Annotated in this window: 189 protein-coding genes, 3 tRNA genes, 1 pseudogene and 2 riboswitches (2 of these 195 only partly in view); of the genes and pseudogenes, 123 read left to right on the top strand and 70 right to left on the bottom strand. The window is 36.7% G+C overall.

What is annotated here, in order from left to right; genetic code table 11:
* From AEQSU_RS16170 to AEQSU_RS08275, 10 genes are all read right to left on the bottom strand, one after another.
* Positions 1 to 1,094, bottom strand: partial view of a T9SS type A sorting domain-containing protein gene (locus tag AEQSU_RS16170; RefSeq protein WP_014782401.1) — the 5' portion only. The gene continues 496 nt to the left of window position 1, outside the view; 1,094 of the gene's 1,590 nt are visible here — the first part of the coding sequence; it begins with the start codon at positions 1,092 to 1,094; its stop codon lies beyond the left edge, outside the window.
* 188 nt (positions 1,095 to 1,282) lie between these two features.
* Positions 1,283 to 2,872, bottom strand: a complete 1,590-nt coding sequence (locus AEQSU_RS08235) for a T9SS type A sorting domain-containing protein (RefSeq protein WP_014782402.1) — start codon at positions 2,870 to 2,872, stop codon at positions 1,283 to 1,285.
* A gap of 195 nt (positions 2,873 to 3,067) precedes the next feature.
* A complete protein-coding gene (locus AEQSU_RS08240; RefSeq protein ID WP_014782403.1) occupies positions 3,068 to 4,897 on the bottom strand; it encodes a T9SS type A sorting domain-containing protein in 1,830 nt (609 codons plus the stop codon).
* 359 nt (positions 4,898 to 5,256) lie between these two features.
* On the bottom strand, positions 5,257 to 6,306 hold the full coding sequence (locus AEQSU_RS16175; RefSeq protein ID WP_014782404.1) for a T9SS type A sorting domain-containing protein: 1,050 nt from the start codon (positions 6,304 to 6,306) through the stop codon (positions 5,257 to 5,259).
* Positions 6,307 to 6,534: 228 nt separating this feature from the next.
* Complete coding sequence (locus AEQSU_RS16890) at positions 6,535 to 8,403, bottom strand: S8 family peptidase (protein WP_014782405.1); 1,869 nt, start codon at positions 8,401 to 8,403, stop codon at positions 6,535 to 6,537.
* A gap of 58 nt (positions 8,404 to 8,461) precedes the next feature.
* Positions 8,462 to 10,048 carry a T9SS type A sorting domain-containing protein gene (locus AEQSU_RS08255; protein ID WP_014782406.1) on the bottom strand — a complete coding sequence of 529 codons (1,587 nt, stop codon included), beginning with the start codon at positions 10,046 to 10,048 and terminating at the stop codon, positions 8,462 to 8,464.
* Between the two features lie 12 nt (positions 10,049 to 10,060).
* Entirely contained in the window at positions 10,061 to 11,557 is a 1,497-nt protein-coding gene (locus AEQSU_RS08260; protein WP_014782407.1) for a T9SS type A sorting domain-containing protein, read from the bottom strand.
* Between the two features lie 242 nt (positions 11,558 to 11,799).
* Positions 11,800 to 15,030 carry a CHAT domain-containing protein gene (locus tag AEQSU_RS08265; RefSeq protein ID WP_169313453.1) on the bottom strand — a complete coding sequence of 1,077 codons (3,231 nt, stop codon included), beginning with the start codon at positions 15,028 to 15,030 and terminating at the stop codon, positions 11,800 to 11,802.
* Positions 15,031 to 15,251: 221 nt separating this feature from the next.
* On the bottom strand, positions 15,252 to 16,004 hold the full coding sequence (locus AEQSU_RS08270) for a tetratricopeptide repeat protein (protein ID WP_014782409.1): 753 nt from the start codon (positions 16,002 to 16,004) through the stop codon (positions 15,252 to 15,254).
* 169 nt (positions 16,005 to 16,173) lie between these two features.
* Complete coding sequence (locus AEQSU_RS08275) at positions 16,174 to 16,752, bottom strand: RNA polymerase sigma factor (RefSeq protein ID WP_014782410.1); 579 nt, start codon at positions 16,750 to 16,752, stop codon at positions 16,174 to 16,176.
* A 479-nt stretch (positions 16,753 to 17,231) separates the two neighbouring features.
* On the opposite strand from AEQSU_RS08275, the gene AEQSU_RS08280 reads away from it, so the two are divergent.
* The gene (locus AEQSU_RS08280) at positions 17,232 to 18,344 is read left to right on the top strand and encodes a diphosphomevalonate decarboxylase (RefSeq protein ID WP_014782411.1); all 1,113 of its coding nucleotides are present in this window, start codon (positions 17,232 to 17,234) and stop codon (positions 18,342 to 18,344) included.
* Between the two features lie 71 nt (positions 18,345 to 18,415).
* On the opposite strand, the gene AEQSU_RS08285 is transcribed toward AEQSU_RS08280, so the two are convergent.
* Positions 18,416 to 21,667, bottom strand: a complete 3,252-nt coding sequence (locus tag AEQSU_RS08285) for a CHAT domain-containing protein (RefSeq protein WP_014782412.1) — start codon at positions 21,665 to 21,667, stop codon at positions 18,416 to 18,418.
* Between the two features lie 445 nt (positions 21,668 to 22,112).
* Here AEQSU_RS08285 and AEQSU_RS08290 point away from each other — a divergent pair, with 445 nt between their 5' ends.
* Complete coding sequence (locus AEQSU_RS08290) at positions 22,113 to 23,051, top strand: mevalonate kinase family protein (RefSeq protein ID WP_014782413.1); 939 nt, start codon at positions 22,113 to 22,115, stop codon at positions 23,049 to 23,051.
* Between the two features lie 47 nt (positions 23,052 to 23,098).
* Positions 23,099 to 24,010: a geranylgeranylglycerol-phosphate geranylgeranyltransferase gene (locus AEQSU_RS08295; protein WP_014782414.1), complete on the top strand. Its 912-nt coding sequence runs from the start codon at positions 23,099 to 23,101 to the stop codon at positions 24,008 to 24,010.
* Between the two features lie 27 nt (positions 24,011 to 24,037).
* On the opposite strand, the gene AEQSU_RS08300 is transcribed toward AEQSU_RS08295, so the two are convergent.
* Positions 24,038 to 24,586: a TrmH family RNA methyltransferase gene (locus tag AEQSU_RS08300; RefSeq protein ID WP_014782415.1), complete on the bottom strand. Its 549-nt coding sequence runs from the start codon at positions 24,584 to 24,586 to the stop codon at positions 24,038 to 24,040.
* 192 nt (positions 24,587 to 24,778) lie between these two features.
* Here AEQSU_RS08300 and mutS point away from each other — a divergent pair, with 192 nt between their 5' ends.
* The 3 genes from mutS (at position 24,779) to AEQSU_RS08315 (ending at position 27,751) form a co-directional block, all read left to right on the top strand.
* Positions 24,779 to 27,427, top strand: coding sequence for a DNA mismatch repair protein MutS (mutS, locus tag AEQSU_RS08305; RefSeq protein WP_014782416.1), 2,649 nt, complete (start codon positions 24,779 to 24,781; stop codon positions 27,425 to 27,427).
* A gap of 98 nt (positions 27,428 to 27,525) precedes the next feature.
* Positions 27,526 to 27,598, top strand: a tRNA-Gly gene (locus tag AEQSU_RS08310).
* 69 nt (positions 27,599 to 27,667) lie between these two features.
* Positions 27,668 to 27,751, top strand: a tRNA-Leu gene (locus AEQSU_RS08315).
* A 482-nt stretch (positions 27,752 to 28,233) separates the two neighbouring features.
* Here the strand turns inward: AEQSU_RS08315 and AEQSU_RS08320 are convergent.
* Genes AEQSU_RS08320 through AEQSU_RS08330 form a run of 3 tightly spaced genes read right to left on the bottom strand, consistent with a single transcriptional unit; the run spans position 28,234 to position 30,570 of the window.
* The gene (locus tag AEQSU_RS08320; RefSeq protein ID WP_014782417.1) at positions 28,234 to 28,470 is read right to left on the bottom strand and encodes a hypothetical protein; all 237 of its coding nucleotides are present in this window, start codon (positions 28,468 to 28,470) and stop codon (positions 28,234 to 28,236) included.
* A 52-nt stretch (positions 28,471 to 28,522) separates the two neighbouring features.
* Positions 28,523 to 29,290: a TIGR03915 family putative DNA repair protein gene (locus AEQSU_RS08325; RefSeq protein WP_014782418.1), complete on the bottom strand. Its 768-nt coding sequence runs from the start codon at positions 29,288 to 29,290 to the stop codon at positions 28,523 to 28,525.
* Entirely contained in the window at positions 29,287 to 30,570 is a 1,284-nt protein-coding gene (locus tag AEQSU_RS08330; RefSeq protein ID WP_014782419.1) for a putative DNA modification/repair radical SAM protein, read from the bottom strand. Before AEQSU_RS08330 ends, AEQSU_RS08325 begins: the two co-directional genes overlap by 4 nt.
* Before the next feature lie 99 nt (positions 30,571 to 30,669).
* On the opposite strand from AEQSU_RS08330, the gene AEQSU_RS08335 reads away from it, so the two are divergent.
* The 3 genes from AEQSU_RS08335 to AEQSU_RS08345 all read left to right on the top strand — a co-directional run bounded on the left by AEQSU_RS08335 (position 30,670) and on the right by AEQSU_RS08345 (position 32,527).
* Positions 30,670 to 31,437, top strand: coding sequence for a LexA family transcriptional regulator (locus tag AEQSU_RS08335; protein ID WP_042492395.1), 768 nt, complete (start codon positions 30,670 to 30,672; stop codon positions 31,435 to 31,437).
* A 225-nt stretch (positions 31,438 to 31,662) separates the two neighbouring features.
* Positions 31,663 to 32,091: a hypothetical protein gene (locus AEQSU_RS08340; RefSeq protein WP_014782421.1), complete on the top strand. Its 429-nt coding sequence runs from the start codon at positions 31,663 to 31,665 to the stop codon at positions 32,089 to 32,091.
* Positions 32,092 to 32,179: 88 nt separating this feature from the next.
* Positions 32,180 to 32,527: a hypothetical protein gene (locus tag AEQSU_RS08345; protein ID WP_014782422.1), complete on the top strand. Its 348-nt coding sequence runs from the start codon at positions 32,180 to 32,182 to the stop codon at positions 32,525 to 32,527.
* 157 nt (positions 32,528 to 32,684) lie between these two features.
* Here the strand turns inward: AEQSU_RS08345 and hemL are convergent, their stop codons facing one another.
* The 12 genes from hemL to AEQSU_RS08405 all read right to left on the bottom strand — a co-directional run bounded on the left by hemL (position 32,685) and on the right by AEQSU_RS08405 (position 47,688).
* Positions 32,685 to 33,974, bottom strand: a complete 1,290-nt coding sequence (hemL, locus tag AEQSU_RS08350; RefSeq protein WP_014782423.1) for a glutamate-1-semialdehyde 2,1-aminomutase — start codon at positions 33,972 to 33,974, stop codon at positions 32,685 to 32,687.
* Between the two features lie 61 nt (positions 33,975 to 34,035).
* Positions 34,036 to 34,872 carry a glucosaminidase domain-containing protein gene (locus AEQSU_RS08355; protein ID WP_014782424.1) on the bottom strand — a complete coding sequence of 279 codons (837 nt, stop codon included), beginning with the start codon at positions 34,870 to 34,872 and terminating at the stop codon, positions 34,036 to 34,038.
* A 1-nt stretch (position 34,873) separates the two neighbouring features.
* Positions 34,874 to 35,797 (bottom strand): 1-aminocyclopropane-1-carboxylate deaminase/D-cysteine desulfhydrase, encoded by a 924-nt coding sequence (locus AEQSU_RS08360; RefSeq protein WP_014782425.1) that lies wholly within the window; start codon positions 35,795 to 35,797, stop codon positions 34,874 to 34,876.
* Positions 35,798 to 35,866: 69 nt separating this feature from the next.
* Entirely contained in the window at positions 35,867 to 36,232 is a 366-nt protein-coding gene (locus AEQSU_RS08365) for a DUF6970 domain-containing protein (protein ID WP_052309029.1), read from the bottom strand.
* 169 nt (positions 36,233 to 36,401) lie between these two features.
* Positions 36,402 to 37,109 carry a TapB family protein gene (locus tag AEQSU_RS08370; protein WP_014782427.1) on the bottom strand — a complete coding sequence of 236 codons (708 nt, stop codon included), beginning with the start codon at positions 37,107 to 37,109 and terminating at the stop codon, positions 36,402 to 36,404.
* A gap of 57 nt (positions 37,110 to 37,166) precedes the next feature.
* Positions 37,167 to 37,697, bottom strand: coding sequence for a hypothetical protein (locus tag AEQSU_RS08375; protein ID WP_157429261.1), 531 nt, complete (start codon positions 37,695 to 37,697; stop codon positions 37,167 to 37,169).
* A 215-nt stretch (positions 37,698 to 37,912) separates the two neighbouring features.
* Positions 37,913 to 39,979 (bottom strand): FG-GAP repeat domain-containing protein, encoded by a 2,067-nt coding sequence (locus AEQSU_RS08380; protein WP_014782429.1) that lies wholly within the window; start codon positions 39,977 to 39,979, stop codon positions 37,913 to 37,915.
* A gap of 11 nt (positions 39,980 to 39,990) precedes the next feature.
* Entirely contained in the window at positions 39,991 to 41,340 is a 1,350-nt protein-coding gene (locus AEQSU_RS08385) for an OmpA family protein (RefSeq protein ID WP_042491812.1), read from the bottom strand.
* Between the two features lie 4 nt (positions 41,341 to 41,344).
* A complete protein-coding gene (locus AEQSU_RS16780) occupies positions 41,345 to 41,494 on the bottom strand; it encodes a hypothetical protein (RefSeq protein WP_169313454.1) in 150 nt (49 codons plus the stop codon).
* A gap of 120 nt (positions 41,495 to 41,614) precedes the next feature.
* Positions 41,615 to 44,407, bottom strand: coding sequence for a hybrid sensor histidine kinase/response regulator transcription factor (locus AEQSU_RS16180; RefSeq protein ID WP_157429262.1), 2,793 nt, complete (start codon positions 44,405 to 44,407; stop codon positions 41,615 to 41,617).
* A 108-nt stretch (positions 44,408 to 44,515) separates the two neighbouring features.
* A complete protein-coding gene (locus AEQSU_RS08400; protein ID WP_014782433.1) occupies positions 44,516 to 46,969 on the bottom strand; it encodes a hypothetical protein in 2,454 nt (817 codons plus the stop codon).
* Between the two features lie 116 nt (positions 46,970 to 47,085).
* Entirely contained in the window at positions 47,086 to 47,688 is a 603-nt protein-coding gene (locus tag AEQSU_RS08405) for a ribonuclease HII (protein WP_014782434.1), read from the bottom strand.
* Positions 47,689 to 47,968: 280 nt separating this feature from the next.
* Here AEQSU_RS08405 and AEQSU_RS08415 point away from each other — a divergent pair, with 280 nt between their 5' ends.
* Positions 47,969 to 49,852 (top strand): putative porin, encoded by a 1,884-nt coding sequence (locus AEQSU_RS08415; protein WP_014782435.1) that lies wholly within the window; start codon positions 47,969 to 47,971, stop codon positions 49,850 to 49,852.
* Between the two features lie 73 nt (positions 49,853 to 49,925).
* On the opposite strand, the gene AEQSU_RS08420 is transcribed toward AEQSU_RS08415, so the two are convergent.
* Positions 49,926 to 51,068: an acyl-CoA dehydrogenase gene (locus AEQSU_RS08420; protein WP_014782436.1), complete on the bottom strand. Its 1,143-nt coding sequence runs from the start codon at positions 51,066 to 51,068 to the stop codon at positions 49,926 to 49,928.
* 212 nt (positions 51,069 to 51,280) lie between these two features.
* Between AEQSU_RS08420 and AEQSU_RS08425 the strand changes: the two genes are divergently transcribed.
* The 10 genes from AEQSU_RS08425 to AEQSU_RS08465 all read left to right on the top strand — a co-directional run bounded on the left by AEQSU_RS08425 (position 51,281) and on the right by AEQSU_RS08465 (position 61,738).
* Complete coding sequence (locus tag AEQSU_RS08425) at positions 51,281 to 52,342, top strand: anhydro-N-acetylmuramic acid kinase (protein WP_014782437.1); 1,062 nt, start codon at positions 51,281 to 51,283, stop codon at positions 52,340 to 52,342.
* A gap of 98 nt (positions 52,343 to 52,440) precedes the next feature.
* The gene (locus AEQSU_RS08430; protein ID WP_014782438.1) at positions 52,441 to 53,667 is read left to right on the top strand and encodes a Glu/Leu/Phe/Val dehydrogenase dimerization domain-containing protein; all 1,227 of its coding nucleotides are present in this window, start codon (positions 52,441 to 52,443) and stop codon (positions 53,665 to 53,667) included.
* Positions 53,668 to 53,688: 21 nt separating this feature from the next.
* On the top strand, positions 53,689 to 55,068 hold the full coding sequence (gene nhaD, locus AEQSU_RS08435) for a sodium:proton antiporter NhaD (protein WP_014782439.1): 1,380 nt from the start codon (positions 53,689 to 53,691) through the stop codon (positions 55,066 to 55,068).
* Between the two features lie 48 nt (positions 55,069 to 55,116).
* Positions 55,117 to 55,821, top strand: a complete 705-nt coding sequence (locus AEQSU_RS08440; RefSeq protein ID WP_014782440.1) for a MotA/TolQ/ExbB proton channel family protein — start codon at positions 55,117 to 55,119, stop codon at positions 55,819 to 55,821.
* A complete protein-coding gene (locus AEQSU_RS08445) occupies positions 55,821 to 56,213 on the top strand; it encodes an ExbD/TolR family protein (protein WP_014782441.1) in 393 nt (130 codons plus the stop codon). The genes AEQSU_RS08440 and AEQSU_RS08445 overlap by 1 nt, the downstream gene beginning before the upstream one ends.
* 143 nt (positions 56,214 to 56,356) lie before the next feature.
* Positions 56,357 to 57,175 (top strand): energy transducer TonB, encoded by an 819-nt coding sequence (locus AEQSU_RS08450; protein ID WP_042491821.1) that lies wholly within the window; start codon positions 56,357 to 56,359, stop codon positions 57,173 to 57,175.
* A 74-nt stretch (positions 57,176 to 57,249) separates the two neighbouring features.
* Positions 57,250 to 57,390: a hypothetical protein gene (locus AEQSU_RS16610; RefSeq protein WP_014782443.1), complete on the top strand. Its 141-nt coding sequence runs from the start codon at positions 57,250 to 57,252 to the stop codon at positions 57,388 to 57,390.
* Between the two features lie 199 nt (positions 57,391 to 57,589).
* The gene (locus tag AEQSU_RS08455; RefSeq protein WP_014782444.1) at positions 57,590 to 57,829 is read left to right on the top strand and encodes a hypothetical protein; all 240 of its coding nucleotides are present in this window, start codon (positions 57,590 to 57,592) and stop codon (positions 57,827 to 57,829) included.
* A 96-nt stretch (positions 57,830 to 57,925) separates the two neighbouring features.
* Complete coding sequence (locus AEQSU_RS08460) at positions 57,926 to 60,448, top strand: T9SS type A sorting domain-containing protein (RefSeq protein ID WP_014782445.1); 2,523 nt, start codon at positions 57,926 to 57,928, stop codon at positions 60,446 to 60,448.
* A gap of 72 nt (positions 60,449 to 60,520) precedes the next feature.
* The gene (locus tag AEQSU_RS08465) at positions 60,521 to 61,738 is read left to right on the top strand and encodes a bifunctional folylpolyglutamate synthase/dihydrofolate synthase (protein ID WP_014782446.1); all 1,218 of its coding nucleotides are present in this window, start codon (positions 60,521 to 60,523) and stop codon (positions 61,736 to 61,738) included.
* Between the two features lie 54 nt (positions 61,739 to 61,792).
* Here AEQSU_RS08465 and AEQSU_RS08470 read toward each other — a convergent pair.
* Positions 61,793 to 61,870, bottom strand: a tRNA-Val gene (locus AEQSU_RS08470).
* A 152-nt stretch (positions 61,871 to 62,022) separates the two neighbouring features.
* Here AEQSU_RS08470 and AEQSU_RS08475 point away from each other — a divergent pair.
* The 5 genes from AEQSU_RS08475 (at position 62,023) to AEQSU_RS08495 (ending at position 67,011) form a co-directional block, all read left to right on the top strand.
* Entirely contained in the window at positions 62,023 to 63,003 is a 981-nt protein-coding gene (locus tag AEQSU_RS08475; protein ID WP_014782447.1) for a YitT family protein, read from the top strand.
* Positions 63,004 to 63,431: 428 nt separating this feature from the next.
* The gene (locus tag AEQSU_RS08480) at positions 63,432 to 63,944 is read left to right on the top strand and encodes a Pvc16 family protein (RefSeq protein ID WP_014782448.1); all 513 of its coding nucleotides are present in this window, start codon (positions 63,432 to 63,434) and stop codon (positions 63,942 to 63,944) included.
* A 99-nt stretch (positions 63,945 to 64,043) separates the two neighbouring features.
* Complete coding sequence (locus AEQSU_RS08485) at positions 64,044 to 65,912, top strand: phage tail sheath family protein (RefSeq protein WP_014782449.1); 1,869 nt, start codon at positions 64,044 to 64,046, stop codon at positions 65,910 to 65,912.
* Between the two features lie 34 nt (positions 65,913 to 65,946).
* Complete coding sequence (locus AEQSU_RS08490) at positions 65,947 to 66,405, top strand: phage tail protein (protein WP_014782450.1); 459 nt, start codon at positions 65,947 to 65,949, stop codon at positions 66,403 to 66,405.
* A gap of 288 nt (positions 66,406 to 66,693) precedes the next feature.
* Positions 66,694 to 67,011 carry a DUF5063 domain-containing protein gene (locus AEQSU_RS08495; protein WP_245529065.1) on the top strand — a complete coding sequence of 106 codons (318 nt, stop codon included), beginning with the start codon at positions 66,694 to 66,696 and terminating at the stop codon, positions 67,009 to 67,011.
* A 391-nt stretch (positions 67,012 to 67,402) separates the two neighbouring features.
* Here AEQSU_RS08495 and AEQSU_RS08505 read toward each other — a convergent pair whose 3' ends face one another.
* Positions 67,403 to 68,683 carry a UDP-N-acetylmuramoyl-tripeptide--D-alanyl-D-alanine ligase gene (locus AEQSU_RS08505; RefSeq protein WP_014782453.1) on the bottom strand — a complete coding sequence of 427 codons (1,281 nt, stop codon included), beginning with the start codon at positions 68,681 to 68,683 and terminating at the stop codon, positions 67,403 to 67,405.
* Positions 68,684 to 68,753: 70 nt separating this feature from the next.
* Entirely contained in the window at positions 68,754 to 70,427 is a 1,674-nt protein-coding gene (gene gldJ / locus AEQSU_RS08510) for a gliding motility lipoprotein GldJ (RefSeq protein ID WP_014782454.1), read from the bottom strand.
* A 221-nt stretch (positions 70,428 to 70,648) separates the two neighbouring features.
* Here gldJ and porU point away from each other — a divergent pair, with 221 nt between their 5' ends.
* From porU to AEQSU_RS08540, 6 genes are all read left to right on the top strand, one after another.
* Positions 70,649 to 74,497, top strand: coding sequence for a type IX secretion system sortase PorU (gene porU, locus AEQSU_RS08515; protein ID WP_014782455.1), 3,849 nt, complete (start codon positions 70,649 to 70,651; stop codon positions 74,495 to 74,497).
* A gap of 34 nt (positions 74,498 to 74,531) precedes the next feature.
* Positions 74,532 to 75,710: a type IX secretion system outer membrane channel protein PorV gene (porV, locus tag AEQSU_RS08520; protein WP_014782456.1), complete on the top strand. Its 1,179-nt coding sequence runs from the start codon at positions 74,532 to 74,534 to the stop codon at positions 75,708 to 75,710.
* Between the two features lie 115 nt (positions 75,711 to 75,825).
* The gene (cdd, locus tag AEQSU_RS08525; protein ID WP_014782457.1) at positions 75,826 to 76,308 is read left to right on the top strand and encodes a cytidine deaminase; all 483 of its coding nucleotides are present in this window, start codon (positions 75,826 to 75,828) and stop codon (positions 76,306 to 76,308) included.
* 259 nt (positions 76,309 to 76,567) lie between these two features.
* Positions 76,568 to 77,566 carry a pyruvate dehydrogenase (acetyl-transferring) E1 component subunit alpha gene (gene pdhA / locus AEQSU_RS08530; protein ID WP_014782458.1) on the top strand — a complete coding sequence of 333 codons (999 nt, stop codon included), beginning with the start codon at positions 76,568 to 76,570 and terminating at the stop codon, positions 77,564 to 77,566.
* Positions 77,567 to 77,569: 3 nt separating this feature from the next.
* Positions 77,570 to 79,345, top strand: a complete 1,776-nt coding sequence (locus AEQSU_RS08535; protein WP_014782459.1) for a pyruvate dehydrogenase complex dihydrolipoamide acetyltransferase — start codon at positions 77,570 to 77,572, stop codon at positions 79,343 to 79,345.
* A 52-nt stretch (positions 79,346 to 79,397) separates the two neighbouring features.
* On the top strand, positions 79,398 to 80,078 hold the full coding sequence (locus AEQSU_RS08540) for an SDR family NAD(P)-dependent oxidoreductase (protein WP_014782460.1): 681 nt from the start codon (positions 79,398 to 79,400) through the stop codon (positions 80,076 to 80,078).
* Here the strand turns inward: AEQSU_RS08540 and AEQSU_RS08545 are convergent.
* Positions 80,068 to 81,237: a PepSY-associated TM helix domain-containing protein gene (locus tag AEQSU_RS08545; RefSeq protein ID WP_014782461.1), complete on the bottom strand. Its 1,170-nt coding sequence runs from the start codon at positions 81,235 to 81,237 to the stop codon at positions 80,068 to 80,070. The two genes, AEQSU_RS08540 and AEQSU_RS08545, sit on opposite strands and share 11 nt — an antisense overlap.
* Positions 81,238 to 81,336: 99 nt before the next feature.
* The gene (locus tag AEQSU_RS08550) at positions 81,337 to 83,718 is read right to left on the bottom strand and encodes a TonB-dependent receptor (RefSeq protein ID WP_014782462.1); all 2,382 of its coding nucleotides are present in this window, start codon (positions 83,716 to 83,718) and stop codon (positions 81,337 to 81,339) included.
* Positions 83,719 to 83,963: 245 nt separating this feature from the next.
* Here AEQSU_RS08550 and AEQSU_RS08555 point away from each other — a divergent pair, with 245 nt between their 5' ends.
* The 3 genes from AEQSU_RS08555 (at position 83,964) to AEQSU_RS08565 (ending at position 87,241) form a co-directional block, all read left to right on the top strand.
* Positions 83,964 to 84,560 carry a SprT-like domain-containing protein gene (locus AEQSU_RS08555; RefSeq protein ID WP_014782463.1) on the top strand — a complete coding sequence of 199 codons (597 nt, stop codon included), beginning with the start codon at positions 83,964 to 83,966 and terminating at the stop codon, positions 84,558 to 84,560.
* Positions 84,561 to 84,724: 164 nt separating this feature from the next.
* Positions 84,725 to 85,804 (top strand): mannose-1-phosphate guanylyltransferase, encoded by a 1,080-nt coding sequence (locus AEQSU_RS08560; protein ID WP_014782464.1) that lies wholly within the window; start codon positions 84,725 to 84,727, stop codon positions 85,802 to 85,804.
* On the top strand, positions 85,805 to 87,241 hold the full coding sequence (locus AEQSU_RS08565) for a DUF389 domain-containing protein (protein WP_014782465.1): 1,437 nt from the start codon (positions 85,805 to 85,807) through the stop codon (positions 87,239 to 87,241).
* 6 nt (positions 87,242 to 87,247) lie between these two features.
* Here the strand turns inward: AEQSU_RS08565 and AEQSU_RS08570 are convergent, their stop codons facing one another.
* From AEQSU_RS08570 to gcvP, 8 genes are all read right to left on the bottom strand, one after another.
* A complete protein-coding gene (locus AEQSU_RS08570) occupies positions 87,248 to 88,012 on the bottom strand; it encodes an ABC transporter ATP-binding protein (protein WP_014782466.1) in 765 nt (254 codons plus the stop codon).
* Complete coding sequence (locus AEQSU_RS08575) at positions 88,012 to 88,749, bottom strand: MlaE family ABC transporter permease (protein ID WP_014782467.1); 738 nt, start codon at positions 88,747 to 88,749, stop codon at positions 88,012 to 88,014. Before AEQSU_RS08575 ends, AEQSU_RS08570 begins: the two co-directional genes overlap by 1 nt.
* Positions 88,750 to 88,941: 192 nt before the next feature.
* The gene (locus AEQSU_RS08580; protein WP_014782468.1) at positions 88,942 to 90,048 is read right to left on the bottom strand and encodes an alkaline phosphatase; all 1,107 of its coding nucleotides are present in this window, start codon (positions 90,046 to 90,048) and stop codon (positions 88,942 to 88,944) included.
* Positions 90,049 to 90,142: 94 nt separating this feature from the next.
* Positions 90,143 to 90,997, bottom strand: a complete 855-nt coding sequence (locus tag AEQSU_RS08585) for a glycosyltransferase family 2 protein (RefSeq protein WP_014782469.1) — start codon at positions 90,995 to 90,997, stop codon at positions 90,143 to 90,145.
* Entirely contained in the window at positions 90,994 to 91,518 is a 525-nt protein-coding gene (locus tag AEQSU_RS08590; RefSeq protein ID WP_014782470.1) for a class I SAM-dependent methyltransferase, read from the bottom strand. Before AEQSU_RS08590 ends, AEQSU_RS08585 begins: the two co-directional genes overlap by 4 nt.
* A gap of 21 nt (positions 91,519 to 91,539) precedes the next feature.
* Positions 91,540 to 92,985, bottom strand: a complete 1,446-nt coding sequence (locus AEQSU_RS08595; protein WP_014782471.1) for a hypothetical protein — start codon at positions 92,983 to 92,985, stop codon at positions 91,540 to 91,542.
* A 48-nt stretch (positions 92,986 to 93,033) separates the two neighbouring features.
* Positions 93,034 to 94,092, bottom strand: coding sequence for a 3-oxoacyl-ACP synthase III family protein (locus AEQSU_RS08600; protein ID WP_014782472.1), 1,059 nt, complete (start codon positions 94,090 to 94,092; stop codon positions 93,034 to 93,036).
* A 109-nt stretch (positions 94,093 to 94,201) separates the two neighbouring features.
* On the bottom strand, positions 94,202 to 97,051 hold the full coding sequence (gene gcvP, locus AEQSU_RS08605; protein WP_014782473.1) for an aminomethyl-transferring glycine dehydrogenase: 2,850 nt from the start codon (positions 97,049 to 97,051) through the stop codon (positions 94,202 to 94,204).
* A 290-nt stretch (positions 97,052 to 97,341) separates the two neighbouring features.
* Between gcvP and AEQSU_RS08610 the strand changes: the two genes are divergently transcribed.
* Positions 97,342 to 98,154, top strand: coding sequence for a UbiA prenyltransferase family protein (locus tag AEQSU_RS08610; RefSeq protein ID WP_014782474.1), 813 nt, complete (start codon positions 97,342 to 97,344; stop codon positions 98,152 to 98,154).
* On the opposite strand, the gene AEQSU_RS08615 is transcribed toward AEQSU_RS08610, so the two are convergent.
* A complete protein-coding gene (locus AEQSU_RS08615) occupies positions 98,151 to 98,411 on the bottom strand; it encodes a hypothetical protein (RefSeq protein WP_014782475.1) in 261 nt (86 codons plus the stop codon). The two genes, AEQSU_RS08610 and AEQSU_RS08615, sit on opposite strands and share 4 nt — an antisense overlap.
* A gap of 5 nt (positions 98,412 to 98,416) precedes the next feature.
* A complete protein-coding gene (locus AEQSU_RS08620; protein WP_014782476.1) occupies positions 98,417 to 98,965 on the bottom strand; it encodes a sigma-70 family RNA polymerase sigma factor in 549 nt (182 codons plus the stop codon).
* 170 nt (positions 98,966 to 99,135) lie between these two features.
* On the opposite strand from AEQSU_RS08620, the gene AEQSU_RS08625 reads away from it, so the two are divergent.
* Complete coding sequence (locus tag AEQSU_RS08625) at positions 99,136 to 100,578, top strand: M20/M25/M40 family metallo-hydrolase (protein ID WP_014782477.1); 1,443 nt, start codon at positions 99,136 to 99,138, stop codon at positions 100,576 to 100,578.
* An 81-nt stretch (positions 100,579 to 100,659) separates the two neighbouring features.
* On the opposite strand, the gene AEQSU_RS08630 is transcribed toward AEQSU_RS08625, so the two are convergent.
* From AEQSU_RS08630 to AEQSU_RS08660, 6 genes are all read right to left on the bottom strand, one after another.
* Positions 100,660 to 102,678 carry a M3 family metallopeptidase gene (locus tag AEQSU_RS08630; RefSeq protein ID WP_014782478.1) on the bottom strand — a complete coding sequence of 673 codons (2,019 nt, stop codon included), beginning with the start codon at positions 102,676 to 102,678 and terminating at the stop codon, positions 100,660 to 100,662.
* A 327-nt stretch (positions 102,679 to 103,005) separates the two neighbouring features.
* Positions 103,006 to 103,497, bottom strand: coding sequence for a 5-(carboxyamino)imidazole ribonucleotide mutase (gene purE / locus AEQSU_RS08640; protein WP_014782480.1), 492 nt, complete (start codon positions 103,495 to 103,497; stop codon positions 103,006 to 103,008).
* A 321-nt stretch (positions 103,498 to 103,818) separates the two neighbouring features.
* The gene (locus AEQSU_RS08645; protein ID WP_014782481.1) at positions 103,819 to 104,166 is read right to left on the bottom strand and encodes a GIY-YIG nuclease family protein; all 348 of its coding nucleotides are present in this window, start codon (positions 104,164 to 104,166) and stop codon (positions 103,819 to 103,821) included.
* A 149-nt stretch (positions 104,167 to 104,315) separates the two neighbouring features.
* On the bottom strand, positions 104,316 to 105,470 hold the full coding sequence (gene purK, locus AEQSU_RS08650) for a 5-(carboxyamino)imidazole ribonucleotide synthase (protein ID WP_014782482.1): 1,155 nt from the start codon (positions 105,468 to 105,470) through the stop codon (positions 104,316 to 104,318).
* A 105-nt stretch (positions 105,471 to 105,575) separates the two neighbouring features.
* Positions 105,576 to 107,297 (bottom strand): hypothetical protein, encoded by a 1,722-nt coding sequence (locus tag AEQSU_RS08655; RefSeq protein ID WP_014782483.1) that lies wholly within the window; start codon positions 107,295 to 107,297, stop codon positions 105,576 to 105,578.
* Positions 107,298 to 107,302: 5 nt separating this feature from the next.
* Complete coding sequence (locus tag AEQSU_RS08660) at positions 107,303 to 110,569, bottom strand: toxin-antitoxin system YwqK family antitoxin (RefSeq protein ID WP_042491832.1); 3,267 nt, start codon at positions 110,567 to 110,569, stop codon at positions 107,303 to 107,305.
* A gap of 333 nt (positions 110,570 to 110,902) precedes the next feature.
* Between AEQSU_RS08660 and AEQSU_RS08665 the strand changes: the two genes are divergently transcribed.
* The 5 genes from AEQSU_RS08665 to AEQSU_RS08685 all read left to right on the top strand — a co-directional run bounded on the left by AEQSU_RS08665 (position 110,903) and on the right by AEQSU_RS08685 (position 115,454).
* Positions 110,903 to 111,640, top strand: coding sequence for a hypothetical protein (locus AEQSU_RS08665; RefSeq protein WP_014782485.1), 738 nt, complete (start codon positions 110,903 to 110,905; stop codon positions 111,638 to 111,640).
* Between the two features lie 6 nt (positions 111,641 to 111,646).
* The gene (locus AEQSU_RS08670; RefSeq protein ID WP_014782486.1) at positions 111,647 to 112,360 is read left to right on the top strand and encodes a hypothetical protein; all 714 of its coding nucleotides are present in this window, start codon (positions 111,647 to 111,649) and stop codon (positions 112,358 to 112,360) included.
* 298 nt (positions 112,361 to 112,658) lie between these two features.
* Positions 112,659 to 113,459: an RluA family pseudouridine synthase gene (locus AEQSU_RS08675; protein ID WP_014782487.1), complete on the top strand. Its 801-nt coding sequence runs from the start codon at positions 112,659 to 112,661 to the stop codon at positions 113,457 to 113,459.
* Positions 113,460 to 113,574: 115 nt separating this feature from the next.
* The gene (locus AEQSU_RS08680; RefSeq protein ID WP_014782488.1) at positions 113,575 to 114,204 is read left to right on the top strand and encodes a DUF6624 domain-containing protein; all 630 of its coding nucleotides are present in this window, start codon (positions 113,575 to 113,577) and stop codon (positions 114,202 to 114,204) included.
* Positions 114,180 to 115,454, top strand: coding sequence for a nuclear transport factor 2 family protein (locus tag AEQSU_RS08685; protein WP_042491839.1), 1,275 nt, complete (start codon positions 114,180 to 114,182; stop codon positions 115,452 to 115,454). The genes AEQSU_RS08680 and AEQSU_RS08685 overlap by 25 nt, the downstream gene beginning before the upstream one ends.
* A gap of 21 nt (positions 115,455 to 115,475) precedes the next feature.
* Here the strand turns inward: AEQSU_RS08685 and AEQSU_RS08690 are convergent, their stop codons facing one another.
* Entirely contained in the window at positions 115,476 to 116,135 is a 660-nt protein-coding gene (locus AEQSU_RS08690) for a class I SAM-dependent methyltransferase (protein WP_014782490.1), read from the bottom strand.
* A gap of 306 nt (positions 116,136 to 116,441) precedes the next feature.
* Here AEQSU_RS08690 and AEQSU_RS08695 point away from each other — a divergent pair, with 306 nt between their 5' ends.
* From AEQSU_RS08695 to AEQSU_RS08740, 10 genes are all read left to right on the top strand, one after another.
* Positions 116,442 to 117,392 carry a proline iminopeptidase-family hydrolase gene (locus AEQSU_RS08695; RefSeq protein WP_014782491.1) on the top strand — a complete coding sequence of 317 codons (951 nt, stop codon included), beginning with the start codon at positions 116,442 to 116,444 and terminating at the stop codon, positions 117,390 to 117,392.
* A gap of 339 nt (positions 117,393 to 117,731) precedes the next feature.
* Positions 117,732 to 118,082, top strand: coding sequence for a hypothetical protein (locus AEQSU_RS08700; protein ID WP_014782492.1), 351 nt, complete (start codon positions 117,732 to 117,734; stop codon positions 118,080 to 118,082).
* Between the two features lie 305 nt (positions 118,083 to 118,387).
* Positions 118,388 to 119,335: an integrase core domain-containing protein gene (locus tag AEQSU_RS08705; RefSeq protein ID WP_052309031.1), complete on the top strand. Its 948-nt coding sequence runs from the start codon at positions 118,388 to 118,390 to the stop codon at positions 119,333 to 119,335.
* Between the two features lie 278 nt (positions 119,336 to 119,613).
* Positions 119,614 to 120,474 carry a DUF4238 domain-containing protein gene (locus tag AEQSU_RS08710; protein WP_169313456.1) on the top strand — a complete coding sequence of 287 codons (861 nt, stop codon included), beginning with the start codon at positions 119,614 to 119,616 and terminating at the stop codon, positions 120,472 to 120,474.
* 24 nt (positions 120,475 to 120,498) lie between these two features.
* Entirely contained in the window at positions 120,499 to 121,074 is a 576-nt protein-coding gene (locus AEQSU_RS08715) for a hypothetical protein (protein WP_014782494.1), read from the top strand.
* Positions 121,075 to 121,237: 163 nt separating this feature from the next.
* Complete coding sequence (locus tag AEQSU_RS08720; RefSeq protein WP_245529066.1) at positions 121,238 to 123,403, top strand: amidohydrolase family protein; 2,166 nt, start codon at positions 121,238 to 121,240, stop codon at positions 123,401 to 123,403.
* A gap of 12 nt (positions 123,404 to 123,415) precedes the next feature.
* Positions 123,416 to 124,060: a hypothetical protein gene (locus AEQSU_RS08725; protein WP_014782496.1), complete on the top strand. Its 645-nt coding sequence runs from the start codon at positions 123,416 to 123,418 to the stop codon at positions 124,058 to 124,060.
* A gap of 125 nt (positions 124,061 to 124,185) precedes the next feature.
* On the top strand, positions 124,186 to 125,940 hold the full coding sequence (locus tag AEQSU_RS08730; RefSeq protein ID WP_014782497.1) for a serine hydrolase: 1,755 nt from the start codon (positions 124,186 to 124,188) through the stop codon (positions 125,938 to 125,940).
* Between the two features lie 182 nt (positions 125,941 to 126,122).
* Positions 126,123 to 126,695: a hypothetical protein gene (locus AEQSU_RS08735; protein WP_157429266.1), complete on the top strand. Its 573-nt coding sequence runs from the start codon at positions 126,123 to 126,125 to the stop codon at positions 126,693 to 126,695.
* Between the two features lie 52 nt (positions 126,696 to 126,747).
* Positions 126,748 to 127,293 carry a GNAT family N-acetyltransferase gene (locus tag AEQSU_RS08740; RefSeq protein WP_014782499.1) on the top strand — a complete coding sequence of 182 codons (546 nt, stop codon included), beginning with the start codon at positions 126,748 to 126,750 and terminating at the stop codon, positions 127,291 to 127,293.
* Positions 127,294 to 127,420: 127 nt separating this feature from the next.
* Here the strand turns inward: AEQSU_RS08740 and AEQSU_RS08745 are convergent, their stop codons facing one another.
* The 3 genes from AEQSU_RS08745 to AEQSU_RS08755 all read right to left on the bottom strand — a co-directional run bounded on the left by AEQSU_RS08745 (position 127,421) and on the right by AEQSU_RS08755 (position 129,434).
* On the bottom strand, positions 127,421 to 127,927 hold the full coding sequence (locus AEQSU_RS08745) for a lipocalin family protein (protein WP_014782500.1): 507 nt from the start codon (positions 127,925 to 127,927) through the stop codon (positions 127,421 to 127,423).
* Positions 127,928 to 128,016: 89 nt separating this feature from the next.
* The gene (locus AEQSU_RS08750; protein WP_014782501.1) at positions 128,017 to 128,631 is read right to left on the bottom strand and encodes a deoxynucleoside kinase; all 615 of its coding nucleotides are present in this window, start codon (positions 128,629 to 128,631) and stop codon (positions 128,017 to 128,019) included.
* A 2-nt stretch (positions 128,632 to 128,633) separates the two neighbouring features.
* A complete protein-coding gene (locus AEQSU_RS08755; protein WP_014782502.1) occupies positions 128,634 to 129,434 on the bottom strand; it encodes a hypothetical protein in 801 nt (266 codons plus the stop codon).
* A gap of 171 nt (positions 129,435 to 129,605) precedes the next feature.
* On the opposite strand from AEQSU_RS08755, the gene AEQSU_RS08760 reads away from it, so the two are divergent.
* The 3 genes from AEQSU_RS08760 (at position 129,606) to AEQSU_RS08770 (ending at position 134,057) form a co-directional block, all read left to right on the top strand.
* Entirely contained in the window at positions 129,606 to 130,478 is an 873-nt protein-coding gene (locus AEQSU_RS08760) for a GLPGLI family protein (protein ID WP_014782503.1), read from the top strand.
* An 89-nt stretch (positions 130,479 to 130,567) separates the two neighbouring features.
* Positions 130,568 to 133,303 carry a TonB-dependent receptor gene (locus tag AEQSU_RS08765; RefSeq protein ID WP_014782504.1) on the top strand — a complete coding sequence of 912 codons (2,736 nt, stop codon included), beginning with the start codon at positions 130,568 to 130,570 and terminating at the stop codon, positions 133,301 to 133,303.
* A gap of 139 nt (positions 133,304 to 133,442) precedes the next feature.
* Positions 133,443 to 134,057, top strand: coding sequence for a DUF4230 domain-containing protein (locus AEQSU_RS08770; RefSeq protein ID WP_014782505.1), 615 nt, complete (start codon positions 133,443 to 133,445; stop codon positions 134,055 to 134,057).
* On the opposite strand, the gene AEQSU_RS08775 is transcribed toward AEQSU_RS08770, so the two are convergent.
* Entirely contained in the window at positions 134,052 to 134,357 is a 306-nt protein-coding gene (locus tag AEQSU_RS08775; protein ID WP_014782506.1) for a rhodanese-like domain-containing protein, read from the bottom strand. The two genes, AEQSU_RS08770 and AEQSU_RS08775, sit on opposite strands and share 6 nt — an antisense overlap.
* A gap of 69 nt (positions 134,358 to 134,426) precedes the next feature.
* Positions 134,427 to 136,199, bottom strand: a complete 1,773-nt coding sequence (locus AEQSU_RS08780; RefSeq protein WP_014782507.1) for an aromatic amino acid hydroxylase — start codon at positions 136,197 to 136,199, stop codon at positions 134,427 to 134,429.
* A 73-nt stretch (positions 136,200 to 136,272) separates the two neighbouring features.
* Here AEQSU_RS08780 and AEQSU_RS08785 point away from each other — a divergent pair, with 73 nt between their 5' ends.
* The 19 genes from AEQSU_RS08785 (at position 136,273) to AEQSU_RS08875 (ending at position 154,006) form a co-directional block, all read left to right on the top strand.
* On the top strand, positions 136,273 to 136,842 hold the full coding sequence (locus AEQSU_RS08785; RefSeq protein ID WP_014782508.1) for a TetR/AcrR family transcriptional regulator: 570 nt from the start codon (positions 136,273 to 136,275) through the stop codon (positions 136,840 to 136,842).
* Between the two features lie 91 nt (positions 136,843 to 136,933).
* The gene (locus tag AEQSU_RS08790) at positions 136,934 to 138,007 is read left to right on the top strand and encodes a 2Fe-2S iron-sulfur cluster-binding protein (RefSeq protein ID WP_014782509.1); all 1,074 of its coding nucleotides are present in this window, start codon (positions 136,934 to 136,936) and stop codon (positions 138,005 to 138,007) included.
* A 68-nt stretch (positions 138,008 to 138,075) separates the two neighbouring features.
* Positions 138,076 to 139,032: a 1,2-phenylacetyl-CoA epoxidase subunit PaaA gene (gene paaA, locus AEQSU_RS08795; protein ID WP_014782510.1), complete on the top strand. Its 957-nt coding sequence runs from the start codon at positions 138,076 to 138,078 to the stop codon at positions 139,030 to 139,032.
* 102 nt (positions 139,033 to 139,134) lie between these two features.
* Positions 139,135 to 139,419 carry a 1,2-phenylacetyl-CoA epoxidase subunit PaaB gene (paaB, locus tag AEQSU_RS08800; protein ID WP_014782511.1) on the top strand — a complete coding sequence of 95 codons (285 nt, stop codon included), beginning with the start codon at positions 139,135 to 139,137 and terminating at the stop codon, positions 139,417 to 139,419.
* Positions 139,420 to 139,455: 36 nt separating this feature from the next.
* The gene (locus AEQSU_RS08805) at positions 139,456 to 139,830 is read left to right on the top strand and encodes a four helix bundle protein (protein ID WP_014782512.1); all 375 of its coding nucleotides are present in this window, start codon (positions 139,456 to 139,458) and stop codon (positions 139,828 to 139,830) included.
* Positions 139,831 to 139,850: 20 nt separating this feature from the next.
* The gene (gene paaC / locus AEQSU_RS08810) at positions 139,851 to 140,606 is read left to right on the top strand and encodes a 1,2-phenylacetyl-CoA epoxidase subunit PaaC (RefSeq protein ID WP_042492407.1); all 756 of its coding nucleotides are present in this window, start codon (positions 139,851 to 139,853) and stop codon (positions 140,604 to 140,606) included.
* 91 nt (positions 140,607 to 140,697) lie between these two features.
* Positions 140,698 to 141,201, top strand: a complete 504-nt coding sequence (gene paaD / locus AEQSU_RS08815) for a 1,2-phenylacetyl-CoA epoxidase subunit PaaD (protein WP_014782514.1) — start codon at positions 140,698 to 140,700, stop codon at positions 141,199 to 141,201.
* A 98-nt stretch (positions 141,202 to 141,299) separates the two neighbouring features.
* Positions 141,300 to 142,082 (top strand): enoyl-CoA hydratase-related protein, encoded by a 783-nt coding sequence (locus tag AEQSU_RS08820; protein ID WP_014782515.1) that lies wholly within the window; start codon positions 141,300 to 141,302, stop codon positions 142,080 to 142,082.
* 60 nt (positions 142,083 to 142,142) lie between these two features.
* On the top strand, positions 142,143 to 143,321 hold the full coding sequence (locus tag AEQSU_RS08825) for a 3-hydroxyacyl-CoA dehydrogenase NAD-binding domain-containing protein (RefSeq protein ID WP_014782516.1): 1,179 nt from the start codon (positions 142,143 to 142,145) through the stop codon (positions 143,319 to 143,321).
* Positions 143,322 to 143,729 (top strand): PaaI family thioesterase, encoded by a 408-nt coding sequence (locus AEQSU_RS08830; RefSeq protein ID WP_014782517.1) that lies wholly within the window; start codon positions 143,322 to 143,324, stop codon positions 143,727 to 143,729.
* Between the two features lie 39 nt (positions 143,730 to 143,768).
* Positions 143,769 to 144,626, top strand: a complete 858-nt coding sequence (ypfJ, locus tag AEQSU_RS08835) for a KPN_02809 family neutral zinc metallopeptidase (RefSeq protein ID WP_014782518.1) — start codon at positions 143,769 to 143,771, stop codon at positions 144,624 to 144,626.
* 75 nt (positions 144,627 to 144,701) lie between these two features.
* Positions 144,702 to 145,910: a 3-oxoadipyl-CoA thiolase gene (gene pcaF, locus AEQSU_RS08840; RefSeq protein ID WP_014782519.1), complete on the top strand. Its 1,209-nt coding sequence runs from the start codon at positions 144,702 to 144,704 to the stop codon at positions 145,908 to 145,910.
* A gap of 99 nt (positions 145,911 to 146,009) precedes the next feature.
* Complete coding sequence (locus AEQSU_RS08845) at positions 146,010 to 146,255, top strand: ribbon-helix-helix domain-containing protein (RefSeq protein WP_014782520.1); 246 nt, start codon at positions 146,010 to 146,012, stop codon at positions 146,253 to 146,255.
* Positions 146,252 to 146,584 (top strand): type II toxin-antitoxin system PemK/MazF family toxin, encoded by a 333-nt coding sequence (locus AEQSU_RS08850; RefSeq protein WP_014782521.1) that lies wholly within the window; start codon positions 146,252 to 146,254, stop codon positions 146,582 to 146,584. Before AEQSU_RS08845 ends, AEQSU_RS08850 begins: the two co-directional genes overlap by 4 nt.
* 32 nt (positions 146,585 to 146,616) lie before the next feature.
* Entirely contained in the window at positions 146,617 to 149,115 is a 2,499-nt protein-coding gene (paaZ, locus tag AEQSU_RS08855) for a phenylacetic acid degradation bifunctional protein PaaZ (RefSeq protein ID WP_014782522.1), read from the top strand.
* A 17-nt stretch (positions 149,116 to 149,132) separates the two neighbouring features.
* Positions 149,133 to 149,885, top strand: coding sequence for an enoyl-CoA hydratase/isomerase family protein (locus AEQSU_RS08860; RefSeq protein ID WP_014782523.1), 753 nt, complete (start codon positions 149,133 to 149,135; stop codon positions 149,883 to 149,885).
* A 3-nt stretch (positions 149,886 to 149,888) separates the two neighbouring features.
* Positions 149,889 to 150,488: an acyltransferase gene (locus AEQSU_RS08865; RefSeq protein ID WP_014782524.1), complete on the top strand. Its 600-nt coding sequence runs from the start codon at positions 149,889 to 149,891 to the stop codon at positions 150,486 to 150,488.
* A 120-nt stretch (positions 150,489 to 150,608) separates the two neighbouring features.
* Complete coding sequence (locus tag AEQSU_RS08870) at positions 150,609 to 151,877, top strand: dihydrolipoamide acetyltransferase family protein (RefSeq protein ID WP_014782525.1); 1,269 nt, start codon at positions 150,609 to 150,611, stop codon at positions 151,875 to 151,877.
* Positions 151,878 to 152,011: 134 nt separating this feature from the next.
* Entirely contained in the window at positions 152,012 to 154,006 is a 1,995-nt protein-coding gene (locus tag AEQSU_RS08875) for an alpha-ketoacid dehydrogenase subunit alpha/beta (RefSeq protein ID WP_042492409.1), read from the top strand.
* A gap of 29 nt (positions 154,007 to 154,035) precedes the next feature.
* On the opposite strand, the gene AEQSU_RS08880 is transcribed toward AEQSU_RS08875, so the two are convergent.
* Positions 154,036 to 154,671: a response regulator gene (locus tag AEQSU_RS08880; RefSeq protein ID WP_014782527.1), complete on the bottom strand. Its 636-nt coding sequence runs from the start codon at positions 154,669 to 154,671 to the stop codon at positions 154,036 to 154,038.
* A complete protein-coding gene (locus tag AEQSU_RS16190) occupies positions 154,664 to 156,682 on the bottom strand; it encodes a tetratricopeptide repeat-containing sensor histidine kinase (protein ID WP_157429267.1) in 2,019 nt (672 codons plus the stop codon). Before AEQSU_RS16190 ends, AEQSU_RS08880 begins: the two co-directional genes overlap by 8 nt.
* A 71-nt stretch (positions 156,683 to 156,753) precedes the next feature.
* Between AEQSU_RS16190 and AEQSU_RS08890 the strand changes: the two genes are divergently transcribed.
* From AEQSU_RS08890 to AEQSU_RS08910, 5 genes are all read left to right on the top strand, one after another.
* Entirely contained in the window at positions 156,754 to 157,248 is a 495-nt protein-coding gene (locus AEQSU_RS08890) for a T9SS type A sorting domain-containing protein (RefSeq protein ID WP_014782529.1), read from the top strand.
* Positions 157,249 to 157,274: 26 nt separating this feature from the next.
* Entirely contained in the window at positions 157,275 to 158,900 is a 1,626-nt protein-coding gene (locus AEQSU_RS16195; protein ID WP_014782530.1) for a tail fiber domain-containing protein, read from the top strand.
* An 11-nt stretch (positions 158,901 to 158,911) separates the two neighbouring features.
* Positions 158,912 to 160,513 (top strand): ELWxxDGT repeat protein, encoded by a 1,602-nt coding sequence (locus AEQSU_RS08900; RefSeq protein ID WP_014782531.1) that lies wholly within the window; start codon positions 158,912 to 158,914, stop codon positions 160,511 to 160,513.
* Positions 160,514 to 160,957: 444 nt separating this feature from the next.
* On the top strand, positions 160,958 to 162,007 hold the full coding sequence (locus AEQSU_RS08905) for a hypothetical protein (protein ID WP_014782532.1): 1,050 nt from the start codon (positions 160,958 to 160,960) through the stop codon (positions 162,005 to 162,007).
* The gene (locus tag AEQSU_RS08910) at positions 161,982 to 164,345 is read left to right on the top strand and encodes a hypothetical protein (protein ID WP_014782533.1); all 2,364 of its coding nucleotides are present in this window, start codon (positions 161,982 to 161,984) and stop codon (positions 164,343 to 164,345) included. Before AEQSU_RS08905 ends, AEQSU_RS08910 begins: the two co-directional genes overlap by 26 nt.
* Positions 164,346 to 164,475: 130 nt before the next feature.
* Here AEQSU_RS08910 and AEQSU_RS08915 read toward each other — a convergent pair whose 3' ends face one another.
* The 4 genes from AEQSU_RS08915 to alaS all read right to left on the bottom strand — a co-directional run bounded on the left by AEQSU_RS08915 (position 164,476) and on the right by alaS (position 171,362).
* Positions 164,476 to 165,864 (bottom strand): endonuclease/exonuclease/phosphatase family protein, encoded by a 1,389-nt coding sequence (locus tag AEQSU_RS08915; protein ID WP_014782534.1) that lies wholly within the window; start codon positions 165,862 to 165,864, stop codon positions 164,476 to 164,478.
* A gap of 174 nt (positions 165,865 to 166,038) precedes the next feature.
* Positions 166,039 to 166,578 carry a DUF4136 domain-containing protein gene (locus tag AEQSU_RS08920; protein WP_014782535.1) on the bottom strand — a complete coding sequence of 180 codons (540 nt, stop codon included), beginning with the start codon at positions 166,576 to 166,578 and terminating at the stop codon, positions 166,039 to 166,041.
* Positions 166,579 to 166,689: 111 nt separating this feature from the next.
* Positions 166,690 to 168,672, bottom strand: a complete 1,983-nt coding sequence (locus AEQSU_RS08925) for a urocanate hydratase (RefSeq protein WP_014782536.1) — start codon at positions 168,670 to 168,672, stop codon at positions 166,690 to 166,692.
* A 77-nt stretch (positions 168,673 to 168,749) separates the two neighbouring features.
* Positions 168,750 to 171,362 carry an alanine--tRNA ligase gene (gene alaS, locus AEQSU_RS08930; RefSeq protein WP_014782537.1) on the bottom strand — a complete coding sequence of 871 codons (2,613 nt, stop codon included), beginning with the start codon at positions 171,360 to 171,362 and terminating at the stop codon, positions 168,750 to 168,752.
* A 123-nt stretch (positions 171,363 to 171,485) separates the two neighbouring features.
* On the opposite strand from alaS, the gene AEQSU_RS08935 reads away from it, so the two are divergent.
* The 7 genes from AEQSU_RS08935 (at position 171,486) to AEQSU_RS08965 (ending at position 176,361) form a co-directional block, all read left to right on the top strand.
* Positions 171,486 to 172,463: a M23 family metallopeptidase gene (locus AEQSU_RS08935; protein WP_014782538.1), complete on the top strand. Its 978-nt coding sequence runs from the start codon at positions 171,486 to 171,488 to the stop codon at positions 172,461 to 172,463.
* Positions 172,464 to 172,500: 37 nt separating this feature from the next.
* The gene (locus tag AEQSU_RS08940; protein ID WP_014782539.1) at positions 172,501 to 172,830 is read left to right on the top strand and encodes a MerR family transcriptional regulator; all 330 of its coding nucleotides are present in this window, start codon (positions 172,501 to 172,503) and stop codon (positions 172,828 to 172,830) included.
* 13 nt (positions 172,831 to 172,843) lie between these two features.
* Complete coding sequence (locus AEQSU_RS08945; RefSeq protein ID WP_014782540.1) at positions 172,844 to 173,452, top strand: LemA family protein; 609 nt, start codon at positions 172,844 to 172,846, stop codon at positions 173,450 to 173,452.
* Between the two features lie 139 nt (positions 173,453 to 173,591).
* Positions 173,592 to 174,053 carry a TPM domain-containing protein gene (locus tag AEQSU_RS08950; protein ID WP_014782541.1) on the top strand — a complete coding sequence of 154 codons (462 nt, stop codon included), beginning with the start codon at positions 173,592 to 173,594 and terminating at the stop codon, positions 174,051 to 174,053.
* A 91-nt stretch (positions 174,054 to 174,144) separates the two neighbouring features.
* Positions 174,145 to 174,939, top strand: a complete 795-nt coding sequence (locus AEQSU_RS08955) for a TPM domain-containing protein (RefSeq protein WP_014782542.1) — start codon at positions 174,145 to 174,147, stop codon at positions 174,937 to 174,939.
* Positions 174,940 to 175,059: 120 nt separating this feature from the next.
* On the top strand, positions 175,060 to 175,563 hold the full coding sequence (locus tag AEQSU_RS08960; RefSeq protein ID WP_014782543.1) for a TPM domain-containing protein: 504 nt from the start codon (positions 175,060 to 175,062) through the stop codon (positions 175,561 to 175,563).
* Positions 175,564 to 175,611: 48 nt separating this feature from the next.
* Complete coding sequence (locus AEQSU_RS08965; RefSeq protein ID WP_014782544.1) at positions 175,612 to 176,361, top strand: class I SAM-dependent methyltransferase; 750 nt, start codon at positions 175,612 to 175,614, stop codon at positions 176,359 to 176,361.
* A 16-nt stretch (positions 176,362 to 176,377) separates the two neighbouring features.
* Here the strand turns inward: AEQSU_RS08965 and AEQSU_RS08970 are convergent, their stop codons facing one another.
* Positions 176,378 to 179,146 (bottom strand): outer membrane beta-barrel protein, encoded by a 2,769-nt coding sequence (locus AEQSU_RS08970; RefSeq protein ID WP_014782545.1) that lies wholly within the window; start codon positions 179,144 to 179,146, stop codon positions 176,378 to 176,380.
* A gap of 194 nt (positions 179,147 to 179,340) precedes the next feature.
* Here AEQSU_RS08970 and AEQSU_RS08975 point away from each other — a divergent pair, with 194 nt between their 5' ends.
* The gene (locus AEQSU_RS08975) at positions 179,341 to 179,973 is read left to right on the top strand and encodes a YczE/YyaS/YitT family protein (RefSeq protein WP_014782546.1); all 633 of its coding nucleotides are present in this window, start codon (positions 179,341 to 179,343) and stop codon (positions 179,971 to 179,973) included.
* A 118-nt stretch (positions 179,974 to 180,091) separates the two neighbouring features.
* On the opposite strand, the gene der is transcribed toward AEQSU_RS08975, so the two are convergent.
* Positions 180,092 to 181,399 (bottom strand): ribosome biogenesis GTPase Der, encoded by a 1,308-nt coding sequence (der, locus tag AEQSU_RS08980; protein ID WP_042492417.1) that lies wholly within the window; start codon positions 181,397 to 181,399, stop codon positions 180,092 to 180,094.
* Between the two features lie 81 nt (positions 181,400 to 181,480).
* On the opposite strand from der, the gene AEQSU_RS08985 reads away from it, so the two are divergent.
* Positions 181,481 to 181,969 carry a hypothetical protein gene (locus AEQSU_RS08985; RefSeq protein ID WP_014782548.1) on the top strand — a complete coding sequence of 163 codons (489 nt, stop codon included), beginning with the start codon at positions 181,481 to 181,483 and terminating at the stop codon, positions 181,967 to 181,969.
* Positions 181,970 to 181,985: 16 nt separating this feature from the next.
* Here the strand turns inward: AEQSU_RS08985 and AEQSU_RS08990 are convergent, their stop codons facing one another.
* Entirely contained in the window at positions 181,986 to 182,783 is a 798-nt protein-coding gene (locus tag AEQSU_RS08990; RefSeq protein ID WP_014782549.1) for a M90 family metallopeptidase, read from the bottom strand.
* A 2-nt stretch (positions 182,784 to 182,785) separates the two neighbouring features.
* Positions 182,786 to 183,673: a GTPase Era gene (gene era / locus AEQSU_RS08995; RefSeq protein ID WP_014782550.1), complete on the bottom strand. Its 888-nt coding sequence runs from the start codon at positions 183,671 to 183,673 to the stop codon at positions 182,786 to 182,788.
* A gap of 100 nt (positions 183,674 to 183,773) precedes the next feature.
* On the opposite strand from era, the gene AEQSU_RS16785 reads away from it, so the two are divergent.
* From AEQSU_RS16785 to AEQSU_RS09055, 13 genes are all read left to right on the top strand, one after another.
* Complete coding sequence (locus tag AEQSU_RS16785) at positions 183,774 to 183,944, top strand: C1orf53 family protein (protein ID WP_014782551.1); 171 nt, start codon at positions 183,774 to 183,776, stop codon at positions 183,942 to 183,944.
* Between the two features lie 111 nt (positions 183,945 to 184,055).
* A complete protein-coding gene (locus tag AEQSU_RS09000; protein WP_014782552.1) occupies positions 184,056 to 185,042 on the top strand; it encodes a GSCFA domain-containing protein in 987 nt (328 codons plus the stop codon).
* A 149-nt stretch (positions 185,043 to 185,191) separates the two neighbouring features.
* A complete protein-coding gene (locus AEQSU_RS09005; RefSeq protein ID WP_014782553.1) occupies positions 185,192 to 185,716 on the top strand; it encodes a DUF6252 domain-containing protein in 525 nt (174 codons plus the stop codon).
* A gap of 213 nt (positions 185,717 to 185,929) precedes the next feature.
* Complete coding sequence (locus AEQSU_RS09010; protein ID WP_014782554.1) at positions 185,930 to 187,798, top strand: outer membrane protein assembly factor BamB family protein; 1,869 nt, start codon at positions 185,930 to 185,932, stop codon at positions 187,796 to 187,798.
* 166 nt (positions 187,799 to 187,964) lie between these two features.
* A complete protein-coding gene (locus AEQSU_RS09015) occupies positions 187,965 to 188,690 on the top strand; it encodes a DUF6498-containing protein (protein ID WP_014782555.1) in 726 nt (241 codons plus the stop codon).
* Positions 188,691 to 188,709: 19 nt separating this feature from the next.
* Positions 188,710 to 188,970, top strand: coding sequence for a hypothetical protein (locus AEQSU_RS09020; RefSeq protein ID WP_014782556.1), 261 nt, complete (start codon positions 188,710 to 188,712; stop codon positions 188,968 to 188,970).
* Between the two features lie 86 nt (positions 188,971 to 189,056).
* Positions 189,057 to 189,461 (top strand): hypothetical protein, encoded by a 405-nt coding sequence (locus tag AEQSU_RS09025; RefSeq protein ID WP_042491850.1) that lies wholly within the window; start codon positions 189,057 to 189,059, stop codon positions 189,459 to 189,461.
* An 8-nt stretch (positions 189,462 to 189,469) separates the two neighbouring features.
* Complete coding sequence (locus AEQSU_RS09030; RefSeq protein WP_042491852.1) at positions 189,470 to 189,787, top strand: hypothetical protein; 318 nt, start codon at positions 189,470 to 189,472, stop codon at positions 189,785 to 189,787.
* A 102-nt stretch (positions 189,788 to 189,889) separates the two neighbouring features.
* Positions 189,890 to 191,854, top strand: coding sequence for a tetratricopeptide repeat-containing sensor histidine kinase (locus AEQSU_RS09035; RefSeq protein ID WP_014782557.1), 1,965 nt, complete (start codon positions 189,890 to 189,892; stop codon positions 191,852 to 191,854).
* Positions 191,855 to 191,926: 72 nt separating this feature from the next.
* A complete protein-coding gene (locus tag AEQSU_RS09040) occupies positions 191,927 to 192,169 on the top strand; it encodes a hypothetical protein (RefSeq protein WP_014782558.1) in 243 nt (80 codons plus the stop codon).
* 7 nt (positions 192,170 to 192,176) lie between these two features.
* Positions 192,177 to 194,147: a tetratricopeptide repeat-containing sensor histidine kinase gene (locus tag AEQSU_RS09045; RefSeq protein ID WP_014782559.1), complete on the top strand. Its 1,971-nt coding sequence runs from the start codon at positions 192,177 to 192,179 to the stop codon at positions 194,145 to 194,147.
* Positions 194,148 to 194,238: 91 nt separating this feature from the next.
* Positions 194,239 to 194,886, top strand: a complete 648-nt coding sequence (locus AEQSU_RS09050) for a response regulator (RefSeq protein WP_014782560.1) — start codon at positions 194,239 to 194,241, stop codon at positions 194,884 to 194,886.
* A 223-nt stretch (positions 194,887 to 195,109) separates the two neighbouring features.
* The gene (locus tag AEQSU_RS09055; protein WP_014782561.1) at positions 195,110 to 196,660 is read left to right on the top strand and encodes a M20/M25/M40 family metallo-hydrolase; all 1,551 of its coding nucleotides are present in this window, start codon (positions 195,110 to 195,112) and stop codon (positions 196,658 to 196,660) included.
* Between the two features lie 128 nt (positions 196,661 to 196,788).
* Here AEQSU_RS09055 and metK read toward each other — a convergent pair whose 3' ends face one another.
* The 4 genes from metK to AEQSU_RS09075 form a co-directional block, all read right to left on the bottom strand.
* Positions 196,789 to 198,042 (bottom strand): methionine adenosyltransferase, encoded by a 1,254-nt coding sequence (gene metK / locus AEQSU_RS09060; RefSeq protein ID WP_014782562.1) that lies wholly within the window; start codon positions 198,040 to 198,042, stop codon positions 196,789 to 196,791.
* 368 nt (positions 198,043 to 198,410) lie between these two features.
* Complete coding sequence (locus AEQSU_RS09065; RefSeq protein WP_014782563.1) at positions 198,411 to 198,770, bottom strand: response regulator; 360 nt, start codon at positions 198,768 to 198,770, stop codon at positions 198,411 to 198,413.
* Between the two features lie 42 nt (positions 198,771 to 198,812).
* Positions 198,813 to 199,172, bottom strand: a complete 360-nt coding sequence (locus AEQSU_RS09070; RefSeq protein ID WP_014782564.1) for a response regulator — start codon at positions 199,170 to 199,172, stop codon at positions 198,813 to 198,815.
* Positions 199,169 to 203,623 carry a chemotaxis protein CheB gene (locus AEQSU_RS09075; protein WP_014782565.1) on the bottom strand — a complete coding sequence of 1,485 codons (4,455 nt, stop codon included), beginning with the start codon at positions 203,621 to 203,623 and terminating at the stop codon, positions 199,169 to 199,171. The genes AEQSU_RS09070 and AEQSU_RS09075 overlap by 4 nt, the downstream gene beginning before the upstream one ends.
* Before the next feature lie 239 nt (positions 203,624 to 203,862).
* A riboswitch (SAM riboswitch) is annotated at positions 203,863 to 203,982 on the top strand.
* A 113-nt stretch (positions 203,983 to 204,095) separates the two neighbouring features.
* Between AEQSU_RS09075 and AEQSU_RS09080 the strand changes: the two genes are divergently transcribed.
* The 12 genes from AEQSU_RS09080 to AEQSU_RS09135 all read left to right on the top strand — a co-directional run bounded on the left by AEQSU_RS09080 (position 204,096) and on the right by AEQSU_RS09135 (position 218,071).
* A complete protein-coding gene (locus AEQSU_RS09080; RefSeq protein WP_014782566.1) occupies positions 204,096 to 205,391 on the top strand; it encodes an O-acetylhomoserine aminocarboxypropyltransferase/cysteine synthase family protein in 1,296 nt (431 codons plus the stop codon).
* A gap of 33 nt (positions 205,392 to 205,424) precedes the next feature.
* The gene (locus AEQSU_RS17030) at positions 205,425 to 206,435 is read left to right on the top strand and encodes an alpha/beta fold hydrolase (protein ID WP_014782567.1); all 1,011 of its coding nucleotides are present in this window, start codon (positions 205,425 to 205,427) and stop codon (positions 206,433 to 206,435) included.
* Complete coding sequence (locus AEQSU_RS17035; RefSeq protein ID WP_014782568.1) at positions 206,413 to 207,555, top strand: homoserine dehydrogenase family protein; 1,143 nt, start codon at positions 206,413 to 206,415, stop codon at positions 207,553 to 207,555. Before AEQSU_RS17030 ends, AEQSU_RS17035 begins: the two co-directional genes overlap by 23 nt.
* A 138-nt stretch (positions 207,556 to 207,693) precedes the next feature.
* Positions 207,694 to 208,122 (top strand): OsmC family protein, encoded by a 429-nt coding sequence (locus tag AEQSU_RS09095; protein ID WP_014782569.1) that lies wholly within the window; start codon positions 207,694 to 207,696, stop codon positions 208,120 to 208,122.
* 148 nt (positions 208,123 to 208,270) lie between these two features.
* Positions 208,271 to 208,381, top strand: a riboswitch (SAM riboswitch).
* Between the two features lie 167 nt (positions 208,382 to 208,548).
* The gene (locus tag AEQSU_RS09100; RefSeq protein WP_014782570.1) at positions 208,549 to 209,562 is read left to right on the top strand and encodes a homocysteine S-methyltransferase family protein; all 1,014 of its coding nucleotides are present in this window, start codon (positions 208,549 to 208,551) and stop codon (positions 209,560 to 209,562) included.
* Positions 209,559 to 210,500, top strand: a complete 942-nt coding sequence (locus AEQSU_RS09105) for a pyridoxal-phosphate dependent enzyme (RefSeq protein ID WP_014782571.1) — start codon at positions 209,559 to 209,561, stop codon at positions 210,498 to 210,500. The genes AEQSU_RS09100 and AEQSU_RS09105 overlap by 4 nt, the downstream gene beginning before the upstream one ends.
* An 80-nt stretch (positions 210,501 to 210,580) precedes the next feature.
* Complete coding sequence (metH, locus tag AEQSU_RS09110) at positions 210,581 to 213,277, top strand: methionine synthase (RefSeq protein ID WP_014782572.1); 2,697 nt, start codon at positions 210,581 to 210,583, stop codon at positions 213,275 to 213,277.
* Positions 213,278 to 214,234 (top strand): methylenetetrahydrofolate reductase [NAD(P)H], encoded by a 957-nt coding sequence (gene metF, locus AEQSU_RS09115; protein ID WP_014782573.1) that lies wholly within the window; start codon positions 213,278 to 213,280, stop codon positions 214,232 to 214,234.
* A gap of 20 nt (positions 214,235 to 214,254) precedes the next feature.
* Positions 214,255 to 215,349, top strand: a complete 1,095-nt coding sequence (locus AEQSU_RS09120) for an acyloxyacyl hydrolase (RefSeq protein ID WP_042491853.1) — start codon at positions 214,255 to 214,257, stop codon at positions 215,347 to 215,349.
* 3 nt (positions 215,350 to 215,352) lie between these two features.
* Positions 215,353 to 216,105, top strand: a complete 753-nt coding sequence (locus tag AEQSU_RS09125; protein WP_014782575.1) for a head GIN domain-containing protein — start codon at positions 215,353 to 215,355, stop codon at positions 216,103 to 216,105.
* Positions 216,106 to 216,132: 27 nt separating this feature from the next.
* The gene (locus AEQSU_RS09130; RefSeq protein WP_014782576.1) at positions 216,133 to 217,269 is read left to right on the top strand and encodes an acyloxyacyl hydrolase; all 1,137 of its coding nucleotides are present in this window, start codon (positions 216,133 to 216,135) and stop codon (positions 217,267 to 217,269) included.
* On the top strand, positions 217,262 to 218,071 hold the full coding sequence (locus AEQSU_RS09135) for a head GIN domain-containing protein (RefSeq protein ID WP_014782577.1): 810 nt from the start codon (positions 217,262 to 217,264) through the stop codon (positions 218,069 to 218,071). The genes AEQSU_RS09130 and AEQSU_RS09135 overlap by 8 nt, the downstream gene beginning before the upstream one ends.
* Here AEQSU_RS09135 and gldA read toward each other — a convergent pair.
* Positions 218,058 to 218,957, bottom strand: coding sequence for a gliding motility-associated ABC transporter ATP-binding subunit GldA (gene gldA, locus AEQSU_RS09140; protein ID WP_014782578.1), 900 nt, complete (start codon positions 218,955 to 218,957; stop codon positions 218,058 to 218,060). The two genes, AEQSU_RS09135 and gldA, sit on opposite strands and share 14 nt — an antisense overlap.
* 302 nt (positions 218,958 to 219,259) lie before the next feature.
* On the opposite strand from gldA, the gene AEQSU_RS09145 reads away from it, so the two are divergent.
* The 11 genes and pseudogenes from AEQSU_RS09145 to AEQSU_RS09195 all read left to right on the top strand — a co-directional run.
* On the top strand, positions 219,260 to 220,132 hold the full coding sequence (locus tag AEQSU_RS09145; protein ID WP_014782579.1) for a prephenate dehydratase: 873 nt from the start codon (positions 219,260 to 219,262) through the stop codon (positions 220,130 to 220,132).
* Positions 220,122 to 221,204, top strand: a complete 1,083-nt coding sequence (locus tag AEQSU_RS09150) for a bifunctional 3-deoxy-7-phosphoheptulonate synthase/chorismate mutase type II (protein ID WP_014782580.1) — start codon at positions 220,122 to 220,124, stop codon at positions 221,202 to 221,204. Before AEQSU_RS09145 ends, AEQSU_RS09150 begins: the two co-directional genes overlap by 11 nt.
* A 21-nt stretch (positions 221,205 to 221,225) precedes the next feature.
* Complete coding sequence (rsgA, locus tag AEQSU_RS09155) at positions 221,226 to 222,173, top strand: ribosome small subunit-dependent GTPase A (protein WP_042491856.1); 948 nt, start codon at positions 221,226 to 221,228, stop codon at positions 222,171 to 222,173.
* Positions 222,174 to 222,219: 46 nt separating this feature from the next.
* Positions 222,220 to 222,672 (top strand): annotated as a pseudogene (gene dtd, locus AEQSU_RS09160) (D-aminoacyl-tRNA deacylase).
* 63 nt (positions 222,673 to 222,735) lie between these two features.
* A complete protein-coding gene (locus AEQSU_RS09165; protein WP_014782582.1) occupies positions 222,736 to 224,637 on the top strand; it encodes a DUF3857 domain-containing protein in 1,902 nt (633 codons plus the stop codon).
* A 13-nt stretch (positions 224,638 to 224,650) separates the two neighbouring features.
* The gene (locus tag AEQSU_RS09170) at positions 224,651 to 226,669 is read left to right on the top strand and encodes a transglutaminase domain-containing protein (RefSeq protein ID WP_014782583.1); all 2,019 of its coding nucleotides are present in this window, start codon (positions 224,651 to 224,653) and stop codon (positions 226,667 to 226,669) included.
* The gene (locus AEQSU_RS09175; protein ID WP_014782584.1) at positions 226,669 to 226,995 is read left to right on the top strand and encodes a nucleotide pyrophosphohydrolase; all 327 of its coding nucleotides are present in this window, start codon (positions 226,669 to 226,671) and stop codon (positions 226,993 to 226,995) included. Before AEQSU_RS09170 ends, AEQSU_RS09175 begins: the two co-directional genes overlap by 1 nt.
* Entirely contained in the window at positions 226,996 to 227,238 is a 243-nt protein-coding gene (locus tag AEQSU_RS09180; RefSeq protein WP_014782585.1) for a hypothetical protein, read from the top strand. It begins immediately after the preceding gene.
* The gene (locus AEQSU_RS09185; RefSeq protein WP_014782586.1) at positions 227,235 to 228,488 is read left to right on the top strand and encodes a 3-phosphoshikimate 1-carboxyvinyltransferase; all 1,254 of its coding nucleotides are present in this window, start codon (positions 227,235 to 227,237) and stop codon (positions 228,486 to 228,488) included. The genes AEQSU_RS09180 and AEQSU_RS09185 overlap by 4 nt, the downstream gene beginning before the upstream one ends.
* Before the next feature lie 206 nt (positions 228,489 to 228,694).
* Positions 228,695 to 229,744: a tRNA preQ1(34) S-adenosylmethionine ribosyltransferase-isomerase QueA gene (gene queA, locus AEQSU_RS09190; RefSeq protein ID WP_042492422.1), complete on the top strand. Its 1,050-nt coding sequence runs from the start codon at positions 228,695 to 228,697 to the stop codon at positions 229,742 to 229,744.
* Between the two features lie 231 nt (positions 229,745 to 229,975).
* A protein-coding gene (locus AEQSU_RS09195) for a T9SS type A sorting domain-containing protein (RefSeq protein ID WP_014782588.1) crosses the window boundary here: on the top strand, positions 229,976 to 230,686 show its 5' end (the start). The gene runs 948 nt beyond the window's last position; the window shows 711 of its 1,659 coding nt (coding positions 1–711); it begins with the start codon at positions 229,976 to 229,978; its stop codon lies off the right edge, out of view.

A 230,686-nucleotide genomic window follows, 5' to 3' on the forward strand; every position in this document is an offset into this window, starting at 1 on the left:
TCGGTTTTGTCGCCAGAAATGTTGCTGTTGCTCCAACTGGCAATAACATATGTACCATCAGAAATTTGCATCACATCCCGGGGATAGTCTATACCGCTACCGCCAATGGTATTTTGCCACACGATGTTTCCACTGCCGTTCAATTTTAATATCCATTGATCATAATCACCCTGTGAGTTTTCAGTTTTGTCGCCAGAGATGTTTGATTTTGAATAGCCGCCCACTAAGTAGCCACCGTCTGCTGTTTGTACCATATTACGAAGTACATCACTATCATTGCCGCCATAGGTTTTGTCCCATTGCACATTTCCGCTACTGTCAAGTTTTACGATCCAGTAATCGTTGCCACCACGGGTATTTTCAGTTTTGTCTCCCGAGGCTGGCGAATTTGAAAATCCTCCTATTATAAACCCACCATCATTGGTTTGAAAAGCCGCTGACGGACGGTCTACCAAACTACCGCCGATACTGTTTTGCCATACAATGGCACCGCTGCTGTCCAGTTTAAGCGCCCAAAAATCGCGCTGACCGTTTGTTGGGTCGGTTTTGTCTCCACTAACTTCACTGTCGGAATAGCCACCTACAAAGTAGCCTCCATCTGGGGTTTGAACCACGTAATTGTCAAATTCGGGTTGATTGCCACCGTAGGTTTTTTGCCAGACAATGTTACCAGAAGCATTCAGTTTTAATATCCAGTAATCTAAGCCGCCACGAGAATTTTCGGTTTTGTCGCCCGAAATATCTGAGTCTGATCCTGCACCTACTATATAACCACCATCTGAAGTTTGTTTTATAGAGATTAGATAATCGTCCCCGCTCCCGCCAATGGTGTTTTGCCACATAATGTTGCCGGAAGCGTCAAGCTTAACGATCCAAATGTCGATGGCACCGTTGCTGTTTTCGGTCTTCTCGCCAGAAATGTTGCTGGTGGAATAGCCCCCGATGATGTATCCTCCGTCTGAAGTAGTTTCAAAAGCAGTGGAAAAATCGGTATCGCTGCCACCGATGGTTTTTTGCCAAATAATGGCGGGGTCTTGTGAAAAGGCGCGTATGGCGCATAGTAATAATACGAATAAGATAATTTGAGTTTTCATTTTAATTTGGTTTAAGGATTATAAGTGTATATCGAAATTGCTGTGGAAATGTCATCAATTTTTTTAGCGGGAATAGAAAAGGTAGAATTGAAGCGCGAATAGCGTAGAAAAAATATTCTTATAAAACAAAATGCTCCATATCTCAGGAGCATTTTCACATTAATAACCTAAAATGAAATAGAAAGAAATTACTGTTTCGTTATTTTAATGGTCGCTTGTTTTCCGTCATTAGTTTTAACGGTTGCAAGATAGATACCTGCGGCACCGTTAATTTCCACATCAAGCGTGTTTGTGTTTTTATAGTTTGTAGACGAAACAACTTGGCCGAGCATATTATTGATGGTGACATTTGTTTCTGATAAACTTTCGCCTAGTTTTATTGTGAATCTGCCATTTGTCGGGTTTGGAAAAGCGCTAATTGAAGTTGCAAATGTATTTTTTGAAATGCCCAGAATTGCAGGTGTTGTTTTGAATACCCAATAGTCATCCATTCCTTTACTATTTTCGCTTTTATCGCCTGAAATATTACTATCTGAAGAACACGCCATAATAAAATTACCATCTGCAGTTGGAAGGAGATAGGGAGTAGATTCGTCTGCAGAACCTCCAATGGAGTTTTGTGATAGTATGTTTCCGGAAGCATCCAGTTTAACCAACCAATAGTCATAGCCGCCGTTGCTATTTTCAGTCTTGTCGCCACTTAAGTTGGAGTCAGAATAACCGGAAATCATATAAGTGCCATCGGCAAGTTGTTTTATATCGCGCGGATAATCTATTCCGCTGCCGCCAATAGTGTTTTGCCAAACAATGTTTCCGCTTACGTCCAATTTTAAAATCCAGTAATCATAATCTCCCTGTGAGTTTTCTGTTTTTTCACCAGAAATGTTAGATTTAGAATAACTGGCTATCAAAAAACCTCCGTCTGCTGTTTGTATCATATCGCGCAGAACATCGCTATCGCTGCCGCCATAAGCTTTGTCCCATTGAACGTTACCTCCGCTGTCTAGTTTTACGATCCAATTGTCGGAATCGCCTCTGCTAGGTTCTGTTCTGTCGCCAGAAATACCAGAAGTAGAAAGTCCACCAATCATATAGCCACCATCTGATGTCTGAAATGCAGCTTGTGGTCTATCTACCAAACTGCCTCCAATACCGTTTTGCCAAACTATATTCCCGTCACTGTCCAGTTTTAGTGCCCAATAATCGCGTTGGCCGTTACTGGCTTCGGTTTTATCCCCAGAAATACCAGAGTCGGAATAGCCGCCCACAAAATAACCTCCATCTGGAGTTTGTGAAACGCGATCGTCAAATTCAGGTTGAGCGCCGCCATAGGTTTTTTGCCAAATAATATTGCCCGAAGCATCGAGTTTCAGAATCCAATAATCAAGTCCGCCACGAGAATTTTCGGTTTTGTCGCCAGAGATATTGGAATCTGAGCTTGCGCCAACAATATAACCACCATCATCCGTTGTTTTTATGGTAAGAAGAAAATCGTCGCCGCTACCACCAATGGTATTCTGCCACATAATATTACCGGAATTGTCAATTTTAACGAACCAGAGATCTATCTGTCCGTTTGAATTTTCGGTCTTGTCACCAGAAATGTTGCTAGTGGAGAAACCTCCAATAATATAGCCACCATCTGGAGTAGCCTCGAAAGCATTTACGAAATCAGCATCGCTGCCACCGATGGTTTTTTGCCAGATGATAGAGGGATCTTGGGAAAAGGCTGTAAAAATGCCTAATAATAATGCGAAAAGGGTAATTAGAGTTTTCATATTTTGATTGTTTAAGGATTATATAGGTATATCGAAATTGTGTTTAAAGGTCATCACTTTTTTTAGTGAAATGTGAGTAGTAGGAAGTCAGAAGAAATGGAACAGGGGGAATGTACTCTAGTCAATATAATAAAAAATGCCCCATATTTCAGGGGCATTCTGGTTGGTAGATCAACCCCACAAGCTATTGAAAGATCATTGTTTTATAATCCTAAAAGTATTAGACCCTTCTTTAGCAGTGTTTACTTTTACGAAATATATTCCTGTGGAAGCATCTATTTCTTGTGTTATTGTTTTTGCCGAAGCGTATTTTTCCGAAGAAATAAGTTGACCGAGCATATTGTAAATCTGAACAGTAACATCTGTATATTCCCTACCCATTTCTAACGTGAAATTGCCGTTTGTTGGATTTGGAAATAGCTTTACATTGCTCAAGCTATTTTCTTCCGTGCCCAAAACGATGTTGCTTACTTTTAGCGTAACACTATTCCCTCCACAAATTACGTCGAAAGTATAAACGTGGGAATCATAATACGCAGTAACAGTTGCTGGTAAATTGCAAACTACAGCACGGTTGACAGAATATAACACTGTAAATTCATCTTCCAAGACTGGTGCGAAGCCAAGATCTACCACTATGGTGCCATTCATATCAAATGAACCTCCATTGTCTGCCTGTATTATATCATATTCGGTTTCAGGAGTATTTCCGTTTATATCCACTACAAGTCTCGCGTCTCCGTCTTGCCTGTAACCATTGTAAATAAACATTTTGTTTGCTCCAGGGCCGGACTTAAATATCCCGTTGTTGATTAGAGGCTGAACAATGTTTAAATTTAGCGTTCCAGTCCCCAAAAAAGTTCCATCGATGGTATTGTTGACTAGAACGCTACCAATGGCAAAACTAAAATTATGAGATCCGTAATTAAACAGACCACTATTTATGAAATTCACTCCCAAGCCTACATTATTTGTGGTCACTACAGTGCCATAGTTTTCTAGTGTTTCTGCACCCGTATTCCCATTAAAACCTAAGCCGAGATTGAGAACACCAGCGGCTTCGTTTATAATGTGAGAACCGTTCCATAAATTCCAAGATGTATTATTTGCGGATAATACGCTATTGAATTCTCCATTGTTAATGATCTCTAAATTTTCAATCGTTTTGCCCAGGCCGCCGCCATCATTGGTAACGTTGAATTTGGAGTTGTTTATAAGCGTTCCACCTCCGGAAATGTTTCCGAAATAAAAAGTTAATCCATTTCCGCCTATTTCATTTATTAAAGTACCGTCAATAATAAAATTGTATCCTTGCAAACCAAAAGCTCCATCTACTTGGCCACTAAAAGTGCCTCCCAAGGTAAAATTACCTAGAGTCAGTTTTGATCCTGCAACCACATTATAGGTGCCGCCATTAAGGGTATTTGCCGAAGGGCTAAGACCAGTATGAAAATCTAAGTTACCATTTTCTACACTTATGGTTCCGTTGTTGTTTTCTATGATTGTAAGTACAGAAAGACTGAAGGAAGTTATACTTCTTATAACTCCACCATTGTTTATTATTTTGTCATCAATAGAGTCTGAGTTCATTCCCAAACCATCAAATGTAATTGTGCCCGTGGCAGTATTTGTAATGGTAGTTCCACCAGATATTACTGTAGGGTTATTAGGCACCTCGCTTAACAATGTGGCATTGTTAATTATAGAAATATTGGACGTTCCTCTACTAAGAGCCGCAACACCAGAAAAGGAAAATACTGAATTGTTAATAAGTGTTCCTCCACCATTGATAGTACCGTTAATAAAAATGACAGTTCCTTCATTTGTTACTGTCATTCCTGTGGGAATTGTAGCATTAAAGTAATTATTCGGCACTTGAGGTGGGTTCCAATTATTCGGGTCATGCCAAGTTGTTCCATCGCCATTACCGGTAAATACAATAAATGATAAAGTAGTTCTTTCTTGTGCTGAAATAGTTAAGCAAAGAATGCTCAAAATCGAAAAAAATAGTAATTGTTTCATCATATTTGGTTTTAAGGATTAATTGAAAAAGTTTTTATGCAGTCCATTTAAGGCTGGTTGCTGTAATCCTAACGGAACTTTTGAAAAAGGTCATCACTTTTTTTAGAGAAAAGAAAAAAGGTAAAAGATAGGAGAGGCAGGGCTAAAAGGAATCAGGAAAATAGGTTTAAAGAGAAAACTACTTGAGAAGAATGAAGAAAGGAAAAGGCTTATGTTCCGAATCTTTCGAAATTTGGTCAAAGGGAGAATATATTGTGGACGAGGTTGAATTGTGAGCTTTGGAAATGCCGAATACCGAATTATTATACCGAAATTTTTATATTCCGGTATTCAACATTTATTCTGTGGCAACCTAAAGCTCCTTAATTTTTAGTGAATTTTATTGCATTTCCCTTTTCAAATTTCAGAAAGTATAATCCATTGGCTAAATTTTCCACAGAAATATTTTCAGTTTTAGAGACATTTCCATTACTTATTTCAGCACCCAAAACATTATAAATTTTATAATTCTCTGCCTTATCCAGACCGGAAATCTGGATAAAATTAGTAGCCGGATTTGGATAAACTTTTATAGAATTCGTGTTGAAATCATTTATGCTTAATGGGGGAATTGCAATTTTGGAAATCTTTCCTGCAAGAAATTCAGAAATAAACAATTCGTTTCCATTTATTGCCAATCCATAAGGAGAAGAAAGGCCAGCAACCACCTCTGTAGCTACGGGATTGGTGGCAGTTATATCAATTTGGGAGATCTTGCTGCCATTTAGCTCTGCGAAATACATTGTGTTTCCATGTAGGGCCATTTGATAAGGCCCCTGTAGATTGCTTACAACAATTGTAGCTACAGGATTGGTGTCCGTGATATCTATTTTAGCAATTAAACCGGAATCAACTGCAGTGAAGTACAAATCGTTTCCATTTAGTACTAAATCAAGAAATCTTAAGAAACCCGTGAAAACAGGAGTAACTATGGGGTTTGTATCGGTTATATCTATTTTAGAAATCAAATTGCCATTAGATTCAGCGATGTATAAAATATTTCCATTTAAAGCTAATCCACTGGGTTGGTTAAGCCCTGAAACAATCTCTATGGCTACTGGATTAGTATCGGTAATGTCTATTTTAGAAATTTTTCCATCAGAATATTCCGCAATATAAAGGTCATTTCCATTTAAGATGAATTCAGAAGGATTGCCAAGTCCATTAATAACTTCTATAGGCACTGGATTGCTATCAGTTACATCTATTTTTAAAATTCGTTCGGCATTATCACAAATGTACAGGTCGTTTCCATTAAAGTTTATACCAGATGGGTAGGTAAGTCCCGTAATTACATCCGTGGTTTGAGCATTTGTTATGTTCCCATTCACAACTAAAAGGGTTAGCGAAAATAAAATGTAAATCTTTTTCATGGTGTTTAATTTAGATTAATGGTCAGTTATAAGAGCTGTTAAATGCAAGCTCTTTAATCTTAAGACGTAATAAAATGAAAAGGTCATCACTTTTTTTAGTGAAATGTGAGTAGTAGGAAGTTAGAAGAAATGGAACAGGGGGAATGTACTCTAGTCAATATAATAAAAAATGCCCCATATTTCAGGGGCATTCTGGTTGGTAGACCAACCTCACAAGCTATTGAGGGATCATTGTTTTATAATCCTTAAAGTGTTCGATCCTTCTTTAGCAGTGCTCACTTTTACAAAATACATTCCTGTGGAAACATTTATTTCTTGTTGTATCATTTTTGCGGAATTATATTTTTCCGAAGAAATTAGCTGGCCCATAATATTGTAAATCTTTACGCTTACATCTGAATATTCCTTACCCAAATCAATGGTGAACCATCCGTTGGTAGGGCTTGGGTACAATACAATGCTTTTACCTTTTAAAGGATCGGTGCCTAAACTAATGGTATTTTGAATAGCAAGTAGTGCATTTATTTTTCCATAACCCCAAGTATTATTTGGAACAGATCCCGTAAAGGCATCCTGATTGCAAGAATTGCGCAATATATTTTTTATCTGGGAGGGAGTAAGGTTAGGTTTTACCTCTAGCATCAATGCAATAATCCCTGTTACTAAAGGTGACGCGGCACTTACCGCATTTTGGATTCCATATAGGCCGTTACCGCCCTGTACAAGTGAGGTGACGTAATGGCTATACCACGTATTGGGACTGTATGCGCCAAAAGCAATTTCGCCCGGAGCCGCAATATCTGGGGCTAATCTCTCATCCTGTGTAGGCCCCTTACTGGCGCCGATCCATAATTCTCCAGGATCGCCTTGTCCCGTAAATTGTTGAAAGTTTCCATTAATATCATACCATCCTTCGCTTATTACATAATCTGTGGGCACTATATTTAATGCGGCACTCGCATAATCATTGATACTGTAGCCAGGCACTACATAGGATAGAAATTTATTGTTACTGGTAAAGTTAGAGGGATTTAAAGTACTGTGGAATTCGCCACCATTAGGTGTCGATGCACCTTGGAGGCGTACTTTATAGGTGCCTGTTGTTCCAGAAAAATCAATAAGTAATTCTCTCCGTTCAGCGTCAGAACCCCAAAATTCAACATTCTTTCCGCGATGGGCCATGAAAATATCTCCTAAGTTCTCATCCACAGAGTCATTAGGCCCATTGGGAGCAGTGAAAGGTCCTTCGACAATTCCGTTAGGTCTTTCAATACTAACCGTAAATCGGTCGCTTTCACTATACCAAAGATCAAATCTTAAATTTCCAGAATTTGCCTTATCTACCAAAAGGTCAATTGTCTGGCCTTGTGAAACCGTGCCTGAGGCATGATTTTCGCGTCCGCCATCATCACCTATTCCGCAAACGAAAGTATGACCACTTTGTACATATTGGTCAATAGCTCTGCTATACATACTCGTTCCATCCGTAGGGCCACCTATGGAACCAATATTCATTAAGGTTATAGACGGCAGTCCGAGTTCAGCAATTTTATCTGAAGCAAATTGCAACGCAATAGCTATGTAAGAGGGATCAAAAAAAGCATCTTGCCCGGGCTGGCCGTTAAAAGGAGGGAAATAGTCGTGAGTTATTTTTATACTAATAATGGTAGCTTTTGGTGCTACTCCGTGAAATTGGCCGTCTGTTGTGCCACTGCCATTGCCACAAATAATTCCGGTGGTTGCGGTGCCATGACCAAACCTATCGGTTGAAAGTGGAGGATCGTTATTTGCCAAAGCAGTATTTAAGGCCTCATGGTCATGAATGGTTCCTACACCATAGGGATTATTAGGATCGTTCGCTCCCGTTGGATCGACCATATCGTATATATAGGCAAGCCTCGTATTGCCATTTTCATCAATAAAATCTGGATGTGTATAGTCAATACCCCGATCGATCATAACAATTAGAACACCTTCCCCGCTTAAACCATATTGCGTATAAACATCATCTAAGTTAACTTCAGCCCTTATTACAGGACCCTGAGCAAGTAATTGCATTGAAAATAAGAAAAAAAGAATTTTAATTGTGTTTTTCATGACTTTAAAAATTTTAAGATTATACGTTTATATTGAAATCGTTTTGAAATTAGAAAATCTATTGTTTTATAATCCTTAACGTGTTCGATCCTTCTTTAACAGTATTCACATTTACAAAATAAATCCCTACAGGGGCGATAATCTTTTGTTCTATCGTTTTGGCAGCAACATATTTTTCCGAAGAAATAAGTTGGCCGAGCATATTGTAAATCTGAATGGATACATCTGTGTATTCCCTGCCCATTTCTATCGTGAAATTGCCGTTTGTTGGATTGGGGTAGAGTGATATGCTGTTCAAATCATTATCTGAAACATCCAGCATAACCGATTGCATTTTATAAACCCAATAATCCAGAAAACCTTGAGAGTTTTCAGTTTTATCTCCTGAAATATCTGAACTGGAGGAATTTGCTACAACAAATCCCCCTTCTTGCGTAAGAATAATATTTATGGGATCGTCTCTAAAAGTACCTCCAATGGTTTTCTGTCCCGTTATAGCACCAGAACTATTGACATTGAGAAACCAATTGTCGGAATCACCTTTTGAAGGATCAGTTTTATCACCACCTATTCCAGAATATGAAATACCGGTAACCAAAAAACTTCCGTCCGTCAGTTCTTTAAAATCTGTAAAAAAATCATCTAGGCCGCCACCTATTGTGTTTTCCCAGACTATCGTGCCACTACTATCCAATTTCATAATCCAATAATCAGATAGTCCGAGAGAATTTTCAGATTTATCCCCCGAAGCTGGGGAATTCGATTGCCCACCTGCAAGATAGCCACCATCCATAGTAGGGATTACTCCAAATCCAGCGTCATCATTTATACCTCCAATGGTATTTTCCCATTGTACGGTTCCATCGGGGTTTAACTTTACTACCCAATAATCAAGACCACCAATAGAATTTTCCGACTTATCCCCTGATATATTTGAAATGGACGAAGTATTTATGATATAACCGCCATCATTGGCTAATGAAATTGCATTTGTATAATCACCACTGCTTCCTCCTATGCTGTTTTGCCAAAGAATGGTTCCGTTAGAATCGAGTTTAAGTATCCAAATATCGGCATCTCCGTTTGATGGATCTGTTTTTTCCCCCGAAACTCCTGAAGTTGAAGTGCCCGCTACTATATAACTACCATCTGAAGTTTGATGACCTCTGGGAAAATAATCTGCATCGATGCCCCCATAGGTATGTTGCCACATTATGGTGCCCGTAGCGTCTAATTTTAAGATCCAGTAATCAAACCCACCCCTTGAATTTTCGGTTTTGTCTCCAGAAATATCAGAATTTGAGTCCGCTAAAATCAAGTATCCACCATCCACAGTTTGGAAAATACTCCATAATCTATCTTCACCGCTGCCGCCAATAGTATTTTGCCAAACTATAGCACCTGTGGCGTTTATTTTCACGATCCAGAGATCACGACCGCCATTGGAATTTTCGGTTTTGTCCCCCGAAATATTGGAAAAGGAATCCCCTCCAATAATATAACCGCCATCACTGGTGGGGCTTATTTCTCTAGCATCTTCCCTTTCGCTCCCACCTATAGTGTTTTGCCAAAGTATGGCTGGGTCTTGGGCGAAAGCTGAAGTAATACTATTTAGAAATACGAGCAATATAATTGAAGTTCTCATAATTACATCTCTTTAATTTTTAATGACTTTTAAGGTTTTATTTGCCCCTTGGGCGGTACTAATCTTTACGAAATACATACCTGCTACGCTTGTGATCTTCTTTTCTATTGTTTTTGCCGAAGCGTATTTTTCCGAAGAAATAACTTGGCCTAGCATATTATAAATCTGTACGGCTACTTCTGTATATTCCTTACCTAAATCTATAGTGAAATTGCTGTTTGATGGGTTGGGATAGAGGGTTGCGAATTTCAAATTATTGCCGGCAACACTTAAAGGGCCATCAAATTTATATACCCTCATCTGTCCAGAATCTTGTCCGTTGTCATCACGCTGTGGGAATCCAATGCTTATGGTATTTCCTGTACCGCTGAATTCTAGGCCAAAGCCTCCATTGTCTCCTGCCTGGCCATAAATTGTTTGTCCCAATTGCACCCAATCAGTTCCATTAAACCGAAACATTCTTGTATTACCACTTAGGTCATTGGCATTTCCCTGACCCAGCAAGCCTTTTATGGCAATTATATTTCCTTGCTTGGTTATGGAAACTCTAATCCCAATCCTATCGCCATCTGCCATTCCATCTATACTTGAACCTTTTTGCACCCACTGGGTTCCGTTCCAGGAAAAAATTCTTGCTCTTCCTATACGATCACCATTGCCATTTTTAAATTCACTTTCAGCTGAAATAATTGTATTGCCATCTGCACTAATGTCAACGGATAGTCCAAAATTGCCATTGGTTTGTTCGCCTGGAATATCATCTCCCTTCGCAACCCAATCGGTCCCATTAAATTCGTAGATACTTACTTCACCATTGCCATTGCTTATAGGATCTGCATAAAGCGCGCCTGCAACAAAAGTATTTCCATCTGCGCTTAATTTTACGGAATACCCAAATTGATCATCCATTGCCTCACCATTTATATTTGAACCCAATTTGGCCCACGCACTCCCATTCCAACCAAAAACCCGTACCTGCCCTGTGTTGAGACCTTGCGTGCGTGAATCTATGGAACCAATGGCTACCCGATTGCCATCTGCACTCATACTAACCGCGCCGCCACTTTGATCATTTGGGGTTTCACTGGGTATGTTTACTCCGCGCTGAACCCAGTTTGTACCATCAAATACAAATACTCTTACATTCCCAGAACCGTTTCCCGTATCATCATTTAATGGTGCGCCGATAGCCATTGTATTGCCATCCGCACTAAGACTTACTCTGCTGCTGTGGTCTTCTGCAGCTTCACCATTAATGTCCAATCCTTTTTGGGACCAAGATGTTCCATTGTAGGTAAACACCCGAACCTGGCCCGCATTGCTTCCTGCATCGTCATTATATTGCGCTCCCACAGCAACAGTATTGCCATCTGCACTAAGGGAGGCCCAGCGACCGAAATCGTCTTGAGCGGCTTTACCATTTATATCATTGCCAAGCTGTACCCAATTTTGGGCTGAAACGGTCAAACATAAAAGGCTCATTATTGCAAAAAATAAAAATCGTTTCATAATATTTGGTTTTAAGGGTTATTGAATTTTTTTTTGAACTTTTTACAGCATGGCTGAAGCTAGTTTCTATTAACTAACGAGGGTAGTGAAAAAGGTCATCACTGCTTTTAGAGAAAAGATGAAAGAATAAAGAAAAAAGAGGGATGCTGGATTCTGGTAATTGGAAGTTGGAGGTTGGATGCTGGGTGACAGACTAAAGGGTTTGAATTCTAAAGAAACTTGATGCAGCTATAACGGCTTCGTTACGTATTCTTGGCGTTCTTTTTTTTCAGACGAAAGATAATAAATAACGCAACCAGTACTAACCCGACAACCCACCACCAAATTGGATTTAATGAATGCTGTAATTGAATGGGAGCAGTATCGCCAATCAATACCAAGCCTGCCCAATATTGAGGTGATGCAGCACGACCATCAGCAGTGGATAGGTATTTTAATTTGGCTTTTTTAAGAGCTTCATCCTTTGGGAGTCCTTCGGCAAGAAAATCATAGAAATAGCCAACTATCTGTGAGCTCGAAATTTCATCGATTGCCCAAAGGCTTGTCAAGATACTTTCACTGCCGGCATAATTAAAAGCGTGGGCAAGAGAAATCATTCCTTCGCCGGGCTGATAGGTTGGTTTTCCAGTTTCGCAAGCCGTTAGAATGGCGAGGTTAGAGGATAGGTCTGTATTGTAAATCTCATAACTGTACAAGGAGTTTTCATCATAACTCTTTGGTCCTTCAAGAGTTTTTGCAAAAATAAGCCGAGAGAATTCAGGACTTATATTGTTGCTTTCGCCATGGGTGCCAATGTGGATTATTTTGTGCTCTCCGGCCTTATTCTGAAAGACGGTTTTGGAAGCATTTTCATTTAAAAAAGAAGTGCCATCAAAAATTTTAGAATATTCCTCAGCCAGTTTTACACTGCTGGGTTGCGATAACAGCGTAAGGTAGGTAGCATCCTTATCTAGGGAATCGGTTATACTGATTTTATAATCATCCTTCATCTCTTTGCTAAAACCTGGGGCGAATGCCACAAAATTGTTTGAGAACATTTTGGGCTTTTTATCTTCATTCAAGAGCAACAGGCTAAAATTATACGAAATGGTATATCTTGCCAAAAGGCTGTTTGTGGCAAGTTCATTATAACTTTTTATTTTGGAGGGTGTAAGGGTCTCGAAACTTAAATTGAAAAGCGCGCCGTCTGGTAGGATGATTATCTTTTTAGTATGGATTAAGTTTTCCAAAGGTTTCCAAAGATTTCCATATAACTCGTAAAGCAGAGCTGATTCTTCTTCTAAAGAAGGCTGTGGTTTATTTAGGTATTCAATGTGATTTTTGACTGACTCGAAATCCAATTTTATGAGGTTCCGATTTTCCTTGTCCAAAACCATGGCGTACAATATTTCGTCAATAAAGAAATAGCGGATAACCGTAGTGTTTTCGGGAATGTATTTTTGAAGATCTTGGAGTGAAACGTCCAAAGTGGCAAACTTCATTTTATAATATTTTGGATATGCAATTTTTAGGGAATCCAAAAAAGAGTTATAAATGTCGTTCGCCCCAAGATAGCTTTGAAATGATGAAGTGGAATCTTCAATGCTGGCTGCAATGCTTACAGCATCTTTTTTTAGCTTGCTTTCACGCTTTACTATCCTTTCGGGTACATCAGCAAAGTTGATTTCATCCTGTACCATCAATTTTGATCGAATACCGTAATAGACACTGTTTTCTTGAGTTTCAATAAGTTTGGTTAGGTATTCTTTATTTTTCGTTTGAATGTAAAGGTTGCTATAAAGCTCTTTTGTGAAACTGTACAATTCCAAAAAGTTAGAATATAATACATTAACATTATCATCTTTTGAAATTAACGCTTTTTGGTCTTCAAGAATTTTAAAAGCATGCTCCATATTCTTCAGTAGCTCTTTTAAAAAGATGGAGTCCTTAACGGTTTGTTGTTTATAGCGCGCTTTTGAATTTTCCAGAATTAACAGCGGCTTTAGGTACGTGAGCTTTACGGCATTAAGGCTCGTGGTCTTGTTTTGGGCTAGTTTGTCAATAAAGGAAATTCCCTTTTCACTCCACTCCAAGGATTTTGGATACTCGCTGACGGTGTAATAAACTTTAGCCAAATTCAGCATATGCGAAATTAGGTCGTTATTGTTCTCACCTCCGTTAGCTTTTAAGTAATTATACGCATTTAACGCAGTGCTAATTGCAGCTTCCGGCTTATTGTTTTTTGCTAGAAACATTGCTTTATCGATGGCAAAATCCAAATAGGTATCATCTAAGTTTTCGCCCAAGGCACTTTTGTATAATTTATCAGCATCATTATAGGTTTTTTCCGCTAGCGCTATTTCCCCTTTTTGTTCATAGCAGGTTGCAAGGCTTCCTGTGGCGATTGCCTGCCAGAAGATATCTTGGCCAGAATCTGTCTCATATATTTTTAACACCTTTTGGAAGGACGCGATAGCTTTATCAAATTCCTTTAAAGACATTTGAGTCTGCCCCAACAAAACAATGGAATGCGATTTTTCAGGATCACTATCTTGATACAATTGGTCCCTTTTATGATAGATATAATTTACAAGTTCATAAGCACGATTTACGTTGCCAATGTTATTGTAAAGTGTTGACAGGTTTGAAATACCTATCCATAGAAGGCGTTTACTATCTTCAACCGTAGCAGCATCCTTAGACTCCTTGATTACAAAAGAACAGTCCTTTATTATTTTTTCGAGCGTTTGTTTCGCTTCGGAAATATTTCCCCGGGCTTCCATTATCTGTGAAATGTTCAACTGGATACCAGCCGCGGAATATATTTTGTAAATGGAATCTTTATCTGCTTTTTGAAGACTGCTTATTGACTTTTCAAAATAATATTGGGCACTGTCCAATTTTTGGGAGCGCCACATCAAAACACCAAAAAAATTATTTACATCTGATAATCTGTTATAGTCCTTTTCTTTGGATTTCAAGAAGTGGTATTGTGATTTTTTACACTGATGAGTGGCATCTACATATTTTCCAGCGAAATAATAACTACGCGTTAAGACGTAATATGCCTCACCAATTTCATTTTGGGTTGCATCGTTTACAGAAAGAATAGTTTGCAATGATTCTTGGGATGCCTCAAATGCTTTTTGAGTTTCACCCAAATCTTGATATAGGTAGGATAGATCGTGTAATGCTATATATTGAGCACGTTTGCTAGCGCCTAACTTCTTTAGATTTTCAAAAAAAGTTTCCGCTTGTTTAACAGCATTATACTGATTGCTTTTTAAAAGTGAAATCTGTCCCACATACTCGATGTACTGGGCGAGGGAATCTATTTGTTTCGCTTTTTTAAAAGTTTCAATTTGGGATTGAAGTTCGGAATCTGCCTGCTTAACCTGATCGTTTAAAAGGTAAGAGTCAATTAATGCTGTTCCTGTACTTAGTTTTTCTTGGGCACTTAATTTTGTTGGGGAGAGCAAAACGAAAAAAGCCATGAAAAAGCAAATTTTGTATTGTTGCCCCATTTTGGATTTTTTCTTAAATATAGCAATAAAATTTTATTCATTAACATTTCTTTAAGAATAATAGCATTTTCTTTCCGCTTCAAGATTTATACTTAAAGAATATCTATAGTAGAAATTCTTTTTAAGAACGAAAAACGGTTAGCGACACTATGCAAACTGGAATCGCGTAACCTAATTTTCTAAAGCGGCATTTATTCTTCTTGAAGTAATTTTAGGAGCTTGGTATTTCGATCTGAAGGGTATTTATTCAACAATATTTTGGCTTCCTCGAATTCCCCTTTCTTTATTTTTGCCAATGCGGTATAATAAGCAGCATCTTCTTTAAAGATACCTTGTTGGAAACGTGTTTCATTTTGAAGAAATTTTAATGATTTGTCCGCATTGCCCAATGCCAAATTTGCTACTCCCAAAAAGTAATTTACAGTGTCGTTTTCTGGGTTATCCTTTATTAAAACTTCCCATTTCGCAATGGCTTCATTGTAATTTTCTTGTTTATAATCCAGCATTCCTTCATAAAATTCTAAGTTGTTTGTAGCACCCATTTTCAAGGGCAACCCAATGTCTGGCTTAAAGTTTTCAGCAAAGATTTTTTCTGAGGTGGAGTTGCTTTGCATCATCCAAAAAATACCTATTAATCCAACCATTACTGCGGCAATAGAATACCATAAAATCTTGGAATTTAAGTTGCGGGCAGGGAGCTTTCTTACATCCGTACCTCTTTCTGCAACTCGCACTTGACTGTGAAATTCTTTAATTTTTGATTGCCGAATGCTGTCCTCAATTTCTTCCTTTACTTTTTTAATGTGTTCTATTTTTTTCTTTACGTCTGGGATTTGAGTAAGTTTTTCATTCAACATTGTTGCATTATCTGAAGCCTCGTTTTGGTCCAGATAAGTTTCAATTATATCCCATTCTAATGGGTTTATGTCAATTTGGGATTTCATTCTTTAAGTTTACTTTTTTTATTTTATTTTTACTGACTACTGACTACTGACTACTGACTACTGACTACTGACTACTGACTACTGACTACTGACTACTGACTACTGACTACTGACTACTGACTACTGACTACTGACTACTGACTACTGACTACTGACTACTGAATACTGACTACTGACTACTTTTTTCTAAGGCCAATTCCTTTAACTTTTGAATGCACCTATATTTCTTATTCTTTGCAGAGGCTTCTTCTATTTTTAGACTTTCCGCAATGATCCGCAGCGACAGTTTATCAAAATAAAACTGCGTAAGCAAATCCTTGCAGGCTTGTCCAAGATTTTCAAAAGCGGTCAAGGTTATGGATAGTTGTTCGTCTTCTTTTTCTAACTCGCCTATTTGTGTTGTTTCGTCTGCTTCAAGTTTATACATATTTTCATCTATAGAAACTGTTTTCTTTTTGTTCACATTTCTAGTTAAGTCTATCCATTTATTTTTAGCGATTGTAAATAGATATGCCTCTATTTCTTTTTTATTTTTTGGTCTGAATTTTCCCGTGCTCAATTTTTTCCAACAAGCAAAATATGCTTCCTGAAAAACATCGTTGGCATTATCTAAAGTGCCTCCATTTTTAAGAATGTAATATTTGGTTTTAGGATATTCAGTAATATAAAACGCTCTAATGGGTGCTTCTTTATTATTTAAAAAAGCGTCCAGCAATGCAAATTGATCTTGAGTAAGTGTATCTTCCATAGAATAGGTACGGAAATATACAATTTTTTTTAGTCAATGTTGCGACTCAATTTAATTACGATTTATGATCTATCTTCAAATTAAACTTCATGATTTACCTCGTTTAATTGGATAACGAAGGAATGAAAAAAGGTCATCAATTTTTAGAGGAAAGAGGAAAGAATAGAGAAAAAAGACGGATGACCGAGGCCAGATGACAGAAAAGATGAGTTCGTTAATCTTTACTGTAATAAAAAATGCCTCATATTTCAGGGGCATTTCCGGTTGGTTTACAACCTTACAAGCTATTGAACGATCTATTGTTTTATAATCCTTAAAGTGTTTGATCCTTCTTTAGCAGTGCTTATTTCTCGTCCCACTGTTTTTAGAACTATATTCCTACATCGAAACAGTTTTGAAATGTCATCGCTTTAATTGAAAAGAAGTTTATTTTTGTTTTTTAAAGGAAACGAGATTGAAGGGAAACACGAACCAAGACTATGATTGAAAAACAATTTATTTCAAAGCTGTCCGCCAATTCATTGGAAGAAAAGTTTAAAACATTGGAAAAAGGTGCTGTTTCCTGGCAATCGCCCAGTAACATTGCCTTAGTAAAATATTGGGGTAAATATGGTGAACAATTGCCTATGAATGCCTCGGTTAGTTTTACGTTGAAGAATTGCAACACTAAAACTTTGTTGTCTTTTGAAAAGAAGAATTCTGAAGGTTTTGATTTTGAAGTTTTTCTAGACGGAAAAAGAGAAGTTTCTTTCGAACCGAAGATTCTGAAATTCTTTGAAAGAGTTGAAGTGTCTTTACCATTTCTAAAAAATTATAAATTTAAAATTAAAACCACTAACAGTTTTCCACATAGTAGCGGTATTGCTTCATCTGCCAGCGGGATGAGTGCGCTAGCGCTTTGTTTAATGGATATGGAAAGGCAATTTCAGCCAGAAATTTCGGAAGCTTATTTCAATGAAAAAGCATCTTTTCTTTCGCGATTAGGTTCAGGAAGTGCCTGTAGAAGCATTGAGGGCCCGCTAATTGTTTGGGGCGAACATCCCGAAATTGAAGGTAGTAGCAATCTCTTCGGAAGTAAATATCCATTTGAAGTTCACGAAAATTTCAAAAATTATCAAGACACAATTCTGCTCGTTGACAAAGGTGAAAAGCAAGTTAGCAGCACAATTGGTCACGATTTAATGCACAACCATCCTTTTGCCGAACAACGATTTAAACAAGCAAACGATAATCTTTCAAAACTAATCCCAGTTTTTAAAAATGGCGACCTTCCAGAATTCATAAAAATTGTAGAAAGTGAAGCATTATCTCTTCACGCAATGATGCTAACCTCAATGCCTTATTTTATCTTGATGAAACCAAACACTTTGGAAATCATCAATCGCATTTGGAAGTTTAGAAATGAAACTGGAAGCAACGTTTGTTTTACACTAGATGCTGGAGCCAATGTACACGTGCTTTATCCTGAAATTGAAAAAAAGGCCATTTCAGAATTCATTAAAAAAGAACTCTCTCAATTCTGTAAAAATGGTGAGTTTATTGAAGATAAGGTTGGTTTGGGGGCTGAAAGAATATCGAACACTAAATTTTAAATAATGAATAACAAAGTTTTGAACTTGGAATGTACTTCGATATTCATTATTCTACGGTTCAATTTTCAGAGTTAATCCTGTTTGTTACGTTTGTATTGAAATATTAAAATTAGCAAGGCGAGCGCTACAATTACCGCTAAAACATACCACCACCAAGCCACGCTATTGCTTAAATCTATTGGTGTAGTATCACCAATTAAAACCAATCCTGCCCAATACTGTGGCGCTGATGTTCTACCTTCGGCTGTTGCTAGATAGCTAAGTTTCGCTTTTCGTAAGGCTTCATCTTTTGGCATTCCTTCAGAAAGGTTATTATAAAAAAACCTAACTATTTTTGCGCTGGATTCTTCATCTATTTCCCAAAGACTGGTCAAGATACTTTCGCTGCCTGCATAATTAAAAGCGTGTGCCAAAGAAATCATTCCTTCACCAGCTTGGTAGGTTGGTTTTCCAGTTTCGCAAGCAGTGAGAATGGCAAGATTTGAAGATAAATCTATGTTGTAGATTTCGTAGGAATACAGCGAGTTTTCATCATAATTCTCTTTGCCATCCGTCGTTTTTGCAAAAATGAGACGACTCAATTCTGGGCTAATGTTATTGCTTTCGGCGTGAGTACCAATGTGAATTATTTTGTGCTCCTTTGCTTTATTTATAAACAGATCCTTACTGGCGTTTTCGTTTATAAAGTAATTACCGTCAAAAACTTTGGCGTATTGTTTCACCAAATCTTCACTAAATGGCTGCGGTAAAAGCGTTAAATATGTTTTATCCAACGCCATGGAGTCTTCGATTGTAAGTTTGTACTCCTCTTTCATTTTATTATTAAAACCCGGCGCAAAGGCTATAAATTCTGAAGAATAATCCGCAACCTTCCTTTTGTCTTTATAAAGTAGCAAACTAAAATTATAGGAAATATCATACTTAGCCAATAAACTTATAGTTGCCATTTCCTTAAAATTACGCATCGGTTTTGTGGTAAGCGTTTCAAAACTAAGATTGAAAAGCTCGCGATCTGGCACAATTACTACTTTCTGGGTTTGTACATACTTTTCCAATGGAAACCATAAGGCGCGGTACAATTCATAAAGAATGGGACGCATTTTTTCAACTGAAAACTCATCATTTTGTAGTTTGGGAATATAGTTTTTTACGTTTGAATAGTTCAGTTTTATCATTTTCTTGATGGAAGGCGAAACCACATAAACGTAGAGTTCATCTTCAATAAAAATATACCGAACTACAGTTGTGTTATCAGGTATTTTCTGTTGAAGATCATTCATTGGCTCTTCCAAAGTGGCGTAACGCATTTTGTAATATTTGGGATAATTTTGCTTTAAAGAATCCAGAAATTGCTCCCAATTTTCAGAAGCTTCAAAGAATGGAGCAATGCTACTATTTTCAGAATCGTTTAGGGAGGAAACCATTTTGCTTTTCAATTGGTTTTCTCGTAAAACGACTTTTTCTGGAATATGCTTAAAAGCCACGTTCTCCCGAAGATTTAATCGGGAACGGATGCGGTTGTAAATGCTGGATTCGTGAAGGGAAATCAATTTATCTAGATATATTTCGTCTTTGGTTATTTGGAAAAGCTCAAGCCTTAGTTTTTCAGCGAAATTCAAAAGTTCTTCGTTTTCGGTTATCAAAAGCGTAACATCTTCACTATTGCTAACTACTTTTTTTCGCTGGTCCAAAATGGAAATACCTTCTTCCATTTGCTGTAATAGATCTTTCAGAAAAAATGGATTTTTATTTTCTGTAGCATAATATTTTGATTTAGCATTGATAAGCAATGCCTGCGGTTTTCTGTATTGACTAAGTATAGAATCTGAAGAAGTGATTTTCTCGCCTTCTTTTAAAATATTAAAACAAAGTGCTTCGTCGCTATATTTTATTGCTTCTTTATAATCTCTTAAAAGAAAATGAACCTGCGCCAGATTCACAGTGTGATAAAACTCCTGAAGCGTGTTTTTGAAGTCGCCAGTATGTGTGAAATTGTAAGTTTCCTTGGCGAGAGAAATTGCTTTGTCGCGTTTTTGGTTTTTTGCAGCGAAGATGGAATATTCCAAAAGTGCGTCTAGAAAATCTTTGGTGTACGTATTTCCCATAGACTTTCGGTAAATGGCTTCCGCTTTTTCATAAAATAAAGTTGCGTTTTCCACATCGTCCAAAGAATCATAAATCGTGGCGCGGGTTGACAGCGCGGCGGCTTCCCAATATAAATCTGCACCAGGACTGGTTTTTAAAAGTTCCAAAGCTTGGTCTGCATTTACTGCGGCACCCTCAAAATCGCGACTTGCCGTTTTTGCCTCTGCAAGAATAATGTTTGAGATTATCAGGTTAATATCGTTCTTTTCAAAAAGTTTTTTTTTCTGTTCAAAGGAATATTCAATGAGTTCCTGAGATCTGGAATATTCGCCTAATGTGTTATAAAAAGTAGCCATATTGTCAATGGTCACACATTGATGATTTTTTGCTTTATAGATTCGCGCTTCATCTGTGGAGCGATTTATATATTCCTGAAATCCTGCAATGGCTTCTTCGGAAATAGCTATGGCTTCACGGTTTTTACCTAAGGCATTCCACAAAACCGCAAGATTCAACTTCACTAAGGCTGGGCGATAGTAACGGTTCATAATATCCGTTTCGTCTGTCTTTTCTAATACTTTCACGGCTTCCTGAAAATAGAACTTTGCACTGTCTAGCTTGGCTTCTTGCCACATCATTCCACCAAGGGCGTTATATACTTGGTTGTAGAAAACATAGTCCTCTTTCCCGCTTTTCTTCAAAAGGCGCAATGCTTTTTGGTAGTGCTTGTTTGCTAATTGAAAATCGCCCATTTTGGAAGCGTAATACCCTTGTCTGTATTGAACTCCAGCAACGTCAGTATTCTTTGGCTCTGTATTTTTAAGGGCGAACGCAGTGGCTGAAGCAAGATTATCATACGCTTTTTGATGCTGCCCGGCGTCATCGTATATCCAGCCTATTTCCGTTATGGCTTCAACTACAAAATGCGGGGAAGCGTTATTTCGTATTTCTTCGGTAAGAGCTTCGGCTTTTTTGATTGCTAGTTTTTTGTCGTTGTTGTTCAGCTTAAAACTTCCTTCAAATTGGATATAATTGTAGAGACTGTCGTATATTTTTTCAGTGCGATAAAAAGAGATATTTTTTGAAACTTCAGCTCGAGCTTTAGCTAAAGAATCCTGCTCCACCAAGGTTTGGATGTCTTTTACAGTCGAAATTTTCTGCTGCGAAAAAACCGAATTTATGCAGCATATAAACGCAAGTAAAAATACAAAAAGGACTCTTTGGTTTTTGAACGCCATAGTATGGTGGAACTTCAATAGAAAATATGTTCGCGGGGATAAGTTCAAGAAAGATACAAAATATATTTGATTGATGTGTTTTAAATCGATGGTGTGCTTCTTAAAACGTTTCCGATGAGACTAGTTATCATTTATAAAGTATATTGATTCTTCCATTATTTGTGTGAAAGGAGATGAAAACTTTTTAAACAGGACCTAAGACGAAAAGACGTAAGACATAGGACTATTAAAAGAACAGCTGTTTTTGGTCTTACGCCCTAAGTCATATAGTCTTATGTCAGTTTATAAAAATTAATATCAAATTATCTCCACAACATTCATTGGATAACCAACTTATTATTTCTTAATATAATTTTCTGAATCCATCATTGTTAAAAACCGTATCTTTGCGGTAAGTATCGTTTATAAAAACAAAAACTGTACTTTTATAGTTAATTACACGCCTATGCACGGTCCACTTTTTTACTCAAAAATTCTTCTTTTCGGTGAATATGGAATCATTAAAGATTCCAAAGGACTTTCCATTCCGTATAATTTCTATAATGGTGCGTTGAAAATTGATAAGCATCATACCATTTCTACCCACAAATCCAACGGCAACTTAAAAAGGTTTGTTGATTATTTGGAAACGCTTCAAACAGAAAATCCAAAATTGGTTTCTTTTGATATGGAAGCGTTAAAAAGTGATGTGGAAAATGGTTTGTATTTTGACAGCAGCATCCCGCAAGGTTATGGTGTGGGCAGTAGTGGTGCTTTAGTAGCCGCTATTTACGATAAATACGCAAATGATAAAATCACTGTTCTTGAAAATCTTACGCGCGAAAAACTACTTTCATTAAAAAATATTTTCGCCGAAATGGAATCTTTTTTCCACGGAAAATCTTCTGGTTTAGACCCGTTAAATAGTTATTTGAGTCTTCCTATTTTAATCAATTCCAAAGACAATATTGAGCCAGCAGGAATTCCTTCGCAAACCGAAAATGGAAAAGGAGCCGTCTTTTTATTAGACAGCGGAAGCACGGGCGAAACCGCGCCAATGGTTCAGATTTTTATGGAAAATATGAAGCAGGAAGGTTTTCGCAATATGCTTAAGGATCAATTTGTAAAACATACCGACGCCTGTGTGGAAAACTTTCTACAAGGCGATGTTAAAACCTTATTTGGAAATATTAAAGAGCTTTCAAAAGTAGTTCTCGATAATTTCAAACCGATGATTCCCACACAATTCCACAAACTTTGGAAAAAGGGAATTGATAGCAATGCCTATTACCTAAAACTTTGTGGTTCTGGCGGTGGTGGCTATATGCTTGGCTTCACAGAAGATATTGATAAGGCACGCAAAGCGTTGAAAGATTATAAACTTGAGGTGGTTTATAGTTTTTAAATAGCTTTTCTGAGATTTATTTCAGACTCCTTCAACTCTAAAATTGTATGCTGAACCGAAAACAAAAACTCTTCCTCTTAAAGTTTTTTAGCCTGTTTTCTGTGGTTCGTGGCTACAATATTCTAATTATTGTAATCGCACAATATCTTACCAGTATTTACATTTTGGCGCCAGACTTGCTTGTTCGCCGTGTTTTGTTTGATGTGAATTTATTGATGTTGGTCTTAGCGTCATCTTCAGCAATTGCGAGTGGTTACATTATAAACAGTTTTTACGACAGCGAAAAAGATTTAATAAATCGTCCACGGAAGACAATGTTGGATAGACTTGTAAGCCAGCGTACCAAGCTCTCGGCATATTTTGTACTCAACTTTTTGTCGGTCGTTTTTGCGAGTTATGTTTCGTTTAAAGCGGTATTGTTTTTCTCTATTTATATTTTTTTTCTATGGTTTTATTCCCACAAACTAAAGAAATATCCTTTCATAGGTAACATAACAGCGGCCATTCTTGCTGTAATTCCGTTTTTTGCAATTTTTGTGCATTACGGTAATTTTGACATCGTGATTTTCGTGCACGCCACTTTTCTTTTTTTATTGATTGCTATGCGCGAATTAGTAAAAGACCTTGAAAATATAAAAGGAGATTTAACCCACGGTTACAATACCATTCCAGTGGTTTATGGCGAGAAATATTCAAAAGAAATGCTTACAGTTTTAAGCATTTTAACCCTTGCGCCAATCATTTTACTCATCACAAAGTTTAAGCAAGAAATAGGATATATGGATTATTATTTTTACGCAAGTATCGCCGGGTTGGCTGTGTTTCTTACTGTTTTATGGTATTCAAAAAACAAAATTCATTATATGGTTTTACACAATATTTTGAAGTTTGCCATTGTTATTGGTGTTTTCAGTATTGTACTAATTCACGTAAATTTATTGCTTCACCGATTTTTATAAAACTTACTTTTTTCTACCAACTACGAGCTAAAGTCTATCAATTTTACTCAGTTTCACAAACAGATCCCAGACAACGACCCCAACACTTACTGAAATATTAAGCGAATGCTTTGTTCCAAACTGCGGAATTTCTATCACCGCATCACTCTCAGTAACCACTTTTTGTTGAACACCTTTCACTTCATTTCCAAAAATTATTGCGTAAGTCAATTCCTTTTGCACGGAAAAATCGTTGAGGTTTACGGCGAGTTCAGCTTGTTCTATTGAAGCTATAAATACACCTTCATTTTGCAGTTTTGAAACCACTTCCATAATATTTTCGGCATATTCCCAATCCACACTATCCGTTGCGCCTAATGCGGTTTTTTGGATGTCTTTGTGCGGAGGCTGCGCCGTAATACCGCAGAGGTAGATTTTTTTAATTAAAAAAGCATCCGCCGTTCTGAAAACAGAGCCTATATTATTTAAACTTCTAATGTTGTCAAGAATAATTATTAGTGGCGTTTTCTCCGAAGCCTTATATTCTTTAGGATTAATGCGGTCTAGTTCGCTGTTTTTTAACTTTCGGTTTTTCATAAGTGCGTAAAGTTAATTGTTAAAAGTTAAAAGTTATTGTGTTATTGGGTTATTTCTCTGTGCAACTCTGCGGTTCTCTGCGCAACTCTGTGTAATAATTTTTTTGGCAATTGTTGATAAAACCCAATAATTCACAACCACTTCATTCTAAAGAAAACAGCAATTTCGTTACTTTTATCAATTGAACTTTTAATGAAAAGATACCCGCCTGCGCGGGCATTTATTATGGCGAAGAAGGAAACCCCATTAATGAAGCAGTATAATACCATTAAAGCAAAGTATCCCGACGCTTTGTTGCTCTTTCGTGTGGGCGATTTTTACGAAACTTTTGGGGAAGATGCCATTCGCGCCGCAGGAATTTTAAATATTACACTTACCGCCCGCAATAATGGGGGCGACAATGTGGAACTCGCTGGTTTTCCGTATCATTCCTTAAATACATATTTACCAAAATTGGTAATGGCCGGTTGTCGCGTTGCTATCTGCGATCAATTGGAAGATCCAAAAATGACCAAAACTATCGTAAAGCGCGGCGTTACAGAATTGGTTACGCCTGGAGTTGCTTTTAATGATGATATTTTACAATCTAAGTCGAATAATTTTTTAGCTGCTGTTCATTTCGGTTCAAAGAATTTGGGCGTTTCCTTTTTGGATGTTTCCACAGGCGAATTCTTGGTTTCTGAAGGTTCTGCGGAATATATAGACAAACTACTTCAGAATTTTAATCCTTCGGAAGTGCTTTTTTCAAAACAAAAACGAAAGCTTTTTTCTGAAACTTTTGGTAATGAATATCACGTTTTCCACCTCGAAGACTGGATTTTTCAAACAGATTATTCCTTTGGAACACTCACGAAGCATTTCGACGTAAAAAACCTAAAAGGTTTTGGGGTGGATCATTTGGAAGACGGCATTATTGCTGCAGGTGCTGCGCTTCATTATTTAAGTGAAACGCGACATACAAAATTGCAACATATTTCTCGTTTGTCGAGAATTGCCGAAGACGAATACGTCTGGATGGACCGATTTACAATTCGCAATTTGGAATTGTACCATTCACATCAGCAGAATGCGGTTACGCTTTTAGATGTTATTGACAAAACTATTTCGCCAATGGGCGGACGACTTTTGAAGCGCTGGATGGCGCTTCCGCTTAAAAATGCGGACAAAATAAACCGTCGGCACGAAGTGGTAAGTTTTCTGTTGGACAATCCTGTTACTTTAGAAAAAACCCAGCAATACACTAAACGCATTGGCGATTTGGAACGTTTAATTTCAAAAGTTGCTACGGGAAAAGTGAATCCACGCGAGGTTATTCAGCTTAAAAATTCTTTGGAAGCCGTGGTTCCTATAAAATTGCTGGCTTTAAATTCGAAAAATGAATCGCTTAAAATTATTGGCGAACAGTTGCACGACTGCGAATTGCTTCGGAATAAAATTAAAGAAACACTTTTTGAAGACGCTCCTGTTAATATTTTAAAAGGGAATTCCATAGCTGAAGGTTTTTCTGAAACGCTTGATGAACTTCGAAATATTTCAGCAAACGGAAAAGGATATTTAGACCAAATGCTGCAGCGCGAAACGAAACTCACAGGAATTTCTTCGCTTAAAATTGCTTCCAACAACGTTTTTGGATATTATATTGAAGTCCGAAACACCCATAAAGACAAAGTTCCGCAGGAATGGATTCGTAAACAAACCTTGGTAAATGCAGAAAGATATATAACCGAAGAATTAAAAGAATACGAAACCAAAATTCTAGGCGCCGAAGAAAAAATTCTTGCTCTAGAGCAAGAGATTTTTGGAAAATTGGTGGAGTGGATGCTTCAATATATTGCCTCGGTTCAGCAAAATGCAGCGTTGATTGCACAAATGGATTGTTTGTGTTCCTTCGCCACCCAGGCGAAAGAAGCAAATTATACACGTCCGCTGCTCGATGATACTTTTGATTTAGATATAAAAGATGGCCGCCATCCGGTTATTGAAAAGCAGCTTCCGCCAGACGCGCCCTATATTGCAAATGATGTTTTTTTAGATTGCGAAAACCAGCAAATAATAATGATTACTGGGCCAAACATGAGTGGTAAATCTGCCATTCTTCGTCAAACGGCTTTAATCGTTTTATTGGCACAGATGGGGAGTTTTGTTCCAGCTTCGGCAGTGCGAATGGGCTGTGTGGATAAAATATTTACAAGGGTAGGAGCCAGTGATAATATCTCGATGGGCGAATCTACTTTTATGGTCGAGATGAATGAGACGGCGAGTATTCTAAACAACCTTTCAGAAAAAAGTTTGATTCTTTTGGATGAAATAGGTCGTGGAACAAGCACTTATGATGGAATCTCGATCGCCTGGGCTATCAGTGAATATTTGCACGAACACCCTTCCCGAGCAAAAACGCTTTTTGCCACGCATTATCACGAGTTAAACGAAATGACCGAAACTTTTGCACGAATCAAAAACTATAATGTTTCAGTTAAGGAATTGAAAGACAACGTTCTTTTTCTTCGGAAATTGGTTCCAGGAGGAAGTCACCACAGTTTTGGAATTCACGTAGCAAAAATGGCGGGAATGCCACAAGCTGTCCTTTTACGAGCAAATAAAATCTTGAAAAGACTAGAAAAGAGCCATGCTTCTGAAGAATTGACCGAAGAAATGAAGAAAGTTTCAAAAGAAGAGATGCAATTGAGCTTTTTTAAATTGGATGATCCACTGCTAGAAGAGCTTCGTGAAGAAATTTTAGAGATTGATATTGACACACTTACGCCAGTGGAAGCCTTGATGAAGCTTAATGAAATTAGAAGAATGTTACAGCGGAATGCATCGGTTAAAATGAAAAAGTAAAATACATCAATAATTTATCAAAAAAGACTTTGCTTTTGAAGTAAAATTTTTAAATTTGCTCCCGCTTTCAATAGGAAGCGAAGTTCTTTAATTAATTTGCGAAAATAGCTCAGTTGGTAGAGCGCCACCTTGCCAAGGTGGAGGTCGCGGGTTCGAATCCCGTTTTTCGCTCAACCTTAAATGCCGAATACAGTTCGGCATTTTTTGTTAAGCCGCAGTTGTTTTAGACAACTAATTTAAGCTCGAGTGGTGGAATTGGTAGACACGCCGGACTTAAAATCCTGTGACCATCTGGTCGTGCGGGTTCAAGTCCCGCCTCGAGTACAGAATCCCCTTTGTTGAAAGACATCGGGGATTTTTTGTTTTCAGATTATAACAACAGTATATATGTTGTATTCCAAATCTATTGATAGTTATTATACAGTTCGCTGTTTAGAATTCTATAAACGTTTTCAACCGCATTTGGATAAAATATTTTACAATTCATAATGAAGAAGGGCATCGCTGAATTTAATATTTACAAATGAATGATTTTGAGCATTGGCAAACGAACAAAATAGAAAATCACATAATATCTATGAAAAGAACTAAATAGATAGAGAACCTTAAAAAATTCACATAAATTGATTTCTCGTTAATTATATGATTTATTGCGGCTTCATCCCGATAGCTATCGGGACCCGCCTCGAGTAAAAAGGGCTTCTTCTTTATTGAAGAGACTTTTTTAGCTTATATTTTAAAATTTAACGCAAAAAAAGCCTTTCCAAATCTGGAAAGGCTTTCTATTTTTTTAGAAAATTTAATGCTTATTGACCGTCAGTAGCGTCTTCAACAGCTTCTTGAGTGTCATCAGCAGCATTCTCGATAGCGTCGCCAGTATCTTCAGCAGCATCTTCGATTGCGTCTCCTGCATTGTCCATAGCATTTTCTACATCATTAGTAGAAGTTTCAGCTGTATCATCAACTTTAACTGTAGTTTCTCTACAAGAGTAAACAGAAAATACTAAAGCAAGAGCGGCAAGTGATAAAAATATTTTTTTCATTGTTGTAATAGATTAGTGATTAATAGTGCGCAAAAGTAAACAAAAATTTGATTCAACAATTTTTTTCTGACAAATATTTCCAATACCGCTTTGGAATATGTTTAATGTGCAGCTTCATATTCTTTCGAGTGGCTATATTGCTGCTCTTAAAGTAATTATGCCAAAGTTTTTGAAAGTGAATTTCTTCTGGAGTGAAGTAAAAACTGGTCTTATTTCTATAATTTAAATCTGTAGATAGCTCTAAAACGACAGTTTCTACTTTCTGAAGGTCATAATATATTCCATAATTTCTTTTTAAATCATAAATCAACCATTTTTGATCTGCATATCTATTTTTGAAATGAGAAGCATTTAAGGGCAAAACGTCAAAATCCGGTTCAACATTTGCAAAATAGATTCCGTCTTGGGTAAGTCTGAATCTTACAAAAGCATCCATTCTATGCTTTTCTCTATTTACTTTCTTAACTATCTTCTCTAAAAGCAAAATTTTGGGATCAGAAAAATCAGTTTCAATATTTATAGTAGAAGACAGCGATTTTCTTATAATATAAAAAATTAGATTTTCAACATTTGGAATCTCACTTAAAAATGCTTTGTAGAGCTTCATTTTTCCTTGAGTAGATGTTTTTTTTGAAAGGCCTTTCCATACCCGTTTTGCTTTTGAAGTATCTGAGATAATTGCTACAGAATCGTCAAAAAAGTTTGGCTCATGAATTTTTCTTTTTTCGATGGAAATTGAAAATTGTTTACATTCATAAGCATAAAAAATACTGGAAAGCAAACCTTCAAAAGTGCCATCATATTTTAGAATTGTTTTCACGCAGATAGCATGTTATTATCGCCAAACAAATTTAATTGCTGGCTAATTGAAGCTGAGAATTTAGAAGATGAGTTAGACAATATTAATCCTTTTATCTGTGCGGAAGTCCTGTCTTTACTCTCATAACTTCTAGAATCGCAAACTATAAAATATTTTGCCCTATTTAGAGAAGCGCCGATTGCTTTCAAGTTTTCCCAGTTTAGTTTTCGATATTTACGTGCGTGCATAATTTTATAAACAGATTTGGTGCCCAAACCTGGCACTCGGAGTAGCATTCTCATATCGGCCTTATTAATGTCAATAGGAAATTGATCTAAATTGCGAAGTGCCCAACTTAATTTTGGATCTATGTCCGATTCTAGATTTGGAAACTCCTTATTTAATAACTCGCGAACATCAAAACCGTAAAAACGCAACAACCAGTCTGTTTGATAAAGCCTATTTTCTCGCAATAACGGAACTTCCGTGCCAATTGATGGAAGCCTATTATCATGACTAATGGGTACATATCCAGAATAATAAACCCTCTTTAGGTTGAAAGATTTATAGAAATAAGCAGAGGTGTACATTATTTCGGCGTCCGATTCTCCACTAGCACCAACTATCATTTGCGTGCTTTGTCCTGCTGGAGCATAGATAGGCACTTTTTTCAATAGTTTTTTTTCATTTTTATATTGAATGATTTCATTTTTAACCTTCAGCATAGGTTTTATAAAATCTTTTCTATCCTTTTCTGGTGCTAAAAGTTTTAAACCTTTTTCTGTTGGAATCTCAATATTTACAGACAGTCGGTCTGCGTAGAGTCCTGCCTCCCGCATCAATTCGTCACTGGCCCCAGGAATAGATTTAAGATGGATATACCCATTAAAATTTTCTTCCAATCGTAACTTTTTGGCAACAGCAATAAGGCGCTCCATCGTATAATCGGCATTTTTAAAGATGCCACTACTTAAAAACAATCCTTCTATATAATTTCTTCGGTAGAAATTAATAGTTAAATCTACCACTTCTTGTACTTTAAATGCCGCTCTTTTTATATCGTTGCTTTTTCGAGTTACACAATAGGCGCAGTCAAAAATACAATGATTGGTAAGTAATATTTTTAAGAGTGAAACACATCTTCCATCTTCAGTATAACTGTGGCAAATGCCCATTCCGCTACTATCGCCCAGTCCTTTATTCGTGTTTTTTCTATTACTGCCGCTAGAAGAACAGGAAACATCATATTTGGCTGCATCTGCGAGGACTTTCAGTTTTTCGTTTATTCTTTCAAAATTCATATAATTGGGAATATGACCAAAATTAGGGAAATACTCCAATATAGTAGGATATTATCCAAGATTTATTTGGATATTTTCCAAAATGAATTATATTTGTTTATGGATTCGAAACTAACTATTGAAGCACAGCGATTTAAAAAGATTCGCGAAGAACTGAGACACACTCAGCAATCATTTGCTGAACTTTTGGATATTGGAGCAACTACGGCAGATATTGAAAGAGGAAAGACCAAGATTACTGGAAAAATTGTGATGGAATTAATGTTGCAATTCAATATTAATCCGCTTTGGATTTATGGTAAAAGCTTTGAGAAGCATATAGATACTTCAAAAGGAGATGTAAGTCCGAAGATAATCACTCTTGATGCTTCGGGTAATGACAGTATTTTGCTGGTAAATCAAAAGGCCGCTGCTGGTTATCCAAACAATATTCATGATATGGGTTGGTACCAAACCTTGCCAGCTTTCAATATTCCGCTGCCAGAATTTAGAAATGCTTCCTATCGCGGTTTTCAAGTAGAAGGTGATAGCATGTTGCCCAGCATTAAGCCAAACGAATGGGTTTTGGGGCGCGCGGTGCCAAGCATCAATGAAGCTACAGATAGTAAAATATATATTGTGGTTTTAAGAGATTCGGTTTTGGTGAAAAAACTTCAAAAAGTTCCGAATAATCCCCAAGCGATTAGGCTTATTTCCTTAAATGACGAATATTTACCTATAGATGTTAAAGTGAGAGATGTTCAAGAACTTTGGCAAGTGAATAGTAAGTTGAGTTTTGGGGTTGATGAACCTTCTGAAAGTAATTTATTGCGACAACTTCAGCAATCTATGGATGAATTGAAAGGGCAAATAAGCAGTCTGAAATAAGCTGATATTAAAACCTTTCTTTTGACTTTCCTTGTGTTTAAGCTATTTCCTCGAGATTTTTGTGGGTTAACACTTTACTAATTACTGGAAATATTATTTTATTTCTAGATTTTCTTTCGAAATATTCTTTTCTCAATAGCGCTTCATTTTTTTTTAAATGAATAGTAATTAAACTTAATTACTATTCAAAAGTCATATGGTTGCTAAACTTTAAAACAACATATTATGAAAAAGGTATTGATAATTTTTATGGCATTAGCCACTTTCGCAGTGAATGCCCAAAACAAGAATTCAGAAAAAAGGGAAAATCGAAAAGAGTTAAAAGCGAATCTCACTCCTGAACAAAAAGCTGATTTAAAGACGAAAAAAATGACCTTGGCTTTAGACTTGAATACTTCACAACAACAAAAATTGAAACAGCTTATATTGAAAACGGAAAACGATAAAACTGAAACGAGGCAAAATAGAAAAGAAATGACAAGTCTTCAAAAATATGAAACAAAAAGTGCGGGATTGGACCGTCAAATCGCTTTGAAAAAGGAGATGAAAGAAATTCTGACTACAGAACAACTGACAAAATGGGAATTTCATCAAAGTCACATACGGAATAGAATGAAAGACAAAAAGGACACTGAAAGAAAAGACCGAAATTAAATTTTTCTTAAAATTTATACTTTTGGTGTGGTTATTGTTTTAGTTACTTTCAGAATAGTTACATTAGTAACCTTAAATCATTAAAACCATGAAAAACATACTGACAGTATTTGCGTTTATAGCAACAATGTTTATGGGAGTTCAAACGAGCTCTGCACAACAATTGTCTCAAGATAAAAGCAGACCAGAAGTAATAGCTAAAACCGAATCTGCTAAACTTACAGAAACATTAGGTCTAAGCGGCGACCAAGGTCGTGCTGTTTTTAGAGCTCTTGTAGCTAAAGAAGTTGGCTATCAAAAAAATGTTGATGGCAAGGACGCCAAAAGTGCTCCTGTTGCTGCTGAAAAGAAAAAATTGGACGATCAGTTAAAAGATGCAATGAAAAAAACTTTGACTGACCAACAATATGCCAAATGGCTCAAAACGAATAATTAGTGATTAATTATATTTAAATGCAGACCCTTTCTAAAGTTTTAGAAAGGGTCTTTTTTTTACTCTATTAACCACTGAGGACACAAAGGAGGCGCAAAGAACACTAAGTTTTCTTTATGAACTCTGTGAAAAAACTTCGTGCTCTCTGCCGTTTCCTTTCCTATTTAAGGGTTTTCGCAACTTTTTTACAAGCTGCAATTGTAGTATCTAAATCTTCATAACTCAAAGCATCACAAATAAACCAAGTTTCAAAAGCGCTAGGCGCAATGTAAACCCCTTCGTCTAACATTCCGTGGAAGAAGATTTTGAAGTTTTCATTGTTTGCTGCTGCCGCGGAAGTAAAATCGAAAACAGGTTCTTCAGAAAAATGTATTGAAATCATCGAACCAATACGGTTGATAGTATATTTCACGTTTTCAGAAGTTAGCGCTTCATCCAAACCTTTATGAAGGTATTCCGTCTTTTTGTTTATAGAGTTAAAGATTTCTCTGTTTTCATCCAATTCTTTCAACATTGCTAAGCCAGCAGCCATCGCCAATGGGTTTCCACTTAAAGTTCCAGCTTGATACACTGGGCCAATTGGAGCCAAATAATCCATTGTTTCTGCTTTAGCAGCAAATGCACCAACCGGTAATCCGCCGCCAATAACCTTTCCGAAAGTTACTATATCGGCCTTAACGTTGAACAATTCCTGCACGCCACCAGCGGCAAGTCTGAAACCAGTCATTACTTCATCAAAAATCAGAAGGATTTTGTTGTCGTCGCAAAGCTTTCGTAAACCTTCTAAAAAACCTTCGGTTGGCGGAATACAACCCATATTTCCTGCAACGGGTTCAAGGATTATACAGGCTATTTCGTTTTTATTTGCAGAGATCACTTCCTCCACATTTTTTAAATCGTTGAAGTTCGCCAACAATGTGTCTTTTGCAGTTCCTACTGTAACACCAGGACTGTTTGGGGTTCCAAAAGTTACTGCGCCGCTTCCTGCTTGGATTAGGAAAGAATCGCTATGACCGTGATAACAACCTGCAAATTTTATAATTTTATCCTTTCCAGTATAACCTCTTGCCAAACGTACCGCGCTCATGCAAGCTTCAGTACCACTATTTACAAAACGTATTTTTTCAATATTTGGAACCATAGCAACTGCGAGTGCTGCAATTTCTGTTTCAATTTCCGTTGGCATACCAAAGGAAGTACCTTTTTGTGCTTTCTCAATAACTGCGTTTACTACAGGTTCGTGGGCATGGCCTAAAATCATTGGTCCCCAGGAATTTATATAGTCTATAAGTTTGTTGCCATCCACATCATATATATAAGCTCCTTTTGCTTCTTCAACAAAAATTGGAGTGCCGCCAACGGCTTTAAAAGCGCGAACTGGTGAATTTACACCGCCTGGAATAACTTTTTGGGCTTCTGCGAATAGGGAACTGCTTCTTTGGTATTTCATTGTAATTTTTTTGGAATTTTATTTATGAAGCACGCGATAAATCGCGAGCCTACATAATTTTTTACTGATTTTTCACGGAATGTAGATAAAGCAATTGGCCGATAGCGATTTCATTACTCTTTAAACCGTTATAATCTTTTAAAGTTTCCACAGTAAGATTAAAACGTCTTGAAATACTGTAGAGCGTATCGCCTGCTTGCACAGAATATGTATTTATTTTAGAGTCATCAGTATTTGAAGAATTCGATTTTTTACCCAGAACTTGCTCGTCGTATGTCTCTAAATTATACCTTTCTATGATGCCAATAAGTTTTTCTGGATACCTGGGGTCGGTTGCATAACCTGCTTTCCTAAGTCCTTTTGCCCAACCTCTGTAGTCGTCTTTCTTAAGTTTAAAAAGATCTTGATAGCGACTGCGTTGTGTTAAAAATAAGGAATGATCTCTATAAGAATATTTTGGATCTTTATATTTTCTAAAACATTCCCCGCGTTCATCATCATCGTGATAAACGCTTTCACCTTCCCAACCAGTGTGACATTTTATTCCGAAGTGGTTATTCGCTTTTCTGGTAAGTTCACCCGCGCCAGCGCCACTTTCTAAAATGCCTTGAGCCAAAGTGATGCTTGCAGGAATTCCATATTGAAGCATTTCTTCCTTTGCAATATCGCTGTATTCTCTAATATAATTTGCTACGCGTTCACTATAAGAAATGTTTACAGGAACTTCTATTACTTCAGGTTCTTCGGCTTTTGTGTCTTTTTCTTTTATAGGTTGTTTCACCCTAACAACCCGTTCGGTTTTATGGTTTTTTCTGTGTTTTGTGGCAGTTTTCTTTGATTTGCAACTGCTAAAACAAATAGTACATATAAGAAGAAGGGTAAATATTCTGCCAATCATTTTATTCAATTATAGGAAGGTTTTTCTTTATCAATTTCTGGTTCATTCCTGCTATGCCTTGTAAACCGCCGGTATGAACCGCGAAAATACGGCTATTTTCTTTGAAATGCCCCTTTTTTAAAAGATCCATAATGCCATACATCATTTTGCCAGTGTAAACCGGATCTAGTGGAATATTGGTCTTTTCTTTAAACTCATTTATGAAACGTATCAAATCCGAATCTATTTTGCCATAGCCGCCAAAACAATAATTATCTGTGATTTCGAAATTGGTTTTTGAAGTATATTTTGCTATTTCCGAAGATTGAAAACTTCCTTTTAAAGCTGAAAACCCAAGAACTTGCTGGTTTTCTTTTGAAGCTTTTATCAGTCCAGCCATAGTGCCGCCTGTGCCTACGGGTACACATATATAATCGAAGGAATTGGTTTCTTCAGTTAAAATTTCTTCGCAGCCTTTTACGGCAAAGTCATTAGTGCCGCCTTCGGATAAAAGATAGAAATCGCCTAATTGTTGTTTCAAATTATTGATGAATCCAACTTCATCTTTATTTCGATAAGCTTCCCGAGAAACGAATTGCAACTCCATACCACAATCTCTAGCAAAGGAAAGGGTAGCGTTTTCTGAAACTTTATTTATTAATTCCTCACCTCGAATAATCCCGATGGTTTTGAAACCGAATTCTTTTCCGGCTGCTGCAACTGCGGCAATATGGTTTGAAAAAGCACCTCCAAAAGTGAGGAGTGTATTTTGTTTCTGCTTTCTTGCTTCAATAAGATTGTATTTCAGTTTTCTGAATTTATTACCTGAAACAAAAGGATGCAAAAGATCTTCGCGTTGTATAAATAAAGAATAACCGTGACAATAAAAAAGAGATAAATCAATTTTTACTAGTTGCGATTTTACATTTGCTGAATTGATATTCATAAGAACAAAGATATGTCCTTAAAGATTTAATTTCAGAAAAATTGAGGAAGCACTTTTAGCTTTTTTATATTATCTAAGATCTCGCCATATTACTCTAGTTGTTGCATAATTCAAAATATTACCACAGGTTCTTTTATATTTTCCATCAATACCCACTCCTTGACTACATACTATTTTGCAATTTTCATCAATTATATAATCATACTGATCACAACAGCCTGGGGGAATCACATAATATTTTTTTTCATTAACCGAATATTCTGTAACAATCGTTGGCGGATTTCTTTTTTCCCCATTTTTAATTTCTTCTATTCTTTCGGAAATGCATTGAGGAATTTGAGTTTGAATTACAACATTCTCCTTATTTTCTTCAGCAAAAATTGCGTCGGTTGCAGTTACTTTTTCAATAATCGGATTAGCTGCATCAGATTCCATTTTTTTGGACTTACAGCTAATGAGGATGACTAATATAATTAAGACACATATTTTCATAGTTTTTGTATTTAATTAGAAGAATTTCTCTCAATATTCTAACTTCCGCTTTCTTCTGTGTTTTTTTTGAAAGGTAGCTTAAAAAATTTGAGGTTATATAATTTATTTCATTTTAGCGCATAAACCCAGTAAGTTCGGTATAATGATGCAGAACTCCATCGCGATATTCCTCAGATCTTACTGTACCTATTCCTTTAGCCACCCAATGTTTACCAGTTGTTGTTTCAGCTGTGCCACCAAAAGCACCTACATCCACTATGGTATGGGTTGTAAATTCTAGCACATAACAGTTAAAAGTACCAGCGGGCGTTTCAAGTTGTTCCTCATCAATTACTGATCTTCCATAGGTTTGTGAGGAAAAGTGTAGTTCAATTCCCTTCACGTTCCCAAAAACCTCAAGAAAATAGTCAGGTAGTTCGTCCCCTACGCTTAAATTGTAAGGGATTTCAATAGACTTTTTAATTATCCTTCCATTATACTCCTTATAGAATTGTTGTAACAATGCAGGGTCTATCCATTGTGAAGGGTCTGTAAATGTAACATCTCCATCACATACAGTTTCCACTGTGGTATTATAGGTTTCATTATTACCTATAATATGTCCGCGAAGTCCGCATTGAATGGTCTTTTTCCCTCCGATTGTATTTACGCTGAGAACAGTAAGATCAACAATCGATTCTAGAGTGTTGTCTGCCTTATAACTAGAATGTTGAAATTTAGTTCCTCGTTCGGAAGGGAAAAAGATTGCTGTACAGTTTTGACCAAGTGAAACACAGCAACTAAAAAGGCCTACGATAATTGGAATCAGTATACTTTTCATTTTTATAGTCTTTAAAATTTTTAGAATAACTTATTACGCTATATTTAAAAGTGCAGTTTACAGAGGTACAATTGCGACTGGACCTCCACCAACCCGAACTGTTAGTTTGCCAATTGTGGTATTGCCGGCATAATCTGTTGCTGAAAAAACCAATTGAAATTCTTCAGTTCCAGAAGGGGTTCTTGTTTTCGGAGTGAATGTAAATGTTAATGCCCAACCATCTAGGGGGTTATTGTTATCACCTCGCCAAACTAAAGTTCTAGTATTTCTGACCGGGATTCCAGTAGTAGCTGGCATAAATGTCCACGATTCTGGTAAAGGTTCTTTAATTTCAAATATCACACTGCTAGGTATCTCCATGGTAGCCTGTTTAATGCCTCCCATATCATTAAAGCTATAAATGGCAGTGTATTCTCTATTTCTTGCTAGCTGAAGCGCATGGGTATCAAAAATGGATGGTGAATCTTCAGATTTAATAATAAAATGTGGAAGGTGTCCTACATTTTGTAGTTTAAGGGTTGGCGGTACACTGTCCCCATCTGGTATTCTTACTCCGCAACTAGAAATTGTAATTAAAAAAAACGACAATAATAAAAAAATTGATTTTTTCATGATTTCTATTCTTTAGGATTAGTAATTATTAAATTTTTATTATGTTAATAGTATTTGAGATGACGAATGTTTTTTTATAACGTTTAGTCTCTAAAATTTTGTCATTTTCGTTTGTTTTTAAATGTTTAAAAATCCAATCCATCAATTCTGTTTTTTTCGCGATGAAGAATCATTATCTGCTGTTGGTCGAATTAATTCTTTTTTTGAACTAAAATCTTAGAATTTCTTCCTGCCGCAAAATTGTCGATTTGGGCAATATTATCCTTTTTATCTAAAATCCAGCTTCCACAAAGGGTGCCGTTTGGTTTTATATTTAAAGCTGAAAATGATGAGCCAGAAATTGTTAATATGCCTATTCCCCAATCACTTGTGATTACAAAATCATCTTTTCCGTCTCCATTAAAATCACCCACCCCTTTAACTTTGTTATCTACTGTATTAAAATTCCAGTTACCAAAACGGGTTCCATTTGGTTTAGCTACGATGGAGTACAATGAACTATCTCTAAGTTCCAAAACTCCAATCCCCCAGCTACTCGTTATCAGTATTTCATCCCTATTATCATTATCAAAATCACCAATTCCTTGAATTTTGTCTTTTCCTCTATTTACGCTGGCATCATATCTCCATTGATTAAACCAAGTATCTTTAGGTTTTATCATCAAAGTTGATAAAGTGCTTCCGGTTACCGTTAGTATTCCAATACCCCAACCACTTGTGATTACAAAATCGTCTTTTCCGTCCCCATTAAAATCACCAACTCCTTTAATTTTGTTATCTGCTGAATTAAAATTCCAACTACCAAAACGAGTACCATTTGGTTTAGCTACGATGGAATACAGTGAATTATCTCTAAGTTCCAATATTCCAATCCCCCAGCTACTCGTTATTAGTATTTCATCCTTATTATCATTGTCAAAATCACCAATTCCTTGAATTATATCTTTTCCTCTATTTACGCTGGCATCATACCTCCACTGGTTAAACCAATTATCCTTAGGTTTTATCATTAATGCCGATAGAGTACTTCCATTTACAGTTAGTATTCCAATACCCCAGTTGCTTGTAATTACAAAATCGTCTTTGCCGTCTCCATTAAAATCACCCACTCCCACAATTTTATTGTCTCTGGAATTAAAGTTCCAACCGCCAAATCCTGACCCATTCGGTTGTACAACTATAGGTTTCCAAATTATTCCATTATAAGTTAAGATGCCTATTCCCCAACCACTTGTAACAATATAGTCATCAATGTTATCACCATTAAAATCACCGCTCGCTACTAAATTATCTTCAATTCCTATTCGCCATCCCCCAATCCAATCATTGACTGATTTTACAGATTCGTCTGTTAATTGGTTGTTATCAAGTTTAAGAATCCCAATACCTTTTTTTGCTGGATCATTTACACATTTGCATTCGGTCCCATTATAATGGGTTATCGTTTGAAGTTGATTGGATCCGTCGCAATCATTTAAATTACAGGCATTTCCCGATTGACCTATTATATCAGAAATACAATTTCCAATAATATAGGGCATTGTATTTACCTGAAAATTCCAAGTAGCATCTCCTGCATATCCACAATTTACTAAGGCATTTATTTGATCGTTGGCGCCATGTGTATATCCTTGTTGATGCATTACTTCGTGCCACACAATACCTGCCGCTTGCGAATAGGGCCAGGGATAGTCAGCCCATCGACAATTGTCTGTATCTGGTCTTTCCCCAGCAGCTAAATCGCAAGTTCTTTTTCCAAGTTGGTCATATACTCCTGAAAACCATCCTCCCCAAGAAAATGATTCATCGGTAAGTCTTCCATATTCACCTATACTTGAACTCGCATTTCCGCTACCTCCTGTACACTTTATATGTACATTGTTAAGACTTCTGGATATTTCAATAACTTTTTGGATTTGATCTTCTATTGAAGAATCATAGAACGGATCTCCATTACACTTACGGTATAGATTTGTAACTTTTTCCCTTACACATTCTTCAAACGCTTGTGTAGATACAGCAATTCTTCCGAACATCATTATGTCATCATTAAAAGCTTGATGTTCTGCGCTACAGTCATCTGCCGTTGTAACTTCACCTAGCAATGCCGAAGTATTGCGGCCAATCTGACTAAATACATTTGAGTTAAAAAGTAATATTATGGTGAGGATGAAAATAAACTTAATATGTTTTGTTGTTTTCATATTTTTTGATTGAGCGATTTTAACTCTTCCGTTTTTGTTAAATTTATTTTTCATGATTTTTGATTTTAAAGTTTTATAAATTCAACCCTGCGGTTTTGGGACTTTCCATTTTCTGAAGAATTATCAGCCACGGGATTTGTTTCGCCTTTACCGTCTGTTTGTATTCTTCCTATTGAAATTCCATATTGGCTAACTAAGGCTGCTCTTACAGATTTTGCGCGCTCGTCTGAAAGTTTTAGGTTGCTGTTAGAATCACCGTCTCCATCAGTATGGCCCACTATCATTATGCGCATATCGGGCACACTCTGCATTACCTCACCCACTTCTTTTAAAATAGCTTCACTCCCACTTTTGATGTATGCTGATCCTGTGTTGAAAAGAATAGCGTTTGTGGAAAATCTTCCTTTTTCGTTCAGTTCTTTTAAAACTTGGCTGCGTTCATCTGTAGTGGTTTCTGCTATTGTTACATTTGAGAGATAAAAATAGTTAGCTTGTGTTTCGATTCTTCCACTTGTTATTGCAGTGAAATATAGCGCATTGCGATATTCATCTTCAAATATCGTTGGTAAATCAACTACTTTTTTTCCTTCTAAATAAATACGTATCCGTCTTCCCTGCACTTCCATAGCCACTTTTATTGGAGTATTTAGTGGTGCCTCATAATTTGTTGAAATTTTGTTTGCGCCAAGTTTGTTGGCAGCATATCTGAATCGATCAGAATTATGAGCATATTGTTTTTCTGATGAGGAATAGATATCGAAATCAAAATTGTTAAAGCCTGAAGTTAGGTAATCTATGTTCTTCGGCTCTCTGCCAAGTCCAACTCCTGCATGCCTAATTAATGCATCAGACGGAAGAATAATCTCAAACTCGACCGTAAAGTTTTTGGGCAGCTTTTTTTTCAATTGCACGCTTACGGTGCTTTTGGCAGGAACTTTTAAATATTTACTGTTAAACCCTTTTAGTTTTTTTACTTCACCTCCCATATTGGTATTCCAATTTGCTGGAAAATCGCCAAGGGCATCCCTCTCAAAGTTATCGCTGAAAATAATACGGTTACCGCGTTTAAAACCAACTTCATTTTCACCCATTTCTTCCAGGCTAGAAGAATTTTGACTGGTAATTGTGGTGGAAGAGGAATTATCGGTATCTGAATTTCCACCAATCACATTACCACCGTTTTTTTGTTTGTTTTTGCTTTCGCGCCGCTGTTCTTTTTTGGATTTTTTAGGACCATCTATTAAAGTGTCCAATGCCCGGTCTGTGCTTTTGGAAGCTTCTCTGTCAACGCGATTTTCCACTGTACGTTCTGCCGCGCGCTCGGCTATTTTGCCCAATCTCTTACCGAATTGCGCGTTCATCATAGTTGTGCCCAAAAGGGTGGCACAGATCATAAGGGTTTTTAGTGTTTTCATACTTTTAGGTTTTAAAGGTTACTTCTTTTATTGCTTTATTGTTCAACATTATTTTTAAAGTATATAGTCCGTTTGCCAGATTATTAATGTTTAAATAGATCTGTTTTCCCGGGACAATCCCCAGATTGCCTGAATATTGTTTTATTTTTTTCATAATTGGGGAATAGGTAAGGTAAAAGTAAAGTGATGTTGAAAGGAGTACTGTGACTATTGTAACCAAAACTATGACAGATGTAACAATCCGATACTTAATGGGGTTTTTATAGCCCAAAATCTATTTTGAAAGATATTCCGAAGGTGAAGAACCAAACTCTTGTTTGAAGCATTTGGTGAAATAGGAAGGATCGTTAAAACCTACTGCATAACCAACTTCCGAAATAGATATTTTATCTACTTTCAGCAATTTTGAAGCGAGTCTTAAACGTTGCGAACGAATAAATTCGGTAGTGGTTTGGCCTGTTAGGGCTTTCAGTTTTCGATGGAGCTGCATGCGGCTAACGGCCATTTCGGCAGCAAAAGTTTCTGCGGAAAAATCGGGGTTGGTTAAATATTCATCAAGTACTTTTTGTAGTCTTTCCAAAAACTTTTCGTCTTCAGAAGAAACTGCAATATCCTTTGGCGCTAAAATAACTTCCTGCGCAAAACGCTGTTGTAACTTTCTTCGGTTTTCAATGAGATTATCAACATTTGCACGCAGTAATTGTGGATTGAAGGGCTTGGTAACGTAAGCATCTGCGCCAATGCCCATTCCTTCAAGTTTAGCGGTTACTTGGTTTTTTGCGGTGAGTAATACTACAGGAATATGTGAGGTAAGTTGGTTTTCCTTTAAATGCTTGGTTAGTTCAAAACCGTCTTCAACTGGCATCATTACATCGCTTATAACAATATCTGGAATATGTTCCAATGCTTTTTCAAAACCTTCCTTACCGTCTTTGGCAGAAAGCACAATATAAATTGTTTCAAAAATGGAGCTAACATAATCTCGAATATCTTCGTTATCGTCAACAATGAGAAGTATTGGTGCATCTTCAGGAATTACGATGCTTTTTTCGAGGTTGACTATTTCCTGAGTTGGTGAAAATTCTTCCGTTTTTGAAATCGCCGCACAAAATATTTCATTGCTTTCAAAAGCATTTTTGTTGATAGGTATTTGTACCGTAAATGTTGTTAGGCCTCCTTTTTCACTATTTACTAAAATGGTTCCGTGATGCAACTCGGTGAGTTCTTTGGTAAGTGCAAGTCCAATTCCCGCGCCGGGACTCAAAGTGGTGGATTTATAAAAACGCTCAAATATTTTCTCTCGCTCTTCAGCTTTAATGAAGTTGCCAGAGTTTTCAATTGTTATTTCATACTGGTTGTTACTTCTCGAGCCTTCAATAGTAATGGTTCCTTGTTCTGGGGTGTACTTAATAGCATTACCGATTAGGTTGTAAAATATTTTTTCTAACACGTCACGATCAAACCAATCCACAACTTCATCTTTTTCAATATGGATAGTGTAGCTAATATTTTTTTCCGAACAGCTAAACGAAAACGCTTCCGCTTGAGCCACCAAAAATTGCGGTAGATTCGTATTTTGTACTTGAAGGTTCAAGTTTTTGCTTTCCAGTTTAGAAAGTGCCAATAACTGATCTACCAAATCTTCCAGTCTTTGCGCACTTCTAAGCGCCATATTTAGATTTTTCCGTTCGTTTGGCGATAGTTTTTTAGAGGAAAGTTGATCTTCAATAGGCCCGTTAATAAGTGAAAGCGGCGTTCGGAATTCGTGCGAAATATTCGCAAAGAAGGTTGATTTTGCCTTGTCCAGTTCCTTTAATTTTCCATTCGTTTTTTGGCGCGTTCTATACTGGAAAAAAATAAACAAACTGACTATCCCGAAAAGAAGAATGCTTCCAAGAAATATCAACCGATCGTTTTTGTTTTGTTGTTCTATCAATAGTTTTTGAGATGCTAAGAGTGCAATTTGCTGTTCTTTTTTTTCACTTTGGTATTTGGTTTCTAGCTCTCGAGTGAGATCGTTGTTTTCTTTTTTAACTAAATCTCGCTTTGTTTCATAAGCTTTTTGATAGAAAATATAAGCCTTTTCAAAATTGTTCGTTTCCGCAAAACACAATGCCATACCTTCCATTAAATACATATAACGGTCGCTCAGTTTTAAATCAATTTCGTCATAAATTGTCTTGGCTTTTTCAAACTGGATCAAAGCTTTGCTACAATCATTTCTACGTTTTCTGAAATAAGTGCCATAAGCAGTAAGCATGCTTGCTAATTGCTCTGGATTGTTTTTGTTGGAAAGATATTCAATGCCTTCTTCCAGTTTTTTGCCGGCGTTATCATAATCGTCAACGGCGTAATAGTAATTCATATAAGTAAGATAGACACGCGCCATTCTTTCTACGTTGTCCTCTTTTATATAATAATTGAAGGCTAAATCCACATAACGCTTGGCCTCTGGATAGTTTTCTATTAGCCCATTCATATCTGATAGGCGCAAATAAAGGTCGTTTATTAGTTCTTCTGAATTTATTTTTTTAGCCAGTTCAAGCGCCTGCAATTGTAAATCGTGACCAATTTCCACTCCGTCGTGAGTAAAAGTGATTCGCGAAATTTCAGAACGCGCCATAACAGCTTTTACAATTGTTTCATTCAAAAAATCATATTGATTGGCTAGTGAATCGACTTTCAGAAAATACGGCTGTGCTTCACCCATATCTCTATTTTCAAAGTGAGTGCGGCCTTTCATATAATAAACAGCTGCCAAAAGAGTTGGTTTTTGGACTTTTAATGCGTTTTGTAAGGCAAGATCAAAATACTGAGATTGTTCTCCGTAATTTATGTTGTTTGTGGTATAAAACAATTCCAGAGCAGCTTTTGCGACTAATGAATCATTTTGAAGATTTTTGAAAATAGTTAGACTTTCTTTAGCTGAAGTATAAGCGCTATCCCAAACTTTTTCTTTGTTGAAGTTGTCTGCTTTTGCAAGCAATTTTAATCCACGGTCATAACTTTGAGAGGTTGCTGAAATCCCAAGGAGTAACAATTGAAGAAGAAACAGTGCTCTTTTCACTTTTTGTAGGGATAGAAAAATTAGAGCAACAAGTTAGCAAATTTGAAGGAATCAAGCCGTGTTTTTCAGCAACTGTTTTAGTAATCAGATGATTATGTAAGTCTATTTTTATAACGAATACATTAAAACATTGCCTTCGTCACCTTTCACCACAAGGTTTTTAGAGCTGTTTCCATTGCCTTCACCCAAGAAAGCGGCAGAAGTTCCATAAACTGGAAAACCATTTAGAAGATCGCCGTTCTTATTAAAGACGTACACTTTCTTTTCTTGCGTTTCTGTAATACTGATATATGTATTTCTATGCACATTGAAAAGTTGCGGTTTTGTGTAAACGCCCAAGGGTAGCTCTGCCAATTTTCCGTTGATTCGAAGCAGGTTATCGTCTAGCGTAACCTTCACATTACCGTCAATAGCAAACCAATAGTTAGTGCCGATATCTAGTTTTTGGGAAGAAATTTTTCCGTCCTGTGAAATACGTTCTTTGGTGTTTTCCTTCGTAATAACCACAAATGTATTGTCTTCTTCAGCAATTGGAATTTCAGCAAAATTGAAGTTTTTTGACACTGAAACTCTCGGTTTTCCAACACGGCTTAGAATGTTTAATTTTCCGCTTTCCTCGGCAATCACAATATAGTCCTTATTGCCCATCCGTATGTGAACTGGAGATTGCACAATTTTGCTTTTCGCTTTTTCAAAACCGAAACCTTTCACAGTTTTTCCAGCTTTGTCATACATCAGCACCTCTTTGCCTTGCACAATGATAAATCGATAGTTACCATTGTTATCATAGTCAAAAACCGAAAGTGGTTGCGTAACATTGTCTTTAAATTTTACAGGAAATCCTTTTGCTTCCTTCCCGTTTCGGTCTAAAATATAGAACGCATCCTTGGTCGCAAACGCCAAGTTTTTGTTGCCGGAGATGTTTACCGCTTCAATAGCTCCTAAAATGGGGGAATCTAGATTTTTAGACCAAAGAGTTTTTCCGCTTTCCGTAATAAAATAGAGTTTGTTGGTAACGTCTTGAACAACCACATTACTACCATTATTTTGGTTGTTGAAAATTTGTGGATTGCCCAAAATAGCATTATCCAATTTTAAATTGAATTTTTCTGAAACAGTCCCTGAAACACTCTTTGCAACCGCACCAGCTTCTTTACAGCTCAATGTTACGTGTGCAAAATTCCGGTCATAACTAAACTGTAAAACTGCCAAAGGAAATTCATCAAAAGAAATTTTATCAATCTCTGCGCTACTTTTCACATTAAAAAATCCTGAGATTGCTTCGGAAAATTCGCCTTTCATTTTGAAAATCAATAGGGAAGAAGCAGAGCTTAAATCTGTTGCGGTATTTTTAAAATAGGAAGTACTTTTTAGCGTATTATTGTTTTGAAAATCACTGATTATTTGCTGTGCGGTGATTTCACTTTCGGTAAAAACAAAGAAGTTTTCTAATTGAAAAACATAATTTTCATTTTTAGAAGTAATAAAAGGGGAAAAGGTTTTTTGAAATAGTTGTGGTTCGCTAAAGCTCTTAATATCAATTTCTCGAAAAGAATTTTTCACAGAAACATAGCGCGCCAAAGCGTCCGCGGTTAAAGCGGCATCAATGCTTTTAAGAAATACGGCGGATCCAACTTTTAGCTGAATGGAACCAACCTCGCTCACCGAGCCAAAAATTCCTGTGGTTTGAACAGCCTCTTTTTCGCCACGAAATTTTCGAAGGTTTTTTTGAAATTTTTCAGCATCGTTGAACGTAAAACTCACAGCGCCCAAAGCATCCGTCGGCACCAAAGCAGAAGCATCATTTTGTTGCGGTACTTGATCTTCAAAAACGTTCAGTAATTGCGGAATACTATCAGTGGCAAGAGTGATTCCTGATGCTACGAATGATTCAGGCGTTATTGCAATATCCATCGCACTCCACGAAGTGAAAGCCGCTTTTGTGGAATCGTTTAATGCAACTTTATTTCCGCGAATTAAGGCCGTAAATTCATTTGAAGATGGCAGATTGAAAACTTTTTTGAAGGTTTCATTGCGCTCCGTTTTCCTATTTAAAATATCCAGTAAAATTTGTTGTGAAGACGAGACCACAAACGTACTATCAATAATTGCTGAATATGCTATTTCTTTATCAATCGTGATTCTTTGGAAGGATTGCTCGTCCAGTGTCAACGTTTCGATCGTTTTGTTTTTGAGAGAATCTAGTTGAAAAAGATTCTTGGTTTGCTTTGAAATATAAGTATAAGCCGAAACAGAATCGTTCACTTTATTAATACATAAAAGGCTTTGCGAGGTGGGATGCAGATTTTTTAGCAAGGCCGCTTTTTCAGTAAAAAAGGAATAAGGCAAGGTTTTTTCAAATTTTGAAAGCAGGGAATTGTTTTGAATATCTGCCTGCAAGTTTTCAAAATTCGAAATCTTAAAAACCACGGAAGTGTTCTCTGGAACAAAATCCATCAAAGTTCCCGTTTTTGGAGGTGTGTTGTCACAACTTCCAAAAATTCCCAAAAGTATTGGGATGAAAAGTAAAAACGCTAGTTGCTTGCCAAAAATTTTTCCCATAATACAAAAGTAGCAAGGAATAGTGAAGGTTTTGTAGTTAGTTGAAATAGTTTATTGACGGGTTTTCAACAGTCCCCCTCCGCCTTCGGCACCTTCCCTTGAAAAAGGGGGAGGAACTATTTTATAGATTCAATTATATGGTCTGGTAAAAGTTTAAAACTTTTCCTATGAAAATCGCAAGCTCCGTAATTTCTAATGGCTTCGCGATGCGTCTTGGTAGGATATCCTTTGTTCTGTTTCCAGTTGTACTGCGGATATTTTTCGTGAAGCGCGGTCATATATTCATCGCGATACGTTTTTGCCAAAATGGAGGCTGCGGCAATGTGCAAGTATTTTCCATCGCCTTTTACCACACATTCAAAAGGTGTTTTTCCGAAAGGCTTAAAACGGTTACCGTCAACAGCAATAAATTCTGGCGCGCAGGAAAGGCCTTCTATAGCGCGGTGCATTCCTAAAATTGAAGCATTTAGAATGTTTATTTTGTCAATTTCTTTCATCATCACATGAACCACTTTATAACAAATAGCTTCTCGTTCGATAATATCTTTCAGTTCCATTCGTTTTTTCTCTGAAAGTTGTTTGCTGTCCGTTAAAAAAGGATGTTTAAAATCGTTGGGAAGAATTACTGCTGCAGCCGTTACGGGACCAGCCAAGCATCCACGACCAGCTTCGTCTGTGCCACATTCAAGGAGATGTTTATTGATTTTAAGTTTTAGCATATTGGTTCAAAATTCCTAAAAATTAAAACATTCGTCAAATAAAGAAGCACCAAATATTTAAAATTCCAAATGTAAAAAAAGCAAATTCTAAATAAAAAGTAAAATCGAATTCCAATAGCTATCGGGATAAAAAAACGAACCTTTGTCAAAAAGCTCTCTTTTGAAGTTTTGATTTTTTCATTTGTGAAATTTATTTGGAATGTGGAGCTTGTTATTTGGAATTTCTTCCTATTCTCTTTCAACCAAAAAAAATATACCTTTGCCCGAAAGTTTCCTATAGATGAAAAAAACACTTTTGCTACTTATTATTTTGATCACTTCGGCAACGGTGTTTTCGCAAAGTTCTCCTATAAAAAAGGAAAAACCGCCAATTGATTATTACAAAATCATTTCCACTGCGCGTGATACTACGTTTGTGGATACTACGCTTTCCATCAAAAAGAAATATAAATTCAATTATTTAAGAAGTGATAATTTTGAACTGCTTCAGTTTTCAAATGTAGGGCAGGCGTATAATTCATTGGCATATTCCTTTGATCGGTTGAATTTGAAACCGCTTTTTGCAGCGCAAGCGCATCATTTCAATTATAAAGAAATAGAAGATGTAAATTATTTCAACGTCCCGACACCTTTTAGCGATTTGTATTTTAAAACGGCTTACAACCAAGGACAGCAATTGGATGCTTTTTTTACGGTGAATACTTCGCCACAATTCAACTTTTCCGTTGGTTATAAAGGCGTTCGCTCGTTGGGGAAATACCAACATATTTTAACGAGTACAGGAAATTTTCTGTTTACTTCAAATTATCACACAAAAAGCAAACGCTACGTAGCTCGTATGCACGTTGCGGCGCAGGATGTTTTTAATCAAGAAAATGGTGGATTAACGCCAACTTCATTGCAATTTTTTATCAACGACAACCCTGAGTTTAGCGACCGTGGAAGGTTGGATGTAAATTTTGAAAATGCCGAAAATAAGTTAGAAGGATTACGATTCTATGGCGATCATTATTATGAATTGCTCAGCCAGCGCGACAGTACCGGATATTCGGTGCTTACCATTGGAAATGTTTTGAGTTATGAGGATAAATACTATAAATATTTTCAATCTGCTCCGTATGAACCTTATGGCCCTTCGTATGAATCTTCAAACCTAGATACGAAGACGAAACTGGAAGATTTCAACGCAAAAGCGTATGCAGATTTCGACAATTCTCTAATCGGAAAAATTACTGCTTGGACGGGATATACTAATTTTAATTATGGTTACAATTCAGTTTTAATTCTTGATGACGAGCGAATCGTTAATAGAATCAAAGGAAACATAATTGAAGCTGGAGCGGCCTATGAAAAGGAATACCGTGGTTTTAAACTTTCAGGAAAAGGCGCAATAAACGTAGCTGGTGATTTTGATGGAAATTATCTACAAGGCGCAGCTTCCTATAATTTGAATAAAGATTATAATGCGAAAGCGTCAATAACAGTCCATTCCGTAGCGCCAAATTTCAACTTTTTGTTGAATCAAAGCGATTATCAAAATTACAACTGGGAGAACGAACTGAACAACGTAAAAACCCAAGAACTGAAGTTTGAAATCAATACCAAAAAGTTCGGAAATGCTTCCGTGAGCTATACAGGAATTGATGATTACACTTATTTTGGAATAAAAACGAACGACAGCACACCGTCGCCATTGCAAGCTTCCGAGAGGGTAGATTATCTCAAAATAAAAGCTGAAAAAGAATTTAACTTCGGCGTTTTCGCTTTGGATAATACCGTAATGTATCAACAGGTTTTGAGCGGTGAAGGCGTTTTCAATGTGCCGCAGATTATCACTCGAAATTCACTTTATTATCAAGACCACTTGTTTAAGCGCGCACTTTTCATGCAAACAGGTGTTACTTTTAAGTATTTTACAAAATACAATATGAACGGCTATGATCCTGTTTTAGCAGAGTTTTATGTTCAGAATGACCAAGAATTGGGTGGTTTTCCGTTAGTAGATATTTTCCTTAATGCGAAAATTAGACAAACGCGTATTTTCTTTGTTTATGAAAATTTCACGACGCTCTTCGGAGGAAAGAAAGAACATTTTGCAGCGCCAGGATATCCTTATAAAGATGCTGTTTTGCGCTTTGGATTGGTTTGGAATTTCTTCTTATAAAAAATAACCCTTCCAGCGTTTTGAATGCTGGAAGGGTGAAATAGTCTTAATTCTTATTGTCTTATCTCTAAACTTAATCTCTCAAAAGTCCTCTAGAAATCACAATCTTCTGTATTTCTGAAGTGCCTTCATAAATCTGTGTAATCTTCGCGTCGCGCATCATACGTTCCACGTGATATTCTTTTACAAAACCATTTCCGCCGTGAACTTGAACTGCTTCTACTGAAACATCCATTGCTGTTTGTGAGGCGAAAAGTTTTGCCATAGCGCCGCTCATATCATAATCATTGCCTTGGTCTTTGTCCCAAGCAGCTTTCATTACCAAATGACGCGCCGCGGTAATTGAAGTGTGCATATCTGCCAATTTAAAGGCGATAGCTTGATGGTTGCAAATTTCAGTTCCAAAAGCCTTTCGTACTTTTGAATATTCACGAGCCAAATCATAAGCGCCAGCTGCAATTCCCAAAGCCTGGGCTGCAATCCCGATACGTCCTCCAGCTAAAGTTTTCATAGCGAATGAAAATCCAAAACCATCTTCGCCAATACGGTTTTCCTTTGGAACTCTTACGTCGTTAAATATCAAGGAATGTGTGTCGCTTCCACGGATACCAAGTTTATCTTCTTTTGGGCCGATTTCAAAACCTTCCCAACCTTTTTCAACTATAAAAGCGTTGATGCCTTTGTGTTTTTTCTCTTTATGGGTTTGCGCAATTACCAAATAATAATCTGCGGTTCCACCGTTGGTAATCCAGTTTTTGGTACCGTTAATTATATAATGATCGCCGTCTTCAATTGCGGTAGTTTTTTGTGAAGTAGCGTCACTACCAGCTTCTGGTTCGCTTAAACAGAATGCGCCAAGTTTTTCGCCAGTCGCTAATTTTGTAAGATATTTTTGTTTTTGATCTTCGGAGCCATATTTTTCAAGTCCGTAACACACTAGAGAGTTGTTAACAGAAACGATTACAGAGCACGAAGCATCAATTTTGCTCAATTCCTCCATCACTAAAACGTAGCTCATCGTATCCATTCCGCCACCGCCGTATTTTGGATCCACCATCATTCCCAGAAAACCGAGCTCCCCCATTTTCTTTACTTGTTCGGCAGGAAATTTTTGAAGATTGTCACGTTCTATAACGCCCGGAAGCAATTCGGTACGTGCAAAATCGCGAGCGGCGTCGCGAATCATCATTTGTTCTTCGGATAGACTGAAATCCATAGGCTTTATTTTTGAAAAAATTCTTGATTAAAGAATTGCAAATGTACTTTAAAAATAAAGCAAATCCCAAATCTCAAATTCCAAATAGCAAAAAGTACAGATTTTGGATTTTATCTTTTGAATTTTGAATTTTATTTGGAATTTGGAGTTTGTTATTTGGAATTTATTTAAAATTTGATTGGTATCTTTAAATTTCAAATATTCACTAAACCTTGAAAAAAGAAACATATCATATTATTGGTGTAATGAGTGGCACCTCTCTGGATGGAATTGATTTGGCAGAAATCATTTTCAATTATTCCGAAGAAAAATGGAGTTTTGAAATCCTCGCTGCTGAAACCGTTTCATATTCTTCGTTTTGGAAAGACGAGCTTCGCGAAGCCGTCAATTGTTCCGAAGAAAAGCTGGAACGACTCGATTTTAAATACACCGAAAAGCTTTCAGAAGAAATTATAAAATTCATTAGAAAACACAACATACGAGAAATTGACGCTGTTTGTAGTCACGGGCATACCATTTTGCATCGACCCGAAAAGGGGTTGACCTATCAAATTGGAAATCTTCCACGCATTTCAAAAATGCTTGGCAAAACTGTAGTTTGCGATTTTAGAGTGCAAGATGTTGAACTTGGCGGACAAGGCGCGCCATTAGTGCCGATAGGAGATAAGCTACTTTTCCCTGAATATGATTATTGTTTAAATCTCGGAGGTTTTGCAAATTGTTCATTCGAAAAAAATGATAAACGCATCGCTTTCGATATTTGTCCTGCGAATATCGTTTTAAATAAATACGCCGAAAAACTTGGGAATGATTTTGATGAAGGAGGAAAGATTGCAGCTTCAGGAAAAGTTGATAATAATTTGCTTCAGAAGTTAAACGAGCTTTCATTCTACAATGAAAATTCACCGAAATCCTTAGGTTTAGAATGGGTTAAAGAAAACATTTTTCCACTTTTGGAGACTTCGGAAATTTCTTCCGAAGATATTTTGAGAACTTTTACGGAGCATATTGCATTTCAACTTGCCAATCAGTTTTCAAAAGATTCTTCAGTTTTAATAACAGGCGGAGGCGCATATAATTCTTTTTTGATTGAAAGATTGAAAGATTTGGCTTCAATTGAAGTGGTTATTCCTTTCGCAGAAATTGTTGAATACAAAGAAGCTTTGATTTTTGGGCTTTTAGGTGTCTTAAAATTGAGAGATGAGGTGAATTGTTTGTCCAGTGTTACTGGAGCTTCAAAGGATCATTCTTCGGGGAAAATATTCTCTCCATAATTTTTATTCAAAATAAATATAAAGCCTTGACAAGTTTTTTATATTTGTCATCACGCTCCTTCGCATTAGCTAAGGAAAACTTTAACTCTCCGCATTAAATGAAAGATTTACTAAAAAAGTACGAAGAAAAAGAACCCGAAATAGTTTTTCATTGGAATGACTCTGAAACAGAGGCTGAAGGCTGGACAGTAATAAATTCATTGCGTGGCGGTGCCGCGGGCGGTGGAACCCGAATGCGAAAGGGACTTGACTCTAACGAAGTACTTTCTCTTGCAAAAACAATGGAAGTTAAATTTACCGTTGCTGGGCCTGCCATTGGTGGCGCCAAAAGCGGAATTAACTTTGACCCTCAGGATCCTCGTAAAAAAGGAGTGTTGGAACGTTGGTTTAAGGCAGTTTCACCTTTGCTGAAAGCGTATTACGGAACGGGTGGTGATCTAAATGTAGATGAAATTCACGAAGTGATACCAATGACCGAAGAAAGTGGTGTTTGGCATCCGCAAGAAGGTGTTTTCAACGGGCATTTCTCGCCGACGGAAGCTGATAAAATTAATAGAATTGGGCAATTGCGTCAAGGTGTTATAAAAGTATTGGAGAATGTAAACTTTTCTCCAGATGTTTCCCGGAAATACACTGTGGCCGATATGATTACTGGTTATGGCGTTGCAGAAGCAGTTCGCCATTATTACGATATTTATGGTGGAAGCGTAAAAGGAAAACGCGCCGTAGTCCAAGGTTTTGGAAACGTTGGTGCAGCGGCAGCCTATTATCTTTCACAAATGGGTGCTAAAATTGTTGGGATTATTGACCGCGATGGCGGCATCATCAACAAAGACGGTTTTTCTTTTGAAGAAATAAAACAACTCTTCCACAAAAAGGATGGCAACACGTTGGTTGCGGATAATATGATTCCTTTTAAAGAAATAAACGATAAAATTTGGAACCTAGAAACGGAGATTTTTGCTCCTTGTGCCGCTTCAAGATTGGTTACGCAAGAGCAGATTTCACAAATGATTGAAACAGGTCTGGAAGTGATTAGCTGCGGCGCTAATGTTCCTTTTGCAGACAAAGAAATTTTCTTTGGACCAATTATGGAATATACCGACGAGCGCGTTAGTTTAATTCCAGATTTTATCAGTAATTGCGGTATGGCACGTGTGTTTGCCTATTTTATGGAACGCAAAGTGCAAATGACAGATGAAGCTATTTTCAACGATACATCCATTACCATCAAAAACGCTATTCAGAATACATTTGATAACAATAGCACCAAAACAAACATCAGCAAAACCGCTTTTGAAATTGCATTGAAACAATTAATATAATTAACTGTAACCAAGTATAGTATGGCTTCAATCATCATTTTAATTTTCGTAATTGGGTATCTTTCCATCACTCTGGAGCATCCATTAAAATTGGATAAAACTGTGCCCGCGCTTATAATGGCATCATTAATATGGGCCGTTTTAGCCATCGGTTTTGTAAACGATTGGTTTGATGTAATTAATAGTGACGAACAGGCTTTTAATTTCCTTTCTGGAGGCGAAACAGCCATGGAAGGTTTTGAAGGAACACTACTTCATCATTTAGGGAAAACTTCCGAAATCCTTATTTTCCTTATTGGAGCAATGACTATTGTTGAAATAATAGATCTTCATCGTGGTTTTGAAGTATTGAAAAGTGCAGTAAAGACAAAAAGTAAACGTAAACTACTTTGGATTATCGGGATAATTGCTTTTTTCCTTTCAGCGATTATTGATAACCTAACTGCAACTATCGTTTTGATAACGTTGTTAAGAAAACTGATACACAGAAGAGAAGATAGAATTTGGTATGCTGCATTGGTAGTTATCGCAGCAAATGCTGGTGGTGCTTGGTCTCCCATTGGAGACGTTACAACAACCATGCTTTGGATAGCCAAGAAGCTAACCGCTGGAGGTCTTATTGAATTTGTAGTTTTACCATCAATAGTGTGTTTTGCAATTCCATTCTTAATTGCAAGTTATTTGCCAGCTTTCCGCGGAAATATTGAAGTGGATGCTAGAGAAGACAAAGACGAAGAAGCATTATTGAGCAGCAAAACCATGCTATTTTTAGGCCTTGGTATGATAATTTCTGTACCCGTATTTAAAACCATAACGCATTTACCGCCATATATGGGAATGATGTTGGCATTAGGTGTGGTCTGGCTTGTTTCAGAATACATTCATCCTGAAGAAGATTTCAGCAAAGAAAGAAGACATTTATATTCTGCACACAAAGCTCTTTCACGTATCGAAATTTCAAGTATTCTTTTCTTCCTTGGAATATTAATGGCAGTAGCTGGGCTAGAAAGTCTTGTTTATGGCGTTGTTAATGGAGAGGAAGTGGGAACACTTCGTTATGTTGCTGAAGTTTTGCAACAAGCTATTCCTAATCAAGATGTTGTTATTATTTTGTTGGGTATTCTATCCGCAATTATTGATAACGTACCGTTGGTAGCAGCTTCCATAGGAATGTATGATATGCCAATAGACTCTGTACTTTGGCACTTTATAGCCTATTCTGCTGGAACGGGTGGTAGTATGCTTATTATTGGCTCTGCCGCTGGTGTTGCCGCAATGGGAATGGAGCGTATAGATTTTATCTGGTATCTTAAGAAAATCACGTGGCTGGCTTTTATAGGCTTCATTGCAGGGGCTGGAGTATTTCTTTTGTTTGAAAGAGTCTTATTTCACCATACCTAACAATTTCTGAAACCTATTATCGTTATTCACTAAAACAAAACCTTTTTTATGTTAAACTTCTTTATTCAAGAGGGTGCCGAAGTTGCGCAAGATCTTGAACCTGTTGTCGAAGCCCAAGAGAAAACGCTTTCCATCATGGATTTATTAATGACTGGCGGTATAGCTGGTCAAATAATTATTGCGGTTCTTTTTGTACTTCTTTTTGTAGCGGTCTATATTTATTTTGAAAGACTTTTTGCAATTAAAGCTGCAAACAAGATGGACGGTAACTTTATGAATCAAATCCGAGACCACGTTGCCAAAGGAAATATTCAAGCTGCAAAAGTACTTTGCGCACAGAATAATACGCCGGTTTCACATTTAACTGAAAAAGGAATTTCACGAATTGGAAGTCCTTTGGAAGATATTAATACCGCTATTGAAAATGCTGGTCGTTTGGAAGTTTATAAACTTGAAAAAAACGTAAGCGTTCTTGCAACAATTGCCGGAGCAGCACCCATGATTGGTTTCTTAGGAACAGTAATCGGGATGGTTTTGGCTTTTCATACACTTGCAACCAGTAGTGGCCAAGCCGAAATGGGAACCCTAGCTGAAGGTATTTATACAGCAATGACAACTACTGTAGCTGGATTAATTGTTGGTATTATTGCCTATATGGGCTACAACCATTTGGTAGTGCGGACCGATAAAGTGGTTCACCAGATGGAAGCCACAGCGGTAGATTTCCTTGACATGCTAAACGAGCCTGCTTAATGAACTTACGAGGAAGAAATAAAGTAAGTGCCGAGTTCAGCATGAGTTCCATGACAGACATTGTGTTTCTGTTGTTGGTATTCTTCTTGCTTACTTCGCCTGCTATAACGCCAGATGCTTTGGATTTAATACTTCCGAAAGCAAAAGGAAAAACGTCCAATGTTCAAAAAGCATCCGTAAGCATTACAAAAGATGGGGCATATTATGTGGACAAAGAACGCGTAAGTGAATACAGCATTGAAAGCGAACTGAAAAAAGCACTCGCAGGACAAGAAGAACCAACGGTAATTCTACGTGCCGAAGAAGGCGTGCCTATTGAAGATGCCGTTTTTGTAATGGATATTGCCAATAGAAATAACTTCAAAGTAGTTCTGGCAGTCAGACCAAATTGAGTGTTCAGTATTCAGTAGCAGTTGGCAGTAGGCTCGCAATTTATCGCGTGCCCAAAGATTTTGAAAAATAGTCGTTACCTGATAAATCAGTTCTTTTATAAACTCCTATTTCAAAAAAACTTCACAATCTTAAATTTAAAACCTTGAATATCTTAGATACAGAACATAAAAGAAAAAGTATGATCATCACGGTAATCGTGCATGTTATCATTCTTATTCTATTGTTTTATGTGGGAATGAAATATTTGGATCCACCATTGGAGCAGGGAATAGCAATCAATTTTGGTACTACGGAAACTGGCAGCGGAAACATTCAGCCTACTGAAAAAATACAATCTGCACCTCAAAAAACTACATCAGAACCTGTTTCGCAACCTAAATCTGTTGTAAAGGAAGAAGTCATTACCCAGGATAAAGAAGATGCTCCCGTAATTCAAAAAGAAAAGCCAAAGAAAGAACAAAAGGAAACTCCAGTAAAAGAGCAACCAAAAAAAGAAGTAAAAAAACCAGACCCAAAGCCTGATAAAGCTACAACAGATGCACTTTCCAGCATATTGAACGGTCCAAAAAGTGACGGTACTGCAAAAGGAGGCGAAGGTAACGATGGCAAACCAGGCGACAAAGGAAGTCCAGACGGAGATCCCAATGCCAGCAGCTATTATGGTACCGGAAAAAGCTTGGACGGCGACGGCAATTATTTACTTGGTGGAAGAAAGGCTCTAAACAAAGAAAAATTTGTGCAAGACTGCAATGAAGCAGGAACAGTAGTTGTAAGTATTGAAGTTGACCGAAACGGAAAAGTAATAAGCGCAACGCCTGGCGTTCGTGGAACTACAAATAATTCAAAATGCCTTACGGAACCTGCAAAGCGAGCAGCTTTAGCCACAAAATTCAACGCAGACGATAAAGCTCCTGCAAAACAGATTGGAAAAATTATCTATAGGTTTAGTCTTTCTGAATAATTGGTCAATAAATTTATGTCATTTTCATAAAGCTTAAAATTCACTATCTATATTGAAGTTTAAAAGATTGAGTTATGACTATTATCAAAATACAAGAGGATATAAAAGGCTTGGAAAAAACGACCTTTAAAACCATTGCTGAGGCGCACAGAGCATTGGGGAAAGCACGAAGATTTCTCCAAACCTTCCGCTCGATGAAGCCGTTGAATCTATAAAATATCAAGACGATAAGATCATTGTTTATAGAAAGGACGGCGAAATTGAAATTCATGCACCAATGGTCGATCAGGATACAAATGAGATATTCGATTTGGATTTTCGACCACTTACCAAAGAAGAACTAACTCCCGAAATATTAAAAAGTCTTAAAAATTTTCGAAAGAATTTTAATCCCGATGACTTAATCGATATTCGATGAAAATAGTTGAAAAGGATGCTTCGATTTTAAAATATCTAAAAAAGAGAAATATCGTTAAACTCTACATAAAAGCCAAACTATATTTGGAAGCAGACTTGACGGAAAATGCAAATTTAAAATTACTCAAACCTAAAAGCAGCTTAATTTTTTCTTTTCGAATTACCAAAGAGCACCGAGCACTTGCAGTAAAAGAAAACGATGTTCTCATAGTTTTTGAAATTTCGGACTATCAATAGGCAAAATCGAAATCATTAGTCTTCTTTTAAAATAAATATTTCCTAATAAAAAAACCTTTCATTTTTCAGTATCTTTAAATTTCAAATAAAGATGCTATGCTTCGCACTTCTACTTTTCTCTTCGTATTAATTTGTTTTATTGGATGTAAAAATTCTACAGTAAAGGAAAAATCTTTTTCTTTAGAAAATTCAACTTCAAAAAATTCTGAAGAAAAAAGCGAGAAATATCCTTTCGATTTAATGTTTATGCAGCGTGCCTATCCAAGTGGCGAGATAAATACTTCAGCATATTCCGCAGCAATTCAATGGAAAAAACAAGCTTCAAATAAAAACACAGCCAATGAAGTATGGCAATTTAGTGGTCCATTAAATGTTGGCGGACGTATAACAGATATTGAAATTCCTTCTTCTCAACCAGATGTCTATTACGTTGGCGCAGCTTCTGGCGGTATTTTTAAAACGGTGAACGCTGGAACAGATTGGACTCCCATTTTTGACGACCAACAAATGCTCTCCATCGGCGATATTGAAATTTCAAAAAGTAATAACGATTTAATTTATGTAGGTACAGGCGAAGTAAACGCAGGCGGAGGTTCACTAGTTTACGACGGCGATGGAATTTATAAAAGTAATGACGGCGGAACAACCTGGCAGTCTAAAGGTTTACCAGATATTGGAAGTGTTGGAAAAATAGTTTTGGATCCAAATGATAATAATACAGCCTTCGTGGGTGCAATGGGGCCTTTGTTCAAAAACAGTAGCAATCGTGGCGTTTATAAAACTTCAAATGGCGGCGATAGCTGGCAGCAGGTTTTGTTCGTAAGTGATTCTACTGGCGTGGTTGACATGTCAATTCACCCAACAAACGGCAACATTGTTTACGCTGCAAGCTGGGAGCGCATACGAAGACCAAACCGCAGACAGTATGGCGGAATAACTTCAGGAATTTATAGAACGACGGACGGCGGCACCAACTGGACAGAACTTACCAGCGGTTTGCCTAGCAGTGCTTCACAAAAAGGAAGAATTAGTATTGATATTTCACAATCCAATCCAAATGTTTTATATGCTAGATATGCAAGTACTTCCGGAAGCATTCAAGGAGTTTATAAAACCGTAAATGGTGGAGATTCCTGGACTGCTGTTAATTCTAGTCAGTTAACAGATGTAGGTTTTCATTGGTGGTTTGGTGGAATTTTTATTGATCCAACGGATGAAAACGTACTTTACAATGTAGATTTTAATGTTCAGAAATCAACAAATGGCGGTGCTAGTTGGAATGATTCCTTCATAAATGCACACGTAGATCAACACGCAATGGCTTTTAATGCTTCGGCTTCCAATGAGATTTTACTTGGGAACGACGGCGGTCTGTATGCTAGCAGCAACGGTGGAGCTTCAGCAACAAAAAATTTGAAACTTCCCATTACGCAATTCAACAGAATGTATGTTGATGCACAAAATCCGAATAAAATTTACGGTGGTGCGCAGGACAATAGCACGAGTAGAACCCAAACTGGTGGATTGAGCGACTGGAACATTATATACGGTGGTGATGGATTTCAGCCGTTGGTGGATCCCACAAATACTAACGTTATTTATGCGCTTTATCAATATGGTGCGCTTGGTAAATCCACTAATAATGGTGGTTCGTTTTTTAGCGCCACAAACGGAATCTCTGGTGGCGATAGAAATAATTGGGACACTCCAATAACCTTTGATCCTAACAATTCCCAAACGCTCTATTTCGGAACCAATAAACTATACAAAACTACGAATGCGGCGGGCAATTGGTCTGCAATTAGTCCCGATTTAACCAATGGACCACACAATGGAAATCTCACTTTTGGAAGCATCACAACCATCAGCGTTTCACAATTTAACAGTCAAGTTATTTATGTTGGAACAGACGACGGAAAAGCTTCGGTAACACAAGACGGAGGTGCGACTTGGACAGACATTTCAGCGGGAATTCCGAATCGTTGGGTAACGAAAATTTTGGCTTCAAAAGAAAATGCGAATACAGTTTATTTAACCCTTTCTGGATATCGCTTTGGCGAAAATGTAGGTCATGTTTATAAAAGTATTGACTTCGGAAATAGTTGGGTTGATATTTCAATCAGTTTGCCAGATATTCCTGTGAATGATATTGCGCAAGACAGTTTCGGAAACCTATTTGTCGGAACGGATGTTGGGGTTTTGGCCACAAAAGATGAAGGAGCTAATTGGACTGTTTTAGGCGAAAATTTACCTTCTGCTGTAGTTTCAGATCTTTTCATTCACGAAAATTCTCAGTTTCTTTATGCAGCCACCTTCGGTCGTTCTAGTTATAAAATTGATATTTCTGGAAATATTTTGAGCACAGATAAAACTAATTTTTCTTCGGAATTAAAAGTATTTCCAAACCCTGCTTCTACAATAGTCACGATTTCTTTAGAAAAATCCTTCGTAAATGCTTCTTTGAAGATGTATGACGTTATGGGAAAAATGGTAAAACAATTAAATTTTGAAAATAATAAAGAGATTCGTTTTTCAGTTGAAAGTTTACAGCCAGGCATTTATTACCTTAAAATTTCTGAAGCTGGAAAACAAACGACCAAAAAATTAATCGTAAAATAAATAATCTAAGGATTCTTTTCGATAGAAAATTTTACTAGAAATAATCAATTATTAACCATAAACCATTCCCCCATCAATTATTCAGAAACCATAGCGTGGCTTTTTGCACAACTGCCAATGTACCAAAGGGTAGGGCAGTCCGCTTATAAAGCAGATTTAGCGGCTACAATTCATCTTGCCGACTATCTAAATAATCCCGAAAATAGTTTTAAAAATGTGCACGTCGCTGGCACGAATGGTAAAGGCAGCACGAGCCATATGCTCGCCTCAGTTTTTCAGGAAGCTGGTTATAAAACGGGGCTTTACACTTCACCGCATTTAAAGGATTTCAGAGAACGGATAAAGATTAACGGCGAAATGATTCCGAAGAAAAACGTTTCGGAATTTGTAGAAAAGCACAAATCATTTTTTGAAAATAACCAGATCTCCTTTTTTGAAATGGCCGTGGGTTTGGCGTTTGATTATTTTAGAAATGAAAAAGTTGATATAGCTATTATTGAAGTAGGAATGGGCGGAAGGCTGGATAGTACGAACATAATTTCGCCAGAAGTTTCTGTCATAACCAATATCGGTTTGGATCACGTTCAATTTTTAGGAAACACTTTAGAAAAAGTAGCTGTGGAAAAAGGCGGAATTATAAAGAGCGGAATTCCAGTTGTTATTGGCGAAACATTGCCAGAAACAAAACCTGTTTTTGAAAAAATTGCTTCGGAAAGAGTTGCGGCAATCACCTTTGCTGAAACTTTTGATGCCGCTGATTACACTTCAGATTTGAAAGGAATCTATCAGAAAAAGAATATAAAAACTGTTTTGGCAACTTTGGAAATCCTTCAAAGTAAGGATTGGAACATTTCCGAAGAAAATATAAAAAGCGGATTAATGAATACTATTAAAAACACTGGATTATTGGGACGTTGGCAAATTTTGAATGAATCTCCGAAAGTTATATGCGATACGGGTCACAATAAAGATGGCTTGCAATTAGTACTGGAACAGTTGAAATCAGAGTCCTATAAAAACCTGCACATTGTTTTAGGTGTTGTTAACGATAAAGATTTGGCTTCGGTTTTGCCTTTGTTTCCTAAAAATGCAACTTATTATTTCTGTAAACCAAGGATTCCACGCGGTTTGGACGCTTCACTTTTATTGTCGCAAGCCCGCGGATTTGAATTGGTCGGTGAAGATTATATTTCTGTGAAAGAAGCTTATAACGCCGCTGTTAAAGCTGCATCTATAAATGATTTGGTATTTGTGGGTGGAAGTACTTTTGTTGTGGCGGAAGTTGTTTAAGCTAAATTTTAAGCATAAAAAAATCCCGACGAATTCGTCAGGATTTTTAAAATCTGGTGGGCGATGAGGGGTTCGAACCCCCGACCCCCTCGGTGTAAACGAGGTGCTCTGAACCAGCTGAGCTAATCGCCCTTCTTATTAGCGGTTGCAAATATAAACTACTTTTTAATTTCGCCAAGCATTTATTTGAAATAATTATTTAAAATGAAGTTTTTGTTTGGTTGTCTAAAGCGCTATTTAAGTTTAACTTTGGTTCCATCATTAATTTAAAAAATTAAAAACATTTGATTCCATTCTTCAAAACGATTATAGTAAACGTTGTTAAAAACCGCCGAAAGAATAAAACCGGCGCCAAACCGCTGGAGTCTTTTGACAAAAGTGTTACAAATCTTGAAGTTGAGGTAACGCATGAACTTTCGGATTTATTTTATCTTCTTCTTGGGGTGTTATCCGCTTCTTTTGGATTGCGAGGTTTTTTGATGCCTAGCGCCTTTATTGATGGAGGTGTAACAGGAGTTTCATTGATGATAAACGAACTTACAGGAATTGGACTGTCATTTTTGTTAGTTTGTTTTAACCTTCCGTTTATCATTCTTGCCTATTTCTCAATAGGGAAACGGTTTGCTATTAAAAGCGTGATGGGTATCGTGCTCTTGTCTATAGCTGTTGCTTTTATTCCTTTCCCGCAGATTACGGACGATAAAATATTGATTGCTGCCTTTGGTGGTTTGTTTTTAGGGTTAGGAATAGGACTAGCAATCCGAGGAGGTGCAATTATAGACGGAACCGAGGTTTTGGCCATATTTATTAGTCGAAAAACAAGTCTTACGGTTGGAAATGTAATCATGATTTTTAACGTGATTATATTTATGACTGCAGCCTATTTCCTTTCTACCGAAGTTGCACTTTATGCAATCTTAACTTATTTCGCAGCTTCAAAAACTGTAGATTTCGTAATTGACGGTATTGAAGAATTTATGGGAATTACCATTATCTCTGAAAATAGTGAAGAAATACGTCTTGCGATCATCGAAAAAATGGGACGTGGCTGTACTATCTTTAAAGCTGAAAATGGTTTTTCTAAAAATGGTGAAACTCGAAGACCTGTTGATGTTGTTTATACCGTAATCACACGTTTAGAAATGAGCAAACTTAAAACAGAGGTTGATAAAATAGATACACAAGCCTTTATGATTATGACTTCCGTAAAAGATGCAAAGGGTGGAATGATAAAAAAGAAACCGATAAAGAAGTTCGATAAATAACTTTTCTGACCGATTCTTGTTTTGGTCCTTATAGTTATGATGGTTGTTACGTGTTTTTTGGTGCTTTAAAAAATAAGACCATTAACTCAGTTGGTTGAGAGTGTCACGTCGACAACGTGGAAGTCGTTGGTTCCCCCGAAGCCTCGGGGCAACATGGCTCACAACAAAAAATCCTGATGAACATTTTCATCGGGATTTTTTGTTTGTACCATATACGTAGTAGCACTTATAGGAAGTAATGACTTTTTTGTTAATATTATAATTATTAAAAGGTTAGGATTTAATCAGAGCTAAATACACTGTATTTTAAAACTAAGAGCCTCGTAAAAGACCCAAATCAGTATTAGTAAATTTCTTGTATTCCAACTCTTATTTAGTATGCTAATTTATTGGAGCTTAAAAAAATTGACTTCTTAAAATCCATAGTTATGATTGATAAGGCACTAAGTTTTATTACAGATTTCTTAAACCAAGAATTAAAAAGGACCTGTGATATAAGTTCAAATTTGGTAATAGCAAGCGGTTTGGTAAATCCAGATGGTTCAGTTTCAGAAAATATTCAAAACAAGATTGTCATTTCGGTTATAAATCTTGAAAATGAAACCTTCCCAAAATCATTGGACAATTTTAGAACAACAGCGAGCAATACGTACGACAAAACGGCACCGCCAGTATATCTCAATCTATACTTGTTAATTTCGGCCAATTATGATTCCTCAAATTACTTGGAATCTCTTAAAATGCTTTCTACCGTAATTACTTCATTTCATTCAAATTCTTACTTCACCAAAAATGAACATCCCAATATGCCGTCACCTTTGGAGAAATTAACACTGGAAATATACAATGTGCCAATCACGGAGCTGAGCCATATTTGGAATGGCTTTGGGGCTAAATATGTTCCTTCAGTAGTTTACAAACTGCGAATGATAACATTATAGTAAGAACGAATCAAGATTTATTAAGAAATAATTCGGAAGAGAATAATGCTCCATTCCAGTTTACAACAATAGTTTATGATTAGCTAAAATTAAAAGACAATGCCAAAAGATATAAAAACCCCAGGAGTTTACATTGAAGAAGTGAATGCTTTTGGAAATGCCGTTATACCTGTCCCGACTGCCGTGCCTGCTTTTATTGGCTTCACGCAAGAGACCTCCTTTGACGGGGGAAGTCTATTGAACAAAGCCGTCAAGATAAATTCTTTGGCAGAATTTTTAACCATTTTTGGAAGCGACGCTCCTAAAGTGCAGCACAGCGTAAAATCAACGCCTTTGCCAGAACGATTAGCGAATCTTGAAGCGGAAGTAGTACGAACACAAGCTATTTTGGACAAAGCAAATATGATGGTTAAAAAAGTAGGAAATGATGCTACTGATGGAATGATAAAAGCACAGACCAATGCTAAAACATCAAGTGACGCGGCTAACGAAGCTCTTAGTACTGTAAAAGCAGACAAGACCATCAAGGCACTTTTGGACGCAAAAGATAAACTTCCGAAAGATGAAACAAAGCCCACAAAAATACAATTGGCTGCCGTGTTCGAGGCCCAAAAAACTTATGATGAAGCCATTGTCACGGCAGATTTTGCAGTAGATGGTTATGCTTATTCGGTCAAAGCCAAAACAATTAATTATAGATTATACAGTGCGTTAAAATTCTTTTACTTAAACGGTGGAAGCCAATGCTATATAATGAGTATTGGTGGATACAACTACACCAAAGGCACCATTACGGACACAAAACCATTTACAGATGCAATCACGCTACTTGAAAAGGAAAAGGAGCCCACAATACTCGTGATTCCTGACGTGGTGGAAATTGCTGATCCAACTGTAACAGATCCAAATGAGGCTGATTATTTGAAAAATAAATTTGCCAATGCGTATTCATTGCAAAGCGCCATGATTAACCATTGCGGGAAAATGCAAAACCGATTTGCAATTCTTGATGTTCCAAGAGGTTTTACTGAGCCAATGACGGGAACAACTAGTGTTGAGCAGTTTAGGGACAGTGTAGAGCCCCAAGATCCAAGATTCAACAGCTATGCTGCGGTTTATTACCCTTGGTTGCATACTACAGTCTATCAAACTTCAGAAATAGGGTATGAAAATCTGGATCCGGCTTCATATCTTCAAGTTGTCCAGTTGCTAACTTATGAATTTACTGATTTAAAAACAGGTGCATTGAATGAAAATATTGCTCCTGTAATACAAACCTTTTCAAGTCCAGCGAATGCTACAAAAGCAGGTTTTGGAAAAGGGGATAGCATGCTTCAAAATTTAAGCAATTCATATCAACTCTTGATGAAAACAATTCTGGTAAATATGAACCTAATTGCACCGAGTGCTGGTATGGCGGGTATTTATACTTACATAGATAACAATGATGGAGTTTGGAATGCTCCTGCCAATGTTGGTATTCAAAGTACCATTATGCCTTCCATTAAAATAGACAACAAAGCCCAACAGTATCTGAATGTGCCCATAAGTGGTAAATCGGTTTGTGCCATTCGTGCATTTACCGGCCGTGGAAACTTAGTTTGGGGAGCGAGAACTTTAGATGGAAACTCTAATGATTGGCGCTACATCAATGTGCGAAGAACACTTATGTTTATAGAACAATCTGTAAAAGAGGCGACAAAAGCTTATGAATTTGAAGCCAATGATGCAACTACTTGGGTGAACATAAAAAATATGATAGATAGCTTTTTAACAGGACTTTGGAAACAAGGAGCTCTTGTTGGAGCAAAACCAGCAGATGCCTTTTCAGTAAAAGTTGGTTTGGGAAGTACCATGAGCAGTGACGATATTCAACAAGGAATTATGCGCATTTCTGTTATGGTTGCCGTTATGCACCCTGCAGAATTTATGGTTATAACATTCCAGCAGAATATGCAAAAAGCTTAAATAACTAATGTTTAATTTTTAAATTCACAAAATCATGTCAGACGAATCAGCTCAAGACAATCCGTGGCTATTACCAAAGTTTTACTTTGCGGTAAGTTTAGGTTCACAAAATAATATTGTTTCCTTTAAAGAGGTTTTGGGTTTGGATATTAAAGCACAAATCATAGAATACCGGCACGGTGATAGCCCAATATTTTCAACAGTAAAAATGCCTGGAATAACAAAGTTTGGGAGCATAATTATGAAGAAAGGAATTTTTGTAAATGGTACTAATTTCTGGGAGTGGTACGATGCCATAAAAATGAACACCGTAAAAAGAGAAACCGTTATCATTTATCTTTTGGATGAAAATGGAAAGCCTACTATGATCTGGACTTTGAACAATGCTTGGCCAACCAAAATAACTGTTGTCAATATGGAAGCAGATGCAAACGAGATCGCTGTGGAAACTTTAGAACTTAGTCATGAAGGATTAACAATTCAAAATAGTTAATAATGAATAGCTGCATTTTAGTAACAAGGTGAATCATGCTGTTAAACGCTAAAGTGAATGAGCTTTGGGTGATGGTGTGGAAATTATAAATTTTTATCTTTGGATTAGGCCCAATAAAAAATGTGAAAACTAGCGCATATCCTTACAAATGGGCAGGATAGACCCAGAAAATTTGGGGATATAAACAAGTTGTAACATATTTAGACTAACATTGGCAAACTAGAAAAACTTATAAATCGGATTACGAAATTTGGTCTTAATGATAAAGTTCAGTCGGATAACAAAGAATTGGAAATTCAACAACTTTTGGTTGGACTTTACTCTGAATTTCTGAATATGGAAACGGAATTTGATGATGCTGATTTTGAAGAAGAGCCTACTTTCGATTATGACACAATAAAGAAAAACGTACAGACAAATTTTCCAGAATTTGGCTGTTATCATTCAGTTTGGGAATCACATAAAATAGTTGAAGATGCGGACTTGGTTACTGGAGATGCAATTGACGATTTAAGTGATATTATTAAAGATATGCTAGTAATAAAATGGCAATTTGATAATACGAGTGAGAAATATGCAAAATGGTACTTTAAGGATATAATGTGAATTCACTTAGAACAACACTTTGTGATTTTTTAAAATATTTAAAGGACAAGAACGGTTAAAATCACGAAACCAGAAATTAACTTTTTATAATGATTGTTAGTTTAAGCGAAATAATGACGGAAAACCCTTTTTACATTGGGAGTTTGTGCCTAATTTTAGGTGTATCATCCTTAATTTACAAAATCAGTAAAAAAAATTCTTTTAAAATGAAAGATTATAACGTGATGAGTTGGAAAGCTATGGTTAATTCTTGGGCTTTCATAATTATGCTAATAGTCTTGGGAATCACATTAATATTTCAGAATTAATTAAAAAACGTGGTACCACAAAGTACTGTGGTAATAAACAAGTAAAAAACCCCACAAGCTTCCCTTAAATAAACTCAAGCAACCTAAATCAACTCCAAAACCCGCTCCAAAGCCATCCCTCTTGAAGCTTTTATCAAGATAGTTGCATTTTTTGGCGAATTGTTTTCAATGACTGTTTTCAATGCATCAAATGTTTCAAATTGATAAATGTGCGAGGTGTTATTTTTTGTTTTAAAGAAATTACTTCCCACTAAAAACACTTTTCCAAAAGGGTTTTCAACTAAAAAATCAACTATGTTTTGATGCTCGGTTTCTGCTTCTTTTCCCAGTTCAAACATATCGCCCAAAAACATAATTTTGTTATCGCCATTTGCCTGTTTAAAGTTTTCCAAAGCTGCCAGCATGCTGGTTGGGTTCGCATTATAGGCATCCATTAAGATTGTGTTAGAACCTTTCGTCATCAACTGCGAACGGTTGTTGCTTGGAACGTAGCCTTCAATACCTTTCTTTATTTCTTCTGAAGAAACCTTAAAATAAGCCCCAATAGCAATTGCCGCAGAAATATTTGCAAAATTGTAAGCCCCCACTAAATTGCTTTGAATTTTTATTCCTTTGAATTCTACCAAAAGGTGATGGGAACTATCTAATAAGTTTACATCAAAATCACTTTGAGGCGTGCCAAAAGTTATTCTTTCAATTCCATCGGAATTGGATAATTGTTTCGGGTCGTTCGCGTTTACAAATATTTTCTTATTATGCACTTTCAGAAATTGATAGAGCTCGGTTTTACCTTGAACTACGCCTTCAATACTCCCAAATCCTTCTAAATGCGCTTTACCAAAATTGGTTATGTAGCCGTAATCTGGTTCGGCTATTTCGCTTAACATTTTTATTTCGCCTAAATGGTTGGCGCCCATTTCCACGATCCCAAGCTCGGTTTCCTTATTCATCGATAGTAGCGTTAAGGGAACGCCTATGTGATTGTTCAAGTTTCCTGGTGTGGCAACGGTTTTGAATTTTTGTGAAAGCACTGCATTTATAAGCTCTTTGGAAGTAGTTTTTCCATTGCTTCCCGTTAAAGAAATTATAGGAAGACTAAGAAATTCTCTATGAAATTGAGCTAATTGTTGAAGCGTCAATAAAACATTGTCAACAAAAATCGTTTCCCCCGTATTTTTATGGAAGGCTATTTCATCAACAATTACTTTGAAAGCTCCTTTGTCAAGCGCTTCCTGAGTAAAAAGATTTCCGTTGAAATTATCGCCTTTTAAAGCAAAGAAGATACATTTTGGAATTATTTTTCGGGTGTCTGTGCAAACACCACTACTATCCAATAAATATTTGTGGAGCAATTCTATAGTCATAAAATAAATATACTAAAAAACCCTCCGAAGCTGTATGCCAAGGAGGGTTGATTTTATAATTTTTTATACGTTAGTTTCTAGCACGTTTACCTTTTTTGCTCTTAGAACCTACGCGGCTCATTGCACATCTAAAACCAATATAGTCTGTTGCCATATCCTGTGGAAAATAACGTCTTTGAGCAGGATCTAACCAATAGTCTCTGTCTCTCCATGAACCTCCTTTAAACACACGAACTTCGTTATCAATTAAAGTAGTTCTGGTTGAGGACTTATCATATTGACGATCTAGAGAGCCTGTGCTATCTGCGCTTACTTTTTGAACTGGTGAGTTGTACATACGTTTTGTGCCATCACCATTTTCGTCAGCTTCATCTGCAAAAGACTGATAGTAACGAGATGAACTCTTGTCACCATCACGATAATCGCGGTTGTCACTTTTCGAGAAATTGGTGCGTAAATAAGTTTCGTTTTCGTCAACTGGTACTTGAAGAATTTCTCCAGGTAAGTTACGGGCAATGATTTTACCATTGCTCAAAGTATCGTATATTATTGAATCTTTTGTAACTACTTTCACTTTTCCGTCTTCACCAATAGCATTTTTAGTGTAAACGTTTCCACGATAATAGTTGAAGTCATTAAATTCATCATCTACAATAGGGCGGTAAATATCTGCAACCCATTCGGCAACGTTTCCTGCCATATCATACAACCCATAATCGTTTGGTTCGTATGATTTTACTTCGGCTGTAATATCTGCTCCGTCATCACTCCATCCTGCAATACCACCGTAATCACCATCGCCTTGTTTAAAGTTGGCCAATTGGTCACCACGAGATTTTCTTTTTCCAGAACGTGTGTATTGTCCTTCCCAAGGATATTTTTTCTTTCCTCTATAAACATTATAATTACGAATTCCTACTAAACCAAGTGCTGCATATTCCCACTCTGCTTCGGTTGGAAGACGATAAGCTGGTTGCAGTAAACCATCTTTACGCGAAATGTATAGGTTTGTACTGTCCTTGCTTCTTTTTGCTATAGATTCTGATTTTTTTCCACCACGGGTAATAGAATCATTTCCACCATAAGCTAAGGTTGGAGCATTTAAATATGTTTCTGTATTGAATGTTTCGCCTGGTTTTGCATCATATCTGGCGTTACGTGAAGTAATTCCAGCGCTTTCTAAAGCAGCCTCGTTAACACGGTCTGTTCTCCAATTGCTGAATTCAACAGCTTGGATCCAGCTAACACCTACTACTGGATAGAGTGCATAAGCAGGATGACGAAGGTAATTGTTAGTCATTACTTCGTTAAAACCTAAACGGTTTCTCCAAACAAGTGTATCTGGTACTGCGCCTTCATATATTCTTCTATAGTTTTCGTCAGATGGAGGGAAAACTTTCTTCAACCAATCTAAATATTCAAGATACATTAGGTTGGTTACTTCAGTTTCGTCCATATAAAAAGACTGAACGTGTTGTTGAGTAGGTGTGTTGTTCCAGTCGTGCATAGGATCGTCTTGAACTTTTCCCATGGTGAACGTTCCACCTTCAACAAAAACAAGGCCTGGGCCTGTCTCCTGTTCTTTAGTTTTGGGGTCATACTGGAAGCCGCCTTCTTTCGAATTCATTTTCCAGCCCGTTGCTCGGGAACTGTCTTTATAGTCTCTAGTTTTGTTGCAAGCCACAAAAAATGAGGCTATTAATACAGTGATAAATAGATTTAAAGCAAGATTTTTTCTTAACATCATAGATTCAATTATGATAAAATTGGGTTCGCAAGATAGTAATTAACGATAAAAACACAATAATATTTTGTTATTATTGCGTTGTGAGTTTTTAATAGGTATTACGACCAATACGGTATGCAAACGTATTAGTTTTAAAATTATTATCCTAATATCATTTTGTTTGAAGAGTTTAAAATGCTGCTTATACTAAGTGTATATTTGAAGCGTTATTGGTACTAATGAGAAAAACGATACTACTTTTTATTTTATTTGCGCTCCCTCTTTTGGGAATGGCGCAGTCTAAAAGCATAACTATCAACTGGGGCAACAATAGTTCTGGTGTTCCTGATTTTGGAGGAAAAGAATCTTCTGACGATAAGAATTTTGATCCGCTTAAGCTTCAATTGAGCAAAGAAACTGTCCAATATACTACGCAATGGGTAGATGGTGATTTCGCAGACGAAAATTCTTTAACTGTTACAAATGTTCGTTTTGGAGTGGTTTCTTCCGAAGAACTAAAAAAAATAACACCTCAATCTTTGCCAAAAAAACTTGAATACCATATTGGAAGCACAATGGGTAGAGATGTGCTTTACACTGTTTTTAATATTTCTCCGATAATTAATAATAATGGAAGCTACCAAAAAGTGCTATCTTTTGATCTTAATTATAGGTATGGCGGAATATGCATAGGGGAACCGCCAGCAATTACCAATTCTGTGCTTGCAAGCGGCTCTTGGTTCAAATTTAGAGTTGAAAACACTGGAATTTACAAACTTGATAAAGCATTCCTAAATAGTTTGGGAATGAACACAGACGGTATTAATCCTCGGAATATTAAAGTGTATGGTCACGGTGGAAAATCATTGCCTTTGCTGAACAGACAAACCCGTTTTTTTGATCTTCCGGAAAATGACATACAAGTTGTGGGTGAAGAAGATGGAAGTTTTGATGGCGGCGATTTTGTGCTTTTTTATGGAACTAGCACTCAAGGATATGTGAGAGAGAACGACTCTAACCTTAACCCTTATGCAGACGAATCCTATTATTATGTTACAGCAGATGGTGCTTCAGGAAAACGAGTAAAACCAATGGTGGAACCAACAGGAGCTGTTAGCTTAAGCATAAATGAGTTTGATGACTACCAATTTCATGAAATAGACGAAGTAAGTCCAACCTTGTTAGGTAGAAAATGGTTCGGAAACCGTTTTGATATTGAGGACGAACAAAGTTTTAGCTTTGAATTTCCAAATATTATTCCTAGTAAACCAATGAAGTTGACTGTTAAAGCCGCTGCCGCTTCAGAAAGCGGCACTTCTATGGCGGTTTCAATTAATAGCGCCAGCTTAGACCCGATTAATTTTGATCGTCTTGGAGACGATGGGCTTTTAAGCATGAAAGAATTAGTGAAGGAGATTCCTGCAAGCACTGCAACCGTTACGGTAGATTTAGCCTATAATAATTCAGGAAATCCATCTAGTATTGGATATCTAGATTATATTGGAATCTGGGCAGTGCGGCAGTTAATGGGCGCAGAAGGGCAATTGGCTTTTCGCCATAACGATGCGGCTACCACCTCTGGAGTAGGGGAATATCAAATAAGCAATGCCGCCCAATTTTCGCAGGTTTGGGATGTAACTGATACGCAATTTATCACTTCAAAGCAAAATGAAGGCAATGCTTCATCGTTCAGTTTTAAGCAAACTCTTGGCGAGGTGCGAAACTATGTGGCAGTAGACCCAAATAACTATTATGTTCCTACTAAAATTTCTCAATCTTCGGTTCAAAACCAAAACTTAAAAGGAACAATTTTTAAGGATGAGTCTGGAAATTTTAAAGATGTGGACTATCTTATTATTACAGCGCCATTTCTTATTCAGCCTGCATTGCGCTTAGCACAACATAATAAGGAATTTCAAGGGCTTAACGTAAAAGTAGTGACAACAGATAAAATTTATGAAGAATTCAGCTCTGGCAGACAGGAAATTAGTGCCATTAGAAATTTTATTAGATACGTTTATTATAATGCCTCATCTCCTTCGAAACGCATAAAATATCTGGGAATAATGGGCGATACTTCCATAGATTATAAGAATAGGATTACTAGAAATAATAACAACGTGCCTACATATCAAACACTTACAGGTACCAGTATAAGTAGTTCTTTTATGTCGGACGATTTCTTTGGAAATATGGATCCTTGTGAAGGAACCATTGGTTCTAACGTTTATGATGATGACGGTGAAAAATTATCTGATATTGACAAATTGGACGTGGCAATAGGTAGGATTGTTGTTGACAATGTTTCATTAGCAAACGCAATGGTGGATAAAATTATAAGATACAACACAAAATCTTCCTATGGCAATTGGAGAAATAATTTTGTTCTTATCTCTGACGATAATGATAAATCTGGTGAGAAAGATTTAGAAGTTGAACTTGATAAAATTGGTGATACAATTTCAATGAAAAAGCCATTTATTAATGTAAAAAAAATACACTCAGACTCTTACCAACAAGAAGCATCTGCAGGTGGTAATCGCTATCCAGAAGTTAATGACGCCATCAAAACAGCTTTTGAGGCCGGAGCAATAATTATAGATTATTTTGGTCACGGAGGTGAGGACGGTTTGGCTAATGAAGCCATATATACAAAAGAAGCTGCTTTGGAATTAAAAAATAAAGATAAACTTCCGTGTGTTATAACTGTTACCTGCGAATTCACAAAATTTGACAACCCTAAAAGAATTACTGCCGGAGAACTTACCTTTCAAAACAAAGAAGGGGGTGCCATTTCATTGGTTACTACAACTAGAGCGGTTTATATATCTGATGGAATAGCATTAAACAAAAAACTGGGGAATCAGCTATTTGGTTATGAAAGGGATATACCCGAACCACCTGCTGTAGGTCTTAGAAAAGCAAAAAACCAAACAGGTACAGCGTTGAGGCGGGTTATATTTTATATAGGCGATCCTGCAATGCCACTAGCCTTTCCAAAGAAAAGCATTCGGCTTACCAAACTTAATGGGGTGCCAATTGGCGAGGCAACAGATACCTTAAAGGCATTGAGTAAAATTAAACTAGAAGGCGAAGTCATAAATGCGGATGGAACATTAATGACAGATTATAATGGAGTACTGGAGGCAAAACTTTTTGATAAAAACGTAATGCGCCAAACTTTGGATAATGATAATCAGGGTTTTATAATGAATTTCATAACGCTGGGTGAAGGGCTTTTTAACGGGCAAGCAAGTGTTGCCAATGGTGTTTTTGAATTTGAATTCGTAGTGCCGCGCGATATACAAATTCCAGTGGGCAAAGGTAGAGTAAGTCTTTATTCAAAAAGAAATGACGTGCTGGAAAACCAAACTGGTGTAAACTTAGATTTAAATGTAGGTGGTCTTAACAAAGATGCGCCTGAAGACAATGAAGGTCCATTAATTCGGCTTTATATGAACGACGAAAGTTTTGTTTCAGGAGGAATTACGGACAATGCGCCAATTCTTTTAGCAAAACTGGAGGATCCAAACGGTATAAACACCGCTAGCGGAATTGGTCATGATATTGTAGCCATTCTGGATGGCGATGAATCCAATCCATTTGTTATGAACGAATTTTACCAAGCAGAAGTAGATGATTACACAAAAGGTAAAACCCATTACAAATTTCGCGATTTGGAAGATGGGTTGCATACGCTAACATTAAAAGCTTGGGACGTTTACAACAATTCATCCACTGCCGAAATACAGTTCATTGTAGCTGGCAGTGGCAAACTTGAAATTACAAAAGTGCTTAATTATCCAAATCCATTTGTAAGCTATACTGAATTTTGGTTCAACCACAACAGACCAGATGAAACACTAGATGTGCAAGTGCAAGTATTTACCGTGACCGGAAAAGTAGTTTGGACTAAGAATGCCTCTTTACCACCATCAGGCAGCTATTTAAGCAGAGAAATTAAGTGGGATGGCCGCGACGATTTTGGCGATCGTATTGGAAAAGGTGTATATGTATATAAGATAACGGTAAGATCTGCGTTAACCAATCAGCGGGTTGAAAAATTCGAGAAACTCGTCATCCTTTAAAAATTAAAATTATATTTGCTCAAAATTATTTAATATGAAGAAATTAATTATCCCAGTTATAATCGGATTAGTTGCTTTTAAAAGCATAGGACAGACTAATCCTCCGCCTCCGCCAGATAATGCAGGAATTGAAAATCGTGTAATCACCACAGGTGTTCCGTTTATGTTAATAGGCGCCGATCCGCGTTCAGGTGGTATGGGTGATATAGGTGTTGTAACTTCCGCTGATGCTTTTTCACAACAATGGAATCCAGCAAAATATGCCTTTGCATTGTCAAAACAAGGAGTAGGTGCTACCTATACACCATACTTGAATAAATTGGTGAATGATATATTTTTAGGAAACCTTACTTATTATAACAGATTGAACGAGCAAAGCGCTGTTGCAGCTAGTTTTCGTTATTTCAGTCAAGGTGAAATAGAACTTCGCGAAAGACCAGATGATATTCCAGTAATTGTGAAACCAAACGAACTTCTCTTCGATGTTTCCTATGCACTTAGACTTAGTGAGCGATTTTCTATGGCTGTAGCTGGTAGATATATTCGTTCAGACTTAAAGCTGCAAACATCAGTAGAAGATGCAAATGCAGCTAGTTCTGTTGCGGTAGATGTTGCAGGTTATTATCAAAGTGAAGAAATACCTTATGACGATTTTGACGGTCGTTGGAGATTGGGTTTCAACATTTCAAACATTGGTCCAAAACTGAAATATGACGAAGTAGGTTCAGAAAGTAACCTTCCAACAAACCTTGCCCTTGGTGGTGGTTTTGATTTCATTCTTGATGAATATAACAAAGTGGGTATTTCAGCAGAAGTGAACAAATTATTGGTTCCAACGCCTAGTGATTCAAATAACGACGGTAATATTAACAAAGAAGACGACTACTATAACAAAAGCTTTTTTAGCGGTATCTTTTCATCTTTCAGTGATGCCCCAGATGGTTTTAGTGAAGAATTAAAAGAATTCACTTGGGCTTTGGGCGCAGAATATTGGTACCAAGATGTTTTTGCATTGAGAGGTGGTTATTTTAATGAAAGTGATGTAAAAGGAGGAAGAAAATTTGCAACTATTGGAGCAGGTTTCCGCTATACCTTCATAGGTATAGACTTATCCTATCTGTTTTCTACCTCTAAGTTGGCAAATAGCCCATTGGATGGAACGCTCCGTTTTGGGTTGACTTTCAACTTTGGCGATACTTACGACGAGTATTAGGAAAAAGTTTATAAGTTTAGATGTGAAAACAAAGAGTTTCATTTTACTTTACCGTTTTGGCGGACAGGCTAATAAGCCCTTAAACTCCTAAACATTTAAACTCATCAACAAACAAGTGAAAAAACAAAAAATTGAAATCTCGCTAGAAGTTTTTGAAACCATTTCAGAACTTCCAAAAGACATTCAAGAACTAATGAATAAGGCGCAGCAAGCACGTGAAAATGCTTATGCGCCTTATTCACGTTTTAGGGTTGGGACGGCGCTTCAGCTTGCTTCTGGAGAAATAGTTTTAGGCAGCAACCAGGAAAATGCTGCATATCCTTCAGGTCTCTGTGCTGAAAGAGTTGCGGTTTTTAGCGCAGGAGCAAACTTTCCGAATCAAACTATAACCTCGTTAGCTATAACGGTTCGCTCCGAAAATCATGAAATTTCAGAAGCCATTGCGCCTTGTGGAGCTTGCAGACAATCATTAGCAGAGTACGAGCAAAAACAAAAAAGCCCCATCGCAATCTACTTTATGGGCGAAACAGGTGAAATCATTAAAGTGGCTTCGGTCATGGATTTGCTGCCATTGGGTTTTGATGCCAAGTATCTTTAAATAAATTCCAAGTTCCAAATTCCAAAAACCACATATAAAATTCTAAATTCGAATTTAATATGTGGTTTGATTATTGAGTTTTAGAATTTGGAATTTGTTTTTTGGAATTTGGTGCTTATTTGTTATTTGGGATTTGTTTTTTGGTACTTATTTGGAAATTGGAACTTGAAATTTGTTATTTCTTTGTTATTTGGATTTTGGAATTTGGTGCTTTCCCTTTTAAAGTGCTACTTTTGTTGTCCCTGTAATAAAAGTATAGATGAAAAAAATCACCAAAAAAACATACCTAGATTGGTATGAAAACATGCTCTTTTGGCGCAAGTTTGAAGATAAACTAGCGCAAGTATATATCAATCAAAAAGTAAGAGGTTTTTTACACCTCTATAATGGTCAAGAAGCCGTTTTAGCTGGTGCTTTGCACGCAATGGATCTTACTAAAGACAGAATGATAACGGCCTACAGAAACCACGTACAGCCAATCGGTATGGGCGTGGATCCAAAAAGAGTAATGGCAGAACTTTACGGAAAAGGAACAGGAACTTCCCAAGGTTTGGGTGGCTCGATGCATATTTTTTCTAAAGAACATCGCTTTTACGGCGGACACGGTATTGTTGGTGGACAAATTCCTTTAGGAGCTGGTCTGGCTTTCGCAGATAAATATTTTGATAGAGATTCCGTAACCCTAACCTATATGGGCGATGGTGCAACGCGTCAAGGTTCGCTTCATGAAACTTTTAACATGGCTATGCTTTGGAAACTTCCAGTAGTTTTCTGTGTTGAAAACAATGGGTATGCAATGGGAACTTCCGTTGCGCGAACCGCAAACCATACAGATATTTGGAAACTTGGTTTAGGGTATGAAATGCCTTGCAAACCAGTAGATGCAATGAAACCAGAGGTTGTTGCAAAAGAAATGGACGAAGCAATAAAACGAGCTCGTCGTGGTGATGGCCCAACATTTTTGGAACTAAGAACCTATCGTTATCGCGGTCACTCAATGAGTGATGCGCAACATTACCGCACCAAAGAAGAAGTGGCTAAAAAGCAAGAAGAAGACCCAATTACTTATGTGCTTCACCAGATTTACGAAAATAAATGGGCAACTGAGGCTGAAATTAAAAAGATTGACAAGAAGGTAAAAGCCAAGGTGGAAGAATGTGAAAAATTCGCAGATGAATCTCCATATCCAGACAAAAATTTAATGTTTGACGTTGTTTACGAACAAGAGGATTATCCTTTTTTATCAGATAAATTATAGAAAATGGCAGAAGTAATAAACATGCCGCGTTTGAGCGACACGATGGAAGAAGGAACGGTAGCAACCTGGCTTAAAAAAGTAGGCGATACCGTAAAAGAAGGCGATATTCTTGCCGAAATTGAAACCGATAAAGCCACGATGGAGTTTGAGTCTTTTCACGAAGGAACATTGCTTCACATTGGTCTCAATGAAGGTGAAACCGCGCCAGTGGATACTCTTTTGGCTATTATTGGAAAAAAAGACGAAGATATTTCAGATTTAATTGGCGGAAAATCTTCGGATAAGAAAGAAATATCGAAGGAAGATGAATCCAAAGATGAAAAAAAATCATCTGATAAAAAGAAGGATAAATCTGAAGATGAGGAAGAAGATGATGATTCTTCAGAAAAAGATGCTAATGAAAAAGAGGAATCTGACGACGAAGATTCAGACGAAGATGGAAAATCTGAAAGTTCTTCAGATTCTGCTGAATTACCAGAGGGCGTTGAAATAATTACAATGCCACGACTAAGCGATACAATGACCGAAGGAACTGTTGCATCTTGGCTCAAAAAAGAAGGTGATAAAGTAGAAGAAGGCGATATTCTTGCCGAAATTGAAACCGATAAAGCCACGATGGAATTTGAATCATTCTATTCAGGCACATTACTCAAAATAGCTATAGATGAAGGCGATTCTTCTCCTGTTGATGCAGTTCTTGCTATAATTGGCCCAAAAGGAACTGATTTTTCTGGTCTATTGGAAAATTATAAAAAAGGAGGAAAGTCTTCAAGCAAAAAGGAAACTTCTTCAGAAGAAAAGTCTTCCAAAGAAGATAAAAAAGAAGATAAAAAAGAAGAAAAGAAAAGTTCTGATAATGCTTCAGAAAAAGAAGGAACTAAGAAGGAAACTACTTTAGATAAAAAATCTGAGTCTTCACAAACTACAAACGAAGGCCGAATTTTCGCTTCGCCTTTAGCTAAAGTTTTGGCTGAAGAAAAAGGAATAAATCTACGTCAAGTTAACGGAAGCGGCGAAAATGGACGTATCATAAAAAGTGATATTGAGAACTACCAGCCAGCTGCTGGTGGCGGAGAAGCTTACACTCCAGTAGGAACCGAAAGTTTTGAGGAAGTGAAAAACTCCCAAATGCGTAAAACAATTGCAAAACGTTTGGCTGAATCTAAATTCTCTGCACCAGAATATTATTTAACTGTTGAGTTGGATATGGATTACGCAATTGCCGCTCGTGAAGCGATTAATGCAGATCCAGATGTAAAAATATCTTTTAACGATATGGTTATAAAAGCCTGTGCGATGGCTTTAAGAAAACATCCGCAAGTAAATAGTCAGTGGACTCCAGAAGCAACCAGAATCGCAAAGCATATCCACATTGGTGTGGCAGTTGCGGTTGATGAGGGATTATTGGTTCCTGTTCTAAAATTTGCAGACCAAATGACCTTTTCTCAAATTGGCAGACATGTAAAAGAACTTGCTGGAAAAGCGCGAAATAAAAAAATTACACCAGCCGAAATGGAAGGCAGTACGTTTACAGTTTCAAATCTTGGAATGTTTGGAATCACTGAATTCACATCTATTATAAACCAACCAAATTCCGCAATTTTATCTGTTGGCGCAATTGTTCAAAAACCAGTTGTTAAAAATGGTCAAATTGCAGTTGGTAATACAATGATAGTAACTTTGGCCTGCGATCACAGAACTGTGGATGGCGCAACGGGTGCGAAATTTTTACAAACATTACGACAGTATATTGAGAATCCTGTAACGATGTTTGTTTAACCAATTGTGGTAGGCACGAGATTATTCAAGCGCCTACTGATATTTAAAAAACATGAAAAACATAATAATTACAGGAACTTCCCGCGGCATCGGTTTCGAAATGGTTAAACTATTTTCTGAAGCGGGCCACAATGTTCTAGCACTTTCACGAAATTCAAAACCAATTTCAGATTTAAAACTGAAAAATGTTACTGCACTAGAATTCGATATTGCAGACGAATCTGAAATTGTAAAACTTTCAGCTTTTCTTCAAACGGGAATGAAAACTGTTGCTATTTTAATAAACAATGCAGGCTATTTAGTAAACAAACCTTTCGCTGAAATTTCTGCGGAAGAATTCAAAAAATGTTATGATGTAAACGTTTTTGGCGTTGCTTCATTGATGCGAACAGTGCTTCCGTTTATGAAGAAAGAAGGACACGTAGTGAACATTAGTAGTATGGGCGGCATTCAGGGAAGCGTTAAATTTCCTGGTCTAAGCGCATACAGTAGTAGTAAAGGTGCAATCATTACTTTAACCGAATTGCTTGCTGAAGAATACAAAGAAACAGGTCCTTCCTTCAATGTGATGGCTTTGGGCTCTGTGCAAACTGAAATGCTGGAAGAAGCCTTCCCAGGATTTAAAGCGCCACTTTCAGCAACCGAAATGGCGCAGTATATTATGAATTTTTCTCTTACCGGAAATAAATTCTACAACGGAAAAATATTGCAAGTTTCAAGCACTACTCCTTAACTTTAACCTTCTGCATTTTCTTGCTTTTTCTATTTTTCTTATTCAACTTATTCAGCCAAATAATAGTTCCAGTTATTGGAAGACTTGTAGCAATCAAGCAGGAAATAAAGTAGATGGTTTTTGAAAACCATCCAAAGATAGTTCCCGTATGAATTGCTTTTATGGAGCTCGCAATCTGAACATTTAAAGGTTTTTCTGAAAAAAGTTCTTTTGAAATGATACTTCCATCGCGATCAATTTTTAGTTCGTCTGAAGCAGTTTGAAGAAAATCTTGATCGTGATATTTTCGAACGCTAAAAATTTCTGATTCATCTTTAGGAATTTGGAAAACAGTTGTTCCTTCAAAAACAAGTTCGCTTTCTGTGATTTTTAATATTTCAGCAAAACTTAAGGTATCTTCATTTTGAGGAATTTTAGAATCTATTTTCGGACCGCCGCCGCGACCTCCGAAAACTTCTGTACCAAGAACAGCGCTTCCCGCATCTCTGTACCATTCAAAAGACCAAAACAGTCCGGTGAGCGACATAATCACTAAAAATACAGCAGTGTAAAAGCCTAAAGTAACGTGCAAATCGTGGTTTATTCGTTTCCATTTTCCACGCCAATCGATTTTGAAACCGGGTTTTAGACTCTTCCATTTTAGTTTTTTTAATTTCTTATTCGGAAACCAAAGTACAATTCCAGTGATGGAAATTATTAAAAAGATAATGGTTGCAATCCCAACAATGGGCCTACCTATTTTCAAATCTAGCAATAACCAACGGTGCAATTTAAAGTTTGTCATAAAAAGACCGTCTAATGGATTTTCAGCTTTTTTCACATAATTACCCTTGTACTGATCTATAAAAAAAGAAGTTCCACGTCTGTCTTCTTCATTCGTTTTTACCGAAAACTCATAAGGTTTTGTCTTTTCAAGATTAATGGTGACACGCATCACTTCGCCTTCGGAAGCAAGGGTTTCTTTCAATTTTTCTATAGGAAGAATTTCTGTAGTAGGCGAAACAATTACTTCTTCCGCAAAAAGACTTTTTATTTCTTCTTCAAAAGTAAGAACAGTTCCTGTAAGGCAGATTATCACTAAGATGATTCCACTTCCAATTCCTAACCATAAATGGATGTCGTTAATAAATTTCCGAAGGGTGTATTTTTTTTTCTTCATATATGGTTTTTAATAACGGAATCTTCCGCGATTCAGGATTTAGACGACAAATTAAAAGGCACAACCTAAGTCGTGCCTTCGCACTTAACAATCAAACAACTAAAAATTATAGCGCAGTACTCCTGCAAAGTTTCTTGGATCAGTTTGGTTTATATAGCTTGTTCTGTAAGCGTTATAGCCAATTTTGTCAAACACATTATTCAATAAAAATTGAAAACTCCAGTTTTGGTTGAATTGGTATTCTGCTTGAAAATTCACCAAAGTATAAGCATCAACATTAAATGGTTTTTGGCCAGGAACAATTCCTTGATGAGTGATTGCGCCAGAAGACCAGTCGTTTATTGGACGTTCGCCAGTAAAATAGGCTCCAGCACCCAAGGAAAGACCTTCCAAAGTATTGTTTCTGAAGGAATAATTGACGTAAGCATTAAATGTATGTTTGGGCGTGTTTAATGGCTCTGAACCGTAAACATAAGAAGTGTGCTCTTTGTACTGCGCATCAATATATGCGTAACCGCCAATCAGTTCTAAATTTTCTAAAGGTCTTCCGGTAAGTTCTACTTCAATTCCCTGACGTTGGTCGTTTCCGCCTTTTGCGTAGTATAGAATGTTCGCCCAAGTTTCATCGTAAACAGGAAGGTTTATATTCTTGTTATTGATTTTATATAGCGTTAAATTGAAGCGTAAACGGTCGTTAAGCCAAGTGGTTTTGAAACCTGTTTCCAATTGGTCATAACGCTCGTTGCCCAATTCTTCGCCATTCTCGCCTAATCGCGCGGCAGAACGCGGGTAGGAGCTGTTTGTATAGGAAACAAAAAGATTCACATTTTTGATTGGGGAAATGATAATTCCTCCCAATGGATTGAAAGCATCGCTTCGTGTATTTTCAACTTCAGAAATGGTTTCAGTAGAGCTATATCTCGCACCCAAAAAGGTTTTTAACCAAGAGTTCCACGAAATTACGTCTTGCGCCACAAAGCCTAATGAATTTGTTTTTCCGCCGTTTAGGTTTGCTTCATCAAGCGAAATATTAGGCAATCTGTGTTCAATATTTTGAAATACATTGATTGTGTCCACAACTGCCGTTGATTGCCTGGCTGTACTAAAATGTGAAGAACGATAGTCAAACCCAATTTGAAAAGTGTGTTTTATGGAACCTGTGTAAATTTTATCCCCAATTAAATCGAACTGAAGCACACTATTATCATCGTCTCGTGTAGAAGTTGAATAGCTTCGTTGACGCACATTATATAGCGGAAATTCATTCACTTCAATAGTTTTATTCAATTTTGCACCTTTATCATCCAATTTTAAAGATGAACTGTAGAAAGCACCTTTTAAAGTAAGTTTATCACTCAATTCGTGATCCATTCGGACTGCATAAGTTGTATTCTGAGTTATAGAACGATCATTTTCAAAACCTAAAAACTGCGAATGTGGAAGGTCATAAATTGCGTTTGTATCGTTTTCAGCTAAGTTTACAGTTCCTAAATCTGGCGTTCGGCTGTCGTAATAATGGTCTAATTCTAGCGTTACTGTTGTTTTGTCATTTATTTTCCATTCAAAAGAAGGATTGAAGTAAAAGCTTTCTTTTTCAACCAAATCTCTAAAACTATCAGCTCTTTCCAAAGCACCATTTAAACGAAAAGCGATGTTTTTTTCTTTGTTTAAAGGGCCAAAAACATCGAAGGTTGGCCGAATTTTTCCAAAGCTTCCACCGCGTAAACTCACGCTTCCGCCAGTAGTATATTTTGGAGTTTTAGTAACTATGTTAATGATTCCGCCGGGACTTCCTAAATCTGTAGCAACTCCTTGAGTTATGGAAGCAGTTCCTTTCAAAACTTGAATATTGTCAACGCCTTGCATATCGGTTAAAATTCCAACGCCACGAAAGTCTGAATGTATGCGAACTCCATTTTTAAGTATTGGAATTCCTCTAAACCCACGAGAAGACATACTTTCTCGCTTGTTGCCATAGGTTGCGAAAGTGTAAACACCTGGAACGTTTTTAGTGGCATCAGAAATACTCAAAGCACCTTGATCTTCAATCAATTTTTCTGAAAGAACGGATATACTTTGAATTTGTTCGTACGTTTTTAAAGGCAAACGCGTAATGGATTCTATTTTGTCAGGACGGTCATTTCGGTTTCCGAAAACTTCCACTTGATCCAGCTCATTATCGTGAGTAAGCTGAAAAATAATGCCACTTAAAACAGGTTCATTAAGATTTATGGCTACAGTTGCAGGTTTGAATCCTACGGCACTTGTGGTAAGTTGCCAAAGGCCATAAGGAATATTTGGTATGGTAAAATTTCCATCCTCATCTGCGGCACTGCCTTTTTTAAGTTCAGAAATATATGCGCTTGCAAAAGGAATGGGATTATTGTCGCTATCTGTTATAGAGCCTGTAATTTTAGCTACTTCTTGAGCCACAATAACGTGAGCACAGAGGATGAAAAGTAGGGTAGTAATAAATTTCATTTGGAGATTATTTTTATTTAGACTGAATATAATTAAGCGACAAATATATTACCTGATTTTACAATTTCAAAGTTTATTTAGAATTGTTTTAAATAAAAATATATAAGCGATTGATACTAAAATAAGTGGAATTGAATTTATTTTCTAGGAAGTTCTATTATCTGCCATTTTAAGCTGAAAAACCACGTTATATTGGCAAAGACTCTTTATTTTTGAAGACGAACAATCTTAGTTTTTTTGCTTTTATGACAGAAATACTTGAAAAATACATTCCCCAAGCTTCCGTAGTTTCAGCCTTTGAACTTATAAAAACGCATAAAGTTCATCTAAAGATTGTGAATGAACGCGTTACTCGCCACGGCGATTACCAAAAAATGCCGAATGGACAACATAAAATTACAGTCAATGCTTCGCTGAATAAATATCGATTCTTAATCACGTTGGTTCACGAGATAGCGCATTTGGAAGCTTTTACAAAATATGGAAGACTCATAAAGCCACATGGTTTGGAGTGGAAACGGACATTTCAGCTTTTGATGTTACCATTTTTGCGTCCAGAAGTTTTCCCAAATCAGCTGTTGCCATTGCTGGCGCGTCATTTCAAAAATCCAAAAGCTTCCAGTGATACAGACGCTAAGCTCGCCTTGGCTTTAAAGCAGTTTGACCCAGAGAACGATAAAAACTATATCTTTGAAATCCCCTTCGGTGGGCATTTTAGATTGTACAACGGTAAAATTTTTAAACGTGGAAATCAACGTGTAAAACGCTTTGAATGCTTAGAGGTTTCAACTGGAAGAACGTATCTTTTTAATCCTAATGCGGAAGTGGAGTTTTTGAAGTGAACCACGTACCAAGACATAAATGAACCACGACTACAGAGTCAGGATATAGTGATACAGAAAGGGTTATATATTAGATGAATATTAAATTTGCGAAAGAGAATTTCGAGCAATCCGAAATCGTCGTGGGTCGTGTTTCCCTTAAGTCGTGTCTTTAAAATTAAACTATGAACAAAGATTATTATGCAGTAATTATGGCCGGCGGCATTGGATCGCGATTTTGGCCTGTTAGTACCGAAGTATTTCCAAAGCAATTTCACGATATGCTTGGAACGGGGCAAACTTTGCTGCAAAAAACTTTTTCGCGGCTTAACAAAATTATCCCTTCAGAAAATATTTACATTCTTACTAATGAAATGTATCTGGAAATTACACTAAAACAACTTCCAGAAATTTCTGAGAAACAAGTTGTTTTAGAGCCCGCAATGCGAAATACGGCGCCTTGTATTTTACTTTCGGCTTTAAAAATTAAAAAGAGAAATCCAAATGCCATAATGCTCGTAGCGCCAAGCGATCATTGGATTGAAGATGAAAGAGCTTTTGCACAAGATGTGCAAGCTTGTTTTGATGCCGCTCAACGCGATGACATTTTACTTACATTAGGAATTGAACCAACCTTCCCAAATACAGGTTTTGGATATATTGAAAGTGATAAAAACGATTCTTCTGAAATTAAAAAAGTAAAGCAATTTTGTGAAAAGCCAGATTATGAAACAGCAAAACAATTTCTAAATGCTGGAAATTTTCTTTGGAATGCAGGAATATTTATTTGGAGCGCAAAAAATATTGTTGCTTCTTTTGAAAAGCATTTAACTGAAATGAATTCATTGTTTTCAAAAGGAATGGCTTTTTTGAACACTTCCGAAGAAAAAATATTCATAGAAGAGAATTATTCCGAAGCCCAAAATATTTCTATTGACTACGGAATTCTTGAAAAAGCTGATAATGTTTATCTAAAAAAAGCAACTTTTGATTGGAATGATTTGGGAACATGGGGCGCACTTTATGATAAGCTTGAAAAAGATGAAAACAATAATTCGGTGGTAAATGCGGAAACTTTTGTAAAAGATTCCAAGAATAATATGATTTTTATGGCTTCAAAAAAACTAGTTGTTTTGGACGGAATTGAAGACTATATTGTGGTCGATAAAGAAGATGTTTTACTTTTGTTTCCGAAGCAAAAGGAACAAGAGATTAAGGAGCTTCTAAAAGAAGTTTCAAAAAAATTTGGTAAAAAGTATTTATAAATGGAGAATACAGAACACAAGGATGATATAAAAATAACTCCGAACGACAAGGAGTTTGATCAAGTAAAGTTAAATACATGGCAAAGTATTAAACAATTTTTAAGCGAATTATTTGATATTCGGGCAGATACGGATCGCGATGCTACGATTGATGCCGTAAAGAAAGATATTTCGTTTAAAGGTCACACGGCTTGGATTCTAATCTTTTCCATATTTGTGGCTTCCATTGGTCTGAATGTTAGTAGTACGGCGGTTGTAATTGGAGCGATGCTTATTTCGCCTTTAATGGGGCCTATTGTGGGTATTGGGCTTTCCGTTGCCATTAATGATGTTGACACGTTAAAGCGTTCGCTGATAAACCTAGGAGTAATGGTTTTTCTTAGCGTGCTAACAGCTTTTCTCTATTTTAAACTTTCACCGCTAACGGAAGAAACGCCAGAACTTATAGCGAGAACCTATCCAACAATTTTGGATGTTTTGATAGCTATTTTTGGTGGTTTGGGCTTGATTGTCGCCAAGACTAAAAGTGGAACTATTGCCAGCGTTATTTTTGGTGTTGCTATTGCCACGGCGTTGATGCCGCCTTTGTGTACGGTTGGTTATGGTTTGGCAGTTGGTAATGCTTCCTATGCGGGTGGCGCGCTGTATCTTTTTTCCATAAACGCAGTTTTTATTGCGCTTTCCACGTTTATTGTTTCAAAAATTTTGCGTTTTCCAATGGTTCGTTTTGCGAATAGCAAAAGACGAAAGCGTACTGCTCAGATTGCAACAGTTATTGCTATTGCAGTAATGGTTCCCAGCGTTTGGTTGTTTATTAAATTATTGGACCAACAGGTTTTCGAAAACAAGACTAGAGATTTCGTAAAAAACATCGTTAAATATGAAGGTGCAGAAGTGGTTAAGTTCACCCATGATTATAAGTCGAGAAATATCGATGTGTATTTAATAGGTCGTCCAGTGCCACAAAACAAAATAAATGAATGGTTATCAAAACTAGAGAAAACAGAAAACTTAGAGAAAACCCATTTAAGAATCTACCAAGGCTCAGATCAAAGTAGCGAGGTGGCGGCGAAACTTTCAGGTGCAATAAAGGCTGGAATATTGGAAGATTTATATGTAAAAAACGAGCAGATAATCCAAAATAAGGATGAAAAAATAAGTTTTCTAGAAAATGAAATTGCATTATTAAAAGTTCAGAATATTCCTTTTCAAGAGTTGAGTAAAGAGTTGAAAATTAATTATGAAAATGTTGAAACCTTCAGCTATTCAAATAAAATCACGACTAACTTTAAGAAAACAGATACAGTTCCTGTAATTAGTTTACGTTGGAAAAAAAATGTTTCTTCCAAAGAAAGAAAAGCAGAATTAAAGAAAATTGAATCTTGGTTAAAATATAAATTGAAGTTAGATTCGCTTCAAGTTTCAGAATATCCTTAAAGAAGTTTACCCTTCTTTCAACTGAACTTCACGAATTTTTTTGAATAAATCTGAGGAGTAAACAAAATCAGTAACATCTTCATTATCAGTTTTGAATATTTCCTGATTATCGCCTTGCCAAACTAATTTACCATTTTTTAGTAAAACCACTTTTTCACCAATTTCCATAACCGAGTTCATATCGTGGGTAACAACGATGGTAGTGATATTGTTTTCGTGCGTAATATCTTGAATTAGGGTATCTATCAAAGTAGCCGTTTTTGGATCTAGACCTGAGTTAGGCTCATCACAAAAAAGATATTTAGGCTTGTTAACTATTGCACGGGCAATTGAAACCCGTTTTTGCATTCCACCAGAAATTTCCGCTGGAAATTTTTTGTTAACATTTTCAAGCTCTACCCGTTTTAGAACCTCATTTACACGAGCCACCATTTCATTTTTTTTCTGTTTAGTGAACATTCGAAGTGGAAACATTACATTTTCTTCAATATTCATAGAATCAAACAGCGCACCACCTTGAAAAAGCATTCCTATTTCTTCGCGAAGTGCACGTTGTTGATCGTCGTCCATATTTTGTATGGCTTTATCTTCGTAAAAAATTTTGCCTTGTTCTGGCTTAAAAAGTCCAATAAGGCATTTTAGTAAAACACTTTTTCCGCTTCCGCTTCTACCTATAATAAGGTTTGTTTTTCCTTTATCAAACTCTGTAGTTATACCTTTCAGAATTTCTTCATCTCCAAAACTTTTATGTACGTCTTCTATTTTTATCATTAGCTTAATAGGAGTTGGGTTATTATAAAGTTTGATGCTATAATAAGTACACTAGTCCACACAAATGAATTTGTACTTGCCTTTCCTACTTCTAGTGAACCACCTTTCATATAAAACCCTTGCCAAGAAGGAACCGTGGCAAGAATAAAAGCAAAAACAGAAGTTTTAAAGAATGAGTAAAAAATTTGATACGGAATAAAATCTTGCTGAACGCCAGCTATAAAATCTGATGAACTAGTAAAACCTCCATAAACACCAGCTACCCATCCGCCAAGAATTCCAAGAAACATTGCGAGAACTATTAAGAAAGGATAGAACATTAATGCAACTATTTTGGGAAATACTAAATAATTTAGAGAATTTACTCCCATAACTTCTAATGCATCAATTTGTTCCGTAACCCGCATAGAGCCTATGCTGGAGGTAATGAAGGAACCTACTTTACCCGCCATAATGATGGAAATAAATGTTGGAGCAAATTCCAGAATAACGGATTGGCGTGTTGCAAAACCTATCAAACTATCAGGAATGATTGGATTGTCCATATTTAGCGCAGTTTGAATTGCCACAACACCACCCACAAAAAAGGAGATGAAGGCAACGATGCCTAAAGAACTAATAATAAGGTCGTTGATTTCCTTAAAGATGAGATGTTTTAAAACCGATGTTTTGGTAAAACTGCCAAACACCTTTTTAAGCATCAAAAAATAGGAACCAATATCTTGTATGTACTTCATAAAATAGATAGCTAGGGCTAAAGTACTAAAATTACATCACTGAAATTTATAAAACTACGTTAAGTATTTTGTAATAAGTTTTCAGTGTTCAGTCGCGGTCTTCAGTCACAGTTTTCAGCCACAGTGTTCAGTTGGATTATGAATGTTTAAGTTCGCTCGGCAAACGAATCAACGAATCCCGACTTCACAAATTCACCTTTTCAAAAGCTCCATGATTTTATGATAAATCTCGTTGCTTTCGTAAATTCCGTTGAAGAGTATAGCGCCAGGACCTTCTGCAAATACTGGAACCATTGTTCCAGAATGTCCGGTTGTGGAAAAACTTGGTTTTATTTTGTTGTAATCGCTGCCGTCTGAAGCTAAGGTATAACCGCCAGTTTCATGGTCTGCGGTAACAATCACAAGTGTTTCGCCGTTTTGTTTTGCGAAATCTAAGGCTACGCCTAAAGTTTTGTCAAAGTCTAATAGTTCTTGAATTAAGTAGTCTGCATCATTGTCATGGCCGCCCCAATCTATTTGGCTACCTTCAACCATTAAGAAAAATCCTTTTTCGTTTTTTGAAAGTTTTTCCAAAGCCAGTTTTGTTGCGTTTGGCAGGAAGTCACCACGACCTTCGCTCATTTTAGGCATTCCGTTTTCTGCGAGTAAAATTAATTCGTTTTTTTCGCTCGGAGTAGTTGGAAGTTTGTCTGTAATTACCTCATAGCCTTTGGTTTTCATTTCTTCTAATAAATCTTTCCCGTCCTTTCTTTGGTTGAAGAATTTAAGTCCGCCACCCGCAAAAAAGTTTACGCCAGAATTTGGCGCAAACTCGGTAATCTCTTCATACATTCTTCTGCTTTTTACATGGGCATAAAAACTAGCAGGAGTGGCGTGCTGAATTGAAGATGTTGCAACAATTCCCGTCGCCAAACCTCTTTTTGATAAATGTTCAACAATAGTTGGGAGCGGGATAGTATCCTTACTTACCGCAATTGCTCCATTATAAGTCTTTTCTCCTGTAGAAAAAACGGTGGCGCCTGCAGCAGAATCTGTTACCAATTCATTGGAAGAAGAGGTTTTGCTCAAGCCTATGGTATGGAAACGTTCAAAATTTGGTTTACCGTCTTTGTAATAAATAGCGGTGGAAACTTGGCTCAAACCCATTCCATCACCGATTAAAAGAATAATATTTTTTGGTTTTTTTATTTCTAAAGAAGTTTGAGTAACCGTATTGTCCTTTACTTGAACAGTAACGCAGGAAGTTGCAATTAAAATAAATGATAAAAGAAGGGTGAGGAGGGAAAGCTTAGTTTTCATTGAAATATTTTATTTGTAAAAATAGCTAATATAAATAATTTGAGGTGTTAAGAAAAAATTCAAAATTCAGTCCCGATAGCTATCGGGATCCGAGTTAACGAATCCCAAGTTTCTTGTGAATATTCTGCCAGCGCAGATTTCTGATGAAATGTCCTTCTTCTTCTGAAACGATGAATTCTAGTTTTTCTTTTTTAGCCTTGGAATATCCTTTCATTGAATCTACAAAAAACTGAAAATTGCTTTTTTTGGAAGCTAGTTTAGTCGAAGCGATAAACGTGAGCCAAAACCCATAGCGCATTTTGTAGAAAGCTTCGCCCTGTTTAAATCTTGCCGCTTTGGTGTAAACTTTACCAGTAGGTTTAAGATGTTTTACGTGCAGCGAAGTATCGGTTTTTATTTCCCAGCCGTTATATTGTGCTAAAAGTTCGTCCACGGTGTCCCAACCCATGGTGTTTCGCAAACCTTTTATTTGTTCAAAACATTCTTTTCTGTATGCTTTTAAAGCTCCGCGAATATGGTCTTTATTGGTTAGGTTTTCTAAAATCCATTCCCCATTTTTTTCAATATAACAAAAACCACCAACCATTCCCACCGAAGGATTTCTTCGGAAAGCAGTTGCAATTTTTTCAAGATAATTCTTCGGGAAAATTAAGTCTGCATCAAACTTGCAGATAATTTCAAAATCTTGATCGATAGTTTCAAAGCCTTTGTAAAAGGCATTGATCACCTTGCTTCCTGGAGCATGTAATGCTTCAGAATTGTGAAAAACGCCTTCAACGAAATTATATTTTTCTGAAAATTGATCTATTACCTTTTGGGTGCCGTCTGTGGAAGCATCATTTACAACCACAACTTTTTGGGGAAGTAGAGTTTGATCAACTAGAGATTGGAGCGTACCGCCAATGAATGCTTCTTCGTTATGCGCCGGTATTACTATTTGAAAATTCATTTGAAGCGTTCAGCATAAACCAAATAATATCTTGGTGTAATTCTTCGAAGTATAGGTCTAATGCCTATCTTTTTTATTGGATTTGTAAACTTTTCACTTTTCACAATTCGCCAACCTGCTTTTTCTAGTAGCCAATCAAACTGCCAATCTTCAAACTCGTGGTAGTGACGATCCCATTTATCAGTTTTGCTTCTGTATGCTGAAGCAAACCAAAGTTTTAAAGGAATGGAAGCGACCAATTTTTTTGCCTGAATATCTTTTAAAACATTGAAGGGTGAAACCAAATGCTCAAAAATTTCAAAAGCGGTAACTACGTCAAATGCTTCTGTTTTTACAATAGTGGTTTCAAGGTCAAGGTCTTCGCCATTGGAATTTGTAACGTTGAAGCCTTCTTTAGTAAGTATTTCAGAAAACGGATTTTGAACGCCTAAATCGAGAATCCTGTCCTCTTTAGAAATAACTTCGTTTAGAAATTGTAGCGTGTGCTTGTATCTTTTCGTTGGAAATTTGCCTTCATACATATTCTTAAAGTAATGGCTTTTCTAATTTAATGATATCTTAATTCCAGAAAGGAAATAGTCAGGATTATCCGTGCCAAAAGCCATGTATATATATAGTGTTCCATTCTTTATAATCGGTGAAGCAAAGGCGCCTAAATGATCCCAAGCCCAATCATAAATTGGATATTTGTTATATAATTGCACTGGATTAATTAATAATGGACTTCTGCTGTCGTGGTTCCAAATATTCCCATCCCAATTCATCAAGCCGTATTCTCTATTGTTTGAAGTTAAATAACTTGAAGACTCTTCTTCACTACCTAATAAAATATACAATTTTGAATTAAACTGAATGTACGAAGCGTCGTCAGCTTTTCCTCTTAAATACCCAATTCCGGTACTCCCTTTTTGTAAAATTTTTGAAGATATAATACTGCTGTTTTGATCTAAGGCGTCAAATAAATTAGTGGCAATTACTTCGTGAATCTCTCTATCAATGGAACGCGGATTTCGTTTATGGAAAATAATCCTGAAATTATTTTCAAACTTTGTTAGGGCTAAAGGGAAGCTGTTTTGGTCATTTCCATGCCATTCAGGAATCATAATCTCCTTAGGTTGTTGAACGATATTAAGTTCTTCATCTATAATCATATATGCAGATGTGTAATTATCGTTAGGTTGCTGAACACCAAGTAAGACGAGATAGTTTCCGTTTTCTAATTTATATGGATTATCACTAGAAAAAACGTTTCCATTGGTCTTTGCAAATGGTATCATATCGGTGCTTAAAATCTTCTCGTCATGAAATGTCCAATCTTCTAAATTATCGCTGCTAGCATAATAGATACTTCTTTTTGCGTGAGATCCAAAAACCACAGGTGTTAAAAGCACAAAAGTTCCGTCTGTTTTTTCAATAATTCCACCTGGTTGGATGTAATTAAAAACTCCCTCAGAAACGCGGGTTGGATATGGATTAAACAATGGGCGGTCATTGATAATATCATAATTTACGAAAGGATTAAAAAACTCTAGGGTTGCGCCTATATTTTTGTTTAAATCTCCTAAATAAGTTTCACCTAATGTAATCCAACCACTAACTGTATCAATACTTTCAATTTCAACCAAAGTTGAAGCTTCACTGCCTTGAGTTACAAACCAACTTCGATTATTATTTGCCTGAACCAATAAATTTTCCAAATAGGAATAATTGGTTTTAATTCTATTGTTTACTTCATCGTACGCTACTATTTGAACAGGATTTTCTCTTTTCAAATTATTGAATCTATCTGAAATTAATGCGTTTGAAAATAGATAATTTAGACTACCTTCTGGAAAAGTTTCTTCGACGCCGGTACCTGTGCCGGTTCCAGTACCTGTGCCAGTACCTGTTCCAGATCCTGGATCGTCATCTATGTTTGGTTCTACATCATCATTACTACAAGAAATGATAATAGAAAATACACTTAATAATAAAATTTTCTTTAACATATTATAAATTTGAAAGACTTGTTTACAGAATTCATAATTCTGAATTAATTAAATCTTATAAACAATAGCATTAATGTTCATCCCAGCACCTACACTCGCAAAAATAACAACATCGCCTTTTTCAATGGAATGTCCTTCCATTTCATTATTCAAAACCAAATCATAAAGAGTTGGGACGGTTGCAACGCTGCTGTTGCCCAATTTATCAATGCTCATAGGCATAATTTTTTCAGGTGGCGTTTTACCGTAAAGTTTGTAAAAACGGTTTACGATGGCTTCGTCCATTTTTTCGTTTGCCTGATGGATAAAGATTTTTTTCACTTCATCTATACCAATTCCGGTTTTGTCCAAGCACGTTTTCATTGCATCCGGCACGTGGTTTAAAGCGAATTCGTAAATTTTTCTACCGTACATTTTTATGTAACGACGATTATCTTTTTTCTCCAGGTTGTTGCTTTCGCCAAAAAATATGAAATGTGCCTCATCAAAAGCATAGGTAGCGCTAAAATGATTTAGAATTCCGCCCGCTTCTTTAGTAGCTTCAACTATCGCTGCGCCAGCACCATCACTGTAAATCATGGAATCCCTATCGTGAGGATCTACTACGCGAGAGAGAGCTTCGGCACCTATAACCAAACATTTTGTGGCAATTCCAGCTTTTATAAAAGCATAGGCTTGTATCATTCCTTCAATCCATCCTGGACACCCAAAAAGCACATCATAACCAACACATTTTGGATTTTGGATTTTTAGATTGTGCTTTACGCGTGTTGCAATGCTGGGAACGGTATCGCTCTGAACGGAACCATGTTTTACGTCGCCATAATTATGTGCAACAATTATATAATCGAGTTCTTCTTTATTTATTCCAGCATCTTTAATGGCATTTTCCGCCGCAAAGGATGCAATGTCTGAAGTGCTTAAGTTTTTAGGAATATAACGTCGTTCAGCAATTCCAGTAATGGCCTTGAACTTTTCAATGATGGTTTCGTTTTCTTGGCCAAAACGAGTCCCGTCTTCATTGTAGAAATGATGGTTGCCAAAATGTTCGTTTTTCGCAATCTCACTGGGAATATAACTTCCTATGCCTGTTATTTTGACATTCATATACTGAAAAGTTTGGTTAAAAGTACGGAAAAAAAGTTTGCAGTATTCAGTAGCAGTATTCAGTAAAAATATTTTGCTTTGAAACTGCCTACTGCGACTGCCTACTTAATTATGCTTCCATATAAGCTTCAATTGGGTTACAGGTACATATTAAATTTCTGTCGCCAAACGCATCATCTACTCTTCTAATGGAAGGCCAGAATTTATTTTCTGAAACATATTCCATTGGGAAAGCCGCCTCTTGTCTGCTGTATGGGAAATCCCATTCATCAGCAGTAAGCATTTCCAAAGTATGTGGCGAATTTTTCAATACGTTGTTAAAGTCGTCTTTGTCTGCTGCTTCAATTTCTTTTCTGATAGAAATCATTGCATCACAGAATTGATCCAAAGCCATCTTGCTTTCACTTTCCGTTGGTTCTATCATCAAAGTTCCCGCAATTGGGAAAGAAACCGTTGGCGCGTGGAAACCATAGTCCATCAATCGTTTTGCAATATCTGTTACTTCAATTCCTTTTGCTTTAAATGGACGACAATCCACAATCATTTCGTGAGCGGCACGGCCTCTTTCGCCTGCGTAAAGCACTTCGTAATGGCCGTTCAGTCTTTCTTTAATGTAGTTGGCGTTTAAAATTGCGTATTGCGTAGCTTTTTTCAAACCATTTACGCCAAGCATGCAGATGTAAGCGTAGCTAATTAAACAAACCAGCGAACTACCATAAGGAGCTCCGGAAATTGCAGAAATAGCGTTTTCGCCACCCGTTGCAATAATAGGGTTTGAGGGTAAAAATGGAACCAACTGTTTTGCAACACAAATAGGTCCAACTCCTGGACCACCACCGCCGTGAGGAATGGCGAAGGTTTTGTGAAGATTTAAGTGGCATACGTCTGCACCAATTGCGCCCGGATTGGTCAAGCCAACTTGCGCATTCATATTTGCACCGTCCATATAAACTTGTCCACCATTTTCGTGAATTATACTTGTTACTTCGCGAATGGCAGATTCATATACGCCGTGTGTTGAAGGATAAGTAACCATCAAACAAGAAAGATTGTCTTTGTGTTTCAGTGCTTTTTCGCGAAGATCTTCTACGTCAATATTCCCTTCCTCCGTAGATTTTGTAACAATTACTTGCATTCCGGCCATAACAGCACTTGCAGGATTTGTTCCGTGTGCAGAAGCAGGAATTAAGCAGATATTTCTATGTTCTTGTCCTTGTGATTCGTGATAGGCTCTTATTACCATCAAACCAGCATATTCACCTTGTGCACCACTATTTGGTTGAAGAGAAGTGCCAGCAAAACCTGTGATTTCTGTAAGTTGTTTTTCCAGTTTCTTTAAAACAATTTGATATCCTTCGGCTTGTTCCACTGGAACGAAAGGGTGCATATTGCCCCACATTGGGTCGCTCAATGGTAGCATTTCCGCAGCGGCGTTAAGTTTCATCGTGCAAGAACCTAAAGATATCATAGAGTGGTTTAACGAAAGATCTTTGCGTTCCAGTCTTTTTATGTAACGCATTAAATCTGTTTCACTGTGATATTTGTTGAAGACTTCTTGTTGAAGAAATTCAGTTTTACGAGCAACTTCTCGTGGAATTTTATTGCCAGTTTCTAACTCGGTAATCTTTTGGAAATCCTTTTTTATGGCTTCGGAAAAGATTGCAACTATTTTGTTGAGGTCTTTAACGGTTGTAGTTTCATTAATTGAAATTGAAACCGTTTCGTCATTAGGATAGTAGAAGTTTACTTCTTTCGCTTCTGCTAAAAACTTGATTTTTGTAGCATCAGCTTTTATTGCGATAGTATCAAAATAAGTTTTGTTCATTTGTTCGAAGCCTAACTTTTCCAAAGCAGTTGCAAGCGTTGCAGCCCCATTGTGAACTTTTTGAGCGATGTGTTTTAAACCTTCTGGCCCGTGATAAACCGCGTACATTCCAGCCATAACAGCCAATAACACTTGCGCTGTACAAATGTTTGAAGTTGCTTTATCGCGCTTTATGTGTTGTTCACGTGTTTGAAGTGCCATTCGTAAAGCACGGTTTCCATCAGTATCTTTTGTAACACCAATAATTCTTCCAGGAATGCTGCGTTTGTATTCATCTTTTGTAGCGAAGAATGCTGCGTGAGGTCCACCGTAACCCAACGGAATTCCGAAACGTTGCGTGGTTCCAACAACTACATCTACTCCAAATTTTCCTGGAGATTCTAGCATTACAAGACTTAGAATATCTGCAGCAACAGCAACTTTTATTTGGTTGTCGTTCGCTTTCTCAATAAATTCTTTATAGTCGTGAACTTTTCCAGTTCTACCAGGATATTGAATAATTGCGCCAAAAAATTCATCTGAAAAGTCGAAATCTTCGTGCTTACCAATAACCAATTCTACGCCAATAGGTTCAGAACGAGTTTGCAAAAGCGCCAGTGTTTGCGGAAGTATTTCTTCAGAAACAAAAAACTTGGAAGCGTTACTTTTTTTCTTGTCCTTTTCACGAACTGCGAAAAGCAAGGCCATTGCTTCTGCTGCTGCGGTAGATTCGTCTAAAAGAGATGCATTTGCCAATTCCATTCCAGTTAAATCTGTAACAACGGTTTGGAAATTCAACAAAGCTTCTAGTCTTCCTTGTGCAATTTCAGCTTGGTAAGGAGTGTAAGCTGTGTACCATCCGGGGTTTTCCAAAATATTTCGTTGGATAACGGGTGGTAAATTGGACTGATGATAGCCAAGCCCAATATATGTTTTGAAAAGTTTATTTTTTGTGGAAAGTTCAGTAATGTGCTCAAGATATTCCTGTTCGCTCATTGCCGTGTCCAGATCTAATGCTTTTTTAAGCAGAATATCATCTGGAACTGTTTCATAAATTAGTTGGTCTAGGGAGCTTGCACCAATGGTTTTAAGCATTTCTGGAAGGTCGTTTTCCCGGGGACCGATATGCCTTAAAGCAAAAGAATCTGTATTCATTGATTTGCGATTGAAATTTAGCTGGCAAAATTACAATTTTAAACCTAAATCACTTCACATATTAGTGTCCGAAAAATTTAATTTTTCAACTAAATGTGAAGGTTACTAACACTTTGAGCTAAATAAAGTTTTCCAATAAGTCAAGAATTAATGATTTTGTGAAAAAATGAAGTTTTTTTGGGTTACTTAACAGCGCTACGAAAGGAAAAAATCACGAAATTTGGGGTTAATCATTAAATTTTTAAACTGTTGAAAAATCTTAAAACAATTCATCGGTAATTTTTTTCACGATGAAGTTTTTAAACCAAGCATTTGCGTTTTATGTAAATAGCAGCATCCACGTTGCCTTGGCAGTCGTGGCATTGCTGGCGGTTTCCGTTATGGAATATGATTTGATTATTCCAAACGAGCTTTGGGCTTTTGTTTTTCTGGGCGCATTAACGGGTTATAATTTTGTGAAATATGCTAAAGTCGCAGGATTGCACCATCGCAGCCTGACTCAATCTTTAAAAACGATACAAGTTCTTTCAGGAGTTTGTTTTTTAGCACTTGCTATTATAGCTTTTCAACTTTCCATAACAACTCTTTTGGTCACAACAGCTTTTGGTCTTGCTACTTTTTTTTATGCAGTACCTTTTATAAGACATAAAAATCTTCGGAATTTTTCTGGATTGAAGATTTTTGTTGTGGCTTTTGTTTGGGCAGGAGTTACAGTAATTGTTCCATTTGTAGCTTCTGAAAATGATATTTCTGGAGATGTGTTGCTGACTTTCTTACAGCGTATTTTGATAGTTGTGGCGCTCATTCTGCCTTTTGAAATTCGTGACGTACCTTATGATTCACTTAATTTGAAAACGTTACCGCAACAAGTTGGTGTAAGGCAAACAAAATTATTAGGCGAAGTTTTATTGACCCTTTGTTTGGTTTTTGAATTTTTTAAAGAAAATTCTGGGGTGGCTTATATTGTAAGTATGCTTATTTTTTGTGTGGTTTTGGGTTGGATGATTGTTATCTCCAAAACCAATCAAACACGCTATTTTTCTTCTTTTTGGGTGGAGGCTTTGCCAATACTTTGGTTCCTTGTCTTTGTGCTTTTTAATTAACTTTGAATTCTTCGCTCATTATCTATTTCATGCCGAAGTCGCGCTTTTAGAATCTCTTTTTCTTCAGGACGAAGTGTTTTGATATTTGCCGAATTTATGGTTTTGGTAAGTTTCACATTACGTTTGGTGTAGCCACGGCAAATTTTACACATCAATAAATGTATGTGTAACATTAATTTATCAAAAAAGCCAGCCTCTTTGTATTGACTTTTGTCGCATACATTAGTTGCTTCATCACACTTAAAAAAAAACTTCATATTCTCTAATTAAACCAATTCTTCTCTAGGCACGATACCATTGTTTTTCGTGCCCGATGGATTATTACCCACAAGTTAGACGGCGTAATATTGTATTCTTTACAAATAGCTTCGGTATCAAAATTTTCAATGGTTTTCTTTTTAAAAATTGCGGCTTGTTTTTCGGGTAGTTTGTTCAAACATTCCAAAATTGCAAGTCTCAATTCTTCGTTTTCCATTGTATCCTCGGCAGTTCTGTCAAAAGGATCAGCAGCGTTCTCTTCAAGCCAGTCTCCTTCTGAGTCTTCGTCGCGGTAATTGATATGAACTTCAGCTTTTCCTTTTTTGGAATTAATTTTTCTATAATAATCGATTATTTTTCGCTTTAAGATGGAAATAAGCCAGGTTCGTTCCGAAGCCTCTCCTTTAAAGTTTTTTTTCGATTTAAGTCCCGCCAAAAAAGTTTCAGAAATTAGGTCTTGCGCAACTATGTGATCGTTTACCCTAACAATCGTGTAATTGTAAAGGTAGTCCGCATAGTTGTCAATCCATTGGTCGGGATTCAGTAGTTCCAAAAGAATAGTTTTTTGCCTATTTCAAAAATAGGGAAGTTTTTAAAACATATACGAAAAAGCTAACTGTTTAGTTTGAAATATTTTATATTGAAATAGTTAAACTTTCATAATGCAACCATAAATTCAGCAGAAACTTTATTTTTACAACATTAACTTTATAAAATTCCTCAATGAAAAAATTTACTACATTACTTTTTACGTTCCTTTTATTTTCAGCTGCTGCAATTGCACAACACGGAACTTCCTTTTATGCAACTATGGACGCTGCAGATGCTATTTCCATTCAGAAGCTTTACCCAAACGAGATTCAGATTTTGGAAAGTAAAGACAATCAGGCTGCTGTTTTGCTTTCTGAAGAAGTGGCGCATAAAATTCACGATAACGTTCGTACTCACGGACCTGGATATATTTTCAAGGCTTCCAAAGAAAAAGCTCTTAGCGCTTTAAACACCGTGCAACGCAGAAATTCGCTATTAGACTATACTATTACTGAAGACGTTTTGGTAACCGAATGTCTGGATTTAGTAAACGGACAAAACATTGAAGACAATATTTTAGAACTTCAAAATTATGGGACGCGCTACCACACAAAATCTCAAGCTGTTCAGGCAGTGATGGACCAACAGGCAAAATGGGATGCTATGATTCTGGCATCGGGAAGATCAGACGTTCACACTCGTATTTACAATCACGTGAATACGCCAATGCCTTCCGTTATTTTAACTATTGATGGTGCAAATACGCCAGATGAGTTTGTAATTATTGGTGGGCATATTGATTCAACATCTTCCAATAAAAACGATGCTCCTGGCGCGGATGATAACGCTTCTGGAATTTCATCATTAAATGAAATGGTTAGAGTGCTTTTGGCAAAAGGCTTTGTTCCAAACAGAAGTATTGAAGTAATGGCTTTTGCTGCTGAGGAAATTGGATTAGTAGGTTCAGCTGAAATTGCTGAAGAATACGCTACTAATGGAGTGAACGTAGCTGCTTATGTGCAGTTTGATATGACGGGCTACAAAGGCTCTAGTAGAAGTATTTACATTACAACCGATTCTTATAACAGCCCTACACTAAACAATTATTTAACCGATTTGATGGATCATTACAACGCTTCTGGTGCTCATAGTTTTAATTATGCCACAACCGTATGTGGTTATGGGTGCTCAGATCACGCCAGTTGGGCGGCGAATGGATATGATGCTGCTTTTCCTTTTGAAGCATCTTTTAGTCAAGACAATCCCAATATTCACAGTTCTGGAGATTTGTATTCATTTTTCAATACCCCAGATCACGCTGTGAAATTTGCAAAATTAGGTTTGGAATTTTTAATTGAAGCCGCAAAATCAGAGTTGCTTTCCGTTAATGATTTTTCTGAAAAAGCGATTAGCGTTTTTGTAAAAGACAAGGTGTTTAATTATCAATTAAACAACACAGTTTCCAACGTAAAAGAAGTATCAATTTTTAACGTTGCTGGACAAAGAATAATTTCTGAAAACTTGAATAATGAAGCAGGAAGCTTTCAGCTTAGCCAATTTGCACAAGGTTTTTACATTGCCCAGTTTGCCTTGGAAAACGGACATACCGTTTCGAAGAAATTTCTATTGAATTAATATACTTTAGCCAATTGTCTATATATTAACCATAATTAGAAAAGGCTTTAAAAGTTATGTAACTTTTAAAGCCTTTTTATATTAAAGCAATCCTGCTCTTTTCAACAAAGCTTCCGGATCTGGTTTTTGTCCTCGGAATTTAATGTAAAGCTGCATCGGATCTTGAGTTCCACCTTGTGAAAGCACGAAATTTTTGAACTTATCCGCTACTTTTCTATTAAAAATCCCTTCCTGCTGAAAATACGCGAAAGCATCTGCATCCAATACTTCAGCCCATTTGTAACTGTAATATCCTGCGGAATAACCTCCTTGGAAAATATGTGAAAAGGAAGTACTCATACAGTTTTCCTTCACATCTGGATAAAGTTGAGTATCATCAAATGCAACGACTTCAAAATCTTTAACATCCGTTATTCTTGATGGATCTTGGCCGTGCCATGACATATCCAGCAATCCAAAACTTAATTGACGTAGGGTTGCCATTCCCTCTAAGAAGGTGGCTGAATCTTTTATCTTTTCAACATATTCCATTGGGATTACTTCGCCAGTTTTATAATGCGTTGCGAAGAGTTCCAAGGTTTCTTTTTCGTAACACCAATTCTCTAAGATTTGGCTTGGTAATTCTACAAAATCCCAATAAACACTTGTGCCAGAAAGGCTAGGGTAGTGAGTGTTTGCTAACATTCCGTGAAGGGCGTGGCCAAATTCGTGGAATAATGTTGTTACTTCATTAAAAGTTAAAAGTGAAGGTTTGCTAGCTGTAGGTTTTGTGAAATTGCAAACTATTGAAATATGCGGGCGGTCGTTTTTACCGTCCTTCATTTGTTGTGGTTTGTAAGAAGTCATCCACGCGCCATTTCGTTTCCCGGCTCGCGGGTGGAAATCTGCGTAAAAGATGGCAACCAATTCGCCTTCATCATCTTTTACTTCGTATGTTTTTATGTCTGCTTGGTATTTGTCTATGTTTTGTACTTCTTCAAAATGAAGTCCGTAGAGTTTTTCGGCAACTGTAAAAACACCGCTGATTACATTTTTTAATTCGAAATAAGGCTTTAGCTTTTCATCATCCAGATTAAAAAGTTTCTGTTTTAGTTTTTCTGAATAGTATGCGCCGTCCCATTTTTCTAGACGGTCAATATTGTCTAGTTCTTTTGCGAAAGCGGTTAGTTCTTCAAATTCTTTTTTGGCAGCAGGTTTTGCTTTTTCGAGCAATTCATTTAAAAATGATTTTACTTTTTCGGGGGTTTCAGCCATTCGTTCTTCGAGAACAAAATGTGCGTGACTTTTATAACCCAACAAGTTTGCGCGTTTATGACGAAGCGTTACAATTTGTAAAACATTTTGCTGATTATCCAAGGCGTCATTGTGAAAACCTTTAGCGCCAAAAGCAATCGCTAACTTTTTACGAAGTTCTCTGTTGTCAGCATAAGTTAGAAAAGGAACATAGCTTGGATAATCTAAGGTAAAAACCCAACCTTCTTTTCCTTTTTCTTCTGCAGTTTGGGCTGCGGCTTCAATAACGCCTTCAGGTAAGCCTGAAAGATCTTTTTCCGATGTAATATGAAGTTCAAATTTGTTGGTTTCGGCTAAAATATTTTCGCCAAAAGTTAGGCTCAGTTTTGAGAGTTCTGTGTCTATTTTACGCAGTTCCATTTTCTTTTCTTCGGAAAGGTTTGCGCCATTTCTTGAAAATGCCTTATACTTTTTATCTAATAGCATTTGCTGTTCTTCGGAAATGTTTAGACTGTCTTTTTGTTTGTAAACCTTTTTTATTCTTTCGAACAACGCTTCATTTAACAAAATATCGTTACTAAATTCAGTAAGCATAGGCGAAATTTCCTGCGCTATTTTTTGAATTTCATCGTTTGTTTCGGCACTGTTGAGGTTGAAGAAAATACTCGTAGCACGATCTAATAACTCACCTGTATTTTCCAAAGCTTCCACCGTGTTTTTGAAAGTAGCTTCTTCGGCATTTGAAGTTATTGCATCAATTTCTGCCTTCGTTTCTTTAATTAATTTGGTGATTGCTGGGAGGAAGTGTGCGTTTTCTATTTTGGAAAATGGAGCGGTATTGTATGATTTTAAAAGAGGATTGTTCATAATGTACTTTATGTTTGAAATATGCTTATGGTCGAAAATAATGCCAAAGGGGTAAAAAGCTAATCACGACAAGAATTAATGACAGGACTATGCCAATTAGGCTGAGTTTTCTAAATGATTTAAAACCTTTTATTCCAAAGAAAACACCAATGAGTCCAATAATTAAGGCTGACATTTTGTGAACTTTTGGAGTTATAATTAAGCCAGGTTCGCTAAGTTGTTGATGGGGCTGAAGTAGGTTTATTTGCTGCGCAAAGTAATAATTCATATAAAGAATAAAGCTTATTCCTATAGCGGCAACAATTATGGAAAGAATACTGTGTTTCACTAATTGTTTTCTTTCATCTTTTTTGCGCCTTCTTCAACCTTTGTCTTAAGTCTTTCTTTATAGGCTATAATCTTATCCAAAACAGCATTATCCGAAGCTCCAATAATCTGTACGGCAAGAATACCTGCATTTTTAGCGCCATTCAAAGCAACTGTAGCAACAGGAACGCCGCCCGGCATTTGGAGAATGGAAAGAATGCTATCCCAACCATCAATAGAGTTGCTAGATTTTACGGGAACGCCAATTACTGGTAATGGAGAAAGTGAGGCTATCATCCCAGGAAGATGCGCCGCGCCGCCTGCTCCAGCTATGATTACTGAAATACCACGCGTGTGGGCGTTCTTGCCGTAATCAAAAAGTTTATCGGGTGTTCTGTGAGCGGAAACGATGTCTACTTCCACTTCAATGTTGAATTCTTTTAAAATATCTACCGCTTCCTGCATTACTGGCAGGTCGCTGGTGCTTCCCATTATTATTGCTACTTTGGTCATATTGTTAGTTCTATGTCTATGTCTGGTCGAGCCCTTCGTCTGCGCTCAGGACGGGCTTCGTCGAGAGCTAATTCTTTATAATAATCCTGCTTAATAAGAACCTCTCGACTGTACTTCTACTGCGCTCAGTACAGGCTGCTCGAGGGGACATTTGAGGTTTCAAAGATAGTTAATATTGGTCTGTCTGGTCGAGCCCTTCGTCTGCGCTCAGGACAGGCTTTATCAGGACCTACCTAATTTAAGGTAATTCTGCTTAATAAGAACCTCTCGACTGTACTTCTACTGTGCTCAGTACAGGCTATTCGAGGGGACATTTTAGTTCTATGTCTGGTCGAGCGCAGTCGAGACCTCCTCGTGAGTTGGCTTATACTTTGAATGTGTCATATTTCTACATTCCGCCAATATTTGAAGCATTTCAAAATCTCCATTTGCCAAGGCTCGTTTTTTCTGTGCACTCCAATTTTTTATTTTCTTTTCAAAATATATTGCTTGTTCTACATCATTAAATTCTTGATGAAATATTAATTCTAATGGTCTTCGTTTGTATGTGAAACAAGATTTATTTAATCCGTTTTGGTGTTCATCGAACCGCCTTGAAATATTATTTGTGAAACCTGTATATAGTAAACCATCGGAACATTCTAATATGTAAATGTAATATGATTTCATTTTTCGTTTTCATAATGAGGTCTCGACTGCGCTCGACCGGACATCGTAATTGTCAAAGTTAATTAAAATTCTTTATAGTAATCCTGCTAAATAAAGACCTCTCGACTGTACTTCGACTGCGCTCAGTACAGGCTATTCGAGGGCACATTTTATTTACTAATAACTTCAATAGTCTTCTTAACCTCCTCCGCTATTTTCCTCGCTTTGTTGAGATCTTTATTTACAATGGTCACGTGGCCCATCTTTCTAAACGGGCGGGTTTCTTTTTTACCGTAGATGTGGGGCGTTACGCCTTCCATCGCTAATATGTTTTCTATGTTTTTATACACTACTGGGCCAGTGTGGTCTTCGGCGCCTACTAAGTTAACCATTATGCCGCCTACTTTACTATCCGTGTTACCCAAAGGTAAATCTAAAATAGCTCTTATTTGCTGCTCAAACTGGTTGGTGTAGCTGGCTTCTATGCTGTAATGGCCGCTGTTGTGCGGTCTGGGTGCTACTTCGTTTACCAGTATTTCGTCGTCTTCAGTTTGGAACATTTCTACTGCCAAAAGTCCTACGTGTTTAAATGCTTCGGAAACTTTTTTCGCAATGGCTCTTGCTTTGTTTGCAACTGCTTCGTCTATTCTGGCAGGGCAGATTACGTATTCCACTTGGTTGGCTTCTGGGTGGAATTCCATTTCAACCACTGGATAAGTTTTTACTTCTCCGGAAGAATTTCTAGCTACGATTACTGCCAATTCATTTTTAAAAGGAATCAATTTTTCAGCTATACAAGCGCTTTCTGCTAACGGAATTACATCTTCAGCCTCACGAACAATACTCACACCTTTGCCATCATACCCGCCTGTGCAACTTTTCCAAACAAAAGGAAAGTGCAATTCTTTGCGAACAATGGCTTCATTTAAATCATTTTTGTCTTTATAAACTTTAAACGGCGAAGTAGGAATTTGATGTTCCTTATAAAACTGCTTTTGAACGCCTTTATCTTGAATATTTCTTAAAGTTCCTGCGCTTGGAAAAACTTTTACACCTTCGTTTTCAAGTTTTTCCAAAGCTTCTATGTTTACGCCTTCAATTTCAAAAGTAAGTACATCTACTTTTTTTCCGAAGTTATAGACGGTTTCAAAATCCATTAAATCGCCTTGTTCAAAAACATCTGCTGCAATGCGGCAGGGAGCTTCAATACTTGGATCGAGAACGTGTGTTTTTATATCCCATTTTCGGGTTTCGTAGAGCATCATTTTGCCCAACTGTCCGCCGCCTAGAATGCCGAGGGTGAAGTTGGTGGAGAAGTAGTTCATTGGGTATTATCTATTTTTATTACTTATTCTGCAAAGATAGTTATTTCGGGATTTGTTAATTGGTTAATTAGGGATTCGTTCTTTGTGGGTAAAATGTTTCTAGCGTCAATCCCAAAATTTGATAATATAGTTATGCTCGGTGCTGTATTCGTTCTTTTTCGAAATTCGCAAGGGGTTTGTTTCGGACTGATTGTATTGATAGAGAGTCGTGTCTTTTAGTTTTCCGTTTTCTAAATGTTTAACTTCTGTGACTCTGTTTTTGTTATCATAACTAAAAAAATAGTGGTGTCTGTCGCTATCAAAATAGCTTTCCAAAACTTTTCCATCGGCATCGGTCAAAATTTCTATGGAGCCGCTTCTTAAAACTTTGATGCCGACAACATGATGTTGTGCATCAAAAATTAAACAATGCTGATCGCCACAAACTGTGTTTTCAGAAATATGCCGGCTAAATACGTTTTCCTTTAGGTCGCCCACAATATTGAATCGTAGATCATACCGATAATTGTCGTTAAAAATTAAATGATGTTGTGTAATTTCTAAATCGGTTTGTATGTAAGCATCGTATGGGCTTTCCTGTTTATCAATTTGGATTTTTTCCGAGTAAAGGAAGTCTTCATCTTTGTAAAAATACAACGTCAAACTTTTTTCATAAGCTGAATTTGTTGCCGTTTCTACTTTTTGAAAATTGGTATAGGTGAATTTTTCTTCGGAATGAATTTCATCTTTGGAACCTCTAGTCTCAATTAAATGAATGGTTTGAACTTTGTTAAATCGAAATATTTTAGAGTCTGAAAGTTTCTTTTCATCATTAATGCCTTGGAAGTTTTCTATTTTCAATTCATAGATTTTTTTATTGAAATCAAACATTTTTAAAACCTCCAATTCCTCAGGGCCTTGACTAAACTTGCTTAAATTAATTTGTTCGTCGGTCAGGTTTTCCTTTGTGGTTTTTGAAGCAGGAAGTAAATGCTGTATAAAGTATTTTTTCAACTTTGGAAATTTTACCACTAAACTTTGCAATTCGGCATCTCTTAATAAAAGTCGAAATGCTTTGCCTTCCAAAATCTTGGAAGACTTAGAATAAGCGGGAAATTGAATCATTACGCCAGCGGCATAAGGGAAAATAACAGCTTCGGAATAGTCAATCATTTTTCTAAAAGTAGTGTCAATAGAAATTGGATTCTTAATCCGTTCCGCATCATTCAATTCCAGTTTTTCGGTTTGTAGCAAATATATTTTTTGGAATTCTGAAATTGTAAGCGTTTCCAGTGTTTTTTGCTGTTCTGCATTTGGTTTTATATCGATGTTTTCAATGGCGCCAGTGTTTAAATTGGCCGCGTAAAAATGGTTTGTAAATAACTTTTTGAAAGAATTGGAATCGGAAGAATTTCTTGCTTCAAAATTATAGTTCACAACATAGATGGCAAAATCATTGACAACACTTATCAGTTTTATGCTTACTTTTTTAAACTCCAGCTCCATGTTTTCCAACTGCTGATTTTCGCGAGTGTTGATTGAAATTTCATTAGCAGTACTGAGTTGTTTTTTGACCGCGGCATTTATTTCAAAAAATGAAACTGCATTTTCAAGATTTTCGATTACAATCTTTTTAAATGCTAAAACTATTTTTTCCGATTGGTCATTTTCTAGTTCTATTTTATCTTGATAAATTTCTACTTCAGATGGAAGATAATCTTTGTCAAAATTTTCTTTTGAAACACTTGTAGAAACCGTGTAGCTTTTATTTTTAAAAACATCAATGATTTGCGCGAATCCAGTTTGGAAAGCAAAAAACACAAAAAGAATAAGAAACTGCTTTTTCATAATACTTATTTTTCTGTGTAAAACTGAAGGATTAGTTTTTGTTTTTCTTCACTGAAATTAATTCGAATTCTATAAAAATCTTTACTTTCCAAGAAGCGTTTTAAATCTTCGAGATTAATAGTTTCATTGGAGTTTTTTGGAATGAAATTATTTCCATCAGCTTTTTTGCCATCAATCTCTATTTCAGCAGCCACAAAATTTGAACCAGCGAGCATTTCAGTGGTTGTTGCATTCAATTTGATGTTTTTTCCATTGTTCGAATAATCAAATTTTAGATTGGCCTCCGTAATCTCAAAACCATAAAACTTGTCTATTTCGTTTTTTATCAAGGGGAAATCTTTGATTCGGGGATACCAATATTCTAATTGTGGCTCGATTCTCGGTTCGGCTTTTATAACTTCCACTTCAAGAAAATCTTTAATAATGCCAGTAGTAAAACAAGCATTTTTATCGGCAGCATAATCAATTTCCAACTTCTCTTCTTTCAGATTAACGGATTTGGTATCAAAGTAGCCCGTAAATTCTTGATTGTTTGAAGCGTTTTTCAAAGGACTATTTTCAAGACTAATTGCTATTCGATTGGTGTTTAGATTTACCCAAAATGTTTTTTTGGTCTTGACATTATAGTTAAAATTTGCATCGAAATTACTGATATAACCATCGGTTTTACACGGATTGAGATTGATTTTAATGTGTTTGGCAAGCGGCAGATAGAAAGAGAATTCTTCAAATAAAAGTAATTTCATACCTGAATATCCCGCGCTTTGATCATTGTCTGACCGAAAATTGATAAAGAATATTTTCTCGTAGTTAAAACCTTCAAAAGGAATAATGTATTCTGGGAAATATGCAGATATTTTTTGATAATTGCTTATCGAAGAAAGCGTTTGGGCAAACCTGATTTTCTCGTTGGGTAAGGATCTGTCGTAACAGGCGCAATCGTCTTCATCTTCTGCGATTATTATAATTTCACCATCTTTATAATGTAAAATTTCCTCTTTTCCATCGGCGTCAAAGTTGATCCATTCTCCATCGCGTTTGCGCTCTTTAAAATGGCCTCGGGTGAGCAACTTTCCTGTTTCATCATAGAGTTCGTAAACTCCGTTTGGTTCGTCGTTTTTCATTTCGTGAAAAGTTCGCATTTGCCCGTTTTCAAAATAGGCTCTTCCTTCGCCCATTCCTGTGCGAAGATTTATTTCTCTATGGTTTCTCAATCTATTTTCCGAATAAAAACTTTTCGAAATGCGAATGGAATCTGTTTTAATACGCAGCAAATTGCTAGAAAGCGTATCGCCAGTAGCCGCTAGCTGAAGAGATGTGTTGTTGCTGTAATTCTGCATTTCCTTTAATTTCCCGTTGGGATAATAGGCAAGATGCAAGTGGTTTTTACCCAGAGAATCGTTTTTATACAGTTCTATCAACGTGCCGAATTCATCATATTGATATGCTTCTTTTATATTGTGATTTGGATAATACTTTTGGCTGGTGATTAAAATTCCTCCAGATTTCTTTTTCACCCAATTTCCGACCGGTTTTCCGTGCTCAAATTCATAATGTATAATTGTGTCATTGGAAACTGCATCGTAAACCGTCCATTTTCCGTGTGGCAAACCTTTATCAAATTCAATACTGAAAAAAGGACTGCCATCTGCGTATTTCCATTTATACTTTCCTTGGGTTTTAGGATTGATAATCAAGTCTTCGTTGAACCATTCGGGATTGGATTTTCTTTCAATTTTGATTGCCGTTTTTTTGAGGCTTTCTTGATTTTCTTCTTCAAACGTACCATTAGTCAGTACTTGAATAACATCTCCATTTTGAGTGAGACTTGCAGTTTGCATTTGATAATTGTCTTCAGCTATGAAGTGAATTCTTCTAGGTTTCTGGTTGCTGAAAAAATCATAACCATATAACGGATGGGAAGAATTCATCATCCAAAGCAACGAAGCCAGTTTTTGTTCTGGGAAAAAGTCAAGCTTAAAAACGCCAATTACATTTATATTTTTTGTAAATCCGTTTTCAAAACTCTGCCCAATAATATTAGCACCATCGCCTTTGGCATAAAAGGTATGCGATAGATTTCCATTTTCGTCATAGGTTTTATTCCATCCTATATACTCAGAATCTTTTCCATTGGATTGATAATTGAAATCTTGGTGAAGAGCGCCGTTATTATAAAAACTTTGAAGTTTTCCGTCGAGCACTCCATCTTTATAAATCATTGTCTTTTCAAGTTGTCCATTGGAATAATAAATATTAAGAACCCCGTTTAACAGTCCGTTTTTCCATTCGGCTGTTTTTTTCAATGCACCATCCTGCCAGGTTGTTTCTGTACCCGTTTGCTGGGAAACAAGTTTATTGTCCACTTCCGCAATTTCAAAATATGCTTGATAATTTAATTTGCCTGTATTGTCCCAACGCTCTTCAATGCCATCTTTTAGGTTGTTTGTGTAATTTTCTCTTTTGTATAATTCTCCTGTTCGAGATGTAAACGATTCTACTGTACCATTTTTCATGAAGTTTTTCCAGTGTTCCACACGTTGTCTCACTCCATTTGGTTGGTTATTTATTATTTCGCCGTCATATACATTTTTCAGAATGGTGTCATTCACCTTAATTTTCTGATAATAAATACCTTTTCTTTCGAGATTTCCGTCGTAATAATAATGTGTGTAGGCGCCATGTGGTAAATCGTTTTTATAGTAAACCTCTGATTTTAAACTATTGGTTTTGTTCCTGTTGTATTCTTTTAAAACGCCATCCCGCTTTCCTTTTTTATAATAATAATCTTGTGAAATGTTACCGTTATTGTAGTAATATTTTATTCGCCCGTCCAAAACCGATACCTTTTTTCCTTCTTCGTTGGTTTCTATAATATAGATTTCATTACGCAGCAAGATTCCGCTGGCGTCATAAGTTTTCTTTTTATTTATATTGAGCCCGTTTTTGAACTTTCCTTTTTCCCTGAGATTTCCGGTGGGATTATAAAGCCAATATCGGCCATTTTTTTCACCGTTTTTAAAATGAATAACAGAGCTCAAAATACCTTTTGGATAGAATAATTTTTGAACTCCGTGTTTCTTTCCGTTTTTGGTTTCACTTATTTCAATTGTCTCTTTAGCGGCATTAAAAACGAACATTTTATTGTTCTTCCAAATTGTATCACCGTTGCGTTGCTGAGGTGGATAATCTCCCGGTTGCGCAGAAGCCATCGTTGCAAAAAGAGCAAGAATAAAGAAAAGGGAATAATGAAAGGAGTTCTTAAAGCGCATTAAGTTTGGGGTTTGAAGTAACAAAGATACCGATCTTAGCTTAGGTTTGGAGCTAGGAATATTAATCAATTTAAACCTTTATTTTATAAAAAATAATATTCTTTTCACGTAAGCTTAAATATTGTTTCTTCTGCGAATTGCAACGGAATCAATATTTGCGTGCCTATAAAAAATAATAATGTTTAATTTTTAAAAACTACAATGCCGGTTTTTTTGTATCTATTTATGTAATATTGTTTTTCAAACACAGTTTAAGTTTTCTTTTTTGATCATTGAAACACTTGTTTGGTAGCAGGATATTTTACTTATAATCAAAAATTATTTTCACCCCCAATGAAAAAAATTACCTACTATAAGCCAAGAAAGGGCTTCTTCGGTCTTTTGGCTATTTTACTTTTAGTTTTATCTACTGCCACAGCACAAGTGGGTATTGGCACCACCAATCCCGCGCCGGGCAGTGCTTTGCAAATTGACAGCACCGTAGGCGCCTTAGTGCCGCCCAGAGTTACCAATGCACAAATGATTGCCATACAAAGCCCTTTGGAGGGTTCTATTGTTTATAACAATACCTTTTCAGCTTTGTTTATGTTTTCCTCTGGCACTTGGAATAACCTTACAAGACCCGATCTTCCTTCCATTGTTATGAGTAAGGATTGGGGCCAAAATGATGACAATAATTTGGTGAAGACAGGAAACGATACGTACTATAACTTTCCGCTCACCCCAGCCGAAGTAGTTTCCAACGAGCCTAATTTTTTCACCGTAACGGCTAGTGGCACCATACAGGTTAAAAAAGCAGGAAATTATTTAATTACTGCAGGATTTTCCGTGAACAGTTTGCCCACCGGAGGCCATAAATATATTATTGGAATTTACAAGGGCACTAACACCTTGATTGGCTATTTGGTGCGCGGAAATGTGATAATGCAGAGCGATGATGAGTTTGGTACCAGCGGGGTATTGATGCTTCCATTTAATGCAGATGAAAAAATAAGTCTTAAATATGTGCTGAACAATAATGGATTGGTATTAGACGCAAGGTTCTTTAAAATAGGAATTATAAAAATTTAAACTTCTATGAGCAATTACATTAGAAACATTATTTCAACGCTATTGTTGTTCAACGTATTATCGCTAAGTGCGCAGTCAGGCGTAGGTATAAATACTACCCAAATTGCTGCTGGCAGCGCACTACAGATTGATAGTGCTACTGGAGCACTGGTTATGCCGCGAATGACCGATGTGCAGATGACGGAAATTACAGATGTTTTGGACGGCGCCATTGTGTTTAATACAACCTATGGTAATTGGTATATTCGTATAAACGGAATATGGACGCCATACAGTTTTAATGACACGCCTTCGCTCATTCTAAACAAGGAAAACGGTGATCTTGCTCAAACCTCAGAGCCACTACTCGTGCCTTTGAATAACCTTAACTTGCTGCAAATTTCACCCGGATATTACGATGTGGGCCAAATAGGCATAGAACTTAAAAATGCAACTATACGTGTATTACGAGAAGGTCTTTATCTTGTTTCCGCGGGTATGAGCACTACGAATCTTCCTAAAGGCCCGAAAAAGTATAAGCTTTTGCTATACGTAAACGGGGCGCTTGTTTCCTATCTTACCAGTGGAAATGTAAATCTTACTGCCTCCGACTTTTGGGGAACTAGTGGAAATTCTGCAGTGCTGCTTCAAGCAAATGACGTTGTGGAAATTAAATATATCCTGGACGGTACGGAAACCCTTAAAGGGAAGTTTTTCAATATTGGGATTTCTAAGCTTTGATTTAAGGATTGTTAGATTTTTTGTTTTTTGGAATTTTTAGTTCTTGCCTTTGGCCTTTTGCCTTCTAAAAAATTAAAAGTTATATTTGGTATCATCTCCTTTGTGCTGTATTTCTGTGTAACTCTTTAAAGAAATCGTTACGGATTTTATTTTCAATTCTCTTATGCTGAAAAAAATCTTTAAACACAAAAGCACCCATAGCCGGAGACTTTGATAATTATAAAAAAGCAACATCAAACAAACCGAAACTCATATTGTTCCCAAACTAACAACTCCTATTCGGCTTCAAGAATATGGAGTGGGTATTTTTCAGGCAGCTATAACAAAATCAGCATTAAAGAAGGTTTTAAAGAAACAGTACATTACGGTTAATGGGGTTGTTGCTAGTTCGGCTACTTTTATAAATGGGGGAGAATGTATTAGTTTATCTATTGATGAAGAAGTGAGCCCTAAGAAGAAACTAATCTTTCCACTTAAAGTATTATTTGAAGACGATTACCTAGCGGTAATTCATAAACCTGCTGGTATTTTGGTTAGCGGCAATAGATTTAAAACCATTGCCAATGCTTTAGCTCAAAACCTAAAAAGAAGCAAGCTCCCTGATGCCGCAATCCCAAAACCTGTTCACCGATTAGATTTTGCCACCACGGGTATTTTATTGGTTGGAAAAACGAGCGGTAGCATTCGTGCGTTAAATAAATTATTTGAAAATAGGGCCGTTAAAAAAACCTATTGTGCGGTTACTATTGGTGAAACGAAGGAGCAGGGAGAAATCAATTCAGAAATTGATGGCAAGCAATCACAATCTAAGTATACGCTTTGCGAATCTGTGCTTTCAGAAAGATTCGGGAAACTTAACTTGGTAAAATTGGAACCCCAAACAGGAAGAAGACATCAATTGCGCAAACATCTCGCTGCTATTGGAAACCCCATATTAGGAGATAAAGACTACGGAATTGAAAACCTAATTTTAAACGGTAAAGGCTTGTATTTGCACGCCTATTCTTTAAAATTTATACATCCTTTTACGGATGAAGAAATCTGTTTAAAAGATGAATTACCGCAAAGGTTTAGGAAGCTGTTTCATTACAGAGACTAAAACATTATTCTGCAGCAATTAAGAACATATTTACAAGGGAAACATAACAGTATAACTAAAAAATTAGTTTAAACTAATATTTTAGTTATATTTGAATTCACTTAATTTATCTGCTATGAAATATATAAGCCTGCTGTTGTGTTTTTTTATAACAACTTCTTTGTTTTCGCAAACAAGTTCACAATATGAAACACCCACCAAACAACAATTAGATTCCTTAACAACTAAATTAGAAACGCTGTTTATGAAAGACCAAACTTTTAGACGCATCTATATTGAGGCAGAAAATAAGCTAGGAGCAGATTCAGATGCTTATGAATATTTTTGGGAAGTAGTGGAGGCTCAAGACAAGGTTCTTGAAAAGGAACTCATTGACATTTTAGATAAATATGGCTGGTTGGGAATCTCACAAGTTGGCAGATTAGCAAACGGAACTCAATGGAGTGTGCTACAACACGGTACTGTTGCATCTAAAGAAAAATATGCACCATTATTAAAAGCATCTGTATTAAATAATGAATCTCAAGCAATCCATTATGCTAGGCTTATAGATAGAATGCTTTTAAACTCTGACAGGCTTCAATTGTACGGCACTCAAATTAATTATGCTACTCATACACCTACTTTTTACGAGCTGAAAGATCCTGAGTTTGTCGATAAAAGAAGAAATGAACTTGGACTTGATTCGATAGAAGAATTTGCGAGATCGAACAAAATTGAATGGAGTATAAAACAAAAGCAATGAAAGTTTTATATCTTTTACTATTCATAAAAATCAGTAGTTTCTCTTTTGCCCAAAACAATAAATATTTTAGGCAATTAAGATATAACCACGTTTCTCCCTACGTTCACATTGTAGGTACTCTTCCTATAGATAGCAATATTGCCAGTGAAACGTCTCATTATTTTTTCAAATATGATAAATCTAATAGGTTAACAGAAATTATCAATCACCATTATCATACTGAAAAAGTGCATCCATTAGCTTCTTTGGGAGTTTATAAAGTTGTGTTCAACTATGAAGATGGAAAAGAAACAAGCACTTTTTATGACCCAAATAATAATAGGGTAACTAATGACAGAGGCGTTTATAAAGAAGTTTACTTAGTAGCTGAAAATGGGTTAAGAAAGCAATTAAATTTTTACGATTTAGACAATAAACCAATGGAATCTAATTGGGAAATTACAGAATATCAATGGCAGCAATCAAGGAAATATATTATTGAGAGAAGGTATAATTTAAAAGGAAACCCAGTAACCGTATCGCCTTATTTCAAATTTGGTAATACTGGAATTCTATTAGATCAAAATGGAGCACCTAGAGGACATTATAATTTAGATGCAACACTAGAAGTAACAGAAAATGAAGATGGATTGGCATCCTATCAAGATACCTATGACGAAATAGGAAATCATATAAAATATAGCTATCACAATAAAATGGATGCATTAACTATGAATCAATGGAACTTTGCTGTTGGTGAAAAGAAATATGATACGCTTGGAAATTTTATAGCACTTACATTATTGGACGATATGGAAAACTTGATAATTACTCGTGAAATAAATTCTAATGTTTCAATAAAAACAAGTGCAATAGCTTCCAGAGAGGATTCGTTAGAAATAAAAAAACAATCATTAGGTTATTTATTGGCGCTTCAACAGTTAAAGCCAGAACTTATGGATGCTGTTTTAAACGACAGGTTAAACAAAATAACCATAGACTACGACAGAAAAGAAAAGAAACAATATGGAATAGCCACGAGCAAAAAGCAAATGATTAAATATGCTCAAAGCTGGAATAAATCGGGCACTAAATTTCCATTAAATCCAAAGAATGAACTTGAAATACTAGACATTTACAATCGTATTGCAACCGTAAAATTAGTTTCCGATAATTGGGTGGAATATTTACAGCTAATCAAATTAGACAGTAAGTGGGAAATAATGAATATAATTTGGCAGTACAGAGATATAGGAATGTATAGGGAATAAAAAGTAGCATAAGCGAGAAGCTTAAAATATTTTATAAAGCGTAGTTACAATAACCCCTTTCCCATCATCCAAAACAACAGCCGATAATTGTGTTTCTTCTTTAACCTTAAATTTAAATGGCGAAGCCAAAATGTTTACGCCACTTTGCACTTTTAGTCTATTTCCCTGCCCAGAAATAATATCTTTATTAGGAATAAAATTGTCTTGGGGTGTATGTTCTGTTAGAATAACATATTTATAAGCAGCTAACTTGTTTACAATGCTTTGTATTTCTGTATTTGATAGATGTTGAAGTACCTGTCTGAGTATCGCACAATCTCCAGTAGGCAAATTAGCTACTGCGATGTCCAAACACTGGAATTCTAAATTTTCAGCTTTAAATGTTTCGTTATTGCGGGCTATTAGGCTTGGCACTATATCTACTGCAACATATTTCTTAGTATGGGTTACCAATTGATTGCCTACATTAAAATCGCCGCAGCCTAGATCGCATACCGTTAGCTTATTTTTAAACGAGGTTAAAAATGCTGTTACCGCATCTATATATGGATTTACTATTTCTGGATGGTGCGATCCCTCTCCTGAATAGAAATCAGTTTGGTTGCCGCCCCAAAGTTTCTTTTCATAAACCTGCTCCATAGCGAGTTTTGTGGGCCAGGGGGTTTTTGGTTTTTTCGCCATTAATAAATTATTGATGGTCAAAGGTATTATTAAAATTTATTAGCTATTAGCTATTAGCTATTAGCCATTAGCCAATAGCCTTTGACCTATTGCCCATTAAAAATTAAAACTTATATTTGGTATTCTCCACAATTAAATATGAGTCCTTTACGGTTTTCCGTAAGTGGGTTGTTTTACTTTCATTTATATTTGAAATTATAATTACTTGCGCACATGTGCGGGATAAACACAATAGGACATGTTGTTTATACACATGTTGTGTGCAATCAAAGAAATGACAAACGAACAACTTTAAAATAAACAACCATGAAAATAGTAATTACACTACTGTGTATTTTTTCTCTTTTGATAAATTCATCTTGTAATAAAGTCATTGAAAAGGAAGGTTACGTAAATGTTGAAGGTGGTAAAATATGGTACAAAATTGTGGGGGAAGGTGATGGAATTCCTCTATTAATTCTTCATGGTGGGCCAGGTTCGAGGAGTTGTGATATGATCCCTGGATTCTCTCTATTGGCTAAAGACCGTCCGGTAATATTCTATGACCAACTAGGTTCAGGAAATTCGGATAGACCTACTGATACAACACTTTGGAAAACGGAAAGATTTGTAAATGAAATAGACTTGTTAAGAAGTGCATTGGAATTAGATGAACTACACATATTGGGACATTCTTGTGGGAGCACATTTTTAATAGAATACATGCTTACGAAGCAACCGAAAGGGGTGAAATCTGTAATTTTCTCTAGTCCACATATAAGTAGTCCTGATTGGATGGCAGATGCCAAAATTTTACTTTCTCAACTGCCCATTAGTGTTCAAGACACGATTTCTAAATACGAAGCATTAAAAAATTACAACGCACCTGAGTACCTATCTGCTACTGATTCATTTTATGCTAGACACCTGTCAAGAAAGAGTTGGCATATAATTCCTAATGTAGAATGTGAAAATGTACCCGGTTTTAACGATCAAATCTATGAATATATGTGGGGCCCAACTGAGTTTAATATTACTGGCACCCTTAAGGATTTTGATAGGACAGCTGATTTAGATAAAATCATCGAACCAATACTTTTTATGACGGGTGAATATGATGAAGCAAGACCAGAAACCATGTACAAATATCAAAAATTATCTAGGAATGCAAGTGTTGAAATTATTGACGATGCCGCTCATAAGACAATGATAGACCAACCAGAGAAAGTTTATGAAGTTATAAGTAGGTTTCTTAAGAAGGTTGAAAATAATAAATAAAGACTGCCTACAAGAATGTATAAACGCAATAACGGAGTAAGTGCATGCTAAAAAGTAATTATAAATTTAAGGTCAGTTATTAACCGAAAGGTTCGTGAGTAAATCCCGCTACTGCGCTTATACCAAACGGTAGTGCATTTGAAAAAACAATATGAGATTAGGAAATAACTATTTTGAAGAACCAAATATTTGTCGTCATTGTCACGTCGTAAACGAACCCGAACTAAAACATTTCGTATGGACGACTAGTATGGAAAATGTTTTTAATATTTGAGAATTACTACAAATGCACATTGCAGAAGAAATATTAATAACTGACATTTAGTTAAAAGAAATCAAATGATAAATTATAAAATATTTAAGCTAGTTTCATTTCTTTATGTATCAATTTTACTTACAAGTTGTAGTGATGGTAAATTAATTGAAAATCAAGGTAGATGTCATTCTTTATTAAATAAATCTAATGAAATAAGGTCATTCACCATATTAAATGAATATAAAAATGATATTTCTAAGACACAAATAATCACATTAAAACCAGGAGAACAAGTATTATTAGTATGTACTGGTAGTACTAGCTCTACTATTACAGGTAGCATAAAAATAGACCCTAGTAATTACGAGCAACATAAATCTATGGATAGCTGGCCTTATGGAAATTCAAGATTAAAAAGAGTTCATACAAATTAATTAATAATTTTATAAGAACAAAAAGTTAAGTCGATAATAATCTGTAATGACTGAAAGAGGAATCACAGAATAAAACTACGTAGAATAAATTATAAACGCTTTACGGCGGATTCGACTGCGTCTGAATCTAAGCGTCATTGTTAACGTCCGTGCTAAACCTAAAAACCTTGTATATTTATCCCTAACTGCGATTACACTAAACGTTGCCAGTAACATGGGTACGGTAAAGGGACATCTTTTACAAAGTTAAAGGGACATAGTTTACACTTTTAAGATTCATAAATTGCTTGAAAAAGCGATTTATCATGGTCTGGAAAGCAAAAACTAAAATGGAACAAAAAGTAGAATTTATTCACGAATGGTTAACTCAAAATTACACCATCACAGAACTTTGTAGGTCATTTAATATATCGCGACCTACCGCTTACAAATTGATTTCTCGGTATGAAAAAATGGGTTTATCTGGCTTAATTGAGCTAGAAAGAGCTCCGATTAACCACCCTAATAGAACCGATCAAGAAGTAGCGGATTCAATTCTAAAATTAAAGAACAAACACATGCTCTGGGGTGCCAAGAAAATCCGCATATTGTTGTTTAAACAGTATCCAGAGGAACTTATCCCAAGTGTGGTCACGGTTCACAACATCCTTTCTAAAAATGGTCTAGTTAAACCTCAAAAACGAAGCAGAAGAGTCAAGCCTGTGTATCCAATTTTCGATCCTAAGAAGTGCAATGAAGTTTGGAGCGCAGACTATAAGGGGAAGTTTTTAATGGGTAATAAAATATACTGTCATCCGCTTACTATTGCCGATTCCAAAAGCAGGTTTTTGTTTACTGCAAAAGGACATTACAAGGAAAATTTTATCTCTGTTAAGCAAGAGTTTACAAAGGTTTTCAGAAAATATGGCATCCCAAAACAGATACATACCGACAACGGAAGTCCCTTTGGATCTGTAGCTGCCATTCAAAGATATACCAGGCTATCTTATTGGTTTATTGAACTGGGAATAGATCCTGTCTATTCCGATCCCGCAAGACCAGATCAGAATGGACAACACGAGCGTATGCACCGTGATTTAAAGGCAGCTTGCGCCAAACCCTCATCATTCGATTTAAAGGCCCAACAACGTAGTTTAAATCGGTTTGTAAAAGAATATAACCACATTAGACCCCACGAAGCTTTAGGAATGAAAACTCCTGCAGATTGCCATGATTTTTCCAACAGGCCATACCCTGAAAAGATCCCAAAATAAGATTATCCAGCAACAATGAAAGTGATGAAAGTATGTCAAAATGCATCCCTGCGGTGGAAGTCATATTATTGGGTATATTTAACTGCTGGACTTAAGGGGAAATACGTCGGTGTTGAAGATCAGGGAAATGGAATTTGGAGGGTATTTTATAGAGACGTATTTTTAGGTTACTTTAATGAAAATAAAATCAGAGATAAACAAGTATCAATTAGACTAAGTCAGAATCTAGTGTAAAGCATGTGGCTTTAACTTTGTAAACTATGTGCCTTAACGAACACATGAAAAAAGAACCCGAATTTCAAGGACAGCATAAAATTCCACAAGTCTATTTGAAAGAATTTGGATATTCGATAGATAATGAATGCTGGCTATCTATTTTAAAATATGGAAGTAAAAATACTGAAGAGGTTAAGATTATAGATTTCACCAAAGAGATAAATATTTTTGACTTACCATTCAAGGATATGGAGGCAAGACGGCATTATGAAAACTTATTTAATACAGTTGAAAATCGCTATAAAACAATCATTAATAATATTCGGAATCAGAAGCAACTTATTGAATTAGATAGCGATTTCTTAAATCATTTCGTAGCAAATATCCTATGTAGAACAAATCCAACAAGATTTTTTATTTTCGAGTCTTTAAAAGACGAAACAATAAGAAAAAAGTTCATTAATGAAATAACGTTGTTCTCAGATGACACAGAACACACAGAAAAAATCTTAAAAATATTCAAAGTTGACTACCAACTTAATGTTGCTTTAGGAACTGTAATGAATCATTTTGTACACGTATTAAGAAATTTCAACAAGATAATTATAACCGAAAATAACGGAAATGAATGGCTGACTACTGATAGTCCAGTTCATATTGACAAACAAGGTCGTAATGAATGGCTAATACCTGTAGAAGCGGAAATTTATCTTCCTCTTTCAAAAGATTTTTGCCTTTTTTTGTATCATCCGAAATCAGAAATTTCAACCAATCCTCTTAGAAAATTAAAGGAAAATAAAGTAAACAAAGTGGATTTTAAAACTTACGAAAAAATATCTAATAAAATTATTTTTGATATTGATGAATACTTAATACTGAGCGAAAAACTAAGCAATGAATATAATATGATAAAAAAAGCCTAACATAGGGCTATAAAGTTACCACCAATGAATAAAAAGTATAAAAAAATAATTGCAAAGGAATTCTTAATATTTATTGGAACGGGTGTTGTATTTATTTTCCTTTATATCACTTGGCTACAATTACATCAATTCAATAAATTAAAGGAAAAAGAAATTGAAATTGAAATTTCAGAAATATTTAATATAGAACCATATATTTCGTTAGAAAGATTTGTGGATAACTACGAGGATGATGCAATATTAGAAGCATCAACGTGGGAAAGCCGAATTTCAGATTTTCCAGAGTTAAAGAAATATGAAGAACAATCTTTAAAAGATTACATAGTAACTGTTAATAGCAAAAAATACACTAATCCATTAATCCTAAATTCTAAATTTCCGGAATTTGGGTTTACAGATAAAGGACTTCCGAAAGACGTAAATCAGGTTGAATATTTTAATCAAATACATCAATTGAAGAAAACGAAAGAATCCTTTTTCAATAAAAACATTACTCAAGAAAAAGTTTATTTTTTATTTTTTATTTTAATTTCAATCACATTTATTTCGAGATACTTAATTTATGGTATTAACTGGAGTATTAGGCAATTAAGACAATAAAAGCTTAAATAAATAAAATGAAAATATTTGGATAATTCAAAACTTCAATATGAATAATTAAACCGTAAATACCTCGCTAGCAAAAGTATACCGCCACGCTAACGCAACCATTCCGCTCCTGACTCTTCCAACCATCTTGCCATTCCCCAATTAAAAACTATATTTGATATTCCCGGCAGTTAAAAAGCTCATTCATAAAGCTTTCAACAGTATTTGGGCCTTAAAAATAACCAAAACCTCACTATCTATGTTCTTCGCTAAAGGAATATCAAAACTTCGAAAAAACAATTATTACTATCTTTTAATTGGTGTGCTGCTAGTAACCCAAAGCTGTAAATCGCCAAGTGAGCAAACTTCCTCACAAGCAGATTTACCTGCGGAAGAAACATATACCGTAATTATTTCGGGGGTAAAGGTTGGGCATTTAAACCTTAGCCGTTCTGGCGATACGCTTGTAACCGATTACGATTATAAAGACAACGGGAGAGGCCCTACCATTAAGGAAACCATTGTGCTCAATAGCGAAGGTTTCCCCGTGCAATGGGATATTACTGGCAATACTACTTTTGGCAACGACATTAAGGAAAGTTATAAGTTGGACGGGCAGCAAGCAAGTTGGACGGACGCCACGGGAGAAGGTTCTGCAAAAATGGAGCAGCCTTCCTTTTATGTAAATCAATCCGGCAGCCCGTATTCATTGTTTATGCAGGCTCGCGTGCTGCTAAATTCAAAAGATATGTCGGTGGAGGCTTTGCCAGCCGGGCGGTTACAGCTTGCCGAGTTAGAGACTATTACAGCAACTTCGGATGCTGGGCAAGTGAATTTGAAAAGCTATGCCTTATCTGGATTGGACCTAAATCCTTCTTATTTTGTTTTGGATGAAAAGAAGCAGTTTTTTGCGTTAATCACGCCAAGGGTTATAGTCATTCGTTCTGGTTTTGAGAAAGAAGAAAAGGCAATGCGTCTGCTTGCGGAAAAATATTCGGCACAGCGTTATGAAGATTTGCAGAAGAAATTTGCACATAAATACGATAAGAATATCCGCATTCGCAATGTGAAAATATTCGATCCAAAAACCTTGGCGCTTACTGACTTGTCTTCCGTAGTGGTTAGCGGTGATAAAATACTAAGCATTGAAGCCGCTGATGTGGCTGCTGGCGAAAACGAAATTGAAATAGATGGCGCTGGTGGAACTTTGGTAGCAGGACTTTACGATATGCACGGACATATGGGCGCGAATTCTGCGCTTTTGAATGTTGCCGCTGGAGTTACTTCGGTTCGCGATATGGGGAATAATAATGAGGTTTTGGACAGTCTTATCCAAAAAATAGAATCAGGGGTTCTTGCTGGGCCGCACATTACGCGTATGGGTTTTATTGAAGGGAAAAGTCCGTTTAATAGTAACAATGGAATTCTTGTGGAGAGTGAAGAAGAAGCACTTGAAGCAGTTCAAACTTATGCAGATAAAGGTTTTTATGGTGTTAAATTATACAATAGTATGAATGGGGAATGGGCGCCGGCCATTGTTAAAAAAGCACACGAGTTGAATATGCCTGTTATGGGTCATGTTCCAGCTTTTTCTACTGCGAACGATATGATAAATGCCGGTTATGATGAAATGACACATATTAATCAAACGATGTTGGGATGGGTTTTGGAGCCAGATGAAGATACGCGTACCTTATTGCGATTAACGGCTTTACAACGCTTACCAGAGTTAGACTTAAACAGTGCACCCGTTCAAGAAACTTTAGATTTAATGGTGAAGAATAATGTAGCAATGGATCCAACGTTGGCAATTCACGAGTTGTTATTACTTTCCCGTAATGGAGAAACGCAAGCTGGCGTTTTGGATTATATTGAAAATATGCCGGCCAGCGAACAGCGCGATGCAAAAATGGCGATGGCAAGTATAGCCAACGATACAGAAGATAAGGCGTACCGAGGCGCGTATGATAAAATTGTTGAAGTTCTAAAACTTATGAAGGAACGCGGCATTTTGATAGTGCCAGGAACCGATTTGGGAGGTGCATTTAACTTGCATAGAGAATTGGAACTCTATCAACAATTAGGATACACTCCAGCAGAATTATTGAAATTGGGAAGCTACGATATGGCTCAATATCTTGGGCAGGAAGATAGAGGGGCAATAGAACCGGGAATGCTTGCCGATTTCTTTCTTATTCCTAGCGACCCAACGAAAGAATTGAAAGCTATAAAAAAGATTTCCATGGTGTCTCGTGGTGGCGTGCTTTATTTTCCAAGTGAAATATATCCTGAATTTGGCATAAAACCTTTTGTGGATAAGCCAGTTGTTAAAGAGAATTAAAACATATTTATTATGAAAACCTACATAAAAAATATAAAAACAAAAGTTCTAGTTTTCGTTTTAGTTATTGGTCTTCCCTTACAGATGTGCAGCCCCATAGATGATGACGATTGTAACTGCGGTGTAGTAACCGGAAAGTATTTCGACATTAACGGAATGGAATTAAAAAACTACAAAAAAGTTGGTGAAAATTCTGTTAACTTAATGATACCGAATGAGGCGGTTTCGTATGAAAAATACGCAGGTTTAACGGTTGAATACAGTGTTGATTACATAAGCCAAAGTCGTCCAAAACGACCAAGTTTTTCACTTATTCCGAGTGCCTACGCTTGTTCGTGTATTGGCAATGGCGATTACGGATCTAAATTTGAAAAGCTTTCTAATATTACTGTTATTACGTTAAATGATTTCGACGAAACGCATAAGGCGAACGATACGATAAACGACTTGATTTTGGCCAAAGGTTTTTACAATCAAGAAGATGAATATTTACAAAACTATTTGATAAACGATACTACAAACATTCAACTTCCCGCAATTAAACTTTTGGTGGATAGAAAACCTACTTTAGATGAAAACTATAAAGTAAAAGTAATTGTTGAATTATCTACAGGGGAAATTTATCAGAATGTGAGTGAGTCTATAATCATTAGATAACTGTTTTTTTCGGATAAGCCTTCTTATTTCTAAACTACCAAATTGGGACTAACTGTAACACAGTTCATTTTCTTGCGTCCTATTTGTAATCAAAAAATAATTCACCAATCAAAATCAAACACATCATGAAACCAAATCATTACTCTTTTCGCAGAACCGCTATTTTGGCGGTTATTACTTTTGTGGCAACTTTTGCTGTTACTTACGCACAAACAAAAACAACGCAACTAGACGAGTTGTTAAACAAGTACACTGAATACGGCCAGTTTAACGGTTCTGTGCTCGTGGCAGATAAAGGACAAGTTATTTATAAAAAAGGCTTCGGAATGGCAAATATGGAATGGGATATTCCCAATACGCCAGATACCAAGCACCGTTTGGGAAGCATTACCAAACAATTTACTTCAATGCTCATAATGCAATTGGTAGCCGAAGGAAAGTTGGATTTACAGGCTACAGTTTCAAAATATTTACCAGATTATTCAAAAGTGAATGGCGATAAAATTACGATTCATCAATTGCTTACGCATACTTCGGGAACGCCTAATTACACTTCGTTTCCTAATTTCTTTAAAGATTTAAGTCAAAATCCGCATTCACCAACAGAAATGCTAGCATTGTTTGGAGATTTACCGTTGGAATTTACGCCCGGAGAAAGGTTTGCGTATAGTAATTCGGGTTATATACTCTTGGGTGCTATCATTGAAAAAGTTACAGGGAAAACCTACGAAGAAGTGTTGCAGGAGAAAATATTTGATCCTTTAAAAATGAAAGATTCAGGTTATGACCATCACAATACAATACTCAAAAAACGCGCTACGGGTTATGAAATGAAGGGTAGTACTCCTGAAAATTCACCTTATATAGATATGTCTACACCTTATGCGGCGGGTTCGCTGTATTCCACAGTGGAAGATTTGTACTTGTGGGATCAGGCTTTATACACCGATAAATTACTTTCGAAGAAATATATGGATATGCTATTTGAAAAATACATTCCTGCTTTTGGCGAGTATTACGGGTATGGTTGGATGATTGGCGAAATGCCTATTGGCAATACAAAAGATACCGTGAAGGTAGTTACGCACGGGGGAGGAATCAACGGTTTTAATACACTTATTACGCGTGAAATTGAAGATAAATCCTTGGTTGTTTTATTGAACAACACAGGAGGTGCGCCACTTTACAGCATAAACGTAGCAATTAGTGCAATTTTAAAAGGTAAAACCTATGATATGCCAAAACAATCCTTGGCGGATTTAGTTTTAAATAAAATTTTAGATAAAGATTTAAATGCAGGACTTGAGTTTTATAAAAAGAATAAAGATTCAAAACTGTATTCTCTTGAAGAAGATGACATGAATAGTATTGGTTATACCTTGCTTCAAGCTGGAAAGATAAATGAAGCAGAAGCAATTTTTAAACTGAATGTGGAAGCTTTTCCAAAATCGTCTAATGTGTATGACAGTTATGGGGAAGCCTTAATGGAGCAAGGGAAGAATGAGTTGGCGATTATCAATTATAAAAAATCTGTAGAACTCAATCCAGCAAATGAAAGCGGTATTGCAATGTTGAAAAAGTTGGGCGTAGAAACCGAAGATATGGTAAAAGATGTAAGCGTACCAGATGCTATTTTGGAAAGTTATGTTGGTAAATATGAACTGCAACCCGGATTCATTCTCACAATAACCAAAGAAGGTAGTCAGCTTAATGCCCAAGCTACGGGTCAACCTATGGCACCAATTTTTCCAAAGTCTGAAACCGAGTTTTATTTGAAAGTAGTAACCGCGCAGATTATCTTTAAAAAGAATGCTGCTGGAGCAGTGGAGAGCTTGACTTTGTTTCAAGGAGGACAGGAGATTGTTGGGAAGCGGATTTAGTTGCTTCCTTTAGTATTGTAGTTTTTACAGTAGCTTACAAATTCATTCATTGAATTTGTAAGCTTTTTTTATTCTGAAAATAGATAGTTTCTAATTGAATGTCATTTCGTATTTTTATTGACTACTATTCAAATATTCAACTACTTAAAAAAATTAATCTTGATAAAACTAAATCCAATATTATGAAAAAATCATTACTATTAATAGTCGCGTGTATTTTTGCAATTGCTTGTGGAAATTCTGAAACTTCTAAAGCAGAAAGCACCCAAACCGAAGCGATAACGAATGAAAAAGAAGCAGCCCCTGAAGTAATCGAAAGTGCTTCTTCGCCTTGTGGGTTTGTAACAGAGGAAAAAATAAAGGAAATATTGGGCATACCAGCTGATGATCTTGCCGAAATAAAAGATGTGGTACGAACCTATCCAACCTGTTTTTACAAATGGAAGACAACTGCATTTACCACTAAAAAAACTGTTGCCGGGCAAGAGATAAGTCTTAATTATCCAGCTGAAGCAAGCATCGTATTAGTAGAAAATGCGAATGAAAAAATGTTTGGAATTTCAACAAAGGTTTATAAAGATGGAGTGACCGTAGATGGCATTGGCGATATGGCTACTTGGGGCTCAAGAATGTCGCAGCTTACCTTTTTGGCAAAGGGAACGATGATTCATCTACATGTAAGAATTTCTGATGATGCCGCGGCTAATAAGGTTAAGGCTGTTGCATTAGCTGCTTTAATTATTGAGAAGCTTTAAGAAATACATATAAAGGTCTCCTTTCCTTTTTAGAAAATAAACCATTTAGAAAATGAAAATTCACATAGTAACAGATCGCCTACTTATGCGCGATATGATGGATGAAGATGCACAAGGAATGTTCGCAATGGATAGTGATGCTGAGGTACATAAATTTTTAGGAAACAAGCCAATCGCAACCTTGCAAGAAGCCCAAAAAATTATTGCCTCCATAAAGCAACAATACATTGATAACGGAATAGGACGATGGGCAGTTGTAGAAAAAGAAAGCGGAGATTTTATTGGTTGGAGCGGTTTTCGTTTGATAACAGATGTTGTAAATGAAAGAACCCAATATTACGATTTAGGTTACCGTTTCCTCAAAAAATACTGGGGAAAAGGCTACGCATCCGAAACAGCATTCGCTTCATTAAATCACGGTTTTAAAGAATTAGACTTTAAAGAAATTGTAGGAATTGCCGATGTAGCGCACACAGCGTCGAATACTATTTTGAAAAAAGTGGGGCTTATTAAAAGAAATGAATTTATCTATGATGGGACGCTTCACAATTTCTACTCGCTCAGCAAGGAAGAATGGAGAGAGAATTTGAATAAATAAGATTTTCACTAGGTGTTTTATTAATAGTTTCTTATGTCAAAAACCAAAACTTGCGGGTTTCTTTAAAAAAGACCTAAAAAACCCTGCCAATGCTGGTAAGGCATAATTATAAAAACTAAATAATATATTATTGTTTAGCGAATGTTAGGGTTAAATTATTAGTTGAATTCAACGTAACATCACCCTGAGTTGAAGTCTCATTTTTCACACCGTTTAGAACCAATTTATTAGCAGTTAATTCTACAACTGTTAAAACTTCTATTTCTGTACCATCAGAAACGGATAGTTGGTTGCCAGCTAATGACCAAGTACCATTTGGGAAAAAGATGATATTTTGAATAATGGTTTGGCCACCAAAAGTTGCCAATTCAATATCATAACCTCCATTAGTTATTACTCTATTAGGGTTTTCAGAAAAACTCATGGTGTAAGTAACGTCACTTGTAATCCCGTTATAATTCTTAATTACGGTCTGTCCTGGACCATTAAAAGTTTGGTTTATTTTATAATCTATAGCTGATGCTTTCCATGTGGCATTAATGCTGATTACCGGTTCTGGATTGTCATCTTTTTTGGAACAGGAAATTGTTATGGAAATAAGTGTAACAAATAAAAATAAGTTTAAAATTCTCATCAACTGTGGTTTAAATTAAGATAAAATGATTCGATAGGCAAGATATGTATTTATACGAAATGGAGATTGACTTTCAGTTTTTTAGTGGGCTAAAATAATCCATGAAGCTCAGCATCTATCTTGTTTATCACTTCGCCCAAATGCTCCGGATCATCAACAAAATCGAGATTATCTACATCTAGAATGATGAGGTTTCCTTTATCGTAACCGTGAATCCAAGCTTCGTAACGTTCGTTAAGACGGCTTAGGTAATCGATGCTTATAGAGTTTTCGTACTCACGACCGCGCTTGTGTATTTGGTTTACTAGGTTTGGAATGCTGCTTCGTAAATAAATCAGCAAATCGGGACCTTCTGTAACGCTTTCCATAAGTTCAAAAAGCGAACGGTAGTTTTCAAAATCACGGTTGGTCATAAGGCCCATCGCGTGTAGGTTTGGCGCAAAAATATATGCGTCTTCGTAAATGGTTCTATCCTGAATTACACTTTTCTCCTTTTCGCGAATTTCAAGAATTTGACGAAAACGACTGTTCAAAAAGTAAATCTGAAGGTTGAAAGACCAACGTTCCATTTGGTTGTAAAAATCGTCTAAATATGGATTGTCTTCCACATCTTCATAATGGGCTTGCCATTTGTAATGTTTTGATAACAGACGGGTAAGTGTGGTTTTTCCGGAACCTATGTTTCCTGCAATTGCAACGTGCATAGCTATTCTTTAATTGGGATGGTTAGTTTAAAAGTGTGCAAAATTTCGCCGTCATAAATATACAGGAAATCATTGGTAAGCTGCAAATCTTTAATTTTTATTTCGGACAAAGTCAGTTTTACGGTTTGGTGTGAAAGGCCTTCATTCCGCTTAGCAAAATCTGGAATGTAATAAAGCGAATCATCCTTCAAAGCCACTAAATTCTCGTTTTGCTGAACTATTTTATCATAATCTTCCGAAGCCGATTCATTTAGAATGCTTCCGTAAATGTTGAAAGCGCGCAATTTCTTTTCGGTTAAAGTGAAACAATAATTAAAGTTGCTCGCTTGTGAAATCAATTTCCCCGGAAAGGGTTGTGAAACCACGGTTTGCAACTTAGAACCGTAATTATACATTTCAAGTTGCTGTGCGTCTACATTAAAAAGCCACAAGCTATTGCTTCCCGCATTTGTTGCTGTACTCACATTTAAAAACTGAGGCAGATTATTAAAATTGATGCGTTGAATTTCACTCAGCTTATTGTCCAACAAAACCACGGTATTGGTATCCTGAAAAAACACAACCACTTTTAACGGATTTATAATATCTACGGAAGTAATTCGCCCCAATTGCAAATCGTTAAAACGAAAATTACCGTCGGGACCTTGTTTGATTATAACGCGATCTTTAATGAAATACGTGTTTTTATAATTGTCAAGACCTATAAAACGGTCAGCAACAAGAGACGTCTTACTAACGGGAGTGAGACTTTGCGCAATGCCCAATTGGCAAATAAATAGAAAAAGTAGGAAAAGTTGTTTCATAAAGTTGGCAAGTTACGAAATGTGAACATACTCTTTAACGAAAATTAATGTAACAGATTATAACTTAGTTCGTCTTAATGATAACACGTATTTTTGTTCAAACAAATTAAACTAGTTTTAAACATTTTGGTCAAATTATTTTAATTTTGACTTCAACTATCAAAAAATCTTATGAAAAAATATCTTTTAATTTTTGCACTTCTTTTCACCTTCGGAATAAACGCCCAAAACATTAGCGGACAAGCTTTTTATGAATCCAAAACTACTGTAGATCTTGACGCCATGGACGGCGGGAGAGAAATGACCGAGGAGATGAAAAAAATGATTTCCCAAATGATGAAAAGCGCCTTGGAGAAAACCTACATCCTCACTTTCAATAAAGAAGAATCCATTTATAAAGAACAGGAAAAACTTGACGCCACGCCAATGAATCCGGGTCTTAAAATGATGATGAGCAGCTATTCGCCCGGAGCGCAATATAAAAATTTAAAAACAAATCAAATTGTTGAAGAAAATGAATTCTTCGGAAAACAGTTTTTGGTAACAGATTCCATTAAAACCTTAGATTGGCAAATAACAAAAGAGTCTAAAACCATCGGACAATACATCGCTTTTAAAGCCACGGCAATAAAGAAAGTAGATCCAAGCGATTATAGTATGGCGCGTCCAAAAAAGAAAGATGAAAAAGAAAATGCTGAAGTAAAAAGCGACTCCACCCAATCCCAAGACCCAATGGATAATATTGAAATTCCAGAGGAAGTTGAGGTTACGGCGTGGTTCACTCCGCAAATCCCAGTTAGCAATGGTCCGGGTGAATTTACTGGTCTTCCAGGCCTAATTTTGGAATTGAACGTTTACAGAACTACATTGCTTTGCTCAAAAATTGTAATGAATCCAAAAGAATCTGAAAAAATAGAAGCGCCTACAAAAGGTAAAAAAGTTACTCGCGAAGAATACGTAAAAATCGTAAAAGAAAAAACGGACGAATTGCGAGATAATTTTAAGAATAGTGGCGGCAATGGACGTCGTGGGGGTGGATTTTAATTAGAAGTCAAGCTTTGTGAACACTGTGAAAACCTCTGCGAACTCTGTGGTTAAAAAGTCCTTTCCCCTAAAAATTGATTAAAATTTCAATGAATAAATTAGTCTTTTTATTAATTTGTGTTTTCTCACTTTCCCTTTCCGCTCAAAGCATAAAGGTAAAAGGAACCATAAAAGACAGCATCGGCAATCCGCTGGAATTTGCCAATGTTATAGCCAGCATTAAAGCAACCGGCGCAACGGAGTCTTATGGAATTACCAATTATCAAGGTCGCTATCAACTAGATCTTCCAAAAGGAGAAACATACCTTTTAAGAGCGAGTTTTTTAGGGTATGAAAACAAAGAACAAACCGTAAATGTTTCTTCAGATTCAGAAAATGTTGATTTGGATTTCATCTTAAATCCGCAAGAAAACCAGCTGGACGATGTGGAAATTGTATATGAAATGCCCGTAACCGTAAAAGGCGATACTATAATTTACAACGCAGACAGTTTCACAAACGGTGACGAACGCAAACTGGGCGACGTAATGAAAAAGCTTCCAGGAGTTGAAGTAAACGCTGATGGTGAAATACAAGTGGAAGGCAAAACCGTAACGAAAGTTATGGTTGAAGGAAAAGATTTCTTCGACGGCGACAGCAAGCTCGCCACCAAAAACATTCCCGCAGATGCTGTTGATAAAGTAGAGGTTTTAAGAAATTACAATGATGTGGACCAAATGCGGGGTTTAGGAAATGACCGAGATAACGTTGCAATAAACATCAAATTAAAAGAAGGAAAGAAGAATTTCTGGTTTGGAGAGGTTACCGCTGGAGCAGGAATTGCAGATGAATATGGTGAAGAAAACGGCAGATATTTAGTGCATCCAAAACTATTTTACTACAGTCCAAAATACAGTATAAACATAATTACCGATTTCAACAATATTGGCGAAGTACCTTTTACGTTTCGTGATTATTTCAACTTTACGGGAGGTTTTAAAAATTTCAATAAAGGAGGTGGAACCAATTTTAGAATTAGCGACAGTGACCTCGGTTTTGCGGTTTCACAAAACGATAAGGCAAAAGCTATTGATGCCAAATTTATTGCGGGAAACTTCGGTTATTCCGTAAATAAAAAGCTGGACATTAGTGGTTTCGGAATTTTGAGCGACAATAAATCAAATTTTGTAAAAAACAGTATCCGTCAATATACTTTAACGGGAATCACAGAAAACACAAATGCCGAAAACGCCCAACGAAGTCAACTCGGGATGTTGAAATTAAGCAGCACCTATAAGCCAAATTCCAACTTTCAACTTGATTATGACGCTATCATAAAAACTTCAAAACAGTCTGAGGACGACAATACGCTTTCACAGTTCGCTAATTTCGACAATAATATTGAAGAAGTTAAGGAAAACAAACCCTTCAGTATTAATCAAAATGCCAGTGTTTATTACACTTTAAACGACAAAAATATCTTTGCTGCACAAATTCAACATTTGTATCAAGATGAAGATCCGTTTTACAAAGCCATTACAGATTTACTTCCGTTTCCAGACATTTTACCGTTAGATGTGCCACAAAACAGGTACAATATCAACCAAGAAAAGAAAATTAAAACCAGCAAAATTGACGCTAAAGTAGATTATTATTATGTGTTGAATAATACAAGCAATCTTAATTTTACAATAGGAACAACGTATAGCAATCAAAAATTCAACAGTAATATTTTTCAGCTTTTGGATAATTCTGATCGATTAGATTTCAATTCTTCACAAGAAATAGAAGGCGAAACTTTTCCGTTGGTCAATGATGTATCTTATGCTTTTACAGACGCTTTTTTTGGACTTCATTATAAAGTAAAAAAAGGAAAATTCATTTTCACGCCAGGTGTTACACTTCATAATTACAACCTTAAAAACGAGCAACTCGGAAGTACCGTAACGCAGAATGATTGGATGATTTTACCAGACGTAAACGTTATTGTTGAGTTGAAAAAGAGCGAAAATATTAGGTTTAATTATGCCATCACTTCAGAATATACAGACATCAATAATTACGCTCAAGCTTTTGTTTTCAACAACTACAATAATTTATATCGAGGAAATAGAAATTTAGAGAATTCACTTTCGCAAAGTTATAGTTTGACTTATTTCAGCTTTAATCTTTTCAACTATACCAATATTGGTGGAAATTTGAGCTATACCAGACAGATTGATGCTATAAAATCCAATGCTGAATTGGTGGGAATTAATTTAGTGAGCAGCCCAATAAATTATGACAGCAACTTTCCAGATGAAACATTTTCGGCAATTGGAAGGTTTAGTAAAACCATAAAAAAAGTTCAGTTTAAAATTGACGCGGCAGTTATTTTAACCAAAACGAACAATACAATTAACGAAGAAATTCGCGAAAGCCAAAGTCTTACGCAAAATTACAATGCCAGTATTTTAAGCAATTTCAAAACCTTCCCAAATTTTGAAGTTGGTTATCGTTTCGTTAAAAATGATTACGACAATGGTGGATCAAAACAGGTTTTTTTCACAAACCGTCCGTATGCAAATGTGAACCTTCGTTTTTTGAAGGATTTCAATCTTTTTGCAGAGTGGGATTATTACAATTATGCCAATAATCTTAAAACGGTTAAAAATGATTATTCCTTCTTCAACGCAAATTTATACTATAAACAAGGCGAAAGTCCGTGGGAATTTTCAGTTCAAGCCACTAATATTTTGAATACCGAATCCATAAACAATGACAGTTTTAATGAGCAGTATAGCACCACTTCACAATACTTTGTAATGCCGCGCATTGTAATGTTTGTTGTGAAATATGATTTGTAAATGTCCTTGCGAGCTGAGCGAAGCAATCTCACTAAATTTTCCGTCATTCTAAATTAATGTTTATTTTTGAACTATCCCTTTGCAATTGTGATAGTCTTATATCTTACGTCTTTTAGCGCAGCGGTCTTAAATCTTTTTTATGAGAAATATTTTCCTCGGAATTGTAATTGCCTTTGTAATCGTTTTCGGTTTGCGTTATTGTGAAGACCGCAAAGACACTCGTGAACAATTAGAAGCCAACACAGCTTTAATCCAAAAGGAGTTAAAAAATGTAGGAAAATTGATTGTTACTGAAGGTAGCTACGCACAAGTTTTCAGTTATAATGATAGTAAAGATTTAATGTACGGTCTTTTTGATGCTCGAAAAAAAGCGTTGATTGTGGTAAATGCAAAAGCAAGCATAGCTTATGATTTGAGTCAAGTAACTACAAATATTGACGAAGTCACAAAAACTGTCACCATAACAAACATCCCCGAACCTGAACTTTCTATAAATCCGAATATTGAGTATTATGATGTTACGCAAGATTATTTAAATCAGTTTACGGCGTCAGATTACAACAAAATAAAACAACGTGTTGAAAAATCACTTCGAAAAAAAATAGAGGCATCTCAACTTCGAACAAATGCCCAAAATAGGCTCATTTCTGAGCTTCAGAAAATATTCATTCTCACCAATTCTATGGGTTGGACGCTTAAATATAATGGAAACCCAATTGAAGAAGAAAAAGATTTTAAGAAACTGAAATTATAGTTTTTTACTCAAACTAAACCAGCCGCCACCATTCATCGCTTCCACGCCATTACTTTTTAAAATCCCAGCAGCACTCGCACTGCGCATTCCGCTGGCGCAACAAGTAATGATTGGTTTGTTCCATTTCTTTATATCATTCATTTTTGAAGAAATACTTTGAAGCGGTATATTTTTTGAACCAGGAATGGCTCCGCCGTCATATTCTCCCTTACTGCGAACATCTATAATAATAGCGCCACGGCTTTTAAAATCTTCAATTTTCTTTGCTTTGTTTCCGAATAAAAAATCTAATAATCCCATCTAATAATTTTTATATTGTTATACTGAGCGCAGTCCAAGTGCTTTTCTCAGCATTTTTTTAATTAATAATTAGTTCTGGTCACTAAGCGAAGCCGAAGTGCCAAGTAACGACAACCCACCTTCAATTAAATGCGCTACTTTTGGCCGCTTTTCCGTCAAATGTAAAAGATGTTTTAAAACTTCTTCAGAAAAATTTGAATTCGTTTTTGCAACCAACTCAAAAATTTCCAACGGCAGTAGCCAATCTGCTGAATGGTTTTCTTTTACAGTTTTAAAAATTTGCTGAAGTTTTTTTGAATTTAATTCTTTGGAATTACGGGTGGAACGAACTTCTTTATAAAGTAAGTTCAACGCTATTTCCGTAGCGGAAAGTTTCGTGCGGATGGTTTCACTATTGGGATTGTGATTCGCCAAATCAAACGAATGATAATCTGCCGCACCTGCAAATGCAGACAAAATTTCCTTGCCAACAGCCATATCAAAATCGCCCATTTCTGGGGAAAATAATATTTCGTTTTTATATTGCACGGTACAATCTGTAAATTGAATCAACATTAATTCACCTCGCAAATTTCGAATTCCTGTAACGTTCAATCCTTGTACAATTATTCCACTTTCAAACTCAAAAGAAATTGGTTTTCCATCGTAAAAATTATAGGCTTGCAAATCGCGCGGGCCCATATTTTCAATGGAGAGATTTATACCCTTCAACTTTCCTAGAGGCGAACGAAAACCATTTTTATGACGACTTATTCCGTGACCAATCACTTCTTTTTCACGGTAACTAAGTGCTGTTTCACCTTTGGTTTCAAAATAGACAACTTCGTTATCTTCATTCATAATCATTCGACTAAAATGTCCGCTAATCTGAAGTCCGGTGCTAATTTCAACAGTACCAAGTTGTTTTGATTTTATCAATTTTTTCAACCCACGCCAACCGCCTTTGCGGACAGCCATTGTATTAGCGAATTCTTCTAAAACTTCTTGTAAATAAGCAAAGTCTGGCGTAACATAAAGTTGAGGCTGTGGTTTTGTAATATCGAAATCTTGGTAAGCCGCATCAATAGAATAAGGGATTTTCTTCACTTCATCTTTCATACACCAAACGCTTTCACCAATGGAAGAAAGCAATCCCGCACCATAAATCTTTGGATCTTCAACCGTTCCCACCATTCCGTATTCAACTGTCCACCAATGAAGGTTTCGAATTAAAGAAATTTCAGAAGGTTTTACCTTTTTATGTTGAAGTTCTTCAACCCTGGCTTGGGCAGCGTTTATCAATTCCTGCGAAATACCTTCGGCTTCTTTCAAAATAGATAGTTCGCGAACGGCTTCGTACATATCAATATCGTGGGCGCTAGAAATGGCTTTGGCACCTACTTCGCCAAAACGACGTAAATATTCAGCATAATCTGGGCTTGCAATAATTGGAGCGTGACCTGCTCCCTCGTGAATAATATCGGGTGCTGGCGTGTATTCTATATTTTCAAGTTGGCGAATATCGCTCGCAATCACGAGCACTTTATAGGCTTGAAATTCCATAAAAGCATTCGGCGGAATAAATCCATCAACAGCAACTGCGGCCCAGCCTATTTCCTTCAGAATACGGTTCATTCCATACATTGAAGGGATTTCATCTATGGAAATACCGGTTTTTCTTAGACCTCCCAAATAACTTTCGTGGGCAACTTTCGCTAAATAATCTACATTTTTTCGCATTACATACCGCCAAACCGCTTGGTTTATGGGCGTATATTGCTCATAATCCTGTGGTTTTATATATTGTTTTAAATGCGGTGGTAACCGATCCAAAAGTTCGTTGGTTTCAATCTTGCTTTCCATGCTTCAAAAGTAGACCAGACCTTTAAGGTTTCCAAGACCTGCAAGCTCTATTTTTTGTAAATTGCAAAGGTTTATGGAACAACTCAATAGGAAAGAAGAAATAATAGTAACCGCGGCGCGTCTTTTTTATGAAAAAGGATATAAAGCTATATCTATGCGCGACATTGCTGCAGCAATGGATATAAAGGCTGCGAGTCTTTACAACCATATAAAAAGTAAGCAAGAAATACTTTCGGAAATCATTTTGAAAGTTGCCGAAGAGTTTACCGTTGGTATGGAATGTGTGGTCGCTGAAAATAGTTCAGCAATAAAAAAAATTGAAAAAGTAATCGAACTTCATATAGATATTACTGTGAATCATTCAGAAGCTCTAGCAGCTTTGAACAACGATTGGATGCATTTGGAGGAATTAGATTTAAACGCTTTCGTAATGATGCGGGAAGATTATGAGCAGAATTTTAGAAAGATTATAAAACAAGGAATTGATACCGGAGAACTGAAACCTCACCATCCCGAAGTCATTCTCTTTTCAATACTTTCCACGTTAAGAACTTTATATTTGTGGTATCAAAAACGTGGAAAATTAGATGTGAATATTCTTAAAAAAGATATGATTTCTGTTTTGATAAATGGAATTGTTTGATATTCAGCGAAAAATCTACTAAGACATTCTTAATAATTTGCAATTCTAACTAACAAGCGTTAGTTTTGTTAACCTAATTCGAAAAATATACGTGGCGAAATTTCATAAAATAAAAGTAAAGGACGTTTATAAGGAAACTGACGATTGCTCAGTAATCACCTTCGATGTGCCAGAGAATCTATCGGAAGAATTTCACTTCCGCCAAGGTCAACATTTAACTTTGAAAGCCGATATAAATGGCGAAGATACCCGCCGTTCCTACAGTTTGTGTTCCAGCCCTGTTGATAAACAATGGCAAGTTGCGGTAAAAACAATTCCGGGAGGTGCTTTTTCAACTTTTGTAAACTCTACATTGAAGTCTGGTGATACCCTAGAAATTATGGAACCTAGCGGAATGTTTGGTGTTGAAGTTAATCCAGACAAAGCAAAAAACTATTTATTTTTTGCCGCAGGAAGTGGAATTACCCCGGTACTTTCAATGATTAAAACACACTTGGCGTTAGAGCCGAATTCAACTTGCAAACTGTTTTATGCAAATAGAACGGCCAAATCCATTATCTTTAAAGAAGCTTTGGAACAATTGCGAAACCAATACTTCGGAAGACTAGAAATTTATTATTTTTTGACCAAGGAACGCCGAGACATAGCCCTCCTCAACGGTCGTTTTGACGATGAAAAAATGAAAGTACTAACCAGTAATTTCATAGATATTCCAGATACGAGTGAAGTATTTTTGTGCGGTCCCGAAGAAATGGTACATTATGTGAGCAATTATTTGGTTGAAGCGGGTTTGCCGAAAGATTTAATTCATTTTGAATTATTCGTAACAGGATTAACTGAGGAAGATAAAAAACGCACAGAGCGCTTGGCGCAGCAAAATGTAGAAGGCGTAGAAGTAACTATTGTGGATGGTGGAAAAGAATTCCAATTTACAATGACAAAGGATTTTGACAACATACTCGATGCTGCCTTAAATGCCGGCGCAGATTTACCTTTCGCCTGTAAAGGTGGCGTTTGTAGCACCTGCAAGTGCGAAGTAATAGATGGTAGTGTAGAAATGAAAATTAATTACGCATTAAGCGATAAAGAAGTTGGGCAAAATTTGGTGTTAAGTTGCCAAGCAGTTCCAACTTCAGATAAAGTGAAAGTAGATTTTGATGTATGATGAAATTTCCTGCAAGGTACTCCTCGCTATTTTAGAGGCTCCTTATAGGTATTAAAAAAAATAGAATTATGAGCGAGAAAGAAGTAAAAAACCTAGAAGAAATTTTTGAAGCCCGCATTGCGCGCGATGAAAAAATAGAGCCGAAAGATTGGATGCCAGAAAAATATAGGCAAACACATATTAGGCAAATGAGCCAGCACGCCCATTCTGAAATTATCGGGATGCTTCCCGAAGGAAACTGGATTACCCGCGCTCCTTCTCTAAGAAGAAAAGCTGCATTATTAGCAAAAGTTCAAGATGAAGCTGGACACGGATTATATTTATATTCTGCTTGCGAAACCCTTGGAATTTCAAGAGACGAGCTTTATGAACAGCTTCACAGCGGAAAAGCAAAATACTCGTCAATTTTTAACTACCCTACAGTTACTTGGGCAGATATGGGAGCCATTGGCTGGTTGGTTGACGGTGCTGCGATTATTAATCAAGTTCCTCTTTGCAACACATCTTTTGGCCCTTATGCTAGGGCAATGGTTCGTGTTTGTAAAGAAGAAAGTTTCCACCAGCGTCAGGGATATGAAATTATGCTAACCCTTTGTCGTGGTTCCGAAGAACAAAAAGCAATGGCGCAAGACGCACTAAACCGCTGGTGGTGGCCAAGTTTAATGATGCTCGGCCCAACTGATGCTGAATCTATTCACACAGAACAATCCATGAAATGGAAACTGAAACGAAAAAGTAATGACGAATTGCGCCAACAATTTATAGATCAAACAGTGCCGCAAGCAGATCTTTTGGGAATCACGGTTCCAGATCTAGATCTAAAGTTTAATGAAGAAACGGGTAGTTACGATTTTGGTGAAATAAATTGGGACGAATTCTGGCAAGTAGTAAAAGGTCACGGTCCGTGCAATAAAGAAAGAATGAGTGCCAGAGTAAATGCATGGAATAATGGCGAATGGATTCGTGACGCAGCGATGGAGCATGCTGAAAAGAACGAAAAACGAAAAGTAGCGAAAGCAAGTTAAAAAAATGACTTAAGACGAAAGGACGTAAGACGTAAGACAAATAATTTAGTCTTACGTCCTATGTCTTATAGCGAAGCGGTCTTATCTCTAACACATAAAATTATGAAAAAAAACTGGCCCCTTTGGGAAATATTTGTCCGAAGTAAAAACGGATTAGAGCATCGTCACTTCGGAAGTCTTCACGCCGCAGATGCAGAAATGGCAATGGAAAACGCTCGCGATGTTTACACACGTAGAAACGAAGGCGTAAGCATTTGGGTTGTTGAAAGTATAAATATCACAGCTTCAAACCCTTCAGAAAATGGTGAAATGTTTGAGCCAGCACAAGACAAAGTATATCGCCATCCCACCTTTTATGATTTGCCGGATGAGGTTAAGCATATGTGATATTGAGGTATTTGGCAATAGGAATTAGGAATTAGTATGAAAAGCAATTATCATTTTAAACTCGAAGATTTAAATGTTTATCAAAAAGCAACGGATTTTGGCGAATTGGTCAATACCTTAGTAATGAAATTTCCTAAACACGAATTATATGCGCTTTCTTCACAATTTAGAAGAGCCGCAGATTCCATTGCTTTAAATATTTCAGAAGAATATCCCAGAAGTGATCCGCAATTTATCAAACATATCCATTATGTAATTTATAGCTCAAATGAATGCGTTTCTTGTAGTTCAAAAGCATATAGAAGAGATTATATTTCAGCTGAAGAAAATGAAAACAATCGAATGTACCTTTCGGAATTAACGAAAATGCTTTCTTCCTTCCGAAATAAAATTCAAGAAAGAAATAACTAATGCCAAATCCCTTAATACAAATGAAAAACCAAAATCTCTATAATTATATCCTCACAATTGCCGACAACTCCCTAATCCTTGCACAGCGATTGGGCGAACTCTGCGGCCACGGTCCAAGTTTGGAAACGGACATTGCGCTTACTAATATTTCGTTAGATCTATTAGGGCAAACAAGAAGCTATTATCAATACGCTGCAAAAATTTCAGAAGAAAATAAGTCAGAAGACGATATCGCCTTGCTCAGAATAGAAAGAGAATACAGAAACTGCTTATTAGTTGAACAGCCAAACACGCATTTCGGTTACGTAATTGGCCGTCAGTTTTTATTCGATTTTTACCATTTTATGTTGATGGAAAAGTTACAAAACAGTCCCGATGAAATTCTTTCCGCCATTGCAAAAAAAGGAATTAAAGAAGTGAGTTATCACAAAAGATTTTCAAGCGATTGGGTAAAAAGACTAGGTGATGGTACCGAGGAAAGCAACAAAAAAATGCAAGAAGCAATAAATGATCTTTGGCGATTTACTGACGAACTTTTCTATATGACCGATGCTGAAAAGGAAATGTCAAAAGAAGGAATCGGAATTGAAGTTTCATCTTTCAAAGAAAAATATTACAAGGAAGTTTCTGAAGTTTTAAAGGAATCCGCCCTTACAGTTCCCGAAAATAAATATTTCACTAAAGGTGGAAAAGAAGGCGTTCATAGCGAACATATGGGCTATATTTTGGCAGAATTGCAGTATATGCAACGCACCTATCCGAATATGGAATGGTAAAAAATAACGAACACCGAATTCTAAATATCGAATAATGAAGTGCCAAAACTTCGATATTCTGTATTCATAATTCAATATTCGATATTCAAAAATGACACTCACAGAAAAACCAAACATACAGAAAGATTTAATCCCAGTTCTGAAAACCGTTTCAGATCCGGAGATTCCAGTGCTTTCTGTTTTGGCTCTTGGCGTCATTCGAGAAGCAATTGAAGCAAACGGAATCGTAAAAATAAAATTAACTCCAACATACTCCGGTTGCCCAGCAATGGATGTAATTTCGGACGATTTAAAAAAGGCTTTTTCAGAAATAGGTAAAAAAGTAGAAGTTGAGTTGGTGCTTTCCCCTGCATGGTCCACAGATTGGATTAGCGAAGAAGGACTCCAAAAAATGGAAGAATATGGCATTGCTCGTCCACTTTCAGAATCGCACGACAAAGACGTTTTGCTTGGTGAAAAAAAACTAGTAAAATGCCCGCAATGCGGAAGTACAAATACACATTTGGTAAGCCAATTTGGTTCTACGGCTTGCAAAGCACTTTTTAAATGTGACGATTGCCACGAACCATTTGATTACTTTAAATGTTTAAAATAAAATGAATAATGAACATCGAATTTTGAATACTGAATCATGAAGTTTGGATACTTTAAGATTCAGCGTTCTGTGGTTCGGTGTTCGACATTAAATGATATATGAGTAAAAGCATAACCACCCAAATAGAAAATAAAGTAGCAACCCTAACACTAAATCGTCCAGAAGTTTTTAATAGCTTCAATCGTGAAATGGCATTGTTGCTTCAAAGTGAATTGGACGCTTGCGAAAAAAATACTGACGTTCGCGCAATTGTAATCACAGGAAGCGGAAAAGCTTTTTGTGCGGGACAAGATTTAAAGGAAGTTACTTCGCCAGAATTAAACCCTGGTTTTAAGAAAATTCTTGATGAACATTACAATCCAATAATCACCAGAATTCGAAATATTGAAAAACCTATAATTGGGGCAATTAATGGTGTTGCAGCAGGAGCAGGGGCAAATATTGCCTTAGCTTGCGATGTTGTAATTGCTTCAGAAAGCGCAAGTTTTATTCAAGCATTCAGCAAAATTGGTTTGGTTCCCGACAGTGCAGGGACTTTCTTTTTACCAAGGTTAATTGGTTTTCAGAAAGCTTCGGCTTTGATGATGTTGGGCGATAAAATTTCAGCATTAGATGCTGAAAAATTGGGAATGGTTTACAAAGTGGTTTCTTCAGAAAATTTTATGGAAGAAGTGAATGGCATTGCAAATACATTGGCAAAAATGCCTACGAAAGCATTGGGACTTACAAAACGTTTGTTAAATAATTCATTACATAATAATTTGGAAGAGCAATTAAACATGGAAAGCAAACTTCAAATAGAAGCCGCCCAAAGCGAAGATTATGCAGAAGGCGTTGATGCGTTTGTCAATAAAAGAAGACCAGAGTTTAAAGGAAAGTAATCTTATTCAGACCTGTCAGGTTTTAAAAACCTGACAGGTCTGATCATAATATATCTATAAATGATTAAAATAGTAGGGATAATAGGCGCCGGAACAATGGGTGCCGGCATTGCGCAAGTAGCGGCAACAGCTGGCTGCTCCGTGAAATTATACGATACGAAAACAGATGCGTTAGAAAAAGCCAAAACCGATTTGGAAAAAATAATGACTCGCTTAGTCGAAAAAGGAAAAATCAATTCGGAAGAAAAAAACCGCATTCAAAACAATATAAAATACGTAAACACTTTAAAAGAATTAAAAGATTCTGATTTGACTATTGAGGCAATAGTTGAAAACATAGACATTAAAAAGAACGTATTTTCAACTTTAGAAAAATTTGTAAGTGATGAATGTATAATCGCTTCAAATACTTCTTCACTTTCAATAGCATCAATCGCGGCTTCCTTACAAAAACCAGAGCGCTGTATTGGGATTCATTTTTTCAATCCAGCACCATTAATGAAATTGGTTGAAGTAATTCCAGCGATACAAACTTCGTATGAAACGTTAGAAACTGCAATGGATACAATTGCTAGTTGGAAAAAAACAGTCGCAGTTGCAAAAGACACTCCTGGATTTATTGTAAACAGAGTTGCAAGGCCTTTTTACGGCGAAGCACTTCGTATATATGAAGAAGGAAACGCTTCGTTTTCTGAAATAGATTCTGCAATGAAAGAAATCGGAGGTTTCAGAATGGGACCTTTTGAACTGATGGACTTTATAGGAAATGACGTAAATTACACCGTAACAGAAACCGTTTTTGAAGCATTTTATTTCGACCCACGTTACAGACCAGCCTTCACCCAAAAACGTTTTTCAGAAGCGGGGTATCTAGGAAGAAAATCTGGTATAGGATATTACGAATATGATAAAAACGGAAACCTTGTAAAAGATTCTGATATAAATTCGAATGTAATTGACTCTTCAATTTCAAATAAAATTTTTGAACGAGTTTTAGTAATGCTAATAAACGAAGCCGCTGACGCACTTTTTTGGAACATCGCTTCTGCAGAAGATATAGACAGCGCAATGACAAAAGCCGTAAATTATCCAAAAGGATTATTGGCGTGGGCAGACGAAAAAGGAATAGATTGGTGTGTAAAGAAAATGGACGAACTTTACGATGAATATCATGAAGACCGTTACCGTTGTTCGCCATTACTTCGGAAGATGAATCGTGAAAATAAAACCTTCTTTTAAATGCTTAATTCTAAAAAAATACCGGTAAAAATGCTAAGTCAAGACGCTTTTAGCTCGTGGCTCGGCATCAAAATATTGGAAGTTGAAAAAGGCAGATGCAAAGTAGCAATGACGGTTAGAAAAGAAATGCTAAACAGCATGAACAAAGCTCACGGAGGCATCAGTTATTCATTGGCAGATACAGCTTTCGGTTTTGCAGCAAACACACACGGAAAATTTGCCGTTTCCATTGAAACTTCAATCAACCACATTGAAGCACTCAACGAAGGCGATTATTTAATAGCAGAATCCGTAATTGAAAAAGTTGGCAATAAACTAGGTTTCAATATTGTTGAAGTAAAACGTGGCGATGAATTGGTCGCACTTTTTAAAGGTGTAGTTTATAGAACGAACAAAGATTGGGAATAAATATAAAAGCAACATAACTGTAACTAAATAGTATTAAAGATGAAATGGCAAGGTAGAAGACAAAGTGGCAACCTAGACGATCGTCGCGGTATGAGTAAAGGCAAACTAGCCGCGGGTGGCGGAATAATAGTAACATTAATAGTACTCGGACTTCAGTTTTTTGGGGGTGAAACAGGTCAGCAACTGGCACCAATAGTTGAGCAATTAGGCAATAGCCAGTCTGGTCAACAAACCGAACAACGTGAACTTACGGCTCAAGAAAAAGAGATGGGAAGCTTTATGGGAACTGTTTTAGCAGACACTGAAGATGTTTGGAATCAAATTTTTAGTGAAAACAATATTGGCGATTATGTAGAGCCACAAATGGTTCTATTCACAGACGCCGTTAGCACAGGTTGCGGAAATGCAAGCTCAGCTTCGGGTCCGTTCTATTGTCCTGCAGATCAAAAACTATATATGGATTTAGCATTTTTTGACGAATTAAAAACACGTTTCGGTGCCAAAGGTGGTGATTTTGCAATTGCCTATGTAACCGCTCACGAAATTGGCCACCACGTACAAACATTGCTTGGAACTTCTCAAAAAGTAACACAACTGCAACGACAAAATAGGAGTGAAGCCAATAAACTTTCTGTAGCTTTAGAACTTCAAGCCGATTTCTATGCTGGTGTTTGGGCTCATTACAATCAAGAATATTTAGAAGAAGGCGATATTGAAGAAGCATTAAGTGCTGCAAATGCAGTTGGTGACGACGCAATACAAAAAAGATCGCGAGGCGATGTACAACCAGACAGCTTTACCCACGGAACCTCTCAACAGCGAATGAAATGGTTTATGAAAGGTTACAAAACTGGCGATATTAAGCAAGGAGATACTTTTTCTGAAATAATGAATTAAATCAAATTCTAATTTATCACCTTTTTAAAGAGAGTTAGGAGGAGCTTTCCTCGGAATTAATTATATATTTTAAAAATGAAAAACGCTTACATAATAGACGGAATACGAACACCAATCGGTAGTTATCAAGGAGCACTGAGCGCTGTGAGAACAGACGATTTAGCCGTATTGGTAATTGCTGAAATAGTAAAACGAAACCCAAACATTCCAAAAGAAGCTTACGATGATGTAATTCTAGGTTGCGCAAATCAAGCTGGCGAAGACAACAGAAATGTCGCAAGAATGGCTTCACTTTTGGCAGGATTACCAGTTACGGTTCCCGGTGAAACGGTAAACCGACTGTGCGGCAGCGGACTTTCAGCAATCATTCAGGCTAATCGTGCAATAAAAGCTGGAGATGGCGATTTGTTTATTTCGGGAGGTGTTGAGAATATGACGCGCGGGCCGTATGTTGTTGCTAAGCCATCTTCCGCTTTTGGAACAGATGCAAAAATGTACGATTCCAGTTTCGGTTGGCGATTTATAAATCCAAAAATGGCCGAAATGTACGGTACAGACGGAATGGGAAATACCGCTGAAAACTTGGTAGAAAAACACAATATTTCACGAGAAGACCAAGATGCTTTCGCGTATAATTCACAAATGAAAGCTTCAAAAGCGCAACAAACTGGAAGGCTTTCAAAAGAAATTGTTTCTGTAGAAATTCCGCAGCGTAAGAAAGACCCGATTATTTTTAAAGACGATGAATTTATCCGTCCTTCAACAACCAAAGAAGTTTTAGCAAAATTGCGACCAGCGTTTAAAAAAGACGGAAGCGTAACCGCAGGAAATTCTTCAGGGTTAAATGACGGTGCGGCAGCAACGATTATTGCTTCAGAAGATGCTGTGAAAAAATATAATTTGAAACCAATCGCTCGAATTTTGAGTTCAGCAGTTGTAGGAGTCGAACCTCGAATTATGGGCATTGGTCCCGTTGAAGCTTCCAACAAAGCTCTTAAAAAAGCTGGCTTGAAAATGGAAGACATGGACGTTATTGAATTGAACGAAGCCTTCGCTTCACAAGCTTTGGCGTGCATCCGCGAATGGGGATTAAAAGATGATGATCCAAGAATTAATCCAAATGGTGGCTCAATCGCCATCGGTCATCCCCTTGGTGTTACTGGCGCGCGACTTGCTTATTCCGCAGCTTTAGAACTTCAACTTCAAAATAAAAAATATGCACTAATTACAATGTGTGTTGGTGTTGGACAAGGATATGCAGCAATTATTGAAAACGTTTCCTAACCTGTAAGATGTTGTTTTCTTCTAGCGAAAGCTAAAAAGAAAATCTCCTTGTAGGTTTAATGACCAATATGAATTATATTTACAAAAAATAAATATAAAATGGCAACATTCACATCAAGTTTACCAGACAAACTTTTAAATGATCTCGCAGAAAGAGCAAGTGAATTAAAAGTGCCAAAAAATAAATTAATTCAAAAAGCTTTAGAATACTATTTGGAAAAGTTAGATAGAGCTGCTTTTTTAAATAGTTATAAAAAAATGGCAGACGATCCAGAACAATTATTACTTGCTGAAGAAGGAATCGAAGATTGGTTTAAAATTCTTGAAGAACTCGAAAACGAATGAATCAAGGCGATATTTACGAGATTTTTTTAGATCCAACACTTGGAAGTGAACAGAGAGGTAGACGTCCTGCTATTATTTTATCAGGTTCTGGTATTAATAAAATTATGAATACTGTTATAGTAGTTCCTTTAACGACTAAACTTAAATATTATAATGATAATTTAATTCTTGAACCTAATACTACAAATGGGTTGAAAAATACTTCAGAAGCCCTACCTATTCATATTCGAGCTATTGATAAAAAAAGATTGCAAAATAAGATGGGGAATATTGAGGAATCCGAAATCAAAATTTTAAAAAAAAGCTTAGATAAAATTCTTAAATATTGAAACGTATTTAATTAGCTTCTAATAAAATATCAATGAAAAAACTACATAATTACGTAACAGGACAATGGATTACAGGTAGCGGCGAAGGCGTGCCTATGCACGACGCCATTACGGGCGAAGTGATTGCGCTGTCCGATACCGAAGGACTAGATTTTGCGGAAATCCTTCAATACGGAAGGACAAAAGGTGGACAAGTTCTTCGGAAAATGACTTTTCAAGAACGCGGGAATATGCTAAAATCCTTAGCGCTATATTTAACAAAAAAGAAAGCTGATTTTTACGAGATAAGTTATAGAACAGGCGCAACAAAATTGGATAGTTGGATAGATATCGAAGGCGGTTTCGGAAATTTATTTGCCAATGCTTCTCTTCGTAAATTATTTCCTAATCAATCCTATCACGTTGAAGGCGAACCAATAGATTTGTCCCGTGGCGGACGTTTTATGGCGCATCACATTATGGTGCCAAAACGCGGAGTTGCAATTCATATAAATGCTTTCAACTTCCCTGTTTGGGGAATGTTGGAAAAGTGTGCTGTAAATTGGATGGCTGGCGTTCCTGCCGTTGTAAAACCTGCAACAAACACTTCATTTTTAACGGAAGCTGTAGCGCGCGAAATAATAGCTTCTGGAATTTTACCAGAAGGAGCATTGCAGCTTATTAACGGTTCAGCGCGAACTATTTTGGATTTTGTGGAATCTCAGGATGTAGTGACATTTACAGGTTCTGCAACTACAGGTCGAATGCTTAAAGCACATCCAAGAATTATAAATGAGGCAGTTCCATTTACTATGGAAGCGGATTCTCTCAATTCCTCTGTTCTAGGTGAAGACGCCCTTCCCGGAACGCCAGAATTTGATCTATTTATTAAAGAGGTGAGAAATGAAATGACGGTTAAATGTGGTCAAAAATGTACCGCCATTCGACGTGTAATTGTACCGGAAAACTTAATTGAAGACGTACAAATTGCACTCGGAAAAGCACTTTCAAAAGTAACCATTGGCGATCCGCGTTTAAAAGAAGTTAGAATGGGCTCTTTGGTGAGTTTGGATCAAGTGCAAGAAGTAAGAGAACGCGTTCAAGAATTATCCAAAACCGCAAGTATTGTTTATGGAGATTTAGATAAAATTGACGTAATCGGTGCCGATGCTAAAAAAGGTGCTTTCTTAGCTCCAATCTTACTACGTGAAGATCATCCATTCAAAAATTTGGCTGTTCACGAAACCGAAGCTTTTGGTCCTGTGAGCACAATAATGCCCTATAAAAATTTGGACGAAGCCATCACTTTAGCCCAAATGGGGAAAGGTTCTTTGGTTTCATCCATCGCAACAAACGATGATAAAATCGCAAAGGAATATGTTATAAATGCCGCTTCCCACCACGGACGGATTTTAGTCCTAAACCGCGAAAGTGCCAAAGAAAGTACGGGCCACGGTTCGCCTTTGCCAAGTTTGGTTCACGGCGGTCCAGGACGTGCAGGTGGCGGAGAAGAAATGGGCGGAGTTCGTGGTATAAAGCATTACATGCAACGGACCGCAATTCAAGGTTCGCCAACAACTTTAACCGAAATTACAGGAATCTATCAAGCAAACTCAAAATATAAAGAAGCAGATCAACACCCGTTTAAATATCATTGGGAAGACATCCAACCCGGAATGTCCCTAAAAACACACAAACGCACGCTTACAGATTCTGACATTATAAGTTTTGCAAATCTCACTTGGGATCATTTTTATGCGCATACTGACATAACTTCACTTGACGGAAGTATTTTTGAAAAGCGAACAGCACACGGTTATTTCATTATAGCCGCAGCAGCAGGACTTTTCGTTTATCCGAACAAAGGTCCAGTAGCAGCGAATTATGGATTGGAAGACTGCCGATTCTTACGTCCGTTATACCATAACGACACTATTTATGTGCGCTTAACGTGTAAACAAAAAGTAGATCGCGACGTTGCTTCGGCAGAACATCCCAGTGGAATTGTAAAGTGGTTTGTAGAGGTTTTTGATGCTGAAGATGAATTGGTAGCAGTTGCAACGATTCTAACAATGGTTCAGAAAAAACAAGAAGTTTTTGTTGAAATGACTGATGAAAAAATTCAAGAACTTTTAAACAAATTAACTGAAGAAACTAAGCCAAATTGGGGAATCATGACGCCTCAACATATGTTGGAACATTTGGAATATACTTATAAAATTGCTTCAGGAAAAATTCAAGATTTTGAAGTTGCAACACCAGAAAAGTATTTAGAAAAAGTGCACGCAAGCCTGTATAATTATGATAAGTTTCCTCGAAACTCGAATTTTCCAATGCTTGAAAAAGACATATTGGATACCTTGAAACATCCTGATTTAGCAACAGCTAAGGAGAGATTTCTTGAAGAACGTGAAGCTTATAAAACCTATTTCAAAGAAAATCAAGATGCTAAATTAAAAAATCTAGTTTTTGGTGAATTGAACCGTTATGAAGGGTATTTATTAGAGCGGAAACATTTAAATCATCATTTCGAGCAATTTGGATTAATATAAATTTTAAAAGTAGAAACATGTCTGAACCATACGTTCATATAAACACAGAAAAGGGAATAGCAACAATAGAATTCTTTCATCCGGCGCACAACAGCTTGCCGGGAGATTTGTTAGCGAAACTAGCAAATACAATCACCGACGCTGGAAATAATGACGACGTAAAAGTTATAATCCTAAAAAGTGGCGGTGACAGAACTTTCTGCGCTGGCGCTAGTTTCACCGAACTAATAAATATCAATGATGCCGAAACTGGAAAGGTCTTTTTCAGCGGTTTTGCAAAGGTAATTAATGCAATGCGTAAATGCCCAAAATTTATCATAGGAAGAATTCAAGGGAAAACCGTTGGCGGTGGTGTAGGCGTTGCTTCGGCAACAGATTACTGTATGGCAACCAAGTTTGCTGCAATAAAATTAAGCGAATTAAATGTAGGAATCGGTCCATTTGTAGTTGGTCCCGCTGTAGAAAGAAAACTTGGTTTGAGCGGAATGAGCCAAATTGCAATAGATGCCAATTCATTCTATGAAGCTGAATGGGCAAAACAAAAAGGATTGTATAATCAGGTTTATGATTCTGTAGAAGAATTGGACGAAGCCGTGCAAAAATTTGCAGAAAATCTTTGCAATTACAATCCCGAAGCCATGAAAGAAATGAAAAAAGTATTTTGGAGTGGCACGGAAGATTGGGATGAATTACTTGCTGAAAGAGCCATAATTTCAGGAAGATTGGTGCTTAGTGATTTTACAAAAGAAACATTGAAACGATTTGAATAAAAAATGATTTATTCTTTCAAAGAACATATTCCAGTTATTCACGAATCTAGTTTCGTCCATCCACTTGCAGCAGTAACTGGTAACGTAATCATTGGCAAAAACTGTTATATTGGTCCTGGAGCAGCAATTCGCGGCGATTGGGGTGAGATAATTTTGGAAGACGGCGTGAATGTTCAGGAAAACTGTACTATTCATATGTTTCCAGGGAAGAGTATTGTTTTGAAAGAAGGCGCTCACGTTGGTCATGGAGCAATAATTCACGGTGCAAATCTGGGAAGAAATTGTTTGATTGGAATGAACAGCGTAATTATGGACGATGCCGAAATCGGTGATGAATGCATTGTTGGCGCAATGAGTTTTGTAAAAGCTAATGAGAAATTTCCAAAACGAAAATTGATAGTTGGAAATCCAGCAAAAGCAATAAAGGATATTTCAGATGAAATGATTGCGTGGAAAACAGCGGGAACAAGATTGTATCAACAATTACCATCGGATTGTCACGAAAGTTTGAGAGAAGTGGAGCCATTACGAGAAATTCCAAAGAATCGGCCAGTTCAGGAAGATTTTTATAAAACTTTGGAAGAATTTAGAAGTAAATACTAGTTGTTGCAATAATTAAACTCTATGCGTTCTTAGCGCCTCTGCGGTAAATATTTCACCGCAAAGCCGCAAAGACCGCAAAGGAAAAAGTATAAGGAAAAAGTGAGTAAACAGGAATTTAAAATGCCCAAAATGGGCGAGAGCATTACCGAAGGAACCATCATTGAATGGCACGTAAAAGTTGGTGATACTTTTGAGGAAGGAGATGTGCTTTTAGAAGTAGCAACGGATAAAGTAGATAATGAAGTGCCGGCAATTTCTTCGGGGAAAATGATGGAACATAAATTCAGCAATGGAGATGTTGTGCCAGTTGGCGAAGTGATTGCAATTCTGGAAGTTTCAGAAGGTGGAAGTTTAGAAAAAACTACTTCAAAGACTTCGGAAACGAAGGGAAAATCGAAGGTTTCAATTTCAAAATCAACTCCAAAGCCAACTTCGTCTTCCGCTTCAAAATCATTCAAAGTAAATGAAAACGTTTTCATTTCACCTTTAGTTAACAGCATTGCTCGCAAAAACCATATTAGCTACGAAGAGTTAGCTCGAATTTCTGGAACTGGAAAAGACGGACGGTTACGAAAAAGCGATGTTTCAGAATATTTGGAAAACGGACGTCCGTTTCAGTTTGCACAAGCTGTTTCAGAGTCTTCAGGATTTCAAATCCCTGATTTAAAATTCGACAAAGGAAAAGGAAAAATAATAGAAATGGACCGTATGCGTAAGATGATTGCGGATCATATGGTTTTTTCAAAGCACACTTCCCCGCACGTTACTGCTTATGTGGAAGCTGATTTAACCGAAATGGTAAAATGGAGAAATGCAAAAAAAAATCCTTTTCAGGAAAAGCATGGCGAACGGTTGACGTTTACACCATTATTTGTGGAAGCTGTAGCAAAAGCAATCAAAGATTTTCCAATGATAAACTCTTCCTTAGACGGGAAAAATATTATTGTAAAAGATGAAATAAATATCGGGATGGCAACAGCATTACCTTCAGGAAACCTAATTGTTCCAGTTGTGAGAAATGCCGATAAAAAGAACTTAAAGGAATTGGCCGCAGCTACAAATGAACTGGCAGGAAAAGCTCGGGATAACAAATTGAAGGCTGACGACACCAAGGGTAGCACTTTTACAATTAGTAATGTAGGTACTTTTGGAAGTTTGATGGGCACACCAATTATCAATCAACCCGAAGCAGCAATTTTAGCTGTCGGAGTTATCAAAAAACGAGCGGAGGTAATAGAGCGTGAAGATGGAGATACCATTGAAATCCGCCAAATGATGTATCTTTCACTTTCATTCGATCATAGAATAGTTGATGGATATTTGGCAGGTTCTTTTTTAAGAAGGATTGCTGATTATATGGAACAGTTTGATTCCAATAGAAAAATTTAAAACAGAACAGACCTAACAGGTTTTTAAAACCTGTTAGGTTTAGTTATAACGATATAATTAGTGAATTCGTGGCTAAAAACATAAATAAGAATATACTTAAAAAAGCTTTCACAACGCTCGTAACCGCAAAAGCGATGACCGAGATTTATGAGGAAAATTTTAAGACAGTTTCAAAATACGTACATGCTACTTCTCGTGGTCATGAAGTAATTCAGATTGCGGTTGGTATGCAACTTCTGCCGCAGGATTACGTTTTTCCATATTATCGTGACGACTCTATATTACTGTCAATTGGAATGAAACCTTATGAGTTGATGCTTCAGGTTTTGGCGAAAAAGGATGATCCATTTTCTGGCGGAAGAACATATTATTCACATCCTAGTTTAAAGGACGATGACAAACCGAAAATTCCACATCAAAGTTCGGCTACGGGAATGCAGGCCATTCCAGCAACAGGAGTGGCATTGGGTTTCTGGTATAAAGAGGCCGAAGGTTTTCCGCAAAATGTTTCTGATAATCCCATTGTAGTATGTAGTTTGGGAGATGCCTCTGTTACGGAAGGTGAAATTGCCGAAGCATTCCAAATGGCAGTTTTAAAGAAATTGCCAATTCTATATTTAGTACAGGATAATGGTTGGGATATTTCTGCAAATGCTGCGGAAACTCGTGCCCAAGATGCTTTTGAATACGCAAAAGGATTTAAAGGATTGGAAGCTATATCCATAGATGGAACCGATTTTGAAGAAAGTTACAACACAATTCAGGAAGTGATTTCAAAAATAAGAACTGAAAGAAGACCGTTTTTAGTTCACGCAAAAGTTCCGCTTTTGAATCATCATACTTCTGGCGTTCGGATGGAATTTTATCGCGATGATTTGGAGGAAGCGAGAACTCGCGATCCATACCCAAAGTTGAAAAAGCTTTTGCTTGATAATGGTTTTTCTAAAAAAGAACTTTCAGAAATTGAAAAAAATGCAAAAAAGGAAGTTGCTGAGAGTTTAGAGAAAGCTTTTAAAGCTGAAAATCCCAAACCTGAAGATTTGTTCACTCACGATTTTGCACCGACTCCAATTACCGAAGAAGTAGGTGAGCGCTCCCCAAAAGGAGGTGAAAAAGTGGTGATGGTAGATTGCGCACTTTTCGCTATTGAAGAATTAATGGCAAAGCACAAAGAATGTTTGCTTTACGGGCAGGACGTAGGCGCGCGTTTGGGCGGGGTTTTTCGCGAAGCTGCAACGCTAGCGCAGAAATTCGGCGACAATCGTGTCTTTAATACGCCAATTCAAGAAGCGTTTATTGTTGGCTCAACAGTTGGAATGAGCGCGGTTGGATTGAAACCTATTGTTGAAGTTCAGTTTGCAGATTATATTTGGCCTGGACTCAATCAACTTTTTACGGAAGTTTCCCGAAGCTGTTATCTTTCTAATGGAAAATGGCCAGTTTCCATGGTTCTTCGTGTGCCGATTGGCGCTTATGGCAGTGGTGGTCCATATCATTCTTCCTCTTTAGAAAGTGTGGTTAGCAACATTAGAGGTATTAAAATTGCCTATCCAAGTAACGGAGCGGATTTGAAAGGTTTGCTAAAAGCGGCCTATTACGACCCAAATCCTGTGGTTATTTTTGAGCATAAAGGTTTGTACTGGAGCAAAGTGAAAGGCACCAAAGGCGCAACTTCATTAATGCCCGCGGAGGACTATATTTTACCTTTCGGTAAAGCTTGGGTTTTACAAGAAATCTGGAAAAAAGAAGATGAAGAAACCCTTTCCATTATTACTTACGGAATGGGTGTACATTGGGCTATGAATGCTTCCGAAGAACTTGGAATGCAGGATAAAATTGAAGTTGTGGATCTTAGAACGCTCCATCCTTTAGACTACGACACTGTCTTCAAAAGTGTGAAAAAATGTGGAAAATGTTTGGTTGTAACTGAAGAACCTTCAGAAAATGGTTTTTCAAGAGGATTACAAGGTAGAATTCAAGAAGAGTGCTTTCAGCAATTGGACGCTCCTGTAATGTTGATTGGTTCTGAAAATATGCCGGCGATACCCTTAAATTCCATACTTGAGGAAACTATGATTCCTTCCACTGAAAAAGTAAAGCAAAAGATTTTGGAAATTTTGAGCTACTAAAAGCAAAACAGCACTAATTAAATAAAATGTCAAGAATCTAGGAATTTGTTTTCATTCACAAAACCAATAAGCATCGCCGTATTATTCACATTTAGTTTTGAATAAAGATTTTTTCGATGACTATCCACCGTGTCAATACTTATAAAAAGTTTTTCTGCAATCTGATTGTTTGTTAATCCTTCAACGATTAAAATTAAAACTTCTTTTTCGCGCTTTGTTATTTTTGGTAATTTTTTCTGGAGATTTATCTCGTATTTTAGGGCTTCTTCGGCTTCTGGAGTTAAATATTTTTGTCCCGATTTAACGGTTTCAATAGCTTTCAGTATTTCAAATTTGGATGCATTTTTTAGCAAATAACCTTTTGCACCATTCTCTATCATTTTCCGAACATAGGTTCCTTGTGTAAAAGTGCTCAAGGCAATTATATTAAGGTTCGGATATTTTTCTATGAGAAATTTGGTCAAATCAATGCCGCTCATATCTGGTAAATTAATGTCCATAAAAACAACATCTGCAGATTGAGCGATAAAAAATTGTTTGCAAAGTTCCGCAGTAGTTGCAGTTCCAACAATTTTTATTGTTGTCTCATCTTGAAGCAATGATTTTATGCCTTCAATTAGCATTTGATGGTCGTCAACTATAAAAAGCTTTATTGGGTTAGACATTGAGTTCAATGTTTACTGAGGTTCCTTTGTTTAAACCTGTTTCTGTGTCTATGGTTCCATTGAGATACTGAACACGATATTCAATATTATCCAAACCACTACCATTTTTGTTTTGCAAGTTGGTGTTTTCATAACCAATGCCATTATCTTCAACAGTTATGGAGGTCTTCGTTTCTGATAAGGCTAACTGCACAATTATTTCAGTTGCTTTTGAGTGTTTTACAGCATTGTTTGTTAGTTCTTGAATAATTCTATAAACAAACACTTCCGCTGTATTGTTTAGTTTTCGATTAACACCTATTTTCTGGCAGTTAACGGTGATTTTAGACGAGGACTGTATGCTATTGCAAAAGTCGCGCAAGGCTTCATTAAGACCAAATTTCACCAATGCTTCTGGCATTAGGTTTTGTGCTACTTTTCTTAAATCTACAATTGTTGTGTCCAACATACTTAGGGATTTATCAAATTGCTCAGCGTTTTCGGGAGTTAAAATAAGATTTTCTTTCATATTGATAAAGGATAGTTTAGTTCCGGATAATAAACCGCCCAGACCATCGTGAAGGTCTTTTGCGATGCGGCTTCGTTCTTCTTCTTGGCCTTTTAGCATGGCATCAACCGTAAGAAGTTGTTTGTCTTTTTCGAGTTCAGATATTTTAAGGTTTTGTACTTTTCTTTTGTTACGAAAGTTTCTGTATGCAAAAAATAATATTAGTAAGAGCGCGATTGACGATCCTATTAAAATGGCGTTAAAGGTTTCTTTTTTTTCGTTTGCCGCTTTTAGCTCACCTACTTCTTTTTCAGATTCTAATTTAGCAATGGCATTTTTGTTTTCTTGTGAAAACAGTGAGTCGTTCATTTTTGTTGCAACCACTAAATTTTCATAAGCATTTTTATAATCCCCTTTTAATCCTTGGAGTATAGATAAGTATAGTATGCTTTCACTAACTCCTTGTATGTTGTTGTTTTTTTTTGTAATATCTAAAGCCCTTAAATAGAACGATTCGGCATCATTAAATAATCTTATTTTAGTTTTTGGAACTATTGGGTTTTTAATATTTTTTAAAAGTGAATCATTGGTTGCTACGGTTATATATAAGTCACCCAAAATGGATAAACAATAGGCAGTTGTTGATCTTTCTGGTGCTATTTCATCTAAAAGAGCTTTAGCTTCAAGTTTAAGATCAATACATTTTAGCGGGTCAGATTCAAGATATAAATCTGATTGTTCATTTAAAGTACTGGCTAAATTGAATTTATTATTTATTTTTTTAAACAAAGTTGCTGCTTTACTCAAGTAAGTATCTGCTTTTTTAAAGTCTTCTAAGAACCTATAAATAACTCCTTTAATCATTAAATTGTGCGCAATAAGTTCTTCTGGGGTACTTTTAGTTGTATACTTTTCAGCCAATAAATTATATTTTAATCCATTTTGATAGTTAGCTTGAGCAACAGATACCATTGTTAATCCAGAATATGCTTTTACTATGATTACTGAATCTTTCTCCTTCGTTGTTTCAATCGCCTTCAAATAATATTTTGTGGCTTCTATATGATCGGCTTTTTGAGCATAACACTTACCTAAAATATAGTAACATAATGCGAGTTCCGCTTTATTATTTTGTCTTTTATTTATTTTTATGGCTTCATTAATCGTTGCAATAGCTTGGACTTGATCTTTATATTTACTCCGTACATCCGCTTTTGTTAGTAGTGCTTTTGCCAGAATTTGGTCGTCTTTAAAAGAGTTGGCAATCTTCATCATATCATCAACTAAAACGAATACGGAATCTTTGTTGCTGGTTTGAATTTTTTCTATTTCATACCGCATTTCATGAAACTCTTCCTCCGTCATTTTCGATTTTCCGTGTTGCGAAAAGCCTGAAAAAATACCAGAAAATAGTACAAATAATATTAATTGGAACTGTCTCATAACATCAAATCTTAGTGGATTATTTATATGTAAAGATTTGTCATTTTTTTTGAGTATTCCTACTACTATGCTAAAATTCACCCTTTTACGTGAGATAAAAAGGTTAATTGCTGTGCGATATTTGTAATGTATTAATCCTTAAAAAAACAATTATGAAAAAAGCAATCTTTTTAGTAGTTATTGCCTTTATAACAATGAGCGTGACACGTGCGCAGAGTTTAAGTCAGGTAGTAATAGCAAGTTCTGGCGCAACCATTAGTGGAGCGTCCAACACATTAAGCTTTACCGCTGGAGAATCCGTTATAGGAAAAATCTCAAATGGTGAAAGCTTAGGTCAGGGCTTTTGGCAAGGAGCCATTGAAGGCGTGGTATTAAGCAACGAAGACTTCACACTTGAAGTTCAAGCAACAGTATATCCAAATCCGGTAACGAACTATCTCAATATTAGTTTTAAAGATATTGAAGGTGAAGTCTTCAGAATAATGGTTTATGACATTAACGGTAAACAAATCTATCAAAAAGAACTCATAGGAAGCACATCCAATGAAATACTAGACTTTAGTGGATATAGCAGCGGGATGTATATTTTAAACATTGAGCAACGTGCTACCAAAAAATCAAAATCATTTAAAATAATCAAGCAATAAAAATTTAACCATAAAAATTTACAATTATGAAAACTATAAAAACATACATCGCTATCGCCCTATCCTTAATCACATTTTCAGGAATGGTTGCGCAAAATAGAATTGAAGGAGGTGCATCATCAAATTCAACTAATTCAAACAGAATGTCCGCTCTCGATCTTATAAATTATCAAGCAGTTGCACGAGATGCTGCGGGAGCGCTTATAAAGAACGCCGCCATAACCATCACTTTTGAAATAATTGAGGGAGTAGGAGGTCCAGTCATTTTCGATGAAACACAAAACCTAAATACAGATGCCAACGGAGTATTCGCTGCAAAAATAGGTGAGGTTAACTCACTTTCAGGAATACAATGGGATTTATTTTCGGCATATTTACGTGTAAGCCTTAACGGAACCAATGTAGGAGAAACCCAAATGGTGAGTGTTCCGTATGCCTTGTTTGCAAATGATACCGATCATGCTAGTTATGCCGATTCTGCCGGGACGGTAATTAACGGCGTAGAAGAACTTAGAGATTTGTCAGACGCAAAAACTGCATTCGGAACCATATATATAGGAAGAGATGCGGGATTAAACGATGATTTTACCACTGAACGTTATAACGTAGGTCTTGGTGATGAAGCATTAAAATCAAATACAACTGGAAATCGTAATGCAGCATATGGCTATCAATCTTTAGCATCAAATACTGTAGGAAGTAATAACACTGCAACAGGTATTGTTTCATTATTTAGTAATACCACAGGTTCTAATAATACAGCAACTGGATATTATGCTATGCGAGATAATACAACAGGCGTTAATAACACTGCAACGGGCTATTACGCATTGAAGTCAAATACTGCGGGAAACAGTAATGCAGTCTATGGTTTTGAAGCACTAAAGCAGAATACCATAGGAAGCAACAATACAGCTATTGGTAGAAGTGCATTAACAAACAATATAGCTTCCAACAACACAGCAATTGGTCATAACGCAATGGGAGGTGCAGCATCTGCAACTGGTGAAAACAATACAGCTGTTGGTGTTGAAGCACTAAAAAGCCTTACCACTGGACGCAGCAATACCGCAATTGGTCTTTCTGCGGGTTCTGATTTAACAACTGGCGATAAAAATATAATTATTGGCTGGAATGCGCAAGTGGCAAATGCTGCGGGCGATTTTCAGGTGCAAATGGGAAGTTCATCCGTTACAACGGCAAGAATACAAGTGCCTTGGACTATAACTTCGGACCGTCGCTTTAAAAATAATATTGAAACTTCTAACTTAGGCTTAAGCTTTGTAAAAGCTCTAAAGCCAGTTTTTTATCAAAGAAACAATGACGAAAGCAAGAAAGCAGAATATGGGTTTATAGCGCAAGAGGTTGAAGCAACTTTGAAGGAATTTGGCGCAACAAACAACGGGATAATAAACGTTGATGATGCTGGTATGTACAGCGTTCGCTACAATGACTTTATAGCCGTACTTACAAAAGCACTGCAAGAGCAACAGGCAATTATAGATAATCTTCAAGCTACAGTTGGTAGCCAACAAGCAATAATTAAAGATCAAGATTCAAAAATAGAAAGTCTTTCGGCATCATTAGAACAAAACCTTATTGAAGCAAAAGACTTTGATACTAGGTTGAAACAATTAGAAACTAAGCTTTAAACAATTGCGCAATGAAAACAACAATAACCCTAATGACCGCGCTGCTGCTGACAGCAACCATTACCGCCCAAAATACTTTTGAGCTGGTAAAAGACATTAACCCCTCCAATAGTGCTTACCCAAAAGATGCTGTAACATATAACGGCAAGCTCTATTTTTATGCAAATGATGGTACCAATGGTGATGAACTTTGGGCAACAGATGGCACAACGACTGGTACGATACTGGTAAAAGATATCAATCCTGGTGGAAGTAGCTACCTCCCTGGAGCTAATCCTCCTTATTTCGCCGAACTTAACGGCAAGCTATACTTTAATGCTTACAACGGATTTGATGGTGATGAACTATGGACTACTGATGGCACCATCGCTGGCACAGTAATGGTCAAAGATATAAACTCTGGACCAGGCGACGGTCGTCCCGGTAATTTTACCAAATATAACGTTAAGCTCTATTTTAGTGCAAATGACGGCCCCAATGGCAATGAGATATGGAGAACTGATGGCACTACAGCTGGCACCAATATGTTTAAAGTTATCAATCCTACTGGAAATAGTGATCCTTCTCAATTTACAGAATATAACAGTAAACTTTATTTTAGTGCAGATGATGGCACCAACGGCAAGGAGCTATGGGTGAGTGATGGTTTCGGAACCAACACCACTATGTTAAAGAACATCAATTCCTCCGGAGATAGTTATCCACGCTATTTTACCCAATATAACGGCAAGCTCTATTTTAATGCAAGAGACGCCAACGGCGAGGAACTTTGGACAACCGACGGTACTTTGTCTGGTACAGTAATGGTCAAGGATATAAACCCCGGAACATTCTCTGGGTTTCCTACGGATTTTACTGAATATAATGGTAAACTCTATTTTAGTGGAACTGAATTCGCTAACAATAGTGAACTTTGGGTAACCGACGGTACCACGGCAGGTACGGTAATGGTAAAAGAAATTAATCCAGGGACAGATGGTAGTAATCCATCAGGTTTTATCAAATATAATGGCAAACTCTATTTTAGTGCAAAAGACAATGCCAGTGGCTATGAACTTTGGGCAACCGACGGGACCGAAGCAGGTACAGTATTAGTCAAGGACATTAGCCCTGGGGCGGACAATGGTTCTCCATATTTTTTTACCAAATATAACGGCAAACTCTATTTTAGGGCAAAGGATCTCATCAATGAAAAACAACTTTGGGTTACTGATGGCACCACGGCAGGTACAGAATTGATACGGCCCCCGATTGCCCCCAATACAAACCCTTTAGGCGATACTATTGAATTTGTGGAATATGATGGCTCACTCTATTTTAGGGCAAACTATGATAGTAACGGCAATGAACTATGGAAATTGACCACACCGCCACTCTCGGTAGAAGGGTTTGCCACAAACAGTTTTATACTTTACCCCAACCCAGTAAAGAATATACTGAATATCAACACCACACAGCCTACAACATTACAACTGTATAACATACAAGGACAATTGCTGAGAGAAATAGAAGCAGGAGCAAACACCCAAGTAGATATCAGTAGCTTGGCTTCTGGAGTATATATTGTAATGGACATAATCCGTGGCACTGGTCATAAATTGATAAAAGAATAATTAAGTTGTAATATCATCAAAAAGTTTAACAAGGCAAATTGGGGAATTTGCTGGAAATACATTTCGACTAAGTGCTTGAGGAAACATTGAGATTTTAGAACTAGGTAGGTAAACAGAGGCTGTTGGAACCTTTGGGCTCTTATTTCCCAAAACCTATGTCTTAAAAATTTGAAATGCATAACGCTTGATGAACGTTACAAATTAATTAGTATTGAGGAGAAAACTCAACGATTTTATGTCGTTGAGTTTTTGTTTTTTAGGCTGAAGCAATAATAAAAAAGGTTTTTCTTAAGAGCAAATAATTTTCCTAAATTGTGCTGCGTAATCAAAGTTTGCTGCTTCCATAAAGATACTTGCAATTCCTTTAAATATGGCCCTTTAGGAAACGATGATTTCCTCAATGAAAAAACTGAATAGGATGATTTTAGATATTTTGAAATAGTAATGAAGAAAATCACCGCATTCATTTTTTGCTTTATAGCATTTTGTGTTCTTCAATCCTGTAAGAAAGATGAAGAAAAAAGCATCTCGTTTTATCATTGGAAAACCAAATATTCAATTGCCGAAGCTGAAAAAGGACTTCTGAAAAAAGCAAATTCCGAAAAGTTATACTTGCGTTTTTTCGATTTGGTTTATAGTCAGGAAGAAAACAGAGTTTTACCAACGGCAACGCTTCAAATTTCAGAAGTTGATTCCACTTTGGCAATACAGATTATTCCGGTTATTTATATTATTAACGAAGTATTTCAGAAAGAAACAAACCCTTCTCAAATTAATTATATTGCTGAAGAAACCTTGAGAAAAATACTTCGAATTAAAGAGAAGCATTTTAATATAAACACCAAATTTCCAGAAATACAGATTGATTGCGATTGGACGGTAAGCACAAAAGACGCGTATTTCAGTTTTTTGAAAGCTTTACAGAACAGCAAATCCCTTAGTAGATTTGGAGAAGACCCAATCAGATTTTCTGCAACTGTAAGACTTCACCAAGTAAAATTTCCAGAGAAAACTGGAATTCCACCAGTAGATGAAGCCACAATCATGTTTTATAACGTTGGCGATTTAGGTTCTATGGACGAAACCAATTCTATTCTAAATTTAGAAAAAACAGAGTCATACCTTTCTAGACTTCACGAATATCCTTTAAAATTCAATGTAGCTTTACCAATTTTTGGTTGGGGCATACTTTATCGAGATGATAAATTGGCTGGAATTCTATCAGATATTGACGAAAAACAGTTTAAACAAAGCTTTACTCCTTTAGATAAGGAACATTGGTTTGTCGCCACAGAAGAAACTTATATAAATGGAAGCTTTATTTACAAAGGTGATAAACTTCGAATGGAAAACGTAACATTTTCAGACTTTAAAAAACTTCAGAAATTAATTTCAAAAGCTGCGGGTCGCGAATATTCAGTAATTTTATATCATATAAATTCCACCACACCTCAAAATTTGAATATAGATGAACTATTGGAAACTGTACATTAGCGTTTTCTTCTTCGCATCAACAATCGCTTTAGCTGCTGAAAAACCGAAGGTTTTCTGCGGTTATTTTCCCGAATATGAAGAAGTTTATTACCCAATAATAGATCAAAAAATTATTGGGGATGCTTCGTTATATCCTTTTTTAAACTGTCCGTGGAGTACTTTTTGTGAATCTCCAGGAACACTTACAGCTTCCCAAGAAAATTTTGAAGATTGGCGAAAATTCTTCGGAAATAATTTAAGTGAACAAGTTCTTCAACAATTTATTTATAATGAAACGGCAGATTGGTATCAAAAACTTGCAGAAAACAACGCCAATATTATCAATGGAATAATGGCAAAGAAGATCAACAAAAGTCTTCAGAAGCCTTTTGCAAAATATATGCTTTTGGCTAAAAAATGCGAAGGAATAAGCAGTAACAATAGTGGTGGCGGTGGTTGGTATCAAGGTGAAGAAAACGACGGCTATGACGAAAAACCTGAGTTGTTGGAGCTGGCTTTAAAAAATTATAAGGCTGAAACCAATGCTTTTTTAAAGAATCGTTACGGCTATCAAATTGTGCGGTTAGCACATTATCTTCAGGAGAACGAAGCTGCTTTAAATTATTTTGACAGTTTTTTAAAACTGGATAAAGAAACGCCGTACATCTATTATTTGGCTTTGGAACAGAAATCTGGCGCAGCATACAATCTAAAAAAGTTACAGGAATCCGCCAAAGGTTTTTTGGAGGTTTATACCAAAGTTCCATCACGCCGAAGAAGTTGTGCGCTTAGTTTAAGGTATCTGGATTGGTCCAATCCGCAGCTTAATGACGAGTTTTTTGCAGAAGCTGGTTTTGCTGAAATTGAGTCTTTTTTCAAGTCATATTATTTCAATGGAAGTATTTCTAGAGAGATGCAGAAATTGCAAAAGAACAATCCAAATTCGCCTTATTTAGAAGTTCTGGCCATTCGCCAAGTAGATAGATTGCAGAACCGCTTATTCAAAAACCAGTATGATGGCTATTATGGATATTCAGAGAATAAAGAAGACACAAATTCGAAATGGCTTCAAGAAATCGCGAAATCTCAAATAGCAAATCTCAACGTGCAACGAAAGGATTTTTGGCGAATTGTACTTTCAGCATCCTATTTAGAAGTTAACGATTACAAAAATGCGGCTTCAAGCGTGGCAGAAATTTCGAAGAATAGCGAAATGTACATTCAGGCGAAGCGCTTGTCTTTTTCCATTGATGTTTTGAACTTAAAAACAGTGGATAGAAAAGAAATAGGAAATCTTTTCTCAAGATTGAAAGCTGATAAACAATTGTATGAATCGCGACCATTAACGGCGTTTTTCTTTAATTCAATTTCAGATTTATATAAGAAGGATGGTAATGTGATTGTTTCGCTTTTAGGAAGTCTCAATTATTATATGGAAAGCTCCGAATACGATTGGGAACAGCTTGAAACAAACTTAGGCAACAATTGGAAGTTGCATTTTAAAAATGAATTGGTTGATGATGAAATTATCACAAAACTTCAAAACTTTATAGATCTTCCCGCAAAGAGCGAATATGAAAAATTAGTTATTTCCAAAATAAAAGCCAGTCCGCAAGACTATGCCAATGAACTTCGTGGCACTTGGTTTTTTCAAAGAAATGATTTAGACCAAGCAATTTCCTATTTCAAAAAAATTGAAAATCCGAACGTTTTTTATGAAAAGAATTTTAGACCCGAACTTTTTTCCGGAGCTATTAATGAATATTTTGACACGCCTTTTTCCCAACAATCAGACAAAATACATCTAAAATATAAAACTCTTTTTGCTGAAGATATTCAAAAAAATGATCGAGATGAAAACTATGCAGACAACAAACTAAAACTTGCTGAAACTTTTCAGAAACTTGAAAAACTAGCTAAAAGTGATCCTCAAAATGCAGCTGACTATTATTATATGCTCGGAAATGCTTGGTATAATATGAGTGATGCCGGTTGGTTTCTTAATACGTTACAATATTTAGGCAACAATGAGCGCAACCATGTTTTGGATTATGATTCTTATAATGAAGGGGAACAAAAAAGCAAGAATTCCTCTTTTGATATTTATGCCACAAATTATTTTGAAAAGTCCAGAGCTGCAAATGGTTCAAAAGAAACCAAAGCGAAGGCTACGTTCATGCTAGCCAAAACAAATTATTGTTTTAACGTAGAACGAAACGCTGATTATAAATACCGAGTTATCGTTTGTAGAGATCATAAGGAGTATTTTAAAAGTTTACGTACTAATTATTCAGATACAAATTTTGAAGCACAAGTAATTCGAGAATGTAGCTGGTATCGAAATTATTTGAGTGAATAATTAATAATGACTTGGGTTATTTCATAAAACATTAAGCTTTTATATATCTGATCCTAAATAACCAATACAAATTATTCAAGGATTAAAACATAGATTTTTATTTAAATTTGATCTTAGATTATTATTAAAACTAATCATCTTTAGAAATTTCCTCGAGATATTCATTACTAAAATCAGTTTTAAGTTCAATCCACATAGGCAAGTGATCACTCATTTTGTAGGTTCGCCAAGTGCTGTACGCAGAGGTGGATTTAAGACCGTTACCTAATTCATTTCTATAAATTGCCTCGTCCTCGGTTTTGAAAACGTGTTCGTAATAATCAAAAATATTGGCGGCTATAATGTTCAGACGCATATAACCCGCAACCCTGGATGGTTTCCAAAAAGCAATTTGGTCGTAGGCTTTGTCTCGGGCAACATTGGAGCCAGGAATAGATTTTAGCTGATCTGGAATTACAAAATCGTTCGATTCCAAAGCTTGCATAGTGGGATGACCTTTTCCCAATATGTTGAAATCCCCCAAAACACCCATAAAGGTCTTGTCATTATATTTGAATTCTCCTTTGGCTTTAGCAGCAAGAGAAGCGGTTAGTGCGCTTATTTCGCTACGCCGCTGTTCCAGTTTGTTTTCATCTGTTGTGTCGCCATAATAAATATGAACGGTGCAAAGATTTAATTTTAACCACCCGGTCTGAAACGAAATAAGAAAAGGGGTGCGGGCAAATTGTTGAAAGGAATCATCAAAAGAGTTTTCGGGCATGCGAACGCCAAAATCCTTACCTTTTATATTATTTAATGGAATAGAAACACTTGCCTTTCCTCTTCCAGGACTTGTTACTACTGTGTTTTTTTTAATAACGAGGCTGGAGCCTAAAGGAAGTTCAAGGATAGTGTTTTCGGGTAAAGGAATCTCTAAATCTGCATCAAGTTTTTTGGCTCCAGAACTTGTGGTTTTTAAACGGGCGCTGTAAACTCCCGATAAATCTAGGGTTCCGGCAGGTAGATTTACTTTTATTCCGTTCTCTAGTTTTATGCGTTCCCCAAATGCTGCTCGTATTTTTGCATCTGCTGGAAGGGTCAACTCCCCAGCAATATTTGTAAACTGAACTTTTCTTCGGTTGAAAACAAAAACCATCCTTTCATCATTACCCGAACTGCCGTCTGTTGTGTCGGTTGCTATATAATCCCAATCTGGGCCAAGGAGTTTTCTTAGTTTGTCAAATTCTTTGAGGTTAGAGCGTACTTCTTGAAGGGTTATAATGTCGAAATGCGAAATTATTTCGGCAATATAATAAATAGGTTCAAAATCTCTTCCTTTATATTTTCCGCTTCCAAATTCACGAAGGTTCCAAGTAGCTATTTTCACCGAATTTTTTGAATCAATAGTTGAATTTGAAGCAATAAAATGTTGGTTAAGGGCAATCTTAAGACTTTGCAACCTTTTAGAGGTCCGCATTTTTTTCAGTTTTAGTGCATCGCTGGTGCTTCCACCAATTTTTAGGTTAGGATAGAATGGCATAACATTAAGTTCAAAAGTTAGAAATGATTCACAATTATTATGAACGTAAAAACGTAAACATTTTGGGAAGAAATACTATGCAATATAATATAAATACTTAATAACCAATAGGGTTATGGTCAACAAAATTTATTGGACATAAAAAAACCCTCAGTTTCCTGAAGGTTTTTAGTTTTACTTTTTCATAGCTCCCGGCGGGTATTCCGCTAAAATATTCATCACAATTTCATTGATGCGAGCTTCCTTTTTCTCCATTGAACTGTTTACTAAATCCGCCTTGCCCATTCCTTGCCAAACTAGATTGTTGGTTTTGGCGTCAATCAAATCTATGTAAAGCGTTCCTTCTGTAGATCGTGAAACGTTGCTGGTACCATAATAACTGCCATAGTACCAAGGATTCCAACCCCAGCCGCCGCCAAAACTATTATTGTAAACATCAACACGCTCGCGTTCTTTAGTGAAAATGCTAACCAGTAAATCTGGTGTTTCAGACTTAACCATTCCTTTGGTTGAAAGATTGCCTTCAATTGCGCGAAGAATTCGTTTTTTGTCGAGGTCGCTAATTTCAGCCTTGTCTATTCCTGGCTTAAAAAAAGCGAAGGATTTGTAGTTGTTAAAATTTGCTTCTTTGTCGAAATCTGTCGCCACTCGAACGGTAGAACAGGATGCGAAAACAAAAAGCAGGAGCAGGGGTAAAAATTTAAGTGCTTTCATAATCTGTGTTTTTAAGTCACTAATTCACGAATATTTTTATTTTTGGAAAATTAATAGGTTTCGACTGCGCTCAACCTGACATTTTATTCGTGTATTCGTGGTATTTTTTTTTTATGTGAATAAGTTATCATCAACGAAATTTGGAAGCGTAACTTTTAACTGCGGATTGTTGTCCATCGCACGTTTTATTGCGAAAACAGCTTCTCCATTCCGTGCCCAACTGCGTCTTGCGATTCCATTATTTACATCCCAGAAAAGCATATTTTCTAGACGTCGTTGTGCATCATTACTACCATCAAGAACCATTCCGAAACCGCCGTTTATTACTTCGCCCCAACCAACGCCGCCGCCGTTGTGGATGCTTACCCAAGTTGCGCCACGGAAGCTATCACCAATTACGTTTTGAATTGCCATATCTGCCGTAAACCTGCTGCCGTCATAAATATTTGAAGTTTCACGATACGGTGAATCCGTTCCAGAAACATCGTGATGGTCGCGACCTAAAACTACAGTTCCAATTTTTCCTTCTTTAATTGCTTTGTTGAAAGCTGAAGCAATTTTTACTCGTCCATCAGAATCTGCGTATAAAATTCTTGCTTGAGAGCCTACAACCAATTTATTTTCCTGTGCACCTTTAATCCAAGTTATGTTATCCTGCATTTGTTGCTGGATTTCTTTTGGTGAATTTTTCATCAATTCTTCTAAAACTTCGCAAGCTATTTCATCTGTTTTTTGAAGATCCTCAGGTTTTCCCGAAGCACAGACCCAGCGGAAAGGTCCAAAACCATAATCAAAACACATAGGTCCCATTATGTCTTGAACGTAAGAAGGATATCTGAATTCCTTCCCTTTTTCTTCTGAAAGAATAGCTGCTCCTGCACGCGAAGCTTCCAAAAGAAACGCATTTCCATAGTCGAAGAAATAGGTGTCTTTTGCAGTATGTTTGTTAATTGCTTCCACTTGACGACGTAAACTTCTCTGAACTTCTTTTTTGAATTGTTCTGGATTACTAGCCATCATTTCCACGGATTCTTCATACGTCAATCCAACAGGATAATAACCTCCCGCCCACGGATTGTGAAGTGATGTTTGGTCGCTTCCTAAGTCAATTTTAATGTTGTCTTCATCAAATTTTTCCCAGACTTCAACAATGTTTCCATCGTAAGCTATTGAAACTGTTTCTTTGTTTGAAGTAGCTTCTTTCACACGTTTTGAAAGTTCATCTAAATCTGAAATTACTTCATCTACCCAACCTTGACTGTGTCTGGTTTCCGTAGCTTTTTTGTTCACTTCGCCACAAACCGTAACGCAACCAGCAATATTTCCAGCTTTTGGTTGCGCACCGCTCATTCCACCTAATCCTGATGTTACGAACAGACCTCCTTTGGGTTCTTTTTTAATTTTTCTGAAACCATTCAAAACAGTAATCGTTGTACCGTGAACAATTCCCTGTGGGCCAATGTACATATAACTACCTGCCGTCATTTGGCCGTATTGCGTTACGCCAAGGGCATTAAATTTCTCCCAATCATCTGGTTTTGAGTAATTCGGGATCATCATTCCATTAGTAACCACAACTCTTGGTGCGTCTTTATGTGAAGGGAATAAACCCATTGGATGGCCAGAATAAACAGCCAGAGTTTGTTCGTCCGTCATTTCGGACAGATACTTCATTGTTAAAAGATACTGCGCCCAATTTTGGAAAACGGCTCCGTTTCCTCCGTAGGTAATTAGTTCGTGCGGATGCTGTGCAACTGAGTAATCCAAGTTGTTTTGGATCATCAACATTATTGCTTTTGCTTGGTTTGATTTTCCGGGATATTCATCAATCGGTCGTGCGTAAATTTTATAATCTGGACGAAATCGGTACATATAAATACGACCGTATTTTTCCAATTCCTCACGAAACTCGGGTAGGAGTGTGGCGTGATGTTTCGGATCAAAGTAGCGAAGCGCATTGCGGAGCGAAAGATCTTTTTCTTCTTTTGAAAGAATATCTTTCCGCTTTGGAGCGTGATTTATGGTTGGATCGTAAGGTTTCTTCTCTGGCAGAATTGAGGGAATACCTTGTTGTATTTGTTCTTTAAAATTCATAATATCTAAGTTTTTCTCCGTGTTCTCTGTGCCTTTGTGGTGGTTATATTTACCACAGAGGCACAGAGGACATGGAGTTAATTCAAAAAGTCTTTTGCCTTTGAAAGCGCTTCGTCAATCCCATCTGGATTTTTTCCGCCTGCAGTTGCGAAGAAAGGTTGTCCGCCACCGCCACCTTGGATAAATTTACCCAATTCACGAATTATTTTCCCAGCATCTAGTTTTTTTTCGGTCGCTAATTCTTTTGAAATATAGCAAGCTAATAATGCTTTTCCGTCGTGTTCGGCACCAAAAACTGCGAATAGATTTTCAGTTTCGCCACCCATTTCAAAAGCTAAATCCTTCATTCCGCCAGCATCGAGGTCAATCTTTTTGGCAAGGAAATTTACGCCGTTTATTTGTTCAATTTCAGATTTCAATTCGCCTTTTAAATTTTTCGCTTTATCTTTTAGTAAATGCTGAATTTGCTTTTGAAGACTACTATTTTCTTCTTGCAAACTTTCCACAGCTTTTACAGGATCTTGGGCATTGTTCAGCGCTTTTTGAAGTGTCGCAAACGTTTCACTTCTATCCACGAAATATTGTTTTGCGGCATCGCCAGTAATTGCTTCAATTCTTCTAATTCCTGAAGCTACGGCGCCTTCGGAAGTGATTATAAAATGCCAGATTTCATTGGTGTTTGGTACGTGTGTTCCACCACAAAGCTCCATTGATTTTCCAAATTTAATTGCGCGAACGGCATCTCCATATTTTTCGCCGAAAAGTGCAATTGCACCTTCGTCAAGGGCTTGTTGGTATGGAATATTTCGTCTTTCTTCCAACGCAATTCCTTCACGAATTCTGGCGTTTACGAAGTCTTCAACTTGCTTCAATTCTTCATTGCTAACTTTTGCATAATGTGAAAAGTCAAAACGAAGATTTCGGCTATGAACCATACTTCCTTTTTGGGCAACGTGTTCGCCTAGAATATTTCTCAAACCTTGATGTAACAAGTGAGTGGCAGTGTGATTTGACGCGGTTCTACTTCGTTGCAATTCATCAACAACGGCCATAAAAGTAGCTTTAGGATCGCGAGGAAGTGTTTTGGTGAAGTGAATAATTAAATTGTTTTCCTTTTTGGTATCAACAATATAAGTTACGCCGCCATCAGCAGCTTTTAGATAACCTTTATCGCCCACTTGCCCACCGCCTTCGGGATAAAAAGGTGTAAGATTGAAAACGAGTTGGTACATTTCACCGTCTTTCTTGCTTTCCACTTTTCGGTAACGGGTAATTTTTACTTGCGTTTGTAAAGTATCGTAACCGACAAATTCCTCATCATCGTCTTGCTCCAAAACAATCCAATCGCCTGTTTCTACTTTGGTAGCGGCGCGTGAACGTTCTTTTTGTTGTTGAAGTTCGGCGTCGAAATCTTTTTCGTTTAAAGAATAACCGCGTTCACGAAGAATTAAGGCCGTTAAATCAATCGGAAAGCCAAAAGTATCATACAATTCGAATGCTTTTTTCCCAGAAATTTCTTTAGAATCTGCCGTTTCGATTATGTTTTCAAGCAAAACCAAACCTTGGTCTAAGGTTCTTAAAAAAGATTGTTCCTCTTCACGAATAACATTTGTGATTAAGTTCTTTTCAGTAATAAGCTCTGGAAAAGCTACGCCCATTTGTGCTGAAAGCGTTTCAATTAATTTAAAAATGAAAGGTTCTTTTTTGTCCAAAAACGTAAATCCGTAGCGGATTGCTCTTCTTAAAATTCTTCTTATAACGTAGCCAGAACCTGTATTGCTTGGCAATTGACCATCTGCGATTGAAAAAGCTACCGCGCGAACGTGGTCTGCAATTACACGGGTTGCGATGTCCTTCTTTTCGTCTGTTCCGTAAGTTGTATTTGTAATTGTGCCAATTTCACGAATAAGAGGCGTGAAAACATCCGTGTCATAATTACTCTGTTTGTTTTGAAGCGCCATACACAAACGTTCAAAACCCATCCCAGTATCAACGTGCTGTGCTGGGAGTTTTTCAAGAGTTCCGTTGGCTTTTCGGTTGAACTGCATAAAAACTAAATTCCAGATTTCCACAACTTGCGGATGATCGTTGTTTACCAAATCGTTTCCAGGAATTTTGGCTTTTTCTTCCGCAGAACGAATATCTACGTGTATTTCGCTACAAGGTCCACAAGGGCCTTGATCACCCATTTCCCAGAAGTTGTCTTTCTTGTTTCCGTTTAAAATGCGCTCTTCGGGCACAAATTGCTTCCAAAGATTGTAGGCTTCGGTATCGCGTTCCAAACCTTCACTTTCGTCACCTTCAAAAATGGTAACGTAGAGCATTTCTTTGTCTATTTTATAAACTTCGGTTAAAAGTTCCCAAGCCCACTCGATTGCTTCTTTTTTGAAATAATCTCCAAAACTCCAGTTTCCGAGCATTTCAAACATGGTGTGATGGTAGGTATCCATCCCAACTTCCTCCAAATCGTTGTGTTTTCCGCTAACGCGAAGACATTTTTGGGTGTCGGCAATGCGGTTGCTTTTTGGCTTCCCATTTCCTAAGAAATATTCTTTAAACGGCGCCATTCCGCTATTTACAAACATTAAGGTTGGATCGTTTTTCACAACCATTGGCGCGGAGGGAACAATGGCGTGTTGTTTCGACTTAAAAAATTCTAAAAATTGGGAACGGATTTCCTTAGAGTTCATTACTTATAAATTTATGCTAAAATTAAGGGTTGTGCGCAGTAGCAAACAATTTCTATATTTGTAAAAACGTTACCTTTACCTCGCGCGAATAAACAACGTGCAAAAATAGCAATTTTTTAACGCATGTCTAAGGTTAAATATTTCTACGATAGTGAAACGCTTTCGTACCAAAAAATAGAAAGGAAAAAGGGGAGAAAATTTAAGATTTTCGCTCTTAGCCTTTTGGGAATGTTCTTGAGCGGCTTTTTGCTGCTTTTGGTATATTTAAATTTACCATCTGTTCAAACCCCAAAAGAACTCTCTCTACAACGCGAATTGAACAATATGGAGCTTCAGTTTGAGCTTTTGAATAAAAAGATGAACCAAGCGCAGAGTGTTCTTGGCGAAGTTGAAGAAAGGGACAACAACCTGTATAGAGTTTATTTTGAAGCAAATCCCATTCCAGAAGAACAAAGAAAAGCAGGTTTTGGTGGGATAAATAGGTATAAGGATTTGGATGGTTTTGATAATTCAAAATTGATTATAAACACAACCCGCAACTTGGATATTTTGACAAAACAGATTGTGGTTCAGTCAAAATCGTTGGATGAAATAGCTAAACTTGCTGAAGAAAAAGAGAAACTTTTAGCAGCAATTCCAGCAATACAACCCGTAAAAAATGAAGACTTAACGCGGATAGCTTCTGGTTACGGATATAGAACAGATCCATTTACAAAAGCGAGAAAGTTTCATTACGGAATGGATTTTACAGCCCCCCGAGGCACACCAATTTATGCCACAGGCGACGGTGTAGTTTCCCGAGCCGATAATACTGCAACGGGCTACGGAAATCACGTTGTTATAGACCACGGTTACGGCTACGAGAGTCTGTATGGCCATATGTACAAATACAATGTTCGCGCAGGACAAAGAGTGCAACGTGGTGATATTGTTGGGTTTGTGGGCAGTACTGGAAGAAGTGAAGCTCCACACTGCCATTATGAAGTTTTTAAAGATGGTGAACGTATAAACCCGATAAATTTTTACTACGGAAGTTTAACTGCGGAAGAATTCGCCGAAATACTTAAAATTACACAACAAGAAAACCAGTCTCTTGATTAATTCAGAATTCAAAATTCAGAATTCATAATTAGAAAAAATGCACATAGACCTACCCGAAAGATTATATTACAACATTGGCGAAGTGGCCGAGGCTTTTGGAGTGAACACTTCGTTAATACGTTTTTGGGAAAAGGAATTTGATGCATTGAAGCCTAAAAAAAACGCCAAAGGCAATAGAAAGTTTACGCCACAAGACATTAAAAATCTGGAACTAATTTATCATTTAGTAAAAGAACGCGGATTTACTCTTGAAGGCGCAAAAATCCATTTAAAGGAAAATAAACAAAAAACATTGGACCAGTTTGATATTATTCGAAAATTGGAATCAGTAAAAGCAGAACTACTAAAAATAAAAGAACAACTCTAAAAATCACCTCATCATGAAAAAATGGTTACCTATCATTGTTATACTAGGCCTAATCTTATTAATCGGCGCCTATATGGCCAGCCTAAACAATAAACTTGTTGTCTTGGACCAAAATGCAACAGCTCAGTGGGCTAATGTGGAAAGCTCCTACCAGCGTCGTGCAGATCTTATTCCAAATATTGTTAGCAGTGCAAAAGGATATGCTGAATTTGAACAATCAACTTTAGTTGCGGTTACTGAAGCCAGAAGCAAGGCGACATCTATCAATATTGATCCTTCAAACATTACGCCCGAACAACTTGCTCAGTTTCAACAAGCGCAGGCTGGTGTTACTTCAGCCCTTTCACGTTTATTGGCAGTTTTTGAAAGATACCCAGATTTAAAGGCGAACGAAAATTTCAAGGAATTGATAAACGAACTAGAACGCACCGAAAACCGTATTAATGTTGAAAGAAACAGGTTTAATGACGCGGCTAAAGAATTGAATACTAAACTTAATCAATTCCCAACCAAGATGTTTGCAGGTATTTTAGGTTTCCATGAAAAAGCGTATTTCAAAGCAGATGCTGGAAGCGAGAATGCTCCTAAAGTAGAATTTGACTTTGGAAAGGATAAGAAATAAGTATTCAGTGTTCAGTTGCAGTTTGCAGTTGTTGCGGCTGTATTTTTGAAAAATGAAATAACAGATTCGTCCTACGTATTAAGTATTATTGTCTTAAGTCAAACTGAAACATTCATCATTAATAGAATTTAATCGAAATATGTCTAAAGTTGAAGATTTTCTTACTTCGGAAGAAGAAACTGCCATAATTGAAGCCATTCGCATTGCTGAAAAAAATACTTCGGGTGAGATTCGTGTACATTTGGAAGCCAATTCTGTTTCTTCAGAAGAACCAAACAAGCCCATTGACGCCTTTGACCGCGCCGCTGAAGTTTTTGATATCCTTCATATGAACAACACCAAACAGAGTAACGGTGTGTTAATTTATGTTGCTGTTAAAGATAGAACGCTCGTAATAATGGGCGACAAAGGCATCAACGATATCGTGGGACAGAATTTTTGGGAAAGCACCAAAGATATTATCATCAACCATTTCAAAAACGGCGATATGAAACAAGGTTTGGTAGAAGGAATCCTAAAAGCCGGCGAACAGTTAAAGAAACATTTCCCACATCAAAAGAATGATAAGAACGAACTACCGGATGATATTTCTGTAGGGTAGTTTTTGCTCCGTGTTCTCTGTGCCTCTGTGTTTCAAATTTTACCACAAAGGCACAGAGAGCACAGAGTTTTAAATATATAACACCAAAATAATGAAAACAATTTTTCAGAAATTTTCCATCATATTTATAATATTGACGGTTTTTTTAGTTTCTGAAAACGTTTCGGCGCAGTATGAAATTCCCCCGAAACCATCAGTTCAGACTTCACTTTATGATTATGTAAATCTGCTATCACCATCGCAAAAAAGTGCTTTGGAAAGTAAATTGATACGTTATGCAGATTCTACTTCTACACAAATTGTTTGTATCATTATTGGCTCTACCAATGGTGAAGACATCTCCATGCTCGGCGCAGAATGGGGTCAGAAATGGGGCATTGGACAAAAAGGGGAAGACAACGGAATCGTTATCACTTTAGCTAAAGACGACCGAAAAGTAGATATAAATACAGGCTACGGTATTGAATACCGAATAACCGATTTAATGTCTGAACGCATCATAAACCGTATAATGATTCCAGAATTTAAAGCAGGAAATTATTATTCTGGACTTGATAAAGGTAGTGATGCCATTTTTGCAGCGTTAAATGGTGAATTTAAAGAAGACCGGGATTTCGGAAAAAAAGACGGTGGAAAAATTCCGTTTTTTCTCATATTCATTTTTATTATAATAATGATTGCAATCTTCAGAAAAGGAGGTAAAGGTGGAAAAGGCGGAGGCGGAAGTTTACTAGACATAATCGTGCTCAGCAGTCTTGGTCGTGGCGGTTTTGGCGGTGGCGGCGGAAGCTTTGGCGGTGGCGGAAGTTTCGGTGGCGGTGGCGGCTTTGGTGGCGGTTTCGGTGGTGGCGGCTTTGGTGGCGGTGGTGCTTCTGGAGGCTGGTAAAATTAGTTTTCAGTATTCAGTCTCAGTGTTCAGTAGTCAGTTTCAGTTTTCAGTGAATAGTTCAATGATGATGCTATCTGAAAACCTCAAATACCTTGTAGCTTTTGAAATGTTATAAATATGAAACTATCATTACTTTCAATTCTTCTTTTTAGCATCATTCTTTCCTGTAAAGGTCAGAATATAGATTATTCAAAAGTTTTTCTAGAAAATCCTAATTCTGTTTCTGTAGTGGATTCTTCACATATATTTTCAACTTCAGAAAATTTCGAGCTTGCTACCAAACTAGTTCAATATGGAGAGAAAACGACACGGCAAATAGCTGTAGTAACTGTAGATTCTATCTCGCCATATAATGATATTCAAAAATACGCCACTGACTTAGGGAAGTATTGGGGAGTTGGTCAAAATAACCTCGATAATGGGCTGCTAATTGTATTATCAAAACCACTTAGAAAAGTCGCGATAGCTACTGGGTTTGGAACAGAAAAGGTTTTAACTGATTCCATCTGTAAACAAATAATTGATAGCGTAATGATTCCAAAATTTAAAACTGGAGATTATTATGAAGGAGTTAATATGGGGGTCGACAGGTTAATTATAATCTGGAATACAGCTAAATAGCTCTAGCCCCACGAAGAAATATATTTAACCAGAAAATTTCAAAAGGAAGTGAATTTCAAAGATAATTTTTCAAAACAATCCAAAGCTTATCAAAAGTACAGACCTTCTTATCCGCAGGAATTGTTCGCTTATTTAAGCAGTCTTTCCAAAAATCACGAGTTAGCTTGGGATTGCGGCACGGGCAACGGACAATCAGCTTTTGGGTTAGCAAATTATTTTGAAAAAGTATTCGCAACTGATCCCAGTGCACAGCAAATCTCAAATGCGCAAGCACATCCAAAAATTACTTATCAAGTTGAAAATGCTGAAAATTGCTCTTTAGAAAGTAATTCTGCGGACTTGATTACGGTTGCCCAAGCACTGCATTGGTTTAATTTCGAAAAATTTTATTCCGAAGTAAAAAGGGTTTTGAAACCAGAAGCAATCATCGCCGTCTGGACTTATAGTTTACCAAGAATTTCTCCTGAAATAGATGAAATAGTACTTCATTTTCACGATACTATTGTCGGTTCATTCTGGCAGAAGGAAAACCAATATGTTATTGAAGAATATAAAACTATTCCATTTCCTTTTAAAGAAATTGAAACATCTTCCTTCAAATTTCAAAAGGAAATATTACTTGAAGATTTAAAAGGACTGCTAATTAGTTGGTCTGCCACCCAAAGATATAAAGATCAAAATGGGACTGATCCTTTGCTGGAAATTGAAACGAAGCTTCAAAATCTTTGGCAAAATTCTACTGAGGCGAAAATTGCAACTTGGACTATTTTTTTAAAGGTAGGAAGGGTTAACGGATAACTTCAAAAGAAAAATATCAATCCCACGGATTATCATCTATTTCTCCCTTCTTCCCAAGTGTATTAAATTTATAGCTTAGTGTAAGCATAAAATATTGCTTTAAAACAGTACTCTGAATATCCTGAATATAATCTTGGTTTGAAACGCGACGTACGTTGTTATTTTGGTTCAATAGGTCATACACTTTTAATGTTGCACTACCGTTATCTTTTAAAAACGAGTAAACCAACGAACTATTCCAAAAAGCGAAGCTTTTCTCAAAACCATTCGCTACATCGGCGTTGTAAACGTATTCGAAATCATTATTCCACTCTAAAAATTTAGGAAAAAATGTTTTTGTTTTAAAGCTGAATTCGTGACGTGTGTAACTGCGATCCTCAAAAGCATCAATATCAAAACTATTATTATTGAAGTTTATGGAATAACCGGGGTTTATTTCAAAGTAATCTTTCCACGTGAAGGTTACTTCCACAGACGGAAAGTATCTAACGCTTCGGTTACTGTATTCTATATTATTATTAAAGTTCACACTTTTGTCACTAACCACATAAAAATTCGCGCCATATTTTATAGTGCGAATGCTATCTAGTTTCACATTTTTATTATAACCAATACTTGCGGAAAGGTTATAATTGCCATCAACATTTGTGTAAGTTGTATTTCTAACAAAATTTTCATCAATTACAGTTTTCGGCACTACGCGGGCACTTGATATATCTGCATTTAAGTATGAATAAAAACCCGATTGGCTTTTATAGTCATAATTATTAAGGCCAATATAAATGGAATGCTCGTTTGAAGGTTTCAAATTTGGATTTCCCTGCGTTATGTTTAATGGGTCTGAAATATCAACATAGGGCGAAAGCTGACTTATGTTTGGAGCATCGTTAAACAAGTAATAACCACCATACAAACTTAAGGTTTTGTCGAATTTATAACTAAAACCTGCATTTAATTGAAGAGCTCCATAATTATTTTCGAACTCAATTTGTCGTAGTGCATCTTCACTTTTTAGGGTTCTAAATAAATAGCCAATATTGAAACGGGCATAGATTTTTTCGGATTTATAAGATAGTCCACCTTCAGCTTTTGATACATTATTTGTGTTTGAAAAGTCAGTGCTTTGTAGATTGTTAATATCAGAGAATTGCTGCATCTGTTCATTGAAATCAAAAACATTTCGGCGATCTTTATTATTGATATGCCCAAAGGTGTATGATGCGTTAAAGAAAAGCGTGTCGGCAATAATAGGAAACCTTAAAGAGGGCGTTATATTGATGTCGGTCGTTGTTTTTTCACCATCTGACAATTGATTGCGAATGATACTTTGTGGCTCATTACCGAAAATTTCAGTTCTGGAATTCGTGAAATCTTCATTTTTAATGGCATTGGTTTCAGAATTTGTAGATATTTTCATGAAACCACCTTTGGTGCCATACTTCTTTGTTGCAACTAATCTGTTTTTAAAATTTATTCCTTCACGGTTGTTTTTATTATCAATTGTAGACTGATTTATCAATTCATTTGAAAGATTTAGAGACGTTTCATTTTTAGTGAAATCTTCTGAATTTTTATTAAAAGTGAATTGTGGGATTACCTCAATCATAAAGGTAGAATCTATTTGTGTTTTGAAACGAATATTTGCGGAATGTGTGTCATTGTCACTTTCTGAACGTGAATTTGAGGTGGAAAAATATCTGTTTTCAGGTAAAATATTTTCACGATTACTAATGTCTTCGTTGAATGTATTTGCTGCCGAATAAAAATAATCTGTACTTATCTCTGTGCCTTTGGCAAAATTATTAGCATAGTTGGCACCTGTCGTTCTGGAACTGGTAATTCCCTTTCCACCTCCAAAAGATTTGCCGTCAACATTGAATGACCCATCACTACTAAAACTACGATTTCGGGCGCTGCCGAACATTTTCTCAATTTCTCCAAAACTGAATCCAGGTGAGTTTATGTTGTTCCCACCGGCAAGAGCACTAATGCGAAGGTCATTGTCGAAATAGTTTATAAGACCTGCATATTCAAAACGTTTATCTGTTCCGGCCCCAGCGGCCACGCGACCAAAGTAGCCTTTGTTTTTTTCTTCGTCTATGGTAATATTTATGGTTTTATTTTGGTCATCGCCTTTTTCTCCGGTAAAAGCCTCGGAGTCTGTTTTTGTATCTGTTACTTGAATTTTATCAACAATGTCTTTGGTAAGATTTCTAGTTGCAATTGTTGGATCATCACCAAAAAATGATTTTCCATTCACCAAAATTTTATTCACCGATTTTCCATTCACTTTTATGTTTCCTTGCGCATCTACTTCAACTCCGGGCAGTTCTTTTAGTAGGTCTTCAACCGTCGCATTTTTATTTGTACTAAAAGAGGCCGCATTAAATTCCAATGTATCCTTTTTAATAGTTATGGGTGCTCGATTTGCGGTAACGGTAACCCCATCCAGATCCTCCGCTAAAATTGCTATTTTAATTGTGCCTAAGTTTATAGGTTCACCATTGAGCGCTATTTTTTTTCGATATGGAGTGTATCCGTTATAACTTATATTTAGGTTTATCTCTTTGTTTGCAGTTTTACCTACCAATTCAAAATTTCCTTTTTTTCCGGTAATAGTATAGGTTATTAGTGAACTATCTGCAGGTTTCTCTGCAAAAACTGTTGCAGATTCCAATGGAGTTTGTGTGGCTTCATCTATCAGTTCGCCGCTTATCTTAAAATTCTGAGAGAATGATAGCGTGGAAATAAATAAAATAAGAAAACAGGAAAGAATTTGTTTCATAAGATATTTAGGTAGTTATCACTTTTCAAAGAAACAAAATTATAAAGAATTTTTTCTCTTAAATTGTTGTAAATATTGCGATTTTGAAATTGCAGAGAAGCGTTATTAATATATTGTTGCCTTTAAACTTTATATCTGCAATCAATTTCCTTTCATTTTTGTAGTTTGCGCGTTGAATTTTCCAAAGCTTTTAGATGAAAGGTGATACCAAAAAAACCTGGCGACATAATCTAATACGTTACACATTCTACTTTGCTGGGCTGATATTTTTCGGACTGGGAGTGGCGTTTACTGTTAAGGTGAAATATCTGGGATTGCATCCTTGGGATGTTTTGAATGTTGCGCTATTTGAACATTTTGGCTTCAGTATTGGTACTTGGAGTATTTTTGTGGGACTTATTCTTATTGGAATTTCACTCCTTGTAAGCAAGAAATATGTGAATATAGGCACGTTTCTAAATGCCTTGCTTATTGGTCCGATAATGGATTTCTTCCTTTGGTTGGATATTTTGCCAGACGCGAGTAATAATTGGACGGACTATCTTCTGTTATTACTGGGAATTGTAGTGATTGGTATAGGTGGCGGTCTATATGTATCTGGAGGCGTAGGTGCCGGTCCTCGAGACGGATTTATGCTTTCAATGTCTGAAAAAACAGGATTATCTGTTAGTAAAGCACGAATCGTGGTGGAAAGTATCGTACTTGTTATAGGCTATCTTCTGGGCGGCCCTGTTTTTTGGGTGACTTTTGTTTTCACCTTTATATTGAGTCCAATTTTTCAGTTTTCGCTAAAATTCTTCACGCGTTTGCGATTACGAATTAGTTGATGAATAGATGCAAGACCGCTTCGCTATAAGAGCCAAGAACCAAGATTCAAGACGTAGATTAGTTTTGAAATTGGTAAAGAATTTACGATAAACCTTCCTTAAAATGCCTTGATAGCATTTATTTTTTCCTAAAATAAACTGTAATTGGAACTCCTGAAAAATCGAAGTTTTCTCGTAATTTATTCTCAATAAAACGCTTGTAAGGATCTTTCACGTACTGCGGAAGATTACAGAAAAACGCAAAACTTGGATAAGGTGTTGGTAGCTGTGTACAGAACTTAATCTTCACGTATTTCGCTTTATAAGCTGGGGGTGGATAGTTTTGAATAATAGGAAGCATAACATCATTCAATTCGCTTGTTTTTACTTTTTTGCTTCGGTTTTGGTAAACTTCAACAGCAGTTTCAATGGCTTTATAGATTCGTTGCTTTGTAAGAACTGATACAAAAACAATTGGCACATCCACAAAAGGTTCGCATTGCTGACGGATGTATTTTTCATAATCCTTCACGCTGCTGGTTTCTTTGTCTTCCACTAAATCCCACTTATTAGCGAGAATCACAATACCTTTATTGTTACGCTGTGCAAGCCAGAAAATGTTTTCAACTTGTCCGTCAAAACCACGAGTGGCGTCAAAAACTAGAATTATTACATCACAATGTTCAATGGCGCGAACGCTTCGCATTACGGAATAGAATTCCAAATCTTCCTTTACCTTACTTTTTTTACGAATTCCGGCAGTATCTACCAAGTTGAATTCGAAACCAAAACGGTCGTATTTCGTGTCAATACTGTCGCGAGTGGTTCCTGCAATATCTGTAACAATATATCTATCCTTACCAATAAGAGCATTGATGAAGGAAGATTTTCCAGCATTAGGACGACCCACAACTGCAAATCTTGGAAGTTCGCTATCGTCTGGTTCTTCAGTATCTGGCAGGGCTTTTACTAAATCGTCAAGCAATTCTCCCGTACCACTACCGTTGATACTTGAAAGATTATATTGATACTCAAACCCTAATGAATAAAACTCCAAAGCGGCGTTCATTCTTGAGGCGCCATCAACTTTATTGATTGCTAAAAATATAGGTTTTTTAGAACGACGAAGCAGTTTTGCAACCTCTTGATCCATTCCGGTAACGCCACTTTCCACGTCTACCATAAAAATGATAGCATCTGCTTCGTCAATGGCAAGTTCTACTTGTTTGTCTATTTCGGCTTCAAAAATATCGTCGCTTCCTTTTACATAACCACCTGTGTCTATCAAGGAAAATTCCTTTCCGTTCCAGTCACTTTTTCCGTAATGACGGTCACGCGTAACGCCGCTCACTGCGTCAACAATGGCTTCTCTACGTTGAATCAATCTATTGAAAAAAGTAGATTTCCCTACGTTTGGTCTTCCTACTACGGCAACTATGCTCATAATCTTAATTTTAGGGTGCAAAAATAGCTTTTAGTTAGCAGAAATAATACTATTTTAACGGCTTTAAAAATAAATAAGTAAAGAATGCTTCCGAATGAAATAGTATTACGTCCACGTTTCCAAATGGAACTTGAACACTCTTGTTCACAAATAGTTAAGCGGTTTGCCGAAGTAAAGAAGACTCAAAATAAATTTAATGTTTCTTGCGTAGACGATCATATATTTATAAAACTTCCAAACAAAGAGCAACATTTTTGGTCGCCACAGTTGCATTTGGAACTATCTGAAATCACTGAACACAAATGTTCAGTACATGGTTTTTTTGGTCCAAACCCAACCGTTTGGACTATGTTTATGTTTTTTCACGTAGCCGTTGGCATACTTTTTATGGTGGATTTAACTTGGATGTACACCAGATATAATTTAGATAACTCCATCGGACTTCAAATAGGAATTGCCATTATCTTGGTTATTCTTTGGGTACTACTTTATATCGCTGGAAGAATTGGGAAGAAAAAAGGAAAGCCTGGAATGCGGGAGCTTTATGATTTTATGTTGGAAATTATAAATTAGGATTATCGGTATAAAACTAATTTTCAGTTTTTCCAGCTTTTGCTTCGTCCATATTCTGTTGAAAACATTTAGAAAGCATTTGGTATAGATCTGGATGTTTTTTCTTGAAAAGGTCTGGACGTTCAAAGAAATATTCTGAGGCAACTGCTAAAAACTCGGTTTGATTAGTCCCGCCGTATTTCCGAATGTCTGACTTATTGCTGTTTATGGTCTCCATTTCTTCGTGAATGAGCTTCAACCAAGGTGTTATATATTGTCTTTGTAGTAATCTTTCAGGAACGCCATCTGCTACTCCGTCCATTTTATCTATTAGATGAACAAATTCGTGAACGCCAGTATTTCCTTTATCCATGTCGTTTTCAAACCCGGAATACAATGCTTTTCTAGAAAGAATCATTTGGTTTTCAAACCTTCCAGAACCCACTAGGCCATTAATTATCCTGCTTTCACCACTTTGGTCGAATTCCAAGTCGTCGTTAAAATTATCTGGATACAAAATGATGCCGCTAAGATTGTTGTAGTGCCATTCTGAAAAGCCAAAAACAGGAATTACCGCACTGGCAGCAATTAGTATTTTGTCTAAATCCACCAATTCTGTATCTACAGCATCAATATAAACTTCACTCAAAAACGCCATCATTCGCTTTCGGAATTTTTCTTTGTCAGTTTCAGAAAGCTCCCAGTAATAATGCACATGTTTAATTAAAAGACTTTTCCAAGCGGGAGGGAAAGGTTCTGCCGTGCGTTTTTTATTTTGAAGATAAGCGTAAACTGCGAAGGCAATAAGCAGAATAAGTGCTATAAAATAAATCATTTTCATTTATTGTTATATCCAAATCTGCGCAACTGTCGTTCATCACTTCTCCAGTTTTTAGCAACTTTCACATAAAGTTCTAAGTGGATTTGTTTTCCGAAGAACTTTTGCAAATCTTTCCGAGCTTCTGTTCCAACTCTTTTTAAAGCCGAACCTTTGTGGCCAATAATAATTCCTTTTTGCGTTTCGCGTTCCACCATAATAACGCTGCGAATGCGGATGATGGTTTCATCTTCAAAAAACTCTTCGGTGTCAATTTCTACGGAATAGGGAATTTCTTTTTTATAGTGAATCAATATTTTTTCACGAATGGCTTCATTTACGAAAAATCGCTCGGGTTTGTCTGTTAATTGGTCTTTTGGATAGAATGCCGGCGATTCTGGCAGTAGTTCAATTATTCTGTTGAAAACTTCGGGAACACCAAAATTTTGAAGGGCAGAAATTGCAAAAATTTCAGCATTTGGAACTTTTTCTTGCCAAAGTTTAAGTGCTTCGGAAAGCAGCTCTTCATTACCAATATCAATTTTATTTATAAGTAGCAGTACTGGAATTTTGGAATTGGTTATTTTGTTGAAAAAGGCCTCGTCCTTAAGTTCTTTTTCACCTAATTCCACCAAATACAGTAGAATATCGGCGTCTTCAAAAGCAGATTTCACAAAATCCATCATACTTTCCTGAAGCTGATAGGCAGGTTTTATAATTCCCGGTGTATCGCTTAAAAGCACTTGAAAATCATCACCATTCACAATCCCCAAAATACGGTGGCGCGTGGTTTGTGCTTTGGAAGTGATTATGGAAAGTCGCTCGCCCACAAAAGCATTCATAAGCGTGCTTTTACCTACGTTTGGGTTTCCAATAATATTTACGAATCCGGCTTTGTGTGTTGTCATTTCTTTTGAATTGATTTTGCAAATTTAAACCTTAAATCCCGAAACATTGGATTTGCTTCAATTTTAAAACTTTCCCCATTGAAATCCGTACTTTTGCGAGATGCTTTTTCCAAAGAAAAAAATAGAACTTGAAGAGGGCGATTATTACCTAACTCCTGAAGGTTATAAATGCTTTACAGAGCAATACCACTTAAAACGCGGCTATTGTTGTGAAAGTGGATGCAGACATTGCCCGTATGGCTTTGATAAAAAAACTGGAAAGCATAATTAATAATCTTTGTGCAACTCTGTGTTTTCTCTGCGAAACTCTGTGTAAAAGCTATTTCACAGAGTAGCACAGAGCACCGCAGAGAAAACACAGAGTTTACTCAAGCTCAAAAACATGAAACTCCAAACCGAAATAAAACTAAATCCCGAAGAACCCCAAATAGACTATTCCTCAAAAATCCTTTTGTTGGGAAGTTGTTTTTCTGAGAATATCGGGGGGAAGTTTGATTATTTCAAATTTCAGAATTTACAGAATCCGTTTGGGGTAATTTTCAATCCTGTTTCTATTGAAAAGCTTATTGAACACGCTATAAACAACGAGTTATTTTCTGAAGAATCCATTTTTCAACACAACGGAATTTGGAAATGTTTTGAAGCACATTCTGAACTTTCTTCATTGGATAAAGATGAATTTTTAAAGAATCTGAATCTTGCACTTCAAAGTTTGCGGGAAGCATTAGTTTCTTCAACGCATATAATTTTCACCTATGGAACTTCGTGGGTTTATAGACATATTGAAAGTGACGAAATAGTAGCAAACTGCCATAAACTTCCACAGCAAAATTTTAAAAAGGAATTGCTTTCAGTAGAAACTATTTCACAAAGCATTCAATCTTCAATTGAAAATATTTCAGAAGTTAATCCCAATGTTACAATTATGACAACCGTTTCGCCAGTTCGGCATATTAAGGATGGATTTGTGGAAAACTCACTGAGCAAAGCGCATTTAATTTCGGCGATTCACAACTTCTTAAATCAATACTTCGACAGGCTCAGTACGGCGCAATCAAAAATCAGCAATCTCCAATCATTTTATTTTCCTTCCTTCGAAATTATGATGGACGAATTGCGCGACTATCGTTTTTATGCGGAAGATCTGCTTCATCCCAACAAAACGGCGATTGAAATTATTTGGCAGAAATTTTCAACGGTTTGGATTTCTTCGGAAACCGATTTGGTTCAAAAGAAAATTAGTTCCATTCAAAATGGGTTGCTTCATAGACCTTTCAACCCTAAAAGCGCTGAACACATTCAGTTTTTAGAAAATGTTCAACAGAAAATTACTGCGCTTCAGCAAGAATATCCACACATTTCGTTTTAATTTTTTATTAATTCCTGATGCGCGCGATAAATCGCACGCCTACAATCAGAATACGGCAATTGCCCTATTGTGAAACCTTGGCTTTTGCGCCAATTTTGCTTCAACAATAATCATGTATCTGCTGTAGCGGATCATTAAAAACCTAAATTATGAAAACATTCAACAAAACAATTTTAGTATTAATGGCAGTACTTGCCATAAGTTTAACTTCATGTAGTAGTGATGACGATGGGGGTGAAGATCCGTCTGGAGGAACAGGAACTTTTTCTGCAAAAGTTGATGAAACTACATTTACTTCCTTAGAGGGAACTGTTGCTGGTCAATTAACAAGCTCAGGACCAACAAAAGTCTTAGCAATTTCTGCAGGTACATCGAAATCAGAAAATTTACAGATGATTGTTACAACATTTGATGGAGTAGGAACGTACGATCTTAATTTTACAAATATTGGCACATACAGTTTTTTGCCAGATCCTAGTAATCCAGATCCTAATACGGTAGTAATTTATTCTACGGCTAACGGTCAACCTTCTAATGGACAATTAAAAGTATCGAGTTATGAGGGTAATGTAGTTAAGGGAACATTTAGTTTTACTGCATACAATTTAAATAACACGTCACAATCTGTTTCTGTAACTGAAGGTGAATATAATATTGAAGTTGTAGTTAATTAATAAAAGAACTTAAGAAAATCTCTATGTTGAGGTTTTTACGTGGACCGGGGTTGAAACGCAAGTTTTCTCTCCGGTTTTTTTTGGATAAAAACTTTATAGTTGGGAGGTATAAGGTTTTTTAAATACCAAAAACTCATTATAAGGCAATTGCCCTATTGAAACCTCTTTTATTCCGATGCATCTTTGAATAATCAAATAATAAATACCACGATAATGAAAACTTCAATAAAATTTTACGTTTTAAGCTGCTTTATGTTTCTATTGGCAAATCAGTTAATTGCTCAAAAAGCTGAAGAACCAGATTTTCGGTATGATACCGGAGCCAAAATAAATGAAATGACATTAACCCAAGGGGGAACAATGGTTGTTGCTACCAACGATGGTCTTGTGGGGATAAAACCAGGTAGCAACCAACTGTTGTTTAATTTTACCGAATACGGAAGGGTAAAACCAGAAGAATTAACCTTTGTGCCAAATACGCCTTATGTTATTATTTTTCAGGGTGGATTTGCCAATTTAAGTTCAAAAAAGACAGTTGTAGATTACATTTCAGGCAAAACTTTATTTAGCACTGAGGGTAACGGATGGAAAGATGTAATTACTTGCGATGTGATGATGCCGCAAAACAAATTGGTTGTAAGTGGCAATCGAACTTCAAAAGAAAACTATGCGCCTCAAGTTGCGGTTTATGATCTTAATACTGGTAAAGAAGACTACCGTTTTGATATTGGCGAGCCTGGCAGAGTTGGTATTGCTAAAAGTTATATGGTTACCGGACGACCTCTTTTGATGAAAAATAGTTTGGTTTTGCCAACATCACAAGGTGTTTTTAATATGAAAGCCGAAACTGGTGAATTGCTTTGGCAAAATAAAATGAAAAACATGAATATGCTTGTTGCCAATGCATCTGAAAAGGAAATTTATGCTTTTGAGATTGTTAACAATGGGAAAAACACAAGAATACATAAACTGGCAATCAACGGTTCAGAACTTTGGGAGGACGACCATAAAGTGAAAGGAGAAATTGTAAATTTTGAGATTCTCACTAATGGGATTGCCGTAGTAAGTAATCAAAGCGATGGTGGTAGCGATAGTGTTTTTGCGCGGAGCAACGAATCTAATATTGCATTTTTAAGTGCTACAAATGGAGAGGATCTGTGGGAAAAAGCTCCAAAAACAAAGGGTTATGTTCAGCATTTTTATATAATGGAAGACGGAATTCTCTTCGGAATTTATCAAGGAGGAATCAATAAAATTTCGTTTGATGGGCAGACGCTTTTCAAAAAACCTTTAAAAACGGGTGAAAACATTTTGACAATGGCCCATACTCCACAAGGTTTGATATATATAACTTCTGAAGATGCCAATATTGTAAATCTTAAAACAGGCGATGCCATTTGGGGAAAGCCGTTAAAGTATAAAAGAGCCGGAGCAGTAAGTTCAACTTTTGATAAAAAGAACAATCGTTATCTTTTAAGTGCAGACGAAACCCTATATGCTGTGGATGCCAATTCTGGAGAGGTAAGCACCTTGGCAGAATCAAAATTTGATGGAAAGGAAGCGCCTTCGCACGTGGAAGTTCGCGATGGTGGAATTCTTCTCACAAGCGATCAAAACATGCATTTGCTAGATTGGAACGGCGAACAACAATGGCAGGAATATTATCGCGCTCCTGGTAAAAGTGCTATGGGCGCAATATTGGCTGGAGTTACCGCCGTTGCTTCTATGGCAGCTGCAACTGCGGCAGCAAGCTCTTCTGCAAACAATAGATTGCAAGGCTATAACAGCCAAGCAGACCGTGACGCCGAACTTGCTGGAGGAATGGCGGTAGCCGCTGGAGCTTCAATTACAGAAATGTTAAAGCGTTTTAAAGCCACTGCCGCTACAGAAAACGATCAATTTATTCTTACAAAACTTGACGATGGTGTCGGTTTGGTAAAAGTGAATAAAGACACAGGAAAAAAAGATAAAGAAATAATCTTAAAAGATAAGAAGCCAGAATATATTGTAGATGAAATTGGTGGAATCCTTTATTACAAAGCGGACAACAATTCCATTTTTGCTTATGATCTTAAAAAATAAAAAAATAGTAACCAGATTATTTTTCAAACCGAGGGTGAAGTGAGGAGCGCCCAAAGTTCTCAAACCCCATGTTCAACTATGGGGTTTTTATTTTTTGTTGATTACGAATATCTCAAATTCTGTTTGTGGATAAACAGTTTTTTTTAACGGATAAACATCTAAAATTATGTGGAAAGCAATCTTAATGCCTACTAAATCTACTTCCATTTTGTGGGCAAATGCCTTGTTTTTATTGCTACTTTTAGCTTTTAATTTGGCTGCACCGCTTACTATAGTTTTTGCCTATTTTTTAGAGACTATTATTATTGGGATCATCCATTTAGTAAAATTATGGTTGGTGAGTAAATACGGACAAAAATCCACCGATCCAAACAACCAACTTTCAGGAATTCCGTTAATGCTATTTTTTACAGTGCATTATGGAATGTTTGTTGCCATTCAGTCCATTTTTGCGTTTTCATTATTTCAAGGAAGTGTTCCTGGTTTAAAGGATGGGTTTGATATACTTTACAATTACAAATTTATTCTGGGCTATGAAGGGATGCAGCTTATTTTGGCTTCAATCATTTTAAACAACGTAATTTATTTTTTCACCAACTTTTGGCAAAACGAGAAGTATAGAGAATATTCGCCAGATCGTATTTTTATGAAACCGTACTTGCGCATTTTCATTCAGCAATTTGTGGTTATTTTGGCGTTTTTCTTTTTCATTATTTTCAATAGCGGAATGATAGCGGCGGTGCTTTTAATATTCTTTAGACTTTTTTTGGATTTGGTGCTTTTTTCCATCAAGAAAGACAGCCGTATGTTAGAAATATTAACCAAAAAAATATCAAAATCTCCAGATCAATATGCTGAGGTTAGTAAACAACTTCAAGAATATAGTGAGTGATAACTGAAAATGGTTTTCTATGAAAAATGCTACAAAAGCTCTTGTTTATAACTCATTTGCCTTGGTTTTAGCGCTAATTGCACTTTTAACCGCTTGGTTTTGGATTTATTACATTAACCTATTTACGGCTTTGCCAAGTGCTATAGTGGCTTTTCTGTTATGTAAATTCGCAGAGAGAGCAGTTCCAAATAATACATTTACAAAAGTTAATTATGCTTTGATTATTACTGCTGTATTAGAGGGATTGGTAACTTTGGTTTTTCTTCTTTTCAATAATTGAAACCTCTTTGTTTTACGATTATAAGGCAGTTGTCTTATTGATTTGAGCCTATTTTCTTTGGAAGTTTATCTATTAAAATTCAAACTATGAAAACTTCATTAACGCTAGTGCTTTCTGTCTTATTTTTTTCCGCACAAGCTCAATATACCGTAAACTGGGGCATAGCACCAATCAATCCGCTTCCAGATATTTATATTCTAAATCATCATAAGATAGATGGCAATGTAACTACTTATACTGATGTAATCGAAAAAACCGTAATCATATTTAATAAGGACGGAAAAGCAGTTTCAAAGAATGACCCTTTTGGTAAAACTGCCTGGGTTTATGATAATTCCGGTCATCTTATTCAGCAAAAATGGGGAGATAGTCCTAATTCAATGGTTCACTATAAAACAAATGAAAATGGTTTTATTACATCAATTATTTACAATAGTGGTAGAACCCAGACTATCAATTATGATCAAAATGGCTTGTTGTTTCAAAAATAGAAGAAGGTGTGGCCGTTGTAAAATATGAATATGACAAGCAAGGCCGTGTTGTGAGCGAAGTTTTTTTCTTTAGTTCCACGCCAACTGTTATTAATAATCATGTTTATACTGAAACGGCGGAAGGCTTAACCATAATAACTAATCGTACTCATAAAGATACGGACGAGAAAGACATTCTTGTTCAGAAATTCAATAAATGGGGAGATGTTGTATTCAGTTTTAACCAAAAGCGCGAATACCAATATGATTCCCACGGAAATCTACTTATGAGTATTGGTAAAAATTTTCCAATTAAATATGAATACGTCTATTCAGCTGAAAAATGATGAAATATTTAAAAGTAAAAGATTCATTAAAACGATTACGAATTATAAACACGGCCCTAAACCGTGTTTGCTTTTTTTGTGTATTTTCGATAAAAATTTTCAATGTATAAAAATTACAAAAAAGTTTTTCTTCTTTTTATGTTGGTAGCTTCATCAGCATTTTCTCAATCCGCTCAAAAAAAAATGGATAGTTTGATGCAAGTTGCCAAAACGGCAAATGATTCTACCAAACTCGCAATTTATAATGATTTGGGCTTTTACTACATTTTCAATGATCCCGCAAAAGCGAAAAGTTTTCTTCTAAAAGGCTTAAAGGAAAAGACCACGCCAAAAACGGCATACAGTAAAACACGGCTCACAAATACCTATGGAATTTATTATGATGTAAAAGGAGTATATGATTCTGCTCAAAGTTATTTTAAGAAAGCGCTATCAATGAGCAAAGAATATGGCTTTCACGACTTGGAAGCAAGATGCACTAATAGTCTTGGAATGTCCAATTGGAATCAAGGAAGCTATCAAAATGCGTTGGACTATTTCTTCCAGGCACTTGCATTGAACAGAAAACATGGCACGCCAGATAAGGAGGATACATATCTTAACAATATTGGTCTTATTTATCAAGAAATGAATATGGCAGATAAAGCTTTGGAGTATCATCAAAAGGCGCTTGCCATTCGTCGGGAATACAAAAAAACAAAGGATATTGCAGTTTCCCTAAACAACATAGCTATTAATTTACAAGATAAAGGAGATTATGCAGAAGCAGAAAAAATGCTTGTTGAAGGTAGAAATCTAGCCAAAGAAGTTGAAAACCAAGATTTGTATTTTGACAATACGCATTCGTTAGCTAGCCTTTATCAAAAAACCAATCGGACTGACCTTGCCATTCCTCTTTTACAAGAAATTATAGCTGGTAGATTGGCTACAAATATTGGTAATCACAAGGTTATTGTTTCCATAAATAATTTGGCTGAAGCCTATATTCTAAATAATAAAATTAACGAAGCACTCAGTATTTTGAAGAAAGGAGATACTTTAATCAAACAATTTCCAGAACAAAAAGTAAGTATTTCTGAATATTATTATGCTTCGGCACAGGCAAATTTTTTGAACAAAAATCCGAAAATAGCCAATGAGTTTTTTGTAAAAGCAATTACGTTAAGAGACAGTATCTTTTCACAACAAAATGCAGAAAATACAGCGGCTCTAGAAACTAAATTCAACATTTCCGAAAAAGAACTTGCCCTTGCAGAAACCCGCGCAAACTTGGCGGAAAGAGAACTTGAAGTAGAACAGAAAAACAATCTAATCTTCGGAAGTTTGGGGCTTGCTTTGCTCTTAGGATTAATAGGGTATCTTTTTTACAATCAGCAAAAACTTAAAAACCGCCAACTTCAAAAAGAAGGCGAGCTTAAAACCGCCCTTGCAAAGATTGAAACCCAAAACCAATTGCAGGAACAGCGGTTGCGTATTTCTCGCGATTTGCACGATAATATAGGTTCACAACTCACTTTTATTATTTCTTCTATCGATAATTTAAAGTTTGGTTTAGAAGGTGCCGCCAATACTGTAACTAATAAACTGGGAAAGATAAGCGAGTTTGCTTCTCAGACTATTTACGAACTGCGGGACACGATTTGGGCAATGAACAAAACCGATATTTCGGTAGAAGATCTTCAAGCCCGTATTTCAAATTTTATTGAAAAAGCAAGAGTTTCTAGCGATGTTGATTTTCAATTTAATGTAGATGAAAACGTTTTAAACGGATCCAATTTTACTTCTGTGCAGGGAATGAACATTTATAGAATCATTCAAGAGTCGGTAAACAATGCTTTAAAATATTCCGAAGCTACATTAATAAAGATGCAAATCTCAATATCCGAAGCAGTCGAAAATGAAGAATTAGAAGTTTTAATAGTTGACGACGGAAAAGGTTTTGATTTTGAAAACACAAGCTTCGGCAATGGAATAGCAAACATTAAGAAACGCGCAAAAGATTTGGGTGGAAGCGTGGAGATTTCTTCAGAAAAAGGAAAAGGAACCATCGTGAAATTGATTTTTTAATATAGGGCAATTGCCCTATTTCTATTAAAGTATAATTACCTTAATTTTAGGCTTTTAATAGAACTTCAAAATATGTTTGCCCAAATTGCTATAACCCTTGTGCTGCTACTTTCAATTGTAGGAATAGCTTCGTGGTTTTATAATCAAAGGAATGCAATGAAGCGCATCCATAACCAAGTCATTACGAACTTGGAAATTACCATTTATACAAATCACAGTCAAATACGTTATAGAAACTCTAATCTAAACCGTTATGATTTTCAACAATACAATCTTAATGAAACTTTGATAGCGCAGCATGAAATCGTAATTTAAAAAGGATATGACAGCGATTAGAATTTTATTAATTTCCTATTTTGGCCTCTTTCTAAGTATTGAAATGGTTTCTCAAAACCCAGTTCAAATTATTGATAGTCTTAAAATTCAACTTCCCAAAGCTGCTTCTGCAAACGATAGATCGAAAATACTTGCTGATTTAACATGGTATTACAGCATGGTTAATACAGATTCGGCATATGTTTATGGAAACGAATCTATACGCAGTGCTAAAAAAATTGGAGATTCAACGCTTATCGCACAAGCGCTAAGCGATTTTGCAGTAGTTAATTACAGTAAAGGAGATATAAAAACAGCTCTTAATTATTACAATAAATCATTAGTAATAAGAAAGAAACAGAAGGATTCTTCTGGAATTGCCTCACTTCATTATAAAATGGGCACCGCTTATCATAAAAAGACCCAGCTTGACAGTGCGATGATTTATTATTTAAAAGCGTTGAAGTTTTATGAAGATACTGGTAATGAAGTTCTAGCAAATTCTGCAGAAAGTAATATCGGAGCTTTGCATTTCAATCAAAAAAATTATAATGAAGCACTTCGTTATTTTAATAAGAACATAAAGTTTTTCAGAAAGACAGAGCAGACTAAACTTTTGGGAAATGCCTTAGTTAATAAGGCAAGCATTCAATTAGTTATGAAAGACACTTTGGAAGCTGTTAAAACTTTGAAGGAAAGCATTCAAATCTCAGAAGCCATCAATAATGTTGAAACTCTCGGTGCCTCATACAATAATCTTGGGGAAGTTTATATGGCGCAGAATAAAATTGAGCAAGCCAAAGAAGCTATATCGAAATCACTTCAATACCGCGCTAATTCCAGTATGGATGCAGATTTAACGAGCTCTAAACTTACTTTAGCTGGAATTCATAATACATTGGGAGAATATGAAAAAGCTCGAAGATTATTAGATGAAATTAGACCTTTTTACAAGAAAGAGAAAATAAAAGAAAAGCTTTCCACGCTTTATCTTCAATATGTTATTGTTTTTGCCAGTGAAAAAAGACCTGATAGTGCGAGATATTATACTGCAAAATATGCAGAATTACAGGAAGAAATTGTTGGAGAAAATGCTTTGAAAATTACCAATGAACTTGAGGCAAAATACCAAACCGAAAAAAAGGAAAACCAAATTCTTCAACAACGCGCCCAATTAGCAGAAAAAGACCTAGAAGTCCGCCGTAAAAACACCTTTATTTTTGGAAGTTTGGGATTGGCTATAGTTCTTGGATTGTTAGGTTATTTGCTATTCAGCCAGCAAAAATTAAAAAACCGTCAACTTCAAAAAGAAGGCGAGCTAAAATCTGCTTTGGCGAAAATTGAGACTCAAAATGAACTACAAGAACAACGCTTGCGAATCTCTCGCGATCTTCACGATAACATTGGAGCACAGCTAACTTTCATTATTTCCAGTATCGATAATTTGAAGTTTGGGTTTACGGACATAAGTGAAAAATTAGGTAATAAATTAAGCAATATAAGTGCTTTTACCTCGCAAACCATCTATGAGTTGCGAGACACTATTTGGGCAATGAACAAAGAAAACATCACTTTTGAAGACCTTCAAGCGCGCATTGCAAACTTTATTGAACACGCCAAAGATGCTTCAGAAAAAACAGATTTTTCTTTTAATATTGAAGAAAATATTAACCAGACACATCTATTTACTTCTGTAGAAGGAATGAACATTTACCGAATTATACAAGAAGCAGTTAATAACGCCTTAAAATATGCTTCCGCAGAAGAAATTGAAGTCAATATTTCGAAAGAAAAGATACAATATCATATTAGAATTACTGACAATGGCGCAGGTTTTGATCCAAATTCCATCGAAATGGGGAACGGTCTCAACAACATGAAAAAACGTGCTCGCGAGATTGATGGAAACATCCAGTTCATTTCAAAAATAAATAGGGGAACTAGAGTAATTCTAAATTTTCCAGCAAAAGCAACCTAATCCCTAAAAACAATTATACGTCAATTGCCCTATTTAGTGAACAATTCATAAAATGTATTTTTAGTATCTTTAACTAATCAACCAAATTGAAATGCTAAAAATCGCAATTGTAGACGACAACAGCTTCCTAATTCACGCTGTTAAGGAAAAACTTTCCTTTTTTGAAGACGTTTCCGTGAAACATACTTCACTAAATGGCAGCGAATTGCTCACAAAACTCGAAGAAAACCACAACCTCGATTTAATATTGATGGACATAGAAATGCCCGTTCTCAACGGCATTGAAACCACTCAAATCGTAAAGCAGAAATATCCACATATCAAAATAATTATGCTCACTGCTTTTGATAACGACGAACATATCTTCAACGCCATAAAAGCAGGAGCAGATGGTTATTTGCTGAAAGAAATCAATCCAAAAGATTTATACGAAGGAATCATAGAAACATTAAACGGCGGCGCAGCAATGAATCCTTCCATAGCGATGAAAACATTGAAATTGCTCAGGAATCCAATAGACATCCAAAACCCGCGAGATCAAGAAGAGATTTCACTTTCCACCCGCGAAGTTGAGGTTTTGGAACAATTGAGCAAAGGTTTAAGTTATACCGTAATTGCCGAGCATCTCTTTCTTTCGCCAAGTACAGTTCGTAAACACATTGAAAATATCTATAAAAAACTGCAAGTACACAGTAAGATTGAAGCAGTGCAAAAAGCTAGAAATCATAATATAATCTAAAGCACTAAAAATTTAAACTCCAAATTCCAAAAGACCACATCACCCTCGAAGATCTGGGAAGACAGCGAATCACTTACTACTTTGTGCACTCCGTGAATCCCGATAGCTATCGAGACTGCGATCTTTGTGGTTAAAAATTTCAACCGTCAGTTTCATAAATATATCGTAGTTTTAGATTTCATTTCTGAAAAAAATCCTCGGAAGACTAATCTATTCTATTACTATGAAAAAACTATATTCCCTTACATTATCATTTCTTTTATTCTCAACAATCACAGTGTTTTCACAAGAAAAAAACCCTGTAATTGAAAACATCCAAAAGGAAGCCTATAACAACTCACAACTCGAAGTTCTAGGCCACGAACTGCTGGACGACATAGGCCCACGATTAGTCGGAACGCCACAAATGCAACAAGCCCACGATTGGGCCGTTGAAAAATATAAAACTTGGGGCATTTCCGCCGAAAACCAACAATGGGGCGAATGGAAAGGCTGGGAGCGAGGCATTACACATATTGATATGGTTTCTCCCCGAATTCAAACGTTAGACGGAACGCAACTGGCTTGGAATCCTAGCACTTCTTCAAAAGGAGTAACTGCGGAAGTTATGGTTCTTCCCGAAATAAAAGATTCTATTTCTTTTAAAAAATGGTTGCCAAATGTGAAAGGAAAATTCGTGATGATTGCTATGAAACAATCCACCGGAAGACCAGACGATAACTGGAAAGAGTGGGCCACACCTGAATCTTTAGAAAAGATGAAGAATGAAAGAGAAGAAACTACGAAAGCTTGGAATGAAAACGTAAAACGAAGCGGCTATGACCGAAGAAGTATTATTCCCGCTTTGGAAGAAGCTGGCGCAGCTGGAATTGTAGATTCTTATTGGTCCAAAGGATTTGGTGTAAACAAAATTTTCGGTGCAAGAACTAAAAAAATTCCTTCCGTAGATATGGAATTGGAAGACTACACTATGCTTTACAGAATGGTGGAACACGGTGACAAACCGAAAATTCACGTAGTTGCGGAATCGAGAGATTTGGGAGTTGTTCCAACTTTCAACACAATTGCCGAAATAAAAGGAACTGAAAAACCCGAGGAATATGTAATTCTATCAGCGCATTTTGATTCTTGGGACGGCGGAACAGGCGCAACCGACAATGGAACGGGAACTTTGGTAATGATGGAAGCGCTGCGAATTCTGAAAAAAGTATATCCCAACCCAAAACGAACTATTTTGGTTGGCCATTGGGGAAGTGAAGAGCAAGGTTTGAACGGTTCGTCTTCTTTCGTTGCGGACCATCCCGAAATTGTTAGTAATATTCAAGCAGTTTTTAATCAAGACAATGGAACTGGAAGGGTAACAAAAATTAACGGTGCAGGTTTTTTACAATCGTATGATTATATTTCGCGTTGGTTAAAAGCTGTACCCGATACCATAAGTAAGCATATTGAAACTACTTTTCCGGGAGAACCTGCGCGCGGAGGTTCAGACAATGCTTCTTTCGTGGCTGCCGGCGCTCCGGCTTTTAGTTTAAGTTCGTTGAGCTGGGATTATTGGAATTACACTTGGCACACCAACCGCGATACGTATGACAAAATTGTTTTTGACGATGTGCAAAGCAACGTAATTCTAACCGCGATTTTGGCTTATATGGCTTCGGAAGATGATGCCAAAACCTCTCGTGAGCAAGTTATTTTGCCAATGAATGAAAAAACGGGAGAGCCACAAACATGGCCAACGCCAAGAGTTCCTGAGAGGAAAGGGGGAATATAAATATTCTTAAAATTCCAAAATAACAAATCCCAAATCCCAATTGTATTTTTGGAATTTGGGATTTTGAGATTTATTTGGAATTTGGGATTTTGAGATTTATTTGGAATTTGGTGCTTGTATTTTGGAATTTAAATTCCAAATGCATCCTTCACTTTATCAACATAATCCAACTTCTCCCAAGTAAAAAGCTCAACTTCTTTTTCTATTCTTCCGTTGTAAGGGCTTTCAAAAACTTTTGAAACCATTTCAGGAACACGACCCATATGGCCATAAGCAGCGGTTTCAGAATAGATAGGGTTTCTCAATTTCAATCTTTTTTCAATAGCCGCTGGGCGCATATTGAAAATTTCTGAAACTTTTTTGGCAATCTCTCCATCGGAAATTTTCACGTTTGAAGAATTGTAAGTATTTACAAAAATGGAAGTCGGTTCTACAACACCAATTGCATAGCTAACCTGAATCAAAACTTCATCCGCAACGCCGGCAGCCACAAGATTTTTAGCAATATGCCGCGCAGCATACGCTGCACTTCTATCTACTTTACTCGGGTCTTTTCCGCTGAATGCTCCACCACCGTGAGCGCCTTTTCCGCCGTAAGTGTCAACGATAATTTTTCTTCCTGTAAGTCCGGTGTCACCGTGGGGTCCGCCAATTACGAATTTCCCGGTTGGATTTATATGATAAGTAATATCATCGTTAAATAATTCCTGAACGTATTCTGGCAATTGTTTTTTCACTCGCGGAATCAAAATTTCAACAATATCTTTTTTGATTTTTTTCAGCATCGGCTCGTCTGCATCAAATTCGTCGTGTTGGGTTGAAACCACAATCGCAACTATTTTCTGCGGAACATTATCATCGCTGTATTCAATGGTTACTTGGCTTTTTGAATCGGGACGCAAATATTTTATTTCAGAATCTTCACGTCGAAGCGCAGCCAATTCAATCAAAATTTTATGCGAAATATCCAACGCCAAAGGCATATAGTTTTCGGTTTCCTTTGTGGCGTAACCAAACATCATTCCTTGGTCGCCAGCGCCTTGTTCTTCTTTATTTTCACGATCCACACCTTGATTAATATCTTGGGATTGTTCGTGAATTAAGGAAATTACACCACAGGAATCACCGCTGAATTTATAAGCTCCTTTCGTATAACCAATTTTGTTGATCACTTCCCGGGCAATATGCTGTACATCGAGGTAAGTGTTGCTTTTCACCTCGCCCGCCAAAACAACTTGTCCTGTAGTAACAAGTGTTTCACAAGCAACTTTACTTTCGGGATCAAAAGCTAAAAAATTATCTAAAAGCGCATCGCTAATTTGATCCGCAACTTTATCTGGGTGTCCTTCAGAAACACTTTCCGAAGTAAATAAATAGGCCATAAAATGTTTTTTAAATTTTAAAAAATTGAAAACGACGCAGGATAAAAAGACGTAAGACGTAAGACTAAAATTATTTCTTAATATGGATTAAATATATAATAGTCTTATGTCCTATGTCTAAAAGTCTTATGTCATTATTACAGAAGATTTGACGAAAGTGCCGAAGGGTAGTTTTCACTGCCTTTAGCATTTTTTAATGAGGTAGCAATCAGTCAAATCTGTCCTCTTAATTTGTCTTGGGCAAAAGTAAAAAAATTAAATGAATAGCAATTTTATTTGAAGTTTTTTGGAGAAATAATTAGTAGTGGTGCAATACCAACAAGTATGCATCTATGTTATTATTAAAAACCTTATAATCGAATTACCTCCTATTTAGGTAAAAGCTGTTCAATCTTTGCTATCAAATCGGCCATATCAAAGGGTTTGGAGATAAAATCTGAAGCTCCTGCCTTCATGCAGTTTTCTCGTGCGTTGCTAAGTGCAGACATCATTAGTACAGGGGTTTTGGAGGTAGCGGCTGTTTTTCTGATTTTGGCACAAACGTCCGTGCCGTCCACCCCGTAGATAAGTTTGTCCAGCAACACAAGTTTTATGTCATGTTTAATGATATCTTCATTAGTGTTAAGGGGTTTTCTTGACAGCATAACGTTGTAGCCGCTAAACCCAAGCATTTCCTCGATCATAATTCCTAAATTGTGATCATCCTCTACTATTAGTATCTTGTTCATCTTGGTTAAGATTGGTTACTATTCTTATTTGATATTTTAAATTTATTTGCCCAAAACCTTTTCAATATTTTCAAACAACGTATTCATTTCAAATGGCTTTGATATAAATGCAGATGCACCAGCGCGCAAACATTCCATTTTGATCTCAGGGTGTGCAGACATCATAATTACCGGGACGTGCGCCGTGTTCTTGTTTGTTGTTAAGGTAGTGCAAAGCGCTATGCCATCCAGCCCCGCCAGGAACTTGTCCAAAATTATCAATTCTATTTTTTGTTGAAGGATGGTGTGGTAAGCTTCGCCAGCATTCGCGGTTACCCATACCTCAAAGCCTCTAAAATTAAACATATATTTCAACATTTCACCTATTATGCGGTCATCATCTACAATTAGTATTCGTTTCATTCCTTATTTTTATGATTATTTTCGGCAATAATGGGAAGGGTAAAAATAAATTCGGATCCTTTTCCTTTTTTGCTCTTTACGTCAACGTATCCATTGTGACGCTCTATAATTTCTTTGGCCAAAAAGAGGCCGATTCCAAAACCGGAAAAATTTGTTTCGTCTTTTCCGCTGACACGATAGAACTTTTTAAATAGGTGCTCATGGTCCTTTTTGTCGATCCCGATTCCTTTATCCTTTATGCTTACCGCACCATTTTCTTCATCTACTTTGTAAATACGAACGAGAATGTTTTTATCAATTGGAGAATATTTGATGGCATTGGTAATGAAGTTGATCAAGACTTGATTAATCCTGTCCTTGTCGCCATTCACACTGAATGTATCATCATGGGTTATCTTAATTTTGTATTCGTCGTTGGTATATTTGATGTCATTAACACAGTTTTCCACGAATTCGTTTATGCTGAAAGTTTTCTGTTGCAATTCCAGTTTGCTCTCCTCCATACGTGAAAGATCCAGCATTTCTGAAATGAGACGGGTAAGCCGAGATACTTGGCTGTCTATCCGCTCCAAGCTCGGGATCAATGGAACGGTGCCTATGTTATCCTGCGCCACACTTTTCAGCATGCTCAACAACAATTGGGTATATCCTTTAATTGAGGTAATGGGTGTCTTGAGCTCGTGGCTTACCATTTTAAGGAAATCTTCCTTACGTTTTTCCTCATCCTTTAATTTCTGTATTTCGGTACTGGCACCTACCCACATAATGATTTTTCCGGTTTCATCTTTAACGGGATTGGCGCGGCTAATATGCCATTTAAAATCCCCATTTCTGTCAAGAAGTCTAAATTCCATCTCAAAATCATTCCCGGTTTTCACTGCATTCATCCAGTTGTGTTCGACTGTGGGTAACTCCTCTGGGTGCATCAATCTCCCCCAACCCTCTTTTTTTATTTTTTTCATGGTCAATCCAGAAAAATCGGTCCAGACGTTGTTGAAATAAAATAGTTCCCCATCCACGGTTGCATTGATTATCATATCTGGCACCAAGTCGGTCATTTGATGGAACCGAGCTTCGCTTAGTTTTAGTTTTTTATGCAGTTCGGCTTGGATAGTAACTTCGGTCGAGATAACGGCAACACCCTCAATTTTTCCATCCAAATCCCGTTGGGCTTGGTAAACAAAATCGAAATAAGGCATTTCCATCTTACCGTTGCGAATAAGGTTCATGGGCATTTCGTGGGCATGATAGGCTTTGCCAGTTTTTAGAACGTCCAGCAAATGCTTATCAAAACCCTGCCCTTCCAGTTCCGGTATAGCATCCATTAAGGGCTTGCCGATGGCACTTTTATCTTTGCCCCACGCTTCCAAAATGGCATCGTTGGCCGTGGATATCACTAAATCTTCTCCTACAAAAATAGCGATAAGGGAAGGCGAAGAATGTATCATTTCATTATACCTGTGCGCACTTTCCTCTACCATTTTTCGGGCAAGTACTTGCTCGGTTACTTCATTTACTATTACCATGATCCCGGTAATAATATTGTCTTGATCGCGCATGGGTTGGCACACAAAATTATAAAATCCCGGTTCGGCTTTCTTTTCCCTGCCCATCTTCACTTCCATTTCGTTACCGTAGTAAGGTTCCCCGCTTTTTAGTGAGTTGTAAAGAAGTTTTTTGAGACCGTGTTCTTTAAGTTCGGGCAAGGCTTCAAAAATGGGCTTACCCACAAAGTTTTTCCCTTTTTCAACCAACTGCAAGAAAAGATCGTTGGCCAGTTCTACTTTATAATTTTTACCTTTTAAAAACATGATGGCCACGGGGGCCTGCATTACCAAGTTTTTAAATTTCTCTAAAAGTTCTTGTTTTCTTTTCCAATGAAGCTTTTGTACCGTAATATCCTTAATTGCCAAGAGGATCAAATTCTTAGATCGGTCCTCGCGTTTAATCTCCGTGGCATTTAAACACATGCTGCGTTCCCCAATGTGTTCAAAAGTATGGACTACCTCAAAATCTTCAAAGCTATTTTTTTTGGGCAGAATGGTTTCAAGCTGCCTCCGTAATTCAGGGATGTTCCATTGGTTGTTGCCCAGTTCATAGATCAACTTGCCTTCTGTTTCCTTCTCTTTAGTATGGAAGGTTTTATAATAAGAATTGTTAGCGGCGCTTACTTTGAGGTTCTTGTCTAAAACCAACAAGGGTTCATGGATGGTTTCCACAATGCTTTCGGCATAATTGCGCTCTTCGGTTACCAGCTCGTTTAAGTTGATGAGCTCGTGGTTTATTACTGTTATTTCTTCATTAGTGCTTTGCAGTTCCTCCTTACTGGTTTCCAGTTCCTCGTTCAGGCTTTGCAGTTCCTCGCCTCCGCTCAGCAGTTCTTCATTTGCACTTTGCAATTCTTCATTGGCGGCCTCTTGATCCTCGGTGATGCTGCGCATATCTTCAAGGGTCTGCTCAAGCTCATTTTCCAATTGCCTGATGCGCAGGTCCTTTTCATCTTTTTCGGAATCTTTTTTATTTAGGGTAAGATCTTCCTGGGCTGCTAACTGCCGGTGAAATAGTACCAAATAATGCGGTTCAACCACATTTGGAAGCGGCACGGCTTCCAAACAGATTAGCTGCCGGATGTCATTTTCAACAAAAGGGACATTTTCCTTTGTAACCGAAGTGCCCTCTGTCTTTACTTTATGGATGATGTTTCGCAGTTCAATCGCCAAACTCCCTTTAGCCATTTTGAACAGGTTATGGCTGGGCTTGCCACTTTGCTGCCCTAAATAGCTGTTGGTATTACCATTAAAAAGGATAATGTCCATGGCCTCATTCACCACAACACTGGCGGGGGTAAAACGGCTTAACAATAGTTCGTCCGCTATTTTTTTAAAATCGGTGCGCTTTTTTTCGGTTTCTGGCTCAGATTCTTCATTGGTATGCAACCTTTTTTCGCTATATCTCGTGGAGGACTTTATAACGGAAGTCGCCGAGTTTTTCCGCATAAATAGCTTGTCTTTCTTGTTTACTGGGCTAAATTGTTCAGACATACTGCTGTTAGTTTCCGATTTTCCGAGCAACAGATATCCATTTTCATTTAAGGAGTAATGAAACGTGGCAAGCGCTTTTTTCTGCAAGTATGGCTGAAAATAGATGAGTACGTTTCTGCAGCTTATAATGTCCATATTGCCAAAAGGGGGATCGCTCAGGAAATTATGTAACGCAAATACGCACATTTCCCTGATTTCTTTGTTAAGCTGGTAGCCTGTTTTGGTTTTGGTAAAGAATTCCTTCAGCCGCTTAGGGCTTACATTTTCCACTTCACTGGTTGTGTAGAGCCCTTTTCTTGCCTTTGCTATGGCGGGTTCGCTGATGTCTGTGGCAAATAACTGTATTTTAATACCTGCCTTAGCTGATTTGTCGCCATTTAATGTCGGGTTCGCATTTAAGTATTCCTTCAAGCAAATAAGAAGGGAGTAAGCTTCTTGGCCAGTACTGCATCCTGCGGACCAAAGGCGTAAGGATTCATTGCCTTCTTTGTTCTGTAGCATTGGTATCAAGCGTTCACATAGGGTATCAAAAATATCCACATCCCTGAAAAATGATGTTACGGGAATCAGTAAATCTTGGTACAATACATCCTGCTCGTTCTTGTTTTCCCTTAAATAAGCAAGATAGTTTGCTGGCTTTTTGTTTTTATTGATGGCCATCCTGCGCAGTATCCTTCGGCGGATGGTGGTCTGTTTGTAATAGGTAAAGTCGGTACCTTTGCGTATGCGCAACAATGAAAGGATTTTCCGGAAAACCTCTTCTTCCTGATGCGAAATGTCTTCTTTCTCAAAGCCATTTCTATCCATAGATCTTATCAAATCCAAAATTTTGGCTGGTATTTCCTCGGGCTTGAGTATAAAATCAACCACGCCAGCATCTACAGCGCTCTGGGGCATCCCGTCCCACTCGGCAGATTGTTGGTCTTGTGCAAAGGTAATCCCGCCATTATCTTTAATGGCCATTAACCCCGCGGTACCGTCAGACCCTGTGCCGGAAAGCACAACGCCCAATGAATGATTTTGGTGCACTTCTGCCAGCGATCTGAAAAAGAGATCAATGGGCAGGTTTCGCACGCTCTTATTGGGGGTAGGCCGCGGGCTAAGTTCCAGAACCCCATCATTGGCCAGCAGCATTTTGTTGCTGGGGATAATGTATATGTGATCGGGTTCTACTTTAATATCGTCTGCGATTTCCAGCACCGGGATTTTTGTAACCTTTTGCAACAGCTCTGCCAACAGACTTTCGTGGTTGGGATCCAAATGTTGCACGATCACGTAGGCCATGCCCGAATCTTCAGGGATTGCTTCCACTAATTTTTTAAATGCGGCCAAGCCACCGGCTGAGGCGCCTATGCCCACTACTGGAAATTTGTTGGCAGATTTTATGAGTTTTTCTATTGGTTTGCCCAAGGATGTTGTTTTTGATGGTTCAATTGCTTATGCTAATTCTCTTGTAGGAGGTGAGCCTATTGACTTTGAAAGATAATAATTTATAATTTTATTTTTCCTAATGTTTTGGTAATTGTTACTTGGGTGCAAATGGCCCCGTTTGATATGGGATGGCCAATAATTTATTTTTCTGAAAAAATTTGGTTTTTAAATTTTTCTGACGCTATATTTGCACTCACAAAGTTCAAACCTTTATTGAAATGTTATCAAGAAAGGCCGAGGGATTAGACCCTATGACGCCTTAGCAACCCTTTCACCAGAAAGAAGGTGCTACATTCTACAACAATTTTGAAATTTTCAAAATTGACGATAGATAACGACAAGTCAATTTTTTATTCCTAAAAAATTGCTTTCATTCTTTTTAACATTTTTCTATTGTTCCGAATAATTCGGGCTTGACTTAATCTATTTATTAACTCAAAAAACTAGAAAAATGAGTACACAAAACAAATTTGCAACAAACCTGTTGCACGCAGGACACGATGTAACCGCTAACGGAGGAACCAGAGCGGTGCCAATTTACCAAACGTCAAGTTACGTTTTTAAAAACAGCGACCACGCTGCAAACTTGTTCAATCTTTCTGAGCCAGGATTTATTTATTCGCGCCTAAACAATCCAACGTGCGATATTTTGGAGAAACGTTTGGCGGCTTTGGAAGGTGGTATTGGTGCAGTTACTACAGCTTCTGTCGCATCCGCTATTTCAACCACATTTTTAACATTGCTTCGTGCTGGCGATCACATTGTAGCTTCCAGCAGTTTGTATGGCGGCACGTTCAATTTGTTGAACGTTACTTTACCGCGTTTGGGAATTACAACCACGTTTGTGGATGCTACGGAGCCTGAAAATTTTGGAAAAGCAGTTAAAGAAAATACCCGTGCAATTTTTATTGAATCTCTTGGAAACCCAAAGTTGGATGTTTTAGATATTGAAGCGATTTCAAATGAAGCCAAAGCAAATAAAATTCCGCTTATTGTAGATAATACGGTTGCTTCGCCAGCTTTATTGAACCCCATTGCGCACGGTGCAAACATTGTAATCCATTCGCTTACCAAATATATTAACGGAAACGGGACAACCCTTGGCGGCGCAATTATCGATGCAGGCACTTTTGATTGGACCAACGGGAAATTTCCCGAATTCACAGAACCTTCCGCCGGATATCACGGTTTGGTTTATTCCGAAGTTTTAAAGGAAGCAGCTTTTATAGCGAAAGTACGTCTTGAAGGACTTCGCGATTTCGGCGCTGCGTTGAGTCCGTTTAGTGCTTTTCAAATTATTCAAGGTTTGGAAACTTTGGAAATTCGAATTAAAAAACACAGCGAAAACGCTCTGAAGTTTGCAAAATGGCTTCAAAGTCGCAAAGAAGTGGCTTGGGTGAATTATCCCGGTTTAGAGGAAAATCCTTATTTCAACCTCGCACAAAAATACCTTCCCAAAGGGCAAAGTGGTTTAGTTACTTTCGGCGTAAAAGGTGGTTTTGAAACCGCTAAAAGAGTAGTTGATAATGTGAAATTATTTTCACTTTTGGCAAATATCGGCGATACAAAATCCTTGATAATTCATCCAGCAAGTACAACGCACCAACAATTAAGTTTGGCAGATCAAACTGCATCTGGCGTGAGTCAAGATCTGATAAGACTTTCCATTGGTCTGGAAAATATTGAAGATTTAACGGCAGATCTCGAACAAGCTTTCGAAAGTGTTTTTAAAGAAGAATTGGTTTAATGTTTTAATCTCACGTCTAATATCTCACACTTAATGTCTCAAATCTCAAGTCTAACCATAAAAGAATACACCACCAAAAGTGGATTTCACTTTAAAAACCTTCCATTAACCTATCAGGTTTTTGGACAGAAATTGGGCACGGCGCCAATTGTTTTGGTAACGCATGCACTAACTGGAAACAGCAATGTTTGCGGCGAAATTGGCTGGTGGAAAACGTTAATCGGTTCTGAAAAATGTATAAATGTTGAAGAATATACTATTCTTTCGTTCAATATTCCTGGTAATGGCTATGATAATTTTTTAATTGAAAATTACGAAGACATCACCATTTACGACGTCGCAAATTGGTTTTTGATTGGACTTGAAAAACTTAAAATACCGTCGATTTTTGCGGCGATCGGCGGTTCTTTAGGTGGAAGTATTCTTTGGCAAATGGCAGTTTTAAAACCCGATTTATTTCAGAATTTAATTCCGATAGCGACTGATTGGAAAGCCACAGATTGGATAATTGCACACTGTAGGATTCAAAAGCAGATTTTAAAGAATTCTGAAAATCCTGTTCACGACGCTCGAGTTCATGCGATGACTTTTTATAGAACGCCGCAATCTTTTAAGCAGAAATTCAATAAGACTTTAAGCGAAACTGAGAATATTTATAATGTTGAAAGTTGGCTACTTTATCACGGGGAAGCTTTGAAAAAACGTTTTCAGCTAAGCGCCTATAAATTGATGAATCATTTATTGATGACGAGAAATTTCGAAACAGAAGATGTGTTTTTAAATTTGGCCTCAAAAATTAAGGGAAACATTTATTTAATAGGAATAGACAGCGACGGATTTTATTTAAATGAAGAGATAAAAGAGACTTATTCAATGTTAAAACCAATAAAAAACAACGTGCATTTTGCCGAAATAAACTCCATTCACGGGCACGATGCATTTTTAATAGAATACGAACAATTGGCGGGAATTCTGAACCCAATTTTTAATTCAGAAAAACATATTACAAAAACAAAAAATTATGAGCACACAAGTATTAGATAATCCGGTTTTAGACCGAATTGACCTAAATAATATAAAGAAGAAGAAGATAAACATCGCCATTTTTGGACACGGAAATGTGGGCAGCCATTTGGTGGATCAAATCATCTCCTCGAAGGAGGAGATCTCAAGAAGACGCGATTTAGATCTAAATATTTTCGCTGTTGCCAATTCAAAAACAATATTGCTTCAACAGAAGGGATTGAACAAAAACTGGCTAGAAGAAAAGACAGAATCCGGAGAATCATATAATGTAGAAGATGTAATTTTCTTCGCAAAAACCAACAACCTGCAAAACCTGATTTTGGTAGACAATACAGCCGATGCTGGCTTTGTTCAAAATTATTCAGCTTTTGTTGAAAATGGCTTTCATTTGGTTTCTTCCAATAAAATAGCCAATACGTTGGATTTGAATTTTTATAAGGAACTTCGAAAAAAACTGACTTCAAAAAAACGTCATTATTTATATGAAACGAATGTAGGCGCCGGACTTCCGTTGATTGATACAATCAAACTTTTGCATCTTTCGGGAGAAAATATTACACGAATTCGCGGCGTATTTTCAGGGTCGTTAAGTTATATTTTCAACACTTTTTCGGAAGAAGATAGAACGTTCAGTTCGGTTTTGAAATCGGCGATAGATAAAGGTTTTACTGAGCCAGACCCTCGCGAAGACCTTTGTGGTAATGACGTTGGACGGAAATTACTTATCTTAGCTCGCGAATTGGATTTGCACAATGAATTTGAAGATATTTCCATCCAAAACCTTATTCCAAAAGATTTGCGAAGCGTTTCTAAAAAAGAATTTTTGGCACGATTAAAAGAATTGGACGTTCCGTTTCAAATTAAGAAGAAGAATCAAACGAAGGATACAGTTTTTCGCTATGTTGCAGATTTGAACGGCGATTTGTCAAAAGAAACAGGCGCACTTTTGGATGTAAACTTGGTTTCAGTTCCCAAAAATAGTATGTTGGGAGCACTAAAAGGAAGCGATTCCATTTTTGAAATATACACAGAAAGCTACGGCAATAATCCAATTGTTATTCAAGGCGCAGGCGCAGGCGCGGCAGTTACAGCTCGCGGCGTTTTTGGAGATATTTTACGAATAAGCGATAAAGATTAAAAAAGACATAAGATATAAGACCGCTTCGCTAAAAGACGTAAGACTTATGACAAAAAAGATCCTGTAAAATTTAGTCCTACGTCCTAGGTCTTTTTGTCTTAAGTCATTTCTATTATAACGATAAACACAATATAAGCTATGAAAGTTACCCTAAACAGAATAAACGACAAATTTCTTTTTGAAGCGAAAGGCGGTTCTGGCGTGCCAGTTTTCATCGACAACAAAACCGACGAACCTTCAAAAGGAGCAAGCCCAATGGAACTTTTACTGATGGGCGTTGGCGGTTGTAGCGCAATTGATGTGATTTTAATTTTACAAAAACAACGACAGGAAATCACTTCCTACAAAATGGAAGTGGAAGGCCAGCGAAAAGAAGTGCGTGACGCCAAACCATTTGAAGGAATTCATGTCACGCTACATTTGGAAGGTAAAATTGACGAAGCCAAAGCAATCCGCGCAGCTGCTTTAAGCTTTGAAAAATATTGTTCGGTTTCAATAACAATGGAGGCTTCGGTGAAAATTACTTATACCATCGTGTTGAATGGAAGGTCGTTAGAAATAACCTAAGTAGTAGGACTTAAGACTAAACTGGATTTTTCATAACTCAAAACTGTCCTACGTCTTATAGGTAAGCGGTCTTAAGTCTTTTTCATAAGTTAATTTTGCGTTCTAAAGTTTATACCGTTACTTTGCGTCAGTTCATATTCATAATGAAACGTTATCAAGAAAGGCCGAGGGACTAGACCCTTTGACGCCTTAGCAACCTCCCGAACTTCGGGGAAGGTGCTACATTCTATCCCGAAGTAAATTCGAGAATAGATAACAAAAAACAGGTTTTTCCTTCACCTTTTCTTGATATATTTTTTTATGGCGTGCCCCGAAAAGGGTCGGGCTCTCGGCACTCGCTTTTATTTTTATTTTTAAAAAAAATAAAGAGCTCAAACAAAGCCTCCATCCCTCACGCAAATCTGAACTTTAATCAAAAATCAGGAAATGAATAAAATACAACAAGCATTACAAAACAGAATCCTAATCCTAGACGGCGCAATGGGCACAATGCTCCAGCGCTATAAATTTTCGGAAGAGGATTTTCGTGGCGAACGGTTTAAGGATTTTCATAAATCGGTTCAAGGAAACAACGATTTAATTTCCATAACGCAGCCACAAGCAATTGCAGAAATACATTCAAAATATTTCGCTGCAGGAGCAGATATTGTGGAAACCAACACCTTTTCCAGCACTACAATTGCGATGGCCGATTACGATATGCAGGATTTGGTTTACGAATTGAATTACGAATCAGCAAAAATCGCAAAAAAAGTTGCGAATGAATTCACCGCAAAAGAACCCAGCAAACCACGATTTGTAGCAGGTGCAATTGGTCCGACAAATAAAACAGCAAGTATGAGCCCCGATGTAAACGATCCTGGTTTTCGAGCCATTTCTTTTGAACAATTGCGGGTTGCATACAGACAGCAAGCAGAAGCATTAATTGAGGGCGGCGTGGATCTCCTTTTGGTCGAAACCATTTTTGATACGTTAAATGCAAAAGCCGCACTTTTTGCAATTGATGAAATAAAAGAAGAGCGAAATTTCGACATTCCAATAATGATAAGCGGAACAATAACCGATGCTTCTGGGAGAACACTTTCTGGCCAAACTGCTGAAGCATTTTTAATTTCAATATCACACATTCCGCTTTTGAGCGTAGGTTTCAATTGTGCTTTGGGCGCCAAACAACTCACACCTCATTTGGAGGTAATTGCAAACCGCACTAATCTTGCCGTAAGCGCCTATCCAAATGCAGGCTTGCCAAACGCTTTTGGCGAATACGATGAAAGTCCTGCCCAAATGGCTTCGCAAATAAAAGAATATTTAGATAAAGAACTTGTAAATATAATTGGTGGTTGTTGCGGAACAACACCAGAACACATAAAAGCCATTGCCGAAATAGCTTCGCAATACAAACCGCGACCAGTTTTTCAATCCGAAAATAGTATCGTATGATTCCCACAAAACAAGAAGTTGAGGAAGCTTGTGAACGAATAAAACCATACGTTCACAATACGCCTGTGCTAAAATCTTCTTATTTGAATGAACTTTCTGGCGCTGAAATTTTCTTCAAATGCGAAATCTTTCAAAAGATGGGTGCTTTCAAAATGCGGGGAGCAACCAACGCTATTTTGCAACTTTCCGAAGCTCAGAAAAAAGCTGGAGTTGTAACGCATTCCTCAGGAAACTTTGCACAAGCACTTTCTTTAGCTGCCAAAAACTTGGGTGTAAAAGCATATATAGTAATGCCCGAAAATGCGCCGCAAGTGAAAAAAGATGCAGTTAAAGGCTACGGGGGAATTATCACTGAATCAGAATCCACAGCAATCGCTCGTGAACAAGAAGCTGAGCGAATTCAAAAAGAAACTGGGGCCACTTTTATTCATCCTTCAAACGATAAAAATGTGATTTTAGGAAACGCAACTTCCGCGGCAGAATTGTTACAATCACATCCTGATCTTGATTATGTTTTCACACCTGTTGGCGGCGGCGGATTGATTGCAGGAACTTCACTTTCAGTAAAATATTTCGGAACTAATTGTAAAACTATTGGAGGCGAACCATTTGAAGTTGATGACGCTTTCAGAAGTCTTCAATCTGGAAAAATTGAATTTAACGATACCACAAATACGAGTGCCGATGGACTTAAAACTTTTCTCGGCGATATCAATTTCCCAATCATAAAAGAATTGGTTTCAGAAATAATTAGAGTTGAAGAAACCGAAATTATTTCAGCAATGAAAATTATTTGGGAGCGAATGAAAATAATAATCGAGCCAAGCTGTGCCGTTCCATTTGCAGCATTACTGCGAGAAAAAGAGCGATTTAAAAACAAAAAGATTGGAATAATCCTTTCGGGAGGAAATGTAGATTTAAAGAATTTACCATTCTAGAAATCTCTGTGTCCTCTGTGCCTCTGTGGTGGACAATTAACTACAAAGGCACAGAGAACATAGAGAAAAATGAAGTTGAAATGAAAAACAAAAAATATTTAAAATTAAGCGGTCTTGAACCATTAATAATTACCCCAGAAAGCAATTTCATAAACGTGGGAGAGCGCACCAATGTAGCAGGCTCAAAGAAATTTCTTCGATTAATTAAAGACAGAAAATTTGAAGAAGCGCTTTCCGTTGCTCGAGAACAAGTTGAAAACGGCGCGCAAATCATTGACATAAATATGGACGATGGTTTGATTGATGGCAAAGAAGCAATGGTAAAGTTCCTAAATCTCGTTATTGCTGAGCCAGACATTTCTCGTGTTCCCATTATGATTGATAGCTCGAAGTGGGATATCATTGAAGCCGGATTGCAAGTTGTGCAGGGAAAATGTGTGGTAAATTCCATTAGTTTAAAAGAAGGCGAAGCAGAATTCATTCATCACGCAAAACTGATAAGACGCTACGGTGCCGCGGTAATCGTTATGGCTTTTGATGAAACTGGCCAAGCGGATAATTACGACCGAAGAATTGAAATTGCCAAACGTTCCTATGATATTTTGGTAAACCAAGTAAAATTCGCCCCTGAAGATATTATTTTCGATCTTAATATTTTTCCAGTAGCAACTGGAATGGACGAGCATCGAAAAAATGCAATCGATTTTATTGAAGCCACACGTTGGGTTCGGGAAAATCTGCTGCACGTTAGCGTTAGTGGTGGCGTGAGCAATGTGTCCTTCAGTTTTCGCGGGAACGATCCTGTTCGTGAAGCTATGCACTCCGTATTTTTGTATCACGCAATTCAAGCGGGAATGAATATGGGTATTGTAAATCCAGCAATGTTGGAAATATACGATGATATTCCGAAAGACCTTTTGGAGCGTGTTGAAGACGTAATGTTCGATCGTCGTGAAGATGCTACAGAACGTTTGTTAGATTTTGCAGAAACGGTTATTGGAAAATCAAAAGAAAGTAAAATTGATCTTTCCTGGCGTGAAGAACCTTTGCAAAACCGAATAACCAGAGCTTTAGTGAAGGGAATTGATGAATACATTCTTGAAGATATTGAAGAAGCGCGCCAAGTTGCCGATAAACCAATTGAAGTTATTGAAGGCAACTTAATGATTGGAATGAACGTAGTTGGTGACCTTTTTGGAAGTGGAAAAATGTTTTTACCGCAAGTAGTGAAATCGGCTCGAGTGATGAAAAAAGCGGTGGCGTATCTTTTACCATATATTGAAGAAGAAAAACTTAAAAATCCACAAGCGGGCGATTCCAAAAACGCTGGAAAAATACTTATGGCGACCGTAAAAGGTGATGTTCACGACATCGGGAAAAACATTGTTGGCGTTGTTTTAGCTTGTAATAATTATGAAATTATTGATTTGGGCGTAATGGTTCCGCCAGAAAAAGTTATTGCAACTGCAAAAGAGGAAAATGTAGATGCCATTGGTTTAAGCGGATTAATCACACCTTCATTAGACGAAATGGTTTTCTTGGCTAAGGAAATGCAGCGCCAAAACTTTAAAGTTCCATTGTTGATTGGTGGTGCCACCACAAGTAGAGCACACACAGCCGTAAAAATTGATCCGCAGTACGAATGTGCCGTGGTTCATATAAACGATGCTTCACGCGCGGTTACAGTTGTTGGTGATTTGTTGAAAAAGGAAACTTCGGAAGCTTACAAAGAAAACATAAAGCAGGAATACGATGATTTCCGAAAGAATTTCCTAAAACGTCAAAAAGTAAAAACGTATTTACCAATTTCCGAAGCACGAAAAAACAAGTTTCAAATTGATTGGAAAACTTCAGAAATAACGAAACCAAATCAATTGGGTGTTCAAGTGTTGAATGATTTCGACTTAAATCTATTGATTGATTTTCTAGACTGGACACCGTTTTTCAGAAGTTGGGAATTGCACGGAAAATACCCAAATATTCTGACGGATAAAATAGTGGGCGAGCAGGCTTCGGAACTTTTTGAAGATGCAAAAAAAATGCTCCATAAATTAATTTCAGAAAAACTACTAACTGCTCGTGCAATTTTTGGAATTTTTGAAGCGAATACTATTAATGATGACGATATTTTTTTGAAAGCCTCAAATCCCAAATCCCAAATCCCAAATCCCATTTTTAGAACTTTACGCCAGCAATCCCAAAAAGCAAAAGGAAAACCAAACATCGCTCTGGCAGATTTTATCGCGCCAAAGGAAACTGGAATTAAAGATTATGTGGGCTGTTTTTGCGTAAGCACAGGATTTGGCACTGCAGAATTGGCAGCCAAATATGTTGCAGAGTTAGACGATTACAACGCTATAATGGTAAAAGCATTGGCAGACCGTTTAGCAGAAGCTTTTGCGGAATATCTTCACAAAAAAGTACGCACCGAATTTTGGGGCTACGCTTCCGAAGAAACCCTTTCCAACGAAGATTTAATTTCAGAAAAATATAAAGGAATCCGTCCTGCGCCAGGCTATCCGGCGTGCCCAGATCATTTGGAAAAAAGAACCATTTGGGAGCTTTTACAAGTGAAAGAAAATATTGGAGTGGAACTTACCGAAAGTATGGCAATGTGGCCGGCAGCTTCAGTTTCGGGCTATTATTTTGCTAATCCCGAAGCGCGGTATTTTGGTCTCGGAAAAATTAAGGAAGACCAAATTGAAGATTTCGCCAAGCGAAAGAATATGAATTTAGACGAGGCCACGAATTGGCTAAAAACAAACCTTGCAGACTAGATGAAAGTAACAGAACACATAAAAAACGGAAACGGAAAAACCCAGTTTTCATTCGAAATTTTACCGCCTTTAAAAGGTGAAAACATACATTCCATTTTCAGCAATATTGATCCATTGATGGAGTTTAAACCACCATATATAAACGTGACTTATCACAGAGAGGAATATGTTTTTAAGGAATTAAAAGGTGGTTTGATTGAAAAGAAAGTGGTTCGCAAACGTCCGGGAACGGTTGGTATTTGTGCGGCAATTCAAAACCGCTATCACGTGGATGCTGTGCCTCATATTCTTTGCGGCGGTTTTTCAAAAGAAGAAACAGAGAATTTTTTGATAGACCTTCAATTTTTGGGGATTGATAATGTAATGGCTCTTCGTGGCGATGCGGTGAAAAGTGAAACCTATTTTACGCCAGAAAAAAACGGTCATAAATACGCCTGTCATCTAGTTTCGCAAATAAATGCTATGAACAAAGGTTTTTATCTTGATGATGAACTTCAAAATACATTTCCAACAGATTTCTGTGTTGGCGTTGCAGGTTATTCAGAAAAACATATGGAAGCACCTAGTAGTGAAAGCGATATTCATTTCCTTAAAAAGAAAATAAAAAATGGCGCAGAATATATTGTAACTCAAATGTTTTTTGACAATGAAAAATTCTTTCAGTTTGAAAAAAAATGTAGAGCAGAAGGCATTACGGTTCCCATTATCCCTGGCTTAAAACCCATTGCAGTTAAGTCACATTTAAATCTTATACCGCATCGTTTTAAAGTAGATTTACCCGATGCATTGGTCATGGAAGTGGTGAAAGCAAAGGACAATAAAGCCGTTCGGCAGATTGGAATTGACTGGTGTGTACAGCAAAGTCAAGAGCTTGTAAAAGCTGGCGTTCCATTTCTACATTATTATTCAATGGGAAAAAGTAGTAATATTAAGGAAATTGCTTCTCGGGTATTTTGAGATTGCTTTATTTTGCGACAATGTCCCGAATCGCGCTTTTAGTATTTTTTTTCACAGCTTCTTTTGTTTTTTCACAAGAAAAAAACAGTAAGAATTTCTTTGTAGATGCCAATTGTTTTTACGGGACTATTCTTCGGCATAATAAGGATATTTCACATTTGGTGAAAGCCCATCCTGATGGTTTCATTGTTGGCTTTAACAGAAAAACTTACGGAACCGAACGTTGGCATCAAGAGTATAATTACCCAGATTGGGGGTTTTCTTTCGTACATCAAAATGCCCATTACGAAGTTTTAGGAGATAATTACGGTCTTTACGGACATTTCAATTTTTATTTTTTAAAACGAAATCTTTTCTTCCGAATAGGGCAGGGAATTGCCTACAATACAAATCCATTTGATTTGGAAACCAATTTCAAAAACAACGCTTACGGCAGCCAATTTTTGAGTTCAACCTATTTAATGCTGAATTACAATAAGCAAAATCTTTTTAAAAACTTCGGAATTCAAGCAGGGATTGCTTTGGTGCATTATTCGAATGGGAATTTTAAAGCGCCAAATTCCAGTACGAATGCTTTCACAATAAATGTTGGCGTGCAATATTCCGTATCTAATGAAACTTCGGAATATATTTTCGATTCGCTTCCGAAGAAAATTTCCGAACCCATTAAATACAATTTTGTGCTTCGCGGTGGCTTGAATGAAAGTGATTATTTAAACCTCGGGCAGCATCCGTTTTTTGTGGTTTCAGCATTTGCAGATAAGCGGTTGAGCTATAAAAGTACACTTCAATTGGGAGCGGATTTTTTCTATTTACCATTTCTGAAAAAGGAAATAGAATATCTTTCAATTGCTTTTCCAAGCGCTGGAGTTGAAGGTGATGAAGATTTTAAACGTGTTGGTGTCTTTGCGGGTCACGAATTACGGATCAATGATTTAGCAGTCGTTACACAGGTTGGTTATTATGTTTATTATCCTTACGATTTTGAAGGAAGAACCTATTTTAGGGCAGGTTTGAAATATTATGCTACCGATAAACTTTTTGGCGTGATTACTTTAAAATCGCACGGTGCAAAAGTGGAAGGTGTGGAATTTGGCGTGGGAATTAGAATATAAATTATGAAGAAATTATTATTTATCGGATTGCTTTTTTTGATGTTTTCGTGCGATTCCGAGAATAGTTGGGATTGTATTCAAGCTGCTGGAAGTTCGGTTTCTAAAGAATATATTGTTTCAGATTTTTCAAAAATTAGAATCGAAGATGATGTTACGTTGTACCTAAAACAAGGGGAAACACAACAGGTAAAACTTGAAACGGGTGAAAACCTTTTGAGCGATATTTCCGTAACTATTGAAGGAAAAACGCTCGTGGTTAAAGATCACAACAATTGCAATTTGGTGCGCGATTACGGAATTACAAATGTTTTTGTAACAGCGCCAAATATTACTGAAATAAGAAACAGTTCGGCTTATGATGTTATTGGCGAAGGAATTTTGAACTTTCCAATACTTACGTTGGTGAGCAATACCACTTCGGATCCAGAAACAATTCGTAAAAGCGGCGATTTCTTTCTGAATTTGCGATGCGAAGAATTTAACGTAAGCGCGAATGGACAAAGCGTTTTTTACATAACAGGTACAGCTGAAAAAGCCAATTTGAGTTTTGCCGACGAAATGCCGCGCTTTGAAGGAAAAGATTTCGCAATAAATGATCTTACTGTATTTCAGCGAAGTGCCAATAAAATGATTGTAAACCCGCAACAAAGTATCGTTGGAAAAATTGTGGCAACTGGTGATATTGTCAGCTATAATCGGTCTCCGTTGGTAGATGTAAAAGAATTATTCACTGGCAGGTTATTATTTGAAGATTAGTTTATCTTTACCGGCGTTGAAAAAAATATGAAGCACCTTCTTTCCGTATTCACAGTTATACTTTTAAGTTTTCCACTTTTTTCGCAGGAAAAAGAATTGAAACCCATTTCTATAGAAGCAGATTTTTTCTACGGAAGTATTCTTGAGCACAATCCAGACATTGAACATTTAATAACCGGGCATCCCGTTGGATTTTTTCTTTCTTTCAACAGAAAAACTTATGGTTATAATGAATGGGAACGTCGCTACCACTATCCAGATTGGGGTTTTACGGCGGCTTATCAGGATATGCACAATGAATATTTAGGAAATGTGGCGAGTGTTTATGGACACTTTAACTGGTATTTTTTGAACAGACATTTAATGTTGCGCGTGGGTCAGGGGATTGCATATTCCGCAACTCCTTATGATTCTGAAACCAATATCAGCAACAATGCGTACGGAACAAATTTTTTAAGTTCCACTTTTCTAAAAGGTAATTTTGTATGTGAAAATATTTGGAAAGGTCTTGGTTTTCACGCTGGTTTTACGATAATTCATTACAGCAACGCAAACTTTAAAGCACCCAACAATAGTACAAATTCCTTTTTGCTGAATGCCGGAGTTAGTTACTTATTGGATTATGAAGAATTTCCAGAATTCATCCACAAAGAAGATTCGTTGAGTAAAACGCACACCGAAAGATTCAAATACAACCTTGCATTTAGAACAGGGATTAACGAAAGTGATGTAGTTGGCTTAGGGCAACAACCGTTTTATGAATTGTCCTTTTTTGTGGACAAACGTTTAAATTATAAAAGCACGCTCACTGGAGGAGTAGATGTTTTCTTTTCAACTTTTTTGAAAGATTTAATAACCTACCGTTCCATTGCGTATCCAGAAGATGGACTTTCTGGCGATGAAGATTATAAACGCGTTGGCGTTTTTGTGGGTCACGAATGGCGATTTAATAAGGTTGCTTTTGTTTCGCAAGTTGGTTATTACGTTTATTGGCCTTACGCTTTTGAAAATCGCGTTTACAACCGTTTAGGTTTAAAACGTTATTTCTTTGATGATAAAATGTTTGCAACCGTAACCGTACACGCGCATTGGGCAAAAGCGGAAGCAGTAGAATTCGGTATAGGATATAGGTTGGGAGGCAAAAAGAAGAAAAAAGATGAATAAGAATAATCTCGAAATTTTCAAAAAATCATTCAGTTTTGTTCGAACAATCTTGATTCTTGGTTCTTGCAGCATAGCGGTCTTGTTTCTTCTTCAAAGTTGTGATTCGGACAAAGGTTGGGATTGCACACAAAAAGCTGGAACTATTGTTGAAACCGAATTTACAGTGCAACCATTCACGAAAATCCTTGTTTGGGAACGCACAAAACTCTTTGTAAAACAAGGTGACGTACAAAAAGTAGTTGTTGAAACTGGCGAAAACTTAATGACCGATATTGAAGTTACCGTTACCGATGGAAGGCTAGAAATCCATAATTACAATGGCTGCAATTTGGTTCGTGATTATGGTATAACAAAAGTTTACGTGACCTCTCCAAACATTACTGAGATTCGCAGTAGTACAGGTTTGTTGGTTGAAAGTATCGGAACACTTAAGTATCCGTTATTAACACTTTTATCCGAAGACCAAGAATTTGAGGACCAATATCATATAGATGGCGATTTTAAATTAGATTTGGAAGTTGGTCATTTAAATGTTGTGGCAAGTGGCCTGTCAAAATTCTATTTAAGCGGAAGTTCAGTTAGTGCCGATTTCGGATTATATTCTGGAGATTGTAGAATCTACGCTCAAGATTTAATTGTGCAAAATTTACATATTTACCAAAGAAGTACCGGCGACATGGTCGTTAATCCACAACAATACATAAAAGGAAAAATAGTTAGTTTAGGCAATGTAATTTCCAAAAACAAACCCCCAGTCGTTGAGGTTGAAGAACTTTATCGAGGTAGACTTATTTTTGAATAGTTAGTTCGCTAAACAACTTCTCCAACGTAGTATTTTTTTGATGTAGTTGAAGAATTTTTAAACCATTATCGTGCGCAAAATCGAAAACTTTTCCACGCATATCTTCCTCGGTTTCAAAATATAACTGATAAACAAAACCTATAGAATTTTCAATCTTTTCAATCTTTGGAAGGGTTTGCAGTGCCACTTCTTCCACACGATAGTCAAATTCTACTTCAATAATTTGCTGTTTGTTGTTTTTTAAATCTGAAAGCTTTTTGTCTAAAACTATTTCACCTTTATTGATGATAATCACGCGGTCGCAAATGGCTTCAACTTCCTGCATAATGTGAGTGGAAAGCAAAACTGTCTTTTCCTTGCCAACGTTTTTTATAAGCTGTCTAATTTCAATCAATTGATTGGGGTCCAAACCAGTTGTAGGTTCATCGAGAATCAAAACGTCGGGGTTGTGCAAAAGTGCGTTTGCAAGCCCAACACGCTGTCTATATCCTTTGGAAAGTTGACCCATTTTTTTGTTTGCTTCGGGCGTTAAACCTGTCTTTTCAATTATAGATTCGACTTCAGCTTTTGAAATATTATAAATTCCAGCATTAAAAAGCAGATATTCCCGAACGTACATATCTAAATATAATGGGTTGTGTTCGGGTAAATAACCCACGCTTTTCTTTACAGAAATATCCTCTTTATTCACTTCAAAACCGTTAACGATTGCAATCCCTTCCGAAGCTGGAAGAAAAGTGGTCAAAATCTTCATCATCGTAGATTTTCCGGCACCGTTAGGCCCAAGAAAACCAACGATTTCACCCTTTTCAATAGTGAAGGAAACATTGTGAAGCGCTTTTTGTTCGCCGTAGGTTTTTGTGATATTTTCAACTTGAATAGACATAGTGATATAAGTTGCGCAAAGTTAAACAATGAACGTCTTTAAATTTTTTAGATTGTAGAAAATTTTAATGAGTTTGAATAAAAAGTGAAAAAAGTCTTTTCTGTTTTTAAGAAATGTTTACATTAGCAATCTATTAAAACACTATGAACGCATATTTTTCTTTCAACAACTTTTGGTTTTTCTATTTTAGAAATAGAACCGGGATTGTTGTATAGCTAAACGAACTATAAAACATTTAAAGTCCCGGAAAATTTTTCCGGGACTTTTTTTTTAATCTGAAATCTAACTTAAACAATAATTATATGAGCATCAAAATCGCCATTCAAGGAATAGAAAGCTACTTTCATCACCTTGCCGTTCAGAAACTTTTCCCCAACAACAATGTAACCCTAATGCCTTGCGATAGCTTTGATAAGGTAACGGCAAACATCACAAATTTAAGTGCAGATTTTGGTGTTATAGCCATTGAAAACTCCATTGCTGGGTCTATTTTGCCAAATTACACTTTGATTGATAGAGAGAATCTTCAAATTTTGGATGAGGTTTTTCTAAATATTGATATGTATTTAATGGCTTTGGAAGGAGAAACCCTTCATACTATAGACGAAATACATTCGCATCCCGTGGCACTTCAGCAATGTAAAGATTATTTGATGCGCGTTCAGCCACATTGCAAAATTGTGGAAGGAAAAGATACAGCTTCCGAAGCAAAAAGAATAAAAGAAGGAAACCTAAAAGGAGTAGCTGCAATTGCTGGAAAACAAGTAGCTGAAAAATACGGTTTAAAAATTCTTGACAGCCACGTACAAAGTTTGAAAGAAGACAAAACACGTTTCGTGGTTTTAGGAAGAAACACCGAAGCCTCGCCAATTGAAGCCAATAAAGCTTCATTAAAATTTATTTTGGGGCACGAAGTTGGTAATCTTTCCAATGTTTTACAATTGCTCAACACGTTCAATATTAATTTGACTAAAATTCAATCGCTGCCAATCCCTGAAAAGCCTTGGGAATATGCCTTTTTCGTAGATGTTCTTTTTGAAGACAAAGAACTTTTTTCTGAAGTAATCACAATGCTTGGAAAAACCGTAAAAGAATTGAAAGTTTTAGGCGTTTACAGACAAAATTTTGAAAACACACCTAGTCATCTAATTGAAAATTTAGTCCATGGAAAATAATAAAAACCTCCGCAACTGGCTTAACAAAATGGATCTTGCCCATCCAATAGTAATCGCCGGACCTTGCAGCGCAGAAACTGAAGAACAGGTTTTGAAAATTGCACATCAATTGAAAGAAACTGACGCGACAGTATTACGTGCCGGAATCTGGAAACCTAGAACCCGCCCTGGAAATTTTGAAGGCGTAGGTGCTTTGGGATTAAAATGGCTTCAAAAGGCGAAAGAGGAAACCGGATTAATGACCGCGACCGAAGTTGCAAATGCTAATCACGTAGATTTGGCTTTGAAACACGATGTAGATATTTTGTGGGTTGGAGCGCGTACAACGGTTTCCCCTTTTATAGTTCAGGAAATTGCGGATGCCTTAAAAGGAACTGACAAAATTGTTTTAATAAAGAACCCAGTAAACCCAGATTTAGCGTTGTGGTTAGGAGCTGTGGAACGTTTTTATGCTTGCGATGTAAAAAATCTGGGCGTTATTCACCGTGGATTTTCAACGTATGAAAAAACGCGTTACCGCAACAATCCTGAATGGCAAATCCCGATTGATCTTCAGAACAAATTTCCAGATTTACCTTTAATTTTAGATCCTTCGCATATTGCCGGACGCAGAGATATTATTTTTGAACTTTGCCAAACCGCGCTAGACTTGAATTACGACGGGTTAATGGTAGAAACTCATTTCGATCCAGACAAAGCTTGGAGTGATGCAGAACAGCAAATTACGCCAGCAACCTTGAAGCAAATGACTATTGATTTAAGGATAAGGAAGCAAGAAGGAGATGCGGTAGAATTCAAAAATAAACTGAATACATTACGAACAAAAATCGATGTGCTTGATCATCAACTATTAGAATCTTTAGGAAAACGGATGAAAATTTCTGAAGACATTGGGGTCCTAAAAAAGAACAATAACGTAGCCATTCTTCAAACAAAGCGTTGGAATGAGATTTTAGGAAAAATGATTTTGGAAGGCGAAGAAAACCAATTGAGTGAGGAATTTATTCTGAAAATTTTTAAGGCCATTCACCAAGAATCTATCAATCATCAAAAAATGGTTATTAATGAGTAAAAAGTTTTGCAACTTTGCGGCATGAAAGGCCTAGTCTATAAATCCACAGGAAGCTGGTATTCTGTAAAGGCAGAAAATGGAACTTTTTACGATTGTCGTATTAAAGGTAAATTCCGTATGAGTGGAATAAAAAGTACAAATCCAGTAGCAGTAGGCGATCACGTAGATTTTGATATTGAAAAGAAAGGCGATGAGACTGTAGGAGTTATTAAACATATTGACGAACGAGACAATTACATCATCCGAAAATCAGTAAACCTTTCAAAGCAAACCCACATTATCGCTGCAAATATTGACGTTGCTTTTTTATTGATAACGCTGAATAATCCGCCAACATTCACAACATTTATAGACCGTTTTTTGGTTACTGCGGAAGCATATCACATAAAAGCAGTACTTCTTTTCAATAAAATTGATACTTACAACGAAGACGAATTGCTGGAAATAAAATTTCTAGCCGCACTTTATAGAAAGATTGGGTACGACTGTATTGGTATTTCAGCAATCACAGGGAAAAATATTGATAAAGTGAAAGCGTTGATGCAGGATAAAGTGACTATGTTTTCTGGTCACAGCGGCGTTGGGAAATCTACCTTAATTAACACAATCGAACCCGGCTTGAGCTTAAAAACCTCAAAAATTTCCAATCAGCATCTTCAAGGCCAGCACACCACAACTTTTGCTGAGATGTTTGATCTTTCTTTTGGCGGACAAATAATAGACACACCTGGAATTAAAGGTTTCGGTGTGGTGGAAATTGATAAAGAAGAGTTAGGTGCTTATTTTCCAGAGTTTTTCAAACTGAAAGAAAACTGTAAATTCAATAATTGTTTGCATTTGGAAGAACCACATTGCGCTATTAAAAATGCCTTGGAAGAAGAAGAAATTTCTTGGACTCGCTACAAAAGTTATTTGCAAATTTTGGAAGGAGAAGATGAACATTTTAGAAAAGACATTTATGAGAAATAAGTATTCAGTAGCCAGTAGTAGTTTGCAGTAATCCAATATTCCTATTATGCGCGTTTTAATTCAAAGAGTAAAAAAAGCTTCCGTAACCATTGAAGATAAGATTTTTTCTGAAATTGATCAAGGGTTGCTCATTTTATTAGGAATTGAAGAAGAAGATAACCACGAAGACATCAACTGGTTAACAGGAAAAATTGCGCGTTTACGAATTTTTTCAGATGAAAACGATTCTATGAATCTTTCGGTTCAGGATGTTGATTGAGATTGCTTGGTGGTTAGTCAATTCACACTACATGCAAATACAAAAAAGGGAAACCGTCCATCTTTCATAAACGCAGCTAAACCCGAAATTGCGATTCCACTTTATGAAAAATTCATACTTCAACTTGAAATTGAAACGAATAAAAAAGTAAAAACTGGAAGCTTTGGCGCAATGATGGATGTGGCTTTAATCAACGATGGACCGGTCACAATTTGGATAGATTCAAAAAGAAGAGAATAATTTCTTTAACTTTTTTTTAACCTTTCAGAAATTTTATATATTGACAAGCATTAAACGGATTTCATGACACGGATTATTTGTTTCGCACTTCTACTTTGCTCTGCACATTTATTTTCTCAAAAGGACTACTCCTTAGCCGCTGTAAACTTGGAGCTGAAGGATTATTCAAACAGTATTCTTATTGACGAATTGGTTGAAGTTGACGTGACTGATATCAATAAATTAAAGACCAAAACCCGCCGCGTTTTGGCGGTTCTCAACAAAATGGGCGATGGTGACGCCAACCTATATGAGTATTATGACACCAATTCTCGCGTAAAAAATGTTGAAGTCTGGATTTACAACGCTCTGGGCAAAGAAATGGAACATTTCAAAAAGAAAGATTTTGTAGATGTGAGTCGTACGGGAAATAATATGTATGTAGATTCCAGAGCGCTATACTTAAATTATACACCTACAACCTATCCTTATATCGTTGTTTTTGAAAGTGAAACCGAAACCGGCGATTCTGCTTTCATCAGTCCTTGGTACCCACTTGGCGGTTATGCGGAAAGCACTCAAAAGAGTATTTTCAAAATAAAATTTGATCCTGCAAACAAACCAAAGTATAAGTCTAAAAACTTGGATGGTTACGACATTAGTATTTCTGAAACGCCCGAAGAAATTACCTTTTCGGCAAATAACCTAAAAGCAATCCGCTACGAAGAACACAGTCCGTCAAGAGATAATATTCTTCCAAATATAACGGTAGCGCTCAATTTATTTAAACTGAAGGGAACTTCAGGATCTGGCACGGACTGGCATGAATTTGGAAGTTGGATGAATAAAAGTTTGCTTACAGACGTAAATGAACTTCCCGAAGGCACTATAGCAAGAGTGAAAAGTCTCGTTGCCCACGAAACTACAAACGAAGGAAAAGCGCGAAAAATTTACCAATTTGTGCAAGATAAAGTGCGCTACATCAGCATTCAAATAGGGATTGGTGGCTGGAAACCAATGCTCGCAACAGATGTGGATAAACTGAGTTATGGCGATTGCAAAGCCTTGACAAACTACACAAAATCTTTGTTGGACATTGTGGGCGTGCCGTCCTACTATACAGTTTTATATGGCGGTTCTTCGGAAAGGGATATAATTTCAGACTTCACTTCTCTACAAGGAAACCACGTTATTCTTGGAATCCCTGATGGTGATGAAATAACTTGGCTAGAATGTACAAGTCAAGATACACCTTATGGCTACATTGGTGATTTTACTGATGATCGTGATGTTTTAATAATGACTCCTGAAGGTGGAAAGATTGCCCATACCAAAATTTATAAAACTGAAGAAAGCACCCAAAAAAACACTATAAAAGCAATGGTGGATGCTCAGGGCAATGTGACGGCAGCTTTTGAAAGCATTTCCGAAGGACTTCAATACGACGATAAATATCTACTTCCGAAGAAAAAACAGGATGATGTGGATGAATTCTACAAAAACCGTTGGAGCTATATCAATGGTTTTTCATTGAGTAATTTTGAATTCAACAATGATCGTGAAAATATAATTTTTACTGAAAAAGTAGGTGTAATCATCCCAAAATACGCAAATCCAGTTGGTAAAGATTTTTTGTTCTGCGCCAATATTTTCAACCAAAGCCGTCACATTCCACCGCGAATTGAAAGTAGAAAACAAAACCTTTATTTGGATTATGGTTATGTAGATTTTGACACTGTTGAAGTTGAAATTCCAGAAAATTTTTCCGTAGAAACCTTGCCAGAACCAACCGTTTTGGAAACCAAATTTGGAAAATATGAAATAGCCTTCAGCAAAATTTCTGAAAACAAATTGACATACACCAGAAAACTAAGAATGGACAAAGGCGAATATCCGCCAGAAGAATATGAAAACTTTCGCGACTTTTTAAGGTCTATCGCACGGCTTGATAAAACAAAAATACTTTTAAAACAAAATTTACAATAAATTACTTAACTCAATGAAAACAGCTATACTCACTGCAATTACGGTTTTATGCTTTCTAAATATTTCCGTTGCGCAAAATTATAAATTCGGAAAAGTTTCTAAAGAAGAAATCCTTCAAAAGGAACACCCAACAGACCCAACGGCAGAAGCTGCGATACTTTACCGAGAAATTAAAACTGAATTTCAATATACAGAAGACTCGGGTTGGTATATGGTAACGGATTATTTTGAACGTGTAAAAATTTACACCAAAGAAGGTTTTGATCGCGCAAATGCTACTATTGATTTATATAAAGGAGATAAAGCGGACAAACTAATCGGTCTGAAAGGGTACACCTATTATCTGAATGCAGACGGAAAAGTGGAAGAAGTGAAACTTAAAAGCGATGGTATTTTTGAGGAAGAGTCTTCAAAATATTTAACGCAAACAAAAATCACAATGCCAGACGTTCGCGAAGGTTGTGTTATTGAATATAAGTACACAATCAATTCGCCTTTCATCTTTAATATTGATGAATTTAGATTTCAAGAAACCATTCCGGTAGATAAAGTGAGTGTGCTTTTTAAAACTCCAGAATATTTCATTTATAAAACACATCAAAGAGGGTGGGTTCCATACAAGGTTGAGACTTATTCAAGAGAAAGATTAATGAGTTTTAGGCAAACAGAACAGATGGATACCAGAACTTTTGGAAAAGAAGTTCCAAAGGTAGAAACTAGGGAAATAAAATTTAAAGAAGATTCATATACCGTAGAACTGGAAAACGTTCCGGCCTTAAAAGAGGAAGCTTTTGTAGGTAATTTGAATAACTACACAACCGCTCTACAATTTGAGATGAGCTATATAGACATTCCTGGAGTACCATTGAAAACCTACGCCACCGATTGGGAAGACGTTTCAAAAAGTATTTACCGAGTAACTGAATTTGGTGCTGAGCTGGAACGAAACAACTATTTTGAGAAAGACATAGACAATATTTTAAGCGGCCTAACCACGCCAGAGGAAAAGATTGGCGCTATCTTCTATTTTGTTTTGAATAAGATGAATTGGAACGGCTATCGCGGTTTTTATACCAATGAAGGCGTTAAAACAGCCTATAAAAAAGGCTCTGGAAATGTAGCAGATATAAACTTGATGTTAGTGGCAATGCTTCGTCACGCAAAGCTGGACGCCAATCCAGTTTTGGTTAGTACAAAATCACACGGAATTCCGTTGTTTCCTACTCGCAACGGTTTCAATTACGTAATTGCAGGCGTAAATTTACCACAAGGAACTTTATTGCTGGATGCAACCAATAAAGATGCCGATATTGGCGTTTTGAAATCTAGCATTCTAAATTGGCAAGGTCGCGTTATTAAGAAAGACGGCACTTCAGGTTGGGTTTCTTTGAGCTCCATCGTGCCCGCCGTAAAAAGTGCGATGGTAAATGCTGAAATAAAACCAGACATGTCAGTTTCTGGAAAGTCCAAAAATAGATTCACGGGCAACTATGCTTTCAAATACCGCTCTGAATTTAAAAGTATGAACGAAGATGCCCAACGTAAAGAACTTGAAAAAAACAGCAACCAAGCAGAACTTTCAAATTGTAAATTTGAAAATATGAATACTCTTGGTGAGCCAGTTTCTTTAGAATATGATTTTGAAGCGCTGGATGTAGTTGAAGATGTAGCAGGAAAATTATACTTTTCGCCAATGGTTTTTATGGCTACAAAAGAAACTCCCTTCAAGTCTGAAACTCGTCAATATCCTATAGATTACGGATATCCAATAAAGGACCGCTACATAATTAACATTGTGTTGCCTGAAGGTTATATCGTGGAATCATTACCAGAAAACGCGGCTTTCAATCTAGGCGAAAACACTGGCAGTTACCGTTACCTTATTTCGCAAGTTGGCAACAAACTGCAGCTTTCCGTGGAATTCGCGATGAACAAATCTTTTATAGCTGCTGAAGAATACCCGAATCTTAAAAAATTCTACGAGCTTTTAATTGCGAAAGAAAACGAAAAAGTTGTACTTTCAAAGGCATAATGGAAATCAAAAACGCACAAAAAGCAGTTGATGCTTGGATACAGGAACACGGAGTTCGCTACTTTAATGAACTGACCAATATGGCCCAACTTACGGAGGAAGTAGGCGAAGTAGCCAGAATAATAGCTCGTCGCTACGGCGAACAAAGCGAAAAAGAAAGCGACAAAAATAAAGATTTGGGCGAAGAGCTTGCAGATGTTATTTTTGTAATACTCTGCCTGGCCAACCAAACAGGGATTGATCTTGAAGAAGCTTTCAATAAAAAATTAGACCTTAAAACCAAACGCGACCACGACAGACATCATGGAAACGAAAAACTGAAATAAATGTTCAAAAAAGTAATAAACACGAAAGGTTTTTGGAAATCGGTAATTTCTCTCGCAGTAACATTTGCCGTACTTTTTGCATTAGTTAAATGGGCGATTGAAGGTTTTGATCTAGAATATTTCACAGAAAGAAATCCGTGGATGTTTATGCTTACTTTACTTCTTGCAGGCTTCGTTTATGGCTTTTTTGTAACCTTCGGAAAGTTTCGTGCGAAGCTTAAGGAGAAAGAATCAAGGAGATGAAAGCCATTCTTAAACGCGAAAATTTTCCAAGTAAAAACATAGAAATCAACATCAGCGGTTCCAAAAGTGAATCGAATAGAATGTTGATTCTACAGGCGCAATTTCCAAGTATTTCAATAGAAAACCTTTCCGAAAGCGACGACACCAAAGTTTTACAAGAAGGTTTAAAAACTACAAAAGGAATTGTGGATGTGCATCACGCAGGAACCGCAATGCGTTTTCTCACTGCCTATTTCGCTGCAAAAGATGGAGCAGAAATAATCCTAACCGGAAGTCAGCGAATGCAGGAACGCCCAATTGGAATTTTGGTAGATGCTTTAAAAAGTCTTGGAGCGGAAATTGAATACCTTAAAAACGAAGACTTTCCGCCGTTAAAAATCATAGGAAAATCACTTCAGAAAAGTGAAGTGAAAATTGAGGCTAACGTTAGTAGCCAATACATTTCTGCGTTAATGCTGGTAGCACCAATGCTTCCGAAAGGTTTAAAAATTTCGTTGGAAGGAAAAACTACTTCAATTCCATATATTGAAATGACGCTTTCACTTCTAAAAAGTATCGGAATTAAAGGAAGTTTCAGTAATAATGAAATCTCTATTGCTTCAGTAGAAAAAATTGAGAAAACTTCTTTGGTTATAGAATCAGACTGGAGTTCGGCCTCTTATTTTTATAGTTTGGTGGCATTGTCTGGTGAAAAGAAAAATTTTGAAATAGCACTCAGTAGTTTTTCAAAAGATAGCTTACAAGGTGACGCAGCACTTGTTCAGATTTATGACTCTTTGGGTGTGCGAACTGTTTTTGATGCTTCAAATAGAACAATTTCTCTTTCAAAAAAGAACACGGAATTGCCAGATTCTTTAATTCTAGACTTATCAAACACTCCAGATTTGGCACAAACAATCGCCGTAACTTGTTTTGGGTTGGGCATTAGTTGCAAACTCACTGGTCTTCACACTTTAAAAATTAAAGAAACCGATAGACTTCTGGCTTTAAAGAATGAATTGGAGAAATTAGGAGCTACAATTCAAGTTGATGAAAGTTCGTTAAACCTTGAGAAATCTTCAAAAATCAATTCAAACATAACCATTGAAACTTACCAAGATCATAGAATGGCAATGGCATTTGCGCCACTTTCTTTAAAAACGAATCTTACAATTAACAATGCAGAGGTTGTTTCAAAATCATACCCGAACTTTTGGAACGATATTCAGAAAACGGGAGTTGGTTTAGAGTTAATGAATTTTGATGTTTAAGAGTATATGTGTTTAAAAGTTTACAGTTTAGGGTTAAAAGTCTAATTTTTTCCAAAATCAGTACCCAGCAAGCATCCGTCATCGAGCACCTGCCTTGCATCGTTAAACATTTCTAAATAATAAACCGCTATTTACTTGACATCGCCTGTTTCACGGTCGTATATTTGCACCCTTTTAAAATACTAAAGACACGACGAATTATGGGAATGAAACTTTCAAATTTCAGCTTTAACCTTCCAGAGGAATTATTGGCCGAATATCCAGCTCCAAACCGCGATGAATCTCGCTTGATGGTGCTAAACAGAAAAGATAAAACTATTGAACATAAAACATTCAAGGACATTATTGATTATTTTGAAGAAGATGATGTTTTAATAACCAACAATACCAAGGTTTTTCCAGCACGTTTGTTTGGAAATAAGGAAAAAACCGGTGCCAGAATAGAAGTTTTTCTTTTGAGAGAATTGAACCCTGAAACCCGTCTTTGGGACGTTTTGGTAGATCCAGCACGAAAAATTAGAATTGGTAACAAGTTGTATTTCGGCGATGACGAAACTCTTGTGGCAGAAGTTATAGACAATACAACTTCCAGAGGAAGAACACTTCGTTTTCTTTTTGATGGTTCTTATGAAGAATTCCGCAATAAATTGACAGAACTTGGTGAAACGCCACTTCCAAAATATATAAAAAGGGAAGTAGAGCCAGAAGATGCAGAGCGTTACCAAACTATTTTCGCTAAAAATGAAGGAGCTGTGGCTGCGCCAACCGCGGGTTTACACTTTTCAAAACACCTTTTAAAGCGTCTTGAAATTAAAGGAGTAAATATTGCTGAAGTTACACTTCACGTTGGTTTGGGAACTTTTAGCTCTGTTGAAGTGGAAGATCTTTCAAAACACAAAATGGATTCTGAAGAAATGGCTATCCTTCAAGATGCCGTAGATATTATAAATACAGGGATTAAAAGAAAAAAACGTGTTTGCGCAGTTGGAACTACTGCAATGCGCGCTGTGGAAAGTTCAGTTTCCTCAAACCATACCTTAAATGCATATGCTGGTTGGACGAATAAATTTATTTTCCCTCCCTATGATTTCAGTATTGCAAATGCGATGATTACGAACTTCCACACTCCAAAATCTACATTGTTGATGATGGTTTCAGCCTTTGCAGGTCATGATTTTATAAAGGAAGCTTATGCCGAAGCTATTAAAGAAAAATATAATTTTTACACGTATGGCGACGCCATGTTGATTATCTAAGTAAATGGACTTAAAAACTAAAAATCCTGATGCAAATCAGGATTTTTTTTTTGGTTTAAATTCGAATGACTTAGGGCGATAAGACAAAATATTCTTTGTTTTTAACTCTTTTAGCCCTAAAGCTTATCTCTTTTTTTTCTTACGTCAAATTTTTTATAAGCATTTGATTTTCAAATGTCAAAATAAAAAATTACCTTAGTCAACCTTATAAAAAACTAACTGTTGGCAAGAATGAAAAAAACTACGCTTTTCTTCATTTTATTTTTTACCATTTTTACCGCCTTTCCGCAAGGTGGTGGAGGTGATTTGCCTGAAAGTTGGGATCTCAATTTAGAAATAGTGCCCAGTATTGTTCGTCTGCCAGCAATAGACTTTCAGAATGTAACCCAACAAGACAGTATTAATGATTTAGACAAAACAATGCCTTGGCGTTATGGAATAGAAATTCCATTAAGTCTTGATATGCAAAATGGCGGACTTTGGACAGTTTTGCCTGACGGCGGAAAAATCTGGCAAACAACCATACAATCTTCTGGAGCTTTAAATTTAAGTATCAATTTTGATGATGTCTTTTTGCCAATGGGTTCGCGACTTCAACTATATAATAATGACCATACCGATATAATTTCAACTTTCACTAGCTCTGAAAACCGAGACGAGAAGCAACTAGGTACTTGGTTTGTGGAAGGTGATATTATTTGGATAGAATATTACCAACCACCAAGAGTGCAAGATTCACCAAGACTTGAAATTAACAGCGTTATTCACGGTTATAGAATGGGGAAGATAAATATACTTTATGATGACAACCGAGGTTTAAATGATTCTGGGGCCTGTAATTACGATGTTAATTGCCCAATAGGTAACGATTTTGATTCAAAGAAAGATTTGGTCAAAAAGGCTGTTGCTCTACTCAATTTGGGGAATGGACATTTGTGTTCC

It is taken from the genome of Aequorivita sublithincola DSM 14238 (assembly GCF_000265385.1).
Lineage (GTDB): Bacteria > Bacteroidota > Bacteroidia > Flavobacteriales > Flavobacteriaceae > Aequorivita > Aequorivita sublithincola.

Excerpts from the sequence above, each read along its gene's own strand:
- AEQSU_RS08235 (WP_014782402.1), bottom strand. The coding sequence starts at position 2,872 with ATGAAAACTCTAATTACCCTTTTCGCATTATTATTAGGCATTTTTACA.
- AEQSU_RS08240 (WP_014782403.1), bottom strand. The coding sequence starts at position 4,897 with ATGATGAAACAATTACTATTTTTTTCGATTTTGAGCATTCTTTGCTTA.
- AEQSU_RS16175 (WP_014782404.1), bottom strand. The coding sequence starts at position 6,306 with ATGAAAAAGATTTACATTTTATTTTCGCTAACCCTTTTAGTTGTGAAT.
- AEQSU_RS16890 (WP_014782405.1), bottom strand. The coding sequence starts at position 8,403 with ATGAAAAACACAATTAAAATTCTTTTTTTCTTATTTTCAATGCAATTA.
- AEQSU_RS08255 (WP_014782406.1), bottom strand. The coding sequence starts at position 10,048 with ATGAGAACTTCAATTATATTGCTCGTATTTCTAAATAGTATTACTTCA.
- AEQSU_RS08260 (WP_014782407.1), bottom strand. The coding sequence starts at position 11,557 with ATGAAACGATTTTTATTTTTTGCAATAATGAGCCTTTTATGTTTGACC.
- AEQSU_RS08265 (WP_169313453.1), bottom strand. The coding sequence starts at position 15,030 with ATGGCTTTTTTCGTTTTGCTCTCCCCAACAAAATTAAGTGCCCAAGAA.
- AEQSU_RS08270 (WP_014782409.1), bottom strand. The coding sequence starts at position 16,004 with ATGAAATCCCAAATTGACATAAACCCATTAGAATGGGATATAATTGAA.
- AEQSU_RS08275 (WP_014782410.1), bottom strand. The coding sequence starts at position 16,752 with ATGGAAGATACACTTACTCAAGATCAATTTGCATTGCTGGACGCTTTT.
- AEQSU_RS08280 (WP_014782411.1), top strand. The coding sequence starts at position 17,232 with ATGATTGAAAAACAATTTATTTCAAAGCTGTCCGCCAATTCATTGGAA.
- AEQSU_RS08285 (WP_014782412.1), bottom strand. The coding sequence starts at position 21,667 with ATGGCGTTCAAAAACCAAAGAGTCCTTTTTGTATTTTTACTTGCGTTT.
- AEQSU_RS08290 (WP_014782413.1), top strand. The coding sequence starts at position 22,113 with ATGCACGGTCCACTTTTTTACTCAAAAATTCTTCTTTTCGGTGAATAT.
- AEQSU_RS08295 (WP_014782414.1), top strand. The coding sequence starts at position 23,099 with ATGCTGAACCGAAAACAAAAACTCTTCCTCTTAAAGTTTTTTAGCCTG.
- AEQSU_RS08300 (WP_014782415.1), bottom strand. The coding sequence starts at position 24,586 with ATGAAAAACCGAAAGTTAAAAAACAGCGAACTAGACCGCATTAATCCT.
- mutS (WP_014782416.1), top strand. The coding sequence starts at position 24,779 with ATGAAAAGATACCCGCCTGCGCGGGCATTTATTATGGCGAAGAAGGAA.
- AEQSU_RS08320 (WP_014782417.1), bottom strand. The coding sequence starts at position 28,470 with ATGAAAAAAATATTTTTATCACTTGCCGCTCTTGCTTTAGTATTTTCT.
- AEQSU_RS08330 (WP_014782419.1), bottom strand. The coding sequence starts at position 30,570 with ATGAATTTTGAAAGAATAAACGAAAAACTGAAAGTCCTCGCAGATGCA.
- AEQSU_RS08335 (WP_042492395.1), top strand. The coding sequence starts at position 30,670 with ATGGATTCGAAACTAACTATTGAAGCACAGCGATTTAAAAAGATTCGC.
- AEQSU_RS08340 (WP_014782421.1), top strand. The coding sequence starts at position 31,663 with ATGAAAAAGGTATTGATAATTTTTATGGCATTAGCCACTTTCGCAGTG.
- AEQSU_RS08345 (WP_014782422.1), top strand. The coding sequence starts at position 32,180 with ATGAAAAACATACTGACAGTATTTGCGTTTATAGCAACAATGTTTATG.
- hemL (WP_014782423.1), bottom strand. The coding sequence starts at position 33,974 with ATGAAATACCAAAGAAGCAGTTCCCTATTCGCAGAAGCCCAAAAAGTT.
- AEQSU_RS08355 (WP_014782424.1), bottom strand. The coding sequence starts at position 34,872 with ATGATTGGCAGAATATTTACCCTTCTTCTTATATGTACTATTTGTTTT.
- AEQSU_RS08360 (WP_014782425.1), bottom strand. The coding sequence starts at position 35,797 with ATGAATATCAATTCAGCAAATGTAAAATCGCAACTAGTAAAAATTGAT.
- AEQSU_RS08365 (WP_052309029.1), bottom strand. The coding sequence starts at position 36,232 with ATGGAATCTGATGCAGCTAATCCGATTATTGAAAAAGTAACTGCAACC.
- AEQSU_RS08370 (WP_014782427.1), bottom strand. The coding sequence starts at position 37,109 with ATGAAAAGTATACTGATTCCAATTATCGTAGGCCTTTTTAGTTGCTGT.
- AEQSU_RS08380 (WP_014782429.1), bottom strand. The coding sequence starts at position 39,979 with ATGAAAAATAAATTTAACAAAAACGGAAGAGTTAAAATCGCTCAATCA.
- AEQSU_RS08385 (WP_042491812.1), bottom strand. The coding sequence starts at position 41,340 with ATGAAAACACTAAAAACCCTTATGATCTGTGCCACCCTTTTGGGCACA.
- AEQSU_RS16780 (WP_169313454.1), bottom strand. The coding sequence starts at position 41,494 with ATGAAAAAAATAAAACAATATTCAGGCAATCTGGGGATTGTCCCGGGA.
- AEQSU_RS08400 (WP_014782433.1), bottom strand. The coding sequence starts at position 46,969 with ATGGGAAAAATTTTTGGCAAGCAACTAGCGTTTTTACTTTTCATCCCA.
- AEQSU_RS08405 (WP_014782434.1), bottom strand. The coding sequence starts at position 47,688 with ATGCTAAAACTTAAAATCAATAAACATCTCCTTGAATGTGGCACAGAC.
- AEQSU_RS08415 (WP_014782435.1), top strand. The coding sequence starts at position 47,969 with ATGAAAAAAACACTTTTGCTACTTATTATTTTGATCACTTCGGCAACG.
- AEQSU_RS08420 (WP_014782436.1), bottom strand. The coding sequence starts at position 51,068 with ATGGATTTCAGTCTATCCGAAGAACAAATGATGATTCGCGACGCCGCT.
- AEQSU_RS08430 (WP_014782438.1), top strand. The coding sequence starts at position 52,441 with ATGAAAGATTTACTAAAAAAGTACGAAGAAAAAGAACCCGAAATAGTT.
- nhaD (WP_014782439.1), top strand. The coding sequence starts at position 53,689 with ATGGCTTCAATCATCATTTTAATTTTCGTAATTGGGTATCTTTCCATC.
- AEQSU_RS08440 (WP_014782440.1), top strand. The coding sequence starts at position 55,117 with ATGTTAAACTTCTTTATTCAAGAGGGTGCCGAAGTTGCGCAAGATCTT.
- AEQSU_RS08445 (WP_014782441.1), top strand. The coding sequence starts at position 55,821 with ATGAACTTACGAGGAAGAAATAAAGTAAGTGCCGAGTTCAGCATGAGT.
- AEQSU_RS16610 (WP_014782443.1), top strand. The coding sequence starts at position 57,250 with ATGACTATTATCAAAATACAAGAGGATATAAAAGGCTTGGAAAAAACG.
- AEQSU_RS08455 (WP_014782444.1), top strand. The coding sequence starts at position 57,590 with ATGAAAATAGTTGAAAAGGATGCTTCGATTTTAAAATATCTAAAAAAG.
- AEQSU_RS08460 (WP_014782445.1), top strand. The coding sequence starts at position 57,926 with ATGCTTCGCACTTCTACTTTTCTCTTCGTATTAATTTGTTTTATTGGA.
- AEQSU_RS08480 (WP_014782448.1), top strand. The coding sequence starts at position 63,432 with ATGATTGATAAGGCACTAAGTTTTATTACAGATTTCTTAAACCAAGAA.
- AEQSU_RS08485 (WP_014782449.1), top strand. The coding sequence starts at position 64,044 with ATGCCAAAAGATATAAAAACCCCAGGAGTTTACATTGAAGAAGTGAAT.
- AEQSU_RS08490 (WP_014782450.1), top strand. The coding sequence starts at position 65,947 with ATGTCAGACGAATCAGCTCAAGACAATCCGTGGCTATTACCAAAGTTT.
- AEQSU_RS08505 (WP_014782453.1), bottom strand. The coding sequence starts at position 68,683 with ATGACTATAGAATTGCTCCACAAATATTTATTGGATAGTAGTGGTGTT.
- gldJ (WP_014782454.1), bottom strand. The coding sequence starts at position 70,427 with ATGTTAAGAAAAAATCTTGCTTTAAATCTATTTATCACTGTATTAATA.
- porU (WP_014782455.1), top strand. The coding sequence starts at position 70,649 with ATGAGAAAAACGATACTACTTTTTATTTTATTTGCGCTCCCTCTTTTG.
- porV (WP_014782456.1), top strand. The coding sequence starts at position 74,532 with ATGAAGAAATTAATTATCCCAGTTATAATCGGATTAGTTGCTTTTAAA.
- pdhA (WP_014782458.1), top strand. The coding sequence starts at position 76,568 with ATGAAAAAAATCACCAAAAAAACATACCTAGATTGGTATGAAAACATG.
- AEQSU_RS08535 (WP_014782459.1), top strand. The coding sequence starts at position 77,570 with ATGGCAGAAGTAATAAACATGCCGCGTTTGAGCGACACGATGGAAGAA.
- AEQSU_RS08540 (WP_014782460.1), top strand. The coding sequence starts at position 79,398 with ATGAAAAACATAATAATTACAGGAACTTCCCGCGGCATCGGTTTCGAA.
- AEQSU_RS08545 (WP_014782461.1), bottom strand. The coding sequence starts at position 81,237 with ATGAAGAAAAAAAAATACACCCTTCGGAAATTTATTAACGACATCCAT.
- AEQSU_RS08550 (WP_014782462.1), bottom strand. The coding sequence starts at position 83,718 with ATGAAATTTATTACTACCCTACTTTTCATCCTCTGTGCTCACGTTATT.
- AEQSU_RS08555 (WP_014782463.1), top strand. The coding sequence starts at position 83,964 with ATGACAGAAATACTTGAAAAATACATTCCCCAAGCTTCCGTAGTTTCA.
- AEQSU_RS08560 (WP_014782464.1), top strand. The coding sequence starts at position 84,725 with ATGAACAAAGATTATTATGCAGTAATTATGGCCGGCGGCATTGGATCG.
- AEQSU_RS08565 (WP_014782465.1), top strand. The coding sequence starts at position 85,805 with ATGGAGAATACAGAACACAAGGATGATATAAAAATAACTCCGAACGAC.
- AEQSU_RS08570 (WP_014782466.1), bottom strand. The coding sequence starts at position 88,012 with ATGATAAAAATAGAAGACGTACATAAAAGTTTTGGAGATGAAGAAATT.
- AEQSU_RS08575 (WP_014782467.1), bottom strand. The coding sequence starts at position 88,749 with ATGAAGTACATACAAGATATTGGTTCCTATTTTTTGATGCTTAAAAAG.
- AEQSU_RS08580 (WP_014782468.1), bottom strand. The coding sequence starts at position 90,048 with ATGAAAACTAAGCTTTCCCTCCTCACCCTTCTTTTATCATTTATTTTA.
- AEQSU_RS08585 (WP_014782469.1), bottom strand. The coding sequence starts at position 90,997 with ATGAATTTTCAAATAGTAATACCGGCGCATAACGAAGAAGCATTCATT.
- AEQSU_RS08590 (WP_014782470.1), bottom strand. The coding sequence starts at position 91,518 with ATGTATGAAGGCAAATTTCCAACGAAAAGATACAAGCACACGCTACAA.
- AEQSU_RS08595 (WP_014782471.1), bottom strand. The coding sequence starts at position 92,985 with ATGTTAAAGAAAATTTTATTATTAAGTGTATTTTCTATTATCATTTCT.
- AEQSU_RS08600 (WP_014782472.1), bottom strand. The coding sequence starts at position 94,092 with ATGAATGTCAAAATAACAGGCATAGGAAGTTATATTCCCAGTGAGATT.
- gcvP (WP_014782473.1), bottom strand. The coding sequence starts at position 97,051 with ATGAATACAGATTCTTTTGCTTTAAGGCATATCGGTCCCCGGGAAAAC.
- AEQSU_RS08610 (WP_014782474.1), top strand. The coding sequence starts at position 97,342 with ATGAAGTTTTTAAACCAAGCATTTGCGTTTTATGTAAATAGCAGCATC.
- AEQSU_RS08615 (WP_014782475.1), bottom strand. The coding sequence starts at position 98,411 with ATGAAGTTTTTTTTTAAGTGTGATGAAGCAACTAATGTATGCGACAAA.
- AEQSU_RS08625 (WP_014782477.1), top strand. The coding sequence starts at position 99,136 with ATGAAAAAATTTACTACATTACTTTTTACGTTCCTTTTATTTTCAGCT.
- AEQSU_RS08630 (WP_014782478.1), bottom strand. The coding sequence starts at position 102,678 with ATGAACAATCCTCTTTTAAAATCATACAATACCGCTCCATTTTCCAAA.
- purE (WP_014782480.1), bottom strand. The coding sequence starts at position 103,497 with ATGACCAAAGTAGCAATAATAATGGGAAGCACCAGCGACCTGCCAGTA.
- AEQSU_RS08645 (WP_014782481.1), bottom strand. The coding sequence starts at position 104,166 with ATGAAATCATATTACATTTACATATTAGAATGTTCCGATGGTTTACTA.
- purK (WP_014782482.1), bottom strand. The coding sequence starts at position 105,470 with ATGAACTACTTCTCCACCAACTTCACCCTCGGCATTCTAGGCGGCGGA.
- AEQSU_RS08655 (WP_014782483.1), bottom strand. The coding sequence starts at position 107,297 with ATGAAAAAGCAGTTTCTTATTCTTTTTGTGTTTTTTGCTTTCCAAACT.
- AEQSU_RS08660 (WP_042491832.1), bottom strand. The coding sequence starts at position 110,569 with ATGCGCTTTAAGAACTCCTTTCATTATTCCCTTTTCTTTATTCTTGCT.
- AEQSU_RS08665 (WP_014782485.1), top strand. The coding sequence starts at position 110,903 with ATGAAAAAAATTACCTACTATAAGCCAAGAAAGGGCTTCTTCGGTCTT.
- AEQSU_RS08670 (WP_014782486.1), top strand. The coding sequence starts at position 111,647 with ATGAGCAATTACATTAGAAACATTATTTCAACGCTATTGTTGTTCAAC.
- AEQSU_RS08680 (WP_014782488.1), top strand. The coding sequence starts at position 113,575 with ATGAAATATATAAGCCTGCTGTTGTGTTTTTTTATAACAACTTCTTTG.
- AEQSU_RS08685 (WP_042491839.1), top strand. The coding sequence starts at position 114,180 with ATGGAGTATAAAACAAAAGCAATGAAAGTTTTATATCTTTTACTATTC.
- AEQSU_RS08690 (WP_014782490.1), bottom strand. The coding sequence starts at position 116,135 with ATGGCGAAAAAACCAAAAACCCCCTGGCCCACAAAACTCGCTATGGAG.
- AEQSU_RS08695 (WP_014782491.1), top strand. The coding sequence starts at position 116,442 with ATGAAAATAGTAATTACACTACTGTGTATTTTTTCTCTTTTGATAAAT.
- AEQSU_RS08700 (WP_014782492.1), top strand. The coding sequence starts at position 117,732 with ATGATAAATTATAAAATATTTAAGCTAGTTTCATTTCTTTATGTATCA.
- AEQSU_RS08705 (WP_052309031.1), top strand. The coding sequence starts at position 118,388 with ATGGTCTGGAAAGCAAAAACTAAAATGGAACAAAAAGTAGAATTTATT.
- AEQSU_RS08710 (WP_169313456.1), top strand. The coding sequence starts at position 119,614 with ATGAAAAAAGAACCCGAATTTCAAGGACAGCATAAAATTCCACAAGTC.
- AEQSU_RS08715 (WP_014782494.1), top strand. The coding sequence starts at position 120,499 with ATGAATAAAAAGTATAAAAAAATAATTGCAAAGGAATTCTTAATATTT.
- AEQSU_RS08725 (WP_014782496.1), top strand. The coding sequence starts at position 123,416 with ATGAAAACCTACATAAAAAATATAAAAACAAAAGTTCTAGTTTTCGTT.
- AEQSU_RS08730 (WP_014782497.1), top strand. The coding sequence starts at position 124,186 with ATGAAACCAAATCATTACTCTTTTCGCAGAACCGCTATTTTGGCGGTT.
- AEQSU_RS08735 (WP_157429266.1), top strand. The coding sequence starts at position 126,123 with ATGAAAAAATCATTACTATTAATAGTCGCGTGTATTTTTGCAATTGCT.
- AEQSU_RS08740 (WP_014782499.1), top strand. The coding sequence starts at position 126,748 with ATGAAAATTCACATAGTAACAGATCGCCTACTTATGCGCGATATGATG.
- AEQSU_RS08745 (WP_014782500.1), bottom strand. The coding sequence starts at position 127,927 with ATGAGAATTTTAAACTTATTTTTATTTGTTACACTTATTTCCATAACA.
- AEQSU_RS08750 (WP_014782501.1), bottom strand. The coding sequence starts at position 128,631 with ATGCACGTTGCAATTGCAGGAAACATAGGTTCCGGAAAAACCACACTT.
- AEQSU_RS08755 (WP_014782502.1), bottom strand. The coding sequence starts at position 129,434 with ATGAAACAACTTTTCCTACTTTTTCTATTTATTTGCCAATTGGGCATT.
- AEQSU_RS08760 (WP_014782503.1), top strand. The coding sequence starts at position 129,606 with ATGAAAAAATATCTTTTAATTTTTGCACTTCTTTTCACCTTCGGAATA.
- AEQSU_RS08765 (WP_014782504.1), top strand. The coding sequence starts at position 130,568 with ATGAATAAATTAGTCTTTTTATTAATTTGTGTTTTCTCACTTTCCCTT.
- AEQSU_RS08770 (WP_014782505.1), top strand. The coding sequence starts at position 133,443 with ATGAGAAATATTTTCCTCGGAATTGTAATTGCCTTTGTAATCGTTTTC.
- AEQSU_RS08775 (WP_014782506.1), bottom strand. The coding sequence starts at position 134,357 with ATGGGATTATTAGATTTTTTATTCGGAAACAAAGCAAAGAAAATTGAA.
- AEQSU_RS08780 (WP_014782507.1), bottom strand. The coding sequence starts at position 136,199 with ATGGAAAGCAAGATTGAAACCAACGAACTTTTGGATCGGTTACCACCG.
- AEQSU_RS08785 (WP_014782508.1), top strand. The coding sequence starts at position 136,273 with ATGGAACAACTCAATAGGAAAGAAGAAATAATAGTAACCGCGGCGCGT.
- paaA (WP_014782510.1), top strand. The coding sequence starts at position 138,076 with ATGAGCGAGAAAGAAGTAAAAAACCTAGAAGAAATTTTTGAAGCCCGC.
- paaB (WP_014782511.1), top strand. The coding sequence starts at position 139,135 with ATGAAAAAAAACTGGCCCCTTTGGGAAATATTTGTCCGAAGTAAAAAC.
- AEQSU_RS08805 (WP_014782512.1), top strand. The coding sequence starts at position 139,456 with ATGAAAAGCAATTATCATTTTAAACTCGAAGATTTAAATGTTTATCAA.
- paaC (WP_042492407.1), top strand. The coding sequence starts at position 139,851 with ATGAAAAACCAAAATCTCTATAATTATATCCTCACAATTGCCGACAAC.
- paaD (WP_014782514.1), top strand. The coding sequence starts at position 140,698 with ATGACACTCACAGAAAAACCAAACATACAGAAAGATTTAATCCCAGTT.
- AEQSU_RS08820 (WP_014782515.1), top strand. The coding sequence starts at position 141,300 with ATGAGTAAAAGCATAACCACCCAAATAGAAAATAAAGTAGCAACCCTA.
- AEQSU_RS08825 (WP_014782516.1), top strand. The coding sequence starts at position 142,143 with ATGATTAAAATAGTAGGGATAATAGGCGCCGGAACAATGGGTGCCGGC.
- AEQSU_RS08830 (WP_014782517.1), top strand. The coding sequence starts at position 143,322 with ATGCTTAATTCTAAAAAAATACCGGTAAAAATGCTAAGTCAAGACGCT.
- ypfJ (WP_014782518.1), top strand. The coding sequence starts at position 143,769 with ATGAAATGGCAAGGTAGAAGACAAAGTGGCAACCTAGACGATCGTCGC.
- pcaF (WP_014782519.1), top strand. The coding sequence starts at position 144,702 with ATGAAAAACGCTTACATAATAGACGGAATACGAACACCAATCGGTAGT.
- AEQSU_RS08845 (WP_014782520.1), top strand. The coding sequence starts at position 146,010 with ATGGCAACATTCACATCAAGTTTACCAGACAAACTTTTAAATGATCTC.
- AEQSU_RS08850 (WP_014782521.1), top strand. The coding sequence starts at position 146,252 with ATGAATCAAGGCGATATTTACGAGATTTTTTTAGATCCAACACTTGGA.
- paaZ (WP_014782522.1), top strand. The coding sequence starts at position 146,617 with ATGAAAAAACTACATAATTACGTAACAGGACAATGGATTACAGGTAGC.
- AEQSU_RS08860 (WP_014782523.1), top strand. The coding sequence starts at position 149,133 with ATGTCTGAACCATACGTTCATATAAACACAGAAAAGGGAATAGCAACA.
- AEQSU_RS08865 (WP_014782524.1), top strand. The coding sequence starts at position 149,889 with ATGATTTATTCTTTCAAAGAACATATTCCAGTTATTCACGAATCTAGT.
- AEQSU_RS08870 (WP_014782525.1), top strand. The coding sequence starts at position 150,609 with ATGCCCAAAATGGGCGAGAGCATTACCGAAGGAACCATCATTGAATGG.
- AEQSU_RS08875 (WP_042492409.1), top strand. The coding sequence starts at position 152,012 with ATGACCGAGATTTATGAGGAAAATTTTAAGACAGTTTCAAAATACGTA.
- AEQSU_RS08880 (WP_014782527.1), bottom strand. The coding sequence starts at position 154,671 with ATGTCTAACCCAATAAAGCTTTTTATAGTTGACGACCATCAAATGCTA.
- AEQSU_RS08890 (WP_014782529.1), top strand. The coding sequence starts at position 156,754 with ATGAAAAAAGCAATCTTTTTAGTAGTTATTGCCTTTATAACAATGAGC.
- AEQSU_RS16195 (WP_014782530.1), top strand. The coding sequence starts at position 157,275 with ATGAAAACTATAAAAACATACATCGCTATCGCCCTATCCTTAATCACA.
- AEQSU_RS08900 (WP_014782531.1), top strand. The coding sequence starts at position 158,912 with ATGAAAACAACAATAACCCTAATGACCGCGCTGCTGCTGACAGCAACC.
- AEQSU_RS08905 (WP_014782532.1), top strand. The coding sequence starts at position 160,958 with ATGAAGAAAATCACCGCATTCATTTTTTGCTTTATAGCATTTTGTGTT.
- AEQSU_RS08910 (WP_014782533.1), top strand. The coding sequence starts at position 161,982 with ATGAACTATTGGAAACTGTACATTAGCGTTTTCTTCTTCGCATCAACA.
- AEQSU_RS08915 (WP_014782534.1), bottom strand. The coding sequence starts at position 165,864 with ATGCCATTCTATCCTAACCTAAAAATTGGTGGAAGCACCAGCGATGCA.
- AEQSU_RS08920 (WP_014782535.1), bottom strand. The coding sequence starts at position 166,578 with ATGAAAGCACTTAAATTTTTACCCCTGCTCCTGCTTTTTGTTTTCGCA.
- AEQSU_RS08925 (WP_014782536.1), bottom strand. The coding sequence starts at position 168,672 with ATGAATTTTAAAGAACAAATACAACAAGGTATTCCCTCAATTCTGCCA.
- alaS (WP_014782537.1), bottom strand. The coding sequence starts at position 171,362 with ATGAACTCTAAGGAAATCCGTTCCCAATTTTTAGAATTTTTTAAGTCG.
- AEQSU_RS08935 (WP_014782538.1), top strand. The coding sequence starts at position 171,486 with ATGTCTAAGGTTAAATATTTCTACGATAGTGAAACGCTTTCGTACCAA.
- AEQSU_RS08940 (WP_014782539.1), top strand. The coding sequence starts at position 172,501 with ATGCACATAGACCTACCCGAAAGATTATATTACAACATTGGCGAAGTG.
- AEQSU_RS08945 (WP_014782540.1), top strand. The coding sequence starts at position 172,844 with ATGAAAAAATGGTTACCTATCATTGTTATACTAGGCCTAATCTTATTA.
- AEQSU_RS08950 (WP_014782541.1), top strand. The coding sequence starts at position 173,592 with ATGTCTAAAGTTGAAGATTTTCTTACTTCGGAAGAAGAAACTGCCATA.
- AEQSU_RS08955 (WP_014782542.1), top strand. The coding sequence starts at position 174,145 with ATGAAAACAATTTTTCAGAAATTTTCCATCATATTTATAATATTGACG.
- AEQSU_RS08960 (WP_014782543.1), top strand. The coding sequence starts at position 175,060 with ATGAAACTATCATTACTTTCAATTCTTCTTTTTAGCATCATTCTTTCC.
- AEQSU_RS08970 (WP_014782545.1), bottom strand. The coding sequence starts at position 179,146 with ATGAAACAAATTCTTTCCTGTTTTCTTATTTTATTTATTTCCACGCTA.
- AEQSU_RS08975 (WP_014782546.1), top strand. The coding sequence starts at position 179,341 with ATGAAAGGTGATACCAAAAAAACCTGGCGACATAATCTAATACGTTAC.
- AEQSU_RS08985 (WP_014782548.1), top strand. The coding sequence starts at position 181,481 with ATGCTTCCGAATGAAATAGTATTACGTCCACGTTTCCAAATGGAACTT.
- AEQSU_RS08990 (WP_014782549.1), bottom strand. The coding sequence starts at position 182,783 with ATGATTTATTTTATAGCACTTATTCTGCTTATTGCCTTCGCAGTTTAC.
- era (WP_014782550.1), bottom strand. The coding sequence starts at position 183,673 with ATGACAACACACAAAGCCGGATTCGTAAATATTATTGGAAACCCAAAC.
- AEQSU_RS16785 (WP_014782551.1), top strand. The coding sequence starts at position 183,774 with ATGCTTTTTCCAAAGAAAAAAATAGAACTTGAAGAGGGCGATTATTAC.
- AEQSU_RS09000 (WP_014782552.1), top strand. The coding sequence starts at position 184,056 with ATGAAACTCCAAACCGAAATAAAACTAAATCCCGAAGAACCCCAAATA.
- AEQSU_RS09005 (WP_014782553.1), top strand. The coding sequence starts at position 185,192 with ATGAAAACATTCAACAAAACAATTTTAGTATTAATGGCAGTACTTGCC.
- AEQSU_RS09010 (WP_014782554.1), top strand. The coding sequence starts at position 185,930 with ATGAAAACTTCAATAAAATTTTACGTTTTAAGCTGCTTTATGTTTCTA.
- AEQSU_RS09015 (WP_014782555.1), top strand. The coding sequence starts at position 187,965 with ATGTGGAAAGCAATCTTAATGCCTACTAAATCTACTTCCATTTTGTGG.
- AEQSU_RS09020 (WP_014782556.1), top strand. The coding sequence starts at position 188,710 with ATGAAAAATGCTACAAAAGCTCTTGTTTATAACTCATTTGCCTTGGTT.
- AEQSU_RS09025 (WP_042491850.1), top strand. The coding sequence starts at position 189,057 with ATGAAAACTTCATTAACGCTAGTGCTTTCTGTCTTATTTTTTTCCGCA.
- AEQSU_RS09035 (WP_014782557.1), top strand. The coding sequence starts at position 189,890 with ATGTATAAAAATTACAAAAAAGTTTTTCTTCTTTTTATGTTGGTAGCT.
- AEQSU_RS09040 (WP_014782558.1), top strand. The coding sequence starts at position 191,927 with ATGTTTGCCCAAATTGCTATAACCCTTGTGCTGCTACTTTCAATTGTA.
- AEQSU_RS09045 (WP_014782559.1), top strand. The coding sequence starts at position 192,177 with ATGACAGCGATTAGAATTTTATTAATTTCCTATTTTGGCCTCTTTCTA.
- AEQSU_RS09050 (WP_014782560.1), top strand. The coding sequence starts at position 194,239 with ATGCTAAAAATCGCAATTGTAGACGACAACAGCTTCCTAATTCACGCT.
- AEQSU_RS09055 (WP_014782561.1), top strand. The coding sequence starts at position 195,110 with ATGAAAAAACTATATTCCCTTACATTATCATTTCTTTTATTCTCAACA.
- metK (WP_014782562.1), bottom strand. The coding sequence starts at position 198,042 with ATGGCCTATTTATTTACTTCGGAAAGTGTTTCTGAAGGACACCCAGAT.
- AEQSU_RS09065 (WP_014782563.1), bottom strand. The coding sequence starts at position 198,770 with ATGAACAAGATACTAATAGTAGAGGATGATCACAATTTAGGAATTATG.
- AEQSU_RS09070 (WP_014782564.1), bottom strand. The coding sequence starts at position 199,172 with ATGAAACGAATACTAATTGTAGATGATGACCGCATAATAGGTGAAATG.
- AEQSU_RS09080 (WP_014782566.1), top strand. The coding sequence starts at position 204,096 with ATGAGTACACAAAACAAATTTGCAACAAACCTGTTGCACGCAGGACAC.
- AEQSU_RS17030 (WP_014782567.1), top strand. The coding sequence starts at position 205,425 with ATGTCTCAAATCTCAAGTCTAACCATAAAAGAATACACCACCAAAAGT.
- AEQSU_RS17035 (WP_014782568.1), top strand. The coding sequence starts at position 206,413 with ATGAGCACACAAGTATTAGATAATCCGGTTTTAGACCGAATTGACCTA.
- AEQSU_RS09095 (WP_014782569.1), top strand. The coding sequence starts at position 207,694 with ATGAAAGTTACCCTAAACAGAATAAACGACAAATTTCTTTTTGAAGCG.
- AEQSU_RS09100 (WP_014782570.1), top strand. The coding sequence starts at position 208,549 with ATGAATAAAATACAACAAGCATTACAAAACAGAATCCTAATCCTAGAC.
- AEQSU_RS09105 (WP_014782571.1), top strand. The coding sequence starts at position 209,559 with ATGATTCCCACAAAACAAGAAGTTGAGGAAGCTTGTGAACGAATAAAA.
- metH (WP_014782572.1), top strand. The coding sequence starts at position 210,581 with ATGAAAAACAAAAAATATTTAAAATTAAGCGGTCTTGAACCATTAATA.
- metF (WP_014782573.1), top strand. The coding sequence starts at position 213,278 with ATGAAAGTAACAGAACACATAAAAAACGGAAACGGAAAAACCCAGTTT.
- AEQSU_RS09120 (WP_042491853.1), top strand. The coding sequence starts at position 214,255 with ATGTCCCGAATCGCGCTTTTAGTATTTTTTTTCACAGCTTCTTTTGTT.
- AEQSU_RS09125 (WP_014782575.1), top strand. The coding sequence starts at position 215,353 with ATGAAGAAATTATTATTTATCGGATTGCTTTTTTTGATGTTTTCGTGC.
- AEQSU_RS09130 (WP_014782576.1), top strand. The coding sequence starts at position 216,133 with ATGAAGCACCTTCTTTCCGTATTCACAGTTATACTTTTAAGTTTTCCA.
- AEQSU_RS09135 (WP_014782577.1), top strand. The coding sequence starts at position 217,262 with ATGAATAAGAATAATCTCGAAATTTTCAAAAAATCATTCAGTTTTGTT.
- gldA (WP_014782578.1), bottom strand. The coding sequence starts at position 218,957 with ATGTCTATTCAAGTTGAAAATATCACAAAAACCTACGGCGAACAAAAA.
- AEQSU_RS09145 (WP_014782579.1), top strand. The coding sequence starts at position 219,260 with ATGAGCATCAAAATCGCCATTCAAGGAATAGAAAGCTACTTTCATCAC.
- AEQSU_RS09150 (WP_014782580.1), top strand. The coding sequence starts at position 220,122 with ATGGAAAATAATAAAAACCTCCGCAACTGGCTTAACAAAATGGATCTT.
- rsgA (WP_042491856.1), top strand. The coding sequence starts at position 221,226 with ATGAAAGGCCTAGTCTATAAATCCACAGGAAGCTGGTATTCTGTAAAG.
- AEQSU_RS09165 (WP_014782582.1), top strand. The coding sequence starts at position 222,736 with ATGACACGGATTATTTGTTTCGCACTTCTACTTTGCTCTGCACATTTA.
- AEQSU_RS09170 (WP_014782583.1), top strand. The coding sequence starts at position 224,651 with ATGAAAACAGCTATACTCACTGCAATTACGGTTTTATGCTTTCTAAAT.
- AEQSU_RS09175 (WP_014782584.1), top strand. The coding sequence starts at position 226,669 with ATGGAAATCAAAAACGCACAAAAAGCAGTTGATGCTTGGATACAGGAA.
- AEQSU_RS09180 (WP_014782585.1), top strand. The coding sequence starts at position 226,996 with ATGTTCAAAAAAGTAATAAACACGAAAGGTTTTTGGAAATCGGTAATT.
- AEQSU_RS09185 (WP_014782586.1), top strand. The coding sequence starts at position 227,235 with ATGAAAGCCATTCTTAAACGCGAAAATTTTCCAAGTAAAAACATAGAA.
- queA (WP_042492422.1), top strand. The coding sequence starts at position 228,695 with ATGAAACTTTCAAATTTCAGCTTTAACCTTCCAGAGGAATTATTGGCC.